Origin of the sequence: Niallia sp. FSL W8-1348, from assembly GCF_038006745.1 — a bacterium.
GTDB lineage: Bacteria > Bacillota > Bacilli > Bacillales > Cytobacillaceae > Niallia > Niallia alba.
On sequence record NZ_JBBOVV010000001.1, the window covers coordinates 1,211,100 to 1,441,785 of the forward strand.

At 37.1% G+C, this 230,686-nt stretch carries 198 protein-coding genes, 15 tRNA genes, 3 rRNA genes, 6 pseudogenes and 1 riboswitch (2 of these 223 only partly in view); of the genes and pseudogenes, 38 read left to right on the forward strand and 184 right to left on the reverse strand.

The features are described 5' to 3' along the window. Positions 1–579, forward strand: the 3' portion of a protein-coding gene (locus NST60_RS05720; RefSeq protein WP_016204262.1) for a SulP family inorganic anion transporter. 1,170 nt of this gene lie to the left of the window's left edge; 579 of the gene's 1,749 nt are visible here — the last part of the coding sequence; its start codon lies beyond the left edge, outside the window; the stop codon is at positions 577–579. Positions 580–698: 119 nt separating this feature from the next. Here the strand turns inward: NST60_RS05720 and ltrA are convergent, their stop codons facing one another. Beyond that, positions 699–2,579 carry a group II intron reverse transcriptase/maturase gene (gene ltrA / locus NST60_RS05725; RefSeq protein WP_318010528.1) on the reverse strand — a complete coding sequence of 627 codons (1,881 nt, stop codon included), beginning with the start codon at positions 2,577–2,579 and terminating at the stop codon, positions 699–701. A gap of 739 nt (positions 2,580–3,318) precedes the next feature. Between ltrA and NST60_RS05730 the strand changes: the two genes are divergently transcribed. Next, the gene (locus NST60_RS05730) at positions 3,319–3,657 is read left to right on the forward strand and encodes an ArsR/SmtB family transcription factor (RefSeq protein WP_169188035.1); all 339 of its coding nucleotides are present in this window, start codon (positions 3,319–3,321) and stop codon (positions 3,655–3,657) included. A 421-nt stretch (positions 3,658–4,078) separates the two neighbouring features. Here the strand turns inward: NST60_RS05730 and NST60_RS05735 are convergent, their stop codons facing one another. Both NST60_RS05735 and NST60_RS05740 read right to left on the reverse strand, forming a co-directional pair. Next, complete coding sequence (locus NST60_RS05735; RefSeq protein ID WP_016204264.1) at positions 4,079–4,501, reverse strand: NusG domain II-containing protein; 423 nt, start codon at positions 4,499–4,501, stop codon at positions 4,079–4,081. Positions 4,502–4,940: 439 nt separating this feature from the next. Then, on the reverse strand, positions 4,941–6,083 hold the full coding sequence (locus tag NST60_RS05740; RefSeq protein WP_341098349.1) for a zinc-dependent alcohol dehydrogenase: 1,143 nt from the start codon (positions 6,081–6,083) through the stop codon (positions 4,941–4,943). Between the two features lie 205 nt (positions 6,084–6,288). Here NST60_RS05740 and NST60_RS05745 point away from each other — a divergent pair, with 205 nt between their 5' ends. Further along, entirely contained in the window at positions 6,289–8,493 is a 2,205-nt protein-coding gene (locus NST60_RS05745) for a choice-of-anchor I family protein (RefSeq protein WP_341098350.1), read from the forward strand. 312 nt (positions 8,494–8,805) lie between these two features. Here the strand turns inward: NST60_RS05745 and isdG are convergent, their stop codons facing one another. From isdG to NST60_RS05810, 13 genes and pseudogenes are all read right to left on the reverse strand, one after another. Next, complete coding sequence (isdG, locus tag NST60_RS05750) at positions 8,806–9,138, reverse strand: heme oxygenase (protein WP_016204267.1); 333 nt, start codon at positions 9,136–9,138, stop codon at positions 8,806–8,808. A gap of 11 nt (positions 9,139–9,149) precedes the next feature. Further along, on the reverse strand, positions 9,150–9,926 hold the full coding sequence (locus NST60_RS05755) for an ABC transporter ATP-binding protein (protein ID WP_169188033.1): 777 nt from the start codon (positions 9,924–9,926) through the stop codon (positions 9,150–9,152). Then, positions 9,926–10,921: a FecCD family ABC transporter permease gene (locus tag NST60_RS05760; protein ID WP_101730422.1), complete on the reverse strand. Its 996-nt coding sequence runs from the start codon at positions 10,919–10,921 to the stop codon at positions 9,926–9,928. Before NST60_RS05760 ends, NST60_RS05755 begins: the two co-directional genes overlap by 1 nt. Positions 10,922–10,926: 5 nt before the next feature. Continuing rightward, positions 10,927–11,871: an ABC transporter substrate-binding protein gene (locus NST60_RS05765; protein ID WP_341098353.1), complete on the reverse strand. Its 945-nt coding sequence runs from the start codon at positions 11,869–11,871 to the stop codon at positions 10,927–10,929. 2 nt (positions 11,872–11,873) lie between these two features. Further along, positions 11,874–12,644, reverse strand: a complete 771-nt coding sequence (gene srtB, locus NST60_RS05770) for a class B sortase (RefSeq protein ID WP_016204271.1) — start codon at positions 12,642–12,644, stop codon at positions 11,874–11,876. A gap of 27 nt (positions 12,645–12,671) precedes the next feature. Continuing rightward, a complete protein-coding gene (locus NST60_RS05775; protein WP_016204272.1) occupies positions 12,672–13,445 on the reverse strand; it encodes an ABC transporter ATP-binding protein in 774 nt (257 codons plus the stop codon). After that, positions 13,435–14,436, reverse strand: coding sequence for a FecCD family ABC transporter permease (locus tag NST60_RS05780; protein WP_016204273.1), 1,002 nt, complete (start codon positions 14,434–14,436; stop codon positions 13,435–13,437). The genes NST60_RS05775 and NST60_RS05780 overlap by 11 nt, the downstream gene beginning before the upstream one ends. Further along, positions 14,429–15,313, reverse strand: coding sequence for a heme ABC transporter substrate-binding protein IsdE (gene isdE / locus NST60_RS05785; protein WP_212121115.1), 885 nt, complete (start codon positions 15,311–15,313; stop codon positions 14,429–14,431). The genes NST60_RS05780 and isdE overlap by 8 nt, the downstream gene beginning before the upstream one ends. A gap of 166 nt (positions 15,314–15,479) precedes the next feature. Further along, positions 15,480–16,268, reverse strand: a complete 789-nt coding sequence (locus tag NST60_RS05790; RefSeq protein ID WP_341098356.1) for an NEAT domain-containing protein — start codon at positions 16,266–16,268, stop codon at positions 15,480–15,482. Continuing rightward, positions 16,245–16,418 (reverse strand): annotated as a pseudogene (locus tag NST60_RS05795) (NEAT domain-containing protein); the annotation flags it as partial. The pseudogene NST60_RS05795 and the gene NST60_RS05790, both read right to left, overlap by 24 nt. A 256-nt stretch (positions 16,419–16,674) precedes the next feature. Further along, entirely contained in the window at positions 16,675–16,866 is a 192-nt protein-coding gene (locus NST60_RS05800) for a hypothetical protein (RefSeq protein ID WP_101730429.1), read from the reverse strand. A 163-nt stretch (positions 16,867–17,029) separates the two neighbouring features. Beyond that, positions 17,030–18,688: an ABC1 kinase family protein gene (locus NST60_RS05805; RefSeq protein ID WP_101730430.1), complete on the reverse strand. Its 1,659-nt coding sequence runs from the start codon at positions 18,686–18,688 to the stop codon at positions 17,030–17,032. A 13-nt stretch (positions 18,689–18,701) separates the two neighbouring features. Continuing rightward, positions 18,702–19,001 (reverse strand): phasin family protein, encoded by a 300-nt coding sequence (locus NST60_RS05810; protein WP_016204278.1) that lies wholly within the window; start codon positions 18,999–19,001, stop codon positions 18,702–18,704. Between the two features lie 199 nt (positions 19,002–19,200). Between NST60_RS05810 and NST60_RS05815 the strand changes: the two genes are divergently transcribed. From NST60_RS05815 to NST60_RS05825, 3 genes are all read left to right on the forward strand, one after another. Then, on the forward strand, positions 19,201–19,458 hold the full coding sequence (locus NST60_RS05815) for a hypothetical protein (protein WP_341098357.1): 258 nt from the start codon (positions 19,201–19,203) through the stop codon (positions 19,456–19,458). 209 nt (positions 19,459–19,667) lie between these two features. Continuing rightward, a complete protein-coding gene (locus NST60_RS05820; protein ID WP_016205479.1) occupies positions 19,668–21,104 on the forward strand; it encodes a DDE-type integrase/transposase/recombinase in 1,437 nt (478 codons plus the stop codon). A gap of 430 nt (positions 21,105–21,534) precedes the next feature. Beyond that, positions 21,535–22,023 (forward strand): DedA family protein, encoded by a 489-nt coding sequence (locus NST60_RS05825; RefSeq protein WP_016204280.1) that lies wholly within the window; start codon positions 21,535–21,537, stop codon positions 22,021–22,023. 118 nt (positions 22,024–22,141) lie between these two features. On the opposite strand, the gene cysK is transcribed toward NST60_RS05825, so the two are convergent. From cysK to NST60_RS05950, 25 genes are all read right to left on the reverse strand, one after another. Further along, positions 22,142–23,062 (reverse strand): cysteine synthase A, encoded by a 921-nt coding sequence (gene cysK / locus NST60_RS05830; protein WP_016204281.1) that lies wholly within the window; start codon positions 23,060–23,062, stop codon positions 22,142–22,144. Between the two features lie 15 nt (positions 23,063–23,077). Then, positions 23,078–23,701 carry a lysozyme family protein gene (locus NST60_RS05835; protein WP_016204282.1) on the reverse strand — a complete coding sequence of 208 codons (624 nt, stop codon included), beginning with the start codon at positions 23,699–23,701 and terminating at the stop codon, positions 23,078–23,080. Positions 23,702–23,897: 196 nt separating this feature from the next. Further along, on the reverse strand, positions 23,898–25,142 hold the full coding sequence (locus NST60_RS05840; RefSeq protein WP_016204283.1) for an MFS transporter: 1,245 nt from the start codon (positions 25,140–25,142) through the stop codon (positions 23,898–23,900). Positions 25,143–25,724: 582 nt separating this feature from the next. Beyond that, positions 25,725–26,291, reverse strand: a complete 567-nt coding sequence (locus NST60_RS05845; protein ID WP_101730433.1) for an NADPH-dependent FMN reductase — start codon at positions 26,289–26,291, stop codon at positions 25,725–25,727. 3 nt (positions 26,292–26,294) lie between these two features. Beyond that, the gene (locus NST60_RS05850) at positions 26,295–27,356 is read right to left on the reverse strand and encodes an LLM class flavin-dependent oxidoreductase (protein ID WP_101730602.1); all 1,062 of its coding nucleotides are present in this window, start codon (positions 27,354–27,356) and stop codon (positions 26,295–26,297) included. A 27-nt stretch (positions 27,357–27,383) separates the two neighbouring features. Then, positions 27,384–27,929: a YwhD family protein gene (locus NST60_RS05855; protein WP_016204285.1), complete on the reverse strand. Its 546-nt coding sequence runs from the start codon at positions 27,927–27,929 to the stop codon at positions 27,384–27,386. A gap of 275 nt (positions 27,930–28,204) precedes the next feature. Then, positions 28,205–28,471: a hypothetical protein gene (locus tag NST60_RS05860; RefSeq protein ID WP_341098358.1), complete on the reverse strand. Its 267-nt coding sequence runs from the start codon at positions 28,469–28,471 to the stop codon at positions 28,205–28,207. A 632-nt stretch (positions 28,472–29,103) separates the two neighbouring features. Next, positions 29,104–32,526: a glycoside hydrolase family 2 TIM barrel-domain containing protein gene (locus NST60_RS05865; RefSeq protein WP_341098360.1), complete on the reverse strand. Its 3,423-nt coding sequence runs from the start codon at positions 32,524–32,526 to the stop codon at positions 29,104–29,106. Between the two features lie 88 nt (positions 32,527–32,614). Next, a complete protein-coding gene (locus NST60_RS05870; protein WP_016204287.1) occupies positions 32,615–33,691 on the reverse strand; it encodes a Gfo/Idh/MocA family protein in 1,077 nt (358 codons plus the stop codon). Between the two features lie 62 nt (positions 33,692–33,753). Then, the gene (locus tag NST60_RS05875) at positions 33,754–34,908 is read right to left on the reverse strand and encodes a Gfo/Idh/MocA family protein (RefSeq protein ID WP_224428457.1); all 1,155 of its coding nucleotides are present in this window, start codon (positions 34,906–34,908) and stop codon (positions 33,754–33,756) included. A gap of 634 nt (positions 34,909–35,542) precedes the next feature. Next, on the reverse strand, positions 35,543–36,067 hold the full coding sequence (locus NST60_RS05880; protein ID WP_016204289.1) for a YceI family protein: 525 nt from the start codon (positions 36,065–36,067) through the stop codon (positions 35,543–35,545). 692 nt (positions 36,068–36,759) lie between these two features. Next, entirely contained in the window at positions 36,760–38,016 is a 1,257-nt protein-coding gene (locus NST60_RS05885; RefSeq protein ID WP_212121552.1) for a YeeE/YedE family protein, read from the reverse strand. A 528-nt stretch (positions 38,017–38,544) separates the two neighbouring features. Continuing rightward, complete coding sequence (wrbA, locus tag NST60_RS05890) at positions 38,545–39,156, reverse strand: NAD(P)H:quinone oxidoreductase (protein ID WP_016204291.1); 612 nt, start codon at positions 39,154–39,156, stop codon at positions 38,545–38,547. A gap of 278 nt (positions 39,157–39,434) precedes the next feature. After that, positions 39,435–40,046 carry an alpha/beta hydrolase gene (locus NST60_RS05895; protein WP_016204292.1) on the reverse strand — a complete coding sequence of 204 codons (612 nt, stop codon included), beginning with the start codon at positions 40,044–40,046 and terminating at the stop codon, positions 39,435–39,437. After that, entirely contained in the window at positions 40,043–40,990 is a 948-nt protein-coding gene (locus NST60_RS05900; RefSeq protein ID WP_254416256.1) for a ring-cleaving dioxygenase, read from the reverse strand. Before NST60_RS05900 ends, NST60_RS05895 begins: the two co-directional genes overlap by 4 nt. 22 nt (positions 40,991–41,012) lie before the next feature. Next, positions 41,013–41,624 carry a flavin reductase family protein gene (locus tag NST60_RS05905; RefSeq protein WP_212121546.1) on the reverse strand — a complete coding sequence of 204 codons (612 nt, stop codon included), beginning with the start codon at positions 41,622–41,624 and terminating at the stop codon, positions 41,013–41,015. 19 nt (positions 41,625–41,643) lie between these two features. Further along, positions 41,644–42,582: a ring-cleaving dioxygenase gene (locus tag NST60_RS05910; RefSeq protein ID WP_224427490.1), complete on the reverse strand. Its 939-nt coding sequence runs from the start codon at positions 42,580–42,582 to the stop codon at positions 41,644–41,646. Between the two features lie 144 nt (positions 42,583–42,726). Further along, positions 42,727–43,179, reverse strand: a complete 453-nt coding sequence (locus tag NST60_RS05915; protein WP_341098363.1) for a MarR family winged helix-turn-helix transcriptional regulator — start codon at positions 43,177–43,179, stop codon at positions 42,727–42,729. Positions 43,180–43,300: 121 nt separating this feature from the next. Further along, the gene (locus NST60_RS05920; RefSeq protein WP_341098364.1) at positions 43,301–43,690 is read right to left on the reverse strand and encodes a DUF5412 domain-containing protein; all 390 of its coding nucleotides are present in this window, start codon (positions 43,688–43,690) and stop codon (positions 43,301–43,303) included. Between the two features lie 146 nt (positions 43,691–43,836). Next, on the reverse strand, positions 43,837–43,968 hold the full coding sequence (locus NST60_RS05925; RefSeq protein WP_101730444.1) for a YuzL family protein: 132 nt from the start codon (positions 43,966–43,968) through the stop codon (positions 43,837–43,839). Positions 43,969–44,155: 187 nt separating this feature from the next. After that, entirely contained in the window at positions 44,156–45,556 is a 1,401-nt protein-coding gene (locus NST60_RS05930; RefSeq protein WP_341098365.1) for a HAMP domain-containing sensor histidine kinase, read from the reverse strand. Further along, positions 45,553–46,278: a response regulator transcription factor gene (locus NST60_RS05935; RefSeq protein ID WP_224427486.1), complete on the reverse strand. Its 726-nt coding sequence runs from the start codon at positions 46,276–46,278 to the stop codon at positions 45,553–45,555. The genes NST60_RS05930 and NST60_RS05935 overlap by 4 nt, the downstream gene beginning before the upstream one ends. A gap of 33 nt (positions 46,279–46,311) precedes the next feature. Then, entirely contained in the window at positions 46,312–47,040 is a 729-nt protein-coding gene (locus NST60_RS05940) for an ABC transporter permease (protein ID WP_224427485.1), read from the reverse strand. 10 nt (positions 47,041–47,050) lie between these two features. Continuing rightward, complete coding sequence (locus NST60_RS05945; protein ID WP_341098368.1) at positions 47,051–47,797, reverse strand: ABC transporter permease; 747 nt, start codon at positions 47,795–47,797, stop codon at positions 47,051–47,053. Beyond that, positions 47,794–48,702 carry an ABC transporter ATP-binding protein gene (locus NST60_RS05950; protein ID WP_341098369.1) on the reverse strand — a complete coding sequence of 303 codons (909 nt, stop codon included), beginning with the start codon at positions 48,700–48,702 and terminating at the stop codon, positions 47,794–47,796. The genes NST60_RS05945 and NST60_RS05950 overlap by 4 nt, the downstream gene beginning before the upstream one ends. A 241-nt stretch (positions 48,703–48,943) precedes the next feature. Between NST60_RS05950 and NST60_RS05955 the strand changes: the two genes are divergently transcribed. Beyond that, positions 48,944–49,579 carry a pentapeptide repeat-containing protein gene (locus NST60_RS05955; RefSeq protein WP_101730445.1) on the forward strand — a complete coding sequence of 212 codons (636 nt, stop codon included), beginning with the start codon at positions 48,944–48,946 and terminating at the stop codon, positions 49,577–49,579. Between the two features lie 54 nt (positions 49,580–49,633). Here the strand turns inward: NST60_RS05955 and NST60_RS05960 are convergent, their stop codons facing one another. Next, complete coding sequence (locus NST60_RS05960) at positions 49,634–51,556, reverse strand: right-handed parallel beta-helix repeat-containing protein (protein WP_224427482.1); 1,923 nt, start codon at positions 51,554–51,556, stop codon at positions 49,634–49,636. A gap of 119 nt (positions 51,557–51,675) precedes the next feature. On the opposite strand from NST60_RS05960, the gene NST60_RS05965 reads away from it, so the two are divergent. From NST60_RS05965 to NST60_RS05975, 3 genes are all read left to right on the forward strand, one after another. Further along, positions 51,676–52,431: a helix-turn-helix transcriptional regulator gene (locus NST60_RS05965; RefSeq protein WP_016204302.1), complete on the forward strand. Its 756-nt coding sequence runs from the start codon at positions 51,676–51,678 to the stop codon at positions 52,429–52,431. 73 nt (positions 52,432–52,504) lie between these two features. Next, entirely contained in the window at positions 52,505–52,921 is a 417-nt protein-coding gene (locus tag NST60_RS05970; protein ID WP_016204303.1) for a hypothetical protein, read from the forward strand. Between the two features lie 19 nt (positions 52,922–52,940). Then, positions 52,941–53,186 carry an indolepyruvate ferredoxin oxidoreductase subunit alpha gene (locus NST60_RS05975; RefSeq protein ID WP_169188020.1) on the forward strand — a complete coding sequence of 82 codons (246 nt, stop codon included), beginning with the start codon at positions 52,941–52,943 and terminating at the stop codon, positions 53,184–53,186. Between the two features lie 137 nt (positions 53,187–53,323). Here the strand turns inward: NST60_RS05975 and NST60_RS05980 are convergent, their stop codons facing one another. From NST60_RS05980 to NST60_RS05990, 3 genes are all read right to left on the reverse strand, one after another. Next, complete coding sequence (locus NST60_RS05980; protein ID WP_169188019.1) at positions 53,324–53,713, reverse strand: hypothetical protein; 390 nt, start codon at positions 53,711–53,713, stop codon at positions 53,324–53,326. A 373-nt stretch (positions 53,714–54,086) separates the two neighbouring features. After that, a complete protein-coding gene (locus NST60_RS05985) occupies positions 54,087–55,541 on the reverse strand; it encodes a glycoside hydrolase family 1 protein (protein ID WP_341098372.1) in 1,455 nt (484 codons plus the stop codon). An 81-nt stretch (positions 55,542–55,622) separates the two neighbouring features. Next, the gene (locus NST60_RS05990; protein WP_341098374.1) at positions 55,623–56,378 is read right to left on the reverse strand and encodes a MurR/RpiR family transcriptional regulator; all 756 of its coding nucleotides are present in this window, start codon (positions 56,376–56,378) and stop codon (positions 55,623–55,625) included. Positions 56,379–56,550: 172 nt separating this feature from the next. Between NST60_RS05990 and NST60_RS05995 the strand changes: the two genes are divergently transcribed. Next, positions 56,551–57,237, forward strand: a complete 687-nt coding sequence (locus tag NST60_RS05995; protein WP_341098375.1) for an SDR family oxidoreductase — start codon at positions 56,551–56,553, stop codon at positions 57,235–57,237. A gap of 385 nt (positions 57,238–57,622) precedes the next feature. On the opposite strand, the gene NST60_RS06000 is transcribed toward NST60_RS05995, so the two are convergent. The 34 genes and pseudogenes from NST60_RS06000 to NST60_RS06165 all read right to left on the reverse strand — a co-directional run bounded on the left by NST60_RS06000 (position 57,623) and on the right by NST60_RS06165 (position 99,918). After that, positions 57,623–58,720, reverse strand: a complete 1,098-nt coding sequence (locus tag NST60_RS06000; protein WP_101730452.1) for an ABC transporter permease — start codon at positions 58,718–58,720, stop codon at positions 57,623–57,625. Continuing rightward, entirely contained in the window at positions 58,720–59,979 is a 1,260-nt protein-coding gene (locus NST60_RS06005; protein WP_016204168.1) for an ABC transporter permease, read from the reverse strand. Before NST60_RS06005 ends, NST60_RS06000 begins: the two co-directional genes overlap by 1 nt. Positions 59,980–59,992: 13 nt before the next feature. Further along, positions 59,993–60,925, reverse strand: coding sequence for an ABC transporter ATP-binding protein (locus NST60_RS06010; protein ID WP_016204167.1), 933 nt, complete (start codon positions 60,923–60,925; stop codon positions 59,993–59,995). 214 nt (positions 60,926–61,139) lie between these two features. Next, positions 61,140–61,772 (reverse strand): response regulator, encoded by a 633-nt coding sequence (locus NST60_RS06015; RefSeq protein ID WP_169188013.1) that lies wholly within the window; start codon positions 61,770–61,772, stop codon positions 61,140–61,142. After that, positions 61,750–62,907 carry a sensor histidine kinase gene (locus tag NST60_RS06020; RefSeq protein ID WP_341098378.1) on the reverse strand — a complete coding sequence of 386 codons (1,158 nt, stop codon included), beginning with the start codon at positions 62,905–62,907 and terminating at the stop codon, positions 61,750–61,752. Before NST60_RS06020 ends, NST60_RS06015 begins: the two co-directional genes overlap by 23 nt. A 249-nt stretch (positions 62,908–63,156) precedes the next feature. Further along, positions 63,157–64,380, reverse strand: a complete 1,224-nt coding sequence (locus NST60_RS06025; protein WP_341098379.1) for a Bcr/CflA family multidrug efflux MFS transporter — start codon at positions 64,378–64,380, stop codon at positions 63,157–63,159. A gap of 608 nt (positions 64,381–64,988) precedes the next feature. After that, complete coding sequence (locus NST60_RS06030) at positions 64,989–65,957, reverse strand: 5-oxoprolinase subunit C family protein (protein ID WP_341098380.1); 969 nt, start codon at positions 65,955–65,957, stop codon at positions 64,989–64,991. Next, a complete protein-coding gene (pxpB, locus tag NST60_RS06035; RefSeq protein ID WP_224427480.1) occupies positions 65,945–66,676 on the reverse strand; it encodes a 5-oxoprolinase subunit PxpB in 732 nt (243 codons plus the stop codon). Before pxpB ends, NST60_RS06030 begins: the two co-directional genes overlap by 13 nt. Before the next feature lie 687 nt (positions 66,677–67,363). Further along, complete coding sequence (locus NST60_RS06040) at positions 67,364–68,800, reverse strand: 6-phospho-beta-glucosidase (protein WP_169188009.1); 1,437 nt, start codon at positions 68,798–68,800, stop codon at positions 67,364–67,366. Between the two features lie 11 nt (positions 68,801–68,811). Then, on the reverse strand, positions 68,812–70,689 hold the full coding sequence (locus tag NST60_RS06045) for a beta-glucoside-specific PTS transporter subunit IIABC (RefSeq protein ID WP_016204160.1): 1,878 nt from the start codon (positions 70,687–70,689) through the stop codon (positions 68,812–68,814). Positions 70,690–70,825: 136 nt separating this feature from the next. Then, on the reverse strand, positions 70,826–71,662 hold the full coding sequence (gene licT, locus NST60_RS06050; protein ID WP_016204159.1) for a BglG family transcription antiterminator LicT: 837 nt from the start codon (positions 71,660–71,662) through the stop codon (positions 70,826–70,828). Positions 71,663–71,939: 277 nt separating this feature from the next. After that, positions 71,940–73,838: an ABC transporter permease gene (locus tag NST60_RS06055; protein WP_341098382.1), complete on the reverse strand. Its 1,899-nt coding sequence runs from the start codon at positions 73,836–73,838 to the stop codon at positions 71,940–71,942. After that, the gene (locus tag NST60_RS06060) at positions 73,813–74,577 is read right to left on the reverse strand and encodes an ABC transporter ATP-binding protein (RefSeq protein ID WP_016204158.1); all 765 of its coding nucleotides are present in this window, start codon (positions 74,575–74,577) and stop codon (positions 73,813–73,815) included. The genes NST60_RS06055 and NST60_RS06060 overlap by 26 nt, the downstream gene beginning before the upstream one ends. An 82-nt stretch (positions 74,578–74,659) precedes the next feature. Further along, positions 74,660–75,661, reverse strand: a complete 1,002-nt coding sequence (locus NST60_RS06065; protein ID WP_169188006.1) for a sensor histidine kinase — start codon at positions 75,659–75,661, stop codon at positions 74,660–74,662. Then, entirely contained in the window at positions 75,658–76,362 is a 705-nt protein-coding gene (locus NST60_RS06070; RefSeq protein WP_016204156.1) for a response regulator transcription factor, read from the reverse strand. Before NST60_RS06070 ends, NST60_RS06065 begins: the two co-directional genes overlap by 4 nt. Before the next feature lie 90 nt (positions 76,363–76,452). Continuing rightward, positions 76,453–76,695: pseudogene (locus tag NST60_RS06075) on the reverse strand (hypothetical protein); the annotation flags it as partial. Positions 76,696–76,862: 167 nt separating this feature from the next. Then, positions 76,863–78,182, reverse strand: coding sequence for an amidohydrolase family protein (locus NST60_RS06080; protein WP_016204154.1), 1,320 nt, complete (start codon positions 78,180–78,182; stop codon positions 76,863–76,865). A gap of 12 nt (positions 78,183–78,194) precedes the next feature. Next, on the reverse strand, positions 78,195–79,445 hold the full coding sequence (locus NST60_RS06085) for a Zn-dependent hydrolase (RefSeq protein ID WP_016204153.1): 1,251 nt from the start codon (positions 79,443–79,445) through the stop codon (positions 78,195–78,197). 158 nt (positions 79,446–79,603) lie between these two features. Beyond that, positions 79,604–80,878, reverse strand: a complete 1,275-nt coding sequence (gene hutI / locus NST60_RS06090; RefSeq protein ID WP_341098386.1) for an imidazolonepropionase — start codon at positions 80,876–80,878, stop codon at positions 79,604–79,606. 3 nt (positions 80,879–80,881) lie between these two features. Beyond that, the gene (gene hutU, locus NST60_RS06095; protein WP_341098387.1) at positions 80,882–82,552 is read right to left on the reverse strand and encodes a urocanate hydratase; all 1,671 of its coding nucleotides are present in this window, start codon (positions 82,550–82,552) and stop codon (positions 80,882–80,884) included. Between the two features lie 102 nt (positions 82,553–82,654). Then, the gene (gene hutH, locus NST60_RS06100) at positions 82,655–84,160 is read right to left on the reverse strand and encodes a histidine ammonia-lyase (RefSeq protein WP_341098388.1); all 1,506 of its coding nucleotides are present in this window, start codon (positions 84,158–84,160) and stop codon (positions 82,655–82,657) included. A gap of 464 nt (positions 84,161–84,624) precedes the next feature. Continuing rightward, positions 84,625–85,020, reverse strand: coding sequence for a metal ABC transporter solute-binding protein, Zn/Mn family (locus tag NST60_RS06105; RefSeq protein WP_016204149.1), 396 nt, complete (start codon positions 85,018–85,020; stop codon positions 84,625–84,627). Beyond that, positions 85,017–85,670 carry a ZinT/AdcA family metal-binding protein gene (locus tag NST60_RS06110; RefSeq protein ID WP_016204148.1) on the reverse strand — a complete coding sequence of 218 codons (654 nt, stop codon included), beginning with the start codon at positions 85,668–85,670 and terminating at the stop codon, positions 85,017–85,019. The genes NST60_RS06105 and NST60_RS06110 overlap by 4 nt, the downstream gene beginning before the upstream one ends. A gap of 466 nt (positions 85,671–86,136) precedes the next feature. Next, the gene (locus NST60_RS06115) at positions 86,137–89,352 is read right to left on the reverse strand and encodes an AAA family ATPase (RefSeq protein ID WP_341098390.1); all 3,216 of its coding nucleotides are present in this window, start codon (positions 89,350–89,352) and stop codon (positions 86,137–86,139) included. Beyond that, complete coding sequence (locus tag NST60_RS06120; protein WP_016204147.1) at positions 89,333–90,040, reverse strand: hypothetical protein; 708 nt, start codon at positions 90,038–90,040, stop codon at positions 89,333–89,335. The genes NST60_RS06115 and NST60_RS06120 overlap by 20 nt, the downstream gene beginning before the upstream one ends. Then, entirely contained in the window at positions 90,000–91,409 is a 1,410-nt protein-coding gene (locus NST60_RS06125) for a hypothetical protein (RefSeq protein WP_445304390.1), read from the reverse strand. Before NST60_RS06125 ends, NST60_RS06120 begins: the two co-directional genes overlap by 41 nt. Further along, the gene (locus NST60_RS06130) at positions 91,385–92,662 is read right to left on the reverse strand and encodes a DUF2399 domain-containing protein (protein ID WP_341098391.1); all 1,278 of its coding nucleotides are present in this window, start codon (positions 92,660–92,662) and stop codon (positions 91,385–91,387) included. The genes NST60_RS06125 and NST60_RS06130 overlap by 25 nt, the downstream gene beginning before the upstream one ends. Before the next feature lie 232 nt (positions 92,663–92,894). Next, on the reverse strand, positions 92,895–93,860 hold the full coding sequence (locus NST60_RS06135) for a tRNA dihydrouridine synthase (protein ID WP_341098392.1): 966 nt from the start codon (positions 93,858–93,860) through the stop codon (positions 92,895–92,897). Positions 93,861–94,133: 273 nt separating this feature from the next. Further along, positions 94,134–95,153, reverse strand: a complete 1,020-nt coding sequence (fni, locus tag NST60_RS06140; RefSeq protein ID WP_341098394.1) for a type 2 isopentenyl-diphosphate Delta-isomerase — start codon at positions 95,151–95,153, stop codon at positions 94,134–94,136. Between the two features lie 15 nt (positions 95,154–95,168). Beyond that, positions 95,169–96,245 (reverse strand): phosphomevalonate kinase, encoded by a 1,077-nt coding sequence (locus tag NST60_RS06145; RefSeq protein WP_341098395.1) that lies wholly within the window; start codon positions 96,243–96,245, stop codon positions 95,169–95,171. Positions 96,246–96,305: 60 nt separating this feature from the next. Beyond that, complete coding sequence (gene mvaD, locus NST60_RS06150) at positions 96,306–97,286, reverse strand: diphosphomevalonate decarboxylase (protein ID WP_224427462.1); 981 nt, start codon at positions 97,284–97,286, stop codon at positions 96,306–96,308. A gap of 23 nt (positions 97,287–97,309) precedes the next feature. Then, the gene (mvk, locus tag NST60_RS06155) at positions 97,310–98,260 is read right to left on the reverse strand and encodes a mevalonate kinase (RefSeq protein WP_224427461.1); all 951 of its coding nucleotides are present in this window, start codon (positions 98,258–98,260) and stop codon (positions 97,310–97,312) included. Positions 98,261–98,323: 63 nt separating this feature from the next. Further along, on the reverse strand, positions 98,324–99,673 hold the full coding sequence (locus NST60_RS06160) for a tripartite tricarboxylate transporter permease (RefSeq protein WP_169187997.1): 1,350 nt from the start codon (positions 99,671–99,673) through the stop codon (positions 98,324–98,326). Beyond that, positions 99,673–99,918, reverse strand: coding sequence for a hypothetical protein (locus NST60_RS06165; RefSeq protein ID WP_169187996.1), 246 nt, complete (start codon positions 99,916–99,918; stop codon positions 99,673–99,675). The genes NST60_RS06160 and NST60_RS06165 overlap by 1 nt, the downstream gene beginning before the upstream one ends. A gap of 352 nt (positions 99,919–100,270) precedes the next feature. Here NST60_RS06165 and NST60_RS06170 point away from each other — a divergent pair, with 352 nt between their 5' ends. Further along, entirely contained in the window at positions 100,271–100,576 is a 306-nt protein-coding gene (locus NST60_RS06170; protein WP_341098398.1) for a hypothetical protein, read from the forward strand. A 336-nt stretch (positions 100,577–100,912) separates the two neighbouring features. Here the strand turns inward: NST60_RS06170 and NST60_RS06175 are convergent, their stop codons facing one another. Further along, positions 100,913–101,623 (reverse strand): GNAT family N-acetyltransferase, encoded by a 711-nt coding sequence (locus NST60_RS06175; RefSeq protein WP_169187995.1) that lies wholly within the window; start codon positions 101,621–101,623, stop codon positions 100,913–100,915. 283 nt (positions 101,624–101,906) lie between these two features. On the opposite strand from NST60_RS06175, the gene NST60_RS06180 reads away from it, so the two are divergent. Beyond that, on the forward strand, positions 101,907–103,022 hold the full coding sequence (locus NST60_RS06180; RefSeq protein WP_100525938.1) for an IS4 family transposase: 1,116 nt from the start codon (positions 101,907–101,909) through the stop codon (positions 103,020–103,022). Positions 103,023–103,584: 562 nt separating this feature from the next. On the opposite strand, the pseudogene NST60_RS06185 reads toward NST60_RS06180, so the two are convergent. After that, a pseudogene (locus NST60_RS06185) lies at positions 103,585–103,680 on the reverse strand (dihydropteridine reductase); the annotation flags it as partial. A 98-nt stretch (positions 103,681–103,778) separates the two neighbouring features. Here NST60_RS06185 and NST60_RS06190 point away from each other — a divergent pair. Next, positions 103,779–105,355, forward strand: a pseudogene (locus tag NST60_RS06190) (FAD-dependent oxidoreductase). Positions 105,356–105,791: 436 nt separating this feature from the next. Here the strand turns inward: NST60_RS06190 and NST60_RS06195 are convergent. The 6 genes from NST60_RS06195 to NST60_RS06220 form a co-directional block, all read right to left on the reverse strand. Further along, on the reverse strand, positions 105,792–106,133 hold the full coding sequence (locus NST60_RS06195; protein ID WP_341098399.1) for a DUF1048 domain-containing protein: 342 nt from the start codon (positions 106,131–106,133) through the stop codon (positions 105,792–105,794). Next, positions 106,130–106,474 carry a PadR family transcriptional regulator gene (locus NST60_RS06200; protein ID WP_016204131.1) on the reverse strand — a complete coding sequence of 115 codons (345 nt, stop codon included), beginning with the start codon at positions 106,472–106,474 and terminating at the stop codon, positions 106,130–106,132. Before NST60_RS06200 ends, NST60_RS06195 begins: the two co-directional genes overlap by 4 nt. A 198-nt stretch (positions 106,475–106,672) precedes the next feature. Further along, positions 106,673–106,963: a zinc-binding dehydrogenase gene (locus NST60_RS06205; protein WP_341099800.1), complete on the reverse strand. Its 291-nt coding sequence runs from the start codon at positions 106,961–106,963 to the stop codon at positions 106,673–106,675. A gap of 99 nt (positions 106,964–107,062) precedes the next feature. Then, entirely contained in the window at positions 107,063–108,292 is a 1,230-nt protein-coding gene (locus NST60_RS06210) for an IS110 family transposase (RefSeq protein ID WP_100525939.1), read from the reverse strand. Between the two features lie 239 nt (positions 108,293–108,531). Continuing rightward, positions 108,532–109,290, reverse strand: a complete 759-nt coding sequence (locus NST60_RS06215) for an NAD(P)-dependent alcohol dehydrogenase (RefSeq protein ID WP_341098400.1) — start codon at positions 109,288–109,290, stop codon at positions 108,532–108,534. Between the two features lie 60 nt (positions 109,291–109,350). Further along, on the reverse strand, positions 109,351–109,926 hold the full coding sequence (locus NST60_RS06220; RefSeq protein ID WP_169187993.1) for a Crp/Fnr family transcriptional regulator: 576 nt from the start codon (positions 109,924–109,926) through the stop codon (positions 109,351–109,353). A 265-nt stretch (positions 109,927–110,191) separates the two neighbouring features. Between NST60_RS06220 and NST60_RS06225 the strand changes: the two genes are divergently transcribed. The 3 genes from NST60_RS06225 (at position 110,192) to NST60_RS06235 (ending at position 113,080) form a co-directional block, all read left to right on the forward strand. After that, positions 110,192–111,223, forward strand: a complete 1,032-nt coding sequence (locus tag NST60_RS06225) for a fatty acid desaturase (RefSeq protein ID WP_169189616.1) — start codon at positions 110,192–110,194, stop codon at positions 111,221–111,223. A gap of 127 nt (positions 111,224–111,350) precedes the next feature. Continuing rightward, positions 111,351–112,484 (forward strand): sensor histidine kinase, encoded by a 1,134-nt coding sequence (locus NST60_RS06230; RefSeq protein ID WP_169187992.1) that lies wholly within the window; start codon positions 111,351–111,353, stop codon positions 112,482–112,484. Beyond that, entirely contained in the window at positions 112,481–113,080 is a 600-nt protein-coding gene (locus NST60_RS06235) for a response regulator transcription factor (RefSeq protein WP_341098405.1), read from the forward strand. Before NST60_RS06230 ends, NST60_RS06235 begins: the two co-directional genes overlap by 4 nt. A gap of 602 nt (positions 113,081–113,682) precedes the next feature. On the opposite strand, the gene NST60_RS06240 is transcribed toward NST60_RS06235, so the two are convergent. Then, positions 113,683–114,399, reverse strand: a complete 717-nt coding sequence (locus NST60_RS06240) for a dihydropteridine reductase (protein ID WP_169187991.1) — start codon at positions 114,397–114,399, stop codon at positions 113,683–113,685. Between the two features lie 590 nt (positions 114,400–114,989). Here NST60_RS06240 and NST60_RS06245 point away from each other — a divergent pair. Next, complete coding sequence (locus tag NST60_RS06245) at positions 114,990–116,345, forward strand: transposase (RefSeq protein WP_016205203.1); 1,356 nt, start codon at positions 114,990–114,992, stop codon at positions 116,343–116,345. A gap of 706 nt (positions 116,346–117,051) precedes the next feature. On the opposite strand, the gene NST60_RS06250 is transcribed toward NST60_RS06245, so the two are convergent. The 5 genes and pseudogenes from NST60_RS06250 to NST60_RS06270 form a co-directional block, all read right to left on the reverse strand. After that, the gene (locus NST60_RS06250; protein ID WP_101730476.1) at positions 117,052–118,431 is read right to left on the reverse strand and encodes a sensor histidine kinase; all 1,380 of its coding nucleotides are present in this window, start codon (positions 118,429–118,431) and stop codon (positions 117,052–117,054) included. Then, entirely contained in the window at positions 118,428–119,108 is a 681-nt protein-coding gene (locus NST60_RS06255; RefSeq protein ID WP_212121376.1) for a response regulator transcription factor, read from the reverse strand. The genes NST60_RS06250 and NST60_RS06255 overlap by 4 nt, the downstream gene beginning before the upstream one ends. 131 nt (positions 119,109–119,239) lie before the next feature. Next, on the reverse strand, positions 119,240–119,926 hold the full coding sequence (locus NST60_RS06260) for an ABC transporter ATP-binding protein (RefSeq protein ID WP_341098407.1): 687 nt from the start codon (positions 119,924–119,926) through the stop codon (positions 119,240–119,242). Position 119,927: 1 nt separating this feature from the next. Next, positions 119,928–120,965, reverse strand: coding sequence for an ABC transporter permease (locus tag NST60_RS06265; protein WP_341098408.1), 1,038 nt, complete (start codon positions 120,963–120,965; stop codon positions 119,928–119,930). A 165-nt stretch (positions 120,966–121,130) separates the two neighbouring features. Beyond that, a pseudogene (locus NST60_RS06270) lies at positions 121,131–121,506 on the reverse strand (hypothetical protein); the annotation flags it as partial. Between the two features lie 248 nt (positions 121,507–121,754). Between NST60_RS06270 and NST60_RS06275 the strand changes: the two are divergent. Beyond that, positions 121,755–122,069, forward strand: a complete 315-nt coding sequence (locus tag NST60_RS06275) for a hypothetical protein (RefSeq protein ID WP_101730479.1) — start codon at positions 121,755–121,757, stop codon at positions 122,067–122,069. A gap of 340 nt (positions 122,070–122,409) precedes the next feature. On the opposite strand, the gene NST60_RS06280 is transcribed toward NST60_RS06275, so the two are convergent. Then, positions 122,410–123,015: a CGNR zinc finger domain-containing protein gene (locus NST60_RS06280; protein WP_016204120.1), complete on the reverse strand. Its 606-nt coding sequence runs from the start codon at positions 123,013–123,015 to the stop codon at positions 122,410–122,412. Between the two features lie 119 nt (positions 123,016–123,134). On the opposite strand from NST60_RS06280, the gene NST60_RS06285 reads away from it, so the two are divergent. Next, positions 123,135–123,608, forward strand: a complete 474-nt coding sequence (locus NST60_RS06285) for a hypothetical protein (protein ID WP_341098409.1) — start codon at positions 123,135–123,137, stop codon at positions 123,606–123,608. Positions 123,609–124,216: 608 nt separating this feature from the next. On the opposite strand, the gene NST60_RS06290 is transcribed toward NST60_RS06285, so the two are convergent. The 4 genes from NST60_RS06290 to NST60_RS06305 all read right to left on the reverse strand — a co-directional run bounded on the left by NST60_RS06290 (position 124,217) and on the right by NST60_RS06305 (position 132,061). Then, positions 124,217–124,501 (reverse strand): hypothetical protein, encoded by a 285-nt coding sequence (locus NST60_RS06290; RefSeq protein WP_169187986.1) that lies wholly within the window; start codon positions 124,499–124,501, stop codon positions 124,217–124,219. 344 nt (positions 124,502–124,845) lie between these two features. After that, positions 124,846–126,243, reverse strand: a complete 1,398-nt coding sequence (locus NST60_RS06295; protein ID WP_341098411.1) for a M24 family metallopeptidase — start codon at positions 126,241–126,243, stop codon at positions 124,846–124,848. Positions 126,244–126,488: 245 nt separating this feature from the next. Continuing rightward, entirely contained in the window at positions 126,489–130,643 is a 4,155-nt protein-coding gene (locus NST60_RS06300) for a carbohydrate-binding protein (protein WP_341098412.1), read from the reverse strand. Positions 130,644–130,981: 338 nt separating this feature from the next. Then, positions 130,982–132,061: a GntR family transcriptional regulator gene (locus NST60_RS06305; RefSeq protein ID WP_341098413.1), complete on the reverse strand. Its 1,080-nt coding sequence runs from the start codon at positions 132,059–132,061 to the stop codon at positions 130,982–130,984. Positions 132,062–132,776: 715 nt separating this feature from the next. Between NST60_RS06305 and NST60_RS06310 the strand changes: the two genes are divergently transcribed. Beyond that, a complete protein-coding gene (locus tag NST60_RS06310) occupies positions 132,777–133,055 on the forward strand; it encodes a CPCC family cysteine-rich protein (RefSeq protein ID WP_016204114.1) in 279 nt (92 codons plus the stop codon). A 199-nt stretch (positions 133,056–133,254) separates the two neighbouring features. Here NST60_RS06310 and NST60_RS06315 read toward each other — a convergent pair. The 22 genes from NST60_RS06315 to NST60_RS06420 form a co-directional block, all read right to left on the reverse strand. Beyond that, positions 133,255–133,336: transfer RNA gene (locus tag NST60_RS06315), tRNA-Leu, on the reverse strand. Positions 133,337–133,359: 23 nt separating this feature from the next. After that, positions 133,360–133,445, reverse strand: a tRNA-Leu gene (locus tag NST60_RS06320). Between the two features lie 31 nt (positions 133,446–133,476). Beyond that, positions 133,477–133,550, reverse strand: a tRNA-Cys gene (locus tag NST60_RS06325). A 9-nt stretch (positions 133,551–133,559) separates the two neighbouring features. Next, a tRNA-Gly gene (locus NST60_RS06330) sits at positions 133,560–133,634 on the reverse strand. Between the two features lie 3 nt (positions 133,635–133,637). Continuing rightward, positions 133,638–133,712, reverse strand: a tRNA-Gln gene (locus NST60_RS06335). Positions 133,713–133,754: 42 nt separating this feature from the next. Next, positions 133,755–133,830: transfer RNA gene (locus NST60_RS06340), tRNA-His, on the reverse strand. Between the two features lie 18 nt (positions 133,831–133,848). After that, positions 133,849–133,922, reverse strand: a tRNA-Trp gene (locus NST60_RS06345). An 8-nt stretch (positions 133,923–133,930) separates the two neighbouring features. Beyond that, positions 133,931–134,014, reverse strand: a tRNA-Tyr gene (locus NST60_RS06350). A gap of 11 nt (positions 134,015–134,025) precedes the next feature. After that, positions 134,026–134,098 (reverse strand) — tRNA-Phe (locus NST60_RS06355). Between the two features lie 29 nt (positions 134,099–134,127). Next, positions 134,128–134,204, reverse strand: a tRNA-Asp gene (locus tag NST60_RS06360). Positions 134,205–134,207: 3 nt separating this feature from the next. Continuing rightward, positions 134,208–134,281 (reverse strand) — tRNA-Met (locus NST60_RS06365). A 10-nt stretch (positions 134,282–134,291) separates the two neighbouring features. Continuing rightward, positions 134,292–134,367 (reverse strand) — tRNA-Val (locus tag NST60_RS06370). A 19-nt stretch (positions 134,368–134,386) separates the two neighbouring features. Beyond that, positions 134,387–134,461: transfer RNA gene (locus NST60_RS06375), tRNA-Glu, on the reverse strand. Between the two features lie 18 nt (positions 134,462–134,479). Next, positions 134,480–134,571, reverse strand: a tRNA-Ser gene (locus tag NST60_RS06380). A 4-nt stretch (positions 134,572–134,575) separates the two neighbouring features. Next, positions 134,576–134,650: transfer RNA gene (locus NST60_RS06385), tRNA-Asn, on the reverse strand. 12 nt (positions 134,651–134,662) lie between these two features. After that, positions 134,663–134,779: ribosomal RNA gene (gene rrf / locus NST60_RS06390) — 5S ribosomal RNA — on the reverse strand. A 272-nt stretch (positions 134,780–135,051) separates the two neighbouring features. Continuing rightward, positions 135,052–137,986: ribosomal RNA gene (locus NST60_RS06395) — 23S ribosomal RNA — on the reverse strand. Between the two features lie 411 nt (positions 137,987–138,397). Beyond that, a 16S ribosomal RNA gene (locus NST60_RS06400) occupies positions 138,398–139,946 on the reverse strand. The 16S, 23S and 5S rRNA genes sit together here with 15 tRNA genes alongside, the layout of an rRNA operon. 291 nt (positions 139,947–140,237) lie before the next feature. Next, complete coding sequence (locus tag NST60_RS06405; RefSeq protein WP_016202778.1) at positions 140,238–141,110, reverse strand: nucleotidyltransferase-like protein; 873 nt, start codon at positions 141,108–141,110, stop codon at positions 140,238–140,240. A 450-nt stretch (positions 141,111–141,560) separates the two neighbouring features. After that, a complete protein-coding gene (gene perR, locus NST60_RS06410; protein ID WP_016202777.1) occupies positions 141,561–142,004 on the reverse strand; it encodes a peroxide-responsive transcriptional repressor PerR in 444 nt (147 codons plus the stop codon). A 406-nt stretch (positions 142,005–142,410) separates the two neighbouring features. After that, positions 142,411–142,881 (reverse strand): thioredoxin-dependent thiol peroxidase, encoded by a 471-nt coding sequence (gene bcp / locus NST60_RS06415; RefSeq protein ID WP_224427592.1) that lies wholly within the window; start codon positions 142,879–142,881, stop codon positions 142,411–142,413. 69 nt (positions 142,882–142,950) lie between these two features. Beyond that, positions 142,951–143,355: an ion channel gene (locus tag NST60_RS06420; RefSeq protein WP_101729582.1), complete on the reverse strand. Its 405-nt coding sequence runs from the start codon at positions 143,353–143,355 to the stop codon at positions 142,951–142,953. A gap of 198 nt (positions 143,356–143,553) precedes the next feature. Here NST60_RS06420 and NST60_RS06425 point away from each other — a divergent pair, with 198 nt between their 5' ends. Together NST60_RS06425 and NST60_RS06430 are read left to right on the forward strand one after the other, a co-directional pair. After that, positions 143,554–144,858 carry a glutamate-1-semialdehyde 2,1-aminomutase gene (locus NST60_RS06425; RefSeq protein ID WP_016202773.1) on the forward strand — a complete coding sequence of 435 codons (1,305 nt, stop codon included), beginning with the start codon at positions 143,554–143,556 and terminating at the stop codon, positions 144,856–144,858. 326 nt (positions 144,859–145,184) lie between these two features. After that, entirely contained in the window at positions 145,185–146,270 is a 1,086-nt protein-coding gene (locus NST60_RS06430; protein WP_224427593.1) for an FUSC family protein, read from the forward strand. Positions 146,271–146,381: 111 nt separating this feature from the next. On the opposite strand, the gene NST60_RS06435 is transcribed toward NST60_RS06430, so the two are convergent. From NST60_RS06435 to fabL, 5 genes are all read right to left on the reverse strand, one after another. Further along, entirely contained in the window at positions 146,382–148,130 is a 1,749-nt protein-coding gene (locus NST60_RS06435; protein ID WP_318010494.1) for an ABC transporter ATP-binding protein, read from the reverse strand. 498 nt (positions 148,131–148,628) lie between these two features. After that, the gene (ntdP, locus tag NST60_RS06440) at positions 148,629–149,159 is read right to left on the reverse strand and encodes a nucleoside tri-diphosphate phosphatase (protein ID WP_016202770.1); all 531 of its coding nucleotides are present in this window, start codon (positions 149,157–149,159) and stop codon (positions 148,629–148,631) included. Between the two features lie 192 nt (positions 149,160–149,351). Next, the gene (locus NST60_RS06445; RefSeq protein ID WP_016202769.1) at positions 149,352–149,615 is read right to left on the reverse strand and encodes a YgaB family protein; all 264 of its coding nucleotides are present in this window, start codon (positions 149,613–149,615) and stop codon (positions 149,352–149,354) included. A 286-nt stretch (positions 149,616–149,901) separates the two neighbouring features. Beyond that, positions 149,902–150,084, reverse strand: coding sequence for a gamma-type small acid-soluble spore protein (locus NST60_RS06450; protein WP_016202768.1), 183 nt, complete (start codon positions 150,082–150,084; stop codon positions 149,902–149,904). Positions 150,085–150,262: 178 nt separating this feature from the next. Continuing rightward, complete coding sequence (gene fabL, locus NST60_RS06455; protein WP_169189615.1) at positions 150,263–151,006, reverse strand: enoyl-[acyl-carrier-protein] reductase FabL; 744 nt, start codon at positions 151,004–151,006, stop codon at positions 150,263–150,265. Between the two features lie 118 nt (positions 151,007–151,124). Between fabL and NST60_RS06460 the strand changes: the two genes are divergently transcribed. After that, on the forward strand, positions 151,125–151,349 hold the full coding sequence (locus NST60_RS06460; RefSeq protein ID WP_101729585.1) for a hypothetical protein: 225 nt from the start codon (positions 151,125–151,127) through the stop codon (positions 151,347–151,349). 24 nt (positions 151,350–151,373) lie between these two features. Here the strand turns inward: NST60_RS06460 and mutY are convergent, their stop codons facing one another. Continuing rightward, positions 151,374–152,480, reverse strand: coding sequence for an A/G-specific adenine glycosylase (gene mutY / locus NST60_RS06465; RefSeq protein WP_169187979.1), 1,107 nt, complete (start codon positions 152,478–152,480; stop codon positions 151,374–151,376). A 418-nt stretch (positions 152,481–152,898) separates the two neighbouring features. On the opposite strand from mutY, the gene NST60_RS06470 reads away from it, so the two are divergent. Continuing rightward, complete coding sequence (locus tag NST60_RS06470) at positions 152,899–153,879, forward strand: metal-dependent hydrolase (protein WP_016202764.1); 981 nt, start codon at positions 152,899–152,901, stop codon at positions 153,877–153,879. 547 nt (positions 153,880–154,426) lie between these two features. Here the strand turns inward: NST60_RS06470 and NST60_RS06475 are convergent. Further along, positions 154,427–154,696 (reverse strand): YfhJ family protein, encoded by a 270-nt coding sequence (locus NST60_RS06475; RefSeq protein ID WP_016202763.1) that lies wholly within the window; start codon positions 154,694–154,696, stop codon positions 154,427–154,429. 127 nt (positions 154,697–154,823) lie between these two features. On the opposite strand from NST60_RS06475, the gene NST60_RS06480 reads away from it, so the two are divergent. Beyond that, a complete protein-coding gene (locus NST60_RS06480) occupies positions 154,824–154,973 on the forward strand; it encodes a small, acid-soluble spore protein K (protein WP_016202762.1) in 150 nt (49 codons plus the stop codon). A 59-nt stretch (positions 154,974–155,032) separates the two neighbouring features. Here the strand turns inward: NST60_RS06480 and NST60_RS06485 are convergent, their stop codons facing one another. After that, the gene (locus NST60_RS06485; protein WP_016202761.1) at positions 155,033–155,353 is read right to left on the reverse strand and encodes a YfhH family protein; all 321 of its coding nucleotides are present in this window, start codon (positions 155,351–155,353) and stop codon (positions 155,033–155,035) included. Positions 155,354–155,409: 56 nt separating this feature from the next. Beyond that, complete coding sequence (recX, locus tag NST60_RS06490) at positions 155,410–156,219, reverse strand: recombination regulator RecX (protein WP_341098417.1); 810 nt, start codon at positions 156,217–156,219, stop codon at positions 155,410–155,412. 280 nt (positions 156,220–156,499) lie between these two features. Between recX and NST60_RS06495 the strand changes: the two genes are divergently transcribed. Continuing rightward, on the forward strand, positions 156,500–156,616 hold the full coding sequence (locus NST60_RS06495) for a YfhE family protein (RefSeq protein WP_084668702.1): 117 nt from the start codon (positions 156,500–156,502) through the stop codon (positions 156,614–156,616). Positions 156,617–156,909: 293 nt separating this feature from the next. Here NST60_RS06495 and NST60_RS06500 read toward each other — a convergent pair whose 3' ends face one another. Together NST60_RS06500 and NST60_RS06505 are read right to left on the reverse strand one after the other, a co-directional pair. Continuing rightward, the gene (locus NST60_RS06500; RefSeq protein ID WP_169187977.1) at positions 156,910–157,098 is read right to left on the reverse strand and encodes a hypothetical protein; all 189 of its coding nucleotides are present in this window, start codon (positions 157,096–157,098) and stop codon (positions 156,910–156,912) included. 331 nt (positions 157,099–157,429) lie between these two features. After that, entirely contained in the window at positions 157,430–158,506 is a 1,077-nt protein-coding gene (locus NST60_RS06505; protein ID WP_224427595.1) for an ATP-grasp domain-containing protein, read from the reverse strand. A gap of 320 nt (positions 158,507–158,826) precedes the next feature. Between NST60_RS06505 and NST60_RS06510 the strand changes: the two genes are divergently transcribed. After that, positions 158,827–159,873 carry a lactonase family protein gene (locus tag NST60_RS06510; RefSeq protein ID WP_169187975.1) on the forward strand — a complete coding sequence of 349 codons (1,047 nt, stop codon included), beginning with the start codon at positions 158,827–158,829 and terminating at the stop codon, positions 159,871–159,873. A 59-nt stretch (positions 159,874–159,932) separates the two neighbouring features. On the opposite strand, the gene NST60_RS06515 is transcribed toward NST60_RS06510, so the two are convergent. From NST60_RS06515 to NST60_RS06570, 12 genes are all read right to left on the reverse strand, one after another. Next, positions 159,933–160,643, reverse strand: coding sequence for an ABC transporter ATP-binding protein (locus tag NST60_RS06515; RefSeq protein ID WP_407939798.1), 711 nt, complete (start codon positions 160,641–160,643; stop codon positions 159,933–159,935). Between the two features lie 13 nt (positions 160,644–160,656). After that, positions 160,657–161,430: an ABC transporter ATP-binding protein gene (locus NST60_RS06520; protein WP_224427596.1), complete on the reverse strand. Its 774-nt coding sequence runs from the start codon at positions 161,428–161,430 to the stop codon at positions 160,657–160,659. Positions 161,431–161,460: 30 nt separating this feature from the next. Next, complete coding sequence (locus NST60_RS06525) at positions 161,461–162,693, reverse strand: branched-chain amino acid ABC transporter permease (RefSeq protein WP_341098419.1); 1,233 nt, start codon at positions 162,691–162,693, stop codon at positions 161,461–161,463. 9 nt (positions 162,694–162,702) lie between these two features. Then, a complete protein-coding gene (locus NST60_RS06530) occupies positions 162,703–163,680 on the reverse strand; it encodes a branched-chain amino acid ABC transporter permease (RefSeq protein WP_016202753.1) in 978 nt (325 codons plus the stop codon). Between the two features lie 404 nt (positions 163,681–164,084). Further along, on the reverse strand, positions 164,085–165,278 hold the full coding sequence (locus NST60_RS06535; protein ID WP_169187974.1) for a branched-chain amino acid ABC transporter substrate-binding protein: 1,194 nt from the start codon (positions 165,276–165,278) through the stop codon (positions 164,085–164,087). Between the two features lie 609 nt (positions 165,279–165,887). Continuing rightward, entirely contained in the window at positions 165,888–166,040 is a 153-nt protein-coding gene (locus tag NST60_RS06540; RefSeq protein ID WP_341098421.1) for a hypothetical protein, read from the reverse strand. Positions 166,041–166,057: 17 nt separating this feature from the next. Then, positions 166,058–166,579: an acyl-CoA thioesterase gene (locus tag NST60_RS06545; RefSeq protein ID WP_016202750.1), complete on the reverse strand. Its 522-nt coding sequence runs from the start codon at positions 166,577–166,579 to the stop codon at positions 166,058–166,060. Between the two features lie 21 nt (positions 166,580–166,600). Then, on the reverse strand, positions 166,601–168,085 hold the full coding sequence (locus NST60_RS06550; protein WP_169187973.1) for a HAMP domain-containing sensor histidine kinase: 1,485 nt from the start codon (positions 168,083–168,085) through the stop codon (positions 166,601–166,603). Next, positions 168,024–168,713 carry a response regulator transcription factor gene (locus tag NST60_RS06555; RefSeq protein ID WP_169187972.1) on the reverse strand — a complete coding sequence of 230 codons (690 nt, stop codon included), beginning with the start codon at positions 168,711–168,713 and terminating at the stop codon, positions 168,024–168,026. Before NST60_RS06555 ends, NST60_RS06550 begins: the two co-directional genes overlap by 62 nt. Before the next feature lie 110 nt (positions 168,714–168,823). Further along, complete coding sequence (locus NST60_RS06560) at positions 168,824–170,002, reverse strand: ABC transporter permease (RefSeq protein ID WP_016202747.1); 1,179 nt, start codon at positions 170,000–170,002, stop codon at positions 168,824–168,826. Then, positions 169,999–170,700, reverse strand: a complete 702-nt coding sequence (locus NST60_RS06565; protein WP_016202746.1) for an ABC transporter ATP-binding protein — start codon at positions 170,698–170,700, stop codon at positions 169,999–170,001. The genes NST60_RS06560 and NST60_RS06565 overlap by 4 nt, the downstream gene beginning before the upstream one ends. Continuing rightward, positions 170,697–171,707: an efflux RND transporter periplasmic adaptor subunit gene (locus NST60_RS06570; protein WP_169187971.1), complete on the reverse strand. Its 1,011-nt coding sequence runs from the start codon at positions 171,705–171,707 to the stop codon at positions 170,697–170,699. The genes NST60_RS06565 and NST60_RS06570 overlap by 4 nt, the downstream gene beginning before the upstream one ends. A 282-nt stretch (positions 171,708–171,989) precedes the next feature. After that, positions 171,990–172,034, forward strand: a riboswitch (PreQ1 riboswitch). Between the two features lie 7 nt (positions 172,035–172,041). Here NST60_RS06570 and NST60_RS06575 point away from each other — a divergent pair. Beyond that, positions 172,042–172,530, forward strand: a complete 489-nt coding sequence (locus NST60_RS06575) for a QueT transporter family protein (protein ID WP_169187970.1) — start codon at positions 172,042–172,044, stop codon at positions 172,528–172,530. A gap of 176 nt (positions 172,531–172,706) precedes the next feature. On the opposite strand, the gene NST60_RS06580 is transcribed toward NST60_RS06575, so the two are convergent. From NST60_RS06580 to NST60_RS06660, 17 genes are all read right to left on the reverse strand, one after another. Next, positions 172,707–173,228: a GNAT family N-acetyltransferase gene (locus tag NST60_RS06580; RefSeq protein WP_169187969.1), complete on the reverse strand. Its 522-nt coding sequence runs from the start codon at positions 173,226–173,228 to the stop codon at positions 172,707–172,709. 116 nt (positions 173,229–173,344) lie between these two features. Continuing rightward, positions 173,345–173,878, reverse strand: a complete 534-nt coding sequence (locus NST60_RS06585; RefSeq protein ID WP_235678803.1) for a hypothetical protein — start codon at positions 173,876–173,878, stop codon at positions 173,345–173,347. Next, the gene (locus tag NST60_RS06590) at positions 173,854–174,933 is read right to left on the reverse strand and encodes a hypothetical protein (protein ID WP_235678802.1); all 1,080 of its coding nucleotides are present in this window, start codon (positions 174,931–174,933) and stop codon (positions 173,854–173,856) included. The genes NST60_RS06585 and NST60_RS06590 overlap by 25 nt, the downstream gene beginning before the upstream one ends. Before the next feature lie 126 nt (positions 174,934–175,059). After that, entirely contained in the window at positions 175,060–175,281 is a 222-nt protein-coding gene (locus NST60_RS06595; RefSeq protein ID WP_235678801.1) for a hypothetical protein, read from the reverse strand. Then, on the reverse strand, positions 175,274–175,525 hold the full coding sequence (locus NST60_RS06600) for a hypothetical protein (protein ID WP_169187968.1): 252 nt from the start codon (positions 175,523–175,525) through the stop codon (positions 175,274–175,276). The genes NST60_RS06595 and NST60_RS06600 overlap by 8 nt, the downstream gene beginning before the upstream one ends. 278 nt (positions 175,526–175,803) lie before the next feature. Continuing rightward, the gene (locus NST60_RS06605) at positions 175,804–176,940 is read right to left on the reverse strand and encodes a toxic anion resistance protein (RefSeq protein ID WP_169187967.1); all 1,137 of its coding nucleotides are present in this window, start codon (positions 176,938–176,940) and stop codon (positions 175,804–175,806) included. Next, complete coding sequence (locus NST60_RS06610) at positions 176,937–177,593, reverse strand: 5-bromo-4-chloroindolyl phosphate hydrolysis family protein (protein ID WP_016202742.1); 657 nt, start codon at positions 177,591–177,593, stop codon at positions 176,937–176,939. Before NST60_RS06610 ends, NST60_RS06605 begins: the two co-directional genes overlap by 4 nt. Positions 177,594–177,942: 349 nt before the next feature. Further along, positions 177,943–179,175 carry an L-lactate MFS transporter gene (locus NST60_RS06615; protein ID WP_169187966.1) on the reverse strand — a complete coding sequence of 411 codons (1,233 nt, stop codon included), beginning with the start codon at positions 179,173–179,175 and terminating at the stop codon, positions 177,943–177,945. A 150-nt stretch (positions 179,176–179,325) separates the two neighbouring features. Continuing rightward, positions 179,326–180,054: a LytR/AlgR family response regulator transcription factor gene (locus NST60_RS06620; protein WP_101729605.1), complete on the reverse strand. Its 729-nt coding sequence runs from the start codon at positions 180,052–180,054 to the stop codon at positions 179,326–179,328. After that, a complete protein-coding gene (locus NST60_RS06625; RefSeq protein ID WP_205835575.1) occupies positions 180,051–181,718 on the reverse strand; it encodes a sensor histidine kinase in 1,668 nt (555 codons plus the stop codon). Before NST60_RS06625 ends, NST60_RS06620 begins: the two co-directional genes overlap by 4 nt. Positions 181,719–181,782: 64 nt before the next feature. After that, positions 181,783–183,057: a hypothetical protein gene (locus NST60_RS06630; protein WP_169187965.1), complete on the reverse strand. Its 1,275-nt coding sequence runs from the start codon at positions 183,055–183,057 to the stop codon at positions 181,783–181,785. Positions 183,058–183,069: 12 nt separating this feature from the next. Then, positions 183,070–184,548 (reverse strand): NAD(P)H-hydrate dehydratase, encoded by a 1,479-nt coding sequence (locus NST60_RS06635; RefSeq protein WP_169187964.1) that lies wholly within the window; start codon positions 184,546–184,548, stop codon positions 183,070–183,072. Positions 184,549–184,697: 149 nt separating this feature from the next. Further along, entirely contained in the window at positions 184,698–184,835 is a 138-nt protein-coding gene (gene sspO, locus NST60_RS06640) for a small acid-soluble spore protein O (RefSeq protein ID WP_016202736.1), read from the reverse strand. 128 nt (positions 184,836–184,963) lie between these two features. Next, a complete protein-coding gene (locus NST60_RS06645; RefSeq protein ID WP_169187963.1) occupies positions 184,964–186,181 on the reverse strand; it encodes an MFS transporter in 1,218 nt (405 codons plus the stop codon). Between the two features lie 169 nt (positions 186,182–186,350). After that, entirely contained in the window at positions 186,351–188,195 is a 1,845-nt protein-coding gene (locus tag NST60_RS06650; protein WP_169187962.1) for a methyl-accepting chemotaxis protein, read from the reverse strand. A 476-nt stretch (positions 188,196–188,671) separates the two neighbouring features. After that, positions 188,672–189,175 (reverse strand): GNAT family N-acetyltransferase, encoded by a 504-nt coding sequence (locus NST60_RS06655; protein ID WP_169187961.1) that lies wholly within the window; start codon positions 189,173–189,175, stop codon positions 188,672–188,674. Beyond that, a complete protein-coding gene (locus NST60_RS06660; RefSeq protein ID WP_169187960.1) occupies positions 189,147–191,225 on the reverse strand; it encodes an ABC transporter permease subunit in 2,079 nt (692 codons plus the stop codon). Before NST60_RS06660 ends, NST60_RS06655 begins: the two co-directional genes overlap by 29 nt. 228 nt (positions 191,226–191,453) lie before the next feature. Here NST60_RS06660 and NST60_RS06665 point away from each other — a divergent pair, with 228 nt between their 5' ends. Further along, the gene (locus NST60_RS06665) at positions 191,454–191,879 is read left to right on the forward strand and encodes a hypothetical protein (protein ID WP_205835574.1); all 426 of its coding nucleotides are present in this window, start codon (positions 191,454–191,456) and stop codon (positions 191,877–191,879) included. Positions 191,880–191,943: 64 nt separating this feature from the next. Here the strand turns inward: NST60_RS06665 and NST60_RS06670 are convergent, their stop codons facing one another. The 7 genes from NST60_RS06670 to nrdI all read right to left on the reverse strand — a co-directional run bounded on the left by NST60_RS06670 (position 191,944) and on the right by nrdI (position 200,836). Then, positions 191,944–193,041, reverse strand: coding sequence for a threonine aldolase family protein (locus NST60_RS06670; protein WP_169187958.1), 1,098 nt, complete (start codon positions 193,039–193,041; stop codon positions 191,944–191,946). Between the two features lie 78 nt (positions 193,042–193,119). After that, positions 193,120–193,341, reverse strand: a complete 222-nt coding sequence (locus tag NST60_RS06675) for a hypothetical protein (RefSeq protein ID WP_205835573.1) — start codon at positions 193,339–193,341, stop codon at positions 193,120–193,122. 150 nt (positions 193,342–193,491) lie between these two features. Continuing rightward, a complete protein-coding gene (locus tag NST60_RS06680) occupies positions 193,492–195,294 on the reverse strand; it encodes an ABC transporter ATP-binding protein (protein ID WP_016202728.1) in 1,803 nt (600 codons plus the stop codon). Continuing rightward, entirely contained in the window at positions 195,291–197,030 is a 1,740-nt protein-coding gene (locus tag NST60_RS06685) for an ABC transporter ATP-binding protein (RefSeq protein ID WP_016202727.1), read from the reverse strand. Before NST60_RS06685 ends, NST60_RS06680 begins: the two co-directional genes overlap by 4 nt. 314 nt (positions 197,031–197,344) lie before the next feature. Continuing rightward, complete coding sequence (gene nrdF / locus NST60_RS06690; RefSeq protein ID WP_016202726.1) at positions 197,345–198,313, reverse strand: class 1b ribonucleoside-diphosphate reductase subunit beta; 969 nt, start codon at positions 198,311–198,313, stop codon at positions 197,345–197,347. A gap of 68 nt (positions 198,314–198,381) precedes the next feature. Then, a complete protein-coding gene (gene nrdE / locus NST60_RS06695; protein WP_016202725.1) occupies positions 198,382–200,475 on the reverse strand; it encodes a class 1b ribonucleoside-diphosphate reductase subunit alpha in 2,094 nt (697 codons plus the stop codon). After that, the gene (gene nrdI, locus NST60_RS06700) at positions 200,435–200,836 is read right to left on the reverse strand and encodes a class Ib ribonucleoside-diphosphate reductase assembly flavoprotein NrdI (protein WP_016202724.1); all 402 of its coding nucleotides are present in this window, start codon (positions 200,834–200,836) and stop codon (positions 200,435–200,437) included. Before nrdI ends, nrdE begins: the two co-directional genes overlap by 41 nt. A gap of 469 nt (positions 200,837–201,305) precedes the next feature. On the opposite strand from nrdI, the gene NST60_RS06705 reads away from it, so the two are divergent. The 3 genes from NST60_RS06705 (at position 201,306) to NST60_RS06715 (ending at position 204,438) form a co-directional block, all read left to right on the forward strand. Next, complete coding sequence (locus tag NST60_RS06705) at positions 201,306–202,421, forward strand: IS4 family transposase (protein WP_100525938.1); 1,116 nt, start codon at positions 201,306–201,308, stop codon at positions 202,419–202,421. Positions 202,422–202,814: 393 nt separating this feature from the next. Beyond that, complete coding sequence (locus tag NST60_RS06710) at positions 202,815–203,843, forward strand: IS1595 family transposase (RefSeq protein ID WP_224428602.1); 1,029 nt, start codon at positions 202,815–202,817, stop codon at positions 203,841–203,843. A gap of 25 nt (positions 203,844–203,868) precedes the next feature. Next, a complete protein-coding gene (locus NST60_RS06715; protein ID WP_224428601.1) occupies positions 203,869–204,438 on the forward strand; it encodes a type II toxin-antitoxin system HicB family antitoxin in 570 nt (189 codons plus the stop codon). A gap of 181 nt (positions 204,439–204,619) precedes the next feature. Here NST60_RS06715 and NST60_RS06720 read toward each other — a convergent pair whose 3' ends face one another. Beyond that, positions 204,620–204,856: a DUF6171 family protein gene (locus NST60_RS06720; protein ID WP_101729618.1), complete on the reverse strand. Its 237-nt coding sequence runs from the start codon at positions 204,854–204,856 to the stop codon at positions 204,620–204,622. Between the two features lies 1 nt (position 204,857). Continuing rightward, on the reverse strand, positions 204,858–205,244 hold the full coding sequence (locus NST60_RS06725; protein WP_341098435.1) for an alpha-L-arabinofuranosidase C-terminal domain-containing protein: 387 nt from the start codon (positions 205,242–205,244) through the stop codon (positions 204,858–204,860). 291 nt (positions 205,245–205,535) lie between these two features. On the opposite strand from NST60_RS06725, the gene NST60_RS06730 reads away from it, so the two are divergent. Beyond that, a complete protein-coding gene (locus NST60_RS06730) occupies positions 205,536–206,777 on the forward strand; it encodes an IS110 family transposase (RefSeq protein ID WP_016205480.1) in 1,242 nt (413 codons plus the stop codon). Between the two features lie 92 nt (positions 206,778–206,869). Here NST60_RS06730 and NST60_RS06735 read toward each other — a convergent pair. Further along, positions 206,870–207,943 (reverse strand): annotated as a pseudogene (locus NST60_RS06735) (alpha-N-arabinofuranosidase); the annotation flags it as partial. Positions 207,944–208,236: 293 nt separating this feature from the next. Between NST60_RS06735 and NST60_RS06740 the strand changes: the two are divergent. Further along, positions 208,237–209,151, forward strand: a complete 915-nt coding sequence (locus NST60_RS06740) for an ArsR/SmtB family transcription factor (protein ID WP_341098437.1) — start codon at positions 208,237–208,239, stop codon at positions 209,149–209,151. A 532-nt stretch (positions 209,152–209,683) separates the two neighbouring features. Here NST60_RS06740 and NST60_RS06745 read toward each other — a convergent pair. Beyond that, positions 209,684–211,690 carry a beta-galactosidase gene (locus NST60_RS06745; RefSeq protein ID WP_169187953.1) on the reverse strand — a complete coding sequence of 669 codons (2,007 nt, stop codon included), beginning with the start codon at positions 211,688–211,690 and terminating at the stop codon, positions 209,684–209,686. A gap of 117 nt (positions 211,691–211,807) precedes the next feature. Between NST60_RS06745 and NST60_RS06750 the strand changes: the two genes are divergently transcribed. Further along, positions 211,808–212,623: an AraC family transcriptional regulator gene (locus NST60_RS06750; RefSeq protein ID WP_224428213.1), complete on the forward strand. Its 816-nt coding sequence runs from the start codon at positions 211,808–211,810 to the stop codon at positions 212,621–212,623. Positions 212,624–212,707: 84 nt separating this feature from the next. Here the strand turns inward: NST60_RS06750 and NST60_RS06755 are convergent, their stop codons facing one another. Further along, the gene (locus NST60_RS06755; RefSeq protein WP_169187951.1) at positions 212,708–213,646 is read right to left on the reverse strand and encodes a magnesium transporter CorA family protein; all 939 of its coding nucleotides are present in this window, start codon (positions 213,644–213,646) and stop codon (positions 212,708–212,710) included. A gap of 29 nt (positions 213,647–213,675) precedes the next feature. Continuing rightward, on the reverse strand, positions 213,676–213,807 hold the full coding sequence (locus NST60_RS06760) for a hypothetical protein (protein ID WP_268927023.1): 132 nt from the start codon (positions 213,805–213,807) through the stop codon (positions 213,676–213,678). Positions 213,808–214,025: 218 nt separating this feature from the next. Between NST60_RS06760 and NST60_RS06765 the strand changes: the two genes are divergently transcribed. Both NST60_RS06765 and NST60_RS06770 read left to right on the forward strand, forming a co-directional pair. Continuing rightward, positions 214,026–215,582 carry an AbgT family transporter gene (locus NST60_RS06765; RefSeq protein WP_169187950.1) on the forward strand — a complete coding sequence of 519 codons (1,557 nt, stop codon included), beginning with the start codon at positions 214,026–214,028 and terminating at the stop codon, positions 215,580–215,582. 85 nt (positions 215,583–215,667) lie between these two features. After that, complete coding sequence (locus NST60_RS06770; RefSeq protein ID WP_169187949.1) at positions 215,668–216,879, forward strand: amidohydrolase; 1,212 nt, start codon at positions 215,668–215,670, stop codon at positions 216,877–216,879. An 85-nt stretch (positions 216,880–216,964) separates the two neighbouring features. On the opposite strand, the gene NST60_RS06775 is transcribed toward NST60_RS06770, so the two are convergent. From NST60_RS06775 to NST60_RS06825, 11 genes are all read right to left on the reverse strand, one after another. Next, positions 216,965–218,731 (reverse strand): helix-turn-helix domain-containing protein, encoded by a 1,767-nt coding sequence (locus NST60_RS06775; RefSeq protein ID WP_169187948.1) that lies wholly within the window; start codon positions 218,729–218,731, stop codon positions 216,965–216,967. Between the two features lie 130 nt (positions 218,732–218,861). Beyond that, complete coding sequence (locus tag NST60_RS06780) at positions 218,862–219,869, reverse strand: SPFH domain-containing protein (protein ID WP_341098441.1); 1,008 nt, start codon at positions 219,867–219,869, stop codon at positions 218,862–218,864. Between the two features lie 34 nt (positions 219,870–219,903). Next, positions 219,904–220,764 (reverse strand): TPM domain-containing protein, encoded by an 861-nt coding sequence (locus NST60_RS06785; RefSeq protein ID WP_341098443.1) that lies wholly within the window; start codon positions 220,762–220,764, stop codon positions 219,904–219,906. After that, positions 220,761–221,789 carry a TFIIB-type zinc ribbon-containing protein gene (locus tag NST60_RS06790; RefSeq protein WP_212120002.1) on the reverse strand — a complete coding sequence of 343 codons (1,029 nt, stop codon included), beginning with the start codon at positions 221,787–221,789 and terminating at the stop codon, positions 220,761–220,763. The genes NST60_RS06785 and NST60_RS06790 overlap by 4 nt, the downstream gene beginning before the upstream one ends. 356 nt (positions 221,790–222,145) lie before the next feature. Further along, positions 222,146–223,618: a protein adenylyltransferase SelO gene (locus NST60_RS06795; RefSeq protein WP_169187946.1), complete on the reverse strand. Its 1,473-nt coding sequence runs from the start codon at positions 223,616–223,618 to the stop codon at positions 222,146–222,148. Positions 223,619–223,707: 89 nt separating this feature from the next. After that, the gene (gene xylF / locus NST60_RS06800; RefSeq protein ID WP_101729621.1) at positions 223,708–224,790 is read right to left on the reverse strand and encodes a D-xylose ABC transporter substrate-binding protein; all 1,083 of its coding nucleotides are present in this window, start codon (positions 224,788–224,790) and stop codon (positions 223,708–223,710) included. Between the two features lie 76 nt (positions 224,791–224,866). Continuing rightward, positions 224,867–226,414 (reverse strand): response regulator, encoded by a 1,548-nt coding sequence (locus tag NST60_RS06805; protein ID WP_016202711.1) that lies wholly within the window; start codon positions 226,412–226,414, stop codon positions 224,867–224,869. Between the two features lie 11 nt (positions 226,415–226,425). Next, positions 226,426–227,856, reverse strand: a complete 1,431-nt coding sequence (locus NST60_RS06810; RefSeq protein ID WP_101729622.1) for a sensor histidine kinase — start codon at positions 227,854–227,856, stop codon at positions 226,426–226,428. Beyond that, positions 227,849–228,832: a sugar ABC transporter substrate-binding protein gene (locus NST60_RS06815; protein ID WP_016202709.1), complete on the reverse strand. Its 984-nt coding sequence runs from the start codon at positions 228,830–228,832 to the stop codon at positions 227,849–227,851. The genes NST60_RS06810 and NST60_RS06815 overlap by 8 nt, the downstream gene beginning before the upstream one ends. Before the next feature lie 179 nt (positions 228,833–229,011). Further along, positions 229,012–230,178: a sugar ABC transporter permease gene (locus NST60_RS06820; protein ID WP_016202708.1), complete on the reverse strand. Its 1,167-nt coding sequence runs from the start codon at positions 230,176–230,178 to the stop codon at positions 229,012–229,014. A 15-nt stretch (positions 230,179–230,193) separates the two neighbouring features. Continuing rightward, positions 230,194–230,686, reverse strand: the final stretch of a protein-coding gene (locus NST60_RS06825; protein WP_016202707.1) for a sugar ABC transporter ATP-binding protein. Its footprint extends 1,028 nt past the window's final position; only the last 493 of its 1,521 coding nucleotides appear in the window; its start codon lies beyond the right edge, outside the window; it ends in the stop codon at positions 230,194–230,196.

Here is a 230,686-nt window from a genome sequence, read left to right on the forward strand (position 1 = left end):
TTAACGACAGCAGTAGAAATAGGCCTGTTTTTAGCTATTATTATCTTTACTAAACGTATGAGTGATATAATGAAAACATCTCAAGTACTGCCTAGCAACTTAAATAAACTAGAAAAACTGGATCAAAAACTGTCCCACGGTTGTCCTCAAATTAGCATTTTTGATGTGGAGGGACCGTTATTTTTTGGAGCTGCCCAAGCATTTGAGCAAACCTTATTACGCTCTATTCATCGTCAACCTGAAATACTAATTCTTCGGATGGGAAAAGTTCCTTTCATGGATTTAACCGGAGAGGCTTATTTCGCCAATATTGTGGAAAGCTTTTCTAAGCATGGAAAAGTTCTTATTTGTGGAATTAATCCTCAACCAGAAGGCATCCTTCGAAAAACCGGCTTGTTTGAGAAAATTGGACCAAATCATTTCTTTATACACACAGGAGAAGCAATCGACTATAGCTTACTCCTTGTAAACAAGCATCAATGCCAAGGTTGCAAATACTTTGCTTTTCAAGAATGCGAGACATTAGCCAATCAACAAGACCAAAGAGTGAATGAGTCAGCATCCATAGCAATAAAGTAATGAAAGAAAAGGAGGAAGGCATTTGGTTGCGATAGGTAAGACTTTGAAGTAATCTCCATCTTTTCCCCCGCTTAGCACCGTACGTGAGACTTTCACCTCATACGGCGCCCCATCAACTACTAGCTCGTTACATTATCAATTACACAGTTGCCCACTTTTTTACGAAGAGCGTTAACTTTACTCAGTTGTTCTTCATTAAGATTCAGTACATTAAGGTACTTATTAATGGCGCTTTCCTTTACCGCATGGATTAACTTATGGACTTCCTTACATATAAATATAAGGTTTTGATAAGCGTCCGTTCCACCTTTATTTCTAGGCTTTTTATGATGGAGTTCCATTTCCCCAATGATTAAATCTTTACGTGTTATTGCACATTTACCTAATTGAGCAATATATTTTGAGAGTCGATTGTCATTGTATTCCATACTCTCCGATTTTATTGGGTTTTCCATCAAATAATGTACCATGATCGGTGGTACAGCCTCTTGGCTATTGTGAACCAAGATTCGTCCACTTTCGGTATAAGAGTTTTTCTCCTGAGTAAAGTTCAAAGGGCTTTTGTGTTTCACCCCATCTATCGGGAATAAAATCATGCCACACGCAAAGAATTTCTTTTTATTAAGATAATCTTTATATGCTTTTTGAAAGAATGGTGTGATAACTCCCTTTGAACTCTTTGCTTTTTTAAGCTTGTTATACAGGATTCGTTTGACTGAGTAAGAAATTTCACTGAAATCCTTTGTCGTATGTGTCGCATACCGATAATAATTGTGAATTCCCAAGATAGTTGAGTTAAATTTAGTTACTTCAGCCTTATTCGGTTTTCTTCGAATAAATTCAGCTTTTGTTTTTATTTTCTCAATTACCTTGCGTCGTGATTTATCTGTCATATGCGATTTAACAACACGCTTTTTGCCTTTTGGAACTACTTTGAACTTAAACCCTAGAAACTCCGAATAGTTCTTACGTAAATTGACTACTCTCGATTTCTCATTGCTGATTTCAAGGCCTAATCTTTCCTTTAACCACTGCTTAGAAGATTCAAATATAATAAATGCGGTTTTGTGGTCTCGACAAAAGATTTTAAAGTCATCTGCATATCTTACAATAAACATTTCCTTTAACTTGGTATACCTTTTAAGGGTGGCGTATTTCACCGTTTGGTCAAACCGCTGTTTTCCACCAATTACACGTATCTTTGTGTAATCCTTTCTCGTCTTAAATGTTTCCCACTGATTACTTATCCACCAGTCGAATTCATTCAATACTACATTTGAAAGTAACGGAGAAAGAATTCCTCCCTGTGGAGTTCCCTTAGTAGGTTTCCCAATTCCTTTAACCTCAGCTTTGAGCATCTTACTTATAATCGAAAGAATACGTTTATCCCTAATTCCAATTGTCCATAGTTGTTTAAGCAACTTCCCATGATCAACGTTATCGAAGAAACCTTTAATATCAACATCTACTACATAATGTAGTTTGTTTTTGTTTGCTAATGTTACAGCCCTTGAATATGCGTGGATTTGACTCCGATGAGGTCTGAATCCATAGCTATGTTTATGAAAGCGAGCCTCGCATATAGGTTCAAGAACTTGTAATAAGCATTGTTGAATAAGTCTATCTTCAATAGTAGGAATTCCTAAAGGACGAATGCCGCCATTTGGCTTTTGGATTTCCTTACGTTTCACTTTATGAGGTTTATAATCATCTAGGCGATTTTTAACATATTGTACAAGCATATCAGGGCTTCTAAGTCCGATTTCGAATATAGTGTTTTGATTCACTCCTGCTGTCTTACTTCCCTTGTTTTTCTTGATGTTACGAAAAGCAAGTTTAACATTTGCAGGGTTTACAACTAATTCATATAACTTATTAAAAGTTTTTCCTTCCGAACTTAGCTGATATAACTGGTCAAACATGTCTTGCGTGTTGTAATACTCATTGTTTCTCAGCTTTTGACTTTTTAACTCCTTCGGCTTTGCATGGGTTTCAGTCAATTACTCACCTCTTTACATTCCCAAATTGGGTTTGTAATTTCAGCTTTCATTTCTCTTAGTCATACTCGAACCTGAAATTTCTGTGATAATAATGTCGTCTTCTAACAGTTGACTAATGGCTATCCCTCCACTGTTTGTTATCACAGTTTCTTTGGTACTGTGCCATTACCTTCACCGACATAAAAGAGGTTATACATATACACTTTCGACATATATGCTTTCCCTGCTACCGCTTCATAGAGTGCAAACTCTCCACGTTATCGGCTTACCACGTTCCAAGAATCCTATCTATTCATTCACAATCCGTAGGTGATTCCTCTAGCCCTGTTAGCTGGATGGTGCCTGTAACACCATAAGGTATTTCATAAAGACAAATTTTACTCTACCTCACTAACCCCGACATGCGGGACTATCCATTTCGAATAGCTATACCTCTAGAGCCGTACATTCGGAATTTCGTCAATAGATGGCTGTGACATCTAATTTCTCACCATAGACTATCTTGTAGAACCCCGGTCTATCAGCCATACCCTCTGCCTCCAGAGAGCTTTCCTCGTCTTTCTCGTTAGGATGACCTTCAACCGACTTCACCGAGCTTATAACCTTCAAGTGTTTTGCACCACCTGAACGCTATTCGGAGGATTAGGCGAGCCTTTCAGGGCGTTACCCCATCATTCGACTCTTCAGATTCTTAGTTCTCCTAGCTTTAAGCTAGTGGCTAATCTTTTCAATTAGCAACGTGTCGCACAATCTTGATATTCAACAATTTAAGGCAGATTTTTTTAAAGCATTAGCCCACCCTTTACGAATCAAAATTTTAGAAATTCTAGCACAAGGGGATAAAAGTGTTAATGAAATTCTTGAGCTTTTAGAATTAGAAGGATCAGCTGTTTCTCAACAATTAAGTATTCTTCGCTCTAAAAATATTGTTATTGGAAACAAAGAAGGAAACCGAGTCATATACTCGCTTAGAGATCCTGCTATCATTGAACTTCTATCTGTTGCAAAAAAAATCTTTAACAATCATTTAATCGATACCATTACAATTTTAGATAAAGTAAATGAAATGAAATCATGATAAAAAGAGGATGGGACATAACTAAATAGATACTCTGTAAAGACGAACAATTTCTAATATAGCTAGTAAATAGCGGCTGCTTTCGCATACTTTTTACAAGAGGAAATATAATTAGTTGGAAAAACAGAGCAGCCGGAATACACGAAGACTCCTATGGGATTAGCGAGACAGTCTGAGACCCTGCAGGCCACAGGCCGAAGCGGCTCAGCGCGAGCCCCATGGAAAGCGAAGTGTATTCCGGCTGCGGGGAATCGCACCAAACTTCATGGAAACATCCTTTGAAAAACAAATAAAAGCCCGAACAATTATACGGAACATTCATTAGCATCTTCGTATAATTGTTCGGAATTATCCTTGGCTGGAATACTTATGTCCCAGCCTCTTTTTATTAAAATAATGTGGTTAAAAATATAAATGGCAATCAATGAGACAAGATCAAGCCATTATCTTCCGTCTCTTCCGGTTTCTCTGCTACTATTTCAATTAAAACTTTATGGGGCAAGCAAATAATTGTTTGTCCGGGTATGCCTTTCCATCCCATTTTGACGCCAATCTGGTCTGGACTATTATCTTCTTTAATTCTGATTTGCTCATTTTCCACTTCGATTAAATTATATTGTTTTCCTTTTCCTTTTATCATGAATTGTTCATTTTCCGTATGGCCTGTTAATTCTACTTCTCGGATGACTTTACCGTCCTGTGTAATAATTGCGATAACTTTATTGCCTTCTTCTTCCTTACTTTGGCTCATCGCAAATACAGCCATTGGGACAAATGAAATGACTAAGAGGAGAACGACCATTATAATATCAAAGGGTTTAATCATCTTGGAGTATTTTCTCATCGAAAACGTCCCTCTCTGTTAGCTAATTTACACTTCTATTATAAAGGTTTTGATAGTAGAAACATATGGATAAGGACAAATCGTCGATAAATTGCCATATGTTTAAAGGCTTAGCAAAAATACAAAAGGCTGGGACAAAACAAAATATATAATAGATAAAGACAAACAATCTCTCATTTAGTAGCGAAACCAACTCGTTCCATCCTTTTTTTAAAGAAAAGATAATGAGTAGGAAATACAAAGCAGACGGGATACACGTAGGCGAGAAAGTCCAAGGCCCAGGCTTGGCGCTCGCCCCATGGAAAGCGAAGTGTGTTCAGGCTGCGGGTGATCACCACAAACCCTATTTAAAATGAATAAAAAAACCCAAACAATTATACGAAAATTTGATTAGAATCTCCATATAATTGTTAGGTTTATATAATTAGTCTCTATACAATCAAGGTTTTAATACAACTTTAATGACTTCATCTTCATGGTCGTTAAACATTTGGTAAGCGCTGCTTGCGTCATCCAATGAAATGCGATGTGTAATGATTTCCGTTGGATCCATTTTTCCAGAGGAGATCCAATCAAACAGCATTGGCATATAATGAATAACTGGTGCTTGTCCTGTTTTAACGGTGATGTTTCGTTCAAATATGTTTCCTAATGGAAACATATTATATTTAGAACCATAAACCCCTGTCAGTTGCATCGTACCAAATTTGCGCACAGCATTCATGCCAATTTCAATCGCACTTAGAGTTCCTCCTTGGAGCTTCAATTTTTGTCCAATTGCTTCCATAGCAGATTTCTTTCCGTCCATTCCTACGCAATCGATTACTACATCTGCTCCACCAGATGTTAGTTCTTTTAGATAGTTACCCGTATCTTCATGGTTATCAAAATTAACGATTTCTACTTGATTCATTTTTTGCGCATGATTTAGTCGGTAAGGAATATTATCAACTGCAATAACACGCTTCGCACCCTTCATCCAAGCAAATTTTTGGGTCATTAACCCAACAGGTCCACAGCCTAGTACTACAACTGTATCGCCATCTTTTACCCCTGAATTTTCAACACTCCAATACGCTGTTGGAAGGACATCGGACATAAATAACAAAGCTTCATCCTCTAATTCGCAAGACTCTGGGATAACAAAAGGTACAAAATTCCCATATGGGACACGTAATAATTCTGCCTGTCCTCCTTGATAATCTCCATATCTTTCTGTAAAGCCAAAATATGCTCCTGTATCTGCAATATCCTTATTTGGATTAGCGTTATCACATTGGCTTTCCATCTCATGCTCGCAATAATAACAATGTCCACAAGATATATTAAACGGCAGTACTACACGATCTCCTTTTTTAACTCTTGTTACTTCAGGGCCTACCTCTTCTACAATTCCCATTGGCTCATGTCCTATTACATAATCTTTTTCAGTAGGAAGTGCACCTTGGTATATATGTAGATCCGAGCCGCAAATTGCAGTTGAGGTAATTCGAACAACAATATCATCTTTCTTTTGGAGCTTCGCATCTTCCACTTGTTTTACTTGTACATCTTTTGTTCCTTGAAAAGTGACAGCCTTCATTGCAAACTCCTCCTGTTTCATAGAATGTTTATCTATACCAATTTAAGAAGAGAAAACAAACATCCAAATATTTCCCCACCTGCTCACATTATCTTTACAAAATCTATACAGGAAAATTACACTACCGACATGCTTACAAAAAAATAAACCTTTACTATACAAAGGAATGTTTCTACAAATATCTACAATTTTTTAGGAGGAAAAAATGAAAAAAACATTTGTTAAAACAATTAGTGCCTTATCTGTAACCTGTATACTCGGATTTTCTCATTTTATGGCTCCCTATTCTGTAAGCGCTGCAACCTTTTCGGATACAATTGATGTGAAAAAGATCGCTTCCTACAGTACGGGGTTAACAGATAAAGATGGCGGCGGCGCGGAAATCGTTAAGTACAATCCAGATAATCAAAAATTCTATGTCATTAATGGAAAACTGCAAACCATTGATATCGTAGACCTTTCTTCTTTAAAAACAAATACACATCAAGATTTATCCAAAGAAAAATCTATTAATATTGCAGAACTACTTAACAGTAATTCCTTTCAATATGGAGATTTAACTAGTATTGATATTAATACGGAAAACCAAATAATTGCAGCTGCAGTTCAAGATGCCGATTATACAAAAAATGGACGTATTGTAATCTTAGATTATGACGGAAATATCCTACATACATTTGAAGCTGGAGTTCAGCCTGATAATGTCATAATCTCTAAAGATGGTAACCATATTCTATCTGCAAATGAAGCAGAACCAAGAATGGGCTTAGAAAATGGAGCAGATCCAGAAGGCTCTGTTACCATTGTTAACTATGAAACAAAACAAGCGAAAACGGTTCTTTTTGATAATACTAGTGTAATAGATTCCGATGTGCATATCCGAAACAATGGTTCCTTAGCTGATGCGGTTCACGATTTAGAGCCTGAATACATCAGCCTTACAGAAGATGGAAAGACTGCATTCGTTTCCCTACAAGAAAATAATGCTATTGCAAAAATCAATGTGGAAACAGGAAAAATAATTTCAGTAAAGTCATTAGGCTTTAAAGATCACTCTCTGCCAGGCAACGGATTGGATGCAGCACGAAATGATAAAATTGAAATCGAATCATTACCAATTTTAGGTGTATATATGCCAGACTCGATTGATGTAATCGAGAAAGATGGAATGACATATTTATTAACTGCAAATGAAGGTGATGCGACAGAATGGGAGGAATTTGTTAACGTAAAGGATTTCAAAAAGATCAAAGATTCCATCCAACTAGATCCGTCGTTATTTAAAGGATTTACTCAACAAGAGGCAGAAGCTGCTTTCGAGCGTATGAAAAGCTCTGGTGATTATGACAAGTTAGAAGTACTGACCGACCGTGGAAACGATGCGATATACACTCTAGGTGGGCGTTCGTTCTCCATCTGGAATGCAGATACAATGGAACTCGTTTTTGATAGTGGCAGTGAGTTTGAAGAAATTACAGCCGAGCGTTACCCAGACTACTTCAACTGGTCAAACGATGATGATGTATTTGAAAAACGAAGTGCAAAAAAAGGGCCGGAGCCAGAAGATGTGAAAGTAGGCATGATTGGAAATGAGCTTTATGCATTTATTGGCTTAGAACGCATTAGTGGCGTAATGACTTACAATATTACCAATCCCTCTAATGCCACATTTGCAAATTATACGAATACAAGAGATTTTTCACAAACGATTAGTGGGGATGTTGCTCCAGAAGGACTTGCCTTTATCCAAGCAGAGAACAGTCCTACTAACAAACCGCTGCTACTAGTTGGGAATGAAGTGAGCGGAACAGTAGCTGTTAATGAATATCAAGTAAATCCGCTGATTCCAATTGAATCAATAGAACTAAATCAAACATCGATTAGTATCGAGATAGGACAAACCTTTCAGTTCGAAGCTTCTATTCTGCCAGAAAATACAACGGTTAGCACAGAACTAATTTGGACTAGCACTAATCCAGATGTTGCTACCGTGAATGAAAAAGGATTAGTAACTGGAATAGCAGAAGGATCAGCTTCTATTATAGTAGAAACAAAAGATAGCAAAAATCGTATGGTAGCAAACATTACTGTAAGAGAGAAACCAGTGGAAGAGGAAGAAACGCCGGTGAATACACCTGATAAGGAAGACCCAGAGGATGTACCAGCAGATTCCACTGACGAGGATAACGAAAATTCTGGAGAAGATACAGCTGATCAAATAGATGATTTTCTAGAAAATAATGATACTAATAACAACCATCCTAAACCGGAAACAGGAAAGCCATTACCAAATACAGCAACAGCTCATTATTCCCTGTTACTATATGGATCACTACTTATCCTGCTTGGTGGAGGCAGTTATTTCCTAGTTTATCGTCATCAACAAAAAAAGGATAGGCTGTTCTCGTAAAGTTTGTTGCGATTACCCGCAGCCGGAATACACTTCGCTTTCCGTGGGGCTCGCGCTGACGCTGAGCCTCCTCACCTCCGGGGTCTCAGACTGTCTCGCTAATCCCCGTGGCGTCTTCGTGTATTCCGGCTGCTCCATTTTTCCAACTAATTGTTTTCTCCTATTGAAAAAAACAACAATCCTTTAGAAAACAGCCAAAGGATAAAATGATCTAATCAGAAAGAGAAATCATAGAAGAACCATGGTTGTTTGGATATATTCCATTCTTATCCATGGTCTTCTTTTCCCTTTTATGAATAACCATCATAATCCTTAGTTTGCAGCTAATTTATTCGGAATCGGCTTTCTTTGCACTTTTACCTCGTAGTGAGTTGTTTTATTTTCAATAATAAAAGGAGGTATTCCATCACGGTGAGCATGGGATTCTTTAAACTCTTCGCTTCCTATCCATCCTAAGAAACCATCCATATCTTCCCATCTAGTCACAATCGTAATTTCTTCATAACCTTTTGTTTTCATTGTTAGCAATACTTCCAGCCCCATAAATCCTTGTTTTGTTTCAATTTTACCAACACGATTAAATCTTTCAATAAATCCTTCGGCATAACCTGTTTCTACTTTTACTGTATTCGTTACGATATACATATTTGTTCCTCCTACCAATTTTTTTTATTTGGAATAATCATTGGAAAAGAATTTTCGTATTTAATCATGGCATCAATTTCATATACTTCTTCTAGAAGTTTAGACGTTAATATGTCTTGGGGATTTCCTGCCTTATAAACACTACCTTTCTTCATCACTACTAAATTGTCACAATATGCACCAGCAAAACTGAGCTCGTGCAAGACCATTACAATGGTCATCCCATATTTTTGGTTTATTTTTTTCATCAACTCCATAAGCTCCATCACATGGGTTATATCTAAATAAGTAGTTGGTTCATCTAATAACAGAACCTCTGTCTTTTGAGCTAAAGCCATGGCAATTCTGGCTCTTTGCAATTCACCGCCTGAAAGAGTATGCAGCATGCGGTCTTTGTAACTCATTAACTGACATTCATGTAATGCCCATTCAAGTATTTCTCTATCTTCTTTATTCATCCTTGATAAGCCTTTTTGATGAGGAGTTCTTCCATAGGAAACCAATTCTTCCACGGTTATATTAGGAAAAGTTTCTTTTGATTGTAGTAACATTGTTATCTTTTTGGAAAATTCCTTACGACCTATCTGGGTGATGGGTAGATCTTTTAAAAGGATTTCTCCCGCTTCTGCTTTATAAAGCCTAGCAAATAATTTTAATAAGGTGGATTTTCCAGAACCATTTGGCCCGACAATAGCCGTCATTTTTCCCTCTTCGATTGCTAAGGATAATTGATTTATTTGAAAAGCACCTTGGATAAATGTAAGATTCTTTGTTTTTAGTGCACCCATTAAACGATTCTCCTTTTTCTTAAAAGAATAATAAAAAACGGGGCTCCTAACGCTGCTAATAATATTCCAACCGGCAGCTCTATTGGATCGAAAGCTGTCCTTGCAACAGTATCTGCCAAAACAACTAAGACAGCACCTCCTACTATAGAATATGGCAATAAATAACGATAATCCTCACCAATTAACAAGCGAATCATATGTGGCACAACCAAACCTACAAAACCAATTAGTCCAGCCACACTAACGGCAATTCCCGCTAGAAATGAGGCTAGTAGAATAATCACAAGTCGAATCCATTCTACATTTTGGCCTAAAAGCTTTGCTGATTCGTCCCCAAGTATAAGGATATTCATCGGTTTTATCGTAAAGAAGCTAAGTAGAAGCATCACTATTGCATAGGGAAAAATAATCTCAACATGGTACCAGCCTCTCCCGTTTAAACCACCGGATAACCAGCCGATCACAGACTGAATTCGATCACTGTATAAAACCATCACTCCATTTGTCATTGCTCCAAGTAATGCATTCATTGCCACTCCTGCCAAAACGATTTTTACAGGCGAAGCTCCTTTATCCCATGCAAATAAATAAATACATATTGTTGCTGTAAAGGCACCAATAAATGCGAGGAAAGGCAATAAATAACTATATGCTGGAAAAATCACCATTGTCAGGATAGCCGCAAGTCCACCCCCAGCGGAAACACCGATAATCCCAGGATCAGCTAGTGGATTTTTCATGACTCCTTGTAACAATGCACCTGAGGCTGCCAAACATGCTCCCACTAATAAACCAATGATAATACGAGGTAATCTTAAATTATAAATAATCGTCTCATATACTTCTTCTCCATTTCCTTTCAAAACCTGAAGAATTTGAGAAAGATTGACTTTAACAGCCCCTAATGATAACCCTGTATAAATTGCCACTATTAATAAGACAAGCAAGGTGATAATCACTACTATTCTTCTATTCTTTCTTTCTGATACATCCATTCTTTTCACTCCATGCTATTGAGCAATTCCACCAGATAGAACACAGCTTCTGTTACTTTGGTGCCTGGGTTCGTACCAAACAACTCACTTGGTAATACTTCTACCTTTCCTTCCTTCACCGCTGTGATACTATTCCATGCTGAATTCTGTTCCATTTCTTTTAAAAAGCTTTTCTTGATTTCACCTGGATTGCCATGTGTAATAAGCAAAACAGCATCAGGGTTTGCTTCCACTACTCTTTCTGTATTAATTTGTGCATATTGCGAGAATTTTTCTAAGGCAGGATAATCACTTGCAATATTTATTCCTCCAGCATGTGTTAATATGTCTCCACTTAAAGAATTAGGAAGTGCCGCCATGTATGTGCCAGGAGCTCCATAAACTAGCAAGACTCTTTTATTCTCCTTCACGGCCTGGTTTTTTATTTCTTCCAGTTTACGAGTCAATGCTTCTGTTATCTCTGCTGCTTCCGATTCCTCTTGAAGCATTTGTCCATACAGGTTAATTTGTCGTTTAATATCTTCTATAGAATTAGCTTCTGTTAGAACAACCTTTGATCCAACGCCTTCGATTGCTGTAACATCGTCCTGGTTAAAAGCTACATTTGCCAAAACCACCTCAGGGTGAATAAGGGCAACTTGTTCATAATTAATCTCATGGGTAGTACCTATTTCCGGAACATCTTTTAACGAAGAATCAACTAGATTATCTGCTTCCTTTGTAGGTTTACCTGCCACCTTTATCCCAAAGGCATTCATAAGATCAACATCTCCGCTTCCTAAGGCTGCAATCGTTTTAGGTACTTCCGCGAATTCCACTGTTCGATTGGCGAAATCGGTTATTTGGATAGACGCTTCCTTATTCGTTGTATCTACATTCTGATTGCAAGCAACCAGAAGACCTAGTACACAGAAGAAGGAAGAGAATTTAATTCCTTTGCTTAAAAACATTTTTATTCACCATCTCCCCGTTTAACTAACTTTCCATGCACTACTAATCTTCCTTCTAAGGAGTCAACGGCATAATCACAAGTAGATAATGTAACAATTGTATCCTCTTGGTTTATAGATACTTCTGATGAAAAAAGTGATTTTTCTTTAACCTGATCAATAAACTTCTGAAAAGACTGATGATCTGGAAATTCAGTCTCAATATAATAAAAGGAAGTAGTCGTCTGATAGACTGAAAAAACCTCGACATCATAACCTTCGTATAATGAATCCAAATAGATGGTCTTATTGCTTTTAAAGAAATCTTTATCTAAGTATTTCTTTAACTGTCCAAACATACTTCCATCCTTCATTCGATGTCCATAAATAATGGTATTCTTATTATTTTCTAATTTATTGTCATTTCTGTAGTCTAAAAAAATACTCCCTGCTCGTGTATCTTGTTTTTTATAGTTTTGGGTCAAATAGTACTCATTATCTTTCGATTGTAAAATCGGATAATCAATTTTTGTTTGATCAATTGTTATCCAGCCAACAATATCCTTGTTTATTTCCAATAGCGGCTGAAACGATGTGCGAACTTGGCCTTCGCCACTTTCCTCTGCTGCGTTCCTGCCTGATTCATAAACCAGTTGTACACTTTCTAACGTTCTATTATTCGTATAATAATCATATAGAATCGGCACTAATTTATAGAAAGAGAAGAGAAAAACTCCTGCGGCAATGAGTGTAATGATTCGCTGAAGTAGATGCTTTCGTTTTTCCGTTTTCATGATTTCCTCCCCTTTCCAGCACCGCCGCTATATTCCTAAAGGAATAATATAAGAACCACCTGTCTCTTTTTCGGTATTCAGCATAATATCTACTTGATATATTTCTTTAATATTTTTCTCTGTAATCACTTCGCTTGGTTCTCCTGAAGCAATTATTTTTCCATCCTTCATTAGAATCACATAGTCGCTGTATCGCAATGCTTGGTTAATATCATGCAGTACCATTACAATCGTTATTTGATATTCTTCATTTAATTTTCGAACCAATTGCAATAACTCTATTTGATGATATATATCCAAATAGGTTGTTGGCTCATCTAAAAATAAAATATCTGTTTTTTGCGCTAATGCCATCGCAATCCATACTCGCTGCCTTTGACCACCAGATAGTTCATTTAAATAAATATGTTTATAGCTTTGCAGATTTGTACATTGGATTGCCCATTCCACTATTTTTTCGTCTTCCGTTGAATCCTTCTGCCAAAGACTTTTATGGGGAACTCTTCCAAAGCGAATCAAATCCTCTACCGTTACATCTTCAGACGTTTGATTATTCTGATAGACCATTGCAATTTTTTTAGCAATCTCTTTAGCTTTATACTCAGACAGTTCTTTTCCACTTAATGTAATACTGCCTGCATCAATATTTCGATTTCGAGCTAATAGGGAAAGCAGGGTCGATTTACCACAGCCATTCGGACCAATAATAGAAGTAACTTTGTTTTTTTCTATCGTACCAGATAGTTCTTTAATAAATGTTCCCTTCATTTGATAAGCAAACGAAATTTGCTTAAATTCCATTTATCTTTTCCCCCTTTCTCAATAGAAAAATTAAGAATGGTCCCCCAATAATAGCCATCAGCGTTGATGCGGGAATCTCTAAAGGTGCAATTAACAATCTGCCAAATGTGTCAGCTGAAAGCAGCAGTAGAGCGCCTGATAATGCCGAAAATGGAATTAAGATATAATGATTGGTGCCTATTAACTGTCTTGCAATATGCGGTATAATGAGTCCTGCAAACATGATTACTCCTGCAACAGAAGTTCCAACAGATGCTAGTAAAACAGCGATAGCAGAAACAAAAATACGCACCCAATGAATTCGGATTCCAAGGTTTGCAATTTTCTTATCTTCAAGCCTTAGTAAATTGCACCAAGGACTGACAAAAAAAGCTACAGCTAAAAGAACAACACCGCATGCGACAATAATTTGTACATCTTCCCATGTTTTCATGGTTAAATTAGAAGCATTTGTTGCTCCAACAGAAATATTTAAAAAGGAACAAATATTAATTAAAGCATCTCTTAAACCAGTAAACATCGCACTAATTGCTATCCCAGTTAAAATAACTCTTAGCGGTTTTAAACCAGATTTCCAAGAAAGCCAATAAATAATAATACAAGCAATTGTTCCTCCTATAAATGAAAAAAGGGTTTCGCTAATATACCAGCCTGGCAAAAACAAAATGCCGAAAAAGGTAAAAAAGCTTGCTCCAGAAGAGATACCTAGTATCCCTGCCTCAGCTAGCGGATTTCTCATAACAGCCTGAAACAATACTCCCGAAACAGAAAGCACTGCTCCTGTAAATATTGCGACAATTATTCGTGGAAAACGCAAATCCTTGATTACTTCTACCTGTTCATCGCCTCCGTGAATTAAACCGCTGACTAGCTGTGAAATACCAATGGGGATACTACCTTTTAATGCAGAGTAGACAATCATCCAAACAAGGAAGATGCTAACAAGCAAAAAATAAATAACTATTTTATTCCTTTCACGTCCCTTATTCATAAAGCATCTCCACCAATTGATCCATCGCTTCATTTATGTTTAAATTCGCAGTAGTAGCAAAGATAGGTTCTTGTAAATCAAAAACTCGATTGTTTTTTACTGCATTAAAATGCTTCCATATATCATTCTCTGAAAATTCTTTTTGAAACTCCTCTGCCACTTGTTCTGGCACACCATGCGATAATCGCAAAATGACATCTGCATTCGTTTGCTGTAAATATTCCGTATTAGCAGAAATATACTCAGCTGATTGCCCGGTAACAGCATTTTTTCCTCCTACTACTTCTACTAAATTACCAACATATGAATTTTCAGTAGCAACAAGATAACTTCCACCAGGCACACCTAAAAGGATTAACACAGTCGGAGTTTTTTCTTGCTCCGTTTGTTTTTTTATACTTTCCATTTTCTTTTCAATAGACGATCTTAGTTCTGCTGCTTCTGTCATTCGCTCATACTTATTTCCAAGTTCTATAATTGTATCAAGCATGTTTTCCACACTATCTAGTTTTAAAAATTGAGCAGATAAGTTCATCTGGTCAAATGAATCTTTCAAATCATACTCTAGGGTAGTGACAGAGAGAACATCTGTTGGCTGCAATGATTGAATGATTTCCATATCAGGACTCATCGGATTTCCTACCTCTGTTACATTCTTATATCTTGCTGGTATATCGTACTGTGTAGTTGGTATTCCTACTAAATCGAGATTTAAGGCATCCATAATCTCCGTAATTGCCAATGTTGTTGCAACAATCTTGTCATTTTCCTCATTTGCTTCCACTTGTTTTTTTTCTATTTCTGCTTGTGTGTTCAGAGAACAACTTACAAGCAGTAGGAGGCATATACAGGAAAAGAATATCTTCCAATACTTCATTTCTATCCTCCTATTGCTCTTTTTTCTACCGAAACTGAAAGATTCAAGCCTCCCAAACTCTCTCAATCACTTTGAGTGTATGTTATTATGTAGGATTAAAAATAGATTGAAAGTATCTAAAGGAGGCAGAAACCATTCATAGGACGTATCCAGTTTAATTTAACTTTTATAAAGTTCTTGTTCGGTATTTTCTCGCTATAATAACGAAAGAAACAATCATTAAAGCTGCATACAGCATTATTTGCGCAGTGTCACCTGTTTTAGCATTAATCACACTTCCATTGGTGTCTGTATTTGTTTCTGAGGTACTATCTTGGTCTCCATTTCGATCATAGTTTAAATCTTCATCAGTAGTATTTGAAGAATCATCCTTGTTAGAGTCTTCGCCATTTCCACTAGCAGAATCATTGTTTCCATCGTCATTATTCGGTTCCTCTTTTTGTCCACCTGTTTCATTATCTGCTATCGGCAGATCTGATGTATCAAATTGGAAACGAATATCATACCAATGGTCATAATTTATGCTTTCTACCACTACATGAATTCTCGCATTTACTGGATTAAAAATATCTTTTACTGGAAACTCAACTACCTGTGTTGTTTCATTACTGCTTACAATCTTAACTGGTTGTGATTGTACTTGTAATTCTTTAATATTTTCCGATTGCATCTCTACTTGAGCAACAATTTCTCCATCCTTTACGATTAATTTACCTGGTTTTGTAAAATAACTGTCTGCCATAGACGGCTCATTTTCAGTCCCATGTAAAACAGAGTAATCAACCGTGTATTCGCCGTCTTTTAAAATGCCATTATCTGTTTCCTCTTCTTCTGGAGTTTGTTCTTCTTCACCAGGTGTTTGTTCCTCTTCTCCTGGAGTTTGCTCTTCTTCACTTGGATCACTAACAAATGTAAGCGTATTCTTATCTGGAATAATGCGAACCTCATGCGTCATTCCATAGGACATCGTTAAATGGGTATTAACTACTTTCGTAAGATCTTCGATTGGAAACTTTAATGTTCTTAGTTGATTTTCAGTATCTTCTTTTACAATTTCTGCATCTACTAGTTGTCCATTAAACTCTGTTTTAAATGCAATGATAAATTGACTTGAGGAGCAGCCGAAGTAGGATTAGCTATTCCTAAAAAAATTAAAGCGATTAATAGCATGATTGTGAGTGATTTGCTCACGTTCTGTAACCTTTGCAAAATTTCCCCATCCTTTCCTAATAAAAAAATAATTACTGTACAAATAAAGTTAACTTCCACCTCCAACTTGTCTTTTACTAGAAATTTATTCTCTATAAAGAATAGTAAATGATATTGATTCTCATTGTCAATAGTGTTTTCTCAATAGATTCTCAATTGTTTTTATTATTCCAATATGCTTTTTTAGTATTAATTCCCTTTTCCTTACCGCTACTTAATTCCATAAAAAAAGTGCCAAAAACGCAAAACGATGCATTTTCGGCACTTTTATGACTATAAGTTCTTTCTACTTTATATATTTTTAGCAAAATAACTTCGAATTCGAATTCAAATTCATTTTCCATTCACTAATTCCCTTTACTTTTATCCATACTTTGCAGTTATTTATAACATATAAAGGCAAGAATTTATTATTTCGCAAAAACTTTATCCCGTATTTTCCCTCTCTAATCAGAAAGAAAATAATATATTTTTTACAATTAGGTTATCACTAAATTCCTATTCTGGTTAGAACCTGCCTGACCGAAAAATGGAATAAATGAGCCATGCAACCATCAACATGGCGATAGAAAAGCCAATTTCAATAATCGGAAATTTCCAGAGAATTGTTTGTACACCACTCATTGCTACACCAATTATCAGACCGACCATGACAATACTTAGAGCCAGTAAAACAATACTAAAGGCGATCTGATTACTGAAGCGATCTATCTTTTTGATTAATAAGTCTAATTGTGGGGATGTAAATTCTACCTCCACTTTTCCTTTTCTCAAAATCCCCATAAACTGTTTAGCCGTCAACGGAATATCTTTTAGAGAAGCAAAATATTCAGGAATCTCTTCTACAATGTTTTTGACTATTTTCCAAGGCTTAAGCTTATCTAAGAAAAGCTTTCTACCAAAAGGCTCTGCGACATCAAATACGCTAAAAGTAGGATCTAAGGCAACGACTACGCCCTCCATTGTCATCAATGACTTACCTAAAAGCGTTAACTCCGATGGAATGCGAATATTATGACGAAACGCAATGATAAATAAATCATTGATCGCTTCTCCAACACTTACATCTTGCAATGGAATATCGTAATATTTATCACGCATTTCTTCGACATCAGCAGTTAATTTTTTTATATCAACATTTTCAGGAATCATTCCTAAATCAGAAATAGCACGGATAATCCCTTTTGTGCTTTTATTGCGAAGTGCAACCACAAAGGATGCAAAATTCTTTTTCGTATAGGAAGAAAGTTGTCCTACCATTCCAAAATCTAATAAAACGATTCTCCCATCCTGGAGTGCAAGAACATTTCCAGGATGAGGATCTGCATGAAAATGACCGACTTCTAAAATCTGGTAGAAAATCGTGTATGCTAATCTTTCTGCAAGTAGTTCTCGATCGATTCCAGCTTCATCGAGACGTTTGTGATCGGATAGCTTTATTCCCTCTATATAATCCATCGTCAATACTTTCTTTGTAGAATAATCCCAGTAAACAGACGGGATGATAACATATCCTAAAGATCTGTTCTGCTCTAAAAAGCGCTCCATATTACGTGCTTCTATTCCATAATTCAGTTCAATAAGCAGCCCTTTTGCTAGTTCATCAACTATTTCACGAAGACCATATTGTTTCGCCCATGCCCATGTATTTTCAGCGATTCGAGCTAAATCAGCGATAATTTCTAAATCTGTTTCGATGATTGCATGAATATTAGGACGCTGTATCTTTACAGCAACATTTGTTCCATCTTTAAGGATCGCTTTATGCACTTGCCCAATGGACGCTGCCGCCAAAGGAGTCTCAGAAAAGTGCTTGAACAGATGATCTACAGAATCTCCTAATTCCTCTTCCAAAATCCGCACTGCTTCTCCATATGTAAAAGGAGGCACCTGATCCTGCAGCTCCTTTAGCTCATTAATTATTTCAGGTGGGATTAAATCAGGACGGGTACTGGCAATCTGCCCAAGCTTAATAAAGGTTGTTCCTAGTTCTTCCAAAACTAAGCGAATGCGACGTCCTGTGCTTTTAGGAGGGTGCTCTTTATGAAAAAAAAACTTCTCCTCCAAGCCCATCTTATTGGAAAAAAAGCCTATTCCGTTACGAGCGAGAATAGACGTTATTTTACGATATCTTTTCATCTGTCTAATACGTTTACTTACACCCATTTATAAACCTACTTTATTCGTCGAGATTTTTTCGTTCTAATGCCTCTATTCTTTTTTCTAATTTCTGTATGTCCTCTAAAGTAGCCAGCTTCAATTCTCCATATGCAGCATTAACCTTTTCTTTTGCAACTGCTTCAACCTGACTTTTCATTTCCTCTCCTTTTTGAATCAAATGATTGATTAAATCCTTTGATTCATTTTTGCTAACCTCTCCCTTTTTCACTAACTCTTCAACTGTTTTCTCTACTTGTTCTTTACCTGCAATTGCTAAACCTAAACCTAAGGAAAGTGCTTTTTCAATCGTTGTTCTCATCTTTGAATACCTCCTTATATTTTTTCTAGCATATTTCATTTTCCCAAAGACTACTTTTCTATTTGTCATTAAAGTAATCCAAATAAGATCCAAAGTCAAATCATTCGGGTGTAATTTCCTCGTTTATGCGCAACATATTTATGATATGCTTATAAGTGGAAATTATGGTTATTTTTTCATTACAGGAGGTGACAAAATTTTGGAGGATAAAAGAAGGCTGTATATCGAACTAGTATTTGGTTCCATCGGAATGCTTATTGTCTCTCTATTTATTGCAAATGCTATCTTGCCCCTAGATCATTCATTTTCCTCACCTACTCTTATTTTAGGATTTGCCCTCATAAACAGCTATATCTTTTTTCTAGAAAAAAGAGCAGGGGTCAGCAATAAAGTAATCTGGACTCAATCCCTGATTCTTGTTTTCATTTTTGTTTATTATATTGTTAGTAAATCATAATCAAATTATGTAAAAATCAACTTCTTAGAACTCATTTTTTAAATAAAATTACTCCCCTTTTTCTTTACGTATTGTCAAAACTTTATATAGAAATAGGCTATTATATCCTATAATAGAGGGCTTTTTGAGCAAAAAAATTGCCACCCCCTGAATTCTAAGGATAATTGAGGTTACCACACACCCAACAACCTAGAATAGGAAGTGACAAATTGTACCCTCAAATTATAACCTATTTACTTACTTTTATTAAGTACCAAGATCAGGTTATTCGAACATTATTAACTCTTTTGATTGGGAAAAGTATGTTTGATAAACCTGTAGAAAAACCTGTAAATAAGCCTTATCGAAAACTACAGGTAGACGACCTCCCAATCATCGAAACCCTACAAAAGTTTGATTATAAACTTCTTTTGAATGAGTATCAGGAGAAAAATGGGAAACCCCTTAAACCTGTTCGAAGACACTCAAATTCAAAAACAACTGTTCCTTCCAGCATAAAATGTCCAAAGTGTGGTGCTCCATCTGATTTTCTTTATGCAAATAACGGAGACAAGGGACAGTATCAATGCAAGGTGTGTACATGTTTGTTTAACCAAAAAAATCATTATTCAAAAGAGGCAATTTTAAAATGTCCTCACTGTGCTAAAACGCTTGAAAAGGTCAAAGAGAGAAAAGATTTCGATGTATTCAAGTGTAAAAACAACGACTGTTCTTATTACCAAAAGAAACAAAATGGACTATCTTCAAAAGAGAAAAAACAGTTTAAAAAGGATCCACAGGCATTTAAAATGCGTTATATTTTCCGTCAGTTTCGTATCGATTACCAACCCTTATCGAAGCGTTCACCTCAGAAACCAAAGTTAGATTTATCAAGACTATATGTGTCGCCACATACATTGGGACTGATTTTGACCTACCATGTGAACTATGGGTTGTCAGCCCGTAAAACAGCTGCACTCATGAAGGATGTACATGGTGTATCCATCTCCCACCAAAGCATTTTGAATTACGAAAATAGCGTAGCACTGATGCTTAAACCTTATGTGGACCATTATCCTTATGAGCTTTCTGATCAATTCTGTGGAGACGAGACCTACATTCGAGTGAAAGGTCGCTGGCATTATTTATTCTTCTTTTTTGATGCCGTAAAAAAGATTATTCTGTCTTATCCTGTTTCTCCTAATCGAGATACTCAGTCAGCCATTCTGGCTATCGATGAGGTTCTTCTAAAGATGAAGGAAATCCCTAAAAACCTCACGTTTATTGTAGATGGCAATCCGATTTACCTATTAGCCCAACATTTCTTTGCCCAACATGATATTTCGTTTGATGTGAAGCAAGTCATTGGATTAACCAACGAAGATCCAGTATCAACAGAATACCGACCACTCAAGCAAATTATTGAACGACTCAATCGAACGTTTAAAGGAAATTATCGCTCGACTCATGGGTTTGGATCTGATCATGGATCTGTTTCTTTCGTCACTTTGTTTGTCGCATACTTTAACTTTCTACGGCCTCATTCAGCCTTAGAAGGAAAAGTACCTGTGATTCATCCAGAGTTACTTCAGCTTCCCAATATGCCAGCAAGATGGACTAAGCTAATTGGATTAGCTCAAGATTGGATTATAGAACAAACAACCTAGCTTTTGTTTAGCTGAGCCCTGAACCAGCAATCGGCGGAGCGAACTCTTGACAAACCGAACTTGCCAATGGTTTAAAATGGAAAAAATCAAGGGCTTATTTGGCATGCCTTCTTTTGTCCCCTTCGCCCTTGATAACCTGAATTCAAACCATTGGTGTGTTTGTCAAGAGCGATTGCGAGCCTCTCCACTTCAAAAAGGAAAGAAGAAAAAGACTTCAGGTTACTTTTTCATAGAAGTTTTGACACTACCTTTCTTTATTTGCCTGTATGATAAGAAAGGCGCAAAACTTCTCGACTTCACTTGTCATGTAAAGTGCGCTTTTTTGAACCTAGTTACTATTTGTACTGTGTTTTTCTTTTAAAAGGTAAGTAACCTTTTTACAGTAACAAACAGCTAATTTTTATGAATTAAAGAACGGAGTAAATATAAAATGAGTGCTTCCATACATTTCATTTCCCAATACGGATACATTGCCATCTTTGCGCTTTTTGCATTAAGCGGTTTAGGCATTCCTGTTCCAGATGAAGCTTTATTAACCTTTGTAGGTTACCTTACTTCCATTTCCATGATGAACTTCCTACTTGCTGATATTATTTGCTTTATTGGTGCCCTTAGTGCCATGGTTATTAATTACACATTAGGTAAAAAAATTGGAAAGCCATTTCTACTTACACACGGAAAATGGATCAAGCTTACACCTAGCAAATTAAAACGAGTCGAAAATTGGTTTGATAAATATGGCCCTTGGACAATAGTTATTGCCAATTTCATCCCAGGTGTCAGAAGATTAACTTCCTACTTTTCAGGCGTTTCCGGGATGAATCTTTCAAAATACATTTTATTCGCTGCGATTGGTTCCTTTTTGTGGTGCTTGCTTTTTAATATCATTGGTTACTATATCGGAGTGCTTCCTTTTTAAAATGGAATACACTCCTCTTTATTGTTTTTCCAAAAAATGGAACAGAAGTTTTATCCCACTCTAAAACAAAAAGGGGTAGTCCGATAAACAAGGACTACCCCCTTCTAACAAATATAACTCAAGCAAATAAATCCGAAGATAAATAACGCTCTCCTGTATCTGGTGCTATGCATAGAACTTTAGCATTTTTTGAAAGTTCATTAGCAATTTGTACAGCAAAATGCGCACTTGATGCACCAGATGCCCCTACAAAGATTCCTTCTTCCGCTGCAAGACGTCTTGCCATTACTTCAGCATCGTGATCTTTAATCAATAATACCTCATCAAAAATAGCACGGTTCAAGATTTTAGGAATAAATCCTGGGCCTGTCCCTGGAATTTTGTGTGGTCCTGGTTTACCACCTGATAATACTGGTGAACCAAATGGCTCTACTACATATATTTTTATACTAGGAATCATTTTCTTTAATTCTTCTCCGACCCCAGTAACAGTTCCACCTGTCCCTGCTGTCAAGACAAGTGCATCTAACTTTCCTTCAAAAGCTTCATAAATTTCTACAGCCGTTGTACCTCGATGCGCGTCTGAATTTGCAGGATTCTCAAACTGCATTGGAATGAAGCTTTCTTCTATATCGTTTGCTAAGCGATTTGCTTCATCAATTGCTCCTTGCATTCGTCTGCTGCCTGGAGTTAAATGAACCTCGGCTCCATATGCTTTTAAAATTTGCACACGTTCCTTTGTTGCATTGTCAGGCATCGTGATGATACAACGGTAGCCCTTCACCGCCGCTACCATCGCAATTCCTATTCCAGTATTACCTGATGTTGGTTCAATAATCGTGCTTTTTCCTGGGATAAGCTTCCCTTCTTTTTCTGCGTTTTCAATCATATTTAATGCCGCACGGTCTTTTACACTTCCGCCAGGATTAAAAGACTCTAACTTAATATATACTTCTGCCCTAGTTGGGGTTGGTATTCTATTTAATTGAACAATTGGTGTATTCCCTATTAATTCAAGTACAGATTTGTACAGCTTCATTTTTCACTGTTCCTCCTATAATCTGCGAGCATATTTTTCAATTATACTGCTCATTTCTTTTACCTTAGATGTTACTTTATCCGCATAAGTAAAGTCACCATAGCAATATGGATATCTAAAATTCAACTTGTCATTATTACAGGTGTAAATGGTTGGCGATCGTTCGACCATATATTCTGAATAGGTCTTTGCAGATTCCTCACTATGTTCAACCTGACTATTACTAACAATAAAGTCAATATAACCTGGTCCCATATTATAGCTTTGGATGATTGTTTCTATGTCCACCCCTTGCTTCTGACCATACTTGTACATTTCTGCAAAGTGAAAAACTCCCTGCTTAATACTTTCTGAAGGATCTTCAATTGCATTTCTTTTTAGTCCTGCTGATTCAGAGGATTGCATCGGATCATTTCCCTTACCATGACTTTCTTGATCCATAATAGCCAGTAAAATGGGGGAAAGTTCCTCTGCATTTAATTCATTTAATTCTAATTCATTCGCAATTTCTGGTAAATATTTCAACAATCTTTGTTGGTTATTTTGTTTGATTGTACTATTAACAAATAAATAGCCAAAGTATATAACTACTATTAAGACAATTATTGTGTTCGTCACAGTTTTTCTTCTTCTCTTCATCCCTATCCCTCGTTGACGCTTAAAAAACGATTAAACGTTTCCTGATTTTTTTGCCGTTACCTGATACATTAATTCATTATACAAGAAACAATATGGAATTTCATTCCCTGCGAAAGAGAACTTTTATTTTTCCTTAAAAAAATAAAAAACTTAGCTAATGCAAAAGAAAATGCATTAACTAAGTCTTAGAGTTACATCATGATTCTTGAACAGTAGAAGTAGGCTTTCCTGCTTCGATTAGGACTTTGTCTCTTCCTAAGAAAAAGGACAAAATAATAATAAACGCCCCGGTTCCCAATAATAACCACTCTATATCAATAAAATCTGCAAGTGGACCAAATATTAACATCCCTATTGGCATCATTGAGGTAGAAATCATTCCCATTACGCCGAAAACTCTTCCCAAAAATCCTTCTTCTATTTTTTCCTGTAATAAAACAGTTGTTGGTGTATTAAAGATTGGCATTGCCAAACCAAATAGTGCCATGAACACTAAATAGATCCAGAAGAACGGAATAATCCCAAGTACAACGGTACAAACTCCCATAATGATGCTGGCAAGTGTCATTGTTTTTATTTTATTCTGAAATCCTCCCCATGATGCGATGACTCCTCCTCCTACCATCATTCCAATGGAAAAGGCTATCTCAATAGCAGTTAACCGCCATACATCATCTCCAAAGCTACGCGTAACCTGCAAAGGAGTTAGGAATGCTGCTGGAGCCATAAGCACAAAGAAAATCGCAAAAAAGGCAAAGAATTTTTTCAAAAAGGCATGATTATTTACATACTTAAGCCCTTCTTTGAAATCACTAAAATAGCTGGTAGTTTGTTCCTCTGTTGCTTTTTGATGTGCAGGTATCTTTAAAAAGGCAAGCAAGGTAAAAATAGCAATTGCTGCTGTCACAACGTCTATGAAAAATATTGTTTCAATTGATGCCAATGTTAATAGGGCAGCACTTACCATTGGCGATACAAACATGATAATCGCCTGAATACTTCCGTTAATCCCATTGACCTTTGTCAGCTTTTCCTTTGGAACAATTTGCGGTAAAATCGCACCGACAGATGGTGTCTGTATTCCCGTCCCAAACGCTCGAACAGCAGCCATCACAAATAGTAGCCAAATTGGATCATATCCCATTAAAAAGAGAATGGCCAATATCAATGTTGCAAACGCAATAAGTCCATCAGACAGCATAATTAATAGCTTACGATTATAGCGGTCTGCCCAAACCCCCGCGACTGGCGATAAAATAAATGTTGGAAGAAATCCACAAAGGATATATAACGTCATCATCAGACCCGATTCGGTTGTTAACGTTATATGCCACATAATCGCATACTGTACAAGCGACGATCCAAATAGAGAAATCGTCTGACTACTAAGAAATAACACGATATTCCGATACCAATTTTCTTTATTATTAACTGTACTCATTTATAAACCTCACATTCTAATTTTTTCTTCATGTGAATAAGTCTATCTATGTCTATAAGAGCAGAAAAAAAGAGCGAAGACCTGGTATTCTCCCCTCTTTTTATTAACCAATATTAGGTTTCCAATAAATAGACAGACCAATCCCGTTCTTCTTAATAGAAGACTATCCAAACGTATTTAGTTAACGATGAAAAGTGGGAATCTTAATCTCATTGATGCTGTCAAAAGGAAAACCTCCGCTTCGTTTTGTATTCCAATTAATCATAGCATAAGCATAGTACTGGAAACAATCGCTTACAGAGTAAATTTTTTATTCGCTTTTTTCAAAAATTATGTAAATGATTGGTATTATGTTTAATAGATAGCTTTTTTTAGCAAAAATACGATTTTATCAACTAAACCAACTACTTTTTCAATAAATAAGAAGCAGAAGACCATCCCCCCCCCGCTTCTTGCTCTCCATCTTTTTTCTTTCAGTTAACGAATTAATAACTCCAGGTTTCCTTATCATAAAATACTTATTAGACTAAAATGTATATAAAATACATAAAGGAATGCTTAAAAACTAATTTTTACTTTTTATTAAAAATCGTACTTTGCTTCCTTCTTTTCTCTAATTTCCGTAAAAGTTTCCGTCAATACGATGGTATCTTCCACTAACCGTTCGATACGGAATAATACGTCATCGTCGGTAATTTCTTTGCGGTAGAAATCTTTTTCCTCAATGAATACATAAGTTTGCACGATTTGTGCTTTCATATAAGCCAAAATTGGCTTCAATTGCTGTTCCGCAATCAAATAATGTTTGGATGAACCAGCTGTTACGACAATACTAACTACTTTATCGCGAAAAGCATTTTGCGGCAATAAATCAAAAATATTTTTTAAGGTAGCAGGAATCGATGCTTGGAAAACCGGTGTACCTATAATTATTGCATCTGCTTCCATTAAAGTTTTTGTGACATATCCGGTATCACCTTCATATTCCAGATAATTTCTTCCATCACTAAATTGGATATCATAGTCCGCTAAATCGAGTAACGTTATCTCAACTTCAGGATAATTATCCGTAATAGCCTTCATTGTGTAATCCATTGCTGTTCTTGTTTTTGATCCGACCTTTGAACCGGATAAACCAACAATTTTCATTTCTTATGCCTCCGATTTTTTTGTATATTTTCTAATAGCCGGCAATATTTCTGAGCCAATGATTTCCACATTTTTCATGACATTTTTAAATGGCATTCCACCAAAGTCAATTTGTGCAATATAGCGTTGATGATTAAACATTTCATGTTGATAAAGAATTTTTTCTATAATTTGCTGCGGGCTTCCGATATTCATAATATTATGCGGATCTACGCCTTGTGCAAAATGCTGTTTTGGGAATCCAGCTCCATTTGTTTTTTTCATGCCTTCATTAATATGTGGATACATATCTTTTAAAGCTTGTTGAGATGATTCTGCTGCATAGAAAAAGCCTGCTGTTGCTACGGGTAATTCTGCAGGGTCAAAGCCACTGTTTCTTGCTGCTTCGCGATATGCGTCAACTGTGCGTTTAAATACAGATGCTGGACCGCCTAAATGTGCCATAAACATTGGGGCTCCTACCATCCCTGCTCTAATTGCACTTGCTGGTGTCCCTCCAACCGCTCGCCAAATCGGAATAAAGCCATTTTTAGGACGTGGCAAAACTTTCGCATTTCTTAACGGTGCACGGAATTCCCCGCTCCAATTCACTACTTCCGCTTCATTAATTTTCATCAATAGTTCAAACTTTTCTTCAAATAATTCTTCATAATTACGAAGATCATAACCTAACAAATCAAATAAACCGACTCTAGATGCACGACCAGCAATAATTTCTGCACGGCCTTTAGAAATTAAATCGATTGTTGCAAAATCCTCATACACTCGAACTGGATCAGATGTACTAATAATCGTAGAGGAGCTGGCAATTTTTATATTTTTCGTTGCTTGTGCAATGGCTGATAAAACAACCGAATGCGCTTGTGTGATGAAATATTCTTGATGACTTTCCCCTACACTAAAGAAATCTAGACCCGCTTGATCTGCTAATTTTGCATATTCGATAATTTCATGCACACGTTCTTCTGCAGAAATTCGCTCTCCTGTAAGTGGATTGGGCAAATGATCCCCTAATGTATAGATTCCAAACTCTAACCCTTTTGGATCTAGTCCGTATTTTTTCAATTGATTCACCTTTCTTCTATCCTGCATTTAATTAAGACTATTCTTCAATTCCTCAGGCGATCTCTCCCAATATTCATTGTTAAAATCTACAAGGAACTTTTTTAGCGATTGCTTTGATTCGTCCTCCATACTCTCTAGTGCAAATCTTCGTTTGATTGCTTTATCGAGACTATTTACATGCTCAGGCATCGACTTATAGCCAAATCGTTTCCTGCTTCCTTCTTTCATTTGCTTTGCTACCAAGATTTCACAAGCACCTGCTCCAGAATAATAAGCACCATCCTGATTTCTGTCTAACGCAATCCAAATAACCCAATATTTATGTGGATCTAAATCTAGGACTTCTTCTTTCGTCACATCCTTAAAAAATACTTTCTGTTCTACTTTACTTCTGCCATGCATAGCACCTACATCAATAAATACTTCCTGGCTTTCTCGGTCGATAATGATTGGTGTAACATTCTCTAAAGAAATAGAGCCAACTCCATATCCACCATCACCTTTTGTAGGGTCATTTCGTAAAATATTAAATTGTGCATTTTTGGGGGATGAACCTTGCTTTTTATTGTCCATGTTTTCTTTTGCTCCACCTTTCTCTTCCCTAATTCATATTCTCGTTTTGAGCGAGAAATGTTACTTCTGCCCACACTAGGTTGTGCTGAGTTGTAGTTCCACAAGCCACTTACGCTTTTGCTTTACAAACATAAGACATTTCTTTTGGAGATTAATTACTCCTTCTAAATGACTTGTCTTGATTGTAATATTAAGACCGATGGCGTTTCATGGCAATTATTCTGCTTGCTAGGGGAATGAATATTTCTATGTACAAAGATTAATCCGAGTTCTGTTTAGTTTGCCTTTGTTTTGAGTGGGCTATGTATGAGTCTAGTTGATTGAAAATAGTGGGTTTGGGTGGGTGTGGAGGCTTTTTTGGGTTTGTTAGTAACTTTTTCGGCTTTTGTTCTTTTGATGAACGCTTTTTTCTTTGTGTCGTTGCTTTTTGGTTTTCTTGTCTTTGGTGAACGCCACTTTTTCCTTGTGCTGGTGCTTTTTTGGTTTTCATCCCCCTTATGAACACCACTTTTTCCTTCTACTACTGCTTTTTTGGTTTTCATCCCCTTTATGAACACCACTTTTTCCTTCTACTACTGCTTTTCTGGCTTTCATCTCCTTTATGAACACCACTTTTTCCTTCTACTACTGCTTTTTTGGTTTTCATCCCCTTTATGAACACCACTTTTTCCTTCTTCTGTTGCTTTTCTGGCTTTCATCTCCTTTATGAACACCACTTTTTCCTTCTTCTGCTGCTTTTTTGGTTTTCATCTCCTTTATGAACATCACTTTTTCCTTCTACTACTGCTTTTTTGGTTTTCATCCCCCTTATGAACACCACTTTTTCCTTCTACTACTGCTTTTCTGGCTTTCATCTCCTTTATGAACACCACTTTTTCCTTCTACTACTGCTTTTTTGGTTTTCATCTCCTTTATGAACACCACTTTTTCCTTCTACTACTGCTTTTTTGGTTTTCATCCCCTTTATGAACACCACTTTTTCCTTCTACTACTGCTTTTTTGGTTTTCATCCCCTTTATGAACACCACTTTTTCCTTCTTCTGCTGCTTTTCTGGTTTTCATCCCCCTCATAAACACCACTTTTTCCTTCTAAAAATACCTTGTCAGCTTTCAGTAATAAAAAAAGCCCACCGTACTAATTCATTCATACGGTAAGCTTCGTTTTAAAAATCTATCACTTAAACTGGAACCAGCCAAAATCAAAATTGCTTCCTGGTAAAAATACAAAGGTAACTTTTTGCACCCCTATTACTTTTTCCAAATCAAATGCTTGTTCCTCATAACCGTCAGACTTATGAAACTCTACCATTTGATTGCTGTCACCTTCGTCACTTGCAAAACGAACATGAATCGTATTTTTTTCTATTGGCGATCTCCCAGAAATAATTAACTTTGTAGCTCCACTTGCCGTAAAATCGAATGATTCAAATGTTAAGGAAACATTGTTCCCAATTCCTTCTACACTATTTTCTTTTATTTCGAAAGTATCCCCATAAATATGATTGCATTCAGATGCATAATTACGTTCAAATGCTTGATTTTTCTTTTCAAAATAAAAGCCTTTTATATGGACTTTTTGACGGAAGACAAAACAAATCGATTTAATTCCACGGAGCCTTTTGGAAAGCTGGTATGTTTCTTCCTGGTAAACATTCCACTTTGATGGTTTTTGATAAATAACATCCGCTACTAATTCGCTACCCTCTTCATCAGGCATTCCCTCCCAAATTTGCAGGGAATATTCATCATCAGATAAGGCAAAAATCGGTATAGTGATTTTATCTGACCCATAATTCCCAAAGTCTATTTCACGAAGCCCGACTTGCGTTTCACCATCTCTACTTGTCGCAACACCACGCTCATTCCCGTTAGTTACTTCGCCTTTGCTATAGTCATATAATCCTGCTGAGATAAATCCATATGGATCTTTATACGCTTTTCCAAGACCAACCGCCTTATATTCGAGCTCAGAGATAAGCTTCGTTTTATCCGTACCATTCTTGCTTGTACAACGAAGACGAAACTCTCCATCACCTAAGGCTGTCACTTTTACTTTATCACCATTCACGTCCACTTTCGCTATATTTGATTCAATACCAGCATCGTTGACAACACTCCACTCTAGTTCTCTATAAGAAGTATCTTCCGGAAATAGTTTGGCTGTAATAAACATCTCTTTTCTAGCTGCATCAAATAGTTGCCCAGATTCACTAATAATTTCAATTTTGCGTAGGGGCACTTCTTCTTCTTTCCCCATAACAGTTGGTGTATCTGTATTTTTCATCGTAGCGGAAACACCAATTAATACGCTTTCCTTAGCTGGAAGGCTTTCAAACGCTAAGATTTCACTTTCTAGTCCTTTAGAGGTTACCTCCATTTGAATTTTTCCAGGTTCCGTTGTGGCTGCAATAATTGCCATCATCTTCCCACTAAACAGCCTTCTACTTACCCCTTTGTATTGATCATAATCTGTACTATCTCCATTATCTAAGCCAACTAGGCGGCCAGCACCCGTCACGTTTACGTACACACGATTTGTGGCATTTTCCACTGGATTTCCAGCCTTATCCTCTGTTCCAATTTCTACAAAAAGTAAATCCGTACCATTTGCAGTTAGTTTTTGCTTATCTGCTTTCAAAGTAATTTTTTTCGCATCACCGAAGGATTTTTTTGTGTCTGTTGCGATTATATTACCTGCATCATCATAGGCAATTGCTGTTAGCTCCCCTTTTTCATAAGGGATTTTCCACCAGCCTACAAGGTCTGTCCCGTGTTTATGATCGATAACATGGGTACCAATTGTTTTCCCGTTAAGTTGCAATTCCACTTTGGGAGCATTGGATGATACGCGTACATCAACCATTTGGCCTTCGCTAAAGTCCCAATAAGGAAAAAGATGTACCATCGGTTTTTTTCTGTAATCTGTCCATGCCGCTTGATAAATATAATAGGAGTCCTTTTTTAAAGTAGCTGTGTCGATTTGGCCAAAATAAGCATTTTTCGTATGATAAGGTGTTGGCTCCCCGATATAGTCGAATCCTGTCCAAATAAACGTTCCAAGGGAAAAAGGTGCATCTCTATCAGCTATAATACAAGCTTCTGTCGACTGAGCCCCCCAGCTTGTGGAACTATTTCCAAGTGCAGAACATTGTTCATCATCATCGGCGAGAATCGATTTTTCATAAGGAAAATGATAGATACCCCTACTTTGGACAACCGATGCAGTTTCACTTCCGTAAATAATCCAATCTGGATGTGCTTCATGATGCTTATGGTAGTATTTTTCCCCATAATTATAGCCTGCGACTTTTACAATATCCGCACATTTTTGTGCATTTTCCCATGGCATATAATTGGAACCAATTGTTACCCAGGCATTGTTCTTCGGATCATACTTATGTACTTCCTCCATTAACATCCTTGTTATTTCTTGCCCTCTCTCGTCTGCATGGGTGTCATATATTTCGTTTCCAATACTCCACATTAACAGACTTGGATGATTTCGGTCTCGCCTCACCCAGCTTCTTATATCGATCGGTGCCCACTCTTTAAAGAAACGCGCGTAATCATACTTAGTCTTCGGTCTTTCCCACATATCAAATGCTTCTGAAACGACAAGAAATCCTAGCTCATCTGCTAAATCCATTAGCTCTTTTGCCGGCATATTGTGGGCTGTTCTAATCGCATTTACGCCCATATCCTTTAATATTTCGAATCTTCTTTGTAAAGCTTGTTTATTAAACGCAGCTCCTAATGCCCCTAAATCATGATGTTCACAAACACCATTTAGCTTCATTCTTTTGCCATTTAAGCGAAGTCCCTGCTTGGCATCTAGAACAATACTTCGAAAGCCTATATTTTGGGTAACAGCTTCAACTGTCGTTAACTCAGGATAAATCATTTGCAACTCTGTTTTAAGCTGATATAAATGTGGCTCATCTATGCTCCAAAGCAATGGATGATCGACAAAGAGACTTTGTTTATTAGAAGCAGCTGTTTCCGTTTCTGCTTCCACCTTTTCTGAGGAAATGGCTAACCTTTGATTTTTGAAAAAAATAGAGTGGATGAGGTGCACGTCTTGATCAATCGCTAATTCTGTCTCCACTTCGACACGCCAACGATTATCTTGTTGATTCATGGTAATGTAAATTCCATCGGTAACTAGATGATTTTTATCTCTTGTCTTAAGCCAGACATTCCGATAAATCCCAGCTCCTGAATACCATCGACTATTAGGGCTTTCATACACTACTTTTACAAGGATATCATTTTCACCATCGACCATAGCAGCTGTGATATCATGTTCAAATGAGGAATAACCATTTTTCCACTCCCCAACAAACTTGTTGTTTACATATACAGAGGAATCCATATACACACCATCAAAACATACCAATACCTGCTCCGTTTGTTTCCTTGAATAAGTAAATCGTTTACGATACCAACCAATGCTAGTTTCATAGAGATCGAGTGTATTATAAATAAGCCAATCATGTGGCAAATCAATTGGCTTAAATTCTAAATGAGTACTATCTGTCACTTCCAAACCGCTTTTTGCAAATTCCCATCCGTCATTAAAAAGCATTTTCCTATTCATTATATGTGCGACTCCTTTTATTTAGGTTCTTTAAGGAGATGACGGTTCTTTGCTCTCAAAAAGAAGCAGAAGAACCGTCCTCCCTCTGTTACCCAGTTATCTTTATAGCTTGCTCTTGAGCTTCGATACATAGTTCTGCCGCTTTGAATGCGTGTTCTTGGGTCATTGCGTTTTCGGTTCCATTTAAGCAGTCTAAAATGAACTGACCAAAGAAAGGATAGCCTACTTTTCCTGAAAGCTCAAAGTGTTTCTCTCCCTCTTGGTTTACTAAGTATAGGTGGTTTGATGAATTGCTTCGAGCTATATCAATATACTTTCTTACTTCGATATAACCTTCTGTTCCAAGGATAAGTACCCGTCCATCTCCCCATGTCCCTAACCCATCTGGTGTAAACCAATCCACTCGGAAGTAAAACGTCGCCCCGTTGTCTGCTAAAAGAGTTGCATCCCCAAAATCCTCAAATTCTGGGTGATCTTTAAAACTATAGTTCGCTACTTTACTGTGCAATACCTTTGCATCCTTTGCACCTGTATAATGTAAGAACTGTTCAATTTGATGACTTCCAATATCACAAAGAATTCCGCCAAAATATGCTGGATCAAAGAACCAATCTGGTCTTGATTCTGGATTAGCACGATGGGGGCCAAATCCTGTTACTTGAATCACTCGCCCAATAGCTCCTTGTTCAATTAATTGGCCTGCAAATATAGCACTCTCTACATGTAATCTTTCACTATAGTAGATGCCCCATTTTAGTCCTGTTTCTGCGACTTTTTTTCTAGCTAGGATTACTTGTTCCTTTTTTGTAAATGCAGGCTTATCAGCAAAATAATGCTTTCCGGCATCTAACACACGAAGCCCTAACTCACAGCGATCTACTGGTATGCATGCGCTTGCAATAAGATGGATAGTTGTATTTTCTAGAATTTCCTGCTCGGACGTTGCCACAGTAGCACTCGGATATTTTTCACAAAAGGCAGCTGCTTTTTGTGCATCAGGATCATAGACTGCTACTAATTCTCCACCTGCTTCTATTAATCCATTACACATTCCATAAATATGGCCATGGTCAAGACCAATGGCAGCAAAGAGAAACTCACCTTTATCTACTACTTTATTGACCTTACCTTCTGGTGCGTAGTTCATTCCGTCCTTTTTGTTCATCCTAATCACTCCTCTATCGGATTAAAAATTCTATTCAGCTATTTTAGGAAACAACTAAATGATTATTCATACTTGCCGCCAGTTGTTATAGTGTTATCAGAAAAGTTTTCCACCACATTTTTCTTTTCATAAAAATGTTTTGCGTGAGTAAGAATTCCTTCTCTTGTAAAAAAAGGATCTTCTTTTGTTAAAGGTAATTTGACTGTTTTACCTGTATTTGCAGCCTGATAAATAGCTGTAATCAGCTCAAGAGTTTGCTGACCTTGTTTCCCATCAATGAGTACATCCTTTTTCCCGTTAACTGCTAATAATACGTCATAGATTTGACCAGTATGCCCTTCATATGAAATGGATGGCAAACGATCATATACTTGTTGAATTTGTTCTGCTAATTGCGGATCATCTTCTGGAAAGCCATTCTCTTTTGACTTAGAGGCTTTCACCTTCCAAGGAGCAGATACTCGAGCATTTTTCCCTTGGAAAATTAATTGTTGTTCCTCTCCATGATGAATGACGGAGCTCGTAATTTGGGCAAGAGCGCCATTGTCATATTTCATGATGGCGATAGATATGTCTTCAACTTCTGCATTATCATGAGAAGCGTTACTTGCAACAGCCGTTACTTCTGCTGGCATTCCATTCATCCATTGGAAAATATCGATATGATGAACAGCATGATTTAACGTACAACCTCCACCCTCTTTCTCCCAAGTTCCTCTCCACCATAAATCATAGTAGCTATAGCCTCTCCACCAATAAGAATCAACCTGTGTATGTACAATTGGTCCCATTAATTTTGTATCCAATACTTGTTTCAATTTCATCATCGGATTAGTAAAACGATTTTGGGCAACAACCGATAAGATGCGTTTATTTTTCTTCGCTGCCTCATTCATTGCATGACATTCCTCTAGGGAAGAAGCCATTGGCTTTTCCACTAAAACATGCGTTCCTGCATTCATCGCAGCAATTGAAATTTCAGCATGTGTATAAGGGGGAGTACAAACAGAAACTAAATCTATATCTGGTCTGTTTAAAAGCTCTTTATAATCATCATATATATCCACATCTAACTGATAGTCCTTAGCCTTTTGATGTGCTTTGTCTGGATAAATGTCACAAAGTGCAACTATTTTACACTCATCCTTAAACTGCAAATATCCCTTTACGTGAGAATTAGAAATTGCACCTGTGCCAATGATAGCTATGTTAATCAATATGCAGACACTTCCTTTTATTTGAGTATAATGACATTTTTATGAAGGAAAACTAGTTGCTTTACTGGAATGGATCGACTTGTTTAGTAATTCTTGTTGGGAATAAAAATAGTAAACTTGTATAAGGGAGGAAAATAATAAAGAACGGAAATTTAGATAGCTCTTGGCTTAGAGATTACGGAATGCTTCTTCTATTCACCACCTTTTCTGAATCGTTCTTAAACGAGTTTTATTTTGTGGAATTATCAAATTGTTAACGGTTACATTTCTTCCTATTAATCTGTTAAAATATATGTGCTTCGACTATTTATTATAGGAAGAATTGAGTTTCTTTTCAAGTAAAATGTAACCCCTTTCTTACCTTCTAATGAAAAAGGGACGAATCTCACGCATCCTATTGGATACATAAGAACCGTCCGTGGGCACTGAAAAACTGGCTAGTTAATGATGATGGGCAATAGCCACTTTTTAAACATAAGATGATGGATTTGTTTTCCGAGGCGTCCGCTCGCTTTCCATGGGGCGAGCGGACGCCTCTCCAAACCAACCTTATTTTCACTTTCGAATATGCTTGCTCTTAATCCCGCACGAAAAAAAGACTTTTTCAGTGGTCTCGAACCGTCCCTCCGATTCCTTATGCTGGGTTTACTTCTAATTCTACTTTAATTTTGATGTCTTTTCCTACTAGTACGCCACCTGATTCTAATACTGCGTTCCAAGTAAGTCCGAAGTCTTCACGGTTGATTTTTGCTTCCCCTTCAAAACCGTAAACTTCTACACCCCATGGGTTTGTGCCTTTTCCACCGAATTCTACGTCAAATGTTACTGGTTTCGTAACATCTTTAATTGTTAAATCTCCTGTTACTTTAAAGTCATCTCCATCTTTTGTAATAGATGTGGATTTAAAATCAATTGTTGGGTATTTTTCTACATCAAAGAAGTCAGCTGATTTTAAGTGATTGTCGCGATCTTCGCTATGTGTATTAATGCTTGCTACTTCAAATTTAAATGCAATGCTAGCTGTTGTTAGGTCTGTTAAATCTGCAGCTTCTACGTCTGCTGTATAAGAGTTAAATTGCCCCTTTACCTTTGAAACCATCATATGTTTTACTTCGAACCCTACGCTAGAATGTGATTGATCTACTGTCCATTTTGCCATTTTAAAATTCCTCCATTTTCCTTTTTTATTTTGAATTCAAGATATTTATTCAAAAAATTAGTCTCCCTCGATTTTTGTTTCTATTCAAGGCAAACTGATTAGAGATTTTTCTACCGAAAAATACTTTGAAATAAATTATCTCTAATTAAAGATAATTTTACACACATCTTTTTGTTTTGTCCATACTTAAGTAAAAAATTTTTTTATTAAATTTTGGTAAGAAATTCTGTAACTTTATAAATTTATCTTATAACCATTTCTCCTCTTCACTCATTAAGTATTTGTATTTCTTATGTAAAAATGATAATTAAAAAAATCGCCAACCAACAGCATTGCGTACATGCTCTATTAAACTTGTTTTCGATAAAATCGTTACTATACTTGCTTTTGATAAACGATAGGAAACTACTTTTACCTATTACAGATAAATAAAAAAAGTAGGTATCAACAGAGTCGATAACCTACTTTTTTATTAGGCAGTTTTCGTAAAGTTTGTTGCGATAACCCGCAGCTGGAATACACCCCGCTTTCCGTGGAGCTAAGCTTAACCCTCCTCAGCTTTGAACTGGGGTCTCAGACTGTCTCGCTAATCCCCGTGGCGTCTACGTGTATTCCGGCTGCTCCATTCCATTATTCCAACTAATTCTTTTTTTCGATTAAAAAACAACAATCCTTTAGAAAACAGCCTTTTATTAACAGAATGTATCTTTTGATTTTGGTACAGAAAGTCCAAATAATGGACGAAGATACAAGGCTACAAACGTACCAGCTAATGCTAGAATTCCCCATACGTAACCATGTACACTGAAAGATGCGATACCACCAAAGTATGCACCTACATTACATCCAAATGCTAGACGTGATCCATAGCCCATTAATAACCCACCGATGATGGAAGCAAGCACATTTCCAACCGTTACTTTTGAGAATTTAAATAGACCGCCTGCTGCTGATGCTAAAAATGCACCAAGGATTACACCAAAGTTTAAAATAGTTGTCGAGTCTGCAAAAATAGAAGCTTCTAAAGCTTGGGCATTTGCCCCTTGCCAGAATCCCCAACTTGCTACATCCATTCCAAAGAATTGTGCTACTTTAGAGCCCCATAAAGCAAAAGCAGATGTAATTCCCCATGGAGTACCACGTGTCATCAATGTTAAAGCATTAAGTACAGCTAACACGACTGCTGCTGCAAACAATGGCCAAGAACCACGGAAAATTCGTTTCCAGCCTGTTGTGGTTGGAAGTGGAGCCATTTTTGGTGCTTTTCTTTTTCTTTCAATCACTAATGTAATCCATGCAATTAAACCAAATAATATGATCGATACTAGCCAAGCTCCACCATAGCCAAGACCTGTAGAGGTTGCTAATGAAATGGGTTTAAATGATGGTAATTCTTGCGTCCAAAATGTTAAATGGGCTGCCCCAATCGTTGAACCAATGATAAAGAATAATAATGTCACAAACGCAACAGAACGTCCACCACCTACTGCATACAATGTACCAGACGCACATCCGCCGCCTAGCTGCATGCCGATACCAAACATAAAGGCACCAACAACAAGACTAACGCCAACTGGTGATACATATCCAGTTGCTCCTGTTCCAAAAAATGAAATGCCATATGCTAAAATTGGTGCAAAAAGGGTTACTGCCACTGCAAGCATTAGCATATGGGCACGCAATGCTTGCCCATTCCCTACAGATGCAAGTCTGCGAAATGCTGACGTGAAACCAAAACGAGCATGAAACAATGTATAACCAAGTAAAAGACCTAATACCAATAATATAGGTTGCATACTCTGTTGTGTCACGATTAAGTAGACTAGTAGAATTGCTGCAACAATAAGTCCACCGATGATTAAAGGCATCTGTGGAGCCTTTAATCCTTTGGGCTGTTCTTCAAGACTCTTTGCTATTTGAACCGATTGAACATTTGCTGAAGTTTCCACTCCTAAACACCCTTTCCCTATTAATATAGTCGGATTTACTTTTTTCATCTTAAAGTTATTTTGAGGTAGTGTCAATAAGAAAATCTTTCTTTTTGACAGTTTATACTACGTAAACCTTTACATTTAAACTTATCGAAAAATGAATAAAGAAGCTGGGACAAAACAAAATATATAATAGCTAAAGACGAACAATCTCTCATTTAGTAGCGAAACCAACTCATTCCATCATTTTTTAAAAGAAAATATAATTAGTAGGAAATACGAAGCAGCCTGAATACACGTAGACTCCTATGGGAGCTGCGAGAAAGTCCAAGACCCCGCAGGAACGAGGAGGCTTGGCGCTCGCCCCATGGAAAGCGAAGTGTATTCAGGCTGCGGGTGATCACCACAAACCTTCTTTCTTAAAATGAATAAAACCCCAAACAATTATACGAACTTTTCTTAGCATGTACGTATAATGTTCGGGGTTATTTGGTTGAAAATACTTATGCTCCAGCTTCTCTTAATCGAATTGCCTTTTCTTAGCTATTATTCATTTCCCTTTTTAACCCATTCTGCAACTGTAACAGTACGTTTAGCTTGGTGCTTCACAGCGCCTTGCACGTCTTCAATCATTTTCCCATCTTGTCCAACTGTTACACTTGTTCCATAAGGGTTTCCGCCTGCTCCGAAAAGGACAGGATCAGTGTATCCTGGAGTAGCGATAATAGCACCCCAATGCATCATGGAAGTGTATAAAGATAATAGTGTTGCTTCTTGTCCACCATGTGGATTTTGTGCTGAAGTCATCGCACTTACTACTTTGTTCACTGTTTTTCCTGTTGCCCAAAGTCCGCCTTGTAAATCAATGAATTGCTTCATTTGAGATGGCATTGTACCAAAACGTGTAGGAACACTGAAAATAATAGCATCTGCCCACTCAATATCTTCTGATGTTGCAACTGGTACATCTTTTGTTGCTTCAACTGTTGATTTCCATACTTCATTGCTGTCGACAACAGATTGTGGTGCTAATTCTTGTACTTTTACTACTTTCACTTCTGCGCCTGCTTCTTTTGCACCTTCTGCAGCCCATTGTGCTAATTGATAGTTTGTTCCACCCATACTATAAAAAACTACTGCTACTTTAACATTTGACATAGTTTCCATCTCCTTTGATTTCTTAAATAATTTGTCTAAAAACCCCATAAGTACACCTGCTTTTATTTATTATGCTCGGGAACTTATAAGAACTACCTTCACTGAATACGTATTTTTCCAATGTTGCTGTTCTTTTTATTCCCTATTAATTGAAATTTATCCCACTCTTGACGGGCAGTAAACCCCCGCTCATGGAAATTTTCTTTATAATTGTTTTTTCTTTTAAATAAAGGCTGGTTTCGTAAAATTTATTGCTTTTATCCGACAGCCTAAATAAATTATCTATTCGTTATTGCAGAATACCATTTGCCAGCTGCTTCTACTTCTTCAGCTGTTAATTGATGGCCTCTGTTTTCCCAATGCATTTCAACATTAGCATTTGCTTTTGCAAGCATTGATTGTAATTCGTTTGATTCTTCTGGTGAACAAATTGGATCATTTGTCCCCGCTGCAATAAATACTGCTTTTCCTGTTAAATCAGGAAGTATAATCCCTCTTCTTGGAACCATTGGATGATGAAGAATAGCTGCTTTCAATGCATCCTGATAGTGGAATAGTAAGCTCGCTGCAATATTAGCACCATTAGAATATCCAATGGCAATTACATTATTTCGATCAAACTCATATTCTTTAGCAGCTTCATCAAGAAATTCATTTAATTCCTGTGTACGGAAAATTAAATCTTCCTCATCAAATACACCTTCAGCTAATCGCTTAAAAAAACGGGGCATTCCATTTTCTAAAATATTTCCACGAACACTTAATACAGCTGCATCATCATCAATCATGCCAGCAAGAGGCAATAAATCTAATTCAGTGCCGCCTGTACCATGTAATAGCAATAATGTTGGCTTTTTCGAATCTTTACCTTTATTGAAAATATGCTTCATTCCTTCTCCTCCTCTAAAATTCTAACGTTAACATTAGGCAATGCAGCTGTTAGTTCCTCTCTTTTTTCCTCTAGCCACTCAGGCAGCATAAGCTTTTCTCCTAGATTGCTTACTGGCTCATCTACCGCAAATCCTGGACCATCGGTAGCAATCTCAAAAAGAATCCCACCTTCTTCATGAAAATATAGTGCCTTAAAATAGTTCCGGTCTTTGATCTCAGTTGGATAATAGCCTTTTTCTAATAGAGACGATCTCCATTGCTGAAGCTCTTCCATGTCTCTCGCTCGCCAAGCAATGTGATGGACTGTTCCTGCTCCCATGAGACCGCGAACAGATGGGGTCAATTTTATATCAATCACATTGCCTATCTGCGCCTCTGTTGAGAAACGAAGATACCCTGCATCTTCTCCCACATATTTTAGACCTAATATATTTTCTAGTACTTCTGCTGTTTTGCTAGGTTGAGCAGAATTTAAAGTTGCCCCGCCAAATCCTTTAATAGCAACAGATGGATTAATATCTCCTATTGCCCAATTATTTATTGGGCCATCCTTTCTTTCCACCAATTCGATTTGAAGTCCATCTGGATCAACAAATTGCAAATAATTTTCGTCAAATCTAATAACACTTTCCACTTTCACACCATGACGATGAAGACGATTCTTCCAAAATTCACTAGTACCATGAGGAATGACATAACTTGTAACACCGACCTGTCCTGTGCCAATTCTACCTTTCAGCTGTTTTTCCCACGGAAAGAAAGTAATCACGGTTCCTGGCGTTCCTGCTTCATTCCCAAAATAAAGATGATATACTTCAGGACGATCAAAGTTAATCGTCTTTTTTACCATTCTTAGACCAAGAATACTAGCATAAAAATCGATATTTTTTTGAGCATCATTAACCATTGCTGAAATATGATGTATCCCTGCCGTTTTCTGCATACTATCCTCTCCAATCAAAGGATTATTGTGGTCTTTCTTTCGTAAACATTTCACCGATTTTTGCATAGTCATTTCCAGCTAACCTGCTGACTGGAGCTAATCCTCGTGGATCAATTCTGCCATTTTCGTAAAGATTACTGTCGATGTGGTAAAGTACTACTCTTCCAATCAGAAAATCACATCCTGGAAGGGCATCTGCCCCTCCCAATTCTAATGAGTGTTCCAATACACATTCCATACGAATTTTTGCTTCTTTTACACCAGGTACAGAAATTTCACTACTATCAATAGGCGTTAACCCCGCTAGCTTAATTTCACTTTGACTTGGAGAAAGATTTGCTGCAGTTTGATTGATTTTATCAACATTTTGTTCATCTACAATGTGAATAACAAATTCCTTCTTACTTAAAATATTTCTCGCTGTATCCTTTTGCTTCCCATTGGAGCGCTGGATAGATAATGAAACCAATGGCGGATTAGACGACACAATATTAAAGTAGCTAAACGGAGCTCCATTTAAGACGCCTTCTTCCGATAAGCTAGTAACAAAGGCAATTGGCCTAGGAATTATGCTTCCAATCAGAAATTTATAATTATCTCTTTCTGAAATAATTTTCGGATCAATAGACTGCATCAAATCATCCTTTACAAAGTTAGTCGAGATTTCTTACGTCAATTGGTATTAATCTACGTTCAAGCTGTTCTCTATACTGCTCATATTGAGTTGGCAACATTAATTTTTCTCCCATTGTTTCTTGGGATTCATCAATCGCAAATCCCGGAGGATCTGTTGCAATTTCAAAGAGAATTTCTCCATGCTCTCTAAAATAGATGGCGTTAAAATAATTTCGATCCTGAACAGGTGTAACATGATATCCATTTTGTGAAACATGCTTTTGCCAATCTAATTGATCATGATCATCCACTGCTCTAAAGGCAATATGATGAACTGTTCCAACCCCCATTGCTCCACTACCACTAGTAGTCCATTTTAAATCAATGACATTGCCGATATCGCTGAAAGAACGGAATCGAACATACTCTCCTTCTTTCCCAACTTTTTCAAAGCCCATCACGTTTTCTAAAAGTTCTGCCGTTTTTTCTGGTTGTTTTGATAAAAGTGTTGCGCCGCCAAAACCTTTAATTGCGTTTTCTGATGTTACTTCACCAAACTGCCAGCTATTATTCTTTCCTTCTTCTCTTTCCACAATTTCTAGTAGTAATCCATCGGGATCAGCAAATTCCAAGTATTTTTCACCAAAGCGTTCCGTTTTTGTGAAAGATATATTAAATTTCGCTAATCTATTCTCCCAAAATGTAAGTGCTCCTTTAGGAACAACATAAGAAGTTACGCCAACTTGCCCATCTCCAATAATTCCTTGACGTGCTCCTACCCATGGAAAGAAAGTAATAATCGTTCCGGGATTCCCGCCTTCATCTCCAAAATATAAATGGTATGTTCCTGGATCATCAAAATTGACAGTTTGTTTTACTAAACGTAATCCTAACACACCTGCATAGAAATCAACATTCTCTTGAGGATGGCCTACAATTGCTGTAATATGGTGAATTCCACTTGTTTTTTTCGTCATTTTCCTTCCACTCCTATTCCTTAATAAACTCTGCATTATTACTTAATATTAGATAATTGTTAGAAAATCATTTGTATGATTTTTATAGTTCACCTATTATTACGAATTAAAATATTATTAATTCGAGATATTGTTTTAAAAAAATTACATGCTTTGTGCATGAAGACCTAGTTTTTTTAACTGCTCAATTAGCATTTCTTTCTCATTCGTATCTAAACCCCCACATATCTCTCTCATCGCTATCTTATGCTTTGGGAAGACTTTATCCATTAGTTCGGTTCCTTGTTTGGTAATAACCACATAAGTAATCCGACGATCTTTAGGACATGGCTTTCTCCTGATTAAGTTTTTATGCTCTAATTTATCTACAACATAAGTAATACTGCTACTTGCAAGGAGGATTTTTTCTCCAATCTTTTGAATCGGCTGATCCCCTTTGCTGTAGATTAATTCCAAAACAGAAAACTCTGTAGGGTTTAATCCAAGACACCTTATATCTTCTTCTACTTGTTTCTTTATTGATTGCAAAGCCCTCGATAAAACGACGAAGACCTTTAAAGATAAATCCTCTTCACTTAATAATTCCTTATTATCCATGATAATCATCCTTTCAATTATCTTGAATTCGAGATAATTATATAACAGTTTATTTGTACATGTCAACTGGTTTTATTAAAACACTACAATTATTCTACGCACTATTAATTTAAGCTTATGATTATTTTCTATAATCAAATCTTTCTTTTGGAGCATGAAGTGTATGACCATTCACCACTACTGTATTTTTATCTGTCCATTCAATAGTCGCTGTTTCTTCGTTATTATTCCAATAAACATTTTTGGTCTTATTATCTTTATTATTCAATACAAGTTCCCCGCGAATTGCATAGGAAGTAGTAGCACCACCATTTACGAGATAAGCTTTTAAGGTGTAAGTGCCATCTGAAGAGGTTTCTTCTGTTAAGTATTCCCCTTTTGGCAATCTATTCATATCGTAAAATGCCCAATATACTGCATATCCAATCAGGCCCAAAAGAATAAGACTAATTACAATAACCGTTAATCCTTTGTTTCTTTTTTTGTTTGTGTTAGATAGGTTAGTGTTCAAGTGGTTTCCTCCGCATTGAATATTATCAAAAAATTCCTTCTTTATTATACATTATTTGGAGGTAGAGATTCATTAAAAACATCCTGAATACCCATCCAAAAAAACAGGCGAAATTTTTTCCACCTGCTTTAGTCAATCCATAAGTATTAAGAACGCTTTTGTTTTTTTCTAGAAGAATCAGCCTTCGTTCTTCCTGTTTCCTTCGTAGTTGTTCCTTGAGCTTCAGGTTGTGTAGCACCTAAACCAATTGTTGATGGATCTGCTTTTCTATTTGTCATTCAATTCACCTCCACTGTCTAGTTTTCCTTGAATAAATGAAGTTATGTGAATTGTTGTATAAAGAATTGTAAAAATCCTTTTGTAACTTTATTTGCTGTTATTCGTATTACTTTACATACGCATAAAGCAAACAACTGTAATATATAAAAGAACGTTTTTACCGTTTCGATTAATAAAATATATTTTCTAAAAAACAATCGTAATCCTAGTCCCTTCACCCAACTTACTTTCTACCAAAATCTTTCCGCCATGCGCTTCAACTATCTCCTTAGCAATGGCTAATCCTAAGCCACTCCCTTTATGAGATTCTCCTGTATTTGTTCCACGATAGTAGCGGGAAAATAAATTTTCTAGTTCCCCTTCTTCAATTCCATTTCCATTATCCTCTATCAAAATTTTGATATGTTCTGTATCTTGAAAAATGGAAGCTTGAATAAAGGTATCTGGTGGATTATGAACAATTGCATTATAGATTAAATTCATTAATGCACGTTGAATCAACGTTCTATCACATCTAAATGAATATTGTTCTATTTCTGTTGAAAAAACAAGGTTTGTTTCCTCATATAGAGGATGATTCAAAATTTGGATAACAGACTCTCTCACTATATCGATAATATTCTCTTTTGTCTTTTTCACTGGAAAAGCATTGCCCTTTAACTTATAGGTTAGGTTCAAATCATCAATTAAATGCTCAATATAATTTGATTTATTTAAGATAATATCAACATATCGTTTCTTTTCTATATTATCTAACTCGTAGTCCTGCAGCAATTCCGAGTAACCTTTAATAGAAGAAAGTGGTGTTTTTATATCATGTGTAATATTGGTGATCCATTCTTCTCTTATCTTTTCCAATTTTCTGTGTTCGACTTCATTGAATTGAAGGGTATCTGATAATTTATTTAAATTCTCAAATACAGTTTTATAAACACCTTTTACCTGATTTTTTCTCCAAAAGTCCCCTTTCGCTAGCTTTTGAATTCCCTCAACAAGCTGAACGATTGGGTTTGCTAGTCGTCTACTAAAAAAGTATCCAAATATTAAAGCAATTAATGTTACCACTAGTACAATGGAAACAATAGTGAGTAAAACATCTCGTACAAGTGTTTCTGTCCGATAATTGATATAAGCCTTTCCAATGACTTTCTCTGGATATCCCATGATATAGCTCAAGTTACGATTTCCCTTTTCTAACATCCCTATATATATAGTGGAGTTTTCTAGTGCTCCCGTAAACTTATGGTAGTGGATTAATTCAGCAGGAGTATAATGGGTAGGAACTTTCTCTGGTTTAGAATGACTGTATATTTCCGTCCCATTCTCATCCAAAACCTGAATCCAAATATGTCCTTCTTCTAAATCCCCCAACTTAGAATCAGGAATGGAAACCTCTTCATTCTTCACTTGAATATTGTTTGCAAAATCTAAGGTATAATAAGTTGGATTCTGATACGGGAATATACGGTCCTTTCCAAAGTAGTTACTATAGAGAAAAAATACATTAAACAGGAGAAAAACAAAAATGGAGAGTAGTAAACTTAAAATCATAAAAACAAGAAACTGTGTTGTAATCTTCCACTTCATCCTTCATTTCCTCTAACCTGCAGCTTATAGCCAAGCCCTTTAACTGTTTTAATCCATTTAGGATTACTTGGATCCTCTTCAATCTTTTCCCGAAGCCTGCGAATATGGACCATAATCGTATTATCAAGACCAATAAAGTCTTCTCCCCAAACGGCTTCACAAATTTTACTTTTGCTAAAAATCTGATTTGGGTGTTTTGCCAAATAAACCAATAACTGTAGCTCTTTAGCTGTTAACGTAATTGGATTTTCTCCTTTTTTCACTTCCCCTGTATTTGGCGAAATAAGGATATTCCCAAACGTTATCTTTCCGTCCAGGTGTCGACTTTGGACCATATATTGGTTTCTCCGCAATTGAGCCTTGATGCGAAACACTAATTCTTTTGTACTAAAAGGTTTCGTGACATAATCATCACCACCTATTCCAAGTCCGAGCAGTTTATCAATTTCCTCTGATTTTGCCGATAGAAAAATTATTGGTGCAAAGGTTATCTCACGCATCTTTTGACAAACCTCATAGCCCTCGATGTCAGGAAGCATAATATCGAGGACAATAATATCTGGATTAAACTTCTCACAAAGACTGATTCCCGTTTGACCAGTCGTTGCTTTTTCAATTCGTTGAAAGCCATCCTTTCGCAATACGGTTTCTAACAAATTTAAAATATCGACTTCATCATCTACTAATAATATTTTCTTTTCTGCTAGTCCTGTTAATGACATATTTTTTTATCCCTTTCTTTTTCTCATCTATTGCTATAGTACATCTTTTGTACGAAATCGTAAAAGTCCAAAAATAATAGCAAAAAGAAATATACTTATAGAGATCACAAACATAATCATATTTTTTCCACTCATGTCAAATACATCATTCATCGAGGAAACAATCGGATAATCCCACGGATAAAAGAGCCAGTACTTCTCTGAATTAGCAACAAACATTGAAGGAAAGGCCAGTCCTGCTCCAATTACTACAGGAACGGCAAAGTGGGTGAAACGATAGCTTAAATAAAAAACAATCCCTATTATTGCTAATGATGCAAGCAATAATGCACCAAATTTTTTCGCTATCCATAATAACGGAACTGCTTCTAACCCCAGTAAATTGGCTGCTAAAATAATTCCCGCAAACAGTAATACTAGGCTATAAAGAATGATTCCACCACCAGTAACAAGCTTTGTTAAATACACTTTTTCCCTAGCTACCGGTAATGTCAGATAATACTTCCAGCTGTTGTTACTATGCTCCATTCTTGACATCATCACAAGAACTAGCGTGATAATAAGCGGGAAAATAATCCAGCTATATACTGTAATAGTTCCTTGATATAAAAAAGCTCTATAAATATCCTTCTCACCTTCAGCCTGACCGAATTTTGCAAAATCCCAGCCTTGATAAAGAGCCAAAAAGGTGAAAATGGTAGTTGCCAACAAAATTTTTGATCGCTTTAATTTATATAATTCTACTTTTAATAATGTTAACATTAGTTTCCTCCTATAGAATATCTTTACGTTTAAATTGCCACATTCCGAAGCATAAAAATAGCAGCATTAGGACGACATTAAAAGGTAAAATATCTGTTAATTCCTTATAAACCAATCCATCTGCGAAAAAAGGGTAAGTATAGGGAAAAAACTTTCCTACTTCTGGATACTGAAAAATAACAATACCAGAGAGTATAACACCGGCAAAGCCGAGTGCAATTGGAATCATCGCATTTTTAAAGTAGGAGCTTAGCCAGTTATGCAAACTTGTAACAGCTAATATCATCACAATTTGTTTTCCGGCATATAAGAGGTAACTACTCCAATCCACTGGTTCAGGAAAATCTATCATATATCCTACTAAAATAAGACCAAAAATATTTAGCAAAATCAGGACTGCACAACATAGAAAACCTGCTAGAAACTTAGAAAAATAAACACTTTCCCGGCAGATAGGTAAACTCAGTATCTGCTTCCAATTATTTTGACTTTCTTCCACTTGATAGATTAAAGAATAAATAATTCCGATAAACATTGGCAAAAACATACCCCACCCAAGAACACTATGATTTTCTATCAAAAGGATATCCCATGAGCCATATTCGGGATTTGCTGTATCAAGTAAATAATCATAGCGTATCGTAAAATCTAAAAACATCGCTAATGTTGTTCCAGTAGGGATAACCAGTAAGAATAACCACAACCATCCTTTTTTCTGTTTGTAGCCTTCTAGCAAAATTAAGGTTGCCAGTTTCATAAAATCGGCTCCTTTCCTGTAATAGACAGAAAGATTTCTTCTAATGAGTTCTTTTTCATCATTAATTGATGGACAGCATAGCCATTCATAATCAGCTCTCGATTTATTTTTGCAGGTTGGTAATTTGGCTCAAGATATAAATAACGCTTATCTGCTTTGTATGGTATCCCCCTATTTTTTAAGTACATTTCGACATCAGCCCTTGGTTCCACCTCTAATTGAATTACCGCTTTTTGTTTCTTTCTTAAATCATCCATCGAACCTTGAAATAGCAATTTTCCATTGTTAATAATTCCAACATGGGTTGCCATTAATTCCATTTCACTTAAAATATGACTGGATATCAAAATCGTTATCCCATAATCTTTCGGCAAGCTTTTAATTAGTTCGCGAATTTCGATAATGCCTGATGGATCCAAGCCATTTGTAGGCTCATCAAGTATAAGTAAATCTGGTTTTCCTAATAAAGCTTGGGCTATTCCCAGTCGCTGTTTCATCCCAAGAGAAAACTTCCTCACTGCTTTATTGCGAACATCTGTTAATTTCACAATTTCTAACACACGGTCGATTTCTATTTTTTCTGTTCCTAGAATTTTTCGCGTAACCTCTAAATTTTCATAAGCAGTTAAATGACCATAATAGGAAGGGGTTTCCACCATAGAGCCAATTCGTTTTAAAATAGCAATGCGTTCTTCCTTGATTGACTTACCAAACACCTTTACCTCTCCCTTGGTTTCCTTAATAAGTCCAAGTAGCATTCGGATTGTCGTTGATTTTCCTGCACCATTTGGTCCAAGAAATCCGTAAATCCCTCCCTTTGGAACTAATAGATTGACCTGATCTACTGCTAAAAACTTTCCAAATTTTTTTGTTAAATTGCTTGTTTCAATAATATAATTTGACATGACTTTCTCCTCCCTTTTCCTTCCCCTATTCTAGCCCCCCAATCTTAACTGTTCGTTTTCCGAACCTTAACTGAACCTTAAAAATTGCAAAAAGTCAGGATTGCTCCAGTCCATATTGAATTAATTTATAAATCTTTGTATATTCCTTGTACATAAATCCTACAAAAAATACAGTCTTTAAATTAAATCGATCTTCTCATATAGTAATCACACAGGAATGTAACTTGAGAGGAGTAGTAAGATGAAAATAGAAGCACCAAAAATTCCAACAGATTTACCTTCAAGGAATTTTCACGACATATTGTACGAGGAAGATTTAGAGCTAGAAATGTGCCAAATTCAACAGTCTATTTTTGATGATGAAGTATTAAACAAAGTGCTATTATCGAAAATGGTGCTGAAAAATTGTAAATTTATCAATACTGATTTTTCCGGTATGGAATTAACAGATGTTATTTTTGAAAACTGTGATTTCTCTAATGCTAAGCTCAGCAGTTCTTCTATACACAAATGCCAATTTAGTAATTGCAAATTATTAGGCGTGGATTTTACAGACTCTCGTTTTGGTAATGTGCAATTTACTGATTCTTTATTGAACTTAGCTGCATTTGGAAGCTCCAAATTAGAAAAAATTAGGTTTCAAGACTCACCAGTAGAATCAGCGGATTTTTACGACTGTATCTTTAAAAAAGTGGAATTTAAAAAATGTACAATGGACGGGGCGAATTTTGAAAGAACTTCCCTTAACGGGGTGGATATTAGTACATCAACCTTCCAATCTCTAATGGTATCTCCAACAGATTTAAAAGGATGTAAAGTATCTACCTACCAAGCCATTCAATTTTCTGCTCTATTGGGATTGGAGATTATTGATTAATCGCATAAAAAAGCTCTAGCAAGTCGACTTTCTGACTTACTAGAGCTTTTTTCATCATCCCCAAACCTTCACATAATTCTTCCCTTTTTTTAATGAACTGATTGGTCCTAGTACACTTTGTGCAAGTTTTCTCTCACCTAAATAATCAGTATCTATAGCCACTTCGCTTCCATCTGGATTTTCAAATTCTGCATCTACAATGCGCACTCGTTTAAGCGTTTGTGTTGTTTGTACCTCTCCAAGAATGCGCTCAAAATCATCTGGAAGTTCCACTGACAAATATACTTCTGTTCCTTCTTCTACTAGTTTTAAGTTAGGGTTAAAATGAACTTCTGCTAGCTTTTCTTCTTCTCTTTCAAAAGCTTTTGCTCCATTTAAGTAGGCATTTCGATTAATGTATACGGGCTGTTCTACTTTATTAAATGCTTCGTGATCGCCTGGGTCTTGGTGAACGGTTTCAATATATTCCTCAAGGGAAGCAGGATAGCCGTTGTAATGTGCTGTACCAACATCCTCTAGAGCCTCATCTCCTACAAAGATGTTATGGTAAAAACGATCATCGCCTCCATAGGTCACAGCAAATCCCGCTACCTCTGTACTATGTGGGACATGATATGGTGTTGCTCGATCAAGCATTTTCCGATGAACCATTTTTCCGCGAATTAAGTTATTTATATAGGCTCCACCTTGGGCATGATTATCTAAAGCATAATCGGCTGTTAAAATATTATGATCGACGATGTAAGGACCGCTACTTACTTCAACGAATAAATCACGATTGTTGCGATAGTAAAGATTACTACTCACTCTTGTTCCTTGCGTCTGCCAATCTAACCATGTTCCTAACGAACAGTCATGGATACGATTATGGTGTATTTGCACATCAATTGCAGCATGAAGCTTGATCCCTGCAATTTCATGTCCGTAGAACTCTCTCTTTAAGGCAATGTTATAAATATGATTTTTATAAATTTCGCTGAAGACACAGCCAAGATGACCAACGATTCCGTTTTGTCCGCAATCATATATTGTATTATTCCGGACGATATGGGAACCAATCTTCTCTTTGCTCCAACCAGCTTGTCTAGCAAGGAAGACAGATTCTAATTGATATTGGTAACCTGGTTTATCTTTACGCTTCGTACGATAGTTATTCCCAGTCGACCCTTCTTTTCCAAGACTAATCCCACTACATTTAGAATCATGGATGATATTGTCCTCGATAATCCAACCTTTACTCCAATGTGGACCTAGTAATCCTGGCTGATCAGCAGTAGGTGGCGTCCATGGAGTTGCCGCTTGGGCCATCTCAAAGCCTCTTACTGTGATATAATTAATTCCTGTTTCTTCTGGATAAAAGCAGGATTTTCGAACATTTATTTCCACTAACTCTTCTGCAGGGTTATAATCTTGAAAATTCGCATAGATAGTTGTCGTATTTTCATTCACTTCCGAAAACCAAACATATTCTGTTTGTTCAGGATGATGAACGGGGACATTCTTCTTTGTCCAATGATCTAATACTTCTGTTTGTTTTGTAGGGTTTTGGACTTGTTCTAACGTTTCAGCTTCATAAAAGGACATGCCATTTACATATACATCCCCTAAATGTCTGCCTGGATTATAGACAATCCAATCGCCAAATATTTCTTCCTTATAAGGATTATATTCGCCAAAAAATGAATTTGGGATTTCTGTTTTCCAAATAGTCCCCTCCACTTGCTGCCAATTCTGAATTTGCTCCGATCCTTTAATGACCACCTTTTCACCGTCAGCAGCTTGGTAGGTAATCCTTCTTGTATTGCTTAATCCCGCATTCTTTGGTTTTACCCATTCTCGATATTCCCCTTCGTGCACAATAATGGTGTCTCCTGCTACAGCAACAGAAGCTGCTTTGTTGATAGTTAAAAATGGACTTTGTTTCGTTCCTTCTCCAAGATCTGATCCGTTTTTTGCTATATGATATTCAACCGCCATTTTTTCTTCCTCCTTCATTGTGACTCTGTCCTCATTATAGAAACTTTAAAAAGTGGATACTATTCAAAATGTAGTATAATTTAAGACAATATTAGTGTTTTTGACAGGAGGATAAGAAAGTGGTTTTTTTTGAAGATCACGGGGTGGAAGAAAAGGAATCCTTTGAAAAGTTTACCTTAATAAACGATAGCTTTCCTCTCCACTTTCATCGAGCTTATGAATTAATTATCGTCAACGAAGGAGAGCTATTCGTAAGAGTCGATCAAAAAGAATATCTACTGCAAAAAAATGATGTAGCATTTATTTTTCCAAATCAACTGCATGAGTTCAAAACCATCCATCATTCCCATATTAGTGTTGTTATTTTTTCACCTGAATTGATTGGCCATTTTTTTATGAATTATAAAGGCTTTGTTCCAGAAAACAATGTAATTCATTTACATAATACGCCTATTTTGCAAACGCTTCATTCTATTTACCAGCAAAAAAGTTTTCTGTATGATATATGTGGTAAATTGGTAGAGAATACAAGCTTGACGCCTGTTGAATATTCGACCAAGATGAAAGTATTTCATAAAATTCTGCTTTATGTTGATCAGCATTATAGCTATGACTGTACATTAAAAACGGTAGCAAAACATTTGCAGTATGATTACGCCTACCTTTCGAAGCTTTTTGTTCATATTACGAATAGGACATTTACCGAATATCTTACACACTATCGAATATCCCAGGCATGTTACCAGTTAAAAAATAGTCAGCAGCCGATTGGTGAAATCGCGCTGAATTGTGGTTACAATAATTTGCGTTCCTTCCATCGTAATTTTAAAAAGGTTACGAACATTTCCCCAAAAAAGTATAGGGAGCTTGCTTAAGAAACATGCTTTTGTATATATTACTGATTTTTTGTACATTTTATAGATACAATGCTTAAAGGTGGGGATTTCCATGGAAAACGCCTTCAAAAGATTGCAAATCTTAATGGGCGACACATTGCAAATACTCGATCATATGAAAATAAATGATGAAAAGGATGACCTGCTTCAGCAAATTAAAAAGGATTTACAAGAACAAAATAATCGAATAGACGGACTTACTAGATTGGGCGCAGAAATCATTAATACTGCCCTTTCAATGACACAAAGTTTAGATAGTATAAACAATAAGATTCAACATATGGAAACAGGTTTAATGGCGGACTATCAGAAATCTACAGGAAGTATTGATGAATATCAACATATGGCGATTGATGACCAAATGGAGCAGCCAGAAAGTTATCATGATAAGATTGATTATTTAAGTGCCGTAAAGATTCGTGAAAACTTGAATAAAATGAATGAAGTGCTGATTAGCATCAGATCTTAATGAAGAAGGGGAGATTCCCATGCCTTTCGTTATAACTTCGCCATGTATGCATGAAAAAGCAGGCGATTGTGTGGATGTTTGTCCTGTTGATTGTATCGCAAAGGGAGAAGACCAATTTTATATCGATCCAGATATTTGTATTGATTGTGGTGCATGTGAAGCAGTATGTCCTGTTTCAGCCATTTATCATGAGGAAGATCTTCCACCAGAAGAACAACCCTATATCCAGAAAGCTATCGATTTTTATAAAACATATGAAGGATAATGAAAAACAAATCAACTTTAGTTTGGTTGATTTGTTTTTGTGTAAAGTGAACAAAAAAACTTGCCCTAAATACAACGAGGCAAGTTTTTAATGCTTAGGTCAAGCACCTAAATCTAACCGTGTGAACGAGTAAGAGCTTAAGCTCCCTCTTTTTCCAGGTTAGCATCTATATCTTCTTTTAATTTATTCACTTCGTCTTCGATTTCTGCTGGAATATATTTTGATTTATTCAAGTATGTTTGGCTTAATGAATAATCAGGTACTGCTTTAAAAGCATTTGCTAGAAAATAGAAATTTACTTGTGCATCGCTGCCAAGACCAATTGTTTCATCAATGATTGTTTGATATTCGCCTTTTTCTAATAAGGCAATAAATTTCTTATCTTCATCTGTTAATTCTTTTGCTTTTGTTTCTTGGGTTGCATTACTTTCTTCTTTTACTGTTTCTTCTTTTTTCTCTTCCGCTGAATTTCCACATCCTGCAAGCAAGAATAGGAAAGCGACCATAAATAGAGAAAGATATTTCATCCGAATCTCTCCTTATACGCATATAATATAATTACTATTCCAAAAAGCATAAGTATTATGTAACCTATGTAATTACTTGGACAAAAAAATAAGTTTTAAATAGTTCTTAGACTGTTGTGTATTATTAGAAAACTTAGAACATTCAATACCTAAACGAAATCAAACGGTCTAGGAATTACTAACGAAGATGCTTGACTGGAACATTTTAACACACAGGATTCATTATATCAATATATTAAGATTTGTTTATTAATTCTAAAAAATCAAATATTAATTAAGGTTGATTTAGTTATTTTTTAGAAAAATACTTTATAAACAAACAAAAAACAGTACTCCATCCCAGAAGGAAGTAGCACTGTTTTTCTGATTACTATTATAGCTCTTGTCCATTTGTTGCAATCACTTTTTTGTACCAATCAAATGATTTTTTCTTCGTTCTCTCTAATGTTCCATTTCCATAGTCATCTTGGTCTACATAAATAAAACCGTATCGCTTAGACATTTCTGAGGTACCAGCAGAGATAAGATCGATACATCCCCAGCTTGTGTATCCAATTAAATCTACTCCCTCTTTTATCGCCTCTTTCATCTGCTCAATATGTGCTCGCATGTATGAAATACGGTAATCATCATTGATAGAGCCATCTTCTTCTACCTTATCATAAGCACCTAGTCCATTTTCAACGATAAATAAAGGCACTTGATAACGATCGTACATTTTCTTTAACGTAATTCGTAAACCTTTCGGGTCGATTTGCCATCCCCAATCGGATGATTCTAGGTACGGATTTTTCACACCAGAGAAGAAGTTCCCTTTTTCTTTTAACTTTTCAGGTGATCCACTCGCAACCATAGACATATAGTAGCTGAAAGATAAGTAATCTACTGTATGTTGTAAAAGTAATTCTTCATCTCCTGGCAGCATGTCAATTTGAATATCATTTTCTTCAAAGTAACTTAGCATAAAGCTTGGATAGTATCCACGCACTTGAACATCTGTGAAAAATAAATTCTTTTGATCCTCATCTAATGCTGCTAACACATCATCAGGATTACATGTTTCCGGATATACTTCCATACGTGCTAGCATACAACCAATCTGCGCTCTAGGAATAATTTCATGACAGGCTTTTACCGCTCTGGCACTCCCTACAAATTGATGATGCAGAGCTTGATAAATTGCTTGTTCTTTATTTTCTACCTCATCAATTAAAATACCACTTCCAATGTAAGGAGAAAGAGTCGAGATATTAATTTCATTAAACGTTAACCAATATTTCACCTTATCTTTATAACGGTTAAAAACAGTTTCTGCATAATGAACAAAGAAATCTACTAAACGACGATCCAGCCATCCATTGTATTTTTGCACAAGATTCAATGGAATTTCATAGTGTGATAGCGTCACAAGTGGCTCGATTCCATATTTCGCTAATTCATCAAACACATTATCATAAAATGCTAAGCCCTCTTCATTTGGTACCAAGTCATCCCCATTTGGAAAAATACGCGGCCAAGAAATAGACATACGGAATGTTTTAAAGCCCATCTCTGCAAAAAGAGCGATGTCTTCTTTGTAGCGATGATAAAAATCAATCCCGCGACGTTTTGGGAAATTGTCTCCGCCTTTGCCAGCTAGTAGCGTTTCTAATTCTGCTTTACTTTTGACATCCATCTCAATATCATTGCCACGTTCTTCTTTCGGAACGAATGTAACCATATCGAAAATAGACAAACCTTTTCCACCTTCGTTATAAGCACCTTCTAATTGATTGGCAGCAGTAGCTCCACCCCATAAAAATCCTTCTGGAAATCCGTATTTCGTCATCTTTGCATTTCCTCCCTTTTCTAATCTCTAAAGATAATGATACGCTTACAAAAGGAAAAAAACTGGTCTCTTTTAGACCAGTTAATAAGAAAGATATTGTTTTTGATAGTGATAGATGAGAATATCAAATAAACGTAATAACGTATAACTACTAACTGCGCTATTTTCAATTTTTCCACAGCGTAATACCTCATCAAATACATATTTATGCTGCTCAGGATCCGAAAAAGTAATCAACAATTTCTTTCCATTCGCCGCTTTAATTCTTTCATTAATAGCTAAGGCCTCTGTAAGGATGTTTCCTTCAATTGAAATGGTGATAATCATATCCTCTTCTGTTAAATGAGATACTGTTTCCAATTGTTTGAAAAAGTTTGTATTACATTCACATAGCTTTCCAAGAAGAAATAATTGCTTCTGAAGCTCCATCGCTTGAATTTGATGTTTTTCAAAACCTAAAATGACAATTCGCTTCGACTCATAAATTTTTTTAATAATCCGTTCCATTTGTTCCTTCGAGATGTTTTCCATTATCTCGATATTTTCCTTTAGTTTTGCTTCGAATGTAGCTGCACTTAAATGCTTTTCATTCGCCTCATACATTCCACCTTGAAAAGCAACACTGTTTCGGAGATTAGAAAAATTACGAAAGCCGATTCGCTTACAAAAACGATTAATTGTAGATGGGGCAACATTACATACTTCCGCAGCCATCTCTAATGAATAGCCTTCTATATGATGAATATTTTCCAGGAAACTATTGGCGATAGAATAGTTGATATCCTTTTCCAAAGAATTATTTATGTATGCTAAAAGTGTATAAATTAATTGTTCCAAAATTCCCACCTCAGGATGATCGTATCATATTTTTGTCGTGGTAGTTAACTATTAACCTGTGATTTAAAATATGGGCAAATAGAATAGATAGACCATAAGGGTAAATAATAGAAATTGGTTTGAATTTTATTCATAATGAAGATAAAAATATCTTTTGAAAAGAGGAATCCCAATGAAACTGTCAGGTAATACCATTCTTATTACAGGTGGAAGTGCTGGAATTGGATTAGCATTTGCAGAACGGTTTATTAAAACAGGCAACAAAGTGATTGTTTGTGGTCGCAGGGAAGAAGCACTGCAACAGGCGAAAGAAAAATTCCCTAACCTTGTTACATATGTTAGTGATCTGTCTATAGAAGCTGATCGGATCAAACTTTTTGACTGGATAACAGCTAACTATCCAGATGTGAATGTGTTAGTTAACAATGCAGGAATTCAACAACGTTTTAATGTGTTAAAGGCAGACGCAAAGACTGATTGGAGTTATTTTAACAAGGAAATCACCATCAACATGGAAGCTTCTATTCAGCTCTCTATGCTGTTTGCACAGTATTTCGCAACAAAAAAGGAAGCGGCAATGCATTCTTTCACTGTGAGCTTAAGACACCAGCTTGCTGATACTTCTGTAGAAGTAATCGAAGTTGCCCCTCCAGCCGTGAATACAGATTTAGGCGGTGCAGGATTACATACGAGCGGAGAACCTTTGGATGCCTTTGCCGATGGAATTTTCCAGGGATTAAACGAAGGAAAAGTTGAAATCGGCTATGGCAGTTCGGTGAATCGCTTGCGGATGTCTCGGGATGAAGTGGATAAGCATGTGGAGAATATGTATGAGGCAATGAAGAAGACGATTGAGTAAAAAAGGGGCTGGGACATAAGTATTCCAGCCAAGGATAATTCCGAACAATTATACGAAGATGCTAATGAATGTTCCGTATAATTGTTCGGGCTTTTATTTGTTTTTCAAAGGATGTTTCCATGAAGTTTGGTGCGATTCCCCGCAGCCGGAATACACTTCGCTTTCCATGGGGCTCGCGCTGAGCCGCTTCGGCCTGTGGCCTGCAGGGTCTCAGACTGTCTCGCTAATCCCATAGGAGTCTTCGTGTATTCCGGCTGCTCTGTTTTTCCAACTAATTATATTTCCTCTTGTAAAAAGTATGCGAAAGCAGCCGCTATTTACTAGCTATATTAGAAATTGTTCGTCTTTACAGAGTATCTATTTAGTTATGTCCCATCCTCTTTCCTTATCTTCTCCGCTCACCTAAATTAATTCCAATCCCCATATACAATACTCCAATAAGCAGCATGATAGCTATAGGCAAAGTGATGTCACTCCATCCAGCATCAAATAGGGCAACATCCATCATCGCATCGACTCCATGAGATAGTGGGAATACATTGGCTATAGAATTAAATACAGGATTATCCATCATACCTGGTGGCATATAAACCCCACTAATAATCGGCAGAATGGATGACAGAGAAGGATAAATCATATTAAATTTCTCTGGTGTTCTAGTTATTCCTGCAATAAGCATCGCCAAGCTAACCGCACTCAATGTATACACGGCAGCAATGGTTAATATCATCGGAAAGTTTCCAATATCATAGTCCATTATATATTGAAAAATTAGAAAGACTACAACCATTTGAAAAAAGCTGATTAAAAAGCTATAGACTAAATGACCAACATACAAATTCGTTTTGCTTACTGGAGAGAGAAGCAGACGGTTCCATACCCCATTCACCTTGTCTTCATTGATTCGATTCACTTTGACTCCAATCGTAAACATGGCTATAAACAATGTAAAACCGAATAGTAACTGAAAACCCATATCATGACTTGTCAGAGTCTCACCACTTAAGTTTTCCGTTTGGACAGTAATCGGTGGTTTTTCTAAATAGTCTTTGATCTCATTTCTTAAATCAGACGTATTTACGCCATCTGCCACAGCTTGTATCTTAGCTTCCTCCGTAAATACTTTATGAACATGTTGCTCGACAAGTAGGATTTCTGGCATATCTGAAGATGTAATTAAGCGATAATCATTTTCCATTAAAAGAATGGCAACATCTCTTTTTCCTTCTTTTACTTGCTCTCGTGCTTCATCCTCATCTGCAATAATGAATTTGGTGTTACTACCTTCATTTAATAACTCTTCCCAATTTTGTTCTATATCCTCGGCATTAGGACCTGTTGCAAAAATATCAACTGTTAATTTGTTTTGTTGAGATGTACCTCCAAATATAATCGTTGCCAATACACTAAGAACAATAAATAAAATAATTAGTAGTGGTTTTCGTTTATCTTTAACAAACTGGGCATAGAAAATGGTGGTCATTATACCCGCCCCCTTTTCGGAAACATGAACATACCAATTACAAAACAAACTACAGACATGGCAACTAGAACCACTATCGGTAAAAGTAAATCGCTAAATTGACTAAACTGAATATACTCTATCATCGCTATCATGGTTAAACCATTTGGAGTCCATTCTCCAATTCGTTGTAACAATTCCGGAAAACCTTCAAGTGGGAAAAAACTTCCCCCTAGAACTCCCAAGGACATAATAATAAGGGTGGTTAAACCACTAACCGCATTGCTATCCTTTAAATTTAATGTAATAGATGTAAATATTGCTGATAGTCCTGCAACCATTAACGAAAACGAGGTAAATACTAGTACCATTCCGAACCAGAACGATACAGATTTATCTGGAAATATATTTAATAATAACTGTGTTACCGTTATCGTAATCATCAATTGTAACCAAGCTAGAATAAAGGTAGAAACTGTTTTTCCTAGTAAAAAATGCATTGGATTACTATTCGTTAATAAAATCCGATTAAATACACGCTCTCTTTTCTCTGTAACCGTCTTTAGTGCTACGCTTTGCGCCAAAAACAGACCAAATAGAGTTCCAATTGCAATAATAAAGTATTGCGAAATAGTATACGTGTCAATTCCTTCCACGACTTCTCTACCTCCTTGAGGCAGTATAGGTTCTGCTGCTGATAACGTTCCTTCCCTACCAAGAGCAAAGTTCATATTCAAAGAGTTCACGAATTCATTGACGATATTTTGAAGGGTAGTTACTTCAGTGGACTGCTTTGCAGCATGAATCGTTAATGCAGTTGTCGATTTATCTCCAAGCATGACAGTAGAAAGCACCTCATACGTAAATCCTTCTGGAACACGAATGATTGCATCTAGTTCACCACTTTCTACTTGGTCCGTTGCTTCTTCCCACGTCAGTTCTTTCGCATTAACCCATTCCTTTACGTCCGGGTTATTAATAAAATTTCGTATTAACGTAATTGGTGATAGATTTTCTACATGCTCAAGCATTGTTTCTTTCTCTGCTTGAGACAAGCCTAATTGTTGTATTTTTTCTTTAAACTGTACAAACCCCTTTTCTTCATCATCCACTTGGACAAATGCTATGTCCAATTTAGTTGCCTCTTTATCGTCATTAAAAATACCAGCAAAGGCATAATTTAATACAACAATGATGATAATGGGGAGTAAGAGAGTCATTAGCATTTCTTTTCGGTCCCGCCAAAAAACGAGTAAGTCCTTTTTTATGAATGATCCCACTTTTTTCCCTCCTCTAATCCCGCAATGTTTTTCCAGTTAAATGTAGAAATACATCCTCTAAACTTGGTATTTCCACTTGATAGTTTACAATTTGGATGCCTGCCTTTTCTGCTGCATGTACGAGATCACTTAAAATATTACTTCCTTTTCTTGAAATAATACGTAGACCCTCATCCGTTTCATCCACTTGATAAACATGATTAAATGATTTAATTTCTGTTAACAATACATCACTTTTTTTGTTAAGTTGCACTTGTATCGTATCTTCACTTGATAAAATGCTTAATAATTCCGATTTTGTTCCAGAAGCAATCACTTTTCCATGATCCATAATGTATACACGATTACATAATTGCTCCACTTCTTCCATGTAATGGCTTGTGTAAAGAACCGTCGTTCCATGCTTTACATTCAATTCTCGAACAGTCTCTAAAATATGGTTTCTTGATTGAGGATCAATCCCCACAGTCGGTTCATCAAAAATTAAAATCTTCGGTTCATGTAACAAAGCAGCTGCAATATTGATTCTTCGCTTCATTCCCCCCGAAAATGTTTTAATCAATTCCTTTTGACGATCCTTTAACCCCACCATCTCAAGCACATTTTGTATTCGATCCTCAATCTTATCTTTTGGAACTTGATAGGCTCTTCCAAAAAACTTAAGATTTTCATATGCTGATAGTTCTTCATATAAAGCTATTTCCTGTGGAACTACTCCAAGAATTCTTCGCATTTCTGCTGCATCTTTTATCATACTTTTTCCATTTAGTTTTACATCCCCAGACGTTGGTTTAAGTAAGGATGAAATCATAGAGATGGTTGTTGATTTTCCAGCACCATTTGGTCCAAGCAAACCAACTGATTCTCCTTCTCCCAAAAATAAATTAATTTCATCTACTACCTTTTTATCTTTGAAATTTTTACTAAGTTTTATGGTTTCAAGCATCTTTTTGCACTCCTTTACTTCGGTCATTTTTATTATCCTTCTCACTTAAGCTACTTTTATAATGGATATTGCCTATTAAGCATATAAAAAAAGAAACAGCTTCACTACTGTCTCTAGTCATCCATTCTTTATTTATCCATTACTTTAATCATTTTTCTTTTTGGCTATGTTCCGCAAACATTATTGTTATTTATCTATGAGACAAGAACATTTTTTAAACAAGATTATGACGAATTGCATAAATGGCTAACTGGGTACGATCACGCAAATCAAGTTTTGTTAAGATTTTACTTGTATTATTTTTCACGGTTCCAACGGAGATTGCCAATCTATCTGCAATTTCATTATTGCTAAGCCCTTCTCCAATACACTTTAATATAGCCCGTTCTCGGGGGGTTAGGGTAGGGTCAGCTTCCGGATTATTGTTTTGTTTTATTAGTTGAGGAACGACTTTTGCTGCAACATTTTCCTCAATAGTTAAACCTCCATTTAATACACTATGAATGGAACGCAGTAGCGCATCTGTATCGCCATTTTTCAAAATGTAGCCACTAACACCAATTCTCAATGCTTCCATTACATAGTGATCATCATCAAAGGTCGTTAACATCAATATTTTCATTTGCGGCCAGCGGGATTGAATAATTTTCGCTGTTTCTAAACCATCTATAATGGGCATTCGAATATCTAATATCGCAATATCAAACTGCATCCTTTCACATAGATCTATTGCTTCTTTCCCATTATTTGTTTCTCCAGTCACTTTAAATTCTTCTTCTGTTTCAATCATCATTTTTAAACCTTGTCTTACCATAACCTGGTCTTCAGCCAGTAATATTCGAGCCATGTTCATCACCTATATTGAGAAGTTTAATAAATCCACTTATCCGAAATTGTTCATCCGTTTTAATTACTTTTAAATCTCCTCCGTACTTTTCTAACCGCTCCCGCATAGAACTAAGTCCAAATCCTTCTTTATATAATGAACGATTCGAAATAGGGTTACTTATTTCAAAACGAAAAATACTGTTACCTGGAGCTTCAAACATAATTTCAGCTTCTTTTGCGTTACTATGTTTCATAATATTTGTTAATGCCTCTTGAACAGAACGATAAATCACAAAAGATTGCTCACCAGTTAATGGAGCAGAAAAAGCACCATGTTTCACAGAAAAATGAATACGAATCATGTTCTCCATTTCTAATTTACGAATCAATCGTAATATCCCTGAAAGTCCACCTGTATCATTAGCCTTTAAGGATTTTACTGCCCTTCGTGTTTCATTTAAGCTCTCTCCAGCAAGTTCCTTCAAGGATTGTACCTTTTCCTTATATTCTTCAGAAGTTTGTAAACGAAACATTTCCAGTTGCATGATCAATGCCGTAAGCTTATGACCAACTGAATCATGAATTTCATGTGCAATTAATACACGTTCTTCCTGTCTAGCGAGTTCCTCTTCAGAAACAGCTCTTCGCTTTATATCACGGTATTCGCTAAAAAGTGCTTGGTACCGTGCATCCAGATCTGTCCATTGATCCTTTGTTTGCTTATAAACGAACAAGCCTGTAAGAAGAAAAATAATATAAATCTCCACAAATATCTCTATTATTTGACCTAGATTACTATTTAATACCGTTATTAGAATTGCTCCACATCCAATTACACTAATAATTAAGCTCTTACCAATCGTCAAGTGATAAAATCCCTCTGCGATTAAAAGGGAAAGGATAAGAATAAGAAATGGATTGATAGTACCATCAGAAGGAAATAAAGTAATCGTTGCGATAATAACATTCAAGCATATAAAAAAAACGAATAAGCTTTGCCTCTTCTTCACTAAAGGAATAAGAAAAAAGATAGCAAAATAAAGCGCAACACCGAATAATTGCCCAGTTAATTGATTGATATTTAAATCAGTATAGGCAATTGCAAATGGCCATACAACCACGTTTAGTACAAGCCATACCCAATAGGATTTCATGAATTAACCCCATTTCCTTTAATAAACGTATTTATATTGTATCATCATTATTGTATCACCACTAACTGGGATTAAACCATGTATGAACGGAGCCTCAGCAGAGACAAGGGGAACAGTCCCCTTGTCTCACTCCCATTCTTCCGAAAAAGAAAGCACCTAGAATAAATTTCGCTTCTTTTTTCAAAAAAACAGGCGCTTTCTAAAATCGAAAGCACCTGTTTGCAGAAGACATATATTGTGTTTAAGGAATTAATTATGGGTAACATGCTTAGGTGTATTCACCTTTAACGAAGATTTTCTCACCAATACATAATAGGATAAGAACGCTAATAAGCTTGATGCGAAAATGATAACTCCCATCGGCACAGCTGTATGTTCTCCTCCAATCCCTACTAACGGTGCTGTTAGTGACCCTAGTAAGAATGGTAATAGACCTAATAATGCAGATGCGCTTCCTGCCATATGTCCTTTTGTTTCCATCGCCAATGAAAAAGAAGAAGTTCCTATAATACTGATGGAAGTAACGAAAAGGAAAATAGGTATGGCAACTGCGACTAACGGTGCATGAACTAAAATGGCAATTACTAATAAAATCGAAGCTGACATGGAAAGAGCTAAACCGCTCTTCAAGAATGTTCTCTCTGAGAATTTAGATAATCTGCCCACAATTTGTGTTCCAATAATTAAGCCAACCCCGTTTATCCCAAACAATAAACTAAAGACTTGAGGAGAAACACCATAAATATTTTGATAGACAAAAGAAATACCAGATACATAGGCAAAAATTCCGGCAGTAGTAAAACCTTGCGTAAATGCATAGCCTGCAAATTCACGGTCCTTCAATAATGAACCAAAATTCATAACTACTTGTTTGATATTGCTTGGTACACGCTTTTCAGCTGGTAAGGTTTCTTCCAGTTTAAAGGCAACGACAATAGTCAAAATAATCCCAATACAGGTTAAAACAAGGAAAACCACTTTCCAATTTGCAAAAGAAAGAATCGCCCCACCTATTATAGGTGCCACAATCGGACCAAGGTTTCCGATTAACATTAACGTGGCAAAAAACTTTGTAAGCTCTCTTCCACTATATAGATCTCGAACAACAGCTCTTGAAATAACAAGACCACCTGCTGCTGCAAACCCTTGGATGAAACGAGAAACGATCAACATATAAATATTTGGTGCAACCGCACATATTAATGAAGAAAGTAAGTATAAACCAAGAAAAATAAGTAATGGTTTACGACGCCCTTGAACATCACTCATTGGTCCAATGATTAACTGGCCCAAAGCCAATCCCAACAAACAAGTTGTTAAACTAACTTGCACTAAGGAAGCACTCGTGTGAAATTCGTCTACAATAGTTGGAAATGCAGGCAAATATGTATCTATTGTAAATGGACCTAATAGGGAAAGTGATCCCAATAGAAAAGCAATTTGCAATCGTTTAGTTTTTGATAGTGAATTCAATTTTCTATCGCCTTTCTACAGTAAATTTTCTATAACTACTTGAATATTAACCTTAAAAAAATGCTTCTTTCATAGAAGAAGGAAGCATACTTACATATTGTATTATGAAACAAAGAAATTTTCACCAATTACGCTCTTCTTTTTTTAAATTAGTCATTTGGTCATTCCATTTACTGAAGAAGAAATTGACGTGGCTGGGACATAAGTATTCCAGCCAAGGATAATTCCGAACAATTATACGAAGATGCTAATGAAAGTTCCGTATAATTGTTTGGTCTTTTATTTGTTTTAAAAGGATGTTTTCATGAAGTTTAGTGCGATTTCCCGCAGCCGGAATACACTTCGCTTTCCGTGGGGCTCGCGCTGAGCCGCTTCGTCGCTACGCTCCTGCTTTCTTCTCAGACTGTCTCGCTAATCCCCGTGGCGTCTTCGTGTATTCCGGCTGCTCTATTTTCCCAACTAATTATATTTCTTCTTGTAAAAAGTATGCGAAAGTAGCCGTTATTCTTTACAGAGTATCTATTTTGATATGTCCCAACCTCAATCTACCATTTATATCTAAAACTTTATTTTCATACAGCCACACAGACTGTTTTTTATTTTCTCTATTATTTTGCTATTAAATGGGGGTTATTTTTACTTAAAATCGATAACCATTTCATTTGTCTTTTCCATTCTTCTTGCGCTTGCTCGATAGAAACAGGTTGGAACTTTATAAAATCGCCAGGTTTCTTCTGTGCTACTAAAGGAATATCCACGCCAATGACCATGCCGATTTTTGTATAGCCTCCGAACATTTGGCAATCTGCCATTAATAAGATTGGCTTGCCGTTTGCCGGGACTTGGATCGTTCCTGGTGCGACAAATTCACTAAGTATATCAGCAGATTTTTTATGTAATAACGCTTCTCCTTCAAGACGATACCCCATTCGATCAGATTGATTAGTAATCTGATAGACACTTTCTATAAATAGTTCCTTTGCTTCTTCTTTAAACGCCCTATCATGTGGACCCCATACAAATCGAACAGCATCCTTATGAAAGATATTCCGAATAACCGAATCAGATATTCCCCTATTTTCCACCTTTTTTATCCAACTATGATGGATCGGTCCTACTGGAATGCGATCATTTTTTTTGAGTGCTCTTCCTTCTATTCCTCCATAATTTCCGCGAAGAAAAGTTGATTTACTTCCCATTACTTCTGGAACAAGCATTCCACCAAGGATAGCAAGATAACTGCGACATCCAGTTCTTACTTTTGCAAATTTCAAAATATCCCCTTCATGTACGTGAATAGCTCTCCACATAGGCAGCTCTTTTTCATTTAATGTTGGTGATAAGTCAGCCCCCGTAATTGCAATGACTCCTTCTCCCTTGAAGAGTATTTCTGGTCCTAGTAATGTTATTTCTAGAACAGCATAATCTTGTGGGTTGCCGACAATAATATTAGCCAGTTTTAAGGATAGTGGATCCATTGCTCCACAAGCTGAAACACCAAATGATTGATAGGAATGCCTCCCCAAATCTTGAATGGTTGTTAATAAACCTGGCTTTAAACATTTTATATATTCCATAATTGATTCCGCTCTTTACGTACTTGTTTGCTCCATTTATAAGCATCTTCTGATGAAATCGGCTCATATTTAACATAATCCCCTGCTCCGATAAAGTTAGGAGGATTCTGTGTTACATCAAAGATATTCATTGGTGTCCATCCTACTAGGTGCCACCCTCCTGGAGATTCAACTGTATAAATAGATGTCATCCGGTTCGCAATAGCAACAGTCCCTTTAGGAACTTTTCCTGTTGGATTAGACTTTCTAGGAACAATAATTCGTTCGTCTATATCTCCCATATACGGCAGGCCAGCAATAAATCCAAGCATATAAACATAATAGGTCTTTGAAGTAATCATTTTTATAATTTCTTGGACACTATAACCAGTGATCTTTGCTAATTCAGCTAAATCTGGACCATGCTGTTCATCGAAAACAACTGGGATATGGACAACTCGAGACTTTTTCTTCGTTCCATGTATTTCTGTTAATTCAATTTGGGCTAGCTTCTCTTTTAATTGCTCAAAACTTATCAATAGTGGATCATACATTATGGAGAAATTACTCATCGCTGTGACAATATCTTTTACCCCTTCTATTTTTAAAGTCCTTGTTAATTGGGCAAAATGTTGAACCATTTGGTTGTTTTCGATGGATAAAACATCTTCAAACTGGACGATTAAAATCTGTTCTCCCATTGGCAAATAATCAATCTTCCTTGTTCGTTTTACCTCCAAAGCTACTCACCTCTTGAAATTAACCTTTTACTTGTATCATTCTCTAATCGACTTTTATTTTACGAACTATCCATTTATGAAAATATCTGTTTGTATTAAAGTGGAAAATTTTATGTTCGTCTAGAGAGGTTAAAAAATCGCATGGTTGTACTTTGATGTAATTTATTATTCTACCATTCACTTTATACCGGTTATCATAAACCTCTGGTTATTGTTTGTAAATAGTGTTTTTATTAATTTTTTAAAAATTACGACTTATTATCCAATAACAGATTGTTAATTTAGATTCTTCTTTCCGGTTGCTCGGAAACGTAAACTGTGGTTGTAAATCCACCTTCTTTTCCTTGCGATATTCGCTCTTTTACTTGTGACTTTCCCCCTTTTACTTGCGACTTTCCCCCTTTTACTTGCGACTTTCCCCCTCTTACTTGCGACTCTCCCCCTCTTACTTGCGACTTTCCCCCTTTTACTTGCGACTCTCCCCTTTTACTTGCGACTTTCCCCCTTTTACTTGCGACTCTCCCCCTCTTACTTGCGACTTTCCCTCTTTTACTTGCGACTTCCCCCTCTTACTTGCGACTTTCCCCCTTTTACTTGCGACTCTCCCCCTTTTACTTGCGACTCTCCCTTATAAGACTCAAATAATGCGTACAAGAAACTCTTGTACGCATTACTAACTATCCTATATTACAATTGGTTGGATAAATCCTCTCCATTAGAAGCAATTACTTTCTTATACCAATGAAATGACTTCTTTTTCGATCTTTGCAATGTGCCGTTTCCTTCATTATCACGGTCTACATAGATAAAACCATAGCGTTTTTTCATTTCACCAGTTCCTGCCGATACTAGATCAATACAGCCCCAGCTCGTATAGCCAAGCAAATCGACACCGTCTTCATCGACTGCATCCTTCATTGCTTGAAGATGTGCAGCTAGATACTCAATGCGATAATCATCTTCTACATACCCTGCTTCATCTGGTGCATCGATTGCACCAAGCCCATTTTCAACGATGAATAAAGGCTTCTGATAACGATCATATAAATCATTCATTGTAATACGTAAACCTAATGGATCAATCTGCCATCCCCATTGACTTGATTGAAGATATGGGTTCTTTACCGTTGGGAATAAATTACCGGCTGTCTTTTCCACATCGGAATCTTCAGCTGCTGCAACCCTAGAAGCATAATAAGAGAACGATATGAAATCAACCGTATTTTCTTTTAAAACTTCTACATCATTTGCAGTCATTTCAACTTCAATGCCTTTTCTCTCTAATTCTTTTACTGCATAGGCAGGATAAGCTCCTTTAGATTGAACATCTATGAAAAAGTAATTTCCTCGGTCCTTTTTCTTCGCTTCCCAGACATCTTCTGGTCGACAACTATAAGGATAGTAACTCGCAGCTGCCAGCATACATCCTACCTTATTCTCTGGATCGATTTCATGAGCGATTTTTGTTGCTTCAGCACTTGCTACTAGTTCATGGTGTGCCGCTTGATATTTTACTTGTTCTTCATTTTCGCCTTCTTCAAAGCAGAGTCCTGCTCCAAGAAATGGTGCATGAAGAATCATATTGATTTCATTGAAAGTCAGCCAGTATTTAACAAGCCCCTTATAGCGAGTAAACAATACAGTGCATAAACGTTTATAAAAATCAATCAGTTCTCGGTTTCTCCAGCCGCCATACTGCTCGATTAAATGCATTGGACAATCAAAGTGAGTAATAGTCACTAACGGTTCGATTCCATATTTATGACATTCTTTAAATAGATCCTCGTAAAACTTTAGTCCCTCTTCATTAGGTTTCATTTCATCCCCTTTTGGAAAAATACGGCTCCAGGCAATGGATAATCGATATGTTTTAAACCCCATTTCCCCGAATAGAGCAATATCTTCTTTGTAATGATGATACATATCAATGGCTTCTTTCGCAGGATAAAAATAGCCTTCCTCAAAATCAAACATTTTCTTTTTACCAGTAATAATGCTTCTGCGATCTGGACCAGTTGGAATCACATCAACATTCGCTAAGCCTCTGCCACCTTCGTTAAATCCACCTTCACATTGATTCGCAGCGGTTGCACCGCCCCATAAAAAATCTTTTCCAAATCCCATTTTTGTTCCTCCTATTTCATGACTTTGATGATTTCCTCGCCAAATTTAATTGGGCCTTCATTTGCAATAAGAATATCTCCTACTTCTGCTGAGTTTGTAATGACAACAGGCGTAATCGTTTTATATCCTTTTGCTTTAATTCCTTCCAAATCAAATTGAATTAATTTGTCACCTATTTTGATTTCTTGATCTTTTTCCACGGAATACTCGTATCCTGCACCATTCAGTTGAACCGTATCGATACCAACATGAATCAACAACTCTACTCCGTCTTCACTTGTAATCCCAATAGCATGCTTGGAATCAAATATTGCACTAACGGTACCATTCACTGGTGATAGGACGGTGCCTTCCGTTGGTTCAATTGCTACACCTTGTCCTAAAATTTCTTCAGAAAACATGCCATCATCTACTTGTTTTAAACGGTGTAATTTTCCTTGCAGTGGGGAAACAATCGTTGCTCCACTGATATTCAATTTCGGCGTTGCATTTGTCGGCGCTTCGTTTGATTCTGCTGTCTCTTCAGCAGCTTGATCTTTATATAGAATTAATGTGGCGATGAATGTTACAACAATACTAATAACTGCACCAATACATGCATAATAGAAGAAAGTTAACGTGTTATCCCCAATATAACTCGGTAAAGTTAGGAGACCTGGTGAACCACCAGAGAAGTTTCGCACTCTGAAAATCCCCATAAATAGTCCACCGGCTGCTCCACCAATCATTGCAGCATATAGTGGTGTCTTAAAGCGTAAGTTAACCCCGTATAGAGCCGGTTCTGTAATACCAAACAGCCCAGTCAAACCTGCAGAATAAGCTAATTGCTTAATCGTACTATCTTTTGATTTAATACCAACACCAATTGCAGCAGCACCTTGACTCACATTGGAAGCAAGCATTCCTGGATAAATCACTGTATCAAAACCAGTTGTCATACGATTGTTAATACCAATTGGAACTAGACCATAGTGGGTACCTGTTGCAACAAGCAATGGAGTAAATGTTCCAACCAATAATGGCACAATCCACGGACTAACCGATTCTAAAGCTGTTATCCCGTTTGATATAGCATCACTAATTAAATATCCTATTGGTCCTAATACTACTAAACTAACTGTTCCTACTATAAAAATGGTAATCAATGGTTTACTAAAGAACTTAATAGCCTTAGGTGAAACTTTGTCTGCAATTGGTTCAATATAGGACATAAACCATACAGATAGAATAATCGGAATAACAGAAGAGGAATAGGATACTGCCGAAATAGGAAGCCCCATCAACTTTATCGCTTCTCCACTCTCTTTCGCAGCCGTAACCATTGCAACGAAATTTGGATGCAGTAGGATTCCTCCAACCATCATAGCTAAAAACATATTTGCTTTAAACTTTTGTGCAGAAGAAGCCGCTAGCAAGATAGGTAAAAAATAGAATGCAGCATCTGCCATGAAATTAATAATCTGATAAGTTTGACTTTCTGTTGTCAGCACCTTAGACACTACTAATATAGATAAAACTGCTTTTAACATCCCCGCTGCCGTAATAGCTGGAAGAATTGGGGTAAAGATTCCCGTAATGGTATCAATTACTTTGGCAAAGGCAGATCGCTTATCTTCTACTTTCTCTTCTCCCCCATCATTAGAAATATTAGTTTGGTTAATGATCTCTTTATAAACATTACCTACATCACTTCCAATGATAACTTGGTATTGTCCTCCTTTATTTACTACCCCCATTATTCCTGGAGTATTTTTTAACGTTTTTTCCTCTGCTTTTTGATCGTCCTTTAAATTAAAACGTAATCGTGTTGCACAGTGAGTCAAACTTTTCACATTTCCCTCACCACCAACCTTATCGATAATTAATTTCGCTAACTCTTGATAATTCATCCGGTTTGTCCTCCATTCTTGTAAAACCTAAAAATGTTTGTTGTAGTAGAAAAGGAATAAAAAAAATACCTAAATGAAACCCGACAACAGTTAGCGGTGTTTCATTTAGGTATAGCCTGCATTATCAGTAACAATCCTAATCACTGGTTATTCTTTTTATATGAATCGTCAGATAGATTAACTCATCTTCTTCTAGTTCTCTTCCAAATTCTTTCTTAATATACTCTCTAATTTTCAATGCACAAGCATACTCATTAGTATACTTTTCCTTCAGCATGAAAATGAAACTGGACGTTCCTGCATCATCCAATTTAACACCACTGAACATTCGTTGAAAGAAAAATTTCAAGTGCGTGATAAATCGTTCATAATTAAGCGAATACTCGTCCAAATCAATTTTAAAATGATATTTTACAATATTAAGGATATTTTGGATAACCTTTGCCATTTCTGATACTCGACTAACTTGGCCCATATCAAGCTCCGCATTGACAATATGCAAGGCGATAAATCCAGCTTCATCTTCTGGTAAATCAACACTGAGTCGGTTTTTTACAATCGATAACGCTTCTTTTCCAATCAAGAATTCATGATTATAAAATCGTTTAATCTCCCAAAGAAGAGCATTCTTGATTTCCATTCCATTCTCATAGCGCTCAATTGCATAACTGATATGATCGGTTAATGTTAAGAAGATATTTTCACTTAGTTTTTTCCCAAGCGAAACTTTTGCAAAGCTGATGATTTCATTTGCTACCTGAATATGTTCCATCGGAATCGAAGATAACATCTGGGTTAATTTATTGACACTCCACTCTTTTGAACTGAGATACATATTCTCAATCTTCGTTTCATCAATAGTGTCGCCGACCTTTTTCTTAAAGCCTAGCCCTTTCCCCATCACGACAAGTTCTTGATTATCATCATTCCTAGACAATACGATATTATTATTAATCACTTTCAATACATTCATAAGATAGTCCCTATTCTTTTATTTTCTTCATCTACAACAAAAAATAGGTATAGCCCACAATAAAGCGGTAACAATCCTTTAAAGTCAGTCTAGCATAGGTAATTTCTACTGTCAATTTGATATTTCCTGAAAATCTCGAAAACTACTATCCCTCGTTAAGTCCGATCAAGAACGGGGAAGACTGATCGAAAACTCGCTTTGCGGTTAACAAATAAGGCGTATAAATTAGTTTTTCCCAACCAATTTATACGCCTTATTCTTTTCCACATATTATGACTTAAAGGATGATTCTTTTCACCTGTTTAACGTAGAAGTAGCGAACAATCAAGAAATAAAGAAGCTGAATAAAAGCAAAGCTTCCTAATACTAACGAGGCCTCTACTGTGATATTAAAGTCAAAGAAATGAGATAAGGCAGTTAGTGCAACGGAACCGTGAATTAATGCTACTATAATCGGTGAGAAAAATAACAGGGCTATTTGTCTATTCACGACTCTTTTTAACTCACTCTCCGTTAATCCAATTTTCGCAATCGATTGGAATTTGCGCTTTTCTTCTTCTAAATCGGTGAATAAGCGGAAGTAGAGAAAGCTTCCTGCAGAAACGAAGAATACAATTCCAATAAACAAGCCGATAAAGAGAATCGGTCCATATGCTTTATTGATTTGATAAATTGTATAGTCAACAGAAAAAGCTTTAAACGGTAATTCTTTATCTAATTGTTTCCCTACTTCAACTACTTTATCTGTTTGTCCTTCTTTCACTTGCCATACGACACTGTGATTACTTTCTATTGGTTCATTAAGCTGGTCATAAATCTTATCATTCACTACATAATAAGCCTTTATTTCTGTTAAAACAGACGCTTCGATTACTCGAGTCGGAGATATTTCTTGACCGCTTTTTAAAGGAATAGCTGTTTCCATTAACTCTTTACTGGCTTTCGATTTCCCATTCATTAAGACTGCATCACTTTGTTCCACGACAATCGCTTCGTTTTCCTTAGGATGAAGTTCTGTCTCTCCAATTAGCCCAGCAAAGCTATTATAATCAGATGCTCTCGCAATTAAGACGCTCTCCTTTTTTCCAGTTACTTGATAATAGTTCAGCTGAACCTGTTCTATCATCGCATCCAATTTTTCATCTTTAAGAATAGCATTCACTTGGCTAATATCTTTTTCGATTACCTCTTTGCTATCATCTCCTAATGGAGAATAAGTGAAAGTGTATCGATTTATATCTTTTATCCCTTTTGTTAAGTACGCTTGGAAACCGTATAGGGTCCCAATTGCACTAAAAGCAACTGTGGAGATAATTGCCACCAAGAAAAAGGTTCTTGCATTATCCTTCATCCGAAAGGATAAATCGGAGAACAGTAGCATATTTGTTTTTTTCCAAAAGATAGACTTATTGCCTTTTAGCTTTCGGATGACATACACGCTCAATTGAGTAAATAAAAGATAAGTCCCTAGTGTCACTACGACAATAACTGGTATCATTGCGTAAATCACAAATAACCCCTTCACATAAACCACAGTACCATAACCTACAAGCAGAAGCAACGCTGCTAGAATGGATAGAAGTAAAGAAGCTTTCGGCTCTCCTTTTGACTTTTTGTCTCCCTTTATTAAATCAATCAATTTATTGGTACGAAGAATAAACGAAACAAAGACCGAAATAAGGAAAAAGAGAATAAGAAAACTAATAAATGTCACGATAATTGCCCATGTAGGGAAATAAAAATCCAATGATTCGCTAATAATTAAAACATTCTCAGCAATCAAAAGAATGACTTTTGCAAATACTAATCCTGTTAAAATACCACTTACTGTCGCAAAAAATCCAATTAATATATTTTCTAAGAAAACTAAGAGGCGAATCTGCCGATTGGATGCTCCAAACATCATTAATAAGCCAAATTCTTTCTTTCGTGACTGTAAGAAAGAACTCATCGAATATAAAACAAAAAAGAAAGAAAACACATAAATAATTCCGCCAGCAACCCCCATTCCAAATACAGCCGTTTCATTAACGCTGGCATCTGAAAAGGCCGGATGGAAAGCAAAGATAGCAAAAGTGAAGAAAACCATTACCGTAAACATGCTGCTTAGGAAGTACGCAATATACAGCCGTTTATTGCGTAGGACGTTATTAAACGCGAACTGACGAAAAGTCATTTCCGTCGCCTCCCATCAACGAAAGCATATCGATTATTTTTTGGAAAAATGCTTGCCTACTATCCCCTCTATGAATTTCCGAATGCAGCTTTCCATCACGAATAAAGATTACTCTATCTGAATAACTAGCTGCTTGTGGATCATGTGTTACCATTAACAAGCTCGTTTGCTTCTTCTCATTAATGGAAACAAGCATATTCATCACATCTTTTGCTGCTTTCGAATCTAGGTTTCCTGTTGGCTCATCTGCCAATAATAGCTTAGGTTCATGAATCATCGCTCTTGCAATAGCGACCCGCTGTGCCTGACCACCTGAAATTTCGTAAGTGCGTTTATTTAGAATGGCTGAGATACCCAAATCTTTGGCAATCTCTTCTGCCTTCCTCTTCATTTCTTTGACAGGAGAACCATCTAAAGTTAATGGCAAGACAATATTTTCTTCCACCGTTAATGTATGCAATAGATTAAAATCCTGAAAGATAAATCCTAATTCATTTCTTCGGAACTTAGCCAGTGCATTTTTTTTGAGCGTATGTGGCATTTTCCCTTCCATCTCAACAGAGCCTGCCGTAGGGGCGTCATTCGTAGAAATAATATTTAATAAAGTTGTCTTCCCACTTCCAGAAGGACCCATGATCACAACAAATTCGCCTTTTTCTATTTCAAAATTAATATCAGTAAGGGCACGGTAAGCTACTTTTCCTTCGTAAACCTTACTTACGTTTTTAAGTTTAAGCATAATCTTTCTCCTCTCCAACAATTCTAGTAAAAGTATAGCCTGAATGAGATATGCCATACTATCGATTATGCTTTCATTAACCTTACATGGATGTAAGGTTTTGCGTGTTGGAAAAAATAATCCTTACCGTTGTGCCTACTCCGACCTTTGATTCCAATTCAACACGATGTTCTAATCTTTCCGCTACTTCTTTAACTAAATAAAGCCCCATACCGGTAGATTCTCGATATTTGCGCCCATTTTCTCCTGTATAAAATTTATTAAAAATACGTTTCACATCTACAACTGGTATCCCCACCCCAAAATCTTGCACTTCAAGAATGGCTTCCCCTGACTTTTCATAAAGGGAAAGAATAAGATGCTTTGCTTTTCCTGTCGAATATTTAACGGCATTATGTACAAGCTGTGTTAAGAGAAAAAAGAGCCACTTTTCATCTGTCTCTACTGTTATTCCTGGCTTTTCTTCTTTAAATTGAGGATACACTTCATTGCGAATGTAAAAGCGCTTGTTTTCCTGATTCACTTCGTGTATTAGCTTGGAAAGAATAACAGGCTTAATCTGAAAATCCTCTGTAATGGTACGAAGTCTTGCCATATAAAGAACGGTATTCAACCCGTTTCGCATTCGGTCCGTCTCTTCCCGGATACTTGATGATTCTGGCTCATCAAGCGTTTGTGCTGTTAGCTCAATAACAGAAAGTGGTGTTTTCATTTGATGAACCCAACGATCCATAAATAGTAAATGCTCATCCTGTCGTTCCTCTGCTTTTTGGATTTCTTCTTGGAATAAACGATATTGTGCGATTAATAATTGATCAAGAGCTTCTGCAATGGGTTTTGCTTCGGCAGTCTCAAGCGATCCATCCAATGTTTCCATTGGACTCTCCAACCTTTGATAGAATTTTCTTCTACTTATATATTGATATAGCAGGAATGCTGTTATAAATACGATTGATAGAAAAATAGCATATAGACTTACTCCTATCCCCCGGTAACCATCCAACCAAAATAGAAAAGGAATCAAAACACATTGGAACAGTTGTACCATTATCAATAAAATATGCTCGCGAAGGAATAGCTTCATGCATGTCCCTCTTTCCAAGTCGGACGCAAACGATACCCCGCCCCTCTTACCGTTTCCACAGCCTCTTCAATCCCTAGCTCTTGGAACTTTTTCCGGACACGAGCAATATTTACATTCAATGTATTCTCATCAACATATGCTTCGTCATCCCAAAGCTTTGCTAATAAATCCTGCCGTCCAGCAACACGAGGATATCGATCAAGTAAGCTTTCGATAATGTCTGTTTCCTTTTTAGTCAATTGGGTCACTTTGTCTTTAAATCGTAATTCAAAACGTTCCGGATATAAGCTCAAACCCTCTTGATGAAGCACTCTTTCCTCATGCTTAGTCGCATATTCGCCGTATGCACGGCGTAATTGACTTCTAATTTTCGCCATAACAATATCGGGATGAAAGGGTTTTGTAATGAAATCATCCCCACCATTTTCAATCGCCATTACTTGGTCCATCTCACCTGTTCTCGCTGAAATAAAAATTACTGGGCAAATGGATTCTTTACGAATTTGCCGACACCAATAGTAGCCGTCATAACTAGGAAGATTAATATCCAGTAGTAGAATGTCCGGCTGCACTTCTCTAAATGTATCTATTATGTTTTCAAAATCGATCGTTATGATCGCCTCATATCCATATTTTTTTATGTAGGTGCTGAGATATTCTGCGATTTTCGCATCGTCTTCAATAATCATGATTTTCTGCATTTTTTACTCCTATTGATTCAAGTCTATTACATTAAATGTAACATAGGTAATTCTTTTAAAACTATTGTTATCATTTATTTTGTCCATATCTTAACATATTGTACAAAAAGATATCTCCCACATAATGATATTCACAACGTTGATGTCATCCTCATTTGCTTGGATGTCACAGAATAACATATTATCCTTTGTCACTGGATTAGAAGGCTGCATATATAATTCTATTTCATGCGCTCCTGCTTCTGATACAACAAAATGATACTCCAGATAAGGTACATCTTCTCCTGCAGTAATATATTCAGTTGTTGGAAAAGCCTTCATAGCAGATAAAGTCTTGCCATAGCCCTAAAGCACATCAAATCGATAAATATCTCCTTGCTTATTCGTAGCATCCTTATTCAAGAAATAATGTTCTGCTTCGATAGAAATATAGCCAGTTGTTTCAATATATATAAACGCAGTAAGAAATCCTACTGCTCAGCCATATTTGAAATTTCACCTTATCTCCCTCTATTTCTTTCAAAAAAAGCATTAACCCGCTTCCCTATAGCATCCTCCGAAACCGTCAAGAGCTTCCCATCTCCTACAATCTGTTTTCCTTCTACAAAAACATCTTTAATAGCATTGGGCTGCATTGAATAGACAATATTTGCGATTAAATTTGTCTTTGGCAGCAACGATAGATCATTCGTATCAATCGCTACAAAATCTGCTTGCATCCCCTGTTCTAATTTTCCGATTGGCAAATGCAATATTTCTCCGGCATTTTTCGTTCCCATCTCAAATACTTGCTGGGCATTCACACATGTTCCATCAAGTCTATCTACTTTTTGTAAAATCGAACACATTCTCATTTCTTCAAAAACAGATATTCGATTATTGCTACATGCACCGTCTGATCCTAAGGTGATGTTCACTCCTGCTTTGGCTAAGTCGGGAATTTTCGTAATTCCATCAGCGAGAAACATATTGCTGGAAGGGCAATATACAAGGGATGTGTTTCGTGAACCTAACAGCTCTATTTCCGTTTGCTCTAGCCAAACTAAATGAATCGCAATCATGCGCTCATCTACTACTCCTAATGAATCCAAATAATGAACTGGTCGAAGTCGATATTTTTCTAACGTCTCTTCGACCTCAAACGGTTCCTCTGCTACATGAATATGGAAGGGGGTATCTATTTCACATGCGAGACGATGCCCAGCTTTAATCATTTCTGGAGATGCGGCATGAGGGCTGTGTGGCGCAGGCTGTATATGTACCATTGAACTGCCTTGATATTTTTTTGCTAACTGATACGTCCTTGAAACAGCTTGATTTATTGTCTCCATATAAGCTTTCGGAGCCCCATCCCAATCATACATCGTTCGTGCTAAAACGAGTCTAATTCCAACATCCTTTGCTGCTTGAATCACGGCTTCATCATACGCTACCCCATTGTTATGGACATAGAAAAAATCGCTGACAGTCGTCGCTCCATAGCGTAGCATCTCCCCAAACGCAAATAATGCACCAGTGTAAATCGCCTCTTCATCTAAGTAAGGTGTATATTTATATAATGCTTCATCCCGCCATTCTAAAAAAGGTCGATCTACAGCAATCCCTCTCAGTAAACTTTGAAAGGAATGATTATGTGAATTTACGGTGCCTGGAATAACCGTCTTTCCTTCTAATGAATGGATACTTGCCCCTTTATATTTTTCTTTTAACTGTCCAGTCGGACCAATCTCTTTTATCACACCATTTTCCACAAAGAAGCTATATTGGTCATGAAACTTTGCATTTGTATAAACACTATCCGCTATAAATAAATGCCCCATGCTTTTGCCTCCTTATAGGCTGTTATCCAATGCCAAAATAGAATGCAATAATACGTTTCCAGCTTTTTCAATGTCTACAATCCGACTTGCCTCTTCTGGACAATGACTTTTCCCTGCTAAACTAGGAACAAATAACATACCAGATGCTGTAATAGATGCCATATGTGCTGCATCATGGCCCGCCATGCTTCCTAATCGATAAGTAGGATAGCCCAGTTTATTCGCCTGCTCCTCACAACATGCTATTATCTTTTCACTCATCGCTACTGGTGCTTGATTGAGCTTAACTGTTCGTATGACCTTGATTTTTCTATGTCGATGAATGATTTGTACTTTATCTTCCCATTGTGATAACACATCCTGGATTTTCTCCTTTGATTGCCCTCTAATTTCTAAAGAAAATGTAACTTCACCTGGCACAATATTCGTTGCATTCGGCTTTACAATAACCTGACCAATCGTACCAACGACTTCCTCATCGGGATCATGTAGTAAGACCTCTTCTAACGCAAGTGCCATGCTAGCAGTTGCCAGGAATGCATCCACTCTATCCTTCATTAATGTCGTCCCTGCATGACTCGCTTCCCCAATAACCGTCACTTCCTCACGATAAATCCCCGTAATCCCAGTTACAAGTCCAATAGGGATCTCACGTTGTAGTAACCTTTTACCTTGTTCAATATGGACTTCCAAATAGGCAGCAAATTCATGAGGGCTTCTTACAGCTCTTGCAAAATTATCGGGATCACCGCCAGCTTCCCGTAAAGCTTCTGTTAACAGGCAGCCATCCGAATTGGTGACACCAGTGATAGATTCAACAGTTAATTTTCCCGTCATCGCTCTGCTGCCAAATGTCGATAGACCAAATGGGTTTGGTTCCTCTGCACTAAAAGAAACAAGCTCTAATGGATGTTTTGTCTTTACTCCATATTCCTCCAACACATGCATTACTTCCAGCGCAAGGATCACACCAAGCGCTCCATCATACATGCCTCCATTTGGCACAGAATCGATATGGGAACCAAAAGCAAGGACTGGCAATTCGGGATTAGTCCCTTCTCTCCTCGCCCATATGTTTGCCGCTTGATCAACATGGACAGTTAAACATAGTCGATTAAGCTCCTTTTTCAACCAGTTCCTCGCTTCGATTTCAGCTGGAGTAAATGTTGTCCGGTCCAACCCTCCATTTTCATTACGGCCAATTTTGCCTAATGCAAAAAGTTTCGCTTCGATTCGTTGTTTATTTACACTAAGCTTCTTCATCAATCCTCCCCCTCTCTCATTCATCCAATGCCCTCAATCATCCTTGATTAAGAAAGAACTCCCATCAGTTCGGTCTTACTCCCCGTTAAAAGTCGGATAAAAGTCATCATACTTTCAGTGGAAAAATGATGACTATCTCCACCACTCATTCCTTCCTTTTATTGAAACTGTTTTCCTACGACAACTGGAACGCCTTTTTTTATGACTGTATCAACGTGATTCATACCATATTGATACGATAAAGTTAGATAATTAGGTACGTCAAAAATCGTTATATCTGCTTGTTTGCCTTTTTCTAAACTGCCTATCGTATCTGCACGGCCAATGGCATGTGCTGCATTTATGGTTGTTGCGGTGAGAACCTCTTCTGGTGTCATCCCCATCTTCAAGCAGCCAAGATTCATAATGAATGGAAGTGATAGTGTCGGAGAGGAGCCTGGATTGGCATCTGTCGATAAAGCAACGGCAACGCCACGGTCGATCATTTTTCTTGCTTCCGCAAATTCTGCCATCAGGAAAAAAGCAGTGCCTGGTAATAAAACACCTATAACATCACGCTCTGCCATCTGTTCAATCCCTTGATTTGAAGCCCTTAATAAATGATCTGCAGATATCGCGCCCACTTCTGCTGCTAGCTCTGCCCCAGCGTATGGTTCAATTTCATCGGCATGGATTTTCGGAATTAATCCATGTTCTTTTCCAGCTTCTAATATGCGCCGAGATTGTTTTGGCGTAAATACGCCGCGTTCACAAAAGACGTCATTGAAAGTAGCTAATCCTCTGCGTGCGACTTCTGGAATCATCTCATTTACTACTTCCTCGACAAAGCGTTCTGGATTATTTTGATCAGCAAGAGGGATGGCATGTGCCCCCATAAAAGTAGAAACGATATCCATCTGGTGATCTTGCTGGAGTTTTTTTGCTACCTCAAGCTGTTTTATTTCATGTTCCAGCGATAAACCGTAGCCACTTTTTGCTTCTACTGTCGTCACTCCATGGAGTAAGAATTTATCTAATCTTGCTTTCGACTCTGCGTATAACTGCTCGAATGTTGCTTCTTGCGTCGCGCGAGTAGTAGCATGAATTCCTCCACCCGCGTTCATAATATCCATATAGGTTTTGCCTTGAAGACGCATTGCATATTCATTTTCTCTTGTTCCAGCATGAACGAGATGGGTATGTGGATCGATTAAACCTGGTGTTACTGTTTTATTCGTCGCATTTATTTGTTTAGCATGAGCAATCCATTCCGGATATTTTGCTTCGATTGCACTTGTTTCTCCAACATCAACAATCCTGCCATCCTTAACAAGTACAGCACCATTTTCAATTACAGTAATTTTGTTCATCGCTTGTTTTTTAGCTGGTGTTGCCGTATGCCCTTCTACTGTAATCAATTGTGCAGCATGTTTTATAAATAAAATCTCTGCCAAGCTTTACACCTCCGCATCTTTTAACATCGGAATATGAATCCCTTTTTCTTTAGCTGTCTTTACGGCTGCCTCGTATCCTGCATCCACATGCCTCACTACCCCCATCCCTGGGTCTGTGGTCAATACGCGCTCTAAACGTTTTTCTGCATCCTTTGTTCCATCGGCAACAATGACCATGCCTGCATGTAGGGAGTAGCCCATCCCAACACCCCCACCATGGTGAACACTCACCCAACTAGCACCACCAACACTATTGATTAGTGCATTTAGAATCGGCCAATCCGCTACTGCATCACTGCCATCCTTCATACCCTCTGTCTCACGGTTTGGCGATGCAACAGAGCCAGAGTCTAAATGGTCACGCCCAATAACGATTGGTGCTTTTAATTCTCCATTTGCAACCATGTCATTAATAAGCTTTCCAAACCTTGCTCGTTCTCCATAACCAAGCCAGCAAATCCGAGATGGCAAACCTTGAAAACGAATTTTATCCTGTGCCATTTTAATCCACTTACATAAAGATTCGTTATCGCTAAATTCCCTTAAAATGACCTCGTCTGTTTTATAAATATCTTCTGGATCTCCAGATAATGCGACCCAACGGAATGGTCCTTTTCCTTCACAAAATTGGGGGCGAATATATGCAGGAACAAAGCCAGGAAAATCGAAAGCATTCGCTACGCCTTCATCTTTGGCAACCTGTCTAATGTTGTTCCCATAGTCAAAGGTTACTGCTCCTTTTGCTTGCATCTCTAACATCGCCTGTACATGTGTTGCAATACTTTTTTTCGCTAAATCTGCGATAGCATTTGGGTTGGAAACTCTTAGCTCTGCCGCTTCAGTAAGTGTCATGTTTGCTGGCACATAGCCGTTTAGTGGATCATGGGAAGAAGTTTGATCTGTCAGTACATCTGGGATAAATCCCATTTCAATCATTTGCGGTAAAATTTCGGCAGCATTTCCAAGTAATCCAATGGAAAGGGGGCGACCTTCTTGCTTTGCTTCCTTCGCCAACCGAATTGCTTCATCTAAGCTAGCTGTAGAGGTATCCAAATACTTCGTTTCTAATCTACGGTCGATGCGATGTTGGTCCACTTCTACCGCAATACAGACGCCTTCATTTAAGGTTACTGCTAGCGGCTGGGCACCACCCATTCCACCAAGACCAGCCGTCAATGTAATGGTTCCTTTAAGCGAACTACCGAAATGTTGGCGGGCACATTCTGCAAAAGTTTCATATGTACCTTGGACAATTCCTTGACTACCGATGTAAATCCAACTTCCTGCAGTCATCTGGCCGTACATCATCAAACCCTTTTTATCTAATTCATTAAAGTGATCCCAATTGGCCCATGCGGGAACGAGATTGGAATTGGCAATTAATACTTTCGGTGCGTCTTTATGTGTTTTAAATACAGCTACCGGCTTTCCTGACTGGATAAGGAGTGTTTCATCATTTTCCAATTGCATTAATTCATGGACAATCGCTTCATAACATTCCCAATTACGGGCTGCTTTTCCTATGCCGCCATAAACCACTAATTGATCAGGATTTTCTGCTACTTCTGGGTTCAAGTTATTGTTTAACATCCGTAATGCTGCTTCTTGAATCCAATTTTTCGTGTGTAGTGTAGTCCCTGTATATTGTTCTACTTGTCTATTTATTTTTGTCACATGTATCAGCCCCTTAAATGCAAATTTTCTTGTTTTAATATCTAGTAATTCTGTGTTGTGGAAGTTAATTTTTCTATGCTCTTATTTCTTTCTTCAATGATTCTAGCTTTTTCCCTCTGAATCTATTTCAAATGATTTTTTTAATGCCTTGCTTAACTTCTCCATATCGTTCGAAAAAATACGGTCCTCCTCTATTGATGCAACATACTTTCTGACTTGTTCTACTAACCTTTGCGTAAAAGCTGCCATCTTTTCCTTGCCACGAATTTCTGCAGCCTGTGATGCACAAATCAATTCAATTGCCAGCACTTGTCGGGTATGTTGAATGATTTGATACGCATGCCTTGCACCAATCGTCCCCATGCTGACATGATCCTCCTGATTTGCTGAAGACGGAATTGAATCGACACTAGCAGGATGAGCAAGTGTTTTATTTTCCGAAACAAGCGAAGCTGCAACATACTGCATAATCATCGCCCCAGATTGCAAACCTGGCTTCGAGCTTAAAAATGGCGGTAAATCATTTAACTGCGGATTAACTAATCGTTCAATCCGTCGCTCTGAAATATTAGCCAGTTCCGCCATCGCAATCCCCAAAAAGTCCATTGCAAGTGCAATCGGCTGTCCATGAAAATTACCACCAGAAATGATTTTTTTGCCATCGTCAAAAATCAGTGGATTATCTGTCGCTGCATTAATCTCTATCTCTAGTTTGTCTTTAACATATTGCAATGTTTGCCAAGTGGCACCATGCACTTGGGGAATACAACGAAGCGAATAAGCATCCTGAACACGTAGTTCCCCTTGTACCGTTATTAGCTTACTACCAGCAAGATATGCGCGCATTCGCTGAGCGACATCTATTTGTTCTTGATATCCTCTTGCTTGGTGCACGTCATCATCGAATGCATCAATAATTCCCCTTAGTCCTTCCATCGTAACTGCGGCAATTTGTTCCGATTGATAGGCTAGCTTCTCCGCTTCTAAGTAAGCAACAGCACCCATAGCAGTCATTGCTTGTGTTCCATTGATAAGCGCTAAACCTTCTTTAGCAGAAAGCTTGATTGGTTCTAAACCCTCCGCTTGTAAAGCTTGTTGAGCAGGAATTCTTGTTCCTTTGTAAAATACTTCTCCTTCACCGAGAAGTGTCAAGGCAAGATGAGATAAAGGTGCAAGATCTCCGCTTGCACCAAGTGATCCTTGCTGGGGGATAACCGGATGGATTGCTTTATTTAGAAGTATTAGTAATCTATCAATAATGAGGGGACGAACTCCTGAATAACCTTTAAGCAAGGCATTTGCGCGCAGAAGAAGCATGGCTCTTGAAACCACTTCTGGAAAAGGTTCGCCTACTCCACAGGCATGGGAATGAATTAAATTAAGCTGCAATGTTTCTACATCATTTTTATCAATGCGGACATCACTAAGTTTGCCGAAACCGGTGTTAATACCATAGACCGTTTTTTCTTGGTTTACGATTTCTTCAACAGCTTTTCGGCTGTTTTTTACTTTGGTTAGGCTTTCCTTTGAGGCTTGGACGGGTTCGCTGGTATAGAGGATTTTTTTTAGTTGGGATAGGGTTAGTTTGCTGCCAGTTAAGGTAATCATGAAGGTTCCTCCTTTGTATATCGTTTAATCATTAGAAGAATTCCTTTGAGAAGTAAAATATGTTAATAATATGAATTTCATTAAGTAAACGGGTATTTATTGTTATTGCTCTATTGCTTTTATATTATTTTGATATATAGGATTTCATTAGTTTTTGCAGTGAAATTACATCCCTATTTTTCTAGACTTCCTTTGTGTGAGATAATTTCAAAAATAATATTCATTAAGATAATATATAGTCGTTTAAGGTCTTACATTCCATAACTTACTTTTCATATTAAAATATTTTATTAATTCCTTAAGATTTTCTAGTTAAAATTCACTTTCTTGGAGTATTTACTATTATGTAAAGTACTCTTTCATTTAGGCACATAATTTTATCCTCCGTAAACGGATTAACATAATTTAATAGTCTTAAATATCTAAAAAAACGCCTCTACATGGAGACGTTTTTTTAGGTGCAATTATTGAACACTTAGCTGTAATGCTTTTAAGTTATCACGCATCGCATCCACATATCCTAAATCCTTTTCTTGTAACTCGCTAGACAAAACCTCTAAATCATACAAAATAGCTGTCTCTGTCCCTGTTTCAGCAGCAACCGTTTTGGCGATTGCAGAGTTGGCTCCATGTTGATAATAGATAACTGGGACATTATGCTCTTTTACAAGATTTCCGATCTCTGCCATACGCGCTGCGCTCGGTTCTACTTCTGTAGATAAGCCGCCAATGGCAATCTGCTCTAAGTTATATCGCTTCGCAATGTATCCAAATGCTTGGTGTTGTACGACAAAAACACGATTCTTGGCATCTTTTAAAGCCGCTTGATATTCTTCATCTAATAATTGAAGTTCTTTCATAAAAGCTTCTGCATTTTTTTCATAAATGTCTTTTCCATCTGGATCTGCTTTAATGAAAGCATGTATTTTTCTTTCGTCATATCTCCATTTTCTGCTTTATGTGCAAACACTTCATCTAAATCTCCAGATAAAAGATATGGATAAACAGACTGCCAGTCGCCTTCCCAATCAGACAATTCACGATTCTTTACTTGACTATCTTCAAAATACCCTTGATATATTTTCTTGCTTGCTTCATCATGTCCATGATGATCATCAATTACGATTTGAGCAGGTGCGGATTGGGCAATAGCCTTATCATCCTGATCGAATAAGACTGCCTTTATTTCTAAGCCATTAACTGTTGCTTCACCAGTAAATGTTTCTGTTTCTTGTCCCGAAACAACTGCCCATTCATCATTGGCATTTTCCCTACTATACCAATGCCAATGATCAGCGTCTGTTTCTTCATCCAAAACGGCAGTTAACTCCATTTTGTCTCCCGTATGATAGTGATCAGCAATTCCTTCCATTTTAATACTTTCTGGAGCTTGTTGCTCTGATGCTTCTTCTCCTTTTTTATCTTCTTTCTCATCTTCTGTTCCTTGACATGCGGTTAAGAACAAACTAACTAATAATAAGCACGAAAAGCCAAATAACAGTCTTTTCATTTTTTCCCCTCTTCTCTATGTATTTTTTTGAAAATCGTAATCATTACGTTTTATAAACTGACATTTACTTCTCTTTTATGTCAAGGGTTTTTGGGTATTTACATTGATAGTTTTTATTAAAAGAGGCATCCTAATAAAGAAAATACTGTTTGCATCCTTATTTTTATTTTGCTTCATTTCGGCTGACTACCTATTATTAAAATCAATTTTCTTTTTACTTACATAGTTATTTCATATTGGCCTGAAGTGCTCATTACTTATAAAATAACGTAAAAAAGCCTCTACTTTAATTGTAGAGACGATTTAAATTGTGACTTTACTTAATCCTTGAAATTGTAGTGTCTAAACTTTCAACTTTGATGAACAATCTTTATTTCTTAAGCAATTTTATAACTTACTTGTATTGTAACTGGTTACCTATCTCTATTTGATAAAAATAGAGACATTATCCGTCCTACCGGTACAATTAATCAGTCACTTTATCCCTAACTCGTTTCACTTTAAACACTGTGCTTTTGGGTATATTTGGATTGTGGTGAACAACATAAGCTTTAGAGAAACGATATAAATATTCCTCTTCATGAGATTTTGGAGTAAGGATAATCATTTTCCGTTGTAATTCTTGTTCATATAATCCAAACACTTTTTCCTTTCTTCCTTCATCAAGTGCACTATCAAATTCATCTAGTACAATGTAGCCAGGTGATGCTTCGATTGTTTGTAATAATGCTAGCGCAAACAATAAAGAACTGAGTGACTCCTCTCCACCAGAGACTCCTTTCCCAACTTTCCCACCACGTGCTTTAACACTTACATCTTCTAACTTTCCACGATGTCCTTCTTTTCTTGCTTTAATAAATAGAGTATATCGAATTTGTCCGCGTCGATCGGTATTCATATCCCAGTCAATTTTTCCTTCAAAACCAAATAAAGACATATAGTTAATAAATTTCTGATTCACACCGATGATTTTCATATTGATCGTATCTTCTAAATCCTCTTTAAATTGTTCCATTCGTTCTGAATATTCTTCTAATAAGATTTTTGATTTTTTCACTTCATTTTCTGACCGATCATATTCTTCTTTCATTTTTGCATAGTTCTCTGGGGCTGCTTCATCTATGCCCGTTTCAGTTATCGCAAATTCAAAGGTTACTTTCCCATTATTACGTAATTCCTCTGCCTGAGATTTTGTCACCTCAGAGAAATGCTCCATCTCATCATAGAACTTATCCACTAAATCTCCCACGATTTCTTGAAGCTTTTGTACTTCTTTTCTTGTACGAGAATATCCCTCTTCGTTTGATACACGCTCTTCTGATTTTACTTTTATTTGCCTTTCAATTTGTTCGATTTCTCGTTCTTGATAACTAAGATCTGTTTCTAAATCTTCTAGTTTCCTAAATAGCTGTTTTTCTTCACGACGTTTTGTATCTAGCGTATCCGAAACCTCATCTAATTGATTGTTTTTATCTATTTTATTTTGATTAAGCTCAACTAACAGACTATTTAATCTTTGCACTTCCATTATTTTTGCTTGTTCTTTCCGAAAACGTTGGTAGATATCTAAATATTCTCGATGCTTTGACACAGCTTGTCCCCATTGAGCGTAAGACGTTCTTTGTTTATTTAATTCATCTTGAATCATATGATACTGATTCTCTATAGCTTCTTTCTCTTGGCTTACCTTTTTAAACTGACTTTGCCTCCATTCTCTTTCATTTTCTTTCGTTAAAAATGCTTCAGCCTCTTTAAGTGACTCTCTCCTGCTAAATAAGATAGAGTTTCGATTGTAAAGCTCCTGTATTTCCTTTTCCAATTGAAGCTTTCCTTTCTTTATTTGAGTTAACTCTTCCTCTAATTTAACTTGGTGAAATTTCAGTACTTTTTCACTTAAAATAATTCTTTTTCCCTCTTGTGGTCCTCGAATCCCCTTATTATCTATAAGTTGGCCATTAAGGATTAAAGGTTTCTCTTCTTTAAAAAATGATTCTACCCACCAAAGCGCTTTTATTGCATATGGATAAAGATAGTCATCTAGATGATCTTTAACCTTTAAATGTTTGTCAGGTAAATGTATCAATGTTTTATCTGGGACTAAGTCGGGTAAAGAAACATGATATAGATCATTAGGTGCTTGAAATACTTTTTTATTAACGAATATAGTATATTTAATCGTGTCGAATAAATATTCATCTTGCTGGCTAGCTGTCTCATCTAATTCCACAAGTTCTCGTAACGGGAAAACATCAATTTGATTTTTTTCGAAAAATCGGATGGACTGCTCTTGACGAGGATTATATACTTTATTATTTTTTAAAAGGGGTAGCTCTTTTTCAATCTTTTGTTCCTTTTCATTCAACTCTCGTAATTTATCTTTATTTAATTCTATATCACGATTGTTTTTTTCCATTTCCGCTTGAATTGCATTACTGCTTTTATAAGTTTCTATCAAATCTTTGAATTTTCTTTCCTGCGCTTTATCCTGTTTAATTTCTAAAGACAGTTTTACTTTTTTTGAAGTTAAGTCGTTTAGGTAATTCCATAAATTTTGCGCCTCTGTAACCATTGATTTAATAGAATCATCTATCTCTTTATATTTCTTCTCTGCTTCCCTTAATTTTACTAATACATCCTCTTCTGACATACCAATCCGGTCAACTTGTTTCGTGATCTCAGAAATCTGGTCGGAAATAGAGTTTATTTTTTCATTAGTCTCTTTTAGCTGTTCATTGATTTCTTTTACTTCTATTCTAAATTCATTATCTTGATTTTCAAGCTGGTCAAGTAGCATTCTGAACTGTTCGAGTTCTTCTTTTTTCTCAACGAAATGAATTCTCATCTTCTGATTGGTATCTATCTTTTCCTTTTTATCTTCTAATAAGTCCTCAATTTGAAATTTCAAAGAGTCGATTTGATTTAGATAATATGCTCCCAACCATTTTAATCCTCTAAAATATTGGTTAAAGCCTTCTTCACGTCGCCGGTTACGATCACGATACCTATCAAGTTCCATTTTCTTTTGCTTTAAATGCATTTTATTGAGACCTTGTTTGCTTTCTGCTTCTTTTAAGCTTTGTTCCGTTTCCTTAACAAGCTCCTTACTTTCTTCCCAGTTTTTCTGGATTTTATCAATACCGTTCATCTCACTAAAGATTCGAAAACGTTCTTCTGGATGCATAACTGCGAACTGATTTACTTCTTTTTGATACCAAATCAAATAAAAAGCATCAGGATCGACAGCATACTTATAGAGTACTTGATTTTTATATTCCGAAAAATTCAAATTGCCACCACTAGTGAATTTCGTGGTTCGCTCCCATTTGTCAATATCGTCTCCCTCTTCAATATAGAACTCTCTTTTTATTGGCTCTCCAGGTTTTTGTTCAATTTCCAAACGGAATTGAACATAAAGAGGGGCATCAACCTTAATTCTCCCTTCGTTTTTAAATAGTAAATCAATTTTTGCTCTCCAGGTATGATCAGAAGGCAGATTATTAGACTTAAGTCCTTCCACGTCTACTTTACTGGAATAAAGAGCCCCACCAATACAAAATGTTACGGTTGATTTACCTGCTCCGTTTGGTCCAGAGATAAGAATATGATCGAGTTCCCCAGATAAATCCATTACAGTTGGAATATAATCTCGAATTCCTGAAAATCTAATCCTCCAAGGTATCATTTAGTAAACCTCCATTCATGTTGTAACGTTTAAAGAATCGAAGAACATCCTCCATATGAAGCTGATTAGATTGACTGAACTCTGCATATCTTCGTAAAAATGAATCAGAAAAAAGATGGGCACCAATAGTTGTTAATTGGTAAGCCTCTTCATCCGAGTTGGTATTATAAATTTCGATTGCACCGATTTTTTTTAAGGGATCTAAATTAGCTTGAATTTTTCTTGTTACCTGTAAGGACTCATGACCGAAGCTATTGATCAATTGAGAAAATAATGTGTATTCATTTTGAAGCACTTCTTGATGATAAAAAATAAACATAAGAATAGCCAAACTCTCTTTATTTAACACATTTCTTGCTTGTTTTGCAGGAACACGCATCAACACCACTACCTGATTTCTTCGTTCATCATAAACAATTTTGAAATACCGACTAACTGCTTGATTAACTCGCTTTAAAAAAGAAAAAAACGCTTCTTCATCATTTGCCCCAAGTAATTTCTCCACCTCTTTGCGAGAAAGACCGAAGTTCCCCTGTCGAATCGTAGCAGAAGAGGAAAATAAAATTTGCATAAAAGTAAGCTCTTCTTCTTTAGTCAAAAATCCTTGTAGAGACTGTAATGCATACAAGGGATTATTGTTAATAGATTCATTTGCCTCGTTTTCTAATTCCATAGCTTCCTTGTTCATCATCTGTCCACCTCCAATCTCTTTTTTCCATATTCCCTAGTAATTTTCGGTTTGCTTTTTCATCAATATCTGCCTTTTTATTTGCCACCAGTGCAGATACTCCGATTAAACCATTTAATACGTCACTCCATTTTTCAGACCCAGCATGTATTACTAACTCATCTAATCCAGCTTCTTCTACCCCATCCAGGTATTTTTCAATATGCTCGGTATGAATCATTTGCTTCGTCATTTGCCATTTTGAATCACCCATTACTTCTTCTAACTTCTCCTCCATGATTTCTTCAATCTCTTGAAAATCTGCATCCATCTTTTCTTCAATTTCATCTGTAATAGGTTCATAATTCTCAATATAGTCTATACCTTCAAAAATAGCTGTCGAAGATAATGGACTAGCGAATTTAATCGGTACCCAAAGACCCTCCATATTTTCGTCCTCATACTGTCCCTGTTCCATAAAACTAAGAATTTGATGAGCATTTGGAATATCTGAACCAATCGGCGGATCAAAAGATTGCACGATAAAATTTCTTAGTAAATCTGGTTGTATCGTTTCAATAAAATTAGTCTCTTGTATATGTGCAAACTTCAGGATTTTATTAATGGTCCCAAGGCTAATCTTGGTTCCTTCACTTATAGCTGTCATACCTCTCTGTTTGATAGATGCAAATACTAATTCCTGATCCAATGTCTCAAATTTAGCTAGACGTTCCACCATTTTCATTTCCAATTCTTTCATCAGTTGATGAATTACTTCTACTTGTGATAACGCATTTCGATCAGCTAAATATTCTAGTTCTCTTTCCTTTAGTAATAAAATTGCTTCTTCTACATTCTTGATCATACTAGCTAATTTATTTCCTCCAGAAATACCTTTGTCATCATAAGCTTCACTAATTTCTGCATCTCTTTTTGCTTGAAACAAGGATCTGGCAACTTCGTCATTCATATAATAAGCAAGTGAATCATTTGCCAATCGAATTAATACATCCATCATTCTTTTTCCTAAATCGCGCATCTTAATGCGCTTTGCTGTCTTCGTTATCCAATTAAATTTCCCTAATATATAGATTAAGTGCTTCACATATTCAATAGTCATCTCTTCATCGTATCCATATATGTGACGATACCGGTAAAAGAGTGTGTCCTCATTTTCAATTCGATCAGTGATCCCAAGTGCTTCTTGATTAATGAGATTAAGTATGCGTATAAAGCGTAATACATTCTTTGGGGCCTGAAATGATTCTTTATCACTTAATTCATTCAATACACCAGCTAAAGCAGCCATATCCCGCATTGTTTGGAGTAGCTCTGGTTTCTCCATATCCATGTTAAAAATAGAAATTAAGGATTGATCCATTTTTTCCAAAGTATTACTCCTCCAATCTCCTGCTCCTGTTCTTCTTTCTTAACCTCTATTGCTCTTTCATACCGTGATTGAAACTCTTCAATATTTAGTACTACTTCTAATGGCGGAACAATCCATTTAGTTATTACCTGATATTTTCGTACCGTTTCCCCTACATCTTTAGCAATGAAGAGTCCTGCTTCATCAACATCTGTCCAAATAATCACTTGTTTAACAGTAGAAGCAAGCTGTTCAATTAATCGTCGATGTGCAGACCTTAACTGGCCATCAATTCCTAATATAAAACTGTTTGAATCTATTAAAAAGTCCCTTTCATAACCCATCCGTGTTACAATCGCTCTATTTTCAACTAACCACAATACCTCGGCTTCCGTTTTAAACTCCTCGGTAAAAACAGCTAAATCAGTAGTTGCATGAATTGCTCCATAATTATAAGAAGCACTATCACCTTGCATTGGTCCAGTAAAATAGATGGGAGTAATTGTACCTAAACTACTTAGTCCAAGTAAATGTAATGGATACTCAAGTAACTCTTCGGCAACCTCAATAAATTCTTTTTTATATGAATCAAATTCCTTAGAACCTCCTATTTTCCTATAATACCTTGCTCCAATTTGCTTCCAATCAAAATGATGCTCAACCATTGAAATTTGATAAAAAGCTACTAAAAAGTGTAAAAATAAAAGTTTTTTTTGAAATCTCCAATTAGAATTAATACTGTTAATTTTATTTGCCACTACGATTTCATCTAATATATCTTTTAATCTATTAAGCTTTTCTATCCGTTCAAGATTAGGTGCGGAAGAAGAATTCTTTATTTTAATCCATTGATTTTCCCATTCGACAATGGATTCAGTTCTCATTGTTTCTTGTTCATCCTCCATTTGTTTTTTATATTGGAATAAAGACAATCCCATGCGAAACTGTTCACTTTTCACAGTTCGTTCGTCTTTTGCCAAGCGATACTCTCTAATAATCCATGCATTACGAATAAATTCATAAATTTCATCTGTAAAGACAAATTGTTTCTTAACCTTTGGGCTTGCAAACACATTCACCAAATGTTCAGGTGGGATAATTTGATTATTAATCCCCACCGTCAAAATCGCAACAGTCCTTCTAGTTCGAGTAGTCTTTTTTATCACAGGAATATCTAAAATTCCATTATTTTCTCTAATGTCCAGTAAATTAAGCTCCTCGTTTTTCAATAAAATATATTTATATAAATAATCTTTCCATACATTATTTATCAAAACTTTTGTCCCCCTCTAACGGTACTTTTATTTTATCATAGAGCAAGGATTTACTTTCTATTAAAGAATTAACAATTTATGTAATATGGACTATTAATATTTTTAGAAACGCTGACTTACAAGTTTCAGACAATGCAAAAAATGGGTGTGTGAGTTTTATACAAAACACACATACCCATTTAATATTAGCCTATATATTTGGAGAATCACTTTAGTCTACTATCCCCTAATCTCACTCAATAATCTCAAATCCATCAAGCATCGCACGCACTTCATCCGTCGACTTCGTACTCATCAATTGATTTCTCAATTCACTCGCCCCTCTAAATCCTTTTACATATATCTTAAAAAAGCGATGAAGAGCTTGGAATGGACGTGGCTCTAATTCACTTGAATATTTATCATGGAGATCCAGCTGCAATCGTAAGAGATCCAAATATTCCTTACTGCTATGCTCTCTCGGTTCTTTTTCAAAGGCAAATGGATTTTTGAAAATTCCACGACCAATCATAATCCCGTCAACGCCATACTGTTCAGCTAGCTTCAAGCCAGTTTGACGGTCAGGAATATCCCCATTGATTGTCAAAAGGGTATTTGGTGCGATACGATCACGCAGCTTCTTAATTTCTGGAATTAGCTCCCAATGGGCATCCACTTGGCTCATTTCTTTTCTCGTACGCAAATGAATAGAAAGATTGGCAATATCTTGTTCTAATATATGTGTTAGCCAATCCTGCCACTCATCAAGCTCCGTGTAACCAAGTCTTGTCTTCACACTTACCGGTAATCCCCCCGCTTTTGCAGCTTGGATTAATTCTGCAGCGACTTCTGGACGTAGGATTAGCCCACTTCCCTTTCCTTTAGCTGCCACATTTGGGACAGGACAGCCCATATTGAGGTCAATCCCCTTAAATCCAAGCTCCGCCATACCAATACTCATTTGGCGGAAATATTCAGGCTTGTCTCCCCATATATGTGCAACCATTGGCTGTTCATCTTCTGTAAAAGTTAGTCGTCCACGGACACTTTGTTTACCCTCTGGATGACAATAGCTCTCCGTATTTGTAAACTCAGTAAAAAACACATCCGGTCTACCTGCTTTACTCACCACATGGCGAAAAACAACATCCGTCACATCCTCCATAGGTGCAAGCACAAAAAATGGCCGAGGCAAGTCACGCCAAAAATTTTCTGTCATATCTATTCAAATCCTTTCAAAGGGACAGGGGGACAGACCCCTTGTCCCTAATAAGTACATATTTCTTGATTCTTTTACACTTATACCATTTTTCAGTACCTTTTATCAAACTAAAGAAAATTTTAACATTCTATTAGATATAGGAAAACTTTAGATGTGGTTCTTACCTGAGACCTAAGCCTCTACTCTATATGCTAAAAAGTATTAAGTGTACATTTAATATAGTATAAAAAACAGCCAAAAAGGAAGCAAAAGAACCGTCCCTCTGCTTCCCTACTTAATCCTATCTGTCCCCTTCAGCTCGTCAATAGTTGCCGCGCCAATTCCAAACATGGTCATCTGCAATTCGAGCTCTCGAGTTTCAAAAACTTCAATCAGATCCTCTGGTGATTCTGTCGCTTCTTTTAGAATGGAACGGGCAAAGCCAACCATATCTGATCCAAGCGCGATTGCCTTAGCAGCATCCATTCCATTTTTTATTCCGCCACTAGCAATGATTGGTTTGCCAATCGCTTCGTTAACGGAAACAATACATTCGGCAGTTGGAATCCCCCAGCTAGTAAAAGCTTCGGCTGCTATTTTCTTGATTTTCTCTTTGGAGCGTAGTTTTTCCACTTGGCTCCATGATGTACCGCCTGCTCCAGCGACATCAATAAAGGAGATGCCAACGTCAGTCAGTTTTTTCGCGATGGTGCCATCAATTCCAAAGCCAACCTCTTTTGCACCAACAGGAATATCTAGCTGTGTACATACTTGCTCGATTTTCCCTAATAGATCTTTAAAATTACGATCTCCTTCTTGTTGAATAATTTCTTGAATGCTATTCAAATGGAGAACGAGCATATCTGCTTCTGTCATTTCAATGATTTGTTTACACTGGTCGATTCCAAATCCATAATTAAACTGCACCGCACCTAAATTGGCGATGATTGGAATGGTTGGGGCATATTTTCGGATTTGAAAAGATTCTCGGTATTTTTCATTTTCAATGAGTGCTCTTGTGGAACCTAAGGCAAATGCCCATCCACGCTCCTCGGCAGCAATTGCAAGGTTTCGATTAATCGTCTCTGCCATTGCAGCACCACCAGTCATCGAGCTTACCAAGAAAGGCGTCTTCATCTTTTTACCTAGAAACTCCGTGTCTAATGTAATCTCATCAAAATCAATTTCCGGCAAGGCATTATGTAAAAAACGATACTTCTCAAGACCAGTCGATATGTTATCACCTGTTACTTTCTCATTTAAAACCAACTCAATGTGCTGGGCTTTTCTTTTGTCAATTGAATCAGTCATTCTCCAAACTCCAGTCTAATTATATTTGGTTGCAGGGTGGATACCTAAAGGAACAATACCAGCCTCCTGCCATTCTTTATGTAATCGTTCAAGCATGTCTGTACTTGTAAAAGCAATTCCACAATCACCGCCACCAGCTCCAGACGATTTCCCGGCTCCGTAGCGATTAGCAATTGCAATCAATTTTTCTAAATGAATCGTTTCAATTGCTCCGCCAGTCTCTTGACTTAACGCTAGCAATGCTGACCGATTAGCGGCTAGGCCTGCCATCACTAACTCCATATCGTTATGTCTAAAGCCTTCTACCATAGTTGAAACTGCATCACGGCTTTTACGTAAAAACTCTCCATAAATAGGGGAATTTTGATTTTTAAGTGGCTCGATCTTTTTTATCAAAGAAGCTGTTTTGGCAGAACTACCTGTCCAGCCGACAGCAAGTACTAATTCCTCAGGGGCTTCTAGCTGCTCGATCTGTAAATATGGCCATGTCTCTTCCAACAATGGAGAAATAGATCCTTGCTCCATAATCTTTTCTTTTAACCAGCTCGCTTTAAACGCTGTATAGTGGAGCCAACCGCCATAGGTCGATGCTGCCACATCTGCACAGGAACCGCTCCCCTGTGTCTGATAATGAGCAATTGCAGCAAGTTTAAAAATAAGGGTTTTAGAAACAGACAAGCAATCTCTATATAACGTTAAAATAGAGGTTACAACGGCGACAACTACGGCTGCACTTGAACCCAATCCGTATTTTCGGCCAGAATCTGCATCATCCAATTCACTCGTTATCGTAAGGGAAAAAGGCTTGGTTTCAATCAACCTTTCCCGTAAATATTGATGGACCACATCAGATGTATTTTTTATAAAATCCAATCTTGCATCTGTCTCTTCAAAAACGACTTGCCCTTGTTCAAACCGACAAGCGACATTAGGAAGACCTAACTGTGGCAAAGAAAGAGTCTGTCGTTCACTAGTTGCCACTCTCGCTGTAATATACCTATCAACTGCTACCACAATTGCTGGATAGCCTGGTTCCAATACGGCGTATTCCCCAGCAATAAAAAGTTTCCCTGGAACTTTGATTTCGTGCATCCAGACTCACTCCCTTTAAAGTGCTAATTTAAACAGTTATCTTTTTTGCTATTATCCATTCTATTCAGATAAATACTGAATCCCAGGTCCTGGATGACATACAATCACATCACGAACAGAAGGTAAATCAGCTAGCTTATCTTTTATCATCTGTTCATTCTTAGGTTCACAAAGCACTTTTACATTTGGACCTGCATCAATGGTGAAATAAGCTTCTAAGCCATGTTGGCGCAATTCCATGACCTTTTGCATAACGTCGAACGTTGCACTTTGCCAATATAAAAATGGTGGCTTTGCTCCTAGCATTGTAGCGTGCATTTTCATGGCATTCGCTTCAGCAGTTTCCCCTAGCTTCGTAAAGTCACGAGTGCTAATTGCTTCCTTAATCTGTATTAAATCCTCTTCGATAGTAGCTAACCAGCCATCATAGAATGGCGATGTATCTACTGTCCGTTGCATACCATCTCTGCTCGAAACAGACTTAGGACCAGCTTCCACCACAACAGATAGAACACTCACATCCCACGCTTTTTCGTCTATGATTTGTGTCGCAAACGAATCCGTTCCATCCGTCCTCTCTCCTTTTTGCCATTCCACAAATCCTCCAAAAATAGAGCGAGAAGCAGAACCAGAACCTTGACGAGCTAAAGCAGAAAGCTCTGTACCTGTTAAATCTAATTGTAATGCTTTGCTTGCTGCTGCTGCTAATGCCGCATATCCAGAAGCCGAAGAAGCAAATCCAGCAGCTGTTGGCACATGATTCACCGATGTCACCTTTGCAAAGGTATTGGTACCTGCAAGATTACGTACATGATTTAGAAACGCTGTTATTTTTACTAGCTCATGCTCTGAAACTTGATTTCCATCTAATACGAGGGAATCCTTCTCAAACTGATCAGAAAACTGTACCTTTGTTTCTGTATAAAAATGATCCAATGTAATGGATAAACTACTGTTCATGGGTAAAAACAATTTGGAATCACGTTTTCCCCAATATTTTATTAATGCAATATTCGTGTGAGCTCGAGCGATCGCTTCCATTAACCACACTCCTCATTTTATAATTAGCATTTAGCTATCGTGTATTGCCATGTTCGAGCAGCACCAGCTTCTATCAAGGCTTCCTCAACCTTTTTGCCGATAGTCTCATTTTCTACTAGCGCCAAAATACAACCACCACGGCCACCACCTGTTAATTTCGCGCCTATTGCTCCAGAAGTTCGAGCCGTATCGACGAGATGATCTAATCCTTCATCACTGACACCTAACAAGGCTAAATGATGGTGTGCTAGGTTTAATTTTTCGCCAACCTTTTGATAATCACCAACTGCTAGTCCTAAACGAACCTCTTCCGTCCATTTGCCAAGTAGTGTAATGGATTCCTCGATTTTTTCTGGTTTCATTTCGTACTTATCACGAATCGATTTAACTGCTGAATAAGTATCGCCAACCCTGCCGCTATCTGCTACGACCAAATGAAAGGGAGCACCTATTTTCACACTTTCAACCTCTTGTTGTTTTTGAAACCAAATTGGATTGGCGCTAGATGCCGCCATCATATCAATTCCACTTGGCGTTCCGTGAGCAAATTTTTCCGCACACTCCACCAATGTCATCAGTTGACTATGCTTGGGCTTTTGATTAAAAAAGGCAAAAAGACCGCGAACAAGTGCAATCGCAATCGCTGCACTTGAACCTAATCCCCGTCCAATTGGAATCGAGGATGCAATTTGAATTTTTAATCCTGAAGAACGTTGCTCAAGAACCTTTAATGTTTGGATGACACAATCACCAATTCCCTCCATCTTTTCAGGAATCTGTTCTATCGGCCCTTGATAAAAGGGACTTTCGATATGTATCGTATTTCCCCCGATATTTTTCACTGTTACTTTTACTTCTATTTGTTTAAATGGAAAAGCAATTGCCGGTTGTCCGTAAACAACCGAGTGTTCTCCAATTAAAATCAATTTACTATGTGCTCGGCCTACCGCAACTTTTTGTGGAGTTTCAAGCATCGATATCCCCACTTTCATAGAAATATTGGATGTTCATCTAGATGAATATCTCTTGTCTAATTTTTAAAACCAAGTAATAATCCATGGCGCTGAATAAAGGATCATAAACTGTACGCCATAATTCACGCCCCATCGATGAAGCATACCAGCAAATAACCCAATGACTAGAACACCGATAATATTGATAAAACCAGCGTCCATAAAAGCTAATAATAGCACAAGTCCAAAAAATAGTCCTAGGATTGCTTCGTGGGGAACCCACCGGAACACAAAAGCACAGATTTTGTGGGCATATTTTACGGTAACAAAATACGTGATCGCAAGGGCAATCGTTGCACCAATGAGAGTTGCCCAGACAAAGTCTGCATTCGATAAGAGGTGATGCAGATTATGCTCTGTTGTAAACACTGGCGGTGCATTAAAAAGTGCATTTGCTGGACCAATCGCCATTGGAGACAATGGGATACCGAGTGCAATTAACGGAATCAAGGTTCCAGAAATATAGGTAGCATTAGTCAGCCCCTCCATAGACGCGATAGCTACAGAAGCTTTTTTCACCGGATCTTTGACCCTGCTTGAAAAAAGTTCTCCAAGGAAAATAGTCATGCCAACAGGGCTCATAATAAAGGTAATCGAGCCAATAAAACTAGCAAGCATACTCGATCCAGTTTCCTGTTTTGTCAATAGTTTAAAGGGACTGGGGAATCCTTTAATGGGATTCGTTTGCGCAAAATCAATGGTTTTCTTCGGAAATCTTGGCATACTATCTCGTTTTTCTTTATGTAAAAGTTCAAACAAGGTCAGAATGACGGGACCGATTGTGATTCCTAAGAAGAAAGAAGTGAAGACATTCGTTCCCTCTGGTACAACGCCAATTCCCCAATAAAGATAGCGCAAGCCTTCAATTAATAGAGCAAACGGAAAAATCGATACAAGTGCTAACAACTTATTTTTTGTCATTAATGCAAGTAAAACGGCACCAATGAAAAAGAGAGGATTTGCGTATTCTTTGATGACATCAGAAAATGGGATTAAAGCTTGTGCCATCAGTAAACTTACGGGAACCGAAACGAGCGTCCCGATGACAGAACCGGATGCCATTTTGCGAATACTGATATCAGGCATGCCATGTTTTTTTAACACGAGTGCATGCTCCACCATCGGAGTCGCCATCACCCCGCCAGGAATACCAGCGAGAGCAACCGGAATCGAATCTGTTACTTTATTGGCCACAATCGCAGAAATAAAGAAGGTTAAAACTACAATTGGCTCTACCCCTGCCAATACGATCGCTAACGTCACCGGTGCTAAAACAGCCGTTTCATCTGTCCCTGGCGCAACGCCGATTATTGTATATAAAACAGCTGCTAAAACGGCAGCAGCAATCATCTCTATAATTAATACGATGTCCATTATTTTTCTCCTGTTCCCTTAAAGTTTCTTTTTGGCTTAATAATAAAACTGCAAATGATAAACCCAATAAGTGCACCAGCAAGGCCAAAAAACAATGGCTTTGGCGCTTCATTTGGCGCGATAAAATAGGCACCCATAGTCGTTATACTACAAATAACTAGTGCCATAACCAAATCCTTTATTTGAACAAGATCCTCCCAGACCTCAATATTATCGTTTGCATCTTGCTTCTTTTTATTATCCATACAATCAAACTCCTTGTATTTAATGATCAGAAATGAGCATACTGATAGGTTCTACTTCCCCAGGAAGATTATACACTAAATCCCATTTGGTGAAAACGATTCTCAATTGAATTCTGAAAAATAAAATATGTTTTCATGGTTGTTATACCACAAATTTGTAAAGGCATAACCCCTACTTTCATTTAAAATGGTGTCACAAAAAAATGGTGCCACCGACTTTGAAATACTATTTGGAAAATATCCCATTCCCTAACTACGGGTGAGGTTGTTTTTTTACCAACTATATTATATCCATTTGGATAGGATAGGCATATGATATAGAAATTTTAAAGGAAAGGGGCCCAAAACAATAATGAATTTTAATCAAACAGGTATGAGGTCACATCATGGCGGTGGAGGTCATCCATCAAGAGGCCATGGTGGTCACACTAATTGGCATCAACATGGAGGCGGACATCCAAATTGGGGACATGGTGGAAACTGGTCTCATCAAGGTGGAAATTATCCAGGAGGAGGGTTTGCATTAGGTACTCTTACAGGATTAGCACTTGGCGCGGCGGCAACACCAGCTCCTTATCCAGTACCTGCTCCTTACCCGTATGCATATCCTTATCCATCCCCGTATCCATATTCGAATCCTTATTATCCAGGATACTAAAGGGACCAGGGGACAGATTTCTTGTCCACTGAAACTTTAATAGTTTTGAGATATCATTTCTTTACAATCTTCTAAACCTTTGACTATTCCGTTTCATTCCATTTGTCCTATTATCATAAATTAATTAAAACGTTTACCCATCTAACAATTGAATTTTTTCTAATATGACTCTATAAGTTTATTTAGTATATTAAATTATCCTTACTTATCGCGTTCCACATCAATGTTCGCTTCCGCTTGAATCACTCAATCGCTCTTGCTTTATTGGTTCCTAATTTAAGAAGATGCTCTCCTTTGTAAAATCGCCGAAATAGACAGTGGATGAAACAGCATAAATTAATCCCTACTAGCATGAAAATTCAATGTATGCACCATATAGTCATAAGTATGACCATTAATCTGTATCTCTTTAACTTCTTGATATCCCCTACGAGTGTATAACTTTTTTGCATCGGGATTATCCTTGGCGACATTGAGGGATATTCGCTCATATCCTTTCTGTAACGCTAATTCTTCAGCCTTTCTCAGCAATTTCGACCCAATTCCATAGCCCTGAAACTTTGGTGAGACAGAAATCGTGTCAATATATAAATCTCCAATATCCGCCTCTTGATCAAAGTTAATGTTCTGATTCCTTGTTTTTCTTCTTAAACGTTCAAGTAGAGGCTTGTCCAATTGGTAAGCATCTGTTCCAGAATAAGTTACGATAATTCCAGTTATCTCGTCAAAAATATCCGCAACTATCACATTTTGATAGCTAAGACGATTGTTTTCTTCACGAAAAAATTTTGCAAGAGTCGCATGAATATTTTCCACCTTCGTTTGACCGGTTAACTGCTCAGCGATATCTCCAATTGCAAGATGAATTAGCTCTACAACTTCTTCTGCATCTTTTTTGATAGCTGGTCTGAAATTCAATTCTTCTGGGATAATATCTTCCCAATGAAGTCCAAATGTTGCACCACCATCCGTGTGACCAGCTATAAAATAAAATTCATCGTTTGTATCATCTTCAAAATCATCATGCTTGAATCTATTCTTTTTCATTTATTTTTACACTCCGAATATCATATTTGATGACATAATTATAGCAAAGTAAGGGACTAGGGAGACAGTCTCCTTGTCCCATTGTAATTATTTTATATTTTTTTTACACTAGTGTTGCGTTAATTTAATTTAACTATTAAAAATCACTAGTGTTGCGTTAATTTAATTTAACTATTAAAAATACTTGAAATGTTCAATTTTATCATTTTATGCAAAGAAAAAGTCCTTTATAATGGATAAGTTAGGTGGTAACCCGTCCAAATCCACTAAAAAGGACTATCGCATGGACAAGATTACACGAAAAACTTCATTTGGACAATGGTTTTCACCAATAAATCTTCAATTATTTGAAGAAAACGTGAAAACGTTGAAATTAGATTTCTATACGAAAAAACTAACGACAGAGTCATTTCTAAAATTATTACTTTTTGCGCAGCTAGAAGAAGTCGAAAGTCTGCATGCGCTGAGCGATTGTCTTTTCGATGATCAACTGCAAAAGGGCATTGATCTTGATTCTATCAGTATTTCCCAACTCTCACGCCGTTTAAATGGCATGAATCCAGACTTATTCCAAAAGCTTTTCCTTGATTTAGTTTCACAAATTCATGCCAAAACGCACAACACGAAACTTGTGATGCCATTAAAAATCATTGATTCAAGCACATTGCCTCTCAATTTGACTAATCATAAATGGGCAAAATTCCGCAAAACAAAAGCGGGTGTTAAATTGCACTTACGCCTTGTGTTTATGGAAAAAGGTATATCCTATCCCGAAAAGGCCATTATGACAACGGCCAAAGAACATGACCGCGGTCAGCTTGAAGTAATGGTTGATGACAAGGAATGTATGTATGTGTTTGACCGTGGTTACTTAGACTACGAACGCTTTGATCGGATGACAGATGACGGCTACTTTTTCCTTTCTAGGCTGCGAAAAAACGCAGTCATACGGGAGGTTTACGATTTTAAACTACCCGAGAATACATCTGTTTTGTCGGATCAAATGGTGTTGATTGGTACGACGCAAAACCGTGCCGAAAATTACTTTCGTCTTCTAAAAGTGATTGATTCAAAAGGAAATGAGCTTCATTTAATCACAAATCGTTTTGATTTAAGTGCTGAAGAAATCTCAAAGATGTATAAATCACGCTGGGCGATTGAGTTATTTTTCAAATGGATTAAACAACATCTCCATATCAAAAAGTTTTACGGCCAAAGCGAATGGGCAATTCAGAATCAAGTGTTTATCGCACTTATTGTTTTTTGCCTGCATGTTCTCGCACAAATCGAGACAAAAAGTAAACGAAAAACCCTACAAATTAGCCGATATTTACGGGCAGCTTTGTGGAAACCAGCACATATTTGGCTTCGAAAGATTGAAGGAAAAACCATTCCTTAATAAACAAATTGTCGTCGTCTCTTAAGTCTAATTGTAAAAAAATTTCCAAATGGATGGATCCACCTTTAGTTGGGTATTTACTTTTTTGGCTCTTAACAGGGGACATATTTAAACTGAATATTCTAACAAAATTTATGCAACACTAGTGTTTTTTTTATTAATATGTGATGCTATTAGAATATCCCAACAATTATAGACTGAGAAAATTCAAACCCTATAACATGATTTCCAATACACAATTAATAGATTTTAAATTTCTCACTAACGATTTTGACGGGTTGTGCCTAAGTCTCTCGTAAAATTATTTTAGCTCTTTAGAAGTTAGCGTTTTATATTTGTTGCATGTTAATCCCCGTTGTTAAATAATAAGTCCATTTGGTAATGAGCTGATGAAGAAAAAAATGAAAGGCTAATCTAGATTACCAGATACTGATTATTGATGTTTTCATCTTTTGTCACCAACTGCTTATCTACATACTATAGCTAATTTACTTTTAAGTTAATTTAAATTCTTTCCTTTGCGCATGGGGAGTAAGGGAAAAAAATGGTGTCAAGCAGCAACCTCCCATATAAAGTCTTTCTGGCGGTCAAATAGATATGTTTTAACCTCTAGCGTTTCCTCAATAATCTTATTTATTTTAGTCCAGTATATTTGCATTGTATATTCTCCTTACTCCATTATTTGCAAGTTTCATCCTTCTAGTAAATGGAAATAATAAAGATATAACCTAACCTATTAGATGGAGGATTTATATAGTGACCACCAACGCTAATTACAATGGAAAATTACCGCCTAACGCAGAATCATATTGGATAAACACGACTTATTTACCAGAGTACCCCCGCCTTGAGCATGACGTGCAAGTTGATGTCGTTATTGTAGGTAGTGGCATTACAGGCATTACTTCTGCCTATCTGCTGGCGAATGAAGGGCTGAAAGTTGCTATTATCGAAGCAGACAAATTACTGAACGGGACAACAGGACATACCACAGCTAAAATCACTGCCCAGCATGATTTAATCTATGATGAACTAATCCGCTATGCTGGGAACACTATGGCAAGATTATACTACGAGGCGAACACCGATGCTTTAAACTTTGTTCAAGAAACAATCAATAAACATCAAATTGATTGTGAGTTCACTCAGCAAGATGCGTATGTTTATAGCACAACAGAAGAATATGCACTTAAACTAGAAAAAGAGGCAGATGCCTATAAGGAGCTTCTAATTGAAGGCGAACTCGTAAATAAACTCCCTTTCGATTTAGAAATATTTAATGCACTTGTTATGAAAAATCAAGCACAATTCCATCCACTTAAATACTTGGCTCATCTTACAAAAATAATTACCGAAAAAGGTGGATACATCTTTGAAAATACAACAGCTGTAGATATAGAAACTGGCGAACACCCCGTCGTGCTTACCCGTGGAGGAGCTCGAATTACAGGAAAATACGTTCTTACCTGTTCTCATTTCCCTTTTTATGAAGGGGCAGGACTTTACTCTACAAGAATGCATGCAGACCGTTCCTATATTATTGCTGCTAAAATAAAAACAGAATATCCAGGTGGAATGTATATTAGTGCCGAGGAACCGAAAAGATCTCTCCGCTATGCAACAATCAATGGCGAAGAAATGATTCTTATATCTGGAGAAAGTCATAAAACAGGACAAGGAGGGGAAACACTCAAACATTACGAGGCCTTGGAGACTTTCGGTCAACAAGTATTCGGCATTGAAAATATTACATACCGTTGGTCAGCTCAAGATTTAGTTACACTGGATAAGATTCCTTACATTGGCGAAATTACCCCTGGTCAAAAAAATATATTAATCGCTAGTGGATATCGGAAATGGGGATGACAAATGGAACCGTAGCTGCGCTTTTATTCCGTGATATCATACTAGGAAAAAAGAACAAATACCAGGAATTATATTCTCCCTCCCGTTTTCATCCGAATCCAAGTCTGAAAAACTTCTTAACGGAAAATGCGAACGTTGTTAGTCATTTAATTAAAGGGAAATTAGAAATTCCTCAGAAGAGTATCCATCATCTAGCCAACGATGAGGGGGCTGTTATTGACATTGATGGGCACAGAAAAGGGGCTTATAAAGATAAAGAGGGTATGCTTCATATCGTAGATACAACTTGTACTCATATGGGGTGTGAAGTGAAATGGAATAATGGTGAACGATCTTGGGATTGCCCGTGCCATGGTTCTAGATTCTCGTATGCAGGGGAAGTGCTGGAAGGACCTGCAGAGAAGCCATTACAAAAATATGATTATAAACTGATAGATAATCTTACCTCAGAAGACTCTGGTTATTAACTAAATTATGAAAAATGGTGTCAGGCACCATCAAAAGACAACTGTCTTTTTACGGTGCCTGACACCAACATCCACGCCGAACCTCAAAATCCCCTCCTTTAATACTTCTTTGTCTTTAAAGGATTTCTTTAACCCCTTTTACAGAAATTGGTACATTACTCATATAAATTTCCTCCTTATTTAAAGTGCCTGCGGAAGCTATATTGACTCCATCTCTACTTAGCCATACTGATATTCTGTATTACTGACTATACAGCAAAAAAATATAACTGAATAGTTAAGACGGTAATTTACCTTGGTAACAACTATTCAGTCCATATAGCTATTATTTGGTTCATAATGCTCTCATTCCCAATATTTTCGTGTAAAGCAACTCAAACTAAATTTTCAGATTTGCATCGTAAATATTTGGTTAAGGTTCACTAGAGTGTGACCGTTATCCACGACCAATGGTATCGTTCAACTTCTTACGATACTTATCCTTCCAAGTTTGCTCATCCTTCACTAGCTCGTCACAAAAAGCTGCTACATCCTCGCCTGTTAGGTCAGTAACTTGCTTGCCTTCCGCTGCTCCTTCCTCCAAGAGCTCCAGTATACCGGAAAAGATACGACTGCTGTCCTTCCAGTCGGTCGGAGCACCACCAGCAGTCCACATATATTTTTGAATAGCTTTGTATGCATGGTGGTACTCAACCGGAAGAGCCTTCGCACGTGCCTCCATCTCCTTCCATTCACGCTCATCTTCCAAACTGCCAATAATTTTATCAAAAATACTCATATAATGTTATCCCCTTTTGATTTTTTTGTTTTAAGTTCAGTAATTTTGCTAGAGACAAATTCCCATTTTGCCCAAAACATTTTAAGTTGCTCTTGGCCAGCTCCATTTAAAGTATAAAATTTCCTTGGAGGTCCCATATTAGATGGCTTTTTCTCGATATCCACCAAATTGTTTTTCTCCAACCGCATGGTAATCGTATAAACTGTTCCTTCCACTACATCCGTGAAGCCAAGTTCTCGCAGCTGTTGCGTGATTTCATATCCGTAAGTTTCCCCACGGCTGATGATCTCAAGCACACACCCCTCAAGCACTCCTTTTAGCATTTCTGTAATATTTTCCACCTTTTCAACCCCATTTATAATTCACCATATTTTCAAAGTACTATATTCTTAGGTAGTATGTGTCACACATATTAAGTATTACTTACTACCGGTATATAGTATCGCAGAATAGCTTCACTTGTCAATAGCCCTATGTCCCAAACTGAGCGCTCCCAAGGACAAAAGGGACAGACCCCTTGTCCCTGAAAACTATTCGACCTATTCTATTGTAATAATCACTTTTCCCTGTGCATGCCCTTTTTCGAAATATTGAAATGCTTTTGGAACCTCCTTTAGAGAATAGCTTCTATCCATTACTGGCTTTACTTTCCCTTCTTCTATTAGCCCATTTATAAAAACTAAATCTTGTTGATTTGGTCTCTGCAGGAAGGGGATAAATTTCTTTTTTCCAAATAGGGATAACAAGGGACCTAATAGCATCGTTTGATAGAATTGACTATTAGCTCCACCAACATGAATGAATACGCCATTTTCTTTTAGCTTTTGTATGAAAACTCTTTAGGTAAAAGGCAACACTAAGCTGAACCTTCTAAATTTGAACTTTTTTAAAAGGCTAGGAATGATTAAATATAGTGCTTTTGTTATTCATTAAGCAATTTGTTCATTAGTGGGTTCAATACGATACCCTTTCCTTTTTAAGTATTGAATCATTTTTTGTTCTTTACTTTGTTCGAGATCAACATAATCAGGGCCTAGTTCCTGATATGGTTGCCTTGTTTTTAAAATATTGTAAGCAATTGTTAGGATTAAATGAGCGGAAGCGATCCGTGCTTTCGATTTTCCTTGTCGTTTCATAATTCTTTTTCTATGTGCAGATATGCGATTATACTGTCTATCTGTAGCCATGGAACATTCAACAGCGGTGGTTCTTAATGATTTGTTTCCGTACTGAGTTTTACCTGTTTTTTTTTTACCGGCACTCTCATAATTTCCTGGACTCACTCCAGCCCATGAGGCTAGATGTTTAGAACTTTTAAATACTGACATGTCTACACCCATTTCAGCTATAAAGATTGCGGATGCATTTTTATCCACACCCGGTATGGTATCTAGTAGTTCGCACTCCTCTTGATAAGGAATAAGCGCTTGGTCTATGCGTTCAACTACTTTTTCGATTGTTTCATCGATGTGATTGATATGGTCCCAATGGAAACGTAACATATCAATATGATGTTTACGTATTCCACCGTTAAGGGCTTCTGCAATATCTGTTGTGCTCGCCTTAACTCTTGAATCAACCATTTGTTGAAGTTCAAACACACCTATTTTTTCGCCGTTTATTAGGGCTTCAATAATGCGACAACCAGTGACACCAAAAATGTCAGATAAAACAGAAGTTAGTTTAATATTTGCATCCTGTAGAATTTTGTGGATTCGATTGCGCTCAGAAGTTCGTGTATGGATGAGTTTTTTACGATACCGGGTTAAATCTCGCAAATCACGAATTTCTTTGGGCGGTACAAAATTTTTTTCAATTAGTCCAGAACGCAAAAGTTTAGCTAACCACTCCGCATCTTTTACGTCTGTTTTCCTTCCGGGAACATTTTTAACATGTTGGGCATTGGCGAGGATTAATTGGAAGTCACATTCTATAACATTCCAAACGGGCTTCCAATATACACCGGTACTTTCCATTACAGCATCCGTTATTTTGTGTGAGGATAGCCAGTCGCTAAGTGCCAAAAGGCCACTTGTGGTTGTTGGAAAGGTTTGAATCTCTTTATTTGGTTTTTTATCTAATGAACCAAATAAAACACAAGCAACTACTGTTTCTTGGTGTACATCTAGGCCTGCACACCGTTCAATCATAGCTTCCATATAATCACCTCAAAGATTTTTAATACAATACAAGCGACAGAAGTCATCATACAAAATTTTTGTATTCGTGTTTATAAACACATTAGACGGTTCTTTTAAACTGTCACAACCAGTTTTTCTAACGGGGTATCAACTTGTATTGATCCACCAAACAGTCTTCGGACTGGTCGTATTGTACTATTAATTATGGTCAGGTGTTAAGTGGTTTAGACTTTCTATCATGGGATAGGAGCAAGTTTTCATGATAGACGGTGGCGGCGGGTAACGCCGCCATGAGAGTTTTTCTTATAGGTAAAAATAGATTGGGATCCGTTCACTCCGAAAATCACATCAAAGGTCTTGCTATCATTCGCAAAGTAGTCTTTTTTATAATCAATCACATGGTCAGCACCAAGGGATTTTACAATATCTACGTTTCTAGTACTGACCACCGCCGTTACTTCTGCCCCCAATGCCTTTGCGATTTGGACAGCAAATGTTCCTACACCACCTGAGGCGCCATGAATTAGTACATTTTGTCCAGCCCTTACCTTCCCTATATCTCTAATCGCTTGTAGTGCAGTGGTTCCTGCCATTGGGACGCCGGCTATTTCTGTAAACGATAGATTACTAGGCATTAAAGCCAATACTTTTTCATCCACAGCAGCATACTCTGCAAAGGCACCCCAGCCGCTACTAGCTAAGTCACCATATACCCGATTCCCAATCTGTAGTTTAGTAACATCCTTCCCTATAGCCTCCACTACTCCTGCAATGTCCCCACCAGGAATACGATATTTCGGTTTCTTAAGTCCAAATGCCAACCGCACTGGCAGCGGTTTTCCTGTTAAAAGAGCAAGATTGCCAAAATTAATGGATGATGCATAAACTTTTACAAGCACTTCCTTATCTTTTGGTATAGGCTTATCTACCTCCCCTACTTTAAGCGTATCTGGCGTTCCATACTTTTCCGAAATAATAGCTTTCTTCTTTATCTCCTTGAATTCCTTTTTCATCATTGTAGATGGATCATACAGATACTGCATTGACTTAAGTTAATAGAGATATATCGGGAAGGTTTATTGCATTCGCTTTTTGATTCTGCTTAATGACTCAGGGGTTATACCTAGGTAGCTTGCCAATTGATGTTGGGGTACACGTTGGAGTAAATCTGCTCGTGTTTGAATGATTGCTTTATAGCGCTCTTCAGGGGAAGAACGAATAAATTTTGCATATTCATGTTGCGCATGAATTAGATAAGCTTCCCTCATACGACGGGTCATAGATTCCAGTCCCTTATATTGCTGGTACACTTCTTGTTCCGATTCAACATCTGCAACAACCAATACGCAGTCTTCTAAACAATTTAAGGAGTAATTCGATGCTTGACCCGCTTCTTCCAAATTAACCAGCATAATTGCTTGTTCTTCTGTAAAAAAATTGGTGGTAACTTCTTTTCCATCCACCTCTACATGGTATTGCCTTACACACCCTTTCAATACAAAAAAACAATGCTTAGTCGGGAAATCTCCCTGTTTAATTAAATAAGTCCCCTTATTAAATTCCTTTATTACTATCTCTTCTATAATCGCCTGCTGCTCTTCTTCCTTTAGCGTTGTATATTTCTCCATATATTTCATAAGGATTTCTTTCATAACAAGCCTCCCTTTATGATATGACTTCAAAACAAAAAGTAAAAAAACATAGGCTTCTCCAAATTTGGAAAAGATAAACATATAAACTTAATATGCTTGATTACTGTCATTTCAGCTTACGCTTTGCCCCTTGATTACATGACTTTTTCAAGGGCAAATTTCTCTATATGACAAATATCATATAGCCAACATGACATGTATGTCTGCAAATATGTTTGGTACATCTTTATACTATAGATATCCATTAATAGAAGGGAAGCAAAAAATGAATATAAAAAACTTAAAACAATTGAAAACCGCTGTTGCGCCTTTTGAGAAATCCACTGTAAAGGCAAGTGTCTGGCAGCTTGCCAACACTATTGTGCCCTTTCTTTTACTCTGGTTTATTGCCTATAAAAGCTTGAGTATTTCATATATGTTAACCCTCGTGTTTTCAATAGCAGCGGCAGGATTTTTGGTGAGAATTTTTATCATCTTTCATGATTGTTGCCACTTTTCTTTCTTCAAGAACCGTAAGGCCAATAAGATTTTAGGAACAATTACTGGAATCTTAACCTTATTTCCCTATAGCAAATGGCAGCATAGCCATTCTATTCACCATGCAACAAGCAGCAACCTGGATAAGCGCGGAGTTGGCGATTTATGGATGATGACGATAGAGGAGTATGAAAATGCCTCTTTAATGGTAAAAATCCAATATCGTTTATACCGCAATCCGTTCATCATGTTTATATTAGGACCTATTTATGAATTCCTATTAGCTAATCGATTCAACCGTAAAGGAGCTAGATCGAAGGAAAGGTTAAATACGTATGTAACGAATATTTCTATCGTGCTATTAGTAGTTCTTCTTGGAACAACGCTTGGCTGGTCTTCTTTCTTACTCGTCCAGCTGCCGATCTTTCTTATTTCTGGATCTGTTGGGGTATGGCTGTTTTATGTGCAGCATACCTTTGAAGACACTTACTTTGAGGAAGATAAAAATTGGGATTACGTAAAGGCTGCAGTAGAAGGAAGCTCCTTCTATCGCCTTCCAAAATGGATGCAATGGCTGACTGGCAATATTGGCTACCATCATGTGCATCATTTAAGTCCGAGAGTGCCTAATTACAACTTAGAGCATGTCCATCAACAGACGGAGCCTCTTCAGAATGTTCCAACTATAACACTGGCAAGCAGTCTTCGTTCTTTAAAATTCCGTTTATGGGATGAAAAAGACAAAAAGTTTATCAGTTTTTATGAATGGAAAAAACAAAAGAAAGCTCTTTCTATGTCTGCAAGATCTGAAATGCAGTAAAACGAAAAGTCTCTTTTGATGGAAGCAACTAATCTGAGCAGCAATTATAAGGTTTAATGCCATTAATTGCTGCTTGATTATGTTAAAATGGATGAATAACAGCCAATAAATAACGAGGTTCTAAACAATGATAAAAAGATTAGAGATTTTAAAAAAAAGCACTGGCATTTCTCCTTATATTTGGACGTTGCTTACCATTTTGCCCTTTTATTTTATATTCCACGCCTCGGCAGCAGTTGATGTGATAGCTGGCATCATCCTAACCATTTTATTTTTTCTATTTTACAGAATCGCGTATCTTTCAAAAGGCTGGACAATTTATTTATGGCCATCCTTATTAATTGGGATATCTACTATCGCCATTTATGCATACAGCTATGTGTATTTTTCTTTTTTTCTTTCCTATTTTATCGGCAATATAAAAAAACGGATTCCCTTTTTTATCCTTTACTTTATACACTTAGCGGTTACAACATTCGCGATTTACTTCAAAATCATCATAGGTGATTCCTTGCTGATAAAGCAGCTTCCCTTTGTGCTAATCATCTGGTTTGGCGTTATTTTATTACCCTTGACCATCCAGAACCGTAAAGAGAAGGATCAGCTACAGGAAAAACTAGAAGATGCGAATAAGCGTATTTCCGATTTAGTAAAACTAGAAGAAAGACAGCGAATTGCCAGAGATCTTCATGATACTCTTGGACAAAAACTATCCCTTATTGGTTTAAAAAGTGATTTAGCAAGAAAGCTAGTTTATAAGGATCCAGAGCAAGCCCGACTGGAACTGAAAGATATTCAGCATGCTTCTAGAACAGCACTAAACGAAGTCAGAAAAATGGTCTCTGAAATGCGCGGCATAAAATTAAAAGACGAGCTCCTACTCGTAAAAAAAATATTAGGAGCGGCTGAGATCAGCCTAACTTACGATATAGCTTCCAATCTAAGAGTTTCAGCGATTGCAGAAAACATTATTAGCATGTGCTTAAAAGAAGCTGTTACAAATGTGGTTCGACATAGCCATGCTACTGCTTGCTCCATAAGCATCAACCAAAATAAAAAAGAAACAATCATGGAAATCAAAGATAATGGAACCACTCCTTTTAAGAAGGAAGATGCTCACAAAGGAAGCGGATTGGCGGGCATGAGAGAAAGATTGGATTTTATCAACGGCACTTTAGAAATTACCGCCAATGAGGGAACAATAGTAAAAATCGCCGTTCCACGGGATGGAAAAATAATAGAAAAGGAGGACTTATTATGATCCGCATTGTCATTGCTGAAGACCAACGCCTTCTTTTATGGGCATTGGGTTCATTACTTGATCTGGAAGAGGATATCACGGTTGTCGGCAAAGCAAACAATGGTGAAGAAGCAATCCAGCTAGTCAAAGAGAAAAATCCTGATATTTGTATAATGGACATAGAAATGCCTGCTAAAACAGGTTTAGAAGCAGCTGAAGAACTGATGAGCCATCCGTGCAAGGTCATTATTTTAACTACCTTTGCCAGATCTGGCTATTTCCAGCGTGCATTGAAAGCTGGCGTATCGGCTTATTTGCTCAAGGATAGCCCAAGCGGTGATTTGGCAAATAGCATCCGCAGTGTGATGGAAGGTAGAAGAATTTACGCACCAGAATTGGTTGATGATGTCTATAAAGAAGAAAATCCCCTTACAGAACGGGAAAAAGAAGTTCTTATGCTAGTTGCGAGCGGCAAAAACACAAAAGAAATTGCCCAAGAGCTATCCATTAAAACAGGAACCGTGCGTAACTATATCAGCATGATACTAGATAAACTAGAAGTAAAAAACCGAATAGAAGCCATCACCAGATTTAAGGAAAAAGGATGGTTTAAATGAGGCTGGGACATAAGTATTCCAGTCATAGATAAACCCGAACAACTATCAAATAATCCTAAATGATTGTTCGGGTTTTATTAGTTTTATAAAAGGCTGTTTCAGTACAGTTAGTGTTAATATCCGCAGCCTGAATACACTTCGCTTTCCATGGGGCGAGCGCCGAGCCGCTTCGGCCTATGGCCTGCAGGGTCTCGGACTTTCTCGCAGCTCCCATAGGAGTCTACGTGTATTCAGGCTGCTCCATATTTCCTACTAATTCATTTTTTCTAAAAAAACAATATTTTTTAGGGAATTGCCTTTAAAAACAGAGTGGAATGGAGCGGAAGACACTCGACTCCTGCGGGAAGTAGAGCAAAACCTAAGACCCCACAGGCTTTAGCCGAGGAGGCTTAGGTTGCTCCCCGCGGAAAGCGAGTTTCTGTAGCGCAATGGAACGAATTAGTTTTTACACTTGACTATATTTAAAAACATAAATAACCATTGTATAAAAGGAACCTTTATTTAAGAGATAAATTAGAGATTGTTCGTCTTTACAGATTGGCTATCTAGTTTTGTCCCAGCCTCATTTTTTATTTACAATCACCATTTTTCATAAATTCCGCTTAAAGGGACGATTCAATTGAAAAAAAATTAGGCAATTCTTGTGCACGCTTATCAAGCATAATCTGTTCTGGCTTGATACCCTGTTCACGCAATACTTCAATGTTTTGCACAAGGAAGTCGTCACTGCCAACAATATAGAAAAGACCATCCTTGTCTGCAGCAAGATTTTTCACTTCTTCATAATAATCTTTACGGTTATCGACGAACTGTGCCTCGAACTTCTTATCAGGTGCAGATGTAAAAATATCGGTGAATAAGAAAGCTTTTGACGAATCGATGTTCAAAGAATGAATCTGATTGACGTTGTCAGCACGTTCGAAATAATCCAATACAATCGGTCTATAAGTTGCCAGACCGACACCTGATGACAGCAGGTAAACATTTTTGTCTTCTCTTTTCAGCGGTAAATTCGAATGAGTTTTAAATATGGCAACTTCATTGCCGACTTCAAGGCTTCTTAAAATCGATTTAAACTCAGAACACTGCTCTCTGATGCGTGTTGTGATCCCGATTGCATTTTCGTGCGGTAAGGAAGAGATGGACATATGGCGAATCAAACTGCGGTTTGGTTTGTCTCCGGCATTGAAACCCTTCAGTGCGAAATGGGTGTGGGAACCTTCTTCCCATGTAAAGTCTTTCGGACTGTCGAGTAGGTACGTTTTAACCTCTGGCGTTTCCTCAATAATCTTATTTATTTTAGTCCAGTATATTTGCATGTATATTCTCCTTACTCCATTATTTGTATCGTACTATCTAATATACAGCAAATGATAACAGTTCTCAATTAAAAAGATTAATTATTTAAGATAATTTATGGAGTATTTTTCATTCTCGATTGCTGAACAACGATTAATTTATACTCCGCCAAGCGAAAAGGAACGATTCAACGTGTTTTTGCATCCATAAACTTGAAGAAATGAAAAAACGGATTTAGGTAATTCAGAAATGGCCTAAGAAGAATGAAAAGAATAGATCAAGATACAATTAAATAATAAATAAGAAATCCGGAATTACAAAAGGAGACCAAAATAAAAACATTCTGATCCCCTTTTATCTACAAACTGTCATTAAATAGTTAATTTTTTTTCTTTTTGAATAATAGTATCGATAGAGTAATTGTTGCATATAAAAATAAAATAATGGTAGAAACCCTTGGAAAATTACTAATTGTTATTTTTTGAATCAATTTCATAAATTAAATCCTTAGAGCCACAAGCTATCAAATGTACGAAAAAAGGAGTACCTCCCCAAAATGTCGAAATAAGTAAGCACCACACAAACTTATAAGACTGGAGGAAGACTCCCTATGACTATTATACGACAAGGAAGCCTATTTGACCTACAAGAATTATATAATTTAGAACCTACCCAACGTTTTGAAGCTATTTTTTCTTCTATTGATATAGACCCAATCTTCGCTGTGGTAACGAAGAAATCACGTTTTGGAAGACCCGTTAAGTTGAACTATGCAGCGATGATTTATTCACTCGTTGCTAGAATCACAGAGCGTATTTCATTTATTAAAGATTTAGTGAAAAGATTACAGAATGACATGATTTTTCGCCTTGATTGTGGCTTTTTAGTGTCAGATACTATTCCGTCAGAAGCAGCTTATTCCAGAATGGTCACAATCCTCAGTGAATCGAATGTACTTGAAAAAGTCCAAGGAACCTTGCTTCATCAAGCGATTTCAGAAGGTTTTATTTCCGATGACACAGTAGCCATTGACGCTACACACTTTCTCGCAAAAGATGGAGCACCACCAAAGGAAGAACAACCGAAAAGTGAACCGAAAAAGCGTGGGCGTAAATCAAAAGAAGAATATGAAAAATGGCTCATTGAAAAGGCGGAACTGGAAGCCAATCTGCCTCTTTTTGATAAAAAAATCGAAGATCAGTTAGACATTCCTTTAGCCGACCTTCGAGCTGAAATTCCTCAAGATCCACAGTGGGGTGTGAAGAAAAACAGTGAAGGAAAAAACGTTTTTTGGTATGGATTTAAAGCTCATTTGGCTGTTGGAACATCCAGTCAATATATTCTTCAATCCCTTCTTTCTTCGGCCAACTTGAATGACGGAAAGGCTGCGATTCCTTTATTAAAAGGAATTCATGAACGAATATCGCTTTCTTCTTTACTCTATGAAACAATGGACGCTGGTTACGATTTTGAAGCCATTTATACGCAAATACATCGAATGGGTCATCGAGCTGTGATTGCTTATAATAAACGCAATGAACCAGAACCAATTGGTTTTGATAAGCATTTCGCTCCTACTTGTGTCCGTGAACATTCCTATCGCTATGATAGCTTTGAAGTAAAATATGAAACACTAAAATACACACGTCCAAACGAATGTAAAGACTGTCCACTAGCCAATGATGCTCTATGTCAAAAGGTGTATAAAGTAAAAATCACTACAGATTTAAGAAAATTTACAGCGCCAGCACGTGGATCTCAAACATGGAAAAAAATCTTCAAAAGACGCACGGCGGTAGAACGTGTGAATGCTTATCTTAAGGGATATTTCCAATTAAACAATGTTCGTTATCGTACAGGAAAAAAGGCTAAAGTCCATTTTGACCTCGTTACGTTAGTTTATAATGCTTCAAAATTAGCTGCAGACCGTCTTAATCAAATGTTAAATCAACAACAAGTTGCTTAATCAAAGTAAAAAAATTAAAAGGAATTAAATTCTGCAAGTTTTTGATTTTTTAAAAGTTGGACTTATGAAATTGACTCTTTTGATAAATTTCTATTATCGAATAGAATAAGACAATAATACTGATAATTATTAAAGAAATCGACAGTACACTTTGTTTATTTTTCATAGTACACATTTCCTCATAGTTATTATTTCCAACGTTTTTCCGAACCAGGAATATCTTCATATGAATACATCGTTTTGGTTGATAAATTTAAATATTGAACCATCGAGACAATTACTGAAACACCCGGTATACTTTTTAAATTTTTTTTAAAACTTTGTGATGTTTGCAACAGTTGGATTTTTTATAGATTTAAATGCTTGATCTATTACACCTATAAATAATAAATCTTTAAGAACACCAATTTCAAAACTTCTAAGTGAATCGACATTTCTGGTAAATTGATCAAAATATTTATTGTAAGAATTAAGTGTTTTTTCCCTGCTTACTTCTCTAGCCTTCCCCCCTCCAAGCTGAAAGACACTGAAAAAGTAGTTTTAGTCGTATAGTCCCCCCATTAATAAAGAAAACGTCTAATTTTTATATCATGAAATTAGACGTTCATGCGTATTAAAAACGTAAGCCCCGGTTAGTTAAGTTTAATTCTTCACAAATTTTCCAAATAGAATATTAATCCTATTGGATTAATACACTAAATTTCTATCATAGCAACGGTATTCTTACAATAAAGATGGATCCTTCTCCTTCTTTACTTTTGACCGTCACGTGTCCGCCATGTAGTTTCACTATATTCTCAACAATAGCTAAGCCTAAACCTGTTCCTGCAACTGTTCTTATCCGAGCCTTATCTGCTCTGTAAAATCGGTCGAAAATTCTTTTTAATTCCTTTTGCCTCATTCCTATCCCAGTATCTTCAAATGTAACAGTAATTACTTCATCTTTCTCTGTAACTGATATGTCTATGCTACCATTTTGTTTATTATATTTAATAGCATTTGACAACAAATTGTCCCATACATTATTTAACAAGGAGGGATCGCCACAAATTTCTATATCCGGAATAGAGTAACTAAGCATTATTTCCTTTTCATTAATTAACCATTGGTAGTGAGATACTAATTCTCTTAGTTGACTTCCTAAATTGAAATTCTTTTTCTTCAGTATATTTTCATCTCTATCCAATGATGCCAGTAACAATAATTGTTTGGTTAAAATAGATAATCGTTTAATTTCACCATTAATAATAGAGATATACTTATTTCTGACATTATCAGATAATGACTTACTTTCCAATAAATTTGTATATCCTTTAATGTTGGACAATGGTGATTGAATATCGTGTGATATATTTGAAATAAATTCTCTTCTTACATCTTCCATTTGTTCTAACTTTTTCGCCATACTCAAAAAGCTTGCAGTTAATTGTCCTAATTCATCTTTCCGAGTCACGGGTAGATCCACATGGAATTGTCCACTTGCTAATAATTTGGTTGCGTGAGTTAGCTTTGCAATCGGCTTTATTAAATACTTGGTACTGAATACTACCAAAACAATACTCAAAGTAATGGAAAGTATTAATATCCATGCAAACAAAAAGTGCATTTCATTAAAAAGTAGTTTTATATCTGGCCTTATAAATAAAGCATAATCTTTATCTTTAAATTTAAGTGGAACCCCAATAGTATTTTTTAACTCATTTGCAAAAAATCCAGTTACAAACGTTTTGTTTGGAAAATTAAGCATCCCATGATAAATATCTCCGCTTAGCACCGATTCTATTGATATAGCAGAAAGAGTTTTATCTCTAAAGGAAGCCCCATAATAAGTTTCTGTGCCATTTCTATCAACAAGGTAGACTTGATATCCGACATCCGAGATATTCTCTAAGTAATCGTTAAGTACCATATTGGGATTATTGTCTATAAAGGAAGCAATCGATTCGGCAATCTTGGTGTTTTTTTGATCGTTAACAGGCTTTAATTTCTGATGATAATACACATTAGATAAAATAAAGGCAATAACACTACTGAAAAGCATTATACCAATAGTGATAACAACAAATTTGACATAAAGTGATCTCATCCACGCCTTGCCTCCAATAAATATCCAACTCCACGAACTGTTTTAATCTGAAAATCATCTGTTAAATTAGAGAATCTTTCCCTCAATCTTTTGATATGAACATCTACTGTTCGTTCATCCCCTTCATATTCTACTCCCCAAACCTGTTCTATTAAATGATTCCTAGATAGAACTTGCATTGGATTCGTAAATAAAAAATATAAAAGTTCAAATTCCTTTAAAGGTAAGATAATAGTCCGATCTCCTATTTGAACCATATAACTTTTCTTATTAATCATCGTATTTCCAATCTGAATAATACTATCATCTTGTTGCTTATCATATCTTCTCAACAACGCTCTTATACGAAAAGCTAATTCCCTTGGTTCAAAAGGCTTAACAAGATAATCATCCGTTCCTGCTTGAAAACCTTGCTCTTTATCTTCCATTTGATTTTTAGCAGTTAAAATGATGACAGGAATATCATATTTTTTCCTTATTTCTTTTGTGAGTTCATATCCATCCAGATAAGGCATCATTATATCCACAACCGCTAGTTGACACTGGTGTTTTTGAAGGATTTTAAGTGCTTCCATACCATCTTTGGCTAATAGCACGACATATCCTTGCTGGGATAAGTGAATTTCTACAAGTTTTAAAATATTTATGTCATCATCAACAATTAAAATATTAGGCATACCATATATCTCCTTGAATCTTAGGTTATTTAGTCTTTTGTCTTTTCCTAGCCATTTATACAAATCACAAAAAATACAAGTAAACCTAAAGTTAAACACTTAGGTCTACTAGATCATTATTTAATTAGTTATCATCTTTCCTCTTGTAAGATTTGCCCATCACTCATTTCTATAACTTGATCTGCAAATAGAAGCATATCTTCATCGTGTGTAACGAGTAAAGTAGTAATGTTTAATGTTTTTGTTATTTCCCGAATAATTTTCATAATATCTTTAGATCTTTTTGAGTCTAAACTTGCTGTTGGTTCATCTGCAAAGAGAACCTTAGGCTTATGGACGATTGCTCGTGCAATAGCAATACGTTGTTTTTCTCCACCTGATAAGGAAGGTGGATAGGTATTTCTCCTATGTTCCATTTCCACTAAGTTTAATAATCTGTTTACTTCCGTTTTCCTCTGTTGTTTTGTAAGTTTTGATTTTGACACTTCCAACATGAGCATTAGCTGCTCTTCTACAGTTAAAAAAGGAATAAGATGAGAAAATTGAAAGATAAATCCAAACTTGCTTGCTCTTATTTTTCTAACTTGTTCTGAACTCATATTAGCGATATTTTGCTCTTCAAACAAGATTTGGCCACTCGTAGCAGGTTGAAGTCCAGCAGCAATCGTTAACAAGGTACTTTTTCCAGAACCGGAAGCACCTCTTAACGCAGTAACTTCTCCTTCCCTAAGAGAAAGATTAATCCCTTTTAAAATTTGTTCTTTTACTTCCCCATTTATAAAGGTCTTTTTTATATTAGCTAATTTTAGTATGGACATATTACCCTTCTCCTCTTTGTATTGCTTGTAGTGGTTCTACTTTTTTGATTTGAATACCAGAGAGTGTAGCTCCAATAAACCCTATAAAGAGAAACATGATTGACAAAATCACTGTGGTTTCCATAGATAAATAATATGGCATTCCTTTTGGTGCAAAAACATTTAATAGATGGCTAATACTAATAGATATTACCAACGCAACAACAGTAATAAAGCTCATTTGTGTCCACATCATATAAAATAGGCTACTTGTTTTAACACCTATAGCTTTCAGAATTCCAAACAATCCTATTTTTTGTACATTCATCATATAGAAGAAGATAGCAAAGAGCATGCCACTGATTACCACTAAAAACCAAATAATCATATTCAAAGTTAATTGTTCTGCTTTATAACTAGAAATAGTATTGAGAAATTCTTTATTTGAGAATGATTGTAAATCATTCGTTTCATCTTGTGAAATAACCTTCTCTGGCATGTATATTAATTGCATCTCGGCTAATTTATATATCTCTTCATAGTCTTTGATATTTATAAAGGCAACTGGGGCATGACTATATTTACTTTGCTCCACAAATTCTTTTACAATAAACTCCCCACTATATTGATTATTCGTTAATTTATCTCCAACTTGTATCCCTTTTTCTTTCATAGAACTGTCTAAAATAATCTCTCCTGCACTAACATCTGGAAAAAACTTCGAATCAGTAGCTGTAACAAATGAAACACTTCGCTGTTTTCCATCCACATCGTTTAGAAATCCCATTTGAATGGATAGAGCTAGTGCATCTTTTTCTGTATTTAACAGTTTTTCCTGAGTAGTATGATTGATTTTTGAAAGGTTGTATGTTTGATTTGCATCTTTCGTCATATAAAATTCACCATTTGGTAAATGCTTTATTAATGATGCATTATCTTGAGATAACCCATTTGCTAATCCTGATATAATAAATGTTAAAAGGCTAATTAAGAGTACAATTGATCCTAAAATGTAAAACCTTGATTTATTTTTCTTTAATTCTTTCCATGCAATGTTCATTTTCTTTCCTCCCATCTCTTATTAACAACTTTATTTTAAATTCGTTCTGTGAATGAAAGATGAACGGAATGTTACAATTGGAAGGAGGACTTCTATTTTCTGTTATATTCAAACTAAAAGTGAAAAAGAGCATGTGCTACAACATATAACTAGGTTTTATAATATTTAACGGATATTCAAAAGTCGAATGCGGAAAAATATGTGATATTCTAAAATCAAATTAAAATAAAAAAACTGAACTATCTCAAGTTCTTCTTCTGTTTCACCTGAGCCAGTGTAGTGAAAAGCATCTAGAAAAATGGAATCCATTTTATCTTCATCTACAAAATAACCTAAGTTAATAGTCATCGTTTGCCCTGGCTTGATACTTCCTATGTTGTAAAAAGGATTTTCCCTTTCCGTGAGGTTCTAGATAATCAACCTCCCCGGACATAATACTGTGTTCTGAAATTCCTTCTTCACCAGCATAGTTCCATGCATCTTTCTCCGATTTAAGTACCTTCACGGTAGACGACATATAAATTTCATCTGTTGCCTCTTTACAACATTTTTTACAGTAGGCAATTTCTCGTTTTTATCGTTATGAAGAAGCTTAATCATTTCTTGAAAAAATGGTACTAGGCACCATAAATAAACAACTGTCTTTTTACGGTGCCACCGACTTTGAAATACTACTTGGAAAACATCCTACTCCCTAAATGCGTTTTTTTTATCAACTATGTTATATCCATTTGGAAAGTATAGGCATATGATATAGAGATTTTAAAGGAAAGGGGCTCCAAAAAAACAATGATGAATTTTAATCAAACAGGTATGAGATCACATCATGGCGGTGGCGGTCATGCATCAGGAGGCCATGGTGGTAACGCTAATTGGCACCAACATGGCGGCGGAAATCCAAATTGGGGACACGGTGGAAACTGGCATCATCAAGGTGGATATTATCCAGGAGGAGGATTTGCATTAGGTACTCTTACAGGATTAGCTCTTGGCGCAGCGGCAACACCAGCTCCGTACCCAGTACCTGCTCCTTACCCATATTCGTATCCTTATCCATCCCCGTATCCGTATCCATATACAACTCCTTATTATCCAGGATATTGATGGAGACAACTCGTTAAAGAATTTAAAAACACTCCATGAAAAAGCAGGTACCCAACAATATGGGTACCTGCTCCCTTTATTCAACCAAACGATCCTTTGATTTTGGTATCGACAGTCCAAATAAAGTTGGCGATAAAGTGATACAAACTCTGGTTATCTTGATGATAATACAGTTAGAAAATTTTATAAAATATTGTTGAATATCCCTTTTAAAAACAAAAGCTGCTGATTTTGAATAATCAACAGCTTTTTTCAAAAATTAAATATTATCCTTCTTTACGGTAGTGGTACGATATAATTTAGTAGGTATACAATCCACAAAAACAGTATCTAATCACTTTTATTTTTGGTAAAACCGCCGTGCTTTAGCTCGGTTACCGCAATCGGCCATTGAACACCAACGTCGGCTCCGGTTCCGACTCGTATCAAAGAATAACCATCCACAAGAGTCTCCCTCACATTGTTTGACTCGTTCCAGGTCGTTTTTAGAAACGAGTAAATCAACAGCAGATTGTAAAATTGGAGGGAGCATAGTGTCCAAGTTTTCCTCGTTATACATGAACTTCAACGTGTAATGATCCTTTTCTTGGATTACAAGCAAAGTTTGATAGAAGTGGCTTACAAAATCATTGAAACTCTTTAGGTCTAGCGGATGTGGCGATGTCCCCTTTGAAATGGACTTGAAGATTCGATACATGACCTCCCGCATTTCGATAGACTGTTTTAGAACTTCTCCAGCTTCAGACTGTTTCTCCTGCGCCTTTAAAAGAAGGGCTTTAGCTTGTTGTTCGGTCAAGACTTCAGCATGGATGCACCAGTCGACCAATTTGGCGTAACTAGTAAACCAATCCCGCCTTTTCTCCGTACTTTCTCGCCAACTAACAGTATTGATAAAATCCATACACAAACGTTCTCCGACCATCATATAAGTGTTCATTTCCGACATAATCAAAGCTCCTTTACTATAACCATCATAATGCATATTGACGGTTATAATCAACTCAGTTATAATTTAACCATCAAAAGTAGTTTTGATGGTTAAATACTAATTCAGGAGGTACTAAGATGGACAATCCGATGTTGGTAGCTGTTAGAACATTGTTGAAAGAAACATATGATGGGCCTAAAGAAAACGCAAGCTGGTACACAGAAGCGAAACCTGGTAGTGGTTTATTCGGAACACTTGAAAAGATATCGGCAGAAGATGCTTCAATAGCTATCAATGGTACAACAATCGCCGCACAAACAGATCATACCCGCTATTATTTATGGGTTGCGAATTCCTACTTAAATGGGGAAGAACCCAATAAGGACTGGGGAGCATCATGGAAAATCACAAACGTTGATAAAATCATATGGGCTCAATTTACTGACGAACTTCAACAAGAATACACAACACTGTTAAAAAAGATTGATTCACTTGACTCTTTAGATGAACAGACATCGAATGGTTTGTTGGGGGCGCTCGCTCACTCTGCCTACCATCTCGGATCAATACGACAAATGATCAAATCGATCAAAGTCCCAAACCAAACATAAGTTACTAATAAAGCTCCAAGGAATCACTCCTTGGAGCTTTCAGATTTGAGTTATTTTTCTTACAAAGAATACTGTATTAATATTGGAGAATTTTTTTGTTATTTAACTCCGAATCCTATGCAACGATCACACTCGTTAATTTAATTGCATTGTTTTACAAATTCGTGCGTTTTGCACGTGTCTACCTTGTTTTCCAAAGAGACAGAGACTGGGACATAAGTATTCCAGCCAAGGGTAAATCCGAACAATGATATGAAGATGCTAATGAAAGTTCCGTATGTTTGGTTTTTTTATTTGTTTTTTTAAAGGATGTTTCCATGAAGTTTAGTGCGATTCCCCACAGCCGGCATACACTTCGCTTTCCGTGGGGCTCGCGCTGAGCCGCTTCGGCTTCGCCTGCAGGGTTTCAGGCTGTCTCGCTAATCCCCGTGGCGTCTTCGTGTATTCCGGCTGCTCTGTTTTCCCCAATAATTATGTTTCCTCTTGTAAAAAGTATACGAAAGCTGCCGCTATTTACTAGCTAGATTAGAAATTGTTCGTCTTTACAGCGTATCTATTTAGTTATGTCTTATTCTCTTTATTTTTTTCTTAATTGCATTGCCTAATTTCTATTTCTTATCTTTTAGTTCTAAAAGTATAGGAGCTATATTTAGGAAGATAGAAACAATTGTCAAAAACCATAATGCTCTTTCCATACCAGGTACTACATCCATTAAAGCTGCCCAATCTTCCACTTCTACCCACGACGATACAAGACTGTATTCTGCACAAAGAGTTAAAGCTGTAAATGATAATCCCACCGCCATAGCAAGCTTATAATCCTTTCCTGCTTTATACATATAAAGATTAATAAAAGTTGTTACTATTGCAATAACCCCAAATATTATCCACATAACTATACCTCCATATATTTTTATTTATTTCGTATAATAAATAACACTGATTCTAACTTGCCTTTTTTCTTCCATAAGCAAAATTTTTCTATTATTACAGGAATCCTAACCTATAGCAACATAAGAAAAGTGCTTCCTCATTTAAGAAAACACCCGATAGTTTAATATGTATTTACTAATAATTGATAAAAGAAACATTTAGAAGCTCATTCAGTCTTCTTTATCTCCCAAGACATATCCCTCGCTCGCGAAGAAAAGGCACTTTTTCTTTTACTTTTTTAAAGTAACATAATTTTATCATTCCTTAAATTATCTACTATTAATATATTGTTCATCATTGTTTACTATTTAACACATGTTAATGTAGCTGATTTATTTAAAAAGAACGGTCGAAGATAAGCCACCAAATTGGAAAGTGGGATAACGTGTTCCGGTAGATTAATTCCTAACTCATGCTGTATATAATATCTTCGCTTTTCGATTCGTCCCCATAAATGTGGATATTCATTATTAATCTGGTTTCTAAGCTCCTCATCTGCCAACGCTATACACTCTTCTGCACTTACTCCCCCATAACCAGTTATAGATGGGATTATATCTATTTGAAACACCATCCCGCTTTTTAGAGTCTCTTTTGAACTTGGATAAATTGGCGAGGACATCCATTCTTCATCAGCAACAAGATGCCCAGGATTCAAATGCCAATGATACTTTTCTTTTGGATATACTTCCTCAATCATTTTGTAAAACTCGCCACCGTACATTCCAATGCGAATATTCTCTAGCCAAAAAACCACCGTCTTAAAGTAAGGAATTGCTACCTTCTCAAGATAATCACGTTGATTATCAGGCAGTTGTTCCGCACTTTCAACCACGAATCCAGCTCGACTGGATAATCCTCCTTTGTAACCGGTAGTAAGAGAAAGAGTATCTCCTAATTTTAGTTGCTTACTAGTGGGATATAAATTTGCCTTTTCAAATCTTACACCAGTTGCAGCAATTGTAACTACATTATTTGTCTGACCTTCAGCATTTAGCAAATTACCAAGATAGCTTTCTTTCACACCGATTTCAACAGCGTTCATAGCTTTAAGCATACTAGTTGAAGACAGGTTGGCTCCGTACTCATAGTGAGCAATCTCGTTCGCATTATTAATCGTTCGTGCACCCTTACCGCCACCAATAAATAAATAAGCTGCATTTACAATTTCTGCTTCGATAGTACATATGTTACGAACAGCCTCAACAATAAAATGAGGGATATCAAATATTGCTGAATTATCATATTGAGTAGAGGTAAACATTTTCCAGCCAATAAGCCCAATTTTTTTATTATTTGAAAAATCTATATCACATAAGATGGAATCCAGACTTTTCTCATTTTCCATAGGTTGATTTGGTAATGAAAATAGTGGATAGTGATAAAGTTCTCCTTGAAGGCGTGCATATTTTGACATTTTTAAGTTTTCATTGCCGAGAATAAAAGATGCTTGTCCTGTTTTCTTTAGTACGAACAGCCCTTCTTCAAATCTAGGAATAAAACCAGTTAAGTATTCAAAATTACTTCCATGTTCTTTATCAGCATAAATAACTAGAGAATCGAAATTATCTTCTTTCATTAGGTCCAGTACTTTTTTCGCTCTTTGTTCCATCGTTGCTTCAGTTAGGTATACTGGTTCAACATCGTTAAATGTATATGGTAATTGAACCTTTTTAAGTATTATTTTTTCATCGTAATTCATGGATGAGTCTCCTTTATTATTAGTCCAGCTATAAGATAGCTGCAATAGTGGTTTCTTCCTTTTTTCACCTTTCCAATTGCTAGTTTATTAATTGGAATTGGTTGTTATATAAGAGTACAGCCTTAGGTCAATTGTAAAACAAGATGGACTATATTATAAAGTGATTTTAAAATAGTGTCAGGCACCATAAAAAGACAACTGTCTTTTTACGGTACCTGACACCAATATCCGACCGTTCATTCTCATCACAATTGTTCGATCAATTTTTCTAAATCTGCCTTTAAGATTTCTTTTTTATCAGCAGGTAATTCCTTATTTTTGTCGTTATTAATCAGCTTGATCATATCACGGAGAAATTTAGCTGCTTGGTCTTCTCTCCCTTTGTCTAGATGTTGTTTCGATTGCTTCAGTTTATTGCTTAAGCTTTTATAAAGACTATGCTTTAGTTCCCCTGAGTCCTTATACTTATCCAATAATGCTTGAATAGACGTGTGATCGGCTTTGTTTGATCTAACAGAGAAATTATCAAACTTTGTATTATTATAATTGGACCTTACTCCTACTTTCCCCTGTGTAAAGGCAGTACTACTCTTGTCCGTATAATTAATTTTTGGTGTCTTCATATCATCCACAAATACTTTAATCGTTGTTCCACTCACTTCAATTTTCATATGATGCCAAGTAGATGAAGGTTCTTTGATAGAGGCACCATCAAGATACTCCCAATTATAATTTTGCTTTCCAAGGTGGACTCCTTCTTCATTTATATAAGCAACATATCCTTGCATAAAATCAGCATTATTTTGACTAAGCTCGATTCCATTTGCAGGATTGTTTACTCTAAAAATAACTCCTCCATCTCCAGCTCCTTCAGCAACTTTAACATCGGCTTCAACGATGTAGTCTTTCCACTCTTTTTCACCGATAACTGATTTTGCAAATGTGGCACTACTTGCATTGTACTCACCAATTATTTCTGGCTCTGTTCCTTCTATTTCCTCTAAGAATTCAAATTGATAAAAATCAAATTCGCCTTTTACAATTTCCACTTTAATGGTATGTTGTCCAGCTGGTAAGGAAACATCTTCTTTAATAACATTTTCCCAATTATTCCAGTCGCCAGTACTAGGGACATCAATAACCCCTGTTAAATCAAGCGAATCATCAAGCCATAATCGGATTTGACTATCTTTAAACGTTGTCGCTACTCTTATTGCTAAATCATAGGTACCGGCTTCTGCGATATCGACATTATACTTTAACCATTCTCCTGCTTGGTTCCAACCAACATTGTAACCACCTTCAGGGTTAACACGAATATCTACTGCATCTTGTCGATACTCTCCACCAATATTCTCAATTGTGTTATCGTGATACGCTACACCTTCTCCACCAGTAATATAATCTGCCGCCATTATTTTACCTGGAAGCTGCTTATACTTATCGAATTGCTGGAACATAAACTTCGAAAGATCAAAGCCACCCTCTACAGCAACCACTTTTAACGTATGTTTACCTGCTGGTAAGGGTATATCTGGTAAGGATACATTCTTCCAAGTATCCATGCTGCCTGTTTTCGGCAAATCAATTTCCCCAGTTAAATCTATCTCATCATCTAATAGAACCTTCACTTTCGCTCCATCACTTACAGATGATACGAGTAAATCAAGTCCATAGCTTCCCTCTTCTAAAATATTTACATCATACTTTAACCATTCTCCAGTTTGAATCCAGCTAACTGCATAATCCCCTTCGGATATTTTGCGAATGTCGACATCATCGTTACGGTATTCTCCCCCAGTGTTACCTTCCGTGCTATCATAATAAGCTACATTTTGGCCACCGACATTATAGTCTTCCGCTTCAATGAGCCCTGGTAATGGTTGATGAATATCAAATGATGTGAATTCCATTTTAGTAAAATCGAATTCCCCTTCTACAAATTCTAATTTCAACGTATGATTTCCCTCAGGCAAAGTAATTCCATTTTTAATTACTGGTGTCCAATTGTTCCAACCTCCAGTAGACGGGACATCAAATACGCCGGTCAAATCTATTTCATCATCTAACCAGAGGCGTGCCTTTGCAGTTGTGAAAGTTGTCGCCATATGGAGCTTAAGATTGTATTCGCCAGCTTCTTGAACATTTACATTATACTTAAGCCATTCACCAGTCTGATTCCACCCAACAGCATATCCGCCACCTTCTGGATTGGTTCGGATATCTACTGAATCTCTTCTGAATACTCCCCCAATGTTTTCGGTCGTCGTATCATGATAGGCGACCCCTTCACCACCAGTATTGTAATAAGCTGCATTTATTACTCCAGGAACCTGTTTATATTCATCAAAATCAATATTAACCTCTTCAAAAGGACCTACTTTCCATGTACCCTCCACTTCGTCCCATCCGTCTGCATCTCCATCATTAAAGTCATCAGACAAGCTGTCAACTGCTTTATACCCTTGTACTTTAAAGCTTGCAAAATCAAACGAACCTTTTTTCACTTCAATGGTAAGTGTATGCTTTCCTTTTGGTAATTTAAGCTTTTCGATAGAGAAGGTTCTCCAATCATTTGACTGCGGAATATTTACATCTCCAGTTATATCCGTCTTTCCATCTAACAAGATTCTTACCTTAGCATCTTTAGAAGATGCGCCGACTCGTAAATCCAGATTATATAAGCCTTCTTTTGCAATATTTACATTATATTTCAGCCATTCCCCTTTTTCATTGGATCCAATATAATAACTACCGTCTGATTGTTCAGCAATATCTACCTTGTCTTGGCGATAAGGATTAACCTCTTTTTTCTTTGTTTTATCATGATACCCAACACCTTCACCACCGGCATTGTAATGAACAGCCTCAATTTTCCCTGGTAAAGGCTTGTATGCATCAAAGATATTACTTCCATCTACCTTATTACTATATGCTGTATAGCCAAATGCTCCGTGTACATCTGATGTAGTGTAACCGATGCTACCAGCACCAAGATTTCGAACTTCTCGTGTTTGCTTTTGCATGCCATCGACGAAGATTCTAACCGTAGCTTCTGACTTTTCTACTCTAATTTGATGTAGGTTTTTGTAATCATACCCTTCTGGTAGATCTGCGTACTCCCAGCCTTGTTCAACACCATTAACAACAAAATTTGTTTCCAGTCGATTATGCTCTGGACTTAAGACAGCTGTCCCGTAATTTTTTTCATCTTTATAGGAGAAAACCACACCAATTCGCGGATTTTCGCTTTTCCCCTTTTCTACCATTTTCATATTGAATTCAACCGTATATTCCTTCTCTGTAGATGCCTTACTCACTTGTCTATACCATGTCTTTTTGCCCAAAGTCTTCTGTTCAAGCCAATTAGGACTGCTGTTCGTTATTCCCCATTTCCCTCCATTTACACTTTTCCAATTCTTTCCGATGTCTTTTCGATCAAATCGATCACTAAAATCCGGTAAAGCAGGATCTGATTGCTCAGAGGTTGTTGGCCCCAGCACTAGCATTTTATCCCCATTCCATGCTATTCGGTCGAAGTTTATATTACGCCCAGGGTTTGCATGACTATGATACACGATATAGTCGGAATCAAGGTCTGGTCCTCGGACAACCGTGTTATGCCCTAATCCTACATTTTCCCCTTCTGTATTTAATAAGAGAGGATTTTGCTCTTTATTTGTTGTAAAACCAACATCAGGAGAATCACTTACTCCATAGTCAATACGGTATGCTTTATTCCAAATATGGTTTCCTGTATAAGTCATATAGTATTTGCCTTGTCTTTTCAGTACTGTTGCCCCTTCAGTCCAGCCATTCATCTTAGCCCCAGTATCTGTTGCTTTTCCAAATTCAGTTGGCGATGGCATAGTGCGAGCATCTATTCTGTTTGCTCCAGTACTATAAAAATACCACTTTCCATCATCATCAATAAATACATGTCCATCAATACCCATCCCAAGGTTATCTGTTTGTTTTTTAAACGGACCTAGAGGACTTGAACTTTTATAGACATAATGCCCATTGCCACCTGGAGATGTATACATATAGAAATCGCCATTCCAGTAAACGACTTCTGGTGCATATGCAGCCTTCGTAGTAGGTTCTTCTGTAACAAGACCAGCATATGTCCAATTCACTAAATCTTCCGATGTCCAAGCTTTAACACCACTTTTATCATCTACTGTACTAACATAAAGATAATAAATACCATTGTACTTTAGAATATACGGGTCCCCTTCCCCATAATACTCCCCACTATCCCATGTCCAAGATTCTGGTAAATCCATTGGGTTACTATATGCGAATGCTGCATACGGTAAAGAAAGCCATAAACTAACACACAGTAAGACTTTTACTAACTTTTTCAGGATAATCCCCTCCTCATATTTGTCGAACAACCATCTATATAAAAAGGGTATACCAGATCAGCCATAACTTGATTTGTATACCCTGAATACCAGTATTCTAGTAAAAATCTTAGAAGAAAGAAAAACTATTAAACTCAATCTAAACATGTTGTTTCACGATTATTAAAAGCGCTTACAAATATCTTATATTATCCCACTTCGCAAACATATACTAAACTTAGTATATATTATACCTTTTATATTATTTTGATTTAAAAGTCCTACTTAATAGAAAAAAAAGGAAAGTATTATAGAGGAAAAGGCAGAACGAAGTTTATGTCAGAGCAAAAAAATAGCTACCACTAATAGGTAGCATCCTCTTTCTCATTTTATTTTTCCTTGTCTGTAGCAATCACTAAATTTACTGGTATAAAAATTCGCTTTGGATTATATTCGCCAGCTATTTGTTGCATTAATAAATTCACCGTATCCTTACTGCATTGCTGGATATCTTGTTGCACAAAGGTGATGCCTTCTATTCCAGGGGAATCAAATGTGACTAACTCTATTGGACGTAAAGACTCTTTTTGGACTTCTACAATAGCACGATGAGCATACTGTGCCAACTCCGCATTCATCGTAAACAGGCAAGCCAACTGAGGATATTCCATTAAAAATTGTTTAATCATCGCAGGCGTTTCATGAACGGATATTTTATCAAATGGTAACGTTAACCAAAGATTTTTATCGATTGTAATGTCTTTTCTTAAAAAAGCTTGTTCAAATCCTTTTGCTCGTTCTTCCGTCACCGTATTTGTTATTAATGGAGAGATAAGCGCAATCTGTTCATGCCCTTTATTCAACAGATAAGAAACAGCCTCAAACGCTCCTTGCGTATTTTCGGAACTTACACTATATGTAGAAATATTCTTCATATATCGATCAATCAATACAAGCGGAAACTTGTCTAGCGTGAGCCGAAGAACTGCTTCATTATACATTTCCTTTTCTGCAGGAAAAATAATAATCCCGTCCACACCTATAACACGAAACGTCTCAATAGCTTCTGCTTCTTTTATCTGTGATTCTCTAGAAATCTTTATTACTAAGTTATACCCTTGCTCCGTCACATATTGTTCAAGGAAATTGACAAAATCCTGTTCCACCTTCGTCTTCATCGTTGGAATAATTAAACCAATCAACCCTCTTGAAGTTTGATTCTGCCCCATTGAACCTATTAAACTACTTTCAATAACAAAAGTCCCCTTCCCCTTAATCCGCTCCACAATTCCTTTATCCGCTAAACCAGCTAATGCATTCTTGGTAGTAATCTGGCTAACATGGAATTCATCCATTAATTCTTTTTCAGAGGGAACTCTATCTCCTACTCTCCATTTCCCTTCCTTTATTCGCTCTATTATTTTGCTTTGAATTTGCTGATATAATGGTTCGTTTTTGATTGTACTCATCCTCCAGGGCTTTTTTGTGTATATCTATTGGATAATATATATTTAATATACTAAGTTTGGTGTGAAAGATAAATGAAAAGAATGAAAGAGCTTATTTTTGGGTAGCAAGTGGAGGTTTGCAAAAAAGACAGCACTAAAAGCAAAGTTTATCAGCTTTTGTATTAATAGATACAAGTAATTAGGTATAATAGGCTCCTAGTTAACTATCATGAGGAGAATTAAGAAGACATTCTCTAAGTCCCCTCATGCTACCTCTCTATGACTTTGAGACCAAATCCCCTGTTACACGTAGATATATATAAATGATATATTCATAAACAGGAGTGACGGAGAGATAGAAGAGAAAGATTGTCCTAAATGCAATAGCAATCAAATAACAAAAGGGATTATTCGGTCAGCTAACACAGTAGTCCATATGTTTTCTAACAATAATCCAAGAAGTCATTCGTCACCAATATCTTTCTACTACTGCTCGAATTGTGGATACGTATTAGGCTTATTTGTTGAAAATCCTCATATTCTTGAAGAGTAAGATATATTACAAATGGTTGAGAAGTTCCTTTATTAAGGTTACTAAAGGGAAGGTTAGTTTAATAAGAAATTTAAGGAGATTGTAGATGTGTTTTACATAACTTTAAGGTCCTTAAACTATTTAATCAATAATATTGCATAATTTAGCATAATGTTTAAAGAAATAATGACGATGAGGTGAAATATGAAAGCGGAGCTATATACATGTCCTTGTTGCGGATATAAAACTTTGACAGAACTTAACTCATGGGAGATATGTGTTGTATGTAGGTGGGAAGATGATGGATTGCAAACTCTTGAACCAGATTTTGCTGGTGGAGCAAATGAAGAATCCTTAAAAGAAGCCCAAAGGAACTTTAGAGAAATTGGCATTTGTTCAAAAAAATTGTTGGATGAGAGAAATATTTCTGCTGCATCAAGATTTGAGAGAGATAGCAGTTTTAAACCCTTAGATGATAATTAATTATGTTGGCTCTTCTCTTATTGAACAAATTGGCCAAAAGAGTTGAACCTGCTTGTTCTCATTCTCACTTTTTTCTTATCATATCACACCCACTATGAACACGATTTTTGCCATACTAATCGTATTCGGGGTGTGCAAAAAAGAGATCTCCAATTTGTGAGATCTCTTGATCCTATAGGCTTTATCCCGCCTATTTCGATACCGGTGGTCGGGGTCGAACCGACACTCCAGAAGGAACACGATTTTGAGTCGTGCGCGTCTGCCAATTCCGCCACACCGGCGCGCTTATAAGTTTTTTTGGTAATGCCGAGGACCGGAATCGAACCGGTACGGTAGTCACCTACCGCAGGATTTTAAGTCCTGTGCGTCTGCCAGTTCCGCCACCCCGGCGTAATATAATTAGGAAACTTAATAAGCATTATGGAGGCGGCAACCGGATTCGAACCGGTGGTAAAGGTTTTGCAGACCTCTGCCTTACCACTTGGCTATGCCGCCATAATATATTGGAGCGGAAGACGGGATTCGAACCCGCGACCCCCACCTTGGCAAGGTGGTGTTCTACCACTGAACTACTTCCGCAAATGGCTGGGCTAGCTGGATTCGAACCAACGAGTGACGGAGTCAAAGTCCGTTGCCTTACCGCTTGGCTATAGCCCAATACTATTTATATGCAATAAAATAAAAAAAGTGTCAAAAAAATGGGGCGAATAATGGGAATCGAACCCACGAGTGTCGGAGCCACAATCCGATGCGTTAACCACTTCGCCATATCCGCCATAATAATTATTAAAATTGGCAGGGGTAGTAGGAATCGAACCCACACCAAAGGTTTTGGAGACCTTCGTTCTACCTTTAAACTATACCCCTGTATTGAATGGTGGAGGGGGACGGATTCGAACCGCCGAACCCGAAGGAGCGGATTTACAGTCCGCCGCGTTTAGCCACTTCGCTACCCCTCCGACATAAAAGGTGGCTCAGGACGGAATCGAACCGCCGACACAAGGATTTTCAGTCCTTTGCTCTACCGACTGAGCTACTGAGCCATTACTTAATGCTATTTATTTTTAAAAAATGGCGGTCCGGACGGGACTCGAACCCGCGACCTCCTGCGTGACAGGCAGGCATTCTAACCAACTGAACTACCGGACCAGATTGCGGGGACAGGATTTGAACCTGCGACCTTCGGGTTATGAGCCCGACGAGCTACCAGACTGCTCCACCCCGCGATAATATTAATGGTGGAGGATGACGGGATCGAACCGCCGACCCTCTGCTTGTAAGGCAGATGCTCTCCCAGCTGAGCTAATCCTCCATAAATATAATATATGTATTGGTGACCCATACGGGATTCGAACCCGTGTTACCGCCGTGAAAGGGCGGTGTCTTAACCGCTTGACCAATGGGCCATATTTGAAAAGTTATAATGGCGGAGAGCAAGGGATTTGAACCCTTGAGACAGGGTTACCCGCCTACACGATTTCCAATCGTGCTCCTTCGGCCACTCGGACAGCTCTCCAATATGGCTCCGCAGGTAGGACTCGAACCTACGACCGTTCGGTTAACAGCCGAATGCTCTACCACTGAGCTACTGCGGAATAATATGGTATGCCTGGCGACGTCCTACTCTCACAGGGGGAGAACCCCCAACTACCATCGGCGCTGAGAAGCTTAACTTCCGTGTTCGGTATGGGAACGGGTGTGACCTTCTCGCTATCGCCACCAGACTTTTTCTCAAGACATATTTTATTATACATGTTTTTGAGATTTTTTCAAGTGTAATTTTTAAAAAATTATTCCCTGAAAACTAGATTATGAAGTAAAAAGAAAGAAATGAGTAATCATTTTGTCCAGCTCCAACGCCTATCGCCTATCAAACTTCCGATCATCTCCCTACGATAAGTCAACATCGATTCACTTACGTTCATCGTGTTTCCTTTATCTCAGTCGATGCTCCTCCAGTTTGTACGTCGATAAACAGGCGTTTCCGCTTTTCATTTTAGTTAAGTCCTCGATCTATTAGTATCAGTCAGCTCCACATGTCGCCACGCTTCCACCTCTGACCTATCAACCTGATCATCTTTCAGGGATCTTACTAGCTTACGCTATGGGAAATCTCATCTTGAGGGGGGCTTCATGCTTAGATGCTTTCAGCACTTATCCCTTCCGCACATAGCTACCCAGCGATGCCTTTGGCAAGACAACTGGTACACCAGCGGTGCGTCCATCCCGGTCCTCTCGTACTAAGGACAGCTCCTCTCAAATTTCCTACGCCCACGACGGATAGGGACCGAACTGTCTCACGACGTTCTGAACCCAGCTCGCGTACCGCTTTAATGGGCGAACAGCCCAACCCTTGGGACCGACTACAGCCCCAGGATGCGATGAGCCGACATCGAGGTGCCAAACCTCCCCGTCGATGTGGACTCTTGGGGGAGATAAGCCTGTTATCCCCGGGGTAGCTTTTATCCGTTGAGCGATGGCCCTTCCATGCGGAACCACCGGATCACTAAGCCCGACTTTCGTCCCTGCTCGACTTGTAGGTCTCGCAGTCAAGCTCCCTTGTGCCTTTACACTCTACGAATGATTTCCAACCATTCTGAGGGAACCTTTGGGCGCCTCCGTTACTTTTTAGGAGGCGACCGCCCCAGTCAAACTGCCCACCTGACACTGTCTCCCACCCCGATCAGGGGTGCGGGTTAGAATGTCAATACAGCCAGGGTAGTATCCCACCAATGCCTCCACCGAAGCTGGCGCTCCGGCTTCCAAGGCTCCTACCTATCCTGTACAAGCTGTACCAAAATTCAATATCAGGCTGCAGTAAAGCTCCACGGGGTCTTTCCGTCCTGTCGCGGGTAACCTGCATCTTCACAGGTACTATAATTTCACCGAGTCTCTCGTTGAGACAGTGCCCAGATCGTTACACCTTTCGTGCGGGTCGGAACTTACCCGACAAGGAATTTCGCTACCTTAGGACCGTTATAGTTACGGCCGCCGTTTACTGGGGCTTCAATTCAGAGCTTCGTCTTACGACTAACCCCTCCTCTTAACCTTCCAGCACCGGGCAGGTGTCAGCCCCTATACTTCGCCTTGCGGCTTCGCAGAGACCTGTGTTTTTGCTAAACAGTCGCCTGGGCCTATTCACTGCGGCTCTCTCGGGCTTTAACACCCAAAAGAGCACCCCTTCTCCCGAAGTTACGGGGTCATTTTGCCGAGTTCCTTAACGAGAGTTCTCTCGCTCACCTTAGGATTCTCTCCTCGCCTACCTGTGTCGGTTTGCGGTACGGGCACCATAAATCTCGCTAGAGGCTTTTCTTGGCAGTGTGGAATCAGGAACTTCGGTACTATATTTCCCTCGCCGTCACAGCTCCGCCATATGGTAATGGGATTTGCCTCATTACCGGCCTAACTGCTTGGACGTGCTAATCCAACAGCACGCTTACCCTATCCTCCTGCGTCCCCCCATTGCTCAAATGATTTAAAGGTGGTACAGGAATATCAACCTGTTGTCCATCGCCTACGCTTTTCAGCCTCGGCTTAGGTCCCGACTAACCCTGAGCGGACGAGCCTTCCTCAGGAAACCTTAGGCATTCGGTGGATGAGATTCTCACTCATCTTTCGCTACTCATACCGGCATTCTCACTTCTAAGCGCTCCACCAGTCCTTACGGTCTAGCTTCAACGCCCTTAGAACGCTCTCCTACCACTGACATCATAGATGTCAATCCACAGCTTCGGTGATACGTTTAGCCCCGGTACATTTTCGGCGCAGAGTCACTCGACCAGTGAGCTATTACGCACTCTTTAAATGGTGGCTGCTTCTAAGCCAACATCCTGGTTGTCTAAGCAACTCCACATCCTTTTCCACTTAACGTATACTTTGGGACCTTAGCTGGTGGTCTGGGCTGTTTCCCTCTTGACCACGGATCTTATCACTCGTAGTCTGACTCCCAAGAATAAGTATTTGGCATTCGGAGTTTGTCTGAATTCGGTAACCCGATGGGGGCCCCTAGTCCAAACAGTGCTCTACCTCCAATACTCTCAATCTTGAGGCTAGCCCTAAAGCTATTTCGGAGAGAACCAGCTATCTCCAAGTTCGATTGGAATTTCTCCGCTACCCACACCTCATCCCCGCACTTTTCAACGTGCGTGGGTTCGGGCCTCCATCCAGTGTTACCTGGACTTCACCCTGGACATGGGTAGATCACCTGGTTTCGGGTCTACAACCACATACTATTTCGCCCTATTCAGACTCGCTTTCGCTGCGGCTCCGTCTCTTCAACTTAACCTCGCATGTAATCGTAACTCGCCGGTTCATTCTACAAAAGGCACGCTATCACCCATAAAAGGGCTCTAACTACTTGTAGGCACACGGTTTCAGGATCTATTTCACTCCCCTTCCGGGGTGCTTTTCACCTTTCCCTCACGGTACTGGTTCACTATCGGTCACTAGGGAGTATTTAGCCTTGGGAGATGGTCCTCCCTGCTTCCGACGGGATTTCTCGTGTCCCGCCGTACTCAGGATACACTCAAGAGGGAACGAAGTTTCGACTACAGGGTTTTTACCTTCTACGACTGACCTTTCCAGATCGATTCGTCTACCCCGTTCCTTTGTAACTCCATATAGAGTGTCCTACAACCCCAAGAGGCAAGCCTCTTGGTTTGGGCTAATCCCGTTTCGCTCGCCGCTACTCAGGGAATCGCGTTTGCTTTCTCTTCCTCCGGGTACTTAGATGTTTCAGTTCCCCGGGTCTGCCTTCAGTACCCTATGTATTCAGGTAAAGATTCTATCCCATTACGGATAGAGGGTTCCCCCATTCGGAAATCTCTGGATCAAAGCTTACTTACAGCTCCCCAAAGCATATCGGTGTTAATCCCGTCCTTCATCGGCTCCTAGTGCCAAGGCATCCACCGTGCGCCCTTTCTAACTTAACTTAGTTGTCGGCTAAAGATAAACTTCACATCTCTTCGTCAGCTTCTTCACTCTGCTCCTCACGTACTGTCGTACGCTCCGGTGCTCGCTCCGTCGCTTCCTTGACCTGCTCGTTTCTCTTTACCCTCCATTCTTTGAATAGGTATTCGTTTAATACGATTACTTTTCAAAGAAATAATTCTCTAACATAGAGAATCTAAGATGGCGATTACTCGGTTTCTTTCTTGTTTTTACTATTCATAATCTAGTTTTCAAGGAACAATTTCGGCTAAAGATAAACTTCGCATCTCTTCGTCAGCTTGTTTCTCTTTACCCTCAAACTTCTTACTGTTTTGAGGAATTAATTGCTCCCTCAAAACTGAACAACAAATCGTCAACAATCTATGATGGAATGTAAATTCCATTTTCCTTAGAAAGGAGGTGATCCAGCCGCACCTTCCGATACGGCTACCTTGTTACGACTTCACCCCAATCATCTATCCCACCTTAGGCGGCTGGCTCCAAAAGGTTACCCCACCGACTTCGGGTGTTACAAACTCTCGTGGTGTGACGGGCGGTGTGTACAAGGCCCGGGAACGTATTCACCGCGGCATGCTGATCCGCGATTACTAGCGATTCCAGCTTCATGTAGGCGAGTTGCAGCCTACAATCCGAACTGAGAATGGTTTTATGGGATTTGCTCGACCTCGCGGTTTTGCTGCCCTTTGTACCATCCATTGTAGCACGTGTGTAGCCCAGGTCATAAGGGGCATGATGATTTGACGTCATCCCCACCTTCCTCCGGTTTGTCACCGGCAGTCACCTTAGAGTGCCCAACTTAATGCTGGCAACTAAGATCAAGGGTTGCGCTCGTTGCGGGACTTAACCCAACATCTCACGACACGAGCTGACGACAACCATGCACCACCTGTCACTCTGTCCCCCGAAGGGGAACGTCCTATCTCTAGGAGTGTCAGAGGATGTCAAGACCTGGTAAGGTTCTTCGCGTTGCTTCGAATTAAACCACATGCTCCACCGCTTGTGCGGGCCCCCGTCAATTCCTTTGAGTTTCAGCCTTGCGGCCGTACTCCCCAGGCGGAGTGCTTAATGCGTTTGCTGCAGCACTAAAGGGCGGAAACCCTCTAACACTTAGCACTCATCGTTTACGGCGTGGACTACCAGGGTATCTAATCCTGTTTGCTCCCCACGCTTTCGCGCCTCAGCGTCAGTTACAGACCAAAGAGTCGCCTTCGCCACTGGTGTTCCTCCACATCTCTACGCATTTCACCGCTACACGTGGAATTCCACTCTTCTCTTCTGCACTCAAGTCCCCCAGTTTCCAATGACCCTCCACGGTTGAGCCGTGGGCTTTCACATCAGACTTAAAGGACCGCCTGCGCGCGCTTTACGCCCAATAATTCCGGACAACGCTTGCCACCTACGTATTACCGCGGCTGCTGGCACGTAGTTAGCCGTGGCTTTCTGGTTAGGTACCGTCAAGGTACAAGCAGTTACTCTTGTACTTGTTCTTCCCTAACAACAGAGCTTTACGATCCGAAAACCTTCATCACTCACGCGGCGTTGCTCCGTCAGACTTTCGTCCATTGCGGAAGATTCCCTACTGCTGCCTCCCGTAGGAGTCTGGGCCGTGTCTCAGTCCCAGTGTGGCCGATCACCCTCTCAGGTCGGCTACGCATCGTTGCCTTGGTGAGCCGTTACCTCACCAACTAGCTAATGCGCCGCGGGCCCATCTGTAAGTGACAGCGAGATGCCGTCTTTCAGCTTTTCCTCATGAGAGGAAAAGGATTATCCGGTATTAGCTCCGGTTTCCCGAAGTTATCCCAGTCTTACAGGCAGGTTGCCCACGTGTTACTCACCCGTCCGCCGCTAACTTTAAAAGCAAGCTTTTAAAGTCCGCTCGACTTGCATGTATTAGGCACGCCGCCAGCGTTCGTCCTGAGCCAGGATCAAACTCTCCAATAAAGAGTTGATTAGCTCATTGCTAAACTCTAGCTTTTGTATTACTTGTTTTTATTTTATAACATTCATTATAAAACGATTATTGTTGACGTTTGTTTGTTCAGTTTTCAAAGAGCAATTTAGTTAGCCACTTAAGAAGCGACTTTCCTAATATACCATCTATCAACATTCGATGTCAATAGCTTTTTCAAAAATCTTTTCCGTCGTTTACTTCAACGTTTTGTGTTGTTTCAGCGACGGATATTAATATAACATTATTCTTCAATAATGGTCAACACTTTTTCCAAAACTTTTTTATTTTTTTTCTAAAACTCGATAACATCGGTGATAAACCCCTGGGCTTTTCGTTGAGATATTCACTACTTCTATTAGATGTTTATCAATCAAATATTCTATTAGCATTCCTAAATCAACCGAAAAGATAAGTAACGCTTCTTTTTCTAAAAGCTCATTAAATGTCCAAGCTTCCTTCTCTTTTAATATATCGAGAATATAGCTTGTACTTGTTCTCATTCTCGAATGAATTAAAAATTCACTTGCTAAGAATAAAAGCTCGAGCCTTTTTTCAATCGGCTCATCACTATTTACTAACTCTACATATAGTTTATAGATTTCTGGCTCCATTTGTTTTACTTGGCTCCATACCGTTACTTCTGGATGGAATCCATTTTCAATAACAGCTAAACGAGCTAAATGGTGTAAGGAATGAACAATATCGTTATACGCGTCCAAATAATGTTTATTTTCAAAGAACGCTTTCCCATCCATATATCGTTTAATAAGCTTCGCGAATTCTAGCGCCATTTTTTGTTTTCTTTCATTGATGGGAAATTCTTTTAATTCATTTTTGAGTTCATAAATAAATTCATTACGATCAAAAACAACTCTCCCATTGTATATCCATTCAAAGATTCTTTTATTATTTCCTAATAAGATCCAGCTTCTTAATTGTTTTTCTGTGACAATATGTAATGCTGCTTTCTTTTCCGCATATGTATAGTGCTTTATAAAAACAGGTTGCTCTGCTTCTTTCACAATAATAAGCATCACTGTATCAAAAGTATCTGTCACGGTCATTTCATTTTGTTTTTTATCAATGATTAATACGCCCAATGTATTTGTCTGGCTAGCTCTTTCTTGATATATAGGACGAAGAATATCTTCCATCGTTATTCCTCCATCTCCATGAATAAATTTTATTCGTTTCGTATTGTTTTCGACATTTTCTCTTAAAATCCTGCCCTATTTCCATGGCATACATGAAATCTTACTACAACTTGTTTAAAAATAAAATTACTTTTTTTGGCTGAAATCATCCAACTATTATCCGAGCATAATTTTAAACAATGACTGTTTTCGTAAAGTATGTTGCTATAACCCGCAGCCGAAATACGCTTCGCTTTCCTTAGGGCTCGCGCTGAGCCTTCCAGGGTCTCAGACTGTCTCGCTAATCCTCGTGGCTTCTAGGTGTATTCCAGCTGCTCTTTTTTTCCAACTTATTCATTTTAGAAAACAGCCTAACTAATGAACAGAAAAAAGAGGATATCTTTTAAAGAAACGCTTCGTATATTTCCTACAAAAGCGAGACTTAAAAGACAACCTCTTCTATTTTCTACATTAGTGCGCTTCTTTTTGAGCACAATCAGGACAAGTACCGTAAATTTCCAGACGGTGGTGGCTGATTTTGAATCCTGAAACATGGCTAGCAAATTGCTCGACCTCATCAAGTCCTGGATAATGGAAATCAACTATTTTGCCACACTCTTTACAGATAATATGATAATGGTGAGAAGTAATGAAATCAAACCGGCTGGAAGAATCTCCATATGTCAGTTCCTTTACTAAATTTACTTCACGAAAAACTCTTAAATTATTATAAACAGTGGCTACACTCATATTCGGAAATTTACCTTCAAGTGCTTTATAAATTTCATCGGCAGTCGGATGTGACATTGAGCTTATTAAATATTCAAGTATCGCATGACGCTGCGGGGTAATGCGCACTCCTGTTTCTTTCAGCTTATCAAGAGCTTCTTGCAACTCATTATGTTCCACGGACATGCACCCCATTTCTAAAAGATATTCTTATTTTATAATGTTTATAAATAGTGTACTAATAATAGGAGGGTTTTGTCAATACAGTTACTGTAATAACGCGGTTTTATAGATGTATGAACAATCTGAAAACACAATAATGATTATTTAACAATACCTACTATTAGATAAGAGTGAATTATTGAATGTTATTGATAATCTACTTTCATTATATGCTTATAAAACAATAACTTTCACCAGAATATTTATCCATTTCTTCTCTTTATAGGAGTGACTCCTATAAGATTCACTTACAAAAAAAAGACCAACGAACTGTTCGTTGGCCACCGACATATATATGAGGAGGTATATGCTCACTATACAATATGCTCCTCCCCTTTTAATGAGTGGACAAAAGTCCCTACCATAAAAATTAGGCTTCGATTTTTTCTAATGCTTGTTTGATTTCATCTACATGGCCAGCTACTTTTACTTTCTTCCATTCTTGAGCAAGCTTCCCTTCTTTGTCAATCAAGAAGGTCGATCTTTCAATTCCCATATACTCTTTTCCGAAGTTCTTTTTTAACTTCCAGACGTCAAAGCTTTCGGCTACTTCATGATTTTCGTCGGATAATAACGGGAATGGCAGCTCATGTTTTTCAATAAACTTCTGGTGTCTTGAAATCGGATCTGGGCTTACTCCTAGTACTACTGTATTAAATCCTTTGAAATCTTCGTGGTTATCGCGAAAATCACATGCTTCTGTTGTACATCCAGGTGTCATATCTTTCGGATAAAAGTATAAGACAACATTCTTTCCGCGAAAATCGGAAAGTTTTATTTTTTCACCATTATTTGCTTCTAGTTCAAAGTCTGGAACTGTTTCTCCAATATGAATAGACATCGTATCCCGCCTTTTCCTTTTTATACAAGCCTACCTAATTTGCTGCCATGAATCAAGAAAAGGGATTTACTAGTTGTTCATATCAAATACCGCCCGTGCCACAAAGGCGGCTGGAATCGTATAACCGATTAACGCCTCCACTAATACAACCATTCTTCCCATCCCGATCGGCATTAAATCGCCAAAGCCTACAGAGAATAAGGTCACTCCGCTAAAATATATACTAGTATGTAAAGTATGAAAAAAATCATAGTTCAAAGATGGCGCCTGTCCATCATTATAAACAGGAATTCCGTTCATTTGGAATAACGTATAGATTAATCCAAAGCCTATCATAATGGTGATATAGACAAAAATTAGATACATAAAATTTTCAAACGATACCCATTTTTCTTTTCTGCGGTAAGGAACAAACAGTGTTTTTAAGCTCATCGCAATAAAAAATAGAATGAGTGCTAATAAGACATAAAACATTTCCTTACCCCCTTACTTCCTTGCAAAGTATTTAATGGCTCCATCATTAATATCTATGCTTGTCTTGTGTATTTATTCGTTTATCCATTTCCTCTATTGGAAGTGGACGAAAAAGCTGTTTCCCTTTATCTTCTTTCAAAAAGTGCTAAAATGAGGGAAGGTATTTTTATAGAATGATACGATTTATAGGAGGTTTATATGTTACATACCAATTCAGAACGTTTACATGAAGAAGCTTTAGATATTATTGTTGGAGGAGTCAACAGTCCTTCTCGCTCTTACAAAGCTGTTGGCGGCGGCTCACCGGTTGTTATGGAAAGAGGGCAAGGAGCTTACTTCTTTGATGTCGACGGAAATCAATATATCGATTATTTAGCTGCATATGGTCCGATTGTTACAGGACATGCTCACCCACATATTACAAAAGCAGTAACGCGTGCAGCCGAAACTGGACTATTATTTGGTACACCAACACCGCATGAAGTCACATTTGCGAAAATGCTTCAGGAGGCAATTCCTTCTCTGGAAAAAATCCGTTTTATGAATTCCGGAACAGAAGCTGTTATGACAACGATTCGCGTCGCTCGTGCTTACACTGGTAGAAATAAAGTCATTAAATTTGCTGGCTGTTACCATGGTCACTCTGATCCTGTATTAGTTGCAGCTGGATCTGGCCCTTCTACACTTGGTACTCCAGATTCTGCCGGTGTGCCAGCAGTCATTGCAGCAGATGTCATCACTGTTCCTTTCAATGATTTAGATGCCTATAAAGAAGCATTAGATAAATGGGGCGATCAGGTTGCAGCTGTTCTAGTAGAGCCAATCGTTGGTAACTTCGGTATCGTGGAACCAGTGGAAGGCTTTTTGCAAGGAATCAATGACCTAACACATAAAGCAGGTGCACTTGTTATTTATGATGAAGTGATCACCGCTTTCCGCTTTACTTACGGGGGAGCACAAGACTTACTTGGTGTTCAGCCTGATTTAACAGCATTAGGAAAAGTGATTGGCGGCGGTCTTCCAATCGGTGCATATGGCGGCAAAAGAGAAATCATGGATCAAGTGGCACCAATTGGTCCAGCTTATCAAGCAGGAACACATGCCGGAAACCCAGCATCCATCCAAGCAGGAATTGCTTGTCTAGAAGTATTAAAGCAAGAAGGCGTATATGATTATCTAGACAAATTAGGTGCACTGTTGGAAAAAGGAATACTAGAAGCAGCAACACAATACAATGTTCCCATTACTATCAACCGCTTAAAAGGAGCACTTACTGTATACTTTACAACCGAAAAAGTATCCAACTACAAACAAGCAGAAAACACAGATGGCGAAATGTTCGGCCGCTTCTTTAAACTATTAGTAGAACAAGGAATCATGCTAGCACCATCCAAATACGAAGCATGGTTTATCACTATCGCACACACAGAAGAAGATATCGAAGCAACCCTACACGCAGTAGATCAAGCATTCGCAACACTTAAAGAAGAATATAAGTTTTAACTAGTAGTTAAAAAAGGTTCAGTACAATACTGGACCTTTTTTAATGAAACTCCAACTAAATTCCACCAACTGTTTTTGCAGCAGAAATCCCCACCCATTGGAACGTTTTACACCACTAATATAGTTTAAATCCATTTCAAATTTAACAACAATATGTCCATTTTTTTAAAAACGATCGAAAAAAGAAAAAATCAGGCATTAGTCTATTGAAGTTAGCATCTAATCACTGTATAGTACATTATTGTGTTTACTTTTCGTGTTTTTCGCAAAAAGTAAGGGGTATAAGAAAATATGTTAGTAACATTAAAGGAAAGGAACACTTATTTATGACACTAGGAGCGCGTATTCTGAAAACAGGAATCGCCATCGTTTTAGCTTTATTTTTAGCACAACTATTAAATGCACCAACTCCTGTTTTCGCAGGAATTTCTGCCATTTTTGCCATACAACCAACCGTCTATCGATCTTATTTATCTATTATCGAACAAGTACAAGGCAATATCATTGGCGCTATTATTGCAGTCATCTTTGTATTAAGCTTTGGAAACAATGTCTTTATCATCGGACTTGCAGCAATCATTGTTATTACCATCAACTTGAAATTAAACTTAGAAAAAACGATTACGTTATCCGTGGTAACACTAATCGCGATTATGGAGTCACCGACAGATGATTTCATTACCTTTGCGATAATCCGTTTTTCCACCGTGATGCTAGGAATTCTTTCTGCATCGACCGTCAATCTGATTTTTCTACCACCTAAGTATGAAAATAAATTGTACAATCATATTTCTGATATGAGTGAGGAAATAACAAAGTGGATTCGTTTGAACATTAGACATGCCTCTGAGCACAGCCTACTAAAGAACGATATTGATAAAATGTCAGATCGTTTAATGAAAATAGATCAATTATATACGCTCTATAAAGAAGAACGAAATTACTTCAAAAAGACAACCTTATTAAAAACAAGGAAATTAGTAATTTATCGTCAAATGATTGCGACATTGAAAAAATCTTTTCAAACGTTGAAAAAGATTCATCGTTATGAAAATGAGCTATTGAGCTTGCCGGAAGAGTTACAGCATATCATCCAGCAACAGCTGGACTGTCTGATTCATCATCACGAACATGTTATGCTTAAATTTATTGGCAAAGTAAAGCCAAATGTTGTTTTTGAAGAAGGCAGCATTTCTCTTGACCGTAACATGCTGTTTCAGGAATTAATGAATTACTATAAAGAGACCGAGTTAACGGTGCATGAAAATGAAGAAGCATTGAAGCAATATCATATGATGCAAATCGTCTCTGCTATCATTGAATATGACGAGAATGTCGAGCATCTTGATACATTAATTACGTCCATTCAAGTGCATCATCAGCATGAGGCTGATGTAACGATTGAAGAATAAGAAAAAAACTCTGGACACCCAGGGTTTAGACACTAAATTGACTGCAAAAACGTAAACTTTCTTCCTTGAAAAAAAGGGAACCAGAAACGATTTTCTGGTTCCCTTTTGCTTTTAATTTCCTAATTGTTGTATTTGAAATAGATCATGATAATGACCTTGTAACTTCATCAGTTCATCATGTGTGCCATCTTCCATGATTTTACCGTGTTCGATTAAGATAATCCGATCAGCATGCGTAATAGTAGATAGACGATGAGCCACAATTAAAGTCGTTCTATCTTTTGCCAATGCTTCAATAGACTCTTGAATCGATTGTTCACTTTCTAAGTCTAAAGCAGAAGTTGCCTCGTCCAAAATTAAGATGGGCGGATTTTTCAAGAACACGCGAGCAATCGCTACTCTTTGCTTTTGTCCCCCACTTAATTTCACGCCTCGTTCTCCTACTTTCGTTTCATACCCTTCCGGCAACTGCATAATAAAGTCATGGGCATTCGCCGCTTTTGCAGCTGCAATCACTTCCTCTTCCGCTGCATTCGGGTTTCCAATCATAATATTCTCTCTAATCGATTCACTAAAGAGTATATTTTCTTGTAAAACCATACCGATTTGATCTCTTAAAGAACGTGCTTGCAAATCGCGTATATCTTTTCCATCTAAAAGAATTCTTCCACCGGTAACATCAAAGAATCTCGGAATAAGACTGATTAACGAGGACTTACCTCCACCGCTCATTCCCACAAAAGCCACTGTCTCTCCTTGCTTAATATGTAAGGAAATATTATTTAGTACTTTCGGATCTTTTGTATCATAGGCAAAATCTACTTCTTCAAAAGTAATGTCTCCTTTTACATTTTTACAAGGAACAGCATTTGGCTTATCTTGAATATCGTATTTTTCATCAATTAAATCAAATACCCGGTCCATAGATGCGATTGATTGCGTCAACGTCGTGGAGGAATTCACTAATCTTCTTAACGGATTATACAATCTTTCAATATAAGCAAAAAATGCCATCATCGCTCCTAAAGATAAATCGCCATTCAACACTTGATAGCCTGAATAAGCAATCACAATCAATGGAGAAATATCGGTAATGGTATTAACTACAGCAAATGCTTTAGCATTCCATTTCGTATGATCGACTGCTTTTTCTAAAAAGGTATTATTATACTTTTGAAAATGCTTTTGTTCATGATCTTCGGTAGCAAAGCTTTTAATAACAGAAATCCCTTGAACTCTTTCATGTAAAAAGCTTTGCACACCAGCTAAAGCCTGGGATCTTTCTCTTGTTAATTTACGTAAATTACCGAAGAAATAGCTTACGGAAAGGGCATAAAACGGTAACAAAATAATAGAGACAAAGGTTAACTTCACATCCATCGTAAACATGATTCCAATTGTGATTAAAATCGTTACGGCATCTAACCATAAGTTCATTAAACCAGTCAAAATGAAGTTTTTCGTTTGTTCCACATCATTTATTACACGGGAAATAACTTCTCCTGCACGGGTATTGGAATAATACTTCAAGCTTAATTTTTGCAGGTGCATAAAAAGCTGATCTCTGATATCATATAATATTTTATTAGAAGTCCATTGTGCGAAATATTGACGGTAATATTCAATCGGCGGTCTCACCACAATAAAAATAATCATCGTGATGATCATGATTGTCCATAGATTACTCATTTTAGTTGCCTGGTCTAAGGTCGTGTTATTGATTATGTCATCGATTACGTACTTCAATAGCAATGGTATTAATAGCGGTATCGCAAATTTCACAATACCGATGATGATTGTCCCAATGATTTGCCATCGGTATGGCTTTACAAAGGTCATATACCTTTTAATACTATCCACATATACTCCCCTCTCTTGTTGCACTTGTTTTATTTCCGTTTTTTCTGTTTGGAAAACTTGATTGTGATTCTTTCTCGAAAATACCTTTTTTAATGGAGTTCGTTGATTTCCACTTTAGAGTGTTAAGCTACATTGATAAATAATTTGCAGCCAACTGACCACCTTAAAATTGCATTTTGCTTTATTCGAAAGCGGGATGGGCTCTGATAGGCTCTCTCTGTTCCCTTTTTTCCCTCTTCCAACGTCCAAACGGGCACTGAGGAGCCTTCTCTGGTCCATTTTTCTCTCTTTTAAAATCAAAACAGGCTCAGAGATCCCTCTCTATTTCCTCTTCCTTATGCCACCAACCGAAAACGCTCCCTAAGATTTTTAACCCCCTTCATTCTCTTCTAAATTCTTTCACACTTTAATAACAAGGAACCATTTTATCACTATTCGAAGCTTATGCATAAGAAAAAAGCCTGCTGAAATTCAACATGCTTTTTTCAGTCTTCCATATTAACTTCTGTACGTTAAGTATCTTTCATACCACAAATCAACAAAATCTGGTGCAAAGGGACCTTTTCTTTGTCTTATCCATTGTATTAATTGATTTACTTGCGTTTTCAAAATATGATCAATGACCTCTGGATATTTCATTTCTTGGCGATGTCGTTCGTACTCATCTTCATCTAATAAATTAAATGTCATATCCGGAAATATTTTGATATCCAAATCATAATCAATATACTTAAGTGCCTCTCCATCGTATATAAACGGGGAGCTTAGGTTGCAATAATAATGAATGCCATCTTCTCTAAGCATGCCAATGACATTAAACCATTGTTGTGAATGAAAATAACAGATTGCAGGTTCACGCGTTACCCACGTTCTTCCATCTGATTCCGTAACAATTGTACGATCATTACCACCTATTATTAAGTTCTGCGTCCCTTTAAGTATCGTTGTTTCGTCCCAGATTCGATGGATGTGCCCATTATGCTTGTAACTGTGAATTTGTATTGGTTCACCCTCGATAGGTACGCCCATTTTTATTTCTCCCCTACTTTCTATTTACGGACGCTTTGTAACCTGTTACATACTAAAAGCAATTCATTATTTCATTTAAGGCAACAAAGTACGATTCCTCTTTTTTCTTATTTCTTATTATAACGGTTCTCTAGTAAATTTAAAACAAAAGAACCATTGAAATTACACAATGGTTTTAAATATTCCATATTTTTATGAACTAGAAGATAGTTTCAGTTCATTTTCTTGGTAGACTCTAATGACCTTTTCTGTTTGGATTTCAAAAATTTTCTGTATTTCTTTAAGCTCTTCTTTCATGTTAATAATTTCTATTTGCACTTCTTTTAATTCCGTTTCTTTTTGTAGTATTTGTAATTGTGCCTCTATTTCTTCACACCGTTCTAATTCGCCTTGTAAATATAACAGTTTTTCCATTATTCGCATTTGTTCTCCAACTAATCCGTTAAATACATCCATGAAAAAACACATCCTACTCTTTTAATTTAGGTTCTGCATTTGTATATAAATAGACCCTTTTCTATTAAATCTTCCTTTTACTATTTCTTCGTATGTATGTTTATTCCTTTGACTACTTCTGTAGACAAAAGAGAAGTTTTGTCGAACATTCTAGTCTAATTCACAGCCTCAATACAATTATGTAACCATTAAACGTCTACTAAAAAAATAATAATAATAAAGATGATGACTATTTTTGACGAAAGCAAAGGGCACTCTCCCGTAAGTGAAGTGCCCTTTGTTTGCATTATTTGCTAGAGTTTTTAGCTTTTTTAGCTTCTGCTTGTTGGTTATATTTTTTTACTTCTGCAGTGCTTGTTTCGCTAGCAAATTCAGTACCATACTGACCTTGACCAGCAGATTGAGCGTTTTGTTGTTTTACTTCTTGAATGTTAGTTCCAGTTTGAGTTACACCAGATTTTTTAGCCATGAATATCACCTCCACGCATATTAATTTGTCCCAGACGTTTCAGTTCTATCCAAAGTTTTTTATTACCAATAAAATCCAGAAAATCTATTCCGATCAAATTAAAAGGGAATTCTCCTTAATAGGAAAATCCCCTCTTCTTATACCAATGCTTTTTAGTAAAATTGTTGCGAGTAACGTCTTATACTAGTAATGAAATACCACCATCAACAATAATCGTTTGTCCTCTGATCATGCTTGAATCGTCACTTACTAAAAACATAACTGCATTAACAAGGTCTTCCATTTCAACCATTCTGCCAGCAGGTGTTTTTTCAGCGGCAGCTTGAAGCAATTCTTCTCTATTTGGGAAATGTGTTAAAGCTTCTGTATCTACTGCACCACCGGACACGGCATTTACCACAATATTTTTCGGTGCTAATTCAACCGCTAAATATCTTGTTAATGCCTCAACTGCCGCTTTACTAACACCAACAGTTGTATAGTTCTCTAAATAGCGAATCGCTCCTAATGAACTGATGCTAACAATTTTGCCACCTTTATCCATTAACTTTGCCGCTTCTTGAGCACAGAATAATAATGCTTTACTGTTAATATTCATCGTCCAATTCCAATGAGATTCTTCTAATTCCATAATTGGTCTTAATACCCCAGATGCTGCATTATTAATAAAAACATCGAGTCTTCCAAATTCTTCTTTTACTGCTGCAAACATTGCTTTTATTTTATCCACATCGCCAACATTTGCTTTTACTAATAGAACTTTTCTTCCTAATGCCGTAATTTCATCAGCTGTTTCTTGTGCTGCCTTTTTGCTTCTTGCATAGTTTATTACAATATCATAGCCTTCTTTTGCTAAGCGGATCGCTGTTTCTTTTCCAATTCCTCTACTACTTCCGGTAATTAATGCTACTTTGTTTGTCATTCTTTTTAATTCCTTTCCCATCCATTTACTTCTCATTTTACCTCTATTCATGCATAGTTCGCAATCAAGATTCGCACAATAAACAGTAATACGGGAAAAGTAAAGGAAGGTATTTAATATGTATGTTGGAAGAGATATGACCGAATTAGCAATGATTGCGAAATCTGATTGGAAGGATACTGAACTTGCCTATTTTCATCATTCCTTGCAGCAAATGACTCCCTATCTCAATAGTGAAGGTACTAGTATTCACCGTGGAATAATAGAGGAAATTGAAAATAGAGGCGGATTAAAAAGAAACGAAGCTGATTATACACACGGAACAGAAGTAAGCTATGATTAAGAAAGAGTGACCACCCATATATGGTCACCCTTTCTTCACTTGCTCTGGTAAAAATTTCAGCATCTTTTGATGAGACACTGGGAACGGGAAAGGTTCAATTTCTTCTGCATTCACTCTTCGTAAATCTTCTTTTTCCTCTTTTAAATCAATTAATTTTCCACTATATACATTGATATTCCAAATTAAATGGGAAAAAACATGTTCAATTCTTGTAATCATTTCGCCAACTTCCACTTTAGCCTGATAGTCTTCTAAAAGCTTTTCTTCAAGCTGTGTTTTCTCACTTCTCAACACTTGAACGATTTCCATATTAGGAAACTCCCATAGATTCGCCAGCAACCCTGTATTTGGTCGCTTATGAATCAATGTTCTTCCATTCTCATCTGTCAAGACGACTGCCGCAAGCTGTACCGTCTTTTGTTTCTTACTTTTTGTCTTTACAGGAAGCTCTGTTACTGTCCCTTCATCAAAGGCATGACAATGTTCCCTCACTGGACAAAGCAGACACGAAGGAGAAGTAGGTGTACAAATTAGGGCACCAAGTTCCATAAGTGCTTGATTAAAATAAGAAGGATTCTCATGCGAGATAAGAACACGTACTGCTTCTTCAAATGTTTTTCTTGTTTTCGGTTTGGCGATATCTTCCCAAATAGATAGGATTCTTGATAAAACTCTCATTACATTTCCATCTACTGCCGGCTCTGGCACTCCATATGCAATACTTAAAATCGCGCCAGCTGTGTAGGGGCCGACTCCCTTTAAGCCTGCAATTTCTTTAGGCGTGTTAGGAACTTTTCCTCCGTATTTTTCATGAACTTCCTTAACGGCAGCATGTAAATTTCTTGCTCTTGAATAATACCCCAATCCTTCCCAAGCTTTTAATACCTTCTCTTCTTCCGCTTTAGACAATGCCTCTATTGTTGGAAATTGAGAAACGAATCGATTAAAATATGGGATAACCGTATCGACCTTTGTTTGCTGGAGCATGATTTCAGATACCCATACTTTATAGGGATCTTGATCTTGTCTCCATGGAAGCTCTCTTTGTTCTTCCGTAAACCAATTTAATAAATCTTCTCTAAATTGCTCGACATTCACTTGATTTTTAATGATTTCTTGCCTTTCTGTCACTATAAACCTCCAGATGTTAATTATTAATTTTTTTGGGGAATAACATTAAATAGATTTCTTTTTATTCTTTTGGACATGGTATGCATCATAGGATGGAATGGGATAGAATGAAAGTATTACAAATTCAACTATCAAATTTAAAACTATCCTCGCCAATTTAATATCTAAATGAAGTATAAATAAGTAAATTTTCCTCATTTTAAATAGAAGAGCTATTTAAAAAAAATTACGCGATTGTCCGATTGTTTGTCAGCTATATTTATTATTTAATAACATTATCCGCATTTTTCGTTATGCGAATTTCTTTAACTGTTTGTAGTGTATCTTTTGTTGAGAAAAAAGAAAAGGATATTTTTATTGTAATTATGGTGTTTTCATCCAAATAATTCGGAGAGAAAAATCAGGGAGGTTTGGTATTTTGGATACAGGAACACATATCGTTATGGGGATTGCTCTTGGTGGGCTTGCTACACTAGACCCTGTTGTTGCTTCAAACCCTGCAACAACGACAAGTGTCATCATCGCAACAATCATCGGTTCACAAATACCAGATATCGATACAGTTTTAAAATTAAGAAACAATGCTGTTTATATACGCAATCATCGTGGCGTAACGCACTCCATACCGGCAGTCATCTTATGGCCGCTAGTCATTCTTGCGGTTCTGTACCCAGTTTTTCCAGGGGTGAATCTATTCCATTTATGGCTGTGGACTTTTATAGCGGTCTTCCTGCATGTTTTTGTTGATATTTTCAATGCTTATGGAACACAGGCCCTACGTCCTTTTACAAATAAATGGGTTGCATTAGGGATTATTAATACATTTGATCCAATCATTTTCTCTCTGCATATTGTAGCTATCTTGTTTTGGGTATTTGGCGCAAATCCTGGATATACCTTTTTAACCCTTTTTATTGTGCTTATTGGCTATTATTTACTTCGCATCTTTACACAGCTGAAGGTAAAAAGAAGTGTTAAAAAGATGATTCCAGATGCAACGGAAATTATTTTATCACCAACAATGAGATATAACCATTGGCGTATCGCGGTTATGACAGAGGACTCCTTTTATGTTGGCCGCTCTCATCAGCACGAAATTGAAATTTACGATAAATTCCATCGCACTCCGGTTCCAAGTACACCGGTACTTGCAGCAGCACAAAAAGATAAGAACTTATCTGCCTTCTTATCCTTTTCTCCTGTATTCCGTTGGGAAGTACAGGAACTGGAAGACCAATACCAAGTTCGGTTTATTGACTTACGCTATCGAAGTAATGGACATTATCCGTTTGTGGCTGTCGTTCATCTTGATTTAAACTTGAATATCATAACCTCTTACACAGGATGGATCTTTAGTGAAGATAAACTAAAGAAGAAACTCGATATCCTTACCAACTAGTATGAAAAATGAAGCTGGGATATAAGTATTCCAGCCGAAGATAAACCCGAACAATGATACGAAGATTGATGTAAAAAATAGTTCGTATCATTGTTTGGGTTTTTATTCATGTAAAAAAGAAGGTTTGTGATAATCACCTGCAGCCTGAATACACTTCGCTTTCCGTGGGGCTCGCGCTGGCCCACCGGAGTCTACGAGTATTCAGGCTGCTTCATTTTCCAATCTATTTCATTTTTTTCTTAGTAAAAGAATTAGGTTTTAGAAAATAGCCTTTAAAAATGAAGGGAAATGGAGCGGAAGACACTCGACTCCTGCGGGAGGAAGTAGAGGAAAGGCTGAGACCCCGCAGTGCATGTAAGGAGGGGGCTCAGCTTCCTCCCCGCGGAAAGCGAGTGTCTGTAGCGCAATGGAACAACATAGTTTCTATACTTAACTATATTAAGAAACATAAATAACGAGTATAGGGAAAGAACCATTTAAGTGCTAAATTAGAGCATGTTCGCCTTTACCTATTTTTTATTTTATTATGTCCTAGTCTCGCTTCTTCTTAATGTAATTTCTTTTTGTCATCTGTCAGGAATTCTTTATATTTTGGGTTTTCTGCCACAAATTCATGAAGCTTTCCACCATAGTTCTCAATCCACTGGCTGACTACTTTTTCTGTTACTTCTTCGCCTTGATATTTCCGACCCGCTTTGGCATAAGTAGCTTCAAAATCTTCCCATAATAATTCAACCCATGTCTGTGCTTGCCCTACTGAAATAAAAGAATTAAGCTCTAATAGCCGTTCGACTAATTTCTTTTGTGCTTCATGCATCGTTTCATTCCTTCTTTCTTTTTCTATTTTTACTTATAGATTGCTGGTGTATAACAAATACTATCCATAGTGATAAACAAAAATGAGTTTATTACTGTTTACTTAGTTAATTCTTGGAGGTATAACGATGGGAAATGTAGATAATCCAAATGATGTTAAGCTTGAAGGGGAACCGAGAGCGAAAGCGGAATACGCTTCTAAAAGAGCAAATGGCACAATCAATACACATCCTCAAGAGAGAATGCACGCTTCCTCTCATCGCAAACCTAAAAAATAAGAAAAACGTTTATTTCTGTAGGAAAGAGGGAGAGACCATTTCCGGTCCCTCCTCCTTACTCATTTTTTCTTTTTTAAAAGGGCGATAGGAATCCCTTCTTCTTGGCTGCCTTCCACCTTGCGTCTTCCCCAGGCAAACACACCATTCATATAATCGATTTGAAAAAGAACTCCAGGAGCTCCTTCTATTTCATATACTTCATTTGCTTTATATTCTTTCGGATCTAATAAATAGGATTTTGCAAGAACCGCTTTTCTTTCTAAAACGGCATATTCATTAACCATTCCAAGCTGTTCTGCCTTTTTTGCTTGATCATTTAAAGTGGATATTTCCATACGGAGCTCATGTTCTGTCATCATGCTATATCTTTTTGTCAGCATTTATATTCCCTCCACTACCAACTAGTTTAATAAAATTCTCTGGAATCGGCAAAAAATTAGATTTCCCTTTCTATTTCGTCTAAATACTGTTCGATAAGATCCATCGAGAATCCTTTACGGTATAAAAATTGCTTCATCTTTTGCGTAAATTCATATCCTGTATATTTAGCATATTTTCTTCTTGCCTTCTCGCCATGAATACGAACGGTTTCTAATTCATCTGTATCCATTTCAAGAATCTCCGGCATTCTTTTTACTTCTTGAATAATATCAGCTGTATAGCCCTTTCTCACTAGTGTCTGATCTAGCTTCTGCATTAATATCTTCTTTGAATCCTTGTTCTTTCCAGCTAAAAACTTTACAACAATCTTTTGGGCCGCCAGCACTTGATCCTCATAGGAAAGCTCCTCCATCGCACGATCAATTAATTCCATCCGAATTCCTTTTTCCTTCAGTTCTCTTTTAATTGCTTCTGGCCCTTTTGTTGTCGTATTGCGCTGGGTGCGCACATAAGAAAAAGCATAATCTTCATCATCGATAAATTTCATATCTGTTAATTTCGTCATCACTTCCGAAACGAATGAATCATTTTCCATTTTAGCAGAGAGATGTGTTCTTACTTCCATTTCCGTTCTTTTCACTTTAGCCAAATATCTAACTGCCGTATGATAGCCTTTTCTTATTTCATCCGTATACTGGATTTGATTTAATAAAAGAGAATCTAACTCCATCCCTTTTCGCAACTGGTATTTAACTAATACAGCCTCATCCACACTAAAGGCATAAACATCTTTGCCCTGCTTCATCGTAAATATATTGTAGCGGTCATTCAATTCCTTTTGCCTTGTAATTTTACTTATAATCATCCAATCACCACATCATTATCTATTTTTAACTTTTTCTTTCTCGCAACTTTTGTCCCACTCTAACTGTCCATAAAGGTCCGATTGGTTCAACTAGCCATCAATGGGGGCCAAAGAAAACCCCCACTGATGAAAGTTTCACTTTATCTAATTAGAATGTAGCATATTAAAAGGAGAATCGCAGTACTTTTGCCTTTAACAAAATTCGTTCACATTCTGAATCTATTTTATCTAACTAGGAAAGAATAAAGAACATACTCGAAATGGAAAGGAATGTTGTAAAGTGGAAGGAAAGAAAAAACAAAAACCGAAGCATACACTATCTAGCATGCAAGCAGTAACATATCAGAATGAATTTAAAATAGCTGATCGAGCTGCTAGTAGAAAAGATAATAAATAAGAAAAAGACATTTAAAAAGGAAGAGATTGGATAAGAACAATCTTCTTCCTCTTTTTTGTAAAACCCTTACATTTCTGTGGATAAACACATACGTTACCTGTTGATAATGTGGATAAAGCTGTGGAATACTATATTTACAACCTTTTTGTTGTGAGTAAATACGTTAATAACCTAATAGTTTTTCCACAACGGTTATTTTCTGAAAATACAATAAAATAGGCCTTTCCACTTATATGGCTAAGACCTACTTCAAAAGGTAAAATAATAATATGATGGCTACTAATAACTTTCTTTTATATAGCTGCTTTATTCTTGATTCTGTCTTCTTCTAATAACTGAGCTCTATTATAGTAAAAAATATACTTTTGGAAATAATGATTTCTTTCTAACCCTCCCCTTGCTTTATTGGACTTCAATGAATACTTATTCGCAAGACGCATGCTTTGGTTGATTTTCATTTTTATTAATACAGATTTCATCATTATTCCCCCTTTTACTGATTCATAATAAAGAACAAGACGAGAAAATATATAGTCTAAGTATTTTTATGTTCTATTCACTAGTTCTTTATTGAGAACGATTTTATATAAATCCCCCTTTATATATTTAAATATAAACTTATCTGTTCGCTATGTCAATATTTTTTGTTTTTTATAAAGAACATTTTACGAAAGTGTTTACAAAATCTTTTTGTCGATAAACTGTTTTTTTTCATATGCAAGAATCGTTCAATGAATATCCATTCAAAAAAGTCGAATTCTTTTTATGCTAAGAATTCGACTTTTCTCTACAAACTATACTTAGGTGCTACAATTAGGAAAAAAACGCTCTTTCCTGTGAAATTTTTTCAGTAATATCTTTCAATATGACTTCCTTTTCTAAATAGCTTGATTTAATTCCAAAATGCGGCTCTATACGTTCTATAGCTTTATTGCCCATTATTAATACCTTTACCGCTCGATAAGGCATATTGATTCCTGCAAGACAGCTATAATGGAGTCCTCCCGACATCCTCGGATTAATCTCTAATAGTTTCGGCTTTCCATCCTTATATTTAACTTGAATATTATAGACAAATGGAATCTCCAAAGCCTCATTTATTTTTTCTGCTAATGTTATTAATTCTTGATTTTCTTCTAATTCCCTTACTCTTCCTTTGCCTTTTTTTCTTGGGATAGCTGCCATTAGTTCTCCATCATAGGCTAAACAATCAATACTATACTCTGTCCCATCCAAATATTCCAGCACCATTAAAGGAGGAAATACTGCTTGTTGTTTCAAAATAGTGTATGCATGTTCAAAGGTGATTTGATGGGAAACGCCTTTGTAAAATAACTCCTCAATGGTATCCAATTGATCTTTAATTAGTCGAAAACCGTTGCCGCCTTCCCCTATTACAGGCTTGAAGCATACTTTATGTCCCATCTCCTTTAAACGGTTATACGTAGTTTTAAATGCTTCTGCATTCGTTACAATGAAGTACTCTGGAATTGAAACATAGTTTTTCAAGAGAGAGTGATTTTCTATTAATCGATAGGTAGCTTCCTTATCATCGAGCATTTCCATTAACCGAGCATCTGGACAAACCAGTACCTTCACTCCCAACTCAGCAAATTGCTTAATGTGCTTGGAAATAAGAACATTTTCCTTACGAGGAACAAATATATCTATCGAATGTGTACGACAAAACGCTATGCAGAATTGAACATACTCTTCCCCATATGTATCAGGCTCCATAAATGCAGCATCACAGTAACTTAAATAGAGAGCATTTTCATTGGTAGATGTACCGTATACTTCAAATTCAATCCCATCTGAATTATACCGAATCATTTCAATAAAGTGTGCAACAGTTGTGAACCATTGATTAAACCAAATTCTTTTCTTCATTATCCTATCCTTTCAGCTATACTAATGATTTCCACTTTTTAGCTTCTTCCTGAATTTTTTAGTATGGATTGTCTTCTCTATTTTTATTCTTATTATTAAACAAGAAATTCGACAAGCACCGTCAAATTCCTGCATGCCCAAACATTGTTTGCTGAAAATTCAAATTTCATCACTTGTTTCAAGTTAGCAAATAAGGGAAAATAGAAAGAAATAATACTTTTATTTGTATAGACAGATGCTAATTTGTACCATTCTATTAGGCTCATGCTATAATTAATAAATAGTATTAATTTTGTAAAAATGTTAAAGGAGATCTGTTTATGACAAAATTCACTGGCTACATTGGCACATATACAAAGAAAACTAGTAAAGGTATTTATTCATTTGTATTAGATACAGATGCGAAAAAAATTACGGATGTTTCGCTTGTTGCTGAAATTGAAAACCCTACCTATTTAACGGTTACAAACGATAATAAGCACTTATTTGCAGTTGGTAAAGAAGGTTCTTTAGGTGGTGTTTCTGCTTATTCTATTCAATCAGATGGCAGCCTTTCACTTATTAACAGCGAATATTCAGAAGGGGCATCTCCTTGTCATGTAAGTGTGGATGCAGATAAAACAATCGTCCTTTCTGCAAACTATCATAAAGGAACGGCCGAATCCTACCCATTAAATACAGATGGATCGCTAAACAGTGTTGCCTCTATTATTGAACATTCTGGGACAGGGCCTAATACTGCTCGCCAAGAAAAACCCCATATGCATTTTGCTGGTTTCAGTCCTAATAATCAATATGCTGTATCTGTTGATTTAGGAACAGACCGAGTAGATACTTACAAGCTTGTTAACGGGATGCTAGAAGAAGTTAGCAGTTTATCCGTTAAACCTGGAAGCGGCCCACGACATATTGCCTTCCACCCTAATGGGAAATTTGCTTATGTCATGACAGAATTAAGCAATGAAGTCATTGCTTTATCTTTTAACTCCGAAACTGGAGCATTTGAGGAATTACAATACATCTCTACTTTACCAATTGATTTCACGGAAAATAGCCAAGGAAGTGCAATCCATCTTTCTTCAGACGGAAACTATGTTTATGCTGGTAACCGCGGGCATAATTCTATCGCTATCTTCCAAGTAAATAGCGAAACTGGTCAATTAACCTTTATCGACCGAACTTCTACAGAAGGAAACTGGCCAAGAGATTTTGTTTTAGATCCAACAGAACAATTCCTACTTGCATCAAATGAACAATCAGATACACTGACTTTATTTGAAAGAGATACGGTTACAGGAAAACTAACTTTATTGCAATCAGAAATCGAGGCACCAGAACCAGTTTGTGTAAAATTTTTAAATCATTAATATAGTCGTGAAAAAGGAGAAGGTCTCTTAATTAAAAGCCTTCTCCTTCTTTTCTTGCCTTAAGCTAAATAAGCTTCCTGCACTTGTTTATTTGTAATTAGTTCTTCTCCTGTTCCTTCTAACACAATCTCTCCTGTTTGAATAACATATCCCCTACTAGCAATTTGCAAGGCTTGGAATGCATTTTGTTCTACTAATAAAATAGTCATTCCTTGTTTGTTTAACTCTTTTATAATTTCAAAGATTTGCTCTACAATAATTGGCGCAAGTCCCATCGATGGTTCATCTAGCATCAGCACCTCTGGCTGCATCATGAGTGCTCGTCCAATCGCCAGCATTTGCTGCTCTCCTCCACTCATCGTTCCACCTTTTTGCTCCACTCTTTCTTTTAACCGCGGAAAATATTCAAATACTTTTTCCATTCTTGTTTCAATTAATTGTTTATCCTTTACTGCAAACGCACCAATCAGTAGATTTTCTCGCACGGAAAGCTTAGGAAAAATCCTTCTCCCCTCTGGTACTTGAGAAATACCTAAAACGGCTGTTTTATGTGCTGCTATATTGGCAATATCCTTTCCATTATAAAAAATACTGCCTTTTTTTATAGGAACCTGCCCACTTATCGATTTAAGAGTGGTCGATTTTCCCGCACCGTTACTTCCTATGAGCGTAACAATCTCTCCTTTATCGACATGTAAGCTAATTCCTTTTAATGCTTGAATTCCACCGTACCAAGCTTCTATTCCCGTTAATTCTAGTATCTTTTCCACACTGCTCCCCCCTTTAAGCAAGTGATACCGCTCCTTTTCCTAAATAGGCTTCAATTACTTTCGGATTGGAACGAATCTCTTCAGGACCACCTTCTGCAATTTTCTCTCCATGATCTAAGACGATAATATGATTAGAAATTTCCATTACTAGCTTCATATCATGCTCAATTAAAATAATCGTCAAATCATATTTTTTACACATATCTTGAATTAAGTTGGTTAAAAGATTTGTTTCCTTCGGATTCATACCAGCAGCAGGCTCATCTAATAATAAAACGCTAGGCTTTGTGGCTAAAGCACGAGCAATTTCTAATCTACGTTGCGCCCCGTATGATAAATTTCCAGCCGCTTCATTTAATAGATCAGCAAGCCCAACATATTCTAATATCCGATATGCCTCTTTCATTGCTTCTTCTTCATGCTTAGCCTTTGGCAATTGAAGCAATGTGCCAATCAAGCCGCCTCTTATATGGTTATGCATTCCGACCATCACATTTTCCAATACCGTTATCTCACTGAAAAGGCGGATATTCTGAAAGGTTCTGGAAATCCCTTGCTTGGCTACTACATGAGGCTTAAACCCAGCAATTGATTTTCCATCGAGTAATATTTCTCCAGACGTTGGTTTATACACGCCTGTTATCATATTAAAAAAAGTCGTTTTTCCAGCCCCGTTCGGTCCAATTACCGCTGTAATAGAGTTCTTCTCAACAGTCATATCAATATTGGAATTTGCGACCAGCCCACCAAATGTTTTTGTTAATCCTTTCACTTCGAGTATATTCACTTGATGCCCCTCCTTAAGCAATTTAGTAGATTACTGTTTTTCTGCTATGCTCTCTTTTAATTTCTTGTCATTAAACTTCTTATTTTTAGCAGGTATCAATCCTTGAGGACGATATAAGGTCATAGTAATTAAAAGTGCACCGAAGATGAATCTTTGCATTTTTGCTGGAGATAAAGCATCAGGAATAGTAGTTACTTGGCTTAACCATCCAGTTAATTCGGTTAACACCTGTAAATTCAAAATCGTTACAACTGCCGCTCCCAAAATAACACCTGGTACGCTTCCCATTCCTCCTAAAATAACCATTACAAGAATAGTAGTAGATTCTAAGTAGGTGAAACTTGTTGGATCTACAAACATTTGCTTAGCCGCAAAAACGACTCCCATCATTCCTGAAAAAGAAGCGCCGATAGCAAATGCAGTTAATTTTGTTTTTACAAGTGGAATTCCCATAGCTTGCGCAGCAAGCTCGTTTTCTCTTACCGCTTTCCAAGATCGTCCTAATTTTGTATGTTCCATTCTTGTAACTGCATAAATAACGATGATAAACATAACTAGCACAATATAATAGAATTGGTTTGGCTGTGATAAAGTGATGCCAAATAGCTCTGGCTGTTGAATACTTGGAAGACCCATCGCTCCATTCGTAATATTGACTGGTTTATCTAAATTATTAAAAACGATTCGGATTATTTCTCCAAAACCTAATGTTACAATGGCCAAATAATCTCCTTTTACTCTTAATACTGGAATTCCTAATAAGACGCCAAATAAGGCAGCTACAAATAACCCAATGATAATGAAAAACCAAAAACTGTTTCCTGACAAAGGGTATGTTCCAAAGGGCATAAAGTTATTTGCTTGTGCTGTCGCAAAAATACCATATGTATAGGCGCCAACAGCAAAGAAAGCAACAAACCCTAAATCAAGCAAACCAGCAAGACCAACAACGATATTCAGCCCTAAAGCCATACAGACATAAATTCCTACCATTGTTGCTACTTCCATATATGCTTGATAGGATGGCCCTTGACTTGCTGAAACTGGGAGAACAATCACTAAGATTAATAAAGCAATAATCCACTTCATCTTATTTCCCAGATTCATATAATAAAGGAGTAATAGCGATAATAGTAGGAGCAAAAAGGCAATGACTGATTTTTGCGAAAAGGCCAGTGCAGCAGTAGTCACCAAAACATATGCAAAGAAAAGAATGATTTGGGCGACCCTATTTGTTTGTATCGTTTTTATTATGTTAGCCATCTTTTACACCTACACTTTCTCTGCTACGGCTTTTCCAAATAAGCCTTCTGGTTTAAATATAAGAACGATAATCAATATGCCAAATGCAACAACATCTTTATATTCTGCTCCCATCACTCCACCCGTGATAACAGAAAGATTGGCTGCTGTAAACATCTCAATTAAGCCAATTAACATACCACCAAGCATGGCTCCACGAATATTACCGATACCGCCTAATACAGCTGCTGTAAATGCTTTAAGTCCAAGGATAAATCCTATATACGGATCAATTGTGCCATATTGGACGGCAAATAATACTCCAGTGGCACCTCCTAAAGCAGATCCTACAAAGAAGGTTACAGAGATGACTTTGTTCACATTAATCGACATTAAAGATGCCGTATCTCTATCCTGAGCAACTGCTCTCATTGCCATACCCCACTTCGTTTTATTAACGAAGAAATCTAATCCTACCATCAAAATAACAGCTACTATGATAACAACTAAAAACGAGCTTTTAAAACTTGCAGCATGAGAACCAAAAACGGATCCGATATTTATTTTGTTGGAAAATAGACTAGGCGAAGTTAAGATATAATTTCCTTTGAATAATTCCGTGATAAAACGAACGATGTCTTGTAATAAAAAGGAGATACCAATTGCAGAGATAAGCGCAATCAACTTAGGTGCTTTTCGAAGCGGACGATACGCCACTCTTTCTATTCCCATTCCTAAAAATCCTGTGATTAGACTAGTGATTAGAAGCATGATAATTAGCGAGACTACTGCAGGTAACATGGATGTCCATCCTAGACTTGTTAAAGTAATTAAGATAGCAGTCCCAATGAATGCTCCTGACATAAATATTTCACCGTGAGCAAAGTTTATCAATTCTAATATTCCATAAACCATTGTGTACCCTAATGCAATAACGGCATATACAGCTCCTAATGTTAATCCATCAATTAAAACTTGCGGCAATGTTTGTAAGATTTCAGTTAGCATTCTCTTTCCCACACTTTTGATTTAATTGTGTTTAATAGATAGATAGTAGTTATGCATTTCCAATTTACTCGAAGATTGTTAGTTTAGGATTTTAAATGAGGTCCGTTGATTTCCACTATAGGCAATTGCTTTCCGCGGGGAGGAAGCTGAGCCACCTCGTCTTTGCCTGTGGGGTCTCTGCCTTTCCCCTTCTTCCCGCAGGAGTCAATGCCCTCCGTTCCAATCAACTCACTCCATTTATGCAAAAAACAACAAACTTTACAAAAGGAATCTGCTTTTTTACCGACTATTATCTATCTACTGTAAAAATAATTTATCTTTGATTTGGTAACCTACTTTAATATGGAAGGCTTTTAAAAAATAAAAAGGGTACGGGTTGATCCATACCCTTTTTATTTACTTGCTTATTGGCTGATTTCTCCATCTAATGTAGCTGGGTATTTGGCTTCGTCAAATTTGTAGATAAAGATTTTTGCGAATTTATTGTCGCCTTTCTCATCAAATCCAACTTCTGTCACTACCCCTTTGTAGTCTTGTGTTTCACGTACAGCTTTTGTTACATCTTCACGTGATGGTAATTTATTATCATTATCTTTGATTGCTTTTTCAATACCAGCTAGCAATACTGCTGCGGAATCGTATGCATATGCAGAATATGATTCTATACTTTTTCCGAAAGCTGCTTTATAATCTTCAGCGAATTTCGTTCCTTCTTCTGATAGCGTTGTGTCTCCGGCAACGGAAGTAAGGAAGGTATTTTTAACAGCATCTCCTGCAATTTCAACAAAAGTGGACGAGTCTAAACCATCTCCACCCATGAATGGGATATCTAGTCCTTTTTCACGAGCTTGTTTTACTAAAATTCCACCTTCTGCATAAAGACCACCGAAATAGATTAAGTCAGGTTTTTTAGAAGATACTTGGTTTAAAACACCGTTAAAGTCTTTTTCACCAACGGTAATTCCTTCATATCCAACAATTTCTGCTCCTAATTCTTCTGCCGCAGCTCTAAATGCATCTGCTAGACCTGAACCATACGCCGTTTTATCTTGGACAACGAAAATTTTCTTCGCTCCTAATGTCTCCACTGCATATTGTGCACCTGCAGGACCTTGGAAGTCATCGCGAGCAACAACACGGCTAACTGTTTTTAAACCGCGATCCGTATAGTCTGTTGCCGTACTAGCAGGAGATACACTGACAAGATTATTTTTCTCATATACTTCAGATGCTGGGATAGAAACACCTGAATTTAAGTGTCCCACTACTCCTAGTACAGATTGATCTGCAACAACTAAATTTGCATTCGCTACCCCTTTTTTCGGATCGCCCTGATCATCTTGTGCATCTAATTTAATTTCAAATCCTAATTCAGCAAACTTATCCTTTTGTTGATCGATAGCTAATTGTGCTCCTAATTTAATTGCTTCACCAAGTGTTGCGCTGCCTCCAGAAAGTGGTGATTGCGTGACAATTTTAATTACCTTTTTGTCCCCAGAACCGCCTTCATCAGAATTTGCATTTGAAATACAGCCACTCATAAATCCTAGTGCTAATGTTGCTGTCATAGCTAAAGAAAGTGCTTTTTTGGATAACATCGTATACCCCCCTATAATTGTCTTTTTATCTATGAAGCTACGGGATATTTTCCCAATTGCTCCTATTCCATGTATGGATTATAATCCTCTTCTAGACAAGTGTCTTTTATACTGTCAGAAAACCTGACAGTATATTTTCTAAAAAGTTAATATATTCTGACATTTTTCTTCGTACTTCGAAATGATTTGCAATAATAGCAACGTTTCTTCTATTTATTCGACATATTGTTGTGGTGGTAAGTTTATAAATGGTAAGAGGGATGAAGATAGAGTTATAGGGTCGGCTGAGAGAAAAGATAATAAGTAGATTATGCAAAATGCGGGGGTTTTAAGTGGAGGAAGTCGCTTTGTAGGGGTGGAAAGTGAATAGTTTTGATGCTAAATTGACTGTTTTATAGTTTTATTAGCGATATTCTAGTATTTATATTTAAGATTAAGGGAATCAGAGCTTAAAATTAATTGGTTATGATATGAATCTAGCTGATATCAGCCAATCTTGCATTGATATCAGCCAAACTCGGCACCTTATCAGCCAAACTCAGCACTTTATCAGCCAAACCGGCACTTTATCAGCCAAACCAGCACTTTATCAGCCAAGCCGGCACTTTATCAGCCAAACCAGCACTTTATCAGCCAAGCCGGCACTTTATCAGCCAAACCAACACCGATATCAGCCAAACCAACACCGATATCAGCCAATCCAACACCGATATCAGCCAATCCAACACCGATATCAGCCAATCCAACACCGATATCAGCCAATCCAATACCAGGTCAACTTATCCCCAAGGCATGTCCGTACTAATTACACTTGCAAATGCTTTACTATGCTCTCTTCTATCTTTGCGGATTTTTACGCGTTGCTCCGCTGTATTATAAAGCATGGTCTCTTCCTCAGACTGGGGTATCACTTTGGCAACTTGCTTTGGTTTGCCATTTTCATCTAAGGCAACAAAGGTTAAAAATGATGTGGCAGCGAGCTTTCTTTCGCCTGTTTTAAGATTCTCTGCTATAACCTTCACAAATACTTCCATTGATGATTTACCTGTATGAGTTACATATGATTCTAAACAGACCGAATCGGTCGGACGAATCGGAAATAGAAAATCAACGGAATCCGTTGATGCGGTAACTACATCGCTTCTTGAATGTCTTGAGGCAGAAATAGAAGCTACATCATCTATATAGCTCATCAACTTCCCACCAAATAAGGAATTATGGTTATTTGTATCAATTGGGAATATTCGGCTTGTTTTTACTACTAATGATTCCCTGCAGTATTTTTCTTCTTGAACCGTCATCTCCGAACAGCCCCCTTCTTTTTAAGCAAGTAATGGAAATTGTAATAAAAATATTGTAGAGGAACCGTCTGATTTTTGTAAAGATAAATTTCCTTGTTGCGCTTTTGCTAAGAGCAAGCTATATGGCAATCCTAAGCCAAGACCACGCTCGATATCTTTTTTGTTTTTTCCTCGATAGAACCGCTCAAAAATATAAGCTTGTTCTTCTTGTGCTATTCCATAGCCATTATCTTCTACTAAAATCATAATATTATGATTGTCATATGTTAAATGAATGGTTATTTTCCCGTCTTGCTTACCTTTGATTGCATGAAGCCCATTATTTAATAAATTCACGAGAATTTGCTGAAAACGAACACTATCAAGCATCGCATATACTGGTTTCTCTGGATTTACAAAAATAAGCTCCGTAGTAGTTAAAGCATCGGCATGAACAATTTCCCATTGATAGATTATTTCTTTTAAAGTAGCCTGCACATTCAGCTTTTCCTTATTCACTTTAATTGAACCCGCACTAAAGCTATTAAAATCTAGTAAATCCTCCACCATGCTTTGCAGTCGACCTGCTTCCTTTAAACTCATCGTTAAAAATTGTTTTTTCTTATTTTCAGGAATGACATTATCATTCACAGCTTGTATTAATGCACTAATAGAAGTTATTGGCGTTTTTAACTCATGGGTAACTCCTGCTAACAACTGTGTTCGCAAGCTCTCCAATGCATATAATCTCTTTGTCATTTCGTTAAAAGATAGAACCAATTGATAAAGCTCTTTTTCCTGCACATCTTCATTTAACGTAATATGATAGTTTCCATTCATTAGCTGTTGGGCAGCGTTCGCCACTTCTTCCACCGGCTTTGCCATCTTTTTAGACAAAGAGTAAATGACAAACCAGCCTAGAAGCGCTAAACTAAGAAGCAATAATCCTAGTAATTGATATTCCTCTTTATTTAAATGCTGAAGCTGATTATGCGGCTGAATAATATAGACAGAGCCTGTTTGAACCCCACCATTTATAATAGGAGCAATCACGATAGAAGCTTTTTGCTTATTCCATAAAGTCACCTTTTTTATGCTTAATTCACTCACTAAAGGTAATGCTTCAATTACCTGTTGTTTTGCAAGTGCATCTGGAGAAAAATTTTGATTCAGCGAGCGGATATTTCCTGTTGTATCTTTAAGAAAAACATCTAGCGGCTGTCCTTCATTAATAAATTTCTGTCTATCCTGCAAAAATGGAAGTCGAATATCCTTCAGCCTTCCTTCTTCCATTTCATTGGCGTGCTCTGCTATTTCCTGGGCAACTAATTTCGTTAATTCTAAGCGGTTTTCCAAAGCATTATGGCGAATCCATAGAATGGAGATAATGCCAATAATCAATAGGCCACCACACAATGTTAGTAAATATCTTTTCGTCCAATAATAAAGGAGAGGTGTTTTTTCCTTATTGTTTTTCTTGAATATAAAATTGATAGCCCAGTCCGCGTAACGTTTTAATTTCGCCATCTTTTGGATCCCACCCATTTAATAATTTCCTTATCCTTTTAATTGCTAAGTCAACCGCTCGATCACTCCCATCATAGTCACTTCCCCACACATGATCTAGAAGCTGATCCCTTGTAAAGGTTTGATTTGGATTGCTTGCTAGAAAAAGAAAGACAGAAAGATCTCGGGGAGTAAAGGGAACCTCAATACCATTTAGAAAAACTTGATGGGAGACATAATTTATTTTTAAATCTCCATAGTATTTCATACGCTCATCCTCTTGATAGGTAGGCGATCTTCTTAAAACAGCTTGGACACGTGCAATAACTTCCTCCCCTATAAACGGCTTTGTAATATAGTCATCGGCTCCATTTTCGAATCCTTTTAGCTTTTGCTCTGTATCTGATAAGGCCGTAAGCATAATAACAGGACATGCCGATTTCTTCCGAATAAACGAAAGAACACTCCAGCCGTCTACATATGGCATCATGATATCTAATAAAATAAGAGCAGGTGTTTCTTCCTCTAGCTTTTGTAAAGCCTCTTCTCCATTATAAGCGTAATCTACATCGTATCCCGCATTTTCTATATATGCTCCTAAAACCATCGAAATTGCCAGTTCATCTTCAACAATTAGAATTTTTTTCATCTTTTTTCCTCATGCTTTATTTTTTACTAATGAAATCAATTATACCGATAATTGTCAGGATAAAAAATAGATCAGCCTTTATCTGCTGACAGATAGCTGATCTATTCCTCTTATTGATATCTTAAAGCTTCCAGTGGACTTAAATTAGATGCCTTGTTAGCTGGGAAAATTCCAAAGATAATACCAATTAATACAGAGAAACTAACGGAACCGCCAACAACCCACCATGTAATTTGGGAAGTCATATCTAATGTTGTGGACAATATTTCCGCACTTCCTATGCCAATAGCAGCCCCTAAAATTCCACCTAATGCACTAAGTACAATTGCTTCAATTAAAAATTGGAGCATAATATCTTTTTTTCTAGCACCAATTGCTTTTCTAATGCCAATTTCTCTTGTTCTTTCTGTAACCGAAACGAGCATTATATTCATAATTCCGATTCCACCAACGATTAAGGAAATACTTGCAATGCCTGCTAATAATAAAGTCATTGTGTTCGAAACAGAATCTAGTGCCTCTGTCACAGAAGATTGATTTCGTACAGAATATGAAGTTTCATCCCCATCAAACTGATTGTATAGCTTCTGCTTCATTTTTGCCATTCCCATTTCCACTGAATCCTCATCTGTCATAAGGACAGTTGCTGAGGTTACATAAGTTTGACCAATAAAACGTTGGGCTGTTGTAAATGGGATAAGGACGGAATCATCGACAGATCCAGTTAATTCTTCTCCTTTTTCGGCGAGTACCCCGATTACTTTAAACGTTGTTCCATCAATTTGAACGGTTTTATCGACTGGAGTTGTGAATCCGAATAATTCTGTTGCTACATTATAGCCTAGCACGACTACTTTATTGCGATTATCCAAGTCAATGTCCATTACATTTCTTCCGGACTGTAAAGTAATATCCTGTACCTCTTCATAAGAAGTAGTAACGCCTGTAACAGTAACTCCAGAGCTTGATGTCGTTCCATTTTTGAGCGTACTAGAAGTCGTCACTGTTGGCGAAACTGCCTTTACTTCGTCATATTCCGCAAATGCCATCAGCTCATCATAATCGACAACCTCTTCCTCACTCGAGTTCCCCGAAAGGTTTACAGAAACAGTAGTTGTTCCTAACCCAGCAATTTCATCTGAAACGGAATTAGATGCTCCCATTCCTAATGAAGTTAATGCAATGACCGCTGCTACACCAATGATGATACCAAGCATGGTAAGCACCGCTCTTAATTTGTTCATCGTAATATTTTTAAAGGCTATCTTGATTGCTTGTCCTAATTTCAAGAGACAACTACCTCCTTTGTCTCCGCTAATCGACCATCCTGAATGCGAATGATGCGCTTAGCCTGTTTAGCGATTTCTAAATCATGGGTTATCAATATAATCGTATGTCCTTGACTATTTAGGTCTTTCATCAAATTCATCACTTCTATCCCTGTTTTACTGTCTAAAGCTCCAGTCGGCTCATCGGCAAGCAGGATTGGAGGATTGCCAGCAAGAGCACGAGCAATCGCTACGCGCTGTTGCTGTCCACCAGATAATTCTGTTGGCTTATGCTCCGCTCTCTCTAATAACCCTACTTTTTTCAAAGCTTGTAAAGCAATTTCCTTTCTTTCCTTACTTCCGATCCCTCTATAAACCAAGGGTAATTCCACATTTTCAAAGGCAGACTGCTTAGTTAGAAGGTTAAAGGATTGAAAAATAAAACCTATTTTATGATTTCTAACTTCTGCTAATTGCTTACTTTTTAAAGAAAATACATTTTGCCCATCCAAATAATATTCTCCAGAGTCAGGTGTATCTAAGCAACCGATCATATTCATTAACGTCGATTTACCAGATCCTGATGGACCAATAATGGCAATAAAATCACCTTTATTGACGGTAAAGCTTACATTATCCAATGCCGTAACCGTTTCTCCTCCAAGAGTATATTCCTTTTTCACATTCTTTATTTCTACAATTGCATGTTGTTCTATCATTCATTTCTACCTCCAAATCCACCGGAAGGCATTCCGCCACCTTGGCCTCCTCCTGGCATCTGGCCTCTTCCTTCACCACTTGGCATTTGTCCTCCACCAGGGAACATACCTTGCGTCTCACTATCACTCGATGATTCAAATGTTGGAAGTACTACTGTTGTACCTTCCTCTAAACCACTTTTAATTTCTGCAACTTCTGTATTTTGCAATCCTACTTCAACGGTTTGTTTTGTAGATGCTGTTTCTGTTGTGCCTTCTTCATTCGCTGCTGTTCCAGTTGCCACTAAAACATAATATTGATCATCTTCCTTCTGTACTGCTTCGACTGGAACGGTCACAACGTCCTCAGCTTTATCAGTTGTGATAGTGGCTTCAGCTGTCATGCCAACCAATAATCCGCTAGGCTTGCTTATTTTGACTGTTACTGCATACTTAGCAACACTATTACTATCACTGTTCGCTTCTTTTGCAACACTTGTAACTTTGCCAGTAAATTCTTTATCTTCAAGTGCACTAACTTTTATATTTGCAGCTTGTCCGACCTTTACTTTAGAAATATCAAGTTCATCTACGTTCACTACCATTTCTAAATTATCATAATCAGTAACAGTCACGACTTCTGTTCCCATTGATACATTTCCATCTTCCTCTACATTTAGAGCAGTGATTTCACCAGAAAAAGATGCTACGATTGGGTCCAGCGTATCATCCTCGAACGTTACTAGCTCATCGCCTTCTTCCACCTCATCGCCAACCTCGACTAATACTTCATCTACCGTTGCATTTCCTTCAGAAGTAAAGGTTTCTTTATTAATGGTTGCAATGCTTCCAGTACCACTTACTTCAATTTCTACATCCCCAGTTTCAGCAGTCGCTGTTTGCGTTCTAACCTGCGCTCTTACTTCCGGTTGATTATCATTTGTAAAATAATAATAAGATCCGATTCCTGTTCCTATTACTAAAACTGATACTCCACTAATAATCCACTTCTTTAAACTTTTCTTCATCTTTTGCTTCAACCTCTTTCTATTCTATTTATATGAATTAACTTATTCGCATGATTGTCTTGCTGCTTACAAGTAATAGAATAAAAAAGGAATGTGTCAGGAAGAAGTCAGCGGAAAAGTTTTTTATTTTTTTGTTTGACTTTAGATATCTATAGCGATTCTCTGTTGCAAATTCCTTTCATTAAAATATGATAGTCCCAAGTATACTCAAACAGCGGGATAAAATTCCATTGACGAACATAGGCTAACTATTATATGATTATTCACTGTGTGAAAGTTATGTCTAACGTGGTTCGAGACCATCCCACGTAAAAAAACTAAGGGAGAGAAAACAATGAAAACAAAAACACTTGCTGTGAATGGCTTGGTGGCTGCATTGTATATTGCCTTTACTGTTGCGATTGCCCCTATTGCCTTTGGCAGCATCCAATACCGTATTTCGGAATTATTTAATCATCTTGTTGTATTTAACAAAAAATATATTTATGGAATTGTAGTTGGCGTGTTTCTAGCAAACTTATTCCTTTCCACCATTAAGCTATATGATTTAACTTTTGGTGTTGCTCATTCGATTATTTGTTTGTTAATTACAATTGGAATAAGCAAGTTTGTTAAAAGTCATCTTCTGTTGATGATGATCAATACACTTGTGTTTACTTTTAATATGTTTATTATTGCGTATCAATTACATCTTGCACTTGGATTCCCATTCTTCATTACTTGGGCAACAACTGCGATTGGTGAATTTGTCGTTATGGCCATCGGGATACCTATTATGCATTACTTAAATAAGCGGATTCCTTTTGCAAAGTTAATAGATTAAATAAAGGTATTAAAAAAGGGCTGACATTTTCTAACGGGTTCGGTTTTGAAGTAGAAAATTCCAATTAGAACCCCATTTAGCATTAATTTTAGTATCGGTATTAGCATTAAATTAACAATAAAAAAAGCAATGGAATTAGTTTTCCATTGCTTTTTACTTTATATGTCACTCAATTATCAACTTGGGATTAGTACCAAATTTACATCTTTCCATTCATAAATCACCAAACTCAATTCTTTTCCTTGGACTTCCGTTGTTGTTAATTCGTAAAATTCTGCACCCAATTTTTCATAGAAGAATTTTGATTTATTGTCATCTAATACTTCTACAAATATCCTTTGGTACCCTAACTCCTTTAACTTTGAGAATAATCTCTCGACCAATTTTTTTCCTATTCCTTGTCCTTGATATTCCTCACTGATATATATAGAGGTTAAATCTCCCGAATTCTCGAATTGATTTGTTTCCCTTTTTCCTCCATCGGCAACTCCAACTATTTCACCATCGTTAGTTTCTGCAACATAAACATAATTGTCAGCTCTTGATATGTTATTAATCCACTGTGGTATTCTTTTTTCGTAAGTCATTCTTTCTAAGAAAGAGTCTGGAATTATGTTTTTATATGTGCTCTTCCAACTATCAACATACACTCTCGCTATTGCTTCGGCATCTGACAATTTTGCTTCCCTAATATGCATACTTTCAAACCCCCGTTTTAATGTTTATTATTTCATATCGCTTTTTACAGAATGTTCAATTAATCTTAACAGTTAATTATGAAATTAGGGAAGAAATCTGAAGAATTTATCTCCATCTACTGCATATAGATTATATCCTTAATATTAAATTCTTTTTCTGCAATTCCTAACCTTTGTGCAGGAGTGCCAATTCTATCCTTTGTTTTATAAGCAAAGCAAAAATTGTAATATGTTCGAAGGATGGTAAGAGCCATTTGAGCATACTTAGGATTGAAATTGGAATAGATATAACTTTTGCCATCGCCACGGGCAGTGGTCAATGGTCTTTCTAAGATGGATAATCTCCTTCGAATGTGTTGGATAAAGGTGTTGGTCGCATTATCATTAACTTCCAGAATAAGATTAGCAATATCTTTTGGTTCAATTGATGACAGATTGGTTGTGCAATCTACCCATCTAAATCCTCTGTCAATAGTCGCTAAAGGATGCTCAATTGGATTGTCCGCATATTCAAAATGGCTGGAAACCCCCGTGTTAATTTCTTTATGGAATTGATGGGTGTGGAGTAGTTCCTCTAGTTTCAGGAACGCTAATTTCCTCAGAGACTTTGTATCATACCCAGAATTTATTCCCCAATTAACCAAATCCACCCTCGCTTGAACAAACTCCTCACGGGCTTGTTTTCTCGATTTCGTTTTATCCGTTTGGCAGAGAAAGTGATGGGCATCCGACAAGCGGAATTCATTGGCGAATACTCAAAAAGGGAAGTCATCAAAGAATTGTCTTCATCGGTCACGAAACGCCATTCAGAAGCCTTTATAAGTTGTTTGATAAGCCAGAAATGAGCAATCGTTGTATAAGTCGAATTGACGTGCAATCCATCCATATATCTCGCCCTGCGTTCAATCTTCTCTAAATCCTTCCGATACTCAACTTCTGTTTGTGTATCATTTTTTGATGGCGACATTGGGTAATGGGAATACTTTGGAGTACGAGCGTGTTTCTTGGCAAATTCATTTAAATGGTCCTCTTTCATAAGAACGGTATCAAGAGCAATATCCCCCAACGAAATATCCCAATCATATGCCACATCACTGCGGAACACATATCTTGAAAAGACATCGGCAGTAACCACGACACTGGTTGGAAACTGGCTTTCCTCCACATCATCATATTCGCTGCCGCCCATTCCTTTTTTGCGAACATTGTTAAGGAAATAGGTCATCTTATCAGTGTTTAACCACATTTCTTTAAAGTGCATCGCTTGAAGTGGTTTGGTCTCGTGTCGTTCCAAAAACTCCAAACATCTCCGATAAACAAATTCTAATTTGTTATAATATGTCCCACGCCCAATCTCCAAGATTTCACAAGCTCTTGTAATTGGAACACGGCTTAATAACAGTTTCGTAAACAGTGGCAGAACATCACTTCTTTGTTGGTGATAAGTGATGGACTTTCTGCCGCTCGGCAAGACATTGGTGAACTTCTTGCACGATTTGCACTGCCATCGTTGCGATTTACCTGTGCTTTTCCCTTGTTTATAAAATCTTTTCGGTTCATTGAATGGGGTAGAGCATTCGGAATTGCATCCTTCCTTATGAAACTGATAATCAGGCTCCAAATCTTGAACACTGTTGATTTGGATTAACCGTTCGATTTCTTGAGAAATTGACCAATTGGATAGAGTAACTGTACGGCACCCCAATGTGGCTAACTTGTTTGAATTAATGGGGTCGGGATTGCAATGAATGGTTTTATCCGTACCAGAACCCGATAATTTGTATCGGCTCGGTTTCCCTTTAGTTGGGAATTTTTCTTGTGGAAGTCCGTGCTATTTACAATAAGGGTTGGAGCAATAGTTATATTGGATTTGATGGGTTTTTCCATTGAAATCAATCGGCATAAACAACAAATCTTTGTGTTTTGTTCCGAACTGCTTTGGAGTCAAAACATTATAATCTTTAGCTCTTTCCGATATTTCTTCTGAAGAAACAGGGGAAGGAATAAAAACTAGATTATCTTCTTTGGTCGCCAATCGTTTTAATTTAGACAATTTTATCAGTCTCCACTAAATCCTCAATTTCCAATTGCTTCACAATCCGCCGATTATTACGTCTGTTTTCAATCCATTTTATAAAATCTTTATCATCTAAAATATTGAGCAGCAACATATCAACGACTTCGCTTTCACTATACTCCGTATATTCTGCGTAGGTCTTGACGATAGCTCGCACTCGTTCGGATATAAGCCAATCTACGTTTTCTGCTTTGTTGTTTTTAGGCTTTATAAACTTCAATTCTTATCGTCCTCCGTATTCTAAAATTGTTCATACAATTAGTATGTCCAATTAGCACACATTTTAACACAGTAATTGGAGACTGTCTGCTGGTCAGAAGACTTCTACCAATTTATATGCTAATTTTTATACGAATTTAGATTATAAACTTAGTAAAATGCCTATATATAAACAAATAAAAGAACTCCAATTCATATATGAATTAGAGTCCTAATTATATTACATATTTAATTTTTCTACCTTAATACCGAACCCGTTAGACATTTTATCAGCCTTTTTTAATACCTATCGTTTGCCGTATTTAATGCTTGTTTTAAATTACCTTCTCTTTGAACGATTTCTTGTTCTGCCTGATTTCGTTTTTGCTTTCCTTCTTCTTGCATATGTAACGTCTCTTCTAATGAACTCATCAATTTATGCTGGGTTTCTTTTAATGATTCTATTTCCAACATTGCTGGACGATTTTCATTTGCGATTTTTGCCATCTCCTGCACATTGGTCTCAAGCCTATTTGCACTCATTTTTGTTTGCGATTCAATTGCATGACGTTGTCTTAATAAAGTTAAAGCAATAGAAACTTGATTTCGCCACAATGGAATCGATGTCATGATGGATGACTGAATTTTATCAATGACCGTGCGATTTGTATGCTGAATCAGTCGAATTTGTGGAGCTGTTTGTATTGTAATTTCTCTGCTTACTTTTAAATCATAAATCCGTTTTTCGAGTAATTCAGCGAAATGAATTATATCATTTACCTCTTGCAGTTTCATTCGGTCACCGGATTCCTCTGCCAGCTTTTTTTGTTCCGGAATAAGCCTTACCGTCATTTCCTCATATTTCATTTCCGCTGCTGCAATATATATGTTCAGATCTTGAAAATAATTTTTGTTGTTTTCATACAGTTGTTCTAGTAAATGAATGTCTGCAGTCAGTACATTTTTACTGCGCTCGAGACGCACACTCATGCGATCGATTTGAGCGCTAGCCTTCTGGTAATTAGAAAGGACTTCATGGACACTTTTTGAAGGCTTGCTAAATAGTCTTCGAAAAAATCCTTTCTTTTTGACACGTAAATCATCTGGATTTATTTCATTTAGCTTCTCCATTAATTCACCAACAATATTACCGACTTCTCCAACATCTTTTCGCTGTACGTGCTCAATCATCATATGAGAGAAGGACAGCAATTTCTTCTGGGCTTCTGCCCCGTAAGCAATCATTGATCGGTGATTGGTTGGATCAAGTTTGTTCGCAAGTTCATATGCCCGTTTTTGATTTTCAGGTGATAAAACATCAATAAGGCGAACAGTTTCTGCTGTTTCGCCTTTTTGAACGAACAAATTATTGCTTTCTCCTAAAGGATCAGAGAAATAATCATCTGTAATTATGTTCTTTTGCCGTCCATCTGTCATTTAGGTCGCCTGCTTTCATCTAACAACTCCGTGTCTTTCTCCTTATAAGAAGTATGCTTTACGACATCTAACTCAAAATGTAAATCATCAATATCATCTGACAGTATTTCATGAAGATCGTCTTCTAGCGTTCTTGAAAGTTGCTCCAATGTTCTTCTCGTATCATTTAACGTTGCCTGCAGTGCTCGGTTCTTTTTGGGCTGTGCTGATAATAGCGCATATTTCTCCGCAATTTCCACTAATGAATCTAAGTGAGAATAATAGAATTTTTCCGCTTTATAAAAACGGCGTGGTTCTTCCTTCGTTAATCGATAAATTTTCTTTGTTACACGCATTAAATCTATTCTTTGTTTAAAAGACGGAAAATGACGGATGGAAAATACATGTCGGTTTAACCGACCAATTTTCTCATTCGCTTCCTTCAATTGTGTTTGAATAAATTTATATTCTTTCCTTGATAATCCTTGCCTTGCTATTAATTGATGTTTGATTACTCCGTCTGAGATAACATAGGAAACACCAGTTGCCACGACTCCATATACAACGGAAAGGATGAAATATTGGTCAAACGCCACATAACTGATTAGCCATGTTAAAGCACCTACAGGAAAAGAAATGCCTGTTCGGACTAAAAACATTAAAAATGAGTTCACTATAATCGACTCCTGCCTTCGTATTCCTTTATTTTTTATACGTTTCATTTCATCATTTGTTTCAAAAATTCACATTTTATTTAATTCTATTTTAACGTAAGCAAGCTATTTCTTGCTATAGACTTTAAATGGAATATTGTCTACGACTAAAGACGTATTTTGTTGTGTTTCCTTTAAATTATGTGTATGTGGAAAAGCATAAAAAAATGATTTGATCCTTTTATTCTATCAAATCTAAGCACATGTTTCATGTTTTCTCTTTTATTTGGTTGAATGTGGAAAACGTAAAAAAAAAAAGCTCCGCAAATGTAAAATTAGTTTTAACATTTGCGGGCTCTTTCATTTTCACTTATCCAAGACGATTTACCAATTTAGGTTGTGGCTGCTTTTTCTCTTTTGGTTCTGGTTCCATAAATGGCGGCTTTATAATTAAAGTAATTACGAAAGAAATAACACATAAAACAGATATTACTGTAAAGGTTGCATGAAATCCTCCGAGTACTGCTGCGATCATAGAGCCGGCTAATGCTCCAAACCCAAAGCCTTGATAGATTATTCCATAGTTTTTGCTTTGATTTTTTAAGCCAAAGAAATCAGCAATGATGGCAGGGTATACGGTAATTACGCCTCCGAAACAGAACGCGATTGCTGCTACACAAGCAAAGAATAATGGGAAGCTTAATGGAACTACATTTAAAACAGTTACTGCTACAGCTGTTACGACTAATGTTCCAGAAACTACTTTTATTCGACCTACTTTATCAGATAACGCTCCAAGTATAATACGTCCGATTGTATTGAATATAGCAACTAAAGCAACGGCATTGGCAGCTGTCGCTACATCTAAATCTGCTAAGCTAACACCAATATCTTTTACAATTCCGATTAAATATAATCCACTCATACATGCAGTAAAGAAAATCACAAAGAGTAAATATGCTTGCTTTGTTTTTAGCATTTCTTTGACTGTATAATTCTTTTGCTCTGGCGCTAAAGAAGTTGTAGTTGTTTCTACTTCCCGTGCTTCTTTTAAAAGGAATGATCCGCCGACAACCATCGTTAAAGCGATAATTCCCCAAATTAAGAAGGCTGTTGAAACACCATAAGATGCGATTAAACTTGTATTTATATATTTAAACACTAAGCTACCGGTTCCATACGCTCCTACAGAAATACCTGATATTAGACCTTTCTTCTCAGGGAACCATTTAATTAAATTTGATAAAGAAGTAATATAAGCAGTCCCGTCTGCAAAACCAACACATACGCCTGCTATAAGATAAAGCATCGATAAAGATGATACTTGAGAAGTTAACATTAATCCCCCGCCAAGCATAATCCCAGCAAAGGCAATTAAGCGACGCAGACCCAATTTATCTTGAATTTTTCCGGCAAAAAGGGTTGCGAATGCTAGGGCAAAGCTGGTAATGGAAAAAGTGATTGCCGTTGCGCTCAAATCCCATCCAAATTTATCAACGAGGGGCTGATTGAATAAGCTCCACGTATAAATTGTCCCTAGCCCCATTTGAACAATAATTGTACCAATAACGATAAGAAGGCGATTTCCGTTTCGTTCTTTCATTCCGATCTCCTCTTTCTACACGGTTTATAAACTGTATTTTCTACTATAAAAGGTTGCTTATGCTTTCTATTTATAGTTAAATTATACCGCTTGAAAGACTTTTGAAACCGGTATCAGAATGAAATGCCCTTTATTCGGAATGAATGGTAATTACAGATGCATAATTTGTCGAAACTCTTTTGCTTTACTTCTACTAACAGGGATTTCTGCCTTTATGTCCTTTAATCTGACTAGATACGTATGATTAAACCATGGCACAATTTCATGGATTTTCGAGAGGTTCACCGTATAAGATCGATGACAGCGGAAAAAAGTATCCTGTGGCAACTTACTGTGAAAATCAGAGATACTCATTGGCATCATATATTCTTCTGATTTGGTATAAACTAATGTTACTTTTTCGCTTGCCTCTGCATAATAAATATCATTAACATCTGTTACAATAATATTTTCATTTTTACGCAAGTTAATACGGCGATTTACCTCTATTGTCACTTCTTCTGCCCCACCGGTGTCTTTTTGAAAAGCCGTTTCTAGTTTGGTAAGCATTGCCGCAATACGCTTTTCTTCATACGGCTTCAGAATATAATCGAATGCCTCTAATTCAAACGCCTGTGCTGCATGCTCTTTATAAGCTGTCGTAAAAATAATATAAGGCTTTTTCGCAAATTTACTAATATTGCTTGCCAAAAGCATTCCGTCTAAAGAAGGAATATTAATATCCAAGAAAATCGCATCGACTTCTTCTGCTTGTAAAAATTTAAGCACATCTAGGCCGTCCTCAAAAGAAGCAACAATCTCCATATTGCTATGTGTTTGAATTAAGTATTCTAATTCTTCTTTTGCTGGTATTTCATCCTCTACAATAATTGCTTTCATGCTATCTCCTTCGTTATATCAAAATAAACTTCCGTCCCTGGCTCTAATCTGCGAATGACTAAGCCTGTTCCATATGTTAATTTTACTCGTTGATGGACATTCGTTAAACCGATTTGTTTTGATGATACTTCATCTTTTGCTAAACGATTAATCACATCCTGAGCAATTCCTTCACCAGTGTCTCGTACACTTACTCTTACCGTTTCTCCTAAATCTTTGACTGATATTGTCACTACTCCCGGACCTTTTCGTTTTAAAATTCCGTGCACAACCGCATTTTCTACTAAAGGTTGAATAAGAAGACTTGGGAGCTTGATATGTGTATCATCTATCTCATAGTTCACTTGTAGTCGATTTCCAAATCGAGCCTTTTCAATTTGAATATAGTCTTTTACTTGTTTTAGGGCTAGCTGGATATCAATAAGCTCTTCCCCTACCTCTAAGTTGTAACGCATATAACCAGACAAATTAATAATCAATTCTCGAGCTTTTTCTGGATCACGACGAGTAGTCGATGCAATCGCGTTTAGCGCATTAAATAAGAAATGAGGATTGATTTTTGTTTGTAATGCTTTTAGTTCCGCCTTATTTGCTTCTTCTTTCATTTGCTCCACTCTCGATACTTCCATAAGCGTCGAGATAATTTGTGCCAACCCAATTGCCATTGTCTGCAATGTATAGGTAATCGTATAGGCTTTTCGGTAATAGATTTTCAAAGTACCGGTTACAACGCCTCTTTCTTCCAGCGGAATGACCAATAAACAATGAATCTGTGGGGTATGGTGATCAGCGATATTATTTCGAATTGTAATCTTACCACTTCGGACCGTTTCCTTCGTTAAGTCACTGATAATCTCTTGGCCAATCTTGTATTTTTCTTCTCCAAATCCAACATAGGCAAGAACATCCTTTGTATCGGTAATAGCTACTGCATCCGCCCGGATATCTTCTTTTATAATTGTACAAATCGTACGCAATGAATTGCCATTAATAGAACGAAAATAAGGTAATGTTTTATTAGCAATATTAAGGGCTAGCTGTGCCTGCTGTGCTGCGATTCTTTCCTTTTCTCCTTCTACACTAGCAATCATTAAGACAATTAACCCGATACTGCCTTGTCCTAAAATCATTGGTAAGGCAATTTTTGACACAATGTCTACCCCTAAATCGAAGGGGTCTGCCATAAGTAAAATCAGAATCATAGTTAACATTTCACATAGCATTCCAGCGACTATCCCATATATCCAACGACTATTCTTTTTCACTCGATAATGTATATAACCTGATACTATCCCTGCAAGAATACTTGTAATTAAACAGGGGACAGAGGTTACGCCGCCAATATCAATTAAGTAACGATGCACGCCTGATACAATTCCAGTCACAATTCCAACCCATGGACCAAAGAGGATACCGCCTGACATAATCGCAATTGTGCGGATATTCACAATAGAACCTTCTACTTGGATTCCAGAATAGGTACCAAATAAGGCGAAAGCACAAAATATCAGCGTGATTAATGTTAGTTCTGTTGGAGAGTGATGATCCTTTTGCAAGGTTTCTTTAAATTTCGGTACTCTCGTCATAAAAAATAAGGTTATCAGTAAAAGGGCAGCTCGTTCAAATAATTGAATGAGCATTTGTAATTCTAGGGAAGAGTCCATTTTTCTTCCTCCTTGTGTTTAAAAAGTCTTTGCTGTTTGTTTTTATAAGTAGTGACACACTTAGTTAATAAATCAAAAAAGAATCCTCTAGCCTGCTGACTTCTCCACTTTCCACATCGACAAAGTAATCACAGTCAAATTTTCCGCATAGTACCCACTTGTTATCGCCTGAATCAAACACATAGTAAGGCGTTAAAGTAAAATATGGCTTCAGTTTATTATAAGCCTCTTCTTTGCTCACTTTTATCTCTTTTTGTTCATCGTCCTTTGTGTCCATGATTTTATCCCATAAGTCCTTTTTGTCCATGTAGTTTATTACATTTCCTTCATTATCAAGGAATATAAGAATTTTTTCTGCAAAAAGGCTTTTGGAAGCAGCTTTCTCAAGATTGGCATGCAAATAGGAGTTTTCTCTATTTAAATATTTTAGCATCCATTTACCTGATTCATGTGGATACTTCATTTGCAAAAATTCGATTATTCCTTGCATACATTTCTCTACTTCCTCATCTGTTATGGGCAAAGAGTCTGGATGTGGTACCCTTGAATAGGCATCCTCGACACTTACTTCATCATCCCACTGTAAATACTTTCTTTCAAAATTATCTCTCTTTGTATTCTGCCACACTATTTCTTTGTTTACGATTTTGGGAATACCCTTATCTAGTATAAATGGAACTGTGCCTTTTTGATCGTTTCTTATAAATGTTTCTTCCACACCATAGACGATAATAGTACCATCATCTTGAGGGAATTTTGCTAAAACGACCTGCTCTCTTGCTATTGCCTCTATGGGTGATGATAACGATAGCGTATACTCTTCCTCTAAGTCTTTCCTTTTCGATAATACGCTTATATTTTGAGAATAAAACGTTAACTCTCCCTTTTCATTAAACTCTACTTCGATAGAAACAGAGGGAGATAAGGGCACTCCATTCCACTGCTCTTGAAAATATAGCTCTCGTTCTGCTCTTTTTTTGCAAATAAAATCTTTCTCTATCTTTAACCCTGTGAAATTAGCAAGCCACTCCTTTACCTCTTCCACATCTTTATTAGGAAAAACAATACCGTTTTTTGCATACGTCAATCCTTGGACAAAAATAGCGGAGTGGAACTCTTTCGTGTGTATATTTATATCAATGGAAGCTGTACCAGCTGGATTTTCCTCTTCATCTATCCAATTGGCATATTTATTAGGGAACCATTCCATATTTAAGAAATAGATCGTCTCGCCAGCCAGCATAAGACGTCGAAACAAACGATGTCTTCCTAAATAATAATCGGTTAGTCCCCATTGTTTTTTGGTTAAATCAACTAGCTCTTTTAGCCGTGCATCCATTCTATTCCTCCTCTATTTCACCACATCATTAATCGCTTCACACACATCATCTGCCAGCAGTCCATATGCCCCCTTTTTGGCTGCTGCTGCATCGCCTGCTAACCCATGAATATAAACCCCTAATCGAGCAGCTTCTACAACACTTAGCCCTTGTCCAAGTAAGCCAGCAATCACGCCTGTTAATACATCTCCTGTACCTCCCGTTGCCATGCCATCATTTCCAGATGTATTCACATAAGTGCCGCGGTTTCCTTCTGTGACGATTGTTCTTGCGTCCTTTAATACACAAGTTAACTTCTTTTCTTTCGCAAATCTTTCCGCTACCTCTATTATATTTTCTGCAATCTCGGAAATTGGTTTATCGGTGAGACGAGACATTTCTCCTATATGTGGAGTAAGAATGATATTTTGCTTATTGTGCTGTAATAGCCCAGGCTCTTTAGCAAGGATATTTATTGCATCTGCGTCGATCACGAGCGGAACTTCGCTAATCGAAAGTACCTTGCTTAACAAATAATGAGCTTCCTCCGATCCACCCATTCCAGGGCCAATGACAATCACACTCGCCCAATTAATTGCGTCCATTAACCAGTCTCCATCTAACTGCTTTTTTTGATATGTTGTGACAATGGCTTCTGGTAGCAAGCTTTGGATTATTTGCCGATTCTCCTCTGGTGTCACGATTCTTACTAAGCCGACTCCCATCCGATAAGCTGCTTTCGCAGAGAAATAAGCAGCTCCACTCATATTTTTTGAGCCAGCAATTACTAATATTTTTCCATATGTACCTTTATTCGAATAAGGGTTACGCTTAGGAATTTTAGCTAAATCCTCTATTGTATAAGAATATACTTTTGGAAATTCTTCTTCAAATCCTGCTTCTGTTATCCCAATGTCTTTAACCTTTACCATCCCGGCATAGGCTGCACCAGGATAGAGTACCAATCCTACTTTATTAAACGCGAACGTCACTGTTTTTGTCGCTTTTATGCCACATCCCATCACTTTTCCGTTATCCGCTGAAATACCAGATGGAACATCCACAGAGAGAACTTCTACATTCATTTGATTTATTTTGGTTATTACCTCCGCATACTTTCCTGATAACGGTCGTGACAATCCAATCCCAAACAAGGCATCTATAATGGTTGTATATTGATTTATCTCTATATCCTTTACCGACTTCACGCCATAATACTCTGCTATTTTCTTTTGCTGGTTGTTTTCCGGTGATCGTTTCTGTTCATTTCCTATAAATAAGATGTCTACCGCTATCTTTTGTAAATGGAGCAATCTTGCTACTGCATAGCCATCTGCTCCGTTATTGCCAGAACCACATACAATAAGCACCTTCGTTAAATCAAAAGATGCTAATTCCTCTATTACGGAAAGTGCTGCCCGTTCCATGAGAACCATTGAGGGCATTCCAATCTTTTCAATCGTAGTTAAATCACATCTTTTCATTTCCTCGCTATTTAGTAAATATTCCATCTATCCTCACACTCTCTAAAAATATTTTCTAAGCAACAACAGCGTTTCTTACTAAAATAGAATGTTTAATTACTTACCTTCTATTTTTTTTGATTTTTTCCTGCTCAATAAAAAAAGTATCCCCATTCGAAGGATACTTTCGGAACATTTTACTGTCTTTTTTTCGTCTTTTTATTATTTAATTTCTCTGCTGCTGTTAGGGGTTCATTGGCAAATTCATGATCATATTGACGAGCCGTATCATTCTGTACTGCTTGTTTCGCATTTTTATGTTTATTTTTTGTCATGATTATCACCTCCAACCTTTATTCTCTCTTGCTCCATTCGAAATATGTAAGCTGGAAGGTGAATTTTTTGTAACAAAAAAAAAAGAGACTTCTTTTATGCCCTATTTAGCACAAGAAGTCCCTTTCTGTTATTTGCCATGAGTAACTATTTTAACTTTTTGCTTAATCGTTGTACTAAATACATCGCCTTTTTTATAAGCGATACCTGTTGCTACGATTAGCAGAATACCTGTTACAATAAAAACAGATTGAGCAGGGAAAACGCCTCCGAGTAAGCCACCTAGCATTGGTCCAAACATCCCTCCTAGCTGAGTTGCTGTTTGGTTTAAACTAAAGGCTCTGCCACGGAAGTCTTCTGCTGTTGATTTCACAACTAACCCATTCAATGCTGGGAATACCGCACAGAAGAAGAGACCGTAAATAAAACGAGTAATCGAGAAGCCCCAAATATTACTGAAAATAATTTGGGCAAAGGTACCAAGCCCACCGCCTAATAATCCAATAAATAAAACGCGGTTAAATCCAACCTTGTCTGCCCACTTGCCCCAATATGGCGCCATTATGACACTTGCAATCCCAGGAAGAGAGAAGATAATTCCCGCTAATAAGGAAGCTTTATCCATCGAACCGCCAACCTCTAATATATAAAGAGGAAGAATTGGTTCAATCGTCATGATTGAGCACGAGGTGACAACCGTTAAAAGGAGTACGAGCATAAGTGGCCTATTCGCAAAGGCAATTCGCAAGTCATTTCGAACAGATCCTTTTTCTTTACTAGGAGAAAAATTATCCTCTTTTACCCAGAAAATGATTAAAAACGTAGCGATAAAAACAAGCAGGCCAGCACTCGCAAAAGAAAGTCGGTTACCGACTAATTGAGAAATCACTCCCCCAATTAATGGTCCCATAATCCCACCCGATGCTGACGCAGTGGAAATCATCGATAAAGCATAGCCTGTTTTATCTGAAGGGGTATTCGTTCCAATTAAGGCAATCGCCCCAGGAATAAAACCAGATAACAATCCTTGAAGAATACGAAGCACTAACAATTGATAAGGATTCGTAACAAATGCAGCTAACGTATAAACGACAAACAGCACAAATCCAGCGCGAATAATCATCGGTTTTCTTCCATATTTATCGGCAAGTCTGCCCCAAAATGGGGAAGCAAATGCTCCTGCAAAAAACGCTGCGCTAAACAGTACTCCAGACCAAATCTCTGTATTTTCATGAACATTTAACTCTAGAAGAAAAATTGGCAAAAAGGGAATTACCATGTTAAATGATGCGGAGGTAAAGAAAACTCCTATCCACAAAACAAGTAAATTCCGCTTCCAAATTTCCATTTAGTATCGCTCTCCTAAAACATCAGCAATCAATAACCAAGCCAATGAGATTTATTTCCTTCATCATAGCACATTACCATTTATTTTTATACCCGAAATTTTTATTTTCCGAATAAACTAGGTAATAAAAAAAGTTGAGAAACTTTCATTCGTTTCTCAACTTTTTTGCCTAATTGATTTTAAACTCTTTCACTAACCCGTCTAACTCTACTGCTAAATTAGATAATTCATGGGAACTATCTGCAAGCTCTTGCATAGAGCTGCTTGTTTGCTGAACAGATGCAGAAGTTTGTTCAATCCCTGCTGCTGCTTCTTCGGAAATCGCTGCGATATCTTCAATGGAACGATTCATCTCTTTACTTGTTTCCAAGATAGACGCTAGATTTTCCGAAACAACTTCGATGCTATTTGCCATATCATTTACCGCGTTTTTAATACCATCAAATGTTTCCCCGGTTGTTTTAATCTGATCTGTACCTTTTATGACTTCCTCATAACCACCTTGCAGGGACTCTGTAACCACACTAGATTCTTTTTGAATGCTGCCTACAATATTAGTAATATCTGTAACTGAGAAAGCAACTTGTTCTGCCAGCTTCCTTACTTCATCTGCAACTACTGCAAAGCCTCGTCCATGCTCCCCAGCTCGAGCTGCTTCAATAGCCGCATTTAATGCGAGTAAATTTGTTTGATCTGCAATGCCTTTGATAACGGAAACTAATTTAGATATTTCCTGAGACTGTGTATCCAAACCACGTACTTTATCTACTGCTTCTTTCATAATTTGATTAATTACATTCATTTGCGCAATAGAAGATTTCATTAATTGGCTTCCATCATTGGTCATTCCTAATACTTTATTAGATGATTGATAAATTAGCTCCCCTTGTGTATATGCATCCCCTATCGTGCCAGAAAAAGATTCCATTGATGCCGCTAAATCACTCGCCGTATTTGCTTGGTTTTCTGCTCCAGATGATAATTCCTGCATAGTAGTTGCTACTTGCTGACTACCTGCAGTCACCTCATTTGTCGATTGAGATAAGTTCTCGCTCTGCCTGTTAACGGTAATCGATACTTCCGAGATCTTTTGAATAACCATGCGGAGATTATTGCTCATTTTATTCATGGACTGAGCCAATTGACCAATTTCATCTTTGCCCTCATAGTTAACCTTCTCTGCCGTTAAATCACCTTTTGCGATCGTATCACTAACCTGAACGACTTTCTTTAGATTACGTGTAATTCTTCTGCTGATGATAATGATTAGAATGGTCCCAATAACAAGAGCTGTAATCATGGCAATAATTAAGGTTTTGGTAGCGACGGCTCCACTATCTACCGCATCATTTGCTGCCTCTGTCCGACTAGCTTGTACCAGTTCTTGCATTTTATTTAAAGCAGTAATTGTTCGATTACGAATAGTTGTATTAGTTAAGCTTAGAGAATTAACCGCCGATCGATCATTCGCTTCAATCGCAGGAATAATTTGCTCTAAGAATAAATCATTCATTTGTTTATCACGATCAACAATTTCATCAAACAACGCTTGTTCTTCTTCATTTCGAATATCTTTTTTAATTTCTGCTTCATATTCATTGAATTTAGTAATACTTACTTGATAATCGTCCACATATGTAGGGTTTTGATAATCGAGATAATTTAAAATACTAATACTTTTTTCCCGAGTAAGTGAACCCATTTCAGTAATTATTAGCGCTCTTTCATCCGTTTTATTTAATTGCTCAATACTGCCATTAATATGGATTAAACGCGTAGTTACTAAAACAGTAGTAATCGTTAAAAGTGCAAAAACAAGTAACAAGGTTATTCCATATTTCCAGCCAATTGTTACATTATTTAATTTGGTTAACCGATTATTAAGTCCTTTAAACTTACCAAGTTTTATTAGCTTTCCATTACTTAGCTTACTCAAAATAGATTGCTTCGATTTTTTTTCTTTCTTTAAACCAGTTATTTTTGTTTTTTTAAATTTAAGCTTCATTTTCGCCATCACAAGTTCTCCCCTTTGATGATTTAAGCCCCTCACTATTAAAGAGATTTCTGTCCTTCTATCCATCCACAACCGATTTAGAATATTCCGAAATAGTATTTTTCCGTTTATTTCCTCCTCCCTTTAAGAATAGTATTCTTTGCTTATCTGCCTCTATTTCATTCATCTATATTTGTTTACAACTAGTAAAATAGAATTAGATTATTAAAAAACAAGTTACTTTATTACTTTGTATGTATAATACTAAAGTAATTTACAGAATAATTCAATTTTATTTACAAATAATATATCGGACTTTTTGCTCTTTTGTTTATATTTAAACAATTTTTTATTATAACTTTATTGCTATTTTTCACTTTTCTTCCCAAAATAAAAACTGTGGTATCCTTCGATTAATCCAAAGTAACCACAGTCTAATATTTACTTTAACTTAGTTGTTATAAAGAAACCTTCCATCATTGAGGTTTTTCTGCCCGTTAAGAGTGGGATAAAAAGCGAACCATTAATTCCTCATCATAGTATTTCCCACTAATTTTTATCGCTTTTTGATCGATTCCATATGTTTCAAATCCAAATGAACGATATAACTTTTTAGCTGAGATATTATCAGAAACAACTGCGAGGTATAATTGTTCTATCCCTTGTAATGTATGTGCGTATTCGATTGCCGCTTGTAGTAATTGTTTCGCTACACCTTTTCCTCTATGTAAAGGTGTCACATAGACAGCATAGATATTAGCACGATGGCTCATCTTTTGCTTTGTTTCTCTCACTAAGGTAACGACACCTATTAGAGTATTTTCAAGAAATGCCCCAAATACATAAGCAGGATCTGTTAATCTGCTTTGTATTTGACTTAGCGGATAATCTTTTTCTTCCTCATAGCTAGAACCAAATGCTTCTGGATTTGTTTGCAATGCCTCTAATCTGAGGGCAAAATATGCTTCTGCATCATGGTGGTGTAATTGCCTGATTTCCATTTGCATCTCTCCCTATCTGTGTGAAACTCTCTTTCGTAATCATTGGTGCTACTTCTTTTGATTGTATGCTTTGCTTTTTCTTTCGAAAGCTTGGCAGCTTAAAAATAACTCCTACCTTTACTTGTTGAACCTCTTTCACTCCTTGAACAATTAGCTGCATGGCAAATATTGCGAAAATAAATGGCACAAGAATATATAAGTACCAGTATTGTCCAGAGCCAATTGCTCCTCTGCCGACCTGTCCGATTAACCCTGACCATTCATAGGTAGAGGATTGTGGAGGATCAGCAAACATTGGATCCATCGATAATTTTGTTCCTCCAAAGAAATAATCAAAAATACCCAAATGCATAAAAATTAATAACACTTGAATAAATTGTTGTCCAAATAAAATGGTAAGCCTTGGACCTAAATGCGGAAGTATATGTCGAGTGAAAATTTGAAATTTCCCACCGCCCATTACTTTCGCACTTGCAATAAATTCATAATCAGACACACGATTGATTTCTTTCCCTAATAATACAGTAGTCAATGGAACCACCAACAGAGTCAAAATCATCGTTTCTAAAAAGACTCTTTCCCAAAAGGAATAGCTGAATCCGTCAAAACCTGGTAAAAGAATCGGACTTAATAAAATATAAGCAATCAAGCTTAATGGCATAAAATGAATCGAATCTACCATCTTTGCTACCCATTGCTGTGCTGGCTGTTTCAAGTAAAAAGAGTAAATTACTGCAAGTAATAATCCAACAACTACACGAAAGCACGCGATAAGTAGCGCGAAAAACAACGTATACTTGGCACCAATCACAATTTGATCAAACAGACTGTAACCTAATCTATCGGATCCAAAGAAGAAAGGTTCCGTTGGGGCAAATGGCATGGCAGAAATTAGTGTCACTCCATCTTCTGCATAAAATAACCGCATCTGATCAACATGGTTATCGGTCGTTACCGAATAAATAATGCTATAACCAATAACGACAATAAAGAACAGACTACCTATAGCAAATTTCCAATTTTTCATATGTAAAGCAAACGTTTTTCCCATCCAAGTTAGTGGGCGAATCAAGGAGAGCTTATCCCAACTAAAACTTCGCACCCCATCCCTTAGATTAATACCAAATACCTTAGACGATAACAAAAAGTTTGAAAAACTCATTTTCTGTTTCCACGAATCCTTTTTCACTTCTCGGGCCTTTTCTTGCTCTTCCTGTATCCATATCTCTACTACTTGGAAAAGAATAAAAAATGGCGTAAATATAAGCAGCAAAGATACAGCAATTGTCATTGGTGTAAAGTTCTCTACAAGAAAATAGGTAAATCCATGAACATTAAACAGGCGTTCGATTATAAATTGGCTAGATAACAATCCCCAAATAATAATTTTCATATGATGAAAGGATACTGGGATAATATTACGAAGAATATGTTTCCATAGGATTGGAAAATTGCGAATTCCTTTACTTCTTGCAAATGTTACATAAACCTTCAAATACTCCTCTTCCATCATCAATATAAGAATTTTGAATAACGAAATAGCAGGAAGAATGGCAAGTGTGATAATTGGACCAGCATATGCCTTTTCTGAATAACTAGCCACCGCAAAAATCTCGATACCCGTTTGAGCAAAGATAAAGATTACTAATGCTTGCAGAAGTGTTGCAATAATAATATCTGGAACCGACTCAATTAAATCTAGGAATCTCTTTATTGGCTGTAAAAGAAACTTCGGTAGAAAAAAAGATAATATTGATAAAACAAAAGCAACAAAGCATCCGAGAAGAATGGCACCAAAAAGAATTTCCATCGAATAAATAAAAGCTGGCCAGAGCACATCCAAAATCGGCTTTTTATCTACACCATTTAAGGAATAAACCCATTCTTCCTTCTGAAAAAATTCCTTTGATAAAAAGGAGAGGAGTGTGGAGAAATACCCCTCTCCCTCTGGTAAATCCCTCATTCGAAAGTATTTTGGAAAAACACTTAAAGCCAGTATGGCAATAGTGCCAAGTAAATAATAGATGATAATTTTCACAAATTTTCTCATAGATCCCCTTTCCTTCCTCTAACCACTATCTAAATATTTATACTATTCAAATTATATGGATATATCGATTGCTAATCAACCTATTTTTTCCATATAGGGGAATAAGACATTTTTCTTGCCCGTATGGATGGATGGATAAAGCTGAATAGAGTGGAGAAAGAAAAGAAAGCTGTGCTGAATGCTAGGAAAATATGAGTTTATTCTATCTAAATCTCCTGAATGCTTTGTGTGAATTATCATTTATTAGCTCAATCTCTCTGTGATTTCAGCAATCTTTTCTTTTTTCAGCCAAACCTACTCGTTTTTCAGCCAATCTTTTCTTTTTTCAGCCAAACCTACTCACTTATCAGCCAATCTTTTCTTTTTTCAGCCAAACCTACTCACTTATCAGCCAATCTTTTCTTTTTTCAGCCAAACCTACTCGTTTGTCAGCCAATCTTTTCTTTTTTCAGCCAAACCTACTCGTTTGTCAGCCAATCTTTTCTTTTTTCAGCCAAACCCACTCGTTTTTCAGCCAATCTTTTCTTTTTTCAGCCAAACTCACTCGTTTATCAGCCAAACTTTTCTTTTTTCAGCCAAACCTACTCGTTTATCAGCCAAACCATCTTTACTTCTCCTGCCCAACTAATCTTTTCTGCAAGAAGTATTGTTTAACACCTGCTGGGAAGTTATCTAATTTACCGAACACTTCGTAGCCATCATTGCTGGATAACCTCCATTACTTCTCCCTCCTAACCTCGCTTATTTTTCCCGATAAGACTCCAAACATTTCTCGCACTATTTCTGTCGGAATGTCTTTATAGGCATCACCAAGGCTAATTTCAAAAGCGGAGGCATTTTCATTAATTACATTTATATAGCCACTTATCCCGATTCCCGTCATTTTTTGAACAGCTGTTAGGATAGCCTCTGCTTCTGCCTTTTCCAATTCAAAATGAACGTGGAACATATTAGAAACTGGCACAATTGGAAGGGTGTGGATTCCTTCGCACTCATTAAAAAATGCTGCCAATTCTTTAGCAGATTCATAGTATTCAGCCATTTTAGAAGCTCGTTTTTCGTAATAATAATCAGCAGACAGAATATATGGATACAAACTGATTAAATCACCACCATATCTTCGTTTCCATACCTTTGATTGACTAGTAAACTCTCTGCTTCCCGCTAATATTGCCCCAGCGATACCGCCAATTCCTTTATAAAATGACATATAGACACTATCAAACAAAGCACTTACTTCTGCTGCTGTTTTTTGATAGAAGGGCAGTACCTCCAATAATCTTGCTCCATCAAGATGAAGTTTAATTCCTTGTTCTTTGCAATAAGAAGAAATTTGTACTAGTGTTTCAAAGCTTGGCAATTGCCCGCCAATTTCTCGTTGTGGCAATTCTAACAGTACACAGGCAACTCCATTCTCCATCTCCTTAATATCTTCTAATTCTATTACTCTTGTTTCATCAGCTAATAAGATTGTTTCTATTTTATGAAGCTTCTTTAATCCGTCTTGCTCATGTATTTCCAAATGACTTAATGGGTGATAGGCGACTTTCCCTAAATCTTTTTCATCACACCATATTCGGAGGGCGATTTGCTGGGCCATTGTCCCACTTGGAAAAAAGACTGCTGTTTCTTTGCCTAAAAGCTTAGCCATCTTTTCCTGAAAATCTTCTATTATTTTTCCTTGTCCATAAATATCGCTTTCCACATTTTCGTCTATTTCTTGTAATGCTTCTTTTAATACTTGGACATTTCTTTTACCATGATTACCTAGTTTATAATTTGTTTTGTTATAGGATTCTCTTAATGTATTTGCCATTCCTTTTCCCCCACTCTTGCTCAGAATATTTCGACATATGATAACTATAGCACTTTTTTAAATTCAGCCATGTATTTTTTATCCGTTTATTCTCTTGCTTTTTTCAAAAGTAAGTGTACCCTCTTCTCTCATCACAAATGGGTGTTTCAAAATTTCTCTGTTCCCTTTTTGCTTGATTTGATGATGTAATGGTAACGGAGGGGCCTTCTCTATTCCCTTTTGCTCTCCTTTGATGGTGAAACGGTCACTGACGAGCTTTCTCTGTTCCCTTTTTGCTTCCTCCAAGGTCGAATCGGTCACTGACGACAAACCTTCTCCCTTTCCCCATGCTCTAATCACAAGACGGTAACTAAGAAACCCTTTATTTCCAGCTAACTTGTTTTCTCAAAAAAATCAAAACTACTAAAAGAAACAGTAATCTCCTAAAGAAATTACTGTTCCATTTAATATTTATATCAGCTGAGCATCTGTCTGATTAACCGTTGCTTCTCCAATATCTGCTTCGCGTTTGAATAGTCGTGTGTACACACCAGTATTATCATTTAATAATTCTTGATGTGTGCCTTCTTCGACGATTACGCCTTTATCTAATACGATAATACGATCTGCAGCTAGTACGGTTGATAACCGATGTGAAATGATGAAAATCGTTTGTTTTTTCGTCGTCTTCAGCACTGCTTCATTAATCTTCGCTTCTGTAATGGGATCCAGTGCTGAACTCGCTTCATCCAAAACAAGAATTGGCGCATCTTTTAAAATCGCTCTTGCTAAGGACAGACGCTGTTTTTGGCCACCAGACAGCAGGCTTCCTCTTTCTCCGACTTTTGTATTTAGACCTTCTGGGAGTGTTTCTACTAATTCACCTAAACCGCTCGCACGGAGAACTTCATACAACTCCTCCTCTGTAGCATCTGATTTTCCGATTCGTAAGTTATCTGCCAAAGTTCCACTTCGCATTAGTACATCCTGTGTGACAATTGCCATTTGGGAACGAAGCCAATCTGTATCCCAATCTCTTATCTCTCGTCCATCCACTTCGATCGAACCTTTTGTTGTATCATACAATCGAAAGAGCAAATCAATAATTGTGGATTTTCCTGAACCACTTGGTCCTACCAACGCTATTTTCTCTCCTGCCTTAATATCAAAAGATACACCTTTTAATACATTTTCCTCTTTATCAGGGTAAACGAAGGAAACATCTTTCAAACGGACATCTCCCTTTGCTCTTTCTCCTTTCATTCCTTGCTTTGTTTCTGCTTCTGATACAGGTTGTGAAAGCAAAATTTCGGAACGATCCAAAGCAGGACCTGTTCTTCTAACAGATAGCCAATTTCGGAGAAGGCGCTGCATTTCATTTGCCGCAATCGTTACTAACCCACCTGCAGTCAGCATTTGACCACTTGTTAAATCAGCATTCCAAATAAGGAGTGTACTAATAAAATAGACAAGTCCTAGTGCAAAACCGTTATAGCTTGCAATCACCACTACGGATTGCATCCTTGCTTTTAGCTCTCTTAAAGAATGTTTTACGAAAGAGTCCCTAATGGAAACAACACTTTCCACTTCACTATCAGAAACACCCATCACTCGTGATAGATGAATGCCTGTCACTGATTCTCTTAATCTCTCTAAATATTTGGACGCTTCTGCACGAGCGTCAGCCGATGCTGCTCTTGTTCTTGCCCCTACATAGTTCGACGCCCAGTAAAAAACAATTCCTAGAACAACACTCGTAATCATCAAATAAGGATGGATGAAAAACAGAACAATACTATAAATCACTACCCCTTGTGCACTTGCCATAAAGGTTGACCCTTCCCATGCTAAAAAATTATGAAGGGTATCTGGATCATCGGAAGCTCGTGCTAGTAATTCTCCAGAAGAATTGTTTTGATAAAACGAGAAAGGCAATACTTGCAAATGTCCAAATAGTCTTAGCTTCTGTCTATTTGTCACTGACTTCGCTGTAATATGGCAAAAATACTCATCAATGATCATCATTCCTAAATCTAATACAGCAGATAATACCAACAGCCACATTAATCCCCATAACCAAGTATTATTCTCACTCGGCAGGATTGTATCAATCAGCCAGCTTAGGGCTAAGGTTGGGATTAATGCAGAAAAAACCTGGCTAATGGCAATAACAATGGAATCCCCAATAACCCATTTTTTATAAGGCATTAAAAATTGAATGACTCGCTTGCCATCACCGATTTTCTTTTGTTTGGAGACATTTTGCTTACTCATCCAATCATCTCCTTCTCTAGCTCGCTATATTGTGCTCGATATAGTTGATAATACTGCCCTTTTAAAGCTAACAGTTCTTCGTGTGTTCCTTGTTCGGCAACCATCCCCTGATCTAGCAGCAGGATTGTGTCCGCCTTTCTAACTGTAATCAATCGATGAGCAATTGTAATGGTTGTTCGCCCTGGTATTAATTGTTCCAATGATTCTTGGACCTTTTCTTCTGTTTCACCATCTAAAGAAGAGGTAGCTTCATCAAAAATCAACACCGGTGGCTGGCGGAGAATGGCTCTTGCAAGGGCAACCCTTTGTCTTTGTCCTCCAGAAAGCTTCAAGCCGCGCTCGCCAACTATCGTTTCATATTTATCCTCCAAAGAGTCAATCAGCTCTTTTAATCCTGCTGCTTCAACAGCCTCCTCTAACTCTTCCATCGTTGCATCTGGTTTACCGTATAAAAGATTATTGCGAAGCGTACTATTTAATAGAAAGGTTTCCTGTGAGACTACTCCTACCTGTCTGCGAAAACTATTGCGGTTATACTTAAATAAATCTTTGCCATCAATGGTGACTGAACCTTTCTCTGGTTCATAAAGTCCCAGCAATATTTGAATAAGTGTACTTTTTCCTCCACCACTCGTTCCGACGATTCCGATATGTTTCCCTTCTTCCACCGAAACAGATACACCTTTCAAAACTTGCTTTTCACTTCCTGGATAGGAGAACCCAATATTATGTAAAGCTATTTTCCCTCGAACTAAACCAAAATCCGGAAGACTTTGCTCATGCTCTTCTGGCAGATCAAAATATTCGTAAATTCTTTGTAGTGCTGGAATTGCCTGTTGAATTGTCAAGGCATTTTCCGCTAAGGAACGAACAGGCTGAAACATAATCGGAATAAAGTTCAAACAAGAAACGAGCGTTCCAATGGTAATATTCCCTTGCCAAATTGCCAATCCACCAATCAGCATTACAACACCAGGTGTAGCTATATTAAATAAATTCCCCAAACGCCAATTCACTTTTCCAATTAAGGCTGCTCGAATAGAATAAGTTTTCCAATTCGCCAATTTTCTTTCCTGTGTAGCTATTTCGTCTTTTTGTGTTTGATATGTTCTTACTAAGCGAACACTCTCAATACTTTCCTGCAGATGCTGATACATATCTGCGCTCATATCTCTTTGTACAGCGCTCATTTTTCGCATTGTTTTGCCTAGTTTAAAGGATGGGAAAATATAAATGGCAAATACAATGAACATCACTATTGCAGCAGGCCAATATATTGCAAACACCGTAATAAAAGCTGCAACTGCACTAATTACTTGTTGAAGAATACGCGGTACGACCGTATTATTCAAGTTTTGAATTGATTCCACATCATGGGTTAGTCGGTATAACATGTCTCCACGAGGCGTCGTCGAAAAAAAAGACATTGGTGTTCTGTGTAGTCTTTTAAACGCACGAATTTGCATATCCGTAATCACATCAAAGCCAATTTTCACCTGTACAAATTCCTGCAAGGATTCAAATACCGCTTTTCCGAGAAATGCTGCTAATATTCCGAAAACAATCCATAGTATAAAAGCTATTGCTTTATCACCGATTACTTCGTCCACCAATTTCCCTACTAAAATCGGAGGTAAAATCGTAAACGCACCGCCAACTAATGAGAAAAATAAGGCAAGTGATAGCTTGCGCCAATATGGTTTAAAATGCTGTAAAGTAATTGTTAATAAGTTCATTCTTTCTCCTCCCCACAAAGAGTTATTGTATTACAAATAATGAAAATATTCACTATAATATACAAAAAAATTTCGAGTTTTGAAGTTTTTTTGTGAATTTATGTCACTATACTTGTAACTATTCATATACTCTGGTTTATAGAAAATAAAATTGCATTAATCATTTAAGAAGAAGATTTTGTATAAGTTGATAAAAAGGATCAAACATTTATTTATGCTCCCAAAAGCTAAAAATACAAAAACCTCCTCCACTTTAGTGGAGAAGGCTAAAATTGAAATGAGTCAAAACTAGATCAATCAACTTTTATCTACAATCAAAAAATAAAATCCTCATCTGTCAACGGTTCTACCTTTGTAGCTTTTACATAACCGTTTCCTTTTACAGAGAAGAAGTCATGGTTCTTCGTATCTGTCTTCATGCCATTTTCAACAATCGGGTTGATTGGCTCGGACGGATAGACAGGTTCATAGCCAAGATTCATACAAGCTTTATTCGCGTTGTAGCGGATGAATTTATTCACTTCATCTACCAACCCTATTTGCTGATATAAATCCTGTGTATATTCTAATTCATTTTCGTATAGTGTGTTTAGTAATTCTAATCTTTCGTGAGTCGCTTTTTCTTGTTCCTCTGGTGTTAATTGTCCATATAACTCTTGAGCGATGAGACCTACATATACACCGTGAATGCTCTCATCCCGGATGATTAAGTTAATAATTTCTCCTGAAGCAGTTAACTTTCCTTGACCAGCCAAGAACAATGGATAAAAGAACCCAGAATAGAAAAGGAATGACTCCAAATACACGGAAGCAACCATTGCCATGTAAAGATCATATTTATTTATTTTCGGGCTAAACAGCTTCTGATAATATTCTGAGATACGGTTTCCCTTTGCTTGTAACTGTGGGTGATTATGTACCCAATTAAAAACTTCGTCAATTTCTTCCTCTGTCGCTAATGTTGTAAAAATTGTCGAATAGGATTTAGCATGAATTTGCTCCATCATCCCCATAAAAGAAAGAACGCCCTTACGCTGCAATCCTTCTATATGCATACCGATTAGAGGCATTCCTTCGCCACCTTGCTCTGTATCCAGCAATGTTAGTCCACCAAGCACCTTTTTGTAAGTATCTTGCTCTTCTTTCGACAATTCTACCCATGTATTTTTATCAGAAGAAAGGCTGATTTCTTCTGGCAGCCAAAACTGTCTAGTATTCTGTGTATAAAACATTTGTGTGAAATCATCTTCATGCTGATTCCAGTTAACAGCATACTTTGTCATTTCATTACCCCCAGTAATTCCAGAAAACAGTAGGAGTCCTCACTCCTCCTACTCCATCATCTTCTTTTTTAAACGGCACATGCAATACATTCATCAATTGCTAGATTGCGAGTTCTTGTATAGTAAAGTGATTTTAATCCAACTTCATTTGCATAAATATAATAACGGGCCAATTCTTTTGTAGACACATCTGAGTTTACGTAAAGAATCGTTGATATTCCTTGGTCTACATGCTCTTGAGCTGCAGCAATTAAATCCATTACCTTGAATTGGTTCATATCAAACGCTGATTTATAAAACCAAAAGTTTGTTTCATCCATATAAGGCATCGGATAATAAGTTGTAGAGTTAGCATAGGTACGAGACTCAATTTGGTTAACAACCGGCATTACTGATGCTGTCGCATTTTGAATATAGCCTATTGATTGAGTTGGCGCAACAGCCAGACGGTACGCATTATACATCCCATGTTCTTGCACTAGTGCAGCTAATTCTGTCCAATCTTCACACGTAGGAATATAAATGCCTTCAAACAGTTCTTTTACCTTGTCTGTTTTAGGCGCAAAGCTTACTTGTTTGTATTTTTCAAAATAAGTTCCTTTTGCATACTCCGATTTTTCGAACTCTTTAAATGTTTCTTCTCTTTCCTTTGCAATGAGCATACTCTTTTCAATGGAATAGAAATTCATCATCATAAAGAAAGTAGCCGTAAAGTCTTTTGCTTCATCTGATTCGTAGCTAATCTTGTTTTTCGCTAAATATCCATGAAGATTCATCGCTCCTAACCCGACTGCATGAAGCTCTTCGTTTGCTTTTTTAACAGATGGAGCATTTTGAATGTCCGAAATATTTGACACGGTTGTTAATGCATCAATTCCAACATGTACAGAATCTCTGAAAACCTCACCAGGCTTCATCACATTCGGGATATTTAGGGAACCTAAGTTACAGTTGATGTCACGACGGATAATATCGGCTTGTCCATAATCAGTGATTTCCGATGTCTCTTGAAGTTGGAAAATCTCTGTACACAAGTTACTCATTTTAATTTGTCCAATATCTTTAAGTGCATGTCCTTTGTTGGCATTTGATTTGTTCATAAAATATGGATAACCAGATTCCAGCTGGATTTGTGCTATTTTCGTCAGCATTTCACGCGCTGACATCACCACACGCTTTTTCACGTTCGGATTAGCAACAAGCTCTTCATACATCTCATCCATTCTCATATCATCCAAATGAATACCATATTCCTTATACACACTGAAAGGTGCAAATACATATAGTTCTTTGTTCTCTTTCGCCAATTGGAAAAATTTATTTTCCACAATTAAGCCGATTGAAAGTGTTTGGATACGTGACTTCTCATCAGCATTGATTTTCTTTGTATCCAAGTATTCCACAATATCCCAATGGAAAATATTTAAGTAGACAGCTCCAGCTCCTTTTCGCTGCCCTAATTGATTGGCATAAGAAAATGTATCTTCTAAAAGCTTCATGACAGGCACCACACCTGATGCAGCGTTATCGATCCCTTTTATCTGTTCATTGCGGGCACGAAGCTTCGAAAGGTTAAGGGCTACGCCTCCCCCTATTTTCGATAGCTGTCCAGATGTATTAATATTATGGAAAATCGAGTTTAAGGAGTCGTCCATTTCTAATAAGAAGCAAGAGACCATCTCACCACGGCGGCTTCTCCCCGCATTCAAGAAAGTTGGAGTAGCTGGCTGGTAACGCTGTTCAATCATTGCGATTGCGTTTTTCTTTGCTTTTTCGAAATCTCCTTGACCCAAGAATAGAGCAACAATAATAATTCGATCCTCATAAGTTTCAAGGTAGTTCTTCTTATCATTCGTTTTTAAAGCATAATCTTTATAAAATTTCGAAATAGCCATATAAGATTGAAACTCAAATTGATAATTATAAACAAGCTTTGTAACTTCCTCGATTTCCGAGATTTTGTATTGTTCTAATACCTGTGGATAATAGAAATCCTCTTCCACCATATACGTATATCTTTGTTCAATAGAGTCAAAACGAATTAGCTTCGGATTGATTTCAGATTCTAGAAATTCAGCGACAGCTTCTTTATCTTTTTCGAGTCGGAAAAAGCCCTTCTCATTAAGCTGTGTCACTTCGTTGTTTAGTTCTATATGTCTCATAGTTAATATTTTGCACCCTTTCTCTAACTATCTCCACATCTTCAGGCATACCGCTCATCTCAAACTTATGTAAGATTGGTACCCCGTACATAATTGATATTTTGTTAGCACTTAAAGCGAAATTTTGGCCCCAGTTTTTATTTCCACTGGATACTACAGCATGAAGGTTCCTATTATTTGTTTTAAGGAAGTCTAATGTTGTTTGAGGAACTTGTCCCATCCCAGTTGTGTAAGTTAATAATATATATGGTTCATAGACTTTTAATCCAGCACTTATCTCGATTCCTTTATTCGCTGGAAGTCCTAATTTATTAAAAAACCTGCGTACATTTCCCGTCTTACTGTCATAAACAATAAGCAAAAATTCTCCCTCCTTGAAAGACTTGAATAAAAAAAAGAAAAAAAGCTATATTCTAAGCAATACGCTCTATTTCTTACAAAGTCTACTAAATATAGATAGATGTCGATATTCTGCTTCAATATATTGTGTCTAAGACAATATAATCCTTTTTTGAAACGAGAGTCAATAACGTACTTTTGAGTTTTTTTGTCAACAATTATCGCTTAAAAATGATAGATTTTTAAATTTCTTTGTCGAAAGATTTATCATGAATATAAATAAAGTCTGATAAGGACCGGCCTCATTAGACTTTTCTTCGAAAAAACTAATTATATTAATTTTATACAAAATCACTAGTGTTGCGTTAATTTAATTTAACTATTAAAAATACTTGAAATGTTCAATTTTATCATTTTATGCAAAGAAAAAGTCCTTTATAATGGATAAGTTAGGTGGTAACCCGTCCAAATCCACTAAAAAGGACTATCGCATGGACAAGATTACACGAAAAACTTCATTTGGACAATGGTTTTCACCAATAAATCTTCAATTATTTGAAGAAAACGTGAAAACGTTGAAATTAGATTTCTATACGAAAAAACTAACGACAGAGTCATTTCTAAAATTATTACTTTTTGCGCAGCTAGAAGAAGTCGAAAGTCTGCATGCGCTGAGCGATTGTCTTTTCGATGATCAACTGCAAAAGGGCATTGATCTTGATTCTATCAGTATTTCCCAACTCTCACGCCGTTTAAATGGCATGAATCCAGACTTATTCCAAAAGCTTTTCCTTGATTTAGTTTCACAAATTCATGCCAAAACGCACAACACGAAACTTGTGATGCCATTAAAAATCATTGATTCAAGCACATTGCCTCTCAATTTGACTAATCATAAATGGGCAAAATTCCGCAAAACAAAAGCGGGTGTTAAATTGCACTTACGCCTTGTGTTTATGGAAAAAGGTATATCCTATCCCGAAAAGGCCATTATGACAACGGCCAAAGAACATGACCGCGGTCAGCTTGAAGTAATGGTTGATGACAAGGAATGTATGTATGTGTTTGACCGTGGTTACTTAGACTACGAACGCTTTGATCGGATGACAGATGACGGCTACTTTTTCCTTTCTAGGCTGCGAAAAAACGCAGTCATACGGGAGGTTTACGATTTTAAACTACCCGAGAATACATCTGTTTTGTCGGATCAAATGGTGTTGATTGGTACGACGCAAAACCGTGCCGAAAATTACTTTCGTCTTCTAAAAGTGATTGATTCAAAAGGAAATGAGCTTCATTTAATCACAAATCGTTTTGATTTAAGTGCTGAAGAAATCTCAAAGATGTATAAATCACGCTGGGCGATTGAGTTATTTTTCAAATGGATTAAACAACATCTCCATATCAAAAAGTTTTACGGCCAAAGCGAATGGGCAATTCAGAATCAAGTGTTTATCGCACTTATTGTTTTTTGCCTGCATGTTCTCGCACAAATCGAGACAAAAAGTAAACGAAAAACCCTACAAATTAGCCGATATTTACGGGCAGCTTTGTGGAAACCAGCACATATTTGGCTTCGAAAGATTGAAGGAAAAACCATTCCTTAATAAACAAATTGTCGTCGTCTCTTAAGTCTAATTGTAAAAAAATTTCCAAATGGATGGATCCACCTTTAGTTGGGTATTTACTTTTTTGGCTCTTAACAGGGGACATATTTAAACTGAATATTCTAACAACATTTATGCAACACTAGTGATACAAAATAAAAACCATTATTTTTTTTACATAAATTCAATAATTCATTATAAGGTTGCAGCAAATTTTTTTCCATACCATTTTTTGCTTTTGCTTAATATTCCTTTTTTCTTTCCCGCATCTCAAGTATATTACACTTCTTTTTTATTTATAAGGCTGTGTTAAAGGTAAATGTTGATATTTGAAACCTTCCCGAAAACTTAGTATAATTGATTTAAGAACAAACATTCGGGGAGGTAGTAAGGTTGAGTAAAGCGTTCAATAATCTATTAAAGCATATCGGCAATTTATCACATACAGAAAAAGAGCGTGTGTTTCAATGGGTAAAACGCTATGTTGAACCTTCTTCCTCTGTCGGTGGTCGTCTGATTAATGAAATGCGAGAAACTCGTTTCAAAGAAGGTTTTGAATGCCCTCATTGTGCGTCAGAACACGTTGTTCGATTCGGAAAATATAATGGTCGCCAACGCTATCGCTGTAAATGTTGTAATAAGACCTTTACAGATACAACAAATACTGTTCTTTATCGCACTCGTAAAGGTGACGAATGGATTATTTTCGTTGATTGTATGTTCAAAGGTTATTCTCTGCGAAAATCTGCTGAAATCGTAGGGGTTACTTGGGTTACGCTTTTTTATTGGAGACATAAACTGTTAAACGCTTTAAAACAAATGGATTTTGACCATTTTGAAGGTATCGTTGAAATTGACGAGACCTATTTCCTATACTCTCAAAAGGGACAACGTGGCATTGCTGACCGTAAACCTCGAAAGCGTGGAGGAAAGTCTAAACATAGAGGTATAAGTCACGAACAAGTTTGCGTTCTTGTTGCAAGAGACCGAACAAAAGCAACTGTTTCCAAAGTCGCTTGTATGGGTCGAATTGTGAAAACTAAAGTTGATAATATGATTGGTTCTAAGCTGTCGTCTGATAATGTACTCGTTACTGATGCTTGGAGAGCCTATAAGACATATGCAAAAGAAAAGGGATTAGAACATTTTCGGATTAAATCAAATGACGGTAAACACGTAATTAAAGGCTTGTACCACATTCAAAATGTTAATGGTCTGCACTCCCGTATGAAACAGTGGATAAACCGTTTTAAAGGTGTAGCTACAAAGTATCTCGACAATTATCTTGCTTGGTTCCTTTTCATAGATAGTCGCAGTAACGAAAACACTAAGCATAATATCAAAGAGTTTCTATTATCATCATTTGTATTTGAAATGACAGACACATATAACAGTTTGAGACTGTCAAAATTCAATGTATAATCGTTATAATTAAGGATGTGTGGCTATGGTAAATCCCGATAAATTAGTTTATCCAGCATTCATACAACAGGACGATGAAGGAATATTTTGTGTTTACTTCCCCACTCTGTTTCCTGAATCTGGATGGGACTTTCCTTTAACAAGAGGGGAAACAAAACGTAAAGCGATACAAGATGCAAATAAGGATTTAGCTTACTATTTGGCAGGAATCCTATACGACAATGAAGAGCTTCCTGAACCCATCCCTATAAATAGCAATGACCTTTCCGAAGGGATGGAATTAATTGATATAGAGACATCATTTGAACCCTATGCCGAAGAAATACAGGAACATTTAAAAGGTCGCCATTGGCATATTACCTATTATGACGAAGAAAATGATGATTTTATTGAAGCCATTGGGTATAAAAATGAACAAGGAACGTGGGACATTTTTTTTGAGTTTTGTTCTGATGATGATATTGAAATTTTTGACTCCTTCTGCAAGAAAAATCCTGATTATCCTTTACTTTTTACAGTCAAATTAAGAACTGAAGCTGAGGAAAAATTTAATCAATTTGTTGAAGATGTAATTCTGAAACGGAAGAAGGATTAAACTAATCCATCTTAAACAGGGCGTTAGATGATTCAAAAATTAAGGAAACCCAATTTATTAGGGTCTCCTTAATTTTTATCCAATAATCAACATTAAAGATTAACAGAGCCATTTATAAAAAAAGAAGGCAGCAATAGGCAACCTTCACATTTCTTGCACTATATTCAGTTGACTCTTGATGCTACCACTTTCTATCAGGACAGCTTTTCTGCTTTAAACTGGCACGAAAACGAACGAAGCATCCGCATCTTCCACATGTATGCTGATTCAGTTGCTCACATTGATGACATATTTGCAATCGCTGATCTCTTACTTCCTCCATCGCTAAATCTGTTTCAAAGGAAAGTTGTTCTTGTACAAGCGTATCAACATCCATTTGACTAACCTGTTCCTTTAGCTCGCAACCAATGCAGGCCATCTTAATTTTCCTTTATGATGATACTCGCAACACTCATTGGTGGTAAGGTAACAATTAAACTATTTTTATCTGTTTTATAACGAGTAAATGGTTGTATAGACACCGCTTCCGGTTCTTCAAATGTATTATGGGCATCCATTACATCAGCTGTAAGATATTCTGCTTCTAGGACAACAAATTCTCCTTCTTTTCTAGAAAGTGTAATTTCTCTTGTTTCTGTTAAATCATAATTACATAGGGAAACAGTTACTTTTCCATCCTTCTTGGAGACAGTGTATGTTACATGAGTAATTTCATCACCATAGGAATCTATTAACTCTGCATCCTGATGGTATTTATACAAATCAAAAACATGATAAGTAGGCGTTTTTATCATTTTTATATCCATTCCTTTCGCTTCGCTCAAGGCACAAAACGTAATGAAACAAGTTTGCACTGAGCGTTATTTTGGCAAATCTATAGCCATAGGGATACCAATCAACTACAAATCACGCGGAGGTGAGTGGGCTGCTCCAGTTGTGGAGTGACCGCATTTTTATATGTGTAGATTGCCTTTCCAAGCACAAATAAGTGTGACTTCGAGCACGCAGACTTATCTTTGTATAAACATTACTCGTTTATTGCTGGGCAATCAGTCAATGTTGTCTATCCCTATAAATCTTATAAAGGAGTTTTCCCTATGGCTTTAAAAATTGTTTATCCCATTTGTTGTGGAATTGATGTCCACAAATCCTTTGTTGTGGCTTGTATTGCCTCCACTTCCAAAGGAGTAACCACTTACAAACGCCATCGCTTTTCAACCTATACAAAAGGATTGCTTGAGCTGTCACAATGGCTTTGTGAAAATGATTGTCAGGATGTTTGTATGGAATCTACCGGGAAATACTGGATTCCTGTGTTCAATGTACTAGAAGATTCCTGTAACATCACCTTGGCGCATCCTAAGTATGTCAAGGCAATCCGCGGTAAAAAAACCGATAAAAAAGATGCTAAATGGATTGCTGATTTATTTAAACATGATCTTGTAGCCGGAAGCTTTATGCCTCCACTTGAGATTAGGCAGCTTCGTGACCTTATGCGTTATCGCTTCAAGCTGACTAACTTTATGTCGAGTGAGAAAAACCGTCTTCAAAACAGTTTAACTGTGTCTAATATTCAGCTTGGAAATATTGTTTCGGATACCTTCGGCAAAAGCTCCATGAACATTATTGAGAAGCTACTAAAGGATCCATTAGACACCTCATTTGATTTAGAACCTTTAATTCATGGCTCCATGAAGCATAAACTTCCTGAACTCGAGCTCGCTATTGATGGATACATTACATCTGAACAGGCTGAAAAATTAAAGGTTATTAAACAACATTATGAAGACCTTGGAGCCCGTAAAGCAGATCTTGAAAAAATTATTCTTTCACTTGCCGCGTCCTACCATGATGAAATCAACTTAATCTTAACTGTTCCGTCTTTTAAAAACATTTTTTCCGCCATTGCCGTGGTTTCCGAAATAGGTGTTGATATGGACGTGTTTCCGACAGCTAAGCATTTATGCTCCTGGGCAGGACTTACACCCACAAATAACGAGAGTGCCGGCAAGAAAAAGTCAGTAAGAATTTCAAGAGCTGGATGTTACATAAAACCACTTTTGGTGCAATGTGCAACCGCAGTGGTTAAAAGTGAAAAACATCCCGAAATTCGAAACCGTTACCTACGGCTAAGAAAACGCCGTGGTCACAAACGAGCAATTATTGCGATTGCACGAATGCTTTTAACAGCTATCTACAATATTCTCAAAAAGAAAGAAGCCTATAACGCTGAATTATATTTAAAATCGGATGTTCTTCCAGTAAACCGTGAAATCACGGTAGAACAAGCGATTTTATTAGCTAAAAACCATGGTTATCATGTGTTAGAAGCATCTTGATTTTGTCGTATAAATTTTAAAAAAATCATCCAATGATGGTTTATTTGTCATGCATTCTTTTTGAGATAGTGATTTCAATAATTATTTCAGACTTCTCCTTCTGTTAAAAGCATCGCCTGTAATACATTAACCATTTGAGCAATATTCGCCATATGTACTCTGTCTGCATGCTTATGGAAAATATTTAATGTAATAGCAGCAAGCATTGCATCACGAATCGTGTTTTGTTGATATAGAAAGCCAAGGTTTGTTCCAGGCTCTACATTGTACCAAGAACCCCACTCATCTACGATTAAACCAACTCGTTTTTCCGGATCATATTTATCCATGATTGTACTATGCTTTGTAATTAACTCGTCCATATACTGTGCATGTTCTAAAACGGAATACCACTGTTCTTCTGGGAAGTTTAAAGCATTTCCTTTATCCTGCCATACTCTTGTTGGAATAGAATAATGATGAAGACTAAGTCCATCCATGTAATTAGCCGCATTTCTCATTAATACTTCCGTCCAGTTATAGTCATCTACATTCGGACCACAAGCTATTTTATAAATAGTATGCTCCCCATACTTACGTACATAAGTCTGGTATCTGCGATATAAATCTGCATAATATTCTGGGCGCATATTTCCGCCACACCCCCAAGACTCATTGCCTACTCCGAAAAATTCCACTTTCCAAGCTTCTTCTTGGCCATTATCTCTGCGAAGATTTGCCATTGGTGATTCCCCGTTCATTGTCATATATTCTACCCATTCCTGCATTTCTTGAACAGTTCCACTACCAACATTCCCGTTAATATATGCTTCACATTCTAACTGGCGAATTAATTCAAAGAATTCATGTGTTCCGAAATGATTATTCTCCGTCACACCACCCCAGTGAGTATTCACAATAGTACTTCTTTTCTCACTTGGACCAATTCCATCCTTCCAATGATATTCATCGCCGAAACAGCCACCTGGCCAGCGAACGACGGGAACTTGGATATTCTTTAGTGCTTCCACTACATCTTTGCGGATTCCATTAACATTTGGGATATCCGAATCCTTTCCAACCCATACTCCCTCATAAATGCATCTGCCTAGATGCTCTGCAAATTGCCCATATATATATTTACTAATTGTCGGTCCTTGTTTATCTAATAATAAATTCACTTGCATATTATGATTCCTCCATTACCATTTTTTAGAAAAATATGAATAGATAATAAGCTAATTTATGTATCAATTCCTCCTTTGCGTTTTAACTTATTCATTCATTGCTAGTTACTTACCTAAAAGATAAACTTACGAATAAAATATATTATAGAATGAAACCGTTGTCAATAACTTAATAGTATACTAAATTAATAATTTTATTCTTTTTATTTAACCAATCAGTTACATAAATTAATTCTTTTTGCTATTAGTTTATTCATATAGTAATATAAAAGTAATAAAGGGGGGTATCACAAATGCAATTAGATATATCGGAAAATCCTATCCCTGTATATGAAGTTCTATCTAGTCCTACTCGAATAAACATTATTAAATTATTATCTAAGAAGAAGATGAATATTGGAGAATTAGCTAAAGAACTCAATATAAGTAGTGCAATTGTCAGTAGACATATCACGAAAATGAATGATGCAGGTTTAGTGAAAACCGAAACGGTACCTGGTAAGTCTGGGCTGCAAAAAGTCGTTATCTTAAAAGTGGATCGAATCGAAATCCAGTTTCCACAAAAGATTTACTCTGCTTATGAAAGCTATAAACAAGAAATCCCCGTTGGACACTATTTTCATTTTGATGTTCACCCGACCTGTGGACTTGCTACAACTACAAAAACGATTGGTGAATATGATGATCCTAAATACTTTATGGATCCGCAAAAGAATCAAGCAGCTATTCTTTGGTTTACGAAAGGGTTTATCGAATATCGCATTCCATCTATTTTAAAAGAGACGGATAAGCTTGAGATGATTGATATTGTATTGGAAGCATCATCAGAGTTTCCTTTTTCCAATAATGTTTGGCCGTCTGATATTACTTTTTCCTTAAATGGAAAAGAACTATGCACATGGACCAGCCCAGGAGACTTTTCTGATACAAGAGGTCGCTTTACCCCTGATTGGTGGCCAAATGAAACCAATCAATACGGAATCTTGCTTACTATCCGCATTACCAAACATGGCGTTTATGCTGATGGAAAAAAATTATCTGATCTCACGATTGATCAATTTCGAGAAGAACAAAGCGGTATGTGGGATTTAAAAGTAGAAATTAAAGAAGATGCAGAAAATGTCGGTGGCGTTACCTTATTCGGAAAAGGATTCGGGAATTACGATCAAGATATAAATTTTATTACTTATTATAGTAATCCTGTATGATAGGAGAGGAGAAAACGTACTTCTTTTGAGAATGAAGGAGTAAATAGATCTTCGGTTTCAAAGAAAAGGTTTTTATGACAGACACCTTTTCTTTGAAAGTTGGAAATTCCGGTTGGGGTTTGGGGTTGTCAAATAAAGTGTATAAGTCGTAAAACACAGTTTATCTGGCACTCCTTTCCGGCTCTCAATTCTTTGGTGAACGTCATTTATTTAGCTGCTACCATGGATTTCTGCTTTCATTACTTTGGTGAACACCACTTTTTCCGCTTCCACCAACAATTCCGGCTTTCATCCTCCCGATGAACACCACTTTTCCCGCTTCCTCCAACAATTTCGGCTTTCATCCTCTCCATGAACACCACTTTTCCTGCTTCCTCCAACAATTTCGGCTTTCATCCTCCCGATGATCACCACTTTCCCCACTTTCACCAACAATTTCGGCTTTCACCCAGCTTCGAACATCACGATCCTCCCTCCACATACCAAAAAGCCACACCGAAATCACTCGGTGCAGCTCAAAAACCTGTATTCTTTATTTCAATAAAAGCACATCAAATTGCCCAAGTTCGACTACTTCGTTTACTACTTCTCCTGTTAAAAGATTAAGCTTTCCAATTAACTCTTCTGGCAATAGTTGCTTTTTTGTATTTTGATTAATAACAAAATAATAAGAGGCATCTGCTGTGTCTCTTTGCGTAATTTCTAATCCTTCTCCGTTAGAACAGATTGGTTTCACATTTGTTTCTGCTATCACTTGATTGAACAAATGGGCAATTCCCGCTTGTTCCACTTGTGTACCGACATACCATACCTTGCCTTGTCCGAATGAATTTTTCGTAATCGCCGGCGTATCGCCGTAAAAATCCTCCTTATAGGAAGCAACAGTCTCTGCACCTTCGAGATGGATAATGTCACATAGCAACTGGCATGTGTATGCATTTCCATCATGAAATTCAACTCCATTTTTCTGCTCTGGTGCTAATGCATCAATTTCTTCTACCCATATTCCTGCTATTTCACGCAATGGACCTGGGTAACCACCAAGGTAAACATTATCTGATTCATTAACAATACCACTCATAAAGGTAGTAACAAATTGGCCTCCGTTTTCAACAAAGGCTGTAATCCGCTCCGCCAAACCAGCCTTCATCATATAGAGAACTGGCGCAACGACCACCTCATACTTAGAAAGATCACTATCAACCGATATTATATCCACCGGAATATTTTTATTATAAAAATATTGATAATATTGATGGATTTGATCTACGTACTTTAAGTCCTTATTTGGTCCACTTGTATACTCAAGTGCCCAATAATTTTCCCAGTCAAAAATAATGCCGACTTTACTATTAATCGTAGATCCTAAAATCTCCTCCCCTAATCCTTGAAGTTCTTTTCCAAGTTCCATAACTTCTCGAAACACTCGTGTATTTTCATGTCCCACATGCTCTATTACTGCACCATGAAATTTTTCACATGCACCTATCGAACGACGCAGTTGGAAAAATTGGATAGTATCTGCTCCATGTGCAAGTGTCTGATAACTTTGTGCCCGCATTTTCCCTGGGCGTTTTAAGGAATTATATGGCTGCCAGTTTTGTTGACTAGGCGTTTGTTCCATTAACATAAATGGTTGACCGTCCTTAAGACCACGCATTAAATCATGACACATCGCCGTATAGCTTAATGGTGTATTATAACTTGGATAATTGTCCCATGAAATAAGATCCATTTCTTTTGCCCATTTAAAGTAATCTAAATTTTTATAAGTACCCATTAAATTTGTGGTGATTGGTGTATGCGAATCAAATTTTCGGATGGCATCTCGTTCCATCTTGTAATTTTCCAGCATACTATCCGAGTTAAATCGGCGATAATCAATCGATATTCCCGCAAAAGCAGTTTTATCACTACCAATTCCTTCGCTTAATGCGTTGGGCAGAACTACTTCATCCCATTCATAAATGGTATGACCCCAAAATTCTAAATTCCATGCTTGATTTAATGCTTCTATTGTTTTATATCGCTTTTTCAACCATACACGAAATGCCTTCTCACAATTTTCGCAATAACATTCCCCACCATATTCATTATTGATGTGCCAACAGGTAACATGAGGATTACTTCCATATCTTTCTGCTAATGTACCAGCCAGTTTGCTCGCAAACTTTTGATAAACAAGACTATTGGGACACGCATTATGTCTTTGTCCAAACTTATGGTGCCTTCCTTCATAATCAGTTCTAGCGACTTCAGGATATCTTTTTACCAGCCATGCTGGCAAGGCTGCTGTTGATGTAGCGAGAATAATATCATACTTATACTTACTTAGCATTTCGACAATTTCATCCAGCTCCTCAAAATAATATTCTTCTTCTGAAGGCTGAATTTTCGCCCAAGAAAAAACATTAATCGTTGCCGAATTAATGCCTGCTTTTTTAAAGATGCGCATATCCTCTTCCCAAATATCCTTAGGCCATTGATTCGGATTATAATCTCCACCATATAATATACGATTAAAGAATTTCTTCTCCATTTCCATCCCTCCGTCGTCATTTTCATACATTCATTATAGATAGGACAACGGAGAAAAAGTATAATAAGAGTAACTAGTTTATATAAAAATACGAAACTATTGTAAGGGGATACATAAATGGAGGTTCATTTTAATTTATTGGATGATTTCAATCCTTTTTCGATTGAATGTATTGGCTATAAATGGGAACAGGAAATGGTTATAAGAGAAGAAGGCTATCCCTATTATCATTGGCTACAAACAGAGGAAGGGTTAGGAGAAGTTACTATTGAACAGCAGAAAATTCGGTTAAAGCCTTCTGAAGGGATTCTAATAGCCCCATTTGTTTCCCATTATTATGAAGCTATATCCGCTAAAGGATGGAAGACAAATTTTTTGACTATTAACGGTACATTCGCTCCAAGCATAGCCAAAATACTTGGTACAGATTCCTTTTATCTTGCAAATGACTGTCCTGATTTTTCCTATAGTGAGTGGACGAAAAGAATGTTGTCCCATATAAAAAACGAAAACAAAAATTCCATCCATCAAAAGCTGTCTATTGATGTGTATACCTTCTTATTAAACATTAGAGATCATGGGTTACACAGAACCTTTCAAACAAATGATTTATATCATCAATATATATCGCCAAGTATTCAATGGATCCAATCCAATTACAGAGAAAAATGTGCCATCGCTGATTTAGCGAAAAGTCTCTTTATTTCACCACAATATTTAAATAAACTTTTTAGACGATTTATCGGTGTCTCTGTCTATCAATATGTCCTTGCTTATCGCATCAAAATGGCAAAAGAAATTTTAGTCACAAATCGCGATTTGAAAATAAAAGACATTACATTTCTAACCGGATTCAATGATACAAGTCATTTTGTAGCCACCTTTAAAAAAGAAACAGGATATACCCCTAAGGAATTCCGCACTTTTTATTAGAAAAAACTCCTCCCTTTCAAAAGGAGGAGTTAATAATATATTATATAGAAGCAACTAGTGCAACATTTGAGCTGGGCTTCCTTATTAAAAAAACTTCTTCTTCCAAAAGACCAAAGCCGTTACGCCTGATAGTAAGAAGGAAATCATAATCGCGATTGTAAAAGAATAGGGTACATCTTGAAATGGGATATGAACATTCATTCCATAGAAGCTTGCAACCATTGTTGGCAATGACAATATAATCGTAAAGGATGTTAAGAATTTCATCACAATATTAACATTATTAGATATAACCGAAGCAAAAGCATCCATCATCCCACTTAAAATAGACATATGAGTTTCTGCCATCTCAATTGCCTGCTGATTCTCAATAATAACATCTTCCAATAATTCTTGATCATCATCATACATTTTCAAATAATTGCTTTTAAGCATTTTTTGCATGACAATATTATTCGATTTTAAGGAAGTAGTAAAATATACTAAGCTTTTTTCTATATTAAGCAAAGAAAATAGCTCTTTATTTTTCATGGACTGGTGAAGTTCCTTTTCAATACTATCTGTCTTTTTGCTGATTTGCTTTAAATATTTTAAATAAGCAGTTGCCATACAATATAGGATTTGCAAAGAAAATCGTGTTTTTTTATACGTAAAAAAGCTCTTCATTCTGCCTTCTGAAAATTGATGAAATATCGGATTATCCTTTAAGCAAACCGTAATAAAGCAATTCTTCGCAATAATCATGCCTAATGGGATGGTGTCATAAATTGGCATATTTTTCTCATCAAAGGAAACAAGAGGAAGATTAACAATTATTAATACATTTTCCCCATCCTTTTCAATTCTTGAACGCTCTTCTTCATCCAATGGATCTTTCATAAACGCAAATGGAATATCTAAACCGGTAGCAATTTCCGTTATTTCGGTTTCTGTTGGGGCAATTAAATTGATCCAGCAGCCATTCATCATGCTATCCGTTTCTTTCAGCATTCCTTCTTCCGTAGAAATATAAATTTTTTTCATGCTTTTACCTCCTCTAGTTATAGAGGAAATCAAAAAAATTCTCTGCCAAATAAAGTTGAATCTTTATCAGTATTCAAACTTCTAAAGGAAGGGTTATTCATGACTTCCTCTTTCATGGCCGTGGGTTCCGGTTCAGGTTCCATACACATTCGATTACTCATAAAAATTCAACTCCTCACTAGTATTCTTTAAACCTATTACATACTACTTTATAATTTATTTATTGTAAACAGAAAAGGTGAAACTTTTCTACCTATCTATCTTTGTGTCCCAACACAAAAATAATGAATAAATTTAGAATTTATTCCATAGATTATTTTCTTAAATATTCGTATAATTTAAAAAAATCCAAAAACACATTACAACACGGAGGTTACATATGAGCGAACTTGCAAAAAAACGGCCAAATTACGCAGAACCAACTCCGCCTAGTAAAACCAAACTAGCGGACAGATTTTTAAACGTCATTGAACGTGCAGGTAATAAGTTACCTGATCCTATTACGTTATTTGTCATCATGTCTGCCATTATTTTAATCGCTTCTTATTTACTATCGTTACTTGGCGTCTCTGCTACGAATCCGAGCTCAGGCGAAACAATTGAAGTAGTTAATTTACTGAATCGCGAAGGCATTATTCAAATCTTAACAAGTATGGTGAGCAACTTCACGTCCTTCCCTCCATTTGGACTAGTATTAGTCATTATGCTAGGTGTAGGTCTTGCAGAAACGACAGGTCTTATCCAAACTGTTATGAAAAGAACGGTGTTAAGTGCACCTAAAAAATTAATACTGCCTGTCATTGTCTTCACTGGGGTTCTTGGCAATATTGCTGCCGATGCAGCATTTATCGTATTTCCTCCTATCGCAGCCCTCATCTTTATGAGCGTAGGAAGAAGTCCAATTGTCGGTCTTATTGCTACCTATGCAGCGATCGCTGGTGGATATAGTGCTAACTTAATTCTAAATTCCTTAGATGTCCTGCTCGCGGGAATTACGGAGCAAGCAGCAAAGGTAGTAGATCCAAATTATGTGGGAAATCCGACGATGAATTATTATTTCTTAATCATTTCTACCTTTGTATTAGTTGCTGTCACTACTTGGGTTACGGTGAAATTTGTGGAACCGCGCTTTGGAAAATACACCGGAGTGGTACAAAAACTAGATCAAGTAACTGCCAATGAAAAAAGAGGTCTACGTTTTGCAGGTATTACCCTAATCATCTATTTTGCTGTCATTTTAATAATGGTTATTCCAAGAAATGGTTGGTTACGTGATTTAGAGACAGGCTCTGTTATTAACTCACCATTTATGTCTTCTATCGTTCCGATTATGCTATTTTTCTTTTTATTACCTGCTTTAGCATATGGTATTGGTTCCAAAACGGTTAAAAATGATAAAGATGTGGCAGAAAAATTATTTAAATCCATTGCGGACTTAGCACCGTTTATCGTGCTAGCTTTTGTCGCTGCACAAATGATTGCTTACTTTAGCTGGAGTAATATTGGTCCGATTCTTGCGATTAAAGGTGCCGAATTGCTTCAAGCGATGAACTTTACTGGACTGCCAATGATTATTGGCTTCATCATTATTTGTTCCTTTATTAATCTATTAATTGCTAGCGCATCTGCAAAATGGGCATTACTTTCTACAATCTTTGTACCAATGTTTATGTATTTAGGCTATAGTCCAGCATTAACACAAATGGCTTATCGAATTGGAGATTCTATCACAAATCCAATCACGCCAATGCTTGCTTACTTTGCGATTCTTTTAGCCTTTGCAAGAAAACACGATAAGTCGATTGGGATTGGAACCTTAATATCTGCTTTACTTCCTTATTCCATCTTCTTTGCCATTACATGGATTCTCTTATTCGCTATTTGGTACTTATGCGGACTTCCTTTAGGACCAGGGGATCCTATCTTCTTAAAATAATTTTAGACGATTCACTACGTGCAACCTGAATCTTTTGGTTGCCGTGCTACATATAATTTTAAAAAAATTGAAATGAGGGGTAAACATGGAAGCTTTATTTTCGCTATTAAAAGAATATGAACAAGAGATGATTGAGATTCGACGTCATCTCCATGAACATCCGGAATTATCCTATCATGAAGTATATACACCTGCTTATATTGCAGAATATCATCAAAAATTAGGGCATGAAGTAAGAACTGGCGTCGGCGGTCGTGGGGTTGTTGCTACACTTAGAGGCAGCAAACCTGGTAAAACCGTTGCATTACGTGCGGACTTTGATGCACTTGCTATCCAAGAGGAAAATGATATCCCTTATAAATCCAAGGTAGACGGCGTTATGCATGCTTGTGGTCATGATGGTCATACGGCTACTTTATTAGTGTTAGCAAAAGCATTGAACAAGCTGCAAGCAGACATAGAAGGAAACATCGTGTTTATTCATCAATTTGCAGAGGAATTATCTCCAGGTGGTGCCATTGCGATGATTGAGGATGGTTGTTTAGAAGGTGTAGACGTGATTTTTGGAACCCATCTATGGGCAACAGAACCAGTTGGAAATATCATGATTAACGCTGGTCCTCTAATGGCAGCTGCAGACCAATTTGATATTACCATTCAAGGAAAAGGTGGTCATGGATCGGAACCACATATGACAAAAGATGCGATTATGATCGGTGCACAATTTATCACCAATGTGCAGCAAATTGTATCAAGACGCGTGAATCCATTACATCCTGCTGTTGTTTCTGTTTGTAATTTTGTAGCTCAAAATCCCTTCAATGTTATTGCCGATACAGTAAAATTAAGTGGAACAGCACGTACATTCCACGATGAGGCTCGTGACTTAATTGAGAAGGAAATCGGAAATGTCATTCAGGCATCATGCCAGATGGTTGGCGCATCTTATGATTATCGTTTTAAACGTGGCTATCCTGCTGTTGTAAATCATAAAGAAGAAACAGACTTTATCATCAAGCATGCAGAACAAATTGAGGAAGTTCAACAAGTAAGAATTTGCGATCCAATTATGGGCGGAGAAGATTTTGCGTATTACTTGCAGCATGTAAAAGGTGCTTTCTTCTTTACAGGTGCAATGGATCCTAACTGGGAGGAAGTCTATCCACATCATCATCCGAAATTCAATATTGATGAACACTCTCTTTTGATCGCAGCTAAGACATTAGGCTCTGCGACATTAAACTATTTAAGTAATGAATCTGTACAAGATAAACAAGAAAGCTTAATCAACGAATAACAGGAAATAGCTGTTCCTATCTTTTATTAGGAACAGCTATTTTCATTAAAAATTCTTTTGCACATTTAACTATTGCTTAGACGATTCAGCGCTCCCCATTTTGTTCTCGCCGTTCATATAAAAACAACGCTACCTTTAAATTCGTTACATCATCTAAATCATCAAAGTCACAATTTAATTTCTCCTGTATTTGCTGAAGACGATAATAAACTGTATTTTGATGAAGATGCATAGATTCTGCTGTTTTTGTTACATTTTTATTTGATTGTAAGTAGTTTTGTAATGTACTTAACCATTCATTTTTCGTTCGATTATTCGACTTAGAGAGAATAGGGCCCAATATATTCTCTACAAAGTATTCAGCTTCTTCTTCTGGAACATTAAATAAGTAGCGCTTATAGCCAAGGGATTGAAAATCAAATACGGATTCTTCTCTTTGATGACTTTCCATTTCTTTCTCTAACAATTCCGCATCTTTATACGACATGGGTAGATGGCGCATGGAGTATACTGGACGGCCAATATATACGACTATTTCCTTATAGATGGATTGTAATCGTTCTACATATTGTCTAATGACTTGAACATTCCCCGCTTCTTTCTTCTTTGCTCCTAACAGTAGAAACAGTTTATTCCGGTTTGGAAAAATCATCACCGAAAATTCCTTTTTGAATACTTGCCGCATCCCTTCTTCTAACAAATTAAGCTGATTCAATTCATCAAAGGAATGCTGTTTGCTTTTGATTACTAGAAAAACAAAGTACTTTGCAGGAATCATCTCCTGCTTCTTCAAATAGCTTTGAACCTCTGGTGTGAAGTGGCTATTTAAAATATCCTTTAATAAAGCTTCCTTTTCCGCTTGCCTATTTTTCAGTTGCTCCTGAAGCTTTATTTGCTCAATGGCAATAATAGAAGCTGCATGTTGAAAGGAAAGCTCACCCACAATATCGAGAGGAACGCTTTTTCCTGTAATCACCAAATATCCAATGGTTCCAAATGAAGATTGGACCGATAAAGCCTGTCCAAACAACTCCTCGTCTTTATATATTTTCTGTAATTGTTGTGTTTGCAAGTTTATCCGATTCTGTCTAATCCAGTCACTTAAAAAAGGAATTTCTACACTAGAGATTGGATGAGAAATATCAAGACGCCCTAATGAATCAAAATAATAAATACAGTCATTGGGATTACGAGCTAGACTTTTTACGAGCGATTGCATCCCATTCCCTTCCAGCACTGTCTCATTTAATTGATTATGCAGTTCAAGAATGGTTTCTAATTGCAGAGCTCTTTGCTGTTTTTCATAAAAAGCACGGGCATTTACAATAGAGATTGCTATCTGACTACCAATTGCTTCTAAAAAACGCAAATCCTCCTCTGTAAAAAATCCGTCATTTTTAAAGTTATCAATTGTAAGAACGCCAATTTTTTGCTGTTGATAAACAAGTAAAACAGACATACAGCTAACTGGCATTAAAGCATGAACTGTCGACTTCAAATAATATTGAAGTGTCTTATTACGCATATTAGACATCGCTTTTTCAATTTCTTCGATTGTATTAATTAGCATGCTTTTACCTTCTGCAAAAACAGTTCCGCTAATTCCTTCTCCTTCTAGAAGCTTATTCTGCAAGTAGATATCTTCCTTAAAATTGACAGCAGCCTCAATTTCTAGATACTGACTTTCCTCATTCCATAGTAATAAAAAACCTGCATCTGCTTTATCAATAGCTCCAATGACGTCTTCGATAATCTGCTGAATTAATTCCTTTAAACTATCATTTGTCGTAATATTTTTTGAAACTTGTATAAATGTATTTAATCGCCGCTCCATATTATTCTCGCTGCTCATTAGCTTCCCTCTTTATTGCTTATTTCAGTTATGTAACTATTATCTCCTTAAGCTTATTATTTGTTAAGAAATTTCCCACAAAAAATAAACAGGACGGCTCTCTATTACTAGAACCGTCCTGTATCCATTATTATACTAGCTTATGCCCACAATTCGAGCAGAAGTTTCCTTCTCCTGTTTTCGTCCCGCAATTTGGACAGAAATTCGGCCGCTGCTTTTTCTCCTCATTCTGTGGGGCTGCTTCTGGTGTTTGTTGCTGATTTTGATTCTGCGATTGCTGCTGGTTCTGATTTTGCTTATTCATTTTTTCCATCATTTGATTGGCCATATTCATGCCCATCATCATTCCAGCCATATCAGATGCAGTTCCGCCACCAGAATTTTTCCCGCTGGCCATGCTATCAATCATAGAAATTTGCTGATACTTATCAATATTTCCTACCATTCCGTGCGAAGCATTTTTATTAATCATATCCTGAACTTCTTTTGGATAACTAAAGCTCATAATTTGGAAGCCAGTAATCGTAAGTCCACTTTCTACCATTTGGCTATCTAAATCTTCTCTAATACCTTTCGCAATTTCAAAAGCATTCGCCTGAAGATTAAACATATCCTTTCCTTCTGTGACAATCCACTTCATAAGTAATTGATCTAGAACGGAGGTAATTCGTATTTTTACATCTTCCACTAAATATTGGTTTTTAATTCCGGCAATTTTATCAATTAAAGCGATATAGTCATTTACTTTAAATTGAAACGTTCCATTCGCACGAATTGGCATTCCTCCAGGAAGTCCAACTGCCGGGATGTTTATTGCATTTTTTGTCCCCCATTTCACCGTAAATTCCTTCGTATTTACGAATAATACTTCCACTCGCATTCCACTGTTAAATCCAAATTTAAAGCCTTTTAAAGTAGAAAGAAACGGGATAATTTGCGACTCAATATCATACTCCCCGTCCTCTTGAAAAGCTCCTTCCATACTACCATTGTTTAGAAAGATAGCATCCTGCCCAGGGCGAATAATCAGTTTACTCCCCTTCTTGATTTCACGGTTTTTCCATTTATAGAAAATCATATCTTCCCTAAATTCTTCCCATTCCACTACATTTGCAAATTGATTGCGAAAAAATGACATTTTTTTGTCCCCTTTCAATATTCAAAATAACTGTTTAAAATTTCCCTCTGCTTCCGCTATGGGAGTGACCACCACCAGTGATTCCTCCACCGCCACCTGGATTATTGTTTTGCGGCTTTCTTTGTTTTGTCACTGTTTTACGAATAAATCGGTCGTGTCTATTTACAATTTTAGAATTCCTTTTATCCATATACGTAGTTCCATTTATCGTTACTCTCCCGCCTGATTGGAAGACCATAATACTTACAACAATTCCGGCAAGTACGAGCGAGATGATTAGCTGAAAGCCCCAATGATAAAAAAATGCTGGCATTCCACCCGATGTACTATCTTCTGTGTACCCATTTTCAGCATCAGCATTTCCACTGTAACCATACTCATTTTCGAAAGCTGTTGGATCATCAACCAAGTAATAAGCAGATTCCTGCATAAAAGTCGAAAAAGCCTCAAAATAATCCCCATCTGATAAAGCAGGCGTTATTTCTTCCCGGATATAGTCTAACGTCGAATCATCCAAATAATCTTCCGCTCTTTTAAAACCAGCTAAATATATGTCTCTTTCTTCCATATCAATTGCTAAGATAGCCGTATTTCCAAAAGGCTGGTCATAACCTGGAGCCTCTTCATCATAATAATCCTGAACGTATTTCTTGATATCTTTGCCATCTGTACCATCTAGCGTAAGAATCAATAACGCTGTTTCCGTTTCTTCCCCTAGTTCCTCAGCTAAATTCTCAAGATCCATTCTTTCCGTATCTGTTAAAAGTTGCGCATCGTCGAAAATAAATTGCTTTTGGTTTTCTGAAGCTGCTTTGACCTTCCCGCCTGAAAAAGCAGCTAGTATCGTAATAAAGATAAGGAGGAATATACTATACTTTGTTAACCAGTTTCTCAAAAGAAACCACCTCCCATAAAGTAGGAGACACATTTCAATGCAAGAAATGTACCGCTAGCAATCCCACTAAACCATAATGCGACTTTCCCTTTGCTAATTGGCGGTTTTCCTACTACCTTTCCTGTCTGCCCATTCATTGCAAAAATATGCTCCTGGTTCTCGTAGTCATAGCTTACCATCCAGACAGGAAGTAAGACATAATCACTGCGAACAGCCTTCGTATCAATATTTTTGTCTCGATAATTAATCGAATGATACCCAGCAAAAGTAGAATGAACAAATGAATCAATATAATCACTCACTTTATTTTTTGCCCTTGGCAGTAATTCTGAATCCGTGTAATTATATTTTTCCGCAATGAAACCAGCAAGATAAGGCGTTTTAAATTCTTTTAGCTGTTCATATGGAAAGGGCTCTAATTTATCCATTAACTGATCATTCATTTTTTCTGAGGCATCCACCGGGATTTTCACATAATCTAAATTTATTTGCCTATATGCTTCATAATACTTCGTTTCCGTATAAATATAATCTCCGCTTGTATAGGTACGAACTTTTGTACAAACAGCTGTCACGTCAACGTTGCTGTTAAGATCATACAACCAAAAAGGAACGTACATACCAGTAATACTTTTTATACGATCTGCATTCATAAACCCTTTCGGAGTCAAAAGCCCTTTCCTACACCATTTTTGAAACGCTGCTACTGCCTCTTCTTTGCTAATTGTAAAAGGAATTACTTTTTTAGGGGCAAGCACGCCTGCCAATCGATCGGCAATGACTATTCCTGCACCGCAAAAACTACAATTTGTTGCAGTCGTATCTGCTTCCGTTATTAACACCGCACCACAATTGTCACAATGGTACTCCTTAACCTCATTATCCTCAAAGGATGCAGACATTAAATTTTCTGGATAGCTCTCGATATTCTCTTCATTTCCACAGCTAGGGCAAGATAAACTGCCAGTATCTGCATTAAAACTCATATCTCCCCCACAATTTGGGCATTTATAATGAAGGATCACGTTAAATCACCTCAATTTATTTATCTTTGACTATATTAATCATAACGTATTTATTCACTTCCTGCTTTGTTGCCGTGAAAAATTTCCGATACATACATATACTGATTAGATTAAAAAAAGTTTCATTTTCAAACATTGCCTTCGACTAATAGTTCCTTATTCTTTTTTGCAAAGATAAATGGGATAATGAAAGAAAAGGGAAAAAAGGGGAAATGGACAAGGGGTACCAGTTTTTATCAGGGGAAAAATTGATGAAAGCACTTTTAATTATCGATGTGCATTCTTTAATAATAATAGAAAAGTTCCCCATTTCTTAAGTAGAAAAGGGAAACTTTTTCATTTACATATTGTTAAAATCACGTCCCACAATATGTTTGATAAGAAGGATTCACTTGTTGTGGTGCTACTCCGTATTCTATTTGTTCCTTTGTATAAGCATAAGGATTGGACAGCATCTGTAATAATTCTTCCATCACACTTAAATCTCCGTTTTCTGCAGCATGAAGGGCTGCTTCTACACGATGATTTCGAGGAATGACAACTGGATTATGTCTTTTCATTTGCTCACGAGCATTTTCTTCTCCGCCTTCTTGACGGTCGATTCTTTCCTTCCAAGCCTTATACCATTCCATAAATGCTGGATTGTTGCTAAGTTCCATTTTGTCTATTTCCCCTAACGTTAAAGAACGAAAGGTATCCGTAAAGTCTGCACGATTATTTTGCATAATCCCAAGGAGCTTTTCCATTAGCTCTGCATCTTTGTCTTCTTCCCCTTCTAATCCTAGCTTTCCTCTCATACCATCAAGCCAGTGTTGTTGATACAAGGTGTTAAATTCATATAATTCTGCTTGAGCAAGTTCCACTGCTTTTTCAACATCATCATGGAATAAGGGAAGTAAGCTTTCAGCAAATCTAGCCAGATTCCAACCAGCCATTTTCGGTTGATTTCCATACGCATAACGACCTTGGACATCAATAGAGCTAAATACGGTATCTAAATGGAAACTATCCATAAAGGCACAGGGGCCATAGTCAATCGTCTCTCCGCTAATGGTCATGTTATCTGTGTTCATAACACCGTGAATAAAACCAACTAACTGCCATTTGGCGATTAAGGCTGCTTGACGTTTAATTACTTCTTTAAACATTTCTACGTAGTGATTCTCATCTTTCGCAATTGCTGGGAAATGTCGATCAATTGCATAATCCGCGAGAGCTTTAAGATCCTCTTTAGAATCAAGAGAAGCTGCATATTGAAAAGTTCCTACTCGCAGATGGCTTGCTGCGACTCTCGTTAAAATGGCACCTGGCAAATCTTTCTCCCGGACAATCTGTTCTCCAGTTGCAATAACAGCTAAACTTCTAGTTGTCGGAATGCCAAGGCCGTGCATCGCTTCACTAATAATATATTCTCTTAGCATCGGCTTAAGCGCTGCTCTACCATCGCCTCCTCGAGAGTATGGTGTGCGGCCAGAACCTTTTAATTGTATATCGAACCTTTCCCCAGCTGGAGTAATCTGTTCTCCAATCAGCATAGCCCTTCCATCACCAAGCATGGTTGGATGGCCAAATTGATGACCTGCATAAGCTTCAGCAAGGGGAAAGCCGCCTTCTGGAATATCATTCCCGCTTAATACTTGTATCGACTCTTGGCGTTGTAATTGTTCCTTATTCAATCCTAATGACTCTACCAAATCCTGATTAAGCTTAACTAAACGAGGAGAACTGACTGGATTTAATGTCATCTTAGAATAGAAAACTTCAGGAAGTCGAGCATAGCTATTATCAAAATTCCAGCCTGTATCTTTTTTCAACTCATTACTACTCATATTGGCTCCCTTCCAATCGTATTTTATATTCCTATTATACCCTTTTCACAGTGTGGAACATGCAATGACGCTTTGCAAAAAGCAGCTGATTATTTTTTATACACTTCTTCTTTTGAATGAAAATCATCCTTGATGATGGTTGCATCCATATTCTCTTTTGTGACAGCAATAGGAGAAAGCAAGATAGTCGGCACTTCGACTTTTCCGTTATTTACTTTATTCTCAACAGAGATCGTTTTTCCATTGGCCATCTGAACTGCAATTTGTGCTACTTCTTCTGCTAATGCTTTGATTGGCTTATATACAGTCATTGTCTGAGTGCCTTGTATGATGCGTTGTGCTGCTGGAAGATCACCATCTTGTCCAGCAACTGGAATTTTCCCAGCTAAGCCATACTTTTCAAGTGCCTTAATTGCACTCCCTGCTGTTGCGTCATTTGCTGCAATAACAGCATCTATATCTTTATTATTTGCCTTTAAGGCTGCTTCCATATTGCTGTAAGCATATTCTGGATCCCAATTTTTTGACCATTGATCATAAACGACCGTAATATTCCCTTTATCTATATAAGGTTGCAATACATGAAATACACCTTTTTTAATAAGATGGGCATTATTATCTGTATCGGCCCCACCAATGTAGACATATTTTCCTTTCGGCACTATCTTAGTAATTGCTTCTGCTTGTAATACTCCAACCATTTCGTTATCAAAAGAAATATATAAATCAACATCAGCATTTTTTATTAAGCGATCATAAGAGAGCACCTTTATTCCAGAAGAGTGTGCTTTTTTTACAATTGTAGCCATTGCTTCTGCATTATGTGGAACGACAACTAATAAATCTACTCCCTTACTGATTAACGTTTCTGCCTGTAGAATTTGCAGGGCATCGTCTCCATTTGCAGCATAGATTTCTACTTCTGCTCCTAATTCTTCTACTGCTTCTCTAAATAACTCTCTATCTCTCAGCCATCTATCTTCCTTTAATGTGTCCATTGAAAAGCCTATTTTAAGTTTCTTGTTTCCTTCTTCTGAATTCTTGTTATTGGCAGAAGGAGTAGCTAGCGGACGACTGACTTCCGTTTCTTTTTCCTTATAACAGCCAGAAATGACCCCCACCAAGCATAGTACTACAAGAACTAACCATGAATGTTTTCCAATCTGTTTCATTCATTTCTCTCCTATTTATATTCGCTGTTTTCCCTTTAGCTTTTTTTCATAAGGAACTTGTTTTTGAAAGAAGAAACTATAATGATTTATTCACTAATAATAATTTCCGATATTCCTTTGGTGACATATTACAAAGCTTTTTAAAGACTTTACTAAAATAATTCGGATCGTGGTAACCGACTTCAAAGGTAATTTCTTTGATACTCTTATCTGTATCTCGTATTAATTCTTTTGCTTTTTCAATTCGACACTCTGTTAAAAAATCAATGTAATTAATTCCTTGTTTTTCTTTAAAAATCTTGCTTATATAAATGGGACTCAGACCAACTTTCCTTGCCAATGACTCTAAAGAAATATCTTCTTGGGAATGCGTTAGAATATATTGTTTCAACTGATGAATCGCATCTGCTTCTAATCGATCTGTTCTTTGTTTGAAGGAATGAATCATCTTATCAAGCAATCTCGTCGTTTCTAATTGCAGTTGGCGAAAATTCAATGGCTTATATGCATATAAAGGAATATCTGATTCTATGCCCATCTCATCCATCACTCGTGACACAATCCAAAGAATCTCTAATATTCGCTGCTGTGTATGGAGTACATCTGCCCCTTCCTTTTCGTAGTACTGTATAATATATAAAATATATTTTCGTACATTTTCCCATTGCCCTATTCGAATTTGATCAGCGAATTCCTTTTTCCGATGCTCTACAAGCTTTCCAGTTATTGAATCATTGGTAGCCGACATTTCATCTGAATAAAATCGATATTTTACTGGAGATGAAACATCCATTGTTGCAAAAAGGGCTTCGTGATACGATTGACGAACTTTCTCCAGGGAAGAGGAGACATTGCCGATTCCAATAAAGTACTCTGCTCCCTGCGTTCGCTTAAGAATGGATAGTAATTGATGAGCCAATACTGTTGCTTGTGTGCGAAAAGAATGCTTTTCATCTCTAAACACAATAATTGGAAGATGACTACCATATAGTGCACCTATCCAACAGCTTTTCGTTTCTCTGATTTTTTCTTTTATAATAGGATAAAGGGACTCTGCTCCCGTTGGCATCAACACTAGCATGATAAACATTTCATTCGTGGACGGTGTCTCTAACATTTCAACAAGCATATCAACATGCACTTCATGAACATGATCAAATAACAATTGTGTCACCACATCTGTTTCAACAAGCGAGAGTGCTTTTTGGAATGCCTCTTCTTGAAACTTTCTCATCACAGCTTCTCTTTGTTCCTCTTTAATTTGTTGAAATGTCTTGCCGACTGTTGCTATTATTTCACTTGCTCGACTCGGTTTAAGAATATAATCCTTTACTCCTAGCTTAATCGCTTGGCGCATATATTCGAATGTATCAAAAGCAGTTACCATAATGAAGCGAATCATCGAATTTAGAGCCGTAATCCTTTCAATTGTTTCTAATCCATTGAGACCAGGCATTTTAATATCCATTAGGATTAAATCCGGTTGAAATGTTTTCGCTAATTCAATTGCCATTTTTCCATTTTTCGCTTGCATTATCTTTGTATCAGGAAAGCCCTTCTTAATAATCGCCTCCATTCCTTCTCTCTCTAATTGTTCGTCATCTACAATGAGGAGTTTTATCATCATCCCACACCCTATTTTTTTATTTGAATGATCACCTTAGTTCCTGAGCCCACCTGACTCTTAATCGTTATTACATCATCATCACCATAAAAAAGTCGCAGTCTTTTTACCACATTGCTAAAGCCTATTCCGATGCCCTTTGATTCCTTTTCAAAAGGATGTAAATTTTCTGCTAGTAACTGTTGTATTTTTTCTAGCGGAATACCAATCCCATCATCTTCAATTTCAATTAGAACTTCCTCCATCTCATCCTTTACTCGTATCCAAATCGTTCCGCCATCCTCACTCGGTTCCACCGCATGGATAACAGCGTTTTCAATTATCGGCTGTAAAGTTAATGACGGAATTCTTCTATTTAGGCAACATTCATCTATCTCCATGAAAAACTGAAGTCTATCTGTAAATCTTGCTTTTTGAATATCCATATATTGCTTTAAAACCATTATTTCCTCTCGAAGCGTCACGGACCGATCTAGTTGTTTTAAATTGTACCGAAGGATTCCTGCAACACTAACTAACAAATCACTTGTTTCTTCTGAACCTTCTAAATAAGCCTTTTTTGATATCGTATTTAATGTATTAAAGAGAAAATGAGGGCTTATCTGGCTTTGTAAGCTTTTAAACTGACTTTCCTGCAACAATATTTTACTCTGCTGCAATTCGTGCTCTAGCTGTGCTTTATGCTTTATTTCGGATATAAGCATATTAATATTTTTTCTCATCCGATCAAAAGTTCTTGCTAAAAAGGCAATTTCGTCTTTTGTGTCTACTTTCACCTGCAAATCAAATCGTCCTTTCGATAATTCATTTGCTGCCTGGGTTAGCTTCGATATTGGTCTTGTGATGGTTAACGAAAACCAGTATGTCACAAAAAAGAGCACACACATAATTAATAATAAAAGGAAGATTCCTAGTTTCATTACTTCACCTGACTGCTTAATAATTCCGCGGTAAAAGCGGTCATAGGTTTTGAGTTCTGTATCTACTAAAGATAGAGACATCTCTGAGATATATGTTGATATTCTCGTCACTTCCGAAAATTCTTGAGCAGCGGCTTCCCCGTCATTTTCCGATAAAAATAAAAGAAGTCTATTTGTGGTTTCAATAAAACTGTCCATGAGATGAACATAATTTGTTAGAGTGAAATTATTCTCAGCGTTTCTTAACGTAATTACTCCTTGTTTTGCGTCCTCCATTCTTTTCTTACTTTGAGTAAGCTTTGACATATTTTCTTCCGATGGATTGATCATATAATTATTTAAATCCGCAACTATATTTTGACTGCTAGAGGTGACTTCATTTAACTTTAAATAGCGTTGCAAAATTTCATTATACTGCTGCTGTGTTTTATGATTGTAATAAGTAAGTGCTATCCAAATAATAGACATGATAATCAATACGATGGTTGTAAGCAAAAGGATTTTTTTTTGAATACTATTCATATGTATTGTTCGCTTTCTGAACTTTAATGTCTGTTAAATAGCCATTCTTATCTAAAGGAACTTTTTCTCCATTTAGCCATTCCATCATCAACTGCACACTCATTTCTCCCATTGCTTCTGGGGATTGCTCCACCATCGCATCTAAGGTTCCCGCTTCTAAAAGAGAGATTGACTCCGGCCCATCGTCAAAAGAATACAAATAATACGGCTCTATTTGGTAACGCTTACTTATTTCTTTAATTAAAGTTCCTAGCACATTCGCATTAATAGCTATGAATGCATTTGTATCCGGCTCCCGATTTAAAATATCTTGTGTTGCAACAACTACTTGTTCTTTCGACGTATCAATCGTTTTTGCATAGACAACGTTAATATCTTTATATTGTTTAAATATTTCCTCTATACCATTTAATCGCTGTTTTTGAAAATATTCCTCCTTGGAATCAAACATAAGAACAACCTTTCCTTTCTTCCCCATATCTTGTACTAGTTGTTCGGCAATTTCTTTCCCTGCTAGAAACTGATCGGAACCTACATAGGTTCGTCGTAAACTATCAGCAATTGGTATATCATTGGCAACCGTAATAATAGGAATTCCATAAAAGGATGCTTTTATTTTCGTTAAATTTTTAAATTCATCCGTATCCAATCCCTGCACGATTATTCCATCCACTTTCGATTGGATCGCTATTTCAATACTTTTCAAAAAATCTTCCTCATTATTGCCATAGCTTCCCCACACTTCAAAACTTACATCTTCAGCTTCTGCTTGCTTTCTTGCACCAGCTGCAACTTTGTCCCAAAAGGGAGTATCTCTCTCTTGGGTGATTAACACAAGGCGTTGCTGGTTTTGAGTCGTAACACGATCAGAGGGAAACTGCCAATCTGCGCGAAAAACATTTTTTGCCGTAATAAAGGTAAAATAACAAAGAATTAAAATAGCTGTTAATAATACAATCATGCTCGTTTTTCGCACTACACCGATCTCCTTCCAATTAAATACATCCTACAAACTAAATCATAGCATCCTTTTTAAATAGTACAATACTTATAATCAATGGAATAAGAAATGTCTAGCCTAGTGAAGAATTACAAGATTAATGGATAGAAAACGAGGTTTTAGCAGAAATAGGAGAGACTTAGTCTCTCCTCTAATTATTTTGACTTTCTTGTCATTACATCAAAAATAACTGCCCCTGCAAGAACGCCTCCTCTAATCATATATTGATAAGAGATACCAACTCCTAGTAAATTCATTCCGCTTGAAAGAGATGCCATTACGATTGCTCCGATAATCGCTCCTGTTACTTTTCCAACCCCTCCAGCTGCTGAAACGCCTCCCACATAAGCAGCTGCAATGGCGTCTAACTCGAATAAGGTACCCGCTGTAGTAGTTGCAGATTGGAGTCGGGCCGTGAATAAAATACCAGACAATGCTGCCATCATTCCCATCGATCCGAAAACAATATAAGTAATCTTTTTCACATTGATTCCGCTAAGATGTGCTGCTTCCGGATTGCTTCCAACTGCATAAATATGTCTGCCAAGCACTGTTTTCGTTGTTAAGAAGTGATATACAAATACGACGGCAAGCATAATAACGACAGTCCATGAAAATCCATTATATCCTGCAAGAATCCATGTAATATAGGCAATAATGACAGAAACAAATGCTAGTTTTAAAAGGAACATTGGTTTAGAAAGAACATCGAACTTATACTTCAGCTTATTATTTCTATTAGATATTTCACTATAAATATAAACAAGAATTCCAGCTAATCCCACTAATAGAGATAACAGATGCAATCCATTTACTTCCAATAACGATGGAATATATCCATTACCAATCGCATTGAATGCATCATTTTGAATAATAATCGTTCCCGTCTTCTCTGTCACCTGTAGCAACGCACCGCGAAAAATCAACATACCAGCTAAGGTTGCAACAAATGACGGTATTCCTACTTGGGCTACTAAAAGGCCATTAAACAAACCTACTAAAATTCCAAGAATAAGAATAATCGGAATCGCGATATAGACAGGAACACCTGCCTGTGTTAATAGAATCGCTGCAATAGCACCGAGAAATCCAGCAACAAATCCAACAGATAAATCGATATGACGAATAACAATTATTAGCGTCATTGCAACAGCGAGCACTGCTATATATCCTGCTGAATCTAGTAAGTTGCTTATATTACGTGAAGAAATAAATAGTCCGTCTGTCATAATTGTAAATACTAGAATAATAACAAACAAAGCAATATACATTCCGTATTCACGAATATTTGCTCGAATAAGTGTCTTTGCTTCTTGATACATCTTCTTCCCACCCTCCTATTGTGTGGCCAGCTGCATAATTTTTTCTTGATTTGCTTCTTCTATATTCAATTCACCTTTCATCTCTGTTTGCGCCATGACATATACTCGGTCACTCATGCCAAGTACCTCTCCTAACTCTGATGAAATCATGATGATGCTTAACCCCTCTTCGATTAACTTATTCATCACACTATAAATTTCAAATTTTGCTCCGACATCAATTCCGCGAGTCGGTTCATCTAAGATTAATAGTTTCGGAGCCACAAATAGCCACTTACCAAGGGATACTTTTTGCTGGTTTCCTCCACTTAAATTACCAGCTAGCTGTTCAAGAGATGAAGCTTTTATATGAAGCGACTTTTTATAGGAATCTGCAATCTTAATTTCTTCGTTTTGATTAATGACTCCCTTTTGCGCAATTCCTTTCAAATTAGCAGCGGAGATATTACTCTTAATGTCTTGCAGCAAGAATAATCCATCTCCTTTACGGTCTTCTGTTACATATGCA

Excerpts from the sequence above, each read along its gene's own strand:
- NST60_RS06275 (WP_101730479.1), top strand. The coding sequence starts at position 121,755 with ATGATGAATTTTAATCAAACAGGTATGAGATCACATCATGGCGGTGGC.
- NST60_RS06290 (WP_169187986.1), bottom strand. The coding sequence starts at position 124,501 with ATGTGGATAATATTTGGGGTTATTGCAATAGTAACAACTTTTATTAAT.
- NST60_RS06255 (WP_212121376.1), bottom strand. The coding sequence starts at position 119,108 with ATGCCTAATATTTTAATTGTTGATGATGACATAAATATTTTAAAACTT.
- NST60_RS05910 (WP_224427490.1), bottom strand. The coding sequence starts at position 42,582 with ATGACGAAAAAAACAAGTGGAATTCACCATATTACAGCAATTGTAGGC.
- NST60_RS06160 (WP_169187997.1), bottom strand. The coding sequence starts at position 99,673 with ATGGACATCGTATTAATTATAGAGATGATTGCTGCTGCCGTTTTAGCA.
- NST60_RS06725 (WP_341098435.1), bottom strand. The coding sequence starts at position 205,244 with ATGGATATAAAAATGATAAAAACGCCTACTTATCATGTTTTTGATTTG.
- NST60_RS05865 (WP_341098360.1), bottom strand. The coding sequence starts at position 32,526 with ATGAATAGGAAAATGCTTTTTAATGACGGATGGGAATTTGCAAAAAGC.
- NST60_RS06260 (WP_341098407.1), bottom strand. The coding sequence starts at position 119,926 with ATGTCCATACTAAAATTAGCTAATATAAAAAAGACCTTTATAAATGGG.
- isdE (WP_212121115.1), bottom strand. The coding sequence starts at position 15,313 with ATGAAGTATTGGAAGATATTCTTTTCCTGTATATGCCTCCTACTGCTT.
- NST60_RS05840 (WP_016204283.1), bottom strand. The coding sequence starts at position 25,142 with ATGAGTACAGTTAATAATAAAGAAAATTGGTATCGGAATATCGTGTTA.
- mvaD (WP_224427462.1), bottom strand. The coding sequence starts at position 97,286 with ATGGAAGCGATCGCTCGAGCTCACACGAATATTGCATTAATAAAATAT.
- NST60_RS06445 (WP_016202769.1), bottom strand. The coding sequence starts at position 149,615 with ATGGATGTATTTAACGGATTAGTTGGAGAACAAATGCGAATAATGGAA.
- NST60_RS05880 (WP_016204289.1), bottom strand. The coding sequence starts at position 36,067 with ATGGCAAAATGGACAGTAGATCAATCACATTCTAGCGTAGGGTTCGAA.
- sspO (WP_016202736.1), bottom strand. The coding sequence starts at position 184,835 with ATGACAAAAAATAAACATAAAAATGCGAAACAAGCAGTACAGAATGAT.
- NST60_RS06250 (WP_101730476.1), bottom strand. The coding sequence starts at position 118,431 with ATGAGATCACTTTATGTCAAATTTGTTGTTATCACTATTGGTATAATG.
- NST60_RS05790 (WP_341098356.1), bottom strand. The coding sequence starts at position 16,268 with ATGACGCATGAGGTTCGCATTATTCCAGATAAGAATACGCTTACATTT.
- NST60_RS05740 (WP_341098349.1), bottom strand. The coding sequence starts at position 6,083 with ATGAAGGCTGTCACTTTTCAAGGAACAAAAGATGTACAAGTAAAACAA.
- NST60_RS06285 (WP_341098409.1), top strand. The coding sequence starts at position 123,135 with ATGGACAATCCGATGTTGGTAGCTGTTAGAACATTGTTGAAAGAAACA.
- NST60_RS06805 (WP_016202711.1), bottom strand. The coding sequence starts at position 226,414 with ATGATAAAACTCCTCATTGTAGATGACGAACAATTAGAGAGAGAAGGA.
- NST60_RS06245 (WP_016205203.1), top strand. The coding sequence starts at position 114,990 with ATGACTATTATACGACAAGGAAGCCTATTTGACCTACAAGAATTATAT.
- NST60_RS06280 (WP_016204120.1), bottom strand. The coding sequence starts at position 123,015 with ATGTCGGAAATGAACACTTATATGATGGTCGGAGAACGTTTGTGTATG.
- NST60_RS06065 (WP_169188006.1), bottom strand. The coding sequence starts at position 75,661 with ATGAAGCTATTCCTTCGCGAGCATATTTTATTGATAATGGTACAACTG.
- NST60_RS06070 (WP_016204156.1), bottom strand. The coding sequence starts at position 76,362 with ATGCAGAAAATCATGATTATTGAAGACGATGCGAAAATCGCAGAATAT.
- NST60_RS06460 (WP_101729585.1), top strand. The coding sequence starts at position 151,125 with ATGTATGTTGGAAGAGATATGACCGAATTAGCAATGATTGCGAAATCT.
- NST60_RS06220 (WP_169187993.1), bottom strand. The coding sequence starts at position 109,926 with ATGAAAGAAATCCTTATGAAATATATGGAGAAATATACAACGCTAAAG.
- NST60_RS06265 (WP_341098408.1), bottom strand. The coding sequence starts at position 120,965 with ATGAACATTGCATGGAAAGAATTAAAGAAAAATAAATCAAGGTTTTAC.
- NST60_RS06605 (WP_169187967.1), bottom strand. The coding sequence starts at position 176,940 with ATGACAGATGGACGGCAAAAGAACATAATTACAGATGATTATTTCTCT.
- NST60_RS06770 (WP_169187949.1), top strand. The coding sequence starts at position 215,668 with ATGGAAGCTTTATTTTCGCTATTAAAAGAATATGAACAAGAGATGATT.
- NST60_RS05735 (WP_016204264.1), bottom strand. The coding sequence starts at position 4,501 with ATGAGAAAATACTCCAAGATGATTAAACCCTTTGATATTATAATGGTC.
- NST60_RS06000 (WP_101730452.1), bottom strand. The coding sequence starts at position 58,720 with ATGACCACCATTTTCTATGCCCAGTTTGTTAAAGATAAACGAAAACCA.
- NST60_RS06450 (WP_016202768.1), bottom strand. The coding sequence starts at position 150,084 with ATGGCTAAAAAATCTGGTGTAACTCAAACTGGAACTAACATTCAAGAA.
- recX (WP_341098417.1), bottom strand. The coding sequence starts at position 156,219 with ATGATTATAAGTAAAATTACAAGGCAAAAGGAATTGAATGACCGCTAC.
- perR (WP_016202777.1), bottom strand. The coding sequence starts at position 142,004 with ATGTCCGTGGAACATAATGAGTTGCAAGAAGCTCTTGATAAGCTGAAA.
- NST60_RS06115 (WP_341098390.1), bottom strand. The coding sequence starts at position 89,352 with ATGATACCTTGGAGGATTAGATTTTCAGGAATTCGAGATTATATTCCA.
- NST60_RS05940 (WP_224427485.1), bottom strand. The coding sequence starts at position 47,040 with ATGTTAACATTATTAAAAGTAGAATTATATAAATTAAAGCGATCAAAA.
- NST60_RS06630 (WP_169187965.1), bottom strand. The coding sequence starts at position 183,057 with ATGGATGCACGGCTAAAAGAGCTAGTTGATTTAACCAAAAAACAATGG.
- NST60_RS06120 (WP_016204147.1), bottom strand. The coding sequence starts at position 90,040 with ATGAACAAGGAAGCTATGGAATTAGAAAACGAGGCAAATGAATCTATT.
- NST60_RS05765 (WP_341098353.1), bottom strand. The coding sequence starts at position 11,871 with ATGTTTTTAAGCAAAGGAATTAAATTCTCTTCCTTCTTCTGTGTACTA.
- isdG (WP_016204267.1), bottom strand. The coding sequence starts at position 9,138 with ATGTATATCGTAACGAATACAGTAAAAGTAGAAACAGGTTATGCCGAA.
- NST60_RS06295 (WP_341098411.1), bottom strand. The coding sequence starts at position 126,243 with ATGAATTACGATGAAAAAATAATACTTAAAAAGGTTCAATTACCATAT.
- NST60_RS06175 (WP_169187995.1), bottom strand. The coding sequence starts at position 101,623 with ATGAAAAAGAATAGATTCAAGCATGATGATTTTGAAGATGATACAAAC.
- NST60_RS06240 (WP_169187991.1), bottom strand. The coding sequence starts at position 114,399 with ATGCAAATATACTGGACTAAAATAAATAAGATTATTGAGGAAACGCCA.
- bcp (WP_224427592.1), bottom strand. The coding sequence starts at position 142,881 with ATGTCTATTCATATTGGAGAAACAGTTCCAGACTTTGAACTAGAAGCA.
- NST60_RS06505 (WP_224427595.1), bottom strand. The coding sequence starts at position 158,506 with ATGAAGAAAAGAATTTGGTTTAATCAATGGTTCACAACTGTTGCACAC.
- NST60_RS05930 (WP_341098365.1), bottom strand. The coding sequence starts at position 45,556 with ATGAAGTGGAAGATTACAACACAGTTTCTTGTTTTTATGATTTTAAGT.
- NST60_RS06775 (WP_169187948.1), bottom strand. The coding sequence starts at position 218,731 with ATGAGCAGCGAGAATAATATGGAGCGGCGATTAAATACATTTATACAA.
- NST60_RS05955 (WP_101730445.1), top strand. The coding sequence starts at position 48,944 with ATGAAAATAGAAGCACCAAAAATTCCAACAGATTTACCTTCAAGGAAT.
- NST60_RS06030 (WP_341098380.1), bottom strand. The coding sequence starts at position 65,957 with ATGGAATATATAAAATGTTTAAAGCCAGGTTTATTAACAACCATTCAA.
- NST60_RS06655 (WP_169187961.1), bottom strand. The coding sequence starts at position 189,175 with ATGGAAATCAGGCAATTACACCACCATGATGCAGAAGCATATTTTGCC.
- NST60_RS06670 (WP_169187958.1), bottom strand. The coding sequence starts at position 193,041 with ATGGCAAATACATTAAGAGAATCCTATAACAAAACAAATTATAAACTA.
- NST60_RS06310 (WP_016204114.1), top strand. The coding sequence starts at position 132,777 with ATGAAAGCGGAGCTATATACATGTCCTTGTTGCGGATATAAAACTTTG.
- NST60_RS06530 (WP_016202753.1), bottom strand. The coding sequence starts at position 163,680 with ATGCTAACTGAAATCTTACAAACATTGCCGCAAGTTTTAATTGATGGA.
- NST60_RS06080 (WP_016204154.1), bottom strand. The coding sequence starts at position 78,182 with ATGGGGCATTTATTTATAGCGGATAGTGTTTATACAAATGCAAAGTTT.
- NST60_RS06305 (WP_341098413.1), bottom strand. The coding sequence starts at position 132,061 with ATGAGTACAATCAAAAACGAACCATTATATCAGCAAATTCAAAGCAAA.
- hutH (WP_341098388.1), bottom strand. The coding sequence starts at position 84,160 with ATGATTACCTTAACTGGCAGCAAACTAACCCTATCCCAACTAAAAAAA.
- NST60_RS06660 (WP_169187960.1), bottom strand. The coding sequence starts at position 191,225 with ATGAGAAAATTTGTGAAAATTATCATCTATTATTTACTTGGCACTATT.
- NST60_RS06195 (WP_341098399.1), bottom strand. The coding sequence starts at position 106,133 with ATGAGTATTTTTGATAAAATTATTGGCAGTTTGGAAGATGAGCGTGAA.
- NST60_RS05835 (WP_016204282.1), bottom strand. The coding sequence starts at position 23,701 with ATGAAGAGAAGAAGAAAAACTGTGACGAACACAATAATTGTCTTAATA.
- NST60_RS06110 (WP_016204148.1), bottom strand. The coding sequence starts at position 85,670 with ATGAAAAGACTGTTATTTGGCTTTTCGTGCTTATTATTAGTTAGTTTG.
- NST60_RS06170 (WP_341098398.1), top strand. The coding sequence starts at position 100,271 with ATGAATTTTAATCAAACAGGTATGAGGTCACATCATGGCGGTGGAGGT.
- NST60_RS06425 (WP_016202773.1), top strand. The coding sequence starts at position 143,554 with ATGTTACATACCAATTCAGAACGTTTACATGAAGAAGCTTTAGATATT.
- NST60_RS05760 (WP_101730422.1), bottom strand. The coding sequence starts at position 10,921 with ATGGATGTATCAGAAAGAAAGAATAGAAGAATAGTAGTGATTATCACC.
- NST60_RS05985 (WP_341098372.1), bottom strand. The coding sequence starts at position 55,541 with ATGACGAAATACGGATTTCCAGAAGGATTTTTATGGGGTGGAGCTACT.
- NST60_RS05915 (WP_341098363.1), bottom strand. The coding sequence starts at position 43,179 with ATGGATAATAAGGAATTATTAAGTGAAGAGGATTTATCTTTAAAGGTC.
- NST60_RS06795 (WP_169187946.1), bottom strand. The coding sequence starts at position 223,618 with ATGAGTAGTAATGAGTTGAAAAAAGATACAGGCTGGAATTTTGATAAT.
- NST60_RS06215 (WP_341098400.1), bottom strand. The coding sequence starts at position 109,290 with ATGATGAAAAAGGAATTCAAGGAGATAAAGAAGAAAGCTATTATTTCG.
- NST60_RS05980 (WP_169188019.1), bottom strand. The coding sequence starts at position 53,713 with ATGAAATATCTTTCTCTATTTATGGTCGCTTTCCTATTCTTGCTTGCA.
- NST60_RS05905 (WP_212121546.1), bottom strand. The coding sequence starts at position 41,624 with ATGCAGTCTATTGATCCGAAAATTATTTCAGAAAGAGATAATTATAAA.
- NST60_RS06580 (WP_169187969.1), bottom strand. The coding sequence starts at position 173,228 with ATGCATATTAGGGAAGCAAAATTGTCAGATGCCGAAGCAATAGCGAGA.
- NST60_RS06225 (WP_169189616.1), top strand. The coding sequence starts at position 110,192 with ATGAATATAAAAAACTTAAAACAATTGAAAACCGCTGTTGCGCCTTTT.
- NST60_RS06715 (WP_224428601.1), top strand. The coding sequence starts at position 203,869 with ATGGTAAATCCCGATAAATTAGTTTATCCAGCATTCATACAACAGGAC.
- NST60_RS06055 (WP_341098382.1), bottom strand. The coding sequence starts at position 73,838 with ATGACTTTTCGTCAGTTCGCGTTTAATAACGTCCTACGCAATAAACGG.
- NST60_RS06685 (WP_016202727.1), bottom strand. The coding sequence starts at position 197,030 with ATGAACTTATTAACAATTACTTTACAGCATTTTAAACCATATTGGCGC.
- srtB (WP_016204271.1), bottom strand. The coding sequence starts at position 12,644 with ATGAAAACGGAAAAACGAAAGCATCTACTTCAGCGAATCATTACACTC.
- NST60_RS05845 (WP_101730433.1), bottom strand. The coding sequence starts at position 26,291 with ATGAAAATTGTTGGTTTATCCGGTTCAAAGGTCGGATCAAAAACAAGA.
- NST60_RS06760 (WP_268927023.1), bottom strand. The coding sequence starts at position 213,807 with ATGAGTAATCGAATGTGTATGGAACCTGAACCGGAACCCACGGCCATG.
- nrdE (WP_016202725.1), bottom strand. The coding sequence starts at position 200,475 with ATGAGACATATAGAACTAAACAACGAAGTGACACAGCTTAATGAGAAG.
- NST60_RS06135 (WP_341098392.1), bottom strand. The coding sequence starts at position 93,860 with ATGACAGAAAATTTTTGGCGTGACTTGCCTCGGCCATTTTTTGTGCTT.
- xylF (WP_101729621.1), bottom strand. The coding sequence starts at position 224,790 with ATGAAACAGATTGGAAAACATTCATGGTTAGTTCTTGTAGTACTATGC.
- NST60_RS05970 (WP_016204303.1), top strand. The coding sequence starts at position 52,505 with ATGGAAAACGCCTTCAAAAGATTGCAAATCTTAATGGGCGACACATTG.
- NST60_RS06680 (WP_016202728.1), bottom strand. The coding sequence starts at position 195,294 with ATGAGTAAGCAAAATGTCTCCAAACAAAAGAAAATCGGTGATGGCAAG.
- NST60_RS06720 (WP_101729618.1), bottom strand. The coding sequence starts at position 204,856 with ATGGCCTGCATTGGTTGCGAGCTAAAGGAACAGGTTAGTCAAATGGAT.
- NST60_RS06040 (WP_169188009.1), bottom strand. The coding sequence starts at position 68,800 with ATGGGATTTGGAAAAGATTTTTTATGGGGCGGTGCAACCGCTGCGAAT.
- NST60_RS05805 (WP_101730430.1), bottom strand. The coding sequence starts at position 18,688 with ATGGGTGTAAGTAAACGTATTAGACAGATGAAAAGATATCGTAAAATA.
- ntdP (WP_016202770.1), bottom strand. The coding sequence starts at position 149,159 with ATGGGCGTACCTATCGAGGGTGAACCAATACAAATTCACAGTTACAAG.
- NST60_RS06765 (WP_169187950.1), top strand. The coding sequence starts at position 214,026 with ATGAGCGAACTTGCAAAAAAACGGCCAAATTACGCAGAACCAACTCCG.
- NST60_RS06545 (WP_016202750.1), bottom strand. The coding sequence starts at position 166,579 with ATGACGGTTCAAGAAGAAAAATACTGCAGGGAATCATTAGTAGTAAAA.
- NST60_RS06570 (WP_169187971.1), bottom strand. The coding sequence starts at position 171,707 with ATGAAGAAAAGTTTAAAGAAGTGGATTATTAGTGGAGTATCAGTTTTA.
- NST60_RS06230 (WP_169187992.1), top strand. The coding sequence starts at position 111,351 with ATGATAAAAAGATTAGAGATTTTAAAAAAAAGCACTGGCATTTCTCCT.
- NST60_RS05950 (WP_341098369.1), bottom strand. The coding sequence starts at position 48,702 with ATGTCAAATTATATTATTGAAACAAGCAATTTAACAAAAAAATTTGGA.
- NST60_RS06525 (WP_341098419.1), bottom strand. The coding sequence starts at position 162,693 with ATGGCTAACATAATAAAAACGATACAAACAAATAGGGTCGCCCAAATC.
- NST60_RS06060 (WP_016204158.1), bottom strand. The coding sequence starts at position 74,577 with ATGCTTAAACTTAAAAACGTAAGTAAGGTTTACGAAGGAAAAGTAGCT.
- NST60_RS06550 (WP_169187973.1), bottom strand. The coding sequence starts at position 168,085 with ATGGCGAAATTAAAACGTTACGCGGACTGGGCTATCAATTTTATATTC.
- NST60_RS06620 (WP_101729605.1), bottom strand. The coding sequence starts at position 180,054 with ATGAAAGCAATTATTGTAGAGGATGAAATACCAGCAAAAGAAGAATTA.
- NST60_RS05745 (WP_341098350.1), top strand. The coding sequence starts at position 6,289 with ATGAAAAAAACATTTGTTAAAACAATTAGTGCCTTATCTGTAACCTGT.
- NST60_RS05860 (WP_341098358.1), bottom strand. The coding sequence starts at position 28,471 with ATGAAAACCAAAAAAGCAGTAGTAGAAGGAAAAAGTGGTGTTCATAAG.
- NST60_RS06615 (WP_169187966.1), bottom strand. The coding sequence starts at position 179,175 with ATGAAAGAACGAAACGGAAATCGCCTTCTTATCGTTATTGGTACAATT.
- NST60_RS06555 (WP_169187972.1), bottom strand. The coding sequence starts at position 168,713 with ATGAAAAAAATTCTAATTGTTGAAGATGAACTGGCAATTTCGATGGTT.
- cysK (WP_016204281.1), bottom strand. The coding sequence starts at position 23,062 with ATGAAGCTGTACAAATCTGTACTTGAATTAATAGGGAATACACCAATT.
- NST60_RS05960 (WP_224427482.1), bottom strand. The coding sequence starts at position 51,556 with ATGGCGGTTGAATATCATATAGCAAAAAACGGATCAGATCTTGGAGAA.
- NST60_RS06755 (WP_169187951.1), bottom strand. The coding sequence starts at position 213,646 with ATGAAAAAAATTTATATTTCTACGGAAGAAGGAATGCTGAAAGAAACG.
- NST60_RS06820 (WP_016202708.1), bottom strand. The coding sequence starts at position 230,178 with ATGTATCAAGAAGCAAAGACACTTATTCGAGCAAATATTCGTGAATAC.
- NST60_RS06045 (WP_016204160.1), bottom strand. The coding sequence starts at position 70,689 with ATGAATTATCAAGAGTTAGCGAAATTAATTATCGATAAGGTTGGTGGT.
- NST60_RS05945 (WP_341098368.1), bottom strand. The coding sequence starts at position 47,797 with ATGAAACTGGCAACCTTAATTTTGCTAGAAGGCTACAAACAGAAAAAA.
- NST60_RS06535 (WP_169187974.1), bottom strand. The coding sequence starts at position 165,278 with ATGTTATCCAAAAAAGCACTTTCTTTAGCTATGACAGCAACATTAGCA.
- NST60_RS05775 (WP_016204272.1), bottom strand. The coding sequence starts at position 13,445 with ATGGAATTTAAGCAAATTTCGTTTGCTTATCAAATGAAGGGAACATTT.
- NST60_RS06645 (WP_169187963.1), bottom strand. The coding sequence starts at position 186,181 with ATGGAAATTTGGAAGCGGAATTTACTTGTTTTGTGGATAGGAGTTTTC.
- NST60_RS06475 (WP_016202763.1), bottom strand. The coding sequence starts at position 154,696 with ATGCATGAAGCACAAAAGAAATTAGTCGAACGGCTATTAGAGCTTAAT.
- NST60_RS06485 (WP_016202761.1), bottom strand. The coding sequence starts at position 155,353 with ATGCTGACAAAAAGATATAGCATGATGACAGAACATGAGCTCCGTATG.
- fni (WP_341098394.1), bottom strand. The coding sequence starts at position 95,153 with ATGACTGATTCAATTGACAAAAGAAAAGCCCAGCACATTGAGTTGGTT.
- NST60_RS06780 (WP_341098441.1), bottom strand. The coding sequence starts at position 219,869 with ATGTCATTTTTTCGCAATCAATTTGCAAATGTAGTGGAATGGGAAGAA.
- NST60_RS05855 (WP_016204285.1), bottom strand. The coding sequence starts at position 27,929 with ATGGACAATAAAAAGCAAGGTTCATCCCCCAAAAATGCACAATTTAAT.
- NST60_RS06105 (WP_016204149.1), bottom strand. The coding sequence starts at position 85,020 with ATGAAAGAACTTCAATTATTAGATGAAGAATATCAAGCGGCTTTAAAA.
- NST60_RS06235 (WP_341098405.1), top strand. The coding sequence starts at position 112,481 with ATGATCCGCATTGTCATTGCTGAAGACCAACGCCTTCTTTTATGGGCA.
- NST60_RS05995 (WP_341098375.1), top strand. The coding sequence starts at position 56,551 with ATGAAACTGTCAGGTAATACCATTCTTATTACAGGTGGAAGTGCTGGA.
- mvk (WP_224427461.1), bottom strand. The coding sequence starts at position 98,260 with ATGCTTGAAACTCCACAAAAAGTTGCGGTAGGCCGAGCACATAGTAAA.
- wrbA (WP_016204291.1), bottom strand. The coding sequence starts at position 39,156 with ATGTCAAATGTTAAAGTAGCAGTAGTTTTTTATAGTATGGGTGGAACA.
- NST60_RS06145 (WP_341098395.1), bottom strand. The coding sequence starts at position 96,245 with ATGCACGAAATCAAAGTTCCAGGGAAACTTTTTATTGCTGGGGAATAC.
- NST60_RS06020 (WP_341098378.1), bottom strand. The coding sequence starts at position 62,907 with ATGAAATCCTATTGGGTATGGCTTGTACTAAACGTGGTTGTATGGCCA.
- NST60_RS05870 (WP_016204287.1), bottom strand. The coding sequence starts at position 33,691 with ATGAACAAAAAGGACGGAATGAACTACGCACCAGAAGGTAAGGTCAAT.
- NST60_RS06510 (WP_169187975.1), top strand. The coding sequence starts at position 158,827 with ATGACAAAATTCACTGGCTACATTGGCACATATACAAAGAAAACTAGT.
- NST60_RS05810 (WP_016204278.1), bottom strand. The coding sequence starts at position 19,001 with ATGAGAACAACGATTGAAAAAGCACTTTCCTTAGGTTTAGGTTTAGCA.
- NST60_RS06480 (WP_016202762.1), top strand. The coding sequence starts at position 154,824 with ATGGGAAATGTAGATAATCCAAATGATGTTAAGCTTGAAGGGGAACCG.
- NST60_RS06650 (WP_169187962.1), bottom strand. The coding sequence starts at position 188,195 with ATGGCGAAAATGAAGCTTAAATTTAAAAAAACAAAAATAACTGGTTTA.
- licT (WP_016204159.1), bottom strand. The coding sequence starts at position 71,662 with ATGAATGTATTGAAAGTGATTAATAATAATATCGTATTGTCTAGGAAT.
- NST60_RS06085 (WP_016204153.1), bottom strand. The coding sequence starts at position 79,445 with ATGAAGAAGCTTAGTGTAAATAAACAACGAATCGAAGCGAAACTTTTT.
- NST60_RS06810 (WP_101729622.1), bottom strand. The coding sequence starts at position 227,856 with ATGAATAGTATTCAAAAAAAAATCCTTTTGCTTACAACCATCGTATTG.
- nrdF (WP_016202726.1), bottom strand. The coding sequence starts at position 198,313 with ATGACAAAGTATGCTGTTAACTGGAATCAGCATGAAGATGATTTCACA.
- NST60_RS06430 (WP_224427593.1), top strand. The coding sequence starts at position 145,185 with ATGACACTAGGAGCGCGTATTCTGAAAACAGGAATCGCCATCGTTTTA.
- NST60_RS05780 (WP_016204273.1), bottom strand. The coding sequence starts at position 14,436 with ATGAATAAGGGACGTGAAAGGAATAAAATAGTTATTTATTTTTTGCTT.
- NST60_RS06705 (WP_100525938.1), top strand. The coding sequence starts at position 201,306 with ATGGACAAGATTACACGAAAAACTTCATTTGGACAATGGTTTTCACCA.
- NST60_RS06565 (WP_016202746.1), bottom strand. The coding sequence starts at position 170,700 with ATGATAGAACAACATGCAATTGTAGAAATAAAGAATGTGAAAAAGGAA.
- NST60_RS05900 (WP_254416256.1), bottom strand. The coding sequence starts at position 40,990 with ATGCAGAAAACGGCAGGGATACATCATATTTCAGCAATGGTTAATGAT.
- fabL (WP_169189615.1), bottom strand. The coding sequence starts at position 151,006 with ATGACAAACAAAGTAGCATTAATTACCGGAAGTAGTAGAGGAATTGGA.
- NST60_RS06405 (WP_016202778.1), bottom strand. The coding sequence starts at position 141,110 with ATGGAAGATATTCTTCGTCCTATATATCAAGAAAGAGCTAGCCAGACA.
- NST60_RS06500 (WP_169187977.1), bottom strand. The coding sequence starts at position 157,098 with ATGATGAAATCTGTATTAATAAAAATGAAAATCAACCAAAGCATGCGT.
- NST60_RS05975 (WP_169188020.1), top strand. The coding sequence starts at position 52,941 with ATGCCTTTCGTTATAACTTCGCCATGTATGCATGAAAAAGCAGGCGAT.
- NST60_RS05755 (WP_169188033.1), bottom strand. The coding sequence starts at position 9,926 with ATGGGTGCACTAAAAACAAAGAATCTTACATTTATCCAAGGTGCTTTT.
- NST60_RS06745 (WP_169187953.1), bottom strand. The coding sequence starts at position 211,690 with ATGGAGAAGAAATTCTTTAATCGTATATTATATGGTGGAGATTATAAT.
- NST60_RS05935 (WP_224427486.1), bottom strand. The coding sequence starts at position 46,278 with ATGTCATTAACAGGACTAGCAGAAAAGAAAATATTATTAGTAGATGAT.
- NST60_RS06750 (WP_224428213.1), top strand. The coding sequence starts at position 211,808 with ATGGAGGTTCATTTTAATTTATTGGATGATTTCAATCCTTTTTCGATT.
- NST60_RS05825 (WP_016204280.1), top strand. The coding sequence starts at position 21,535 with ATGAGTGCTTCCATACATTTCATTTCCCAATACGGATACATTGCCATC.
- NST60_RS06010 (WP_016204167.1), bottom strand. The coding sequence starts at position 60,925 with ATGCTTGAAACCATAAAACTTAGTAAAAATTTCAAAGATAAAAAGGTA.
- NST60_RS06015 (WP_169188013.1), bottom strand. The coding sequence starts at position 61,772 with ATGGCTCGAATATTACTGGCTGAAGACCAGGTTATGGTAAGACAAGGT.
- NST60_RS06210 (WP_100525939.1), bottom strand. The coding sequence starts at position 108,292 with ATGGAAGCTATGATTGAACGGTGTGCAGGCCTAGATGTACACCAAGAA.
- NST60_RS06730 (WP_016205480.1), top strand. The coding sequence starts at position 205,536 with ATGGCTTTAAAAATTGTTTATCCCATTTGTTGTGGAATTGATGTCCAC.
- NST60_RS05925 (WP_101730444.1), bottom strand. The coding sequence starts at position 43,968 with ATGACAAATAGAAAAGCAGATCCATCAACAATTGGTTTAGGTGCTACA.
- NST60_RS06625 (WP_205835575.1), bottom strand. The coding sequence starts at position 181,718 with ATGGACTCTTCCCTAGAATTACAAATGCTCATTCAATTATTTGAACGA.
- NST60_RS06165 (WP_169187996.1), bottom strand. The coding sequence starts at position 99,918 with ATGGATAATAAAAAGAAGCAAGATGCAAACGATAATATTGAGGTCTGG.
- NST60_RS06420 (WP_101729582.1), bottom strand. The coding sequence starts at position 143,355 with ATGTTTTATGTCTTATTAGCACTCATTCTATTTTTTATTGCGATGAGC.
- NST60_RS06575 (WP_169187970.1), top strand. The coding sequence starts at position 172,042 with ATGAAAACAAAAACACTTGCTGTGAATGGCTTGGTGGCTGCATTGTAT.
- NST60_RS05800 (WP_101730429.1), bottom strand. The coding sequence starts at position 16,866 with ATGGAAAATGAATTTGAATTCGAATTCGAAGTTATTTTGCTAAAAATA.
- NST60_RS06180 (WP_100525938.1), top strand. The coding sequence starts at position 101,907 with ATGGACAAGATTACACGAAAAACTTCATTTGGACAATGGTTTTCACCA.
- NST60_RS06740 (WP_341098437.1), top strand. The coding sequence starts at position 208,237 with ATGCAATTAGATATATCGGAAAATCCTATCCCTGTATATGAAGTTCTA.
- NST60_RS05895 (WP_016204292.1), bottom strand. The coding sequence starts at position 40,046 with ATGAAGCATATTTTCAATAAAGGTAAAGATTCGAAAAAGCCAACATTA.
- NST60_RS06635 (WP_169187964.1), bottom strand. The coding sequence starts at position 184,548 with ATGGAATATTTACTAAATAGCGAGGAAATGAAAAGATGTGATTTAACT.